Origin of the sequence: Anaerotignum propionicum (assembly GCF_024461735.1) — a bacterium.
In the GTDB taxonomy this organism is placed as follows: domain Bacteria; phylum Bacillota; class Clostridia; order Lachnospirales; family Anaerotignaceae; genus Chakrabartyella.
Window position 1 is genome coordinate 115,343 of sequence record NZ_JANGAD010000003.1, and the last position, 200,259, is coordinate 315,601.

The 200,259-nt window shown below is 38.1% G+C and carries 204 protein-coding genes, 2 tRNA genes and 7 pseudogenes (1 of these 213 running past the window's edge); 172 read left to right on the forward strand and 41 right to left on the reverse strand.

The window, feature by feature from the left end:
* From gap (NE558_RS05490) to NE558_RS05560, 15 genes are all read left to right on the forward strand, one after another.
* A protein-coding gene (gap, locus tag NE558_RS05490) for a type I glyceraldehyde-3-phosphate dehydrogenase (protein ID WP_256148913.1) crosses the window boundary here: on the forward strand, nucleotides 1-343 show its final stretch. It extends 665 nt beyond the left edge of the window; the window shows 343 of its 1,008 coding nt (coding positions 666-1,008); the start codon falls outside the window, past its left edge; the stop codon is at nucleotides 341-343.
* Between the two features lie 438 nt (nucleotides 344-781).
* Nucleotides 782-1,801, forward strand: coding sequence for a type I glyceraldehyde-3-phosphate dehydrogenase (gap, locus tag NE558_RS05495; RefSeq protein ID WP_256148914.1), 1,020 nt, complete (start codon nucleotides 782-784; stop codon nucleotides 1,799-1,801).
* 681 nt (nucleotides 1,802-2,482) lie between these two features.
* Entirely contained in the window at nucleotides 2,483-4,294 is a 1,812-nt protein-coding gene (locus NE558_RS05500; RefSeq protein ID WP_256148915.1) for a diguanylate cyclase, read from the forward strand.
* A gap of 127 nt (nucleotides 4,295-4,421) precedes the next feature.
* Nucleotides 4,422-4,505, forward strand: a tRNA-Leu gene (locus NE558_RS05505).
* Between the two features lie 224 nt (nucleotides 4,506-4,729).
* Nucleotides 4,730-5,728 (forward strand): choloylglycine hydrolase family protein, encoded by a 999-nt coding sequence (locus NE558_RS05510; protein ID WP_256148916.1) that lies wholly within the window; start codon nucleotides 4,730-4,732, stop codon nucleotides 5,726-5,728.
* Between the two features lie 365 nt (nucleotides 5,729-6,093).
* Nucleotides 6,094-7,554, forward strand: a complete 1,461-nt coding sequence (locus tag NE558_RS05515) for a DNA-3-methyladenine glycosylase 2 family protein (protein ID WP_256148917.1) — start codon at nucleotides 6,094-6,096, stop codon at nucleotides 7,552-7,554.
* 11 nt (nucleotides 7,555-7,565) lie between these two features.
* Complete coding sequence (locus tag NE558_RS05520; RefSeq protein ID WP_256148918.1) at nucleotides 7,566-8,105, forward strand: methylated-DNA--[protein]-cysteine S-methyltransferase; 540 nt, start codon at nucleotides 7,566-7,568, stop codon at nucleotides 8,103-8,105.
* A gap of 233 nt (nucleotides 8,106-8,338) precedes the next feature.
* Complete coding sequence (locus tag NE558_RS05525; protein WP_256148919.1) at nucleotides 8,339-9,166, forward strand: hypothetical protein; 828 nt, start codon at nucleotides 8,339-8,341, stop codon at nucleotides 9,164-9,166.
* A gap of 317 nt (nucleotides 9,167-9,483) precedes the next feature.
* A complete protein-coding gene (locus tag NE558_RS05530) occupies nucleotides 9,484-9,957 on the forward strand; it encodes a transcriptional repressor (RefSeq protein ID WP_256148920.1) in 474 nt (157 codons plus the stop codon).
* Between the two features lie 276 nt (nucleotides 9,958-10,233).
* Nucleotides 10,234-10,533, forward strand: a complete 300-nt coding sequence (locus tag NE558_RS05535) for a DUF6110 family protein (RefSeq protein WP_256148921.1) — start codon at nucleotides 10,234-10,236, stop codon at nucleotides 10,531-10,533.
* Nucleotides 10,534-10,596: 63 nt separating this feature from the next.
* Nucleotides 10,597-12,675, forward strand: coding sequence for a heavy metal translocating P-type ATPase (locus tag NE558_RS05540; protein ID WP_256148922.1), 2,079 nt, complete (start codon nucleotides 10,597-10,599; stop codon nucleotides 12,673-12,675).
* 340 nt (nucleotides 12,676-13,015) lie between these two features.
* Nucleotides 13,016-14,017: a helix-turn-helix transcriptional regulator gene (locus NE558_RS05545; RefSeq protein WP_256149155.1), complete on the forward strand. Its 1,002-nt coding sequence runs from the start codon at nucleotides 13,016-13,018 to the stop codon at nucleotides 14,015-14,017.
* A 292-nt stretch (nucleotides 14,018-14,309) separates the two neighbouring features.
* Nucleotides 14,310-16,085, forward strand: coding sequence for an ABC transporter ATP-binding protein (locus NE558_RS05550; RefSeq protein ID WP_256148923.1), 1,776 nt, complete (start codon nucleotides 14,310-14,312; stop codon nucleotides 16,083-16,085).
* A complete protein-coding gene (locus NE558_RS05555; RefSeq protein ID WP_256148924.1) occupies nucleotides 16,078-17,811 on the forward strand; it encodes an ABC transporter ATP-binding protein in 1,734 nt (577 codons plus the stop codon). Before NE558_RS05550 ends, NE558_RS05555 begins: the two co-directional genes overlap by 8 nt.
* A gap of 346 nt (nucleotides 17,812-18,157) precedes the next feature.
* Nucleotides 18,158-19,276, forward strand: coding sequence for an SH3 domain-containing protein (locus NE558_RS05560; protein WP_256148926.1), 1,119 nt, complete (start codon nucleotides 18,158-18,160; stop codon nucleotides 19,274-19,276).
* A gap of 289 nt (nucleotides 19,277-19,565) precedes the next feature.
* Here the strand turns inward: NE558_RS05560 and NE558_RS05565 are convergent, their stop codons facing one another.
* Entirely contained in the window at nucleotides 19,566-20,930 is a 1,365-nt protein-coding gene (locus NE558_RS05565; protein WP_256148928.1) for a D-alanyl-D-alanine carboxypeptidase family protein, read from the reverse strand.
* A 264-nt stretch (nucleotides 20,931-21,194) separates the two neighbouring features.
* On the opposite strand from NE558_RS05565, the gene NE558_RS05570 reads away from it, so the two are divergent.
* Genes NE558_RS05570 through holA form a run of 6 tightly spaced genes read left to right on the forward strand, consistent with a single transcriptional unit; the run spans nucleotide 21,195 to nucleotide 28,074 of the window.
* A complete protein-coding gene (locus NE558_RS05570) occupies nucleotides 21,195-21,590 on the forward strand; it encodes a ComEA family DNA-binding protein (RefSeq protein ID WP_256148930.1) in 396 nt (131 codons plus the stop codon).
* A gap of 13 nt (nucleotides 21,591-21,603) precedes the next feature.
* Nucleotides 21,604-22,293 (forward strand): response regulator transcription factor, encoded by a 690-nt coding sequence (locus NE558_RS05575; protein ID WP_256148932.1) that lies wholly within the window; start codon nucleotides 21,604-21,606, stop codon nucleotides 22,291-22,293.
* Nucleotides 22,226-23,737, forward strand: coding sequence for a sensor histidine kinase (locus tag NE558_RS05580; protein WP_256148934.1), 1,512 nt, complete (start codon nucleotides 22,226-22,228; stop codon nucleotides 23,735-23,737). Before NE558_RS05575 ends, NE558_RS05580 begins: the two co-directional genes overlap by 68 nt.
* 47 nt (nucleotides 23,738-23,784) lie before the next feature.
* On the forward strand, nucleotides 23,785-24,735 hold the full coding sequence (locus NE558_RS05585) for a GerMN domain-containing protein (protein ID WP_256148936.1): 951 nt from the start codon (nucleotides 23,785-23,787) through the stop codon (nucleotides 24,733-24,735).
* A 5-nt stretch (nucleotides 24,736-24,740) separates the two neighbouring features.
* A complete protein-coding gene (locus tag NE558_RS05590) occupies nucleotides 24,741-27,095 on the forward strand; it encodes a DNA internalization-related competence protein ComEC/Rec2 (protein WP_256148938.1) in 2,355 nt (784 codons plus the stop codon).
* Complete coding sequence (holA, locus tag NE558_RS05595; protein ID WP_256148939.1) at nucleotides 27,061-28,074, forward strand: DNA polymerase III subunit delta; 1,014 nt, start codon at nucleotides 27,061-27,063, stop codon at nucleotides 28,072-28,074. The genes NE558_RS05590 and holA overlap by 35 nt, the downstream gene beginning before the upstream one ends.
* A 138-nt stretch (nucleotides 28,075-28,212) precedes the next feature.
* Here the strand turns inward: holA and NE558_RS05600 are convergent, their stop codons facing one another.
* From NE558_RS05600 to NE558_RS05615, 4 genes are all read right to left on the reverse strand, one after another.
* Entirely contained in the window at nucleotides 28,213-28,770 is a 558-nt protein-coding gene (locus NE558_RS05600) for a cyclase family protein (RefSeq protein ID WP_256148940.1), read from the reverse strand.
* Nucleotides 28,771-29,108: 338 nt separating this feature from the next.
* Nucleotides 29,109-29,681 carry an ANTAR domain-containing response regulator gene (locus NE558_RS05605; protein ID WP_256148941.1) on the reverse strand — a complete coding sequence of 191 codons (573 nt, stop codon included), beginning with the start codon at nucleotides 29,679-29,681 and terminating at the stop codon, nucleotides 29,109-29,111.
* A gap of 27 nt (nucleotides 29,682-29,708) precedes the next feature.
* Nucleotides 29,709-30,983 (reverse strand): adenylosuccinate synthase, encoded by a 1,275-nt coding sequence (locus tag NE558_RS05610; RefSeq protein WP_256148942.1) that lies wholly within the window; start codon nucleotides 30,981-30,983, stop codon nucleotides 29,709-29,711.
* 434 nt (nucleotides 30,984-31,417) lie between these two features.
* Nucleotides 31,418-32,212 (reverse strand): 3'-5' exonuclease, encoded by a 795-nt coding sequence (locus tag NE558_RS05615; protein ID WP_256148943.1) that lies wholly within the window; start codon nucleotides 32,210-32,212, stop codon nucleotides 31,418-31,420.
* Between the two features lie 382 nt (nucleotides 32,213-32,594).
* Between NE558_RS05615 and NE558_RS05620 the strand changes: the two genes are divergently transcribed.
* The 3 genes from NE558_RS05620 (at nucleotide 32,595) to NE558_RS05630 (ending at nucleotide 34,589) form a co-directional block, all read left to right on the forward strand.
* The gene (locus NE558_RS05620; RefSeq protein ID WP_256148944.1) at nucleotides 32,595-32,846 is read left to right on the forward strand and encodes a hypothetical protein; all 252 of its coding nucleotides are present in this window, start codon (nucleotides 32,595-32,597) and stop codon (nucleotides 32,844-32,846) included.
* 20 nt (nucleotides 32,847-32,866) lie between these two features.
* Complete coding sequence (locus NE558_RS05625; protein ID WP_256148946.1) at nucleotides 32,867-33,970, forward strand: iron-containing alcohol dehydrogenase family protein; 1,104 nt, start codon at nucleotides 32,867-32,869, stop codon at nucleotides 33,968-33,970.
* A 67-nt stretch (nucleotides 33,971-34,037) separates the two neighbouring features.
* Nucleotides 34,038-34,589, forward strand: a complete 552-nt coding sequence (locus tag NE558_RS05630; RefSeq protein WP_256148948.1) for an N-acetylmuramoyl-L-alanine amidase family protein — start codon at nucleotides 34,038-34,040, stop codon at nucleotides 34,587-34,589.
* A gap of 205 nt (nucleotides 34,590-34,794) precedes the next feature.
* On the opposite strand, the gene NE558_RS05635 is transcribed toward NE558_RS05630, so the two are convergent.
* Both NE558_RS05635 and NE558_RS05640 read right to left on the reverse strand, forming a co-directional pair.
* Complete coding sequence (locus tag NE558_RS05635; protein WP_256148950.1) at nucleotides 34,795-35,406, reverse strand: SGNH/GDSL hydrolase family protein; 612 nt, start codon at nucleotides 35,404-35,406, stop codon at nucleotides 34,795-34,797.
* A gap of 15 nt (nucleotides 35,407-35,421) precedes the next feature.
* The gene (locus NE558_RS05640) at nucleotides 35,422-36,177 is read right to left on the reverse strand and encodes a LytR/AlgR family response regulator transcription factor (protein ID WP_256148952.1); all 756 of its coding nucleotides are present in this window, start codon (nucleotides 36,175-36,177) and stop codon (nucleotides 35,422-35,424) included.
* A gap of 109 nt (nucleotides 36,178-36,286) precedes the next feature.
* Here NE558_RS05640 and spoIIIAA point away from each other — a divergent pair, with 109 nt between their 5' ends.
* The 19 genes from spoIIIAA to recN all read left to right on the forward strand — a co-directional run bounded on the left by spoIIIAA (nucleotide 36,287) and on the right by recN (nucleotide 51,372).
* Nucleotides 36,287-37,246, forward strand: a complete 960-nt coding sequence (spoIIIAA, locus tag NE558_RS05645) for a stage III sporulation protein AA (RefSeq protein ID WP_256148954.1) — start codon at nucleotides 36,287-36,289, stop codon at nucleotides 37,244-37,246.
* On the forward strand, nucleotides 37,228-37,749 hold the full coding sequence (locus tag NE558_RS05650; RefSeq protein WP_256148956.1) for a stage III sporulation protein AB: 522 nt from the start codon (nucleotides 37,228-37,230) through the stop codon (nucleotides 37,747-37,749). The genes spoIIIAA and NE558_RS05650 overlap by 19 nt, the downstream gene beginning before the upstream one ends.
* Before the next feature lie 21 nt (nucleotides 37,750-37,770).
* Nucleotides 37,771-37,965 carry a stage III sporulation protein AC gene (gene spoIIIAC, locus NE558_RS05655; RefSeq protein WP_066051238.1) on the forward strand — a complete coding sequence of 65 codons (195 nt, stop codon included), beginning with the start codon at nucleotides 37,771-37,773 and terminating at the stop codon, nucleotides 37,963-37,965.
* Between the two features lie 12 nt (nucleotides 37,966-37,977).
* The gene (gene spoIIIAD / locus NE558_RS05660; RefSeq protein WP_066051236.1) at nucleotides 37,978-38,361 is read left to right on the forward strand and encodes a stage III sporulation protein AD; all 384 of its coding nucleotides are present in this window, start codon (nucleotides 37,978-37,980) and stop codon (nucleotides 38,359-38,361) included.
* Nucleotides 38,362-38,373: 12 nt separating this feature from the next.
* The gene (locus NE558_RS05665) at nucleotides 38,374-39,471 is read left to right on the forward strand and encodes a stage III sporulation protein AE (protein ID WP_256148959.1); all 1,098 of its coding nucleotides are present in this window, start codon (nucleotides 38,374-38,376) and stop codon (nucleotides 39,469-39,471) included.
* A gap of 14 nt (nucleotides 39,472-39,485) precedes the next feature.
* On the forward strand, nucleotides 39,486-39,992 hold the full coding sequence (locus NE558_RS05670) for a stage III sporulation protein AF (protein ID WP_256148961.1): 507 nt from the start codon (nucleotides 39,486-39,488) through the stop codon (nucleotides 39,990-39,992).
* Between the two features lie 17 nt (nucleotides 39,993-40,009).
* Complete coding sequence (locus NE558_RS05675; RefSeq protein WP_256148962.1) at nucleotides 40,010-40,567, forward strand: hypothetical protein; 558 nt, start codon at nucleotides 40,010-40,012, stop codon at nucleotides 40,565-40,567.
* Nucleotides 40,568-40,579: 12 nt separating this feature from the next.
* On the forward strand, nucleotides 40,580-41,215 hold the full coding sequence (locus NE558_RS05680) for a SpoIIIAH-like family protein (RefSeq protein ID WP_256148964.1): 636 nt from the start codon (nucleotides 40,580-40,582) through the stop codon (nucleotides 41,213-41,215).
* Between the two features lie 448 nt (nucleotides 41,216-41,663).
* A complete protein-coding gene (locus NE558_RS05685; RefSeq protein ID WP_256148966.1) occupies nucleotides 41,664-42,032 on the forward strand; it encodes an Asp23/Gls24 family envelope stress response protein in 369 nt (122 codons plus the stop codon).
* A gap of 77 nt (nucleotides 42,033-42,109) precedes the next feature.
* Nucleotides 42,110-42,511, forward strand: a complete 402-nt coding sequence (nusB, locus tag NE558_RS05690) for a transcription antitermination factor NusB (protein WP_256148968.1) — start codon at nucleotides 42,110-42,112, stop codon at nucleotides 42,509-42,511.
* A gap of 284 nt (nucleotides 42,512-42,795) precedes the next feature.
* Nucleotides 42,796-44,031: an exodeoxyribonuclease VII large subunit gene (xseA, locus tag NE558_RS05695; RefSeq protein ID WP_256148970.1), complete on the forward strand. Its 1,236-nt coding sequence runs from the start codon at nucleotides 42,796-42,798 to the stop codon at nucleotides 44,029-44,031.
* Nucleotides 44,006-44,245 (forward strand): exodeoxyribonuclease VII small subunit, encoded by a 240-nt coding sequence (gene xseB / locus NE558_RS05700; RefSeq protein WP_256148972.1) that lies wholly within the window; start codon nucleotides 44,006-44,008, stop codon nucleotides 44,243-44,245. The genes xseA and xseB overlap by 26 nt, the downstream gene beginning before the upstream one ends.
* The gene (locus NE558_RS05705) at nucleotides 44,203-45,129 is read left to right on the forward strand and encodes a polyprenyl synthetase family protein (protein WP_256148974.1); all 927 of its coding nucleotides are present in this window, start codon (nucleotides 44,203-44,205) and stop codon (nucleotides 45,127-45,129) included. The genes xseB and NE558_RS05705 overlap by 43 nt, the downstream gene beginning before the upstream one ends.
* Before the next feature lie 34 nt (nucleotides 45,130-45,163).
* Complete coding sequence (locus tag NE558_RS05710) at nucleotides 45,164-45,592, forward strand: divergent PAP2 family protein (RefSeq protein ID WP_256148976.1); 429 nt, start codon at nucleotides 45,164-45,166, stop codon at nucleotides 45,590-45,592.
* 24 nt (nucleotides 45,593-45,616) lie between these two features.
* Nucleotides 45,617-47,503 carry a 1-deoxy-D-xylulose-5-phosphate synthase gene (gene dxs, locus NE558_RS05715; protein ID WP_256148978.1) on the forward strand — a complete coding sequence of 629 codons (1,887 nt, stop codon included), beginning with the start codon at nucleotides 45,617-45,619 and terminating at the stop codon, nucleotides 47,501-47,503.
* Nucleotides 47,493-48,305 carry a TlyA family RNA methyltransferase gene (locus NE558_RS05720; protein ID WP_256148980.1) on the forward strand — a complete coding sequence of 271 codons (813 nt, stop codon included), beginning with the start codon at nucleotides 47,493-47,495 and terminating at the stop codon, nucleotides 48,303-48,305. The genes dxs and NE558_RS05720 overlap by 11 nt, the downstream gene beginning before the upstream one ends.
* A gap of 15 nt (nucleotides 48,306-48,320) precedes the next feature.
* A complete protein-coding gene (locus tag NE558_RS05725; RefSeq protein ID WP_256148982.1) occupies nucleotides 48,321-49,172 on the forward strand; it encodes an NAD(+)/NADH kinase in 852 nt (283 codons plus the stop codon).
* A gap of 30 nt (nucleotides 49,173-49,202) precedes the next feature.
* Nucleotides 49,203-49,658, forward strand: coding sequence for an arginine repressor (locus tag NE558_RS05730; RefSeq protein ID WP_066051199.1), 456 nt, complete (start codon nucleotides 49,203-49,205; stop codon nucleotides 49,656-49,658).
* Nucleotides 49,659-49,680: 22 nt separating this feature from the next.
* A complete protein-coding gene (gene recN / locus NE558_RS05735; protein ID WP_256148984.1) occupies nucleotides 49,681-51,372 on the forward strand; it encodes a DNA repair protein RecN in 1,692 nt (563 codons plus the stop codon).
* Nucleotides 51,373-51,430: 58 nt separating this feature from the next.
* On the opposite strand, the gene NE558_RS05740 is transcribed toward recN, so the two are convergent.
* Nucleotides 51,431-51,847 (reverse strand): helix-turn-helix domain-containing protein, encoded by a 417-nt coding sequence (locus NE558_RS05740; RefSeq protein ID WP_256148986.1) that lies wholly within the window; start codon nucleotides 51,845-51,847, stop codon nucleotides 51,431-51,433.
* A 272-nt stretch (nucleotides 51,848-52,119) separates the two neighbouring features.
* Here NE558_RS05740 and nifS point away from each other — a divergent pair, with 272 nt between their 5' ends.
* From nifS to sstT, 9 genes are all read left to right on the forward strand, one after another.
* Nucleotides 52,120-53,301 (forward strand): cysteine desulfurase NifS, encoded by a 1,182-nt coding sequence (nifS, locus tag NE558_RS05745; protein ID WP_256148988.1) that lies wholly within the window; start codon nucleotides 52,120-52,122, stop codon nucleotides 53,299-53,301.
* Nucleotides 53,302-53,328: 27 nt separating this feature from the next.
* A complete protein-coding gene (gene nifU, locus NE558_RS05750) occupies nucleotides 53,329-53,766 on the forward strand; it encodes a Fe-S cluster assembly scaffold protein NifU (RefSeq protein ID WP_256148990.1) in 438 nt (145 codons plus the stop codon).
* A gap of 544 nt (nucleotides 53,767-54,310) precedes the next feature.
* Nucleotides 54,311-56,389, forward strand: coding sequence for an elongation factor G (gene fusA / locus NE558_RS05755; RefSeq protein WP_256148992.1), 2,079 nt, complete (start codon nucleotides 54,311-54,313; stop codon nucleotides 56,387-56,389).
* Nucleotides 56,390-56,757: 368 nt separating this feature from the next.
* Nucleotides 56,758-57,618 carry an NAD(P)/FAD-dependent oxidoreductase gene (locus NE558_RS05760; RefSeq protein WP_256148994.1) on the forward strand — a complete coding sequence of 287 codons (861 nt, stop codon included), beginning with the start codon at nucleotides 56,758-56,760 and terminating at the stop codon, nucleotides 57,616-57,618.
* Nucleotides 57,619-58,006: 388 nt separating this feature from the next.
* A complete protein-coding gene (locus NE558_RS05765) occupies nucleotides 58,007-58,294 on the forward strand; it encodes a co-chaperone GroES (RefSeq protein ID WP_066051177.1) in 288 nt (95 codons plus the stop codon).
* A gap of 19 nt (nucleotides 58,295-58,313) precedes the next feature.
* Nucleotides 58,314-59,942 carry a chaperonin GroEL gene (gene groL / locus NE558_RS05770; protein WP_256148997.1) on the forward strand — a complete coding sequence of 543 codons (1,629 nt, stop codon included), beginning with the start codon at nucleotides 58,314-58,316 and terminating at the stop codon, nucleotides 59,940-59,942.
* Nucleotides 59,943-60,511: 569 nt separating this feature from the next.
* Nucleotides 60,512-61,165, forward strand: a complete 654-nt coding sequence (gene sdaAB, locus NE558_RS05775) for an L-serine ammonia-lyase, iron-sulfur-dependent subunit beta (protein WP_330643394.1) — start codon at nucleotides 60,512-60,514, stop codon at nucleotides 61,163-61,165.
* A gap of 123 nt (nucleotides 61,166-61,288) precedes the next feature.
* Nucleotides 61,289-62,167 carry an L-serine ammonia-lyase, iron-sulfur-dependent, subunit alpha gene (sdaAA, locus tag NE558_RS05780; RefSeq protein ID WP_256148999.1) on the forward strand — a complete coding sequence of 293 codons (879 nt, stop codon included), beginning with the start codon at nucleotides 61,289-61,291 and terminating at the stop codon, nucleotides 62,165-62,167.
* Nucleotides 62,168-62,238: 71 nt separating this feature from the next.
* A complete protein-coding gene (gene sstT / locus NE558_RS05785) occupies nucleotides 62,239-63,465 on the forward strand; it encodes a serine/threonine transporter SstT (protein WP_256149001.1) in 1,227 nt (408 codons plus the stop codon).
* A 282-nt stretch (nucleotides 63,466-63,747) separates the two neighbouring features.
* On the opposite strand, the gene NE558_RS05790 is transcribed toward sstT, so the two are convergent.
* A complete protein-coding gene (locus NE558_RS05790) occupies nucleotides 63,748-64,233 on the reverse strand; it encodes an S-ribosylhomocysteine lyase (protein ID WP_256149003.1) in 486 nt (161 codons plus the stop codon).
* A gap of 164 nt (nucleotides 64,234-64,397) precedes the next feature.
* Here NE558_RS05790 and NE558_RS05795 point away from each other — a divergent pair, with 164 nt between their 5' ends.
* The 10 genes from NE558_RS05795 to NE558_RS05840 all read left to right on the forward strand — a co-directional run bounded on the left by NE558_RS05795 (nucleotide 64,398) and on the right by NE558_RS05840 (nucleotide 70,826).
* On the forward strand, nucleotides 64,398-64,958 hold the full coding sequence (locus NE558_RS05795; RefSeq protein ID WP_256149005.1) for a hydrolase: 561 nt from the start codon (nucleotides 64,398-64,400) through the stop codon (nucleotides 64,956-64,958).
* A gap of 324 nt (nucleotides 64,959-65,282) precedes the next feature.
* Nucleotides 65,283-65,444 carry a DUF1540 domain-containing protein gene (locus NE558_RS05800; RefSeq protein ID WP_256149007.1) on the forward strand — a complete coding sequence of 54 codons (162 nt, stop codon included), beginning with the start codon at nucleotides 65,283-65,285 and terminating at the stop codon, nucleotides 65,442-65,444.
* Nucleotides 65,445-65,589: 145 nt separating this feature from the next.
* Nucleotides 65,590-66,183: a histidine phosphatase family protein gene (locus NE558_RS05805; RefSeq protein ID WP_256149008.1), complete on the forward strand. Its 594-nt coding sequence runs from the start codon at nucleotides 65,590-65,592 to the stop codon at nucleotides 66,181-66,183.
* 175 nt (nucleotides 66,184-66,358) lie between these two features.
* Nucleotides 66,359-66,709, forward strand: a complete 351-nt coding sequence (ylxM, locus tag NE558_RS05810; protein WP_256149010.1) for a YlxM family DNA-binding protein — start codon at nucleotides 66,359-66,361, stop codon at nucleotides 66,707-66,709.
* Nucleotides 66,710-66,726: 17 nt separating this feature from the next.
* On the forward strand, nucleotides 66,727-68,067 hold the full coding sequence (gene ffh / locus NE558_RS05815) for a signal recognition particle protein (RefSeq protein WP_256149012.1): 1,341 nt from the start codon (nucleotides 66,727-66,729) through the stop codon (nucleotides 68,065-68,067).
* Between the two features lie 31 nt (nucleotides 68,068-68,098).
* Complete coding sequence (rpsP, locus tag NE558_RS05820) at nucleotides 68,099-68,347, forward strand: 30S ribosomal protein S16 (protein ID WP_066051149.1); 249 nt, start codon at nucleotides 68,099-68,101, stop codon at nucleotides 68,345-68,347.
* A gap of 22 nt (nucleotides 68,348-68,369) precedes the next feature.
* On the forward strand, nucleotides 68,370-68,600 hold the full coding sequence (locus NE558_RS05825) for a KH domain-containing protein (RefSeq protein ID WP_066051147.1): 231 nt from the start codon (nucleotides 68,370-68,372) through the stop codon (nucleotides 68,598-68,600).
* Between the two features lie 153 nt (nucleotides 68,601-68,753).
* Entirely contained in the window at nucleotides 68,754-69,263 is a 510-nt protein-coding gene (gene rimM, locus NE558_RS05830) for a ribosome maturation factor RimM (protein ID WP_256149014.1), read from the forward strand.
* Nucleotides 69,263-70,000, forward strand: coding sequence for a tRNA (guanosine(37)-N1)-methyltransferase TrmD (gene trmD / locus NE558_RS05835; RefSeq protein WP_256149016.1), 738 nt, complete (start codon nucleotides 69,263-69,265; stop codon nucleotides 69,998-70,000). The genes rimM and trmD overlap by 1 nt, the downstream gene beginning before the upstream one ends.
* Before the next feature lie 256 nt (nucleotides 70,001-70,256).
* Nucleotides 70,257-70,826, forward strand: coding sequence for an acetate uptake transporter (locus NE558_RS05840; protein WP_256149017.1), 570 nt, complete (start codon nucleotides 70,257-70,259; stop codon nucleotides 70,824-70,826).
* 74 nt (nucleotides 70,827-70,900) lie between these two features.
* Here the strand turns inward: NE558_RS05840 and NE558_RS05845 are convergent, their stop codons facing one another.
* From NE558_RS05845 to NE558_RS05855, 3 genes are all read right to left on the reverse strand, one after another.
* Nucleotides 70,901-71,563: a helix-turn-helix transcriptional regulator gene (locus NE558_RS05845; protein ID WP_256149018.1), complete on the reverse strand. Its 663-nt coding sequence runs from the start codon at nucleotides 71,561-71,563 to the stop codon at nucleotides 70,901-70,903.
* A 175-nt stretch (nucleotides 71,564-71,738) separates the two neighbouring features.
* Entirely contained in the window at nucleotides 71,739-72,971 is a 1,233-nt protein-coding gene (locus tag NE558_RS05850; protein ID WP_256149019.1) for a chloride channel protein, read from the reverse strand.
* 321 nt (nucleotides 72,972-73,292) lie between these two features.
* Nucleotides 73,293-73,365 (reverse strand) — tRNA-Lys (locus NE558_RS05855).
* Nucleotides 73,366-73,574: 209 nt separating this feature from the next.
* On the opposite strand from NE558_RS05855, the gene NE558_RS05860 reads away from it, so the two are divergent.
* Together NE558_RS05860 and NE558_RS05865 are read left to right on the forward strand one after the other, a co-directional pair.
* Complete coding sequence (locus tag NE558_RS05860) at nucleotides 73,575-74,270, forward strand: response regulator transcription factor (protein ID WP_066051131.1); 696 nt, start codon at nucleotides 73,575-73,577, stop codon at nucleotides 74,268-74,270.
* Entirely contained in the window at nucleotides 74,245-76,479 is a 2,235-nt protein-coding gene (locus NE558_RS05865) for a sensor histidine kinase (RefSeq protein ID WP_256149020.1), read from the forward strand. Before NE558_RS05860 ends, NE558_RS05865 begins: the two co-directional genes overlap by 26 nt.
* Nucleotides 76,480-76,692: 213 nt before the next feature.
* Here NE558_RS05865 and tdh read toward each other — a convergent pair whose 3' ends face one another.
* Together tdh and NE558_RS05875 are read right to left on the reverse strand one after the other, a co-directional pair.
* Entirely contained in the window at nucleotides 76,693-77,727 is a 1,035-nt protein-coding gene (tdh, locus tag NE558_RS05870) for an L-threonine 3-dehydrogenase (RefSeq protein ID WP_256149022.1), read from the reverse strand.
* Nucleotides 77,728-77,938: 211 nt separating this feature from the next.
* The gene (locus NE558_RS05875; protein WP_256149023.1) at nucleotides 77,939-78,847 is read right to left on the reverse strand and encodes a LysR family transcriptional regulator; all 909 of its coding nucleotides are present in this window, start codon (nucleotides 78,845-78,847) and stop codon (nucleotides 77,939-77,941) included.
* 970 nt (nucleotides 78,848-79,817) lie between these two features.
* Here NE558_RS05875 and speD point away from each other — a divergent pair.
* From speD to NE558_RS05910, 7 genes are all read left to right on the forward strand, one after another.
* Complete coding sequence (gene speD / locus NE558_RS05880) at nucleotides 79,818-80,597, forward strand: adenosylmethionine decarboxylase (protein WP_256149024.1); 780 nt, start codon at nucleotides 79,818-79,820, stop codon at nucleotides 80,595-80,597.
* Nucleotides 80,598-80,611: 14 nt separating this feature from the next.
* Nucleotides 80,612-82,051, forward strand: coding sequence for an aminotransferase class I/II-fold pyridoxal phosphate-dependent enzyme (locus tag NE558_RS05885; protein ID WP_256149157.1), 1,440 nt, complete (start codon nucleotides 80,612-80,614; stop codon nucleotides 82,049-82,051).
* Nucleotides 82,044-82,895 carry a polyamine aminopropyltransferase gene (speE, locus tag NE558_RS05890; protein WP_256149025.1) on the forward strand — a complete coding sequence of 284 codons (852 nt, stop codon included), beginning with the start codon at nucleotides 82,044-82,046 and terminating at the stop codon, nucleotides 82,893-82,895. The genes NE558_RS05885 and speE overlap by 8 nt, the downstream gene beginning before the upstream one ends.
* Nucleotides 82,888-83,736, forward strand: a complete 849-nt coding sequence (gene speB, locus NE558_RS05895; RefSeq protein WP_256149026.1) for an agmatinase — start codon at nucleotides 82,888-82,890, stop codon at nucleotides 83,734-83,736. Before speE ends, speB begins: the two co-directional genes overlap by 8 nt.
* A gap of 14 nt (nucleotides 83,737-83,750) precedes the next feature.
* Nucleotides 83,751-84,953, forward strand: a complete 1,203-nt coding sequence (locus NE558_RS05900; protein ID WP_256149027.1) for a saccharopine dehydrogenase family protein — start codon at nucleotides 83,751-83,753, stop codon at nucleotides 84,951-84,953.
* Nucleotides 84,953-86,083, forward strand: coding sequence for a carboxynorspermidine decarboxylase (gene nspC / locus NE558_RS05905; protein ID WP_256149028.1), 1,131 nt, complete (start codon nucleotides 84,953-84,955; stop codon nucleotides 86,081-86,083). Before NE558_RS05900 ends, nspC begins: the two co-directional genes overlap by 1 nt.
* Before the next feature lie 209 nt (nucleotides 86,084-86,292).
* The gene (locus NE558_RS05910; protein WP_256149029.1) at nucleotides 86,293-87,600 is read left to right on the forward strand and encodes an aspartate kinase; all 1,308 of its coding nucleotides are present in this window, start codon (nucleotides 86,293-86,295) and stop codon (nucleotides 87,598-87,600) included.
* A gap of 89 nt (nucleotides 87,601-87,689) precedes the next feature.
* Here the strand turns inward: NE558_RS05910 and NE558_RS05915 are convergent, their stop codons facing one another.
* The 5 genes from NE558_RS05915 to sigG form a co-directional block, all read right to left on the reverse strand.
* Nucleotides 87,690-89,375: a Na/Pi cotransporter family protein gene (locus NE558_RS05915; protein ID WP_256149030.1), complete on the reverse strand. Its 1,686-nt coding sequence runs from the start codon at nucleotides 89,373-89,375 to the stop codon at nucleotides 87,690-87,692.
* A gap of 168 nt (nucleotides 89,376-89,543) precedes the next feature.
* Nucleotides 89,544-90,596, reverse strand: a complete 1,053-nt coding sequence (gene mnmA / locus NE558_RS05920; RefSeq protein WP_256149031.1) for a tRNA 2-thiouridine(34) synthase MnmA — start codon at nucleotides 90,594-90,596, stop codon at nucleotides 89,544-89,546.
* Entirely contained in the window at nucleotides 90,586-91,185 is a 600-nt protein-coding gene (locus NE558_RS05925) for a DUF5662 family protein (RefSeq protein ID WP_256149032.1), read from the reverse strand. Before NE558_RS05925 ends, mnmA begins: the two co-directional genes overlap by 11 nt.
* 373 nt (nucleotides 91,186-91,558) lie before the next feature.
* Nucleotides 91,559-92,101: a hydrolase gene (locus NE558_RS05930; protein ID WP_256149033.1), complete on the reverse strand. Its 543-nt coding sequence runs from the start codon at nucleotides 92,099-92,101 to the stop codon at nucleotides 91,559-91,561.
* Nucleotides 92,102-92,232: 131 nt separating this feature from the next.
* Nucleotides 92,233-93,009, reverse strand: a complete 777-nt coding sequence (gene sigG / locus NE558_RS05935) for an RNA polymerase sporulation sigma factor SigG (protein ID WP_256149034.1) — start codon at nucleotides 93,007-93,009, stop codon at nucleotides 92,233-92,235.
* Nucleotides 93,010-93,734: 725 nt separating this feature from the next.
* Between sigG and NE558_RS05940 the strand changes: the two genes are divergently transcribed.
* Entirely contained in the window at nucleotides 93,735-95,480 is a 1,746-nt protein-coding gene (locus tag NE558_RS05940) for an ammonium transporter (RefSeq protein ID WP_256149035.1), read from the forward strand.
* A 275-nt stretch (nucleotides 95,481-95,755) separates the two neighbouring features.
* The gene (locus NE558_RS05945; protein WP_256149036.1) at nucleotides 95,756-96,064 is read left to right on the forward strand and encodes a helix-turn-helix domain-containing protein; all 309 of its coding nucleotides are present in this window, start codon (nucleotides 95,756-95,758) and stop codon (nucleotides 96,062-96,064) included.
* A 67-nt stretch (nucleotides 96,065-96,131) separates the two neighbouring features.
* Here NE558_RS05945 and NE558_RS05950 read toward each other — a convergent pair whose 3' ends face one another.
* Nucleotides 96,132-96,383, reverse strand: a complete 252-nt coding sequence (locus NE558_RS05950) for a sporulation initiation factor Spo0A C-terminal domain-containing protein (protein WP_312060065.1) — start codon at nucleotides 96,381-96,383, stop codon at nucleotides 96,132-96,134.
* Between the two features lie 124 nt (nucleotides 96,384-96,507).
* On the opposite strand from NE558_RS05950, the gene NE558_RS05955 reads away from it, so the two are divergent.
* Entirely contained in the window at nucleotides 96,508-96,816 is a 309-nt protein-coding gene (locus tag NE558_RS05955; protein ID WP_256149038.1) for a helix-turn-helix domain-containing protein, read from the forward strand.
* A gap of 60 nt (nucleotides 96,817-96,876) precedes the next feature.
* Here NE558_RS05955 and NE558_RS05960 read toward each other — a convergent pair whose 3' ends face one another.
* Complete coding sequence (locus NE558_RS05960) at nucleotides 96,877-97,992, reverse strand: copper amine oxidase N-terminal domain-containing protein (RefSeq protein WP_256149039.1); 1,116 nt, start codon at nucleotides 97,990-97,992, stop codon at nucleotides 96,877-96,879.
* Nucleotides 97,993-98,191: 199 nt separating this feature from the next.
* Between NE558_RS05960 and NE558_RS05965 the strand changes: the two genes are divergently transcribed.
* Genes NE558_RS05965 through rlmD form a run of 4 tightly spaced genes read left to right on the forward strand, consistent with a single transcriptional unit; the run spans nucleotide 98,192 to nucleotide 101,429 of the window.
* The gene (locus tag NE558_RS05965; RefSeq protein ID WP_256149040.1) at nucleotides 98,192-99,136 is read left to right on the forward strand and encodes a 3'-5' exoribonuclease YhaM family protein; all 945 of its coding nucleotides are present in this window, start codon (nucleotides 98,192-98,194) and stop codon (nucleotides 99,134-99,136) included.
* An 11-nt stretch (nucleotides 99,137-99,147) separates the two neighbouring features.
* Complete coding sequence (locus NE558_RS05970) at nucleotides 99,148-99,450, forward strand: hypothetical protein (RefSeq protein WP_256149041.1); 303 nt, start codon at nucleotides 99,148-99,150, stop codon at nucleotides 99,448-99,450.
* Nucleotides 99,434-100,063, forward strand: a complete 630-nt coding sequence (gene cas4, locus NE558_RS05975; protein WP_256149042.1) for a CRISPR-associated protein Cas4 — start codon at nucleotides 99,434-99,436, stop codon at nucleotides 100,061-100,063. The genes NE558_RS05970 and cas4 overlap by 17 nt, the downstream gene beginning before the upstream one ends.
* Nucleotides 100,038-101,429: a 23S rRNA (uracil(1939)-C(5))-methyltransferase RlmD gene (gene rlmD / locus NE558_RS05980; protein ID WP_256149043.1), complete on the forward strand. Its 1,392-nt coding sequence runs from the start codon at nucleotides 100,038-100,040 to the stop codon at nucleotides 101,427-101,429. Before cas4 ends, rlmD begins: the two co-directional genes overlap by 26 nt.
* Nucleotides 101,430-101,669: 240 nt before the next feature.
* On the opposite strand, the gene NE558_RS05985 is transcribed toward rlmD, so the two are convergent.
* Genes NE558_RS05985 through NE558_RS05995 form a run of 3 tightly spaced genes read right to left on the reverse strand, consistent with a single transcriptional unit; the run spans nucleotide 101,670 to nucleotide 104,264 of the window.
* Nucleotides 101,670-102,239, reverse strand: coding sequence for an accessory gene regulator B family protein (locus NE558_RS05985; protein WP_256149044.1), 570 nt, complete (start codon nucleotides 102,237-102,239; stop codon nucleotides 101,670-101,672).
* Nucleotides 102,240-102,249: 10 nt separating this feature from the next.
* Nucleotides 102,250-102,945, reverse strand: a complete 696-nt coding sequence (locus NE558_RS05990; protein ID WP_256149046.1) for a LytR/AlgR family response regulator transcription factor — start codon at nucleotides 102,943-102,945, stop codon at nucleotides 102,250-102,252.
* Nucleotides 102,942-104,264 (reverse strand): sensor histidine kinase, encoded by a 1,323-nt coding sequence (locus NE558_RS05995; RefSeq protein WP_256149047.1) that lies wholly within the window; start codon nucleotides 104,262-104,264, stop codon nucleotides 102,942-102,944. Before NE558_RS05995 ends, NE558_RS05990 begins: the two co-directional genes overlap by 4 nt.
* Before the next feature lie 220 nt (nucleotides 104,265-104,484).
* Here NE558_RS05995 and NE558_RS06000 point away from each other — a divergent pair, with 220 nt between their 5' ends.
* The 15 genes from NE558_RS06000 (at nucleotide 104,485) to NE558_RS06070 (ending at nucleotide 114,042) form a co-directional block, all read left to right on the forward strand.
* A complete protein-coding gene (locus NE558_RS06000; protein WP_256149048.1) occupies nucleotides 104,485-104,628 on the forward strand; it encodes a hypothetical protein in 144 nt (47 codons plus the stop codon).
* Between the two features lie 137 nt (nucleotides 104,629-104,765).
* Nucleotides 104,766-105,632: a hypothetical protein gene (locus NE558_RS06005; protein WP_256149049.1), complete on the forward strand. Its 867-nt coding sequence runs from the start codon at nucleotides 104,766-104,768 to the stop codon at nucleotides 105,630-105,632.
* 2 nt (nucleotides 105,633-105,634) lie between these two features.
* The gene (locus NE558_RS06010; protein ID WP_256149050.1) at nucleotides 105,635-106,339 is read left to right on the forward strand and encodes an SMI1/KNR4 family protein; all 705 of its coding nucleotides are present in this window, start codon (nucleotides 105,635-105,637) and stop codon (nucleotides 106,337-106,339) included.
* Between the two features lie 189 nt (nucleotides 106,340-106,528).
* Nucleotides 106,529-106,801 carry a hypothetical protein gene (locus NE558_RS06015; RefSeq protein ID WP_256149051.1) on the forward strand — a complete coding sequence of 91 codons (273 nt, stop codon included), beginning with the start codon at nucleotides 106,529-106,531 and terminating at the stop codon, nucleotides 106,799-106,801.
* Nucleotides 106,776-107,291 (forward strand): hypothetical protein, encoded by a 516-nt coding sequence (locus tag NE558_RS06020; RefSeq protein WP_256149053.1) that lies wholly within the window; start codon nucleotides 106,776-106,778, stop codon nucleotides 107,289-107,291. Before NE558_RS06015 ends, NE558_RS06020 begins: the two co-directional genes overlap by 26 nt.
* A 199-nt stretch (nucleotides 107,292-107,490) precedes the next feature.
* Complete coding sequence (locus NE558_RS06025; protein WP_256149054.1) at nucleotides 107,491-107,733, forward strand: hypothetical protein; 243 nt, start codon at nucleotides 107,491-107,493, stop codon at nucleotides 107,731-107,733.
* Between the two features lie 142 nt (nucleotides 107,734-107,875).
* Nucleotides 107,876-108,022, forward strand: a complete 147-nt coding sequence (locus NE558_RS06030; RefSeq protein ID WP_256149055.1) for a hypothetical protein — start codon at nucleotides 107,876-107,878, stop codon at nucleotides 108,020-108,022.
* A gap of 332 nt (nucleotides 108,023-108,354) precedes the next feature.
* On the forward strand, nucleotides 108,355-108,612 hold the full coding sequence (locus NE558_RS06035; RefSeq protein WP_256149057.1) for a hypothetical protein: 258 nt from the start codon (nucleotides 108,355-108,357) through the stop codon (nucleotides 108,610-108,612).
* Between the two features lie 94 nt (nucleotides 108,613-108,706).
* Nucleotides 108,707-109,045: a DUF6054 family protein gene (locus tag NE558_RS06040; protein WP_256149058.1), complete on the forward strand. Its 339-nt coding sequence runs from the start codon at nucleotides 108,707-108,709 to the stop codon at nucleotides 109,043-109,045.
* A gap of 149 nt (nucleotides 109,046-109,194) precedes the next feature.
* Nucleotides 109,195-109,824, forward strand: coding sequence for a hypothetical protein (locus tag NE558_RS06045; RefSeq protein ID WP_256149059.1), 630 nt, complete (start codon nucleotides 109,195-109,197; stop codon nucleotides 109,822-109,824).
* 172 nt (nucleotides 109,825-109,996) lie between these two features.
* Nucleotides 109,997-110,272 carry a DUF3953 domain-containing protein gene (locus NE558_RS06050; RefSeq protein WP_256149060.1) on the forward strand — a complete coding sequence of 92 codons (276 nt, stop codon included), beginning with the start codon at nucleotides 109,997-109,999 and terminating at the stop codon, nucleotides 110,270-110,272.
* Nucleotides 110,273-110,745: 473 nt separating this feature from the next.
* Nucleotides 110,746-111,399, forward strand: a complete 654-nt coding sequence (locus NE558_RS06055) for a pentapeptide repeat-containing protein (RefSeq protein WP_256149061.1) — start codon at nucleotides 110,746-110,748, stop codon at nucleotides 111,397-111,399.
* Nucleotides 111,400-111,599: 200 nt separating this feature from the next.
* Nucleotides 111,600-111,929, forward strand: a complete 330-nt coding sequence (locus tag NE558_RS06060) for a hypothetical protein (protein ID WP_256149062.1) — start codon at nucleotides 111,600-111,602, stop codon at nucleotides 111,927-111,929.
* Nucleotides 111,930-112,101: 172 nt separating this feature from the next.
* Nucleotides 112,102-113,091: a hypothetical protein gene (locus NE558_RS06065; protein ID WP_256149063.1), complete on the forward strand. Its 990-nt coding sequence runs from the start codon at nucleotides 112,102-112,104 to the stop codon at nucleotides 113,089-113,091.
* Nucleotides 113,092-113,358: 267 nt separating this feature from the next.
* Entirely contained in the window at nucleotides 113,359-114,042 is a 684-nt protein-coding gene (locus tag NE558_RS06070) for a hypothetical protein (RefSeq protein ID WP_256149064.1), read from the forward strand.
* Here NE558_RS06070 and NE558_RS06075 read toward each other — a convergent pair whose 3' ends face one another.
* Nucleotides 114,043-114,282 (reverse strand): helix-turn-helix domain-containing protein, encoded by a 240-nt coding sequence (locus NE558_RS06075; protein WP_072743615.1) that lies wholly within the window; start codon nucleotides 114,280-114,282, stop codon nucleotides 114,043-114,045. It lies immediately after the preceding gene.
* 103 nt (nucleotides 114,283-114,385) lie between these two features.
* Here NE558_RS06075 and NE558_RS06080 point away from each other — a divergent pair, with 103 nt between their 5' ends.
* From NE558_RS06080 to NE558_RS06210, 27 genes are all read left to right on the forward strand, one after another.
* On the forward strand, nucleotides 114,386-114,892 hold the full coding sequence (locus tag NE558_RS06080) for an SLOG family protein (RefSeq protein WP_256149065.1): 507 nt from the start codon (nucleotides 114,386-114,388) through the stop codon (nucleotides 114,890-114,892).
* A gap of 58 nt (nucleotides 114,893-114,950) precedes the next feature.
* Entirely contained in the window at nucleotides 114,951-116,609 is a 1,659-nt protein-coding gene (locus NE558_RS06085; RefSeq protein ID WP_256149066.1) for an antirestriction protein ArdA, read from the forward strand.
* 1 nt (nucleotide 116,610) lies between these two features.
* On the forward strand, nucleotides 116,611-116,790 hold the full coding sequence (locus NE558_RS06090; protein WP_256149067.1) for a hypothetical protein: 180 nt from the start codon (nucleotides 116,611-116,613) through the stop codon (nucleotides 116,788-116,790).
* A gap of 30 nt (nucleotides 116,791-116,820) precedes the next feature.
* Complete coding sequence (locus NE558_RS06095; protein ID WP_256149068.1) at nucleotides 116,821-117,042, forward strand: hypothetical protein; 222 nt, start codon at nucleotides 116,821-116,823, stop codon at nucleotides 117,040-117,042.
* A 22-nt stretch (nucleotides 117,043-117,064) separates the two neighbouring features.
* On the forward strand, nucleotides 117,065-117,295 hold the full coding sequence (locus tag NE558_RS06100) for a DUF4314 domain-containing protein (protein WP_256149069.1): 231 nt from the start codon (nucleotides 117,065-117,067) through the stop codon (nucleotides 117,293-117,295).
* A gap of 111 nt (nucleotides 117,296-117,406) precedes the next feature.
* On the forward strand, nucleotides 117,407-117,997 hold the full coding sequence (locus NE558_RS06105) for a BRO family protein (protein WP_256149070.1): 591 nt from the start codon (nucleotides 117,407-117,409) through the stop codon (nucleotides 117,995-117,997).
* A gap of 222 nt (nucleotides 117,998-118,219) precedes the next feature.
* Entirely contained in the window at nucleotides 118,220-119,182 is a 963-nt protein-coding gene (locus tag NE558_RS06110) for a DNA adenine methylase (RefSeq protein ID WP_256149071.1), read from the forward strand.
* A gap of 12 nt (nucleotides 119,183-119,194) precedes the next feature.
* Entirely contained in the window at nucleotides 119,195-119,671 is a 477-nt protein-coding gene (locus NE558_RS06115) for a hypothetical protein (RefSeq protein ID WP_256149072.1), read from the forward strand.
* Nucleotides 119,664-119,936, forward strand: coding sequence for a DUF3849 domain-containing protein (locus NE558_RS14560; protein ID WP_256149073.1), 273 nt, complete (start codon nucleotides 119,664-119,666; stop codon nucleotides 119,934-119,936). The genes NE558_RS06115 and NE558_RS14560 overlap by 8 nt, the downstream gene beginning before the upstream one ends.
* A 63-nt stretch (nucleotides 119,937-119,999) precedes the next feature.
* On the forward strand, nucleotides 120,000-120,401 hold the full coding sequence (locus NE558_RS14565; RefSeq protein WP_256149074.1) for a DUF3849 domain-containing protein: 402 nt from the start codon (nucleotides 120,000-120,002) through the stop codon (nucleotides 120,399-120,401).
* 12 nt (nucleotides 120,402-120,413) lie between these two features.
* Nucleotides 120,414-120,965: a YodL domain-containing protein gene (locus tag NE558_RS06130; protein WP_256149075.1), complete on the forward strand. Its 552-nt coding sequence runs from the start codon at nucleotides 120,414-120,416 to the stop codon at nucleotides 120,963-120,965.
* A gap of 10 nt (nucleotides 120,966-120,975) precedes the next feature.
* Nucleotides 120,976-121,314, forward strand: a complete 339-nt coding sequence (locus tag NE558_RS06135; protein WP_256149077.1) for a SpoVG family protein — start codon at nucleotides 120,976-120,978, stop codon at nucleotides 121,312-121,314.
* A gap of 29 nt (nucleotides 121,315-121,343) precedes the next feature.
* Nucleotides 121,344-121,595 carry a DUF6133 family protein gene (locus NE558_RS06140; protein ID WP_256149158.1) on the forward strand — a complete coding sequence of 84 codons (252 nt, stop codon included), beginning with the start codon at nucleotides 121,344-121,346 and terminating at the stop codon, nucleotides 121,593-121,595.
* A 12-nt stretch (nucleotides 121,596-121,607) separates the two neighbouring features.
* Nucleotides 121,608-126,032 carry an S-layer homology domain-containing protein gene (locus NE558_RS06145; RefSeq protein ID WP_256149078.1) on the forward strand — a complete coding sequence of 1,475 codons (4,425 nt, stop codon included), beginning with the start codon at nucleotides 121,608-121,610 and terminating at the stop codon, nucleotides 126,030-126,032.
* Between the two features lie 71 nt (nucleotides 126,033-126,103).
* Nucleotides 126,104-126,298, forward strand: coding sequence for a DUF6133 family protein (locus tag NE558_RS06150; RefSeq protein ID WP_408605440.1), 195 nt, complete (start codon nucleotides 126,104-126,106; stop codon nucleotides 126,296-126,298).
* Nucleotides 126,288-126,734 carry an A24 family peptidase gene (locus NE558_RS06155; RefSeq protein WP_256149079.1) on the forward strand — a complete coding sequence of 149 codons (447 nt, stop codon included), beginning with the start codon at nucleotides 126,288-126,290 and terminating at the stop codon, nucleotides 126,732-126,734. The genes NE558_RS06150 and NE558_RS06155 overlap by 11 nt, the downstream gene beginning before the upstream one ends.
* The gene (locus NE558_RS06160; protein WP_256149080.1) at nucleotides 126,731-126,859 is read left to right on the forward strand and encodes a hypothetical protein; all 129 of its coding nucleotides are present in this window, start codon (nucleotides 126,731-126,733) and stop codon (nucleotides 126,857-126,859) included. Before NE558_RS06155 ends, NE558_RS06160 begins: the two co-directional genes overlap by 4 nt.
* A gap of 14 nt (nucleotides 126,860-126,873) precedes the next feature.
* The gene (gene cpaB, locus NE558_RS06165; protein WP_256149081.1) at nucleotides 126,874-127,704 is read left to right on the forward strand and encodes a Flp pilus assembly protein CpaB; all 831 of its coding nucleotides are present in this window, start codon (nucleotides 126,874-126,876) and stop codon (nucleotides 127,702-127,704) included.
* A complete protein-coding gene (locus tag NE558_RS06170) occupies nucleotides 127,701-128,510 on the forward strand; it encodes an AAA family ATPase (RefSeq protein WP_256149082.1) in 810 nt (269 codons plus the stop codon). The genes cpaB and NE558_RS06170 overlap by 4 nt, the downstream gene beginning before the upstream one ends.
* Nucleotides 128,504-130,087, forward strand: coding sequence for a CpaF/VirB11 family protein (locus tag NE558_RS06175; protein ID WP_330643384.1), 1,584 nt, complete (start codon nucleotides 128,504-128,506; stop codon nucleotides 130,085-130,087). The genes NE558_RS06170 and NE558_RS06175 overlap by 7 nt, the downstream gene beginning before the upstream one ends.
* The gene (locus tag NE558_RS06180) at nucleotides 130,084-131,013 is read left to right on the forward strand and encodes a type II secretion system F family protein (protein WP_256149083.1); all 930 of its coding nucleotides are present in this window, start codon (nucleotides 130,084-130,086) and stop codon (nucleotides 131,011-131,013) included. Before NE558_RS06175 ends, NE558_RS06180 begins: the two co-directional genes overlap by 4 nt.
* Before the next feature lie 39 nt (nucleotides 131,014-131,052).
* On the forward strand, nucleotides 131,053-131,925 hold the full coding sequence (locus tag NE558_RS06185) for a secretion protein F (protein WP_256149084.1): 873 nt from the start codon (nucleotides 131,053-131,055) through the stop codon (nucleotides 131,923-131,925).
* An 18-nt stretch (nucleotides 131,926-131,943) separates the two neighbouring features.
* Nucleotides 131,944-132,348 (forward strand): DUF4320 family protein, encoded by a 405-nt coding sequence (locus tag NE558_RS06190; RefSeq protein WP_330643385.1) that lies wholly within the window; start codon nucleotides 131,944-131,946, stop codon nucleotides 132,346-132,348.
* Nucleotides 132,349-132,438: 90 nt separating this feature from the next.
* A complete protein-coding gene (locus NE558_RS06195; RefSeq protein WP_256149085.1) occupies nucleotides 132,439-132,987 on the forward strand; it encodes a hypothetical protein in 549 nt (182 codons plus the stop codon).
* A gap of 99 nt (nucleotides 132,988-133,086) precedes the next feature.
* The gene (locus NE558_RS06200) at nucleotides 133,087-133,620 is read left to right on the forward strand and encodes a DUF6550 family protein (protein ID WP_256149086.1); all 534 of its coding nucleotides are present in this window, start codon (nucleotides 133,087-133,089) and stop codon (nucleotides 133,618-133,620) included.
* A 66-nt stretch (nucleotides 133,621-133,686) separates the two neighbouring features.
* On the forward strand, nucleotides 133,687-135,375 hold the full coding sequence (locus NE558_RS06205) for a hypothetical protein (RefSeq protein ID WP_330643386.1): 1,689 nt from the start codon (nucleotides 133,687-133,689) through the stop codon (nucleotides 135,373-135,375).
* 16 nt (nucleotides 135,376-135,391) lie between these two features.
* The gene (locus NE558_RS06210; RefSeq protein ID WP_256149087.1) at nucleotides 135,392-135,733 is read left to right on the forward strand and encodes a DUF3852 domain-containing protein; all 342 of its coding nucleotides are present in this window, start codon (nucleotides 135,392-135,394) and stop codon (nucleotides 135,731-135,733) included.
* Nucleotides 135,734-135,904: 171 nt separating this feature from the next.
* On the opposite strand, the gene NE558_RS06215 is transcribed toward NE558_RS06210, so the two are convergent.
* The 5 genes from NE558_RS06215 to NE558_RS06235 form a co-directional block, all read right to left on the reverse strand.
* Nucleotides 135,905-136,627, reverse strand: a complete 723-nt coding sequence (locus NE558_RS06215) for a DUF5131 family protein (RefSeq protein WP_256149088.1) — start codon at nucleotides 136,625-136,627, stop codon at nucleotides 135,905-135,907.
* Between the two features lie 55 nt (nucleotides 136,628-136,682).
* Complete coding sequence (locus NE558_RS06220) at nucleotides 136,683-136,886, reverse strand: hypothetical protein (protein ID WP_066085577.1); 204 nt, start codon at nucleotides 136,884-136,886, stop codon at nucleotides 136,683-136,685.
* A 65-nt stretch (nucleotides 136,887-136,951) separates the two neighbouring features.
* Entirely contained in the window at nucleotides 136,952-137,422 is a 471-nt protein-coding gene (locus NE558_RS06225; RefSeq protein ID WP_256149090.1) for a VOC family protein, read from the reverse strand.
* Between the two features lie 3 nt (nucleotides 137,423-137,425).
* The gene (locus NE558_RS06230; protein ID WP_256149092.1) at nucleotides 137,426-138,247 is read right to left on the reverse strand and encodes a helix-turn-helix domain-containing protein; all 822 of its coding nucleotides are present in this window, start codon (nucleotides 138,245-138,247) and stop codon (nucleotides 137,426-137,428) included.
* A 348-nt stretch (nucleotides 138,248-138,595) separates the two neighbouring features.
* Nucleotides 138,596-139,159, reverse strand: coding sequence for a TetR/AcrR family transcriptional regulator (locus NE558_RS06235; RefSeq protein WP_256149093.1), 564 nt, complete (start codon nucleotides 139,157-139,159; stop codon nucleotides 138,596-138,598).
* A gap of 141 nt (nucleotides 139,160-139,300) precedes the next feature.
* On the opposite strand from NE558_RS06235, the gene NE558_RS06240 reads away from it, so the two are divergent.
* Both NE558_RS06240 and NE558_RS06245 read left to right on the forward strand, forming a co-directional pair.
* Nucleotides 139,301-139,483, forward strand: coding sequence for a hypothetical protein (locus NE558_RS06240; RefSeq protein WP_256149094.1), 183 nt, complete (start codon nucleotides 139,301-139,303; stop codon nucleotides 139,481-139,483).
* A 96-nt stretch (nucleotides 139,484-139,579) separates the two neighbouring features.
* On the forward strand, nucleotides 139,580-140,014 hold the full coding sequence (locus NE558_RS06245; RefSeq protein ID WP_256149095.1) for an alpha/beta hydrolase: 435 nt from the start codon (nucleotides 139,580-139,582) through the stop codon (nucleotides 140,012-140,014).
* Nucleotides 140,015-140,197: 183 nt separating this feature from the next.
* On the opposite strand, the gene NE558_RS06250 is transcribed toward NE558_RS06245, so the two are convergent.
* The 5 genes and pseudogenes from NE558_RS06250 to NE558_RS06270 all read right to left on the reverse strand — a co-directional run.
* On the reverse strand, nucleotides 140,198-140,830 hold the full coding sequence (locus NE558_RS06250) for a CatB-related O-acetyltransferase (RefSeq protein WP_256149096.1): 633 nt from the start codon (nucleotides 140,828-140,830) through the stop codon (nucleotides 140,198-140,200).
* Between the two features lie 185 nt (nucleotides 140,831-141,015).
* On the reverse strand, nucleotides 141,016-141,687 hold the full coding sequence (locus NE558_RS06255) for a flavodoxin family protein (RefSeq protein ID WP_256149098.1): 672 nt from the start codon (nucleotides 141,685-141,687) through the stop codon (nucleotides 141,016-141,018).
* A gap of 284 nt (nucleotides 141,688-141,971) precedes the next feature.
* A complete protein-coding gene (locus tag NE558_RS06260; protein ID WP_330643387.1) occupies nucleotides 141,972-144,074 on the reverse strand; it encodes a HelD family protein in 2,103 nt (700 codons plus the stop codon).
* Complete coding sequence (locus tag NE558_RS06265) at nucleotides 144,064-144,918, reverse strand: helix-turn-helix domain-containing protein (RefSeq protein WP_256149099.1); 855 nt, start codon at nucleotides 144,916-144,918, stop codon at nucleotides 144,064-144,066. Before NE558_RS06265 ends, NE558_RS06260 begins: the two co-directional genes overlap by 11 nt.
* 292 nt (nucleotides 144,919-145,210) lie before the next feature.
* Nucleotides 145,211-145,942, reverse strand: a pseudogene (locus NE558_RS06270) (helix-turn-helix domain-containing protein); the annotation flags it as partial.
* Nucleotides 145,943-146,304: 362 nt separating this feature from the next.
* Between NE558_RS06270 and NE558_RS06275 the strand changes: the two are divergent.
* The 8 genes and pseudogenes from NE558_RS06275 to NE558_RS06305 all read left to right on the forward strand — a co-directional run bounded on the left by NE558_RS06275 (nucleotide 146,305) and on the right by NE558_RS06305 (nucleotide 151,620).
* Nucleotides 146,305-146,598, forward strand: a complete 294-nt coding sequence (locus tag NE558_RS06275; RefSeq protein WP_256149100.1) for a 4-oxalocrotonate tautomerase — start codon at nucleotides 146,305-146,307, stop codon at nucleotides 146,596-146,598.
* Between the two features lie 124 nt (nucleotides 146,599-146,722).
* Nucleotides 146,723-147,025, forward strand: coding sequence for a DUF6809 family protein (locus NE558_RS06280; RefSeq protein ID WP_256149101.1), 303 nt, complete (start codon nucleotides 146,723-146,725; stop codon nucleotides 147,023-147,025).
* A gap of 84 nt (nucleotides 147,026-147,109) precedes the next feature.
* Complete coding sequence (locus NE558_RS06285) at nucleotides 147,110-148,012, forward strand: conjugal transfer protein TrbL family protein (RefSeq protein WP_256149102.1); 903 nt, start codon at nucleotides 147,110-147,112, stop codon at nucleotides 148,010-148,012.
* A 43-nt stretch (nucleotides 148,013-148,055) separates the two neighbouring features.
* A pseudogene (locus NE558_RS14745) lies at nucleotides 148,056-149,224 on the forward strand (DNA cytosine methyltransferase); the annotation flags it as partial.
* A gap of 33 nt (nucleotides 149,225-149,257) precedes the next feature.
* Nucleotides 149,258-149,905, forward strand: a complete 648-nt coding sequence (locus NE558_RS14750; protein WP_420314586.1) for a DNA cytosine methyltransferase — start codon at nucleotides 149,258-149,260, stop codon at nucleotides 149,903-149,905.
* A 1-nt stretch (nucleotide 149,906) separates the two neighbouring features.
* A complete protein-coding gene (locus tag NE558_RS06295) occupies nucleotides 149,907-150,164 on the forward strand; it encodes a hypothetical protein (protein ID WP_066085588.1) in 258 nt (85 codons plus the stop codon).
* Nucleotides 150,165-150,251: 87 nt separating this feature from the next.
* Nucleotides 150,252-150,833, forward strand: coding sequence for a hypothetical protein (locus NE558_RS06300; RefSeq protein ID WP_256149103.1), 582 nt, complete (start codon nucleotides 150,252-150,254; stop codon nucleotides 150,831-150,833).
* Nucleotides 150,834-150,963: 130 nt separating this feature from the next.
* Nucleotides 150,964-151,620, forward strand: a complete 657-nt coding sequence (locus tag NE558_RS06305; RefSeq protein ID WP_256149104.1) for an SMI1/KNR4 family protein — start codon at nucleotides 150,964-150,966, stop codon at nucleotides 151,618-151,620.
* 311 nt (nucleotides 151,621-151,931) lie between these two features.
* Here the strand turns inward: NE558_RS06305 and NE558_RS06310 are convergent, their stop codons facing one another.
* Nucleotides 151,932-152,273: a histidine phosphatase family protein gene (locus NE558_RS06310; protein ID WP_256149105.1), complete on the reverse strand. Its 342-nt coding sequence runs from the start codon at nucleotides 152,271-152,273 to the stop codon at nucleotides 151,932-151,934.
* 145 nt (nucleotides 152,274-152,418) lie between these two features.
* Here NE558_RS06310 and NE558_RS06315 point away from each other — a divergent pair, with 145 nt between their 5' ends.
* From NE558_RS06315 to NE558_RS06360, 10 genes are all read left to right on the forward strand, one after another.
* Entirely contained in the window at nucleotides 152,419-154,248 is a 1,830-nt protein-coding gene (locus tag NE558_RS06315) for a VirB4 family type IV secretion system protein (RefSeq protein WP_256149106.1), read from the forward strand.
* 167 nt (nucleotides 154,249-154,415) lie between these two features.
* Nucleotides 154,416-154,868, forward strand: a complete 453-nt coding sequence (locus NE558_RS06320) for a helix-turn-helix transcriptional regulator (protein ID WP_256149107.1) — start codon at nucleotides 154,416-154,418, stop codon at nucleotides 154,866-154,868.
* Complete coding sequence (locus NE558_RS06325; RefSeq protein WP_256149108.1) at nucleotides 154,861-155,805, forward strand: HipA domain-containing protein; 945 nt, start codon at nucleotides 154,861-154,863, stop codon at nucleotides 155,803-155,805. The genes NE558_RS06320 and NE558_RS06325 overlap by 8 nt, the downstream gene beginning before the upstream one ends.
* 67 nt (nucleotides 155,806-155,872) lie before the next feature.
* On the forward strand, nucleotides 155,873-156,928 hold the full coding sequence (locus NE558_RS06330) for a C40 family peptidase (RefSeq protein WP_256149163.1): 1,056 nt from the start codon (nucleotides 155,873-155,875) through the stop codon (nucleotides 156,926-156,928).
* A gap of 129 nt (nucleotides 156,929-157,057) precedes the next feature.
* Nucleotides 157,058-157,435 (forward strand): DUF3846 domain-containing protein, encoded by a 378-nt coding sequence (locus NE558_RS06335; RefSeq protein WP_256149109.1) that lies wholly within the window; start codon nucleotides 157,058-157,060, stop codon nucleotides 157,433-157,435.
* Between the two features lie 87 nt (nucleotides 157,436-157,522).
* Nucleotides 157,523-158,689: an excisionase gene (locus tag NE558_RS06340; RefSeq protein ID WP_256149110.1), complete on the forward strand. Its 1,167-nt coding sequence runs from the start codon at nucleotides 157,523-157,525 to the stop codon at nucleotides 158,687-158,689.
* 68 nt (nucleotides 158,690-158,757) lie between these two features.
* Complete coding sequence (locus NE558_RS06345) at nucleotides 158,758-159,012, forward strand: DUF6103 family protein (protein ID WP_256149111.1); 255 nt, start codon at nucleotides 158,758-158,760, stop codon at nucleotides 159,010-159,012.
* A gap of 385 nt (nucleotides 159,013-159,397) precedes the next feature.
* The gene (locus tag NE558_RS06350) at nucleotides 159,398-159,820 is read left to right on the forward strand and encodes a hypothetical protein (protein ID WP_256149112.1); all 423 of its coding nucleotides are present in this window, start codon (nucleotides 159,398-159,400) and stop codon (nucleotides 159,818-159,820) included.
* A gap of 19 nt (nucleotides 159,821-159,839) precedes the next feature.
* On the forward strand, nucleotides 159,840-162,500 hold the full coding sequence (mobP3, locus tag NE558_RS06355) for a MobP3 family relaxase (RefSeq protein WP_256149113.1): 2,661 nt from the start codon (nucleotides 159,840-159,842) through the stop codon (nucleotides 162,498-162,500).
* A 256-nt stretch (nucleotides 162,501-162,756) separates the two neighbouring features.
* Nucleotides 162,757-163,701 carry a DUF3991 and toprim domain-containing protein gene (locus tag NE558_RS06360; protein ID WP_256149114.1) on the forward strand — a complete coding sequence of 315 codons (945 nt, stop codon included), beginning with the start codon at nucleotides 162,757-162,759 and terminating at the stop codon, nucleotides 163,699-163,701.
* Between the two features lie 64 nt (nucleotides 163,702-163,765).
* Here NE558_RS06360 and NE558_RS06365 read toward each other — a convergent pair whose 3' ends face one another.
* Entirely contained in the window at nucleotides 163,766-164,581 is an 816-nt protein-coding gene (locus NE558_RS06365; RefSeq protein WP_256149116.1) for an MBL fold metallo-hydrolase, read from the reverse strand.
* A 249-nt stretch (nucleotides 164,582-164,830) separates the two neighbouring features.
* Between NE558_RS06365 and NE558_RS06370 the strand changes: the two are divergent.
* From NE558_RS06370 to NE558_RS06390, 5 genes and pseudogenes are all read left to right on the forward strand, one after another.
* A pseudogene (locus NE558_RS06370) lies at nucleotides 164,831-165,907 on the forward strand (type IV secretory system conjugative DNA transfer family protein); the annotation flags it as partial.
* A 391-nt stretch (nucleotides 165,908-166,298) separates the two neighbouring features.
* A complete protein-coding gene (locus NE558_RS06375) occupies nucleotides 166,299-166,454 on the forward strand; it encodes a hypothetical protein (RefSeq protein ID WP_256149118.1) in 156 nt (51 codons plus the stop codon).
* A gap of 192 nt (nucleotides 166,455-166,646) precedes the next feature.
* Nucleotides 166,647-168,532: pseudogene (gene ltrA, locus NE558_RS06380) on the forward strand (group II intron reverse transcriptase/maturase).
* 125 nt (nucleotides 168,533-168,657) lie between these two features.
* Nucleotides 168,658-169,404: pseudogene (locus NE558_RS06385) on the forward strand (type IV secretory system conjugative DNA transfer family protein); the annotation flags it as partial.
* A gap of 14 nt (nucleotides 169,405-169,418) precedes the next feature.
* A complete protein-coding gene (locus NE558_RS06390) occupies nucleotides 169,419-169,682 on the forward strand; it encodes a helix-turn-helix domain-containing protein (RefSeq protein WP_066085623.1) in 264 nt (87 codons plus the stop codon).
* A gap of 414 nt (nucleotides 169,683-170,096) precedes the next feature.
* Here NE558_RS06390 and NE558_RS06395 read toward each other — a convergent pair whose 3' ends face one another.
* On the reverse strand, nucleotides 170,097-170,492 hold the full coding sequence (locus NE558_RS06395; protein WP_256149119.1) for a pyridoxamine 5'-phosphate oxidase family protein: 396 nt from the start codon (nucleotides 170,490-170,492) through the stop codon (nucleotides 170,097-170,099).
* A gap of 179 nt (nucleotides 170,493-170,671) precedes the next feature.
* Here NE558_RS06395 and NE558_RS06400 point away from each other — a divergent pair, with 179 nt between their 5' ends.
* Both NE558_RS06400 and NE558_RS06405 read left to right on the forward strand, forming a co-directional pair.
* Entirely contained in the window at nucleotides 170,672-171,067 is a 396-nt protein-coding gene (locus NE558_RS06400; protein ID WP_256149121.1) for a winged helix-turn-helix transcriptional regulator, read from the forward strand.
* Between the two features lie 119 nt (nucleotides 171,068-171,186).
* A complete protein-coding gene (locus NE558_RS06405; protein WP_256149122.1) occupies nucleotides 171,187-172,119 on the forward strand; it encodes an EamA family transporter in 933 nt (310 codons plus the stop codon).
* Nucleotides 172,120-172,390: 271 nt separating this feature from the next.
* Here NE558_RS06405 and NE558_RS06410 read toward each other — a convergent pair whose 3' ends face one another.
* Nucleotides 172,391-173,080 carry a helix-turn-helix domain-containing protein gene (locus tag NE558_RS06410; protein WP_256149123.1) on the reverse strand — a complete coding sequence of 230 codons (690 nt, stop codon included), beginning with the start codon at nucleotides 173,078-173,080 and terminating at the stop codon, nucleotides 172,391-172,393.
* A 333-nt stretch (nucleotides 173,081-173,413) separates the two neighbouring features.
* Here NE558_RS06410 and NE558_RS14440 point away from each other — a divergent pair, with 333 nt between their 5' ends.
* From NE558_RS14440 to NE558_RS06430, 5 genes are all read left to right on the forward strand, one after another.
* Nucleotides 173,414-173,866, forward strand: coding sequence for a hypothetical protein (locus NE558_RS14440; RefSeq protein WP_305145004.1), 453 nt, complete (start codon nucleotides 173,414-173,416; stop codon nucleotides 173,864-173,866).
* The gene (locus tag NE558_RS14445) at nucleotides 173,832-174,488 is read left to right on the forward strand and encodes an aminotransferase class I/II-fold pyridoxal phosphate-dependent enzyme (RefSeq protein WP_305145005.1); all 657 of its coding nucleotides are present in this window, start codon (nucleotides 173,832-173,834) and stop codon (nucleotides 174,486-174,488) included. Before NE558_RS14440 ends, NE558_RS14445 begins: the two co-directional genes overlap by 35 nt.
* 775 nt (nucleotides 174,489-175,263) lie before the next feature.
* The gene (eutH, locus tag NE558_RS06420) at nucleotides 175,264-176,280 is read left to right on the forward strand and encodes an ethanolamine utilization protein EutH (RefSeq protein WP_256149124.1); all 1,017 of its coding nucleotides are present in this window, start codon (nucleotides 175,264-175,266) and stop codon (nucleotides 176,278-176,280) included.
* Between the two features lie 147 nt (nucleotides 176,281-176,427).
* Nucleotides 176,428-178,521, forward strand: a complete 2,094-nt coding sequence (locus tag NE558_RS06425; protein ID WP_256149125.1) for a methyl-accepting chemotaxis protein — start codon at nucleotides 176,428-176,430, stop codon at nucleotides 178,519-178,521.
* A gap of 311 nt (nucleotides 178,522-178,832) precedes the next feature.
* On the forward strand, nucleotides 178,833-179,294 hold the full coding sequence (locus NE558_RS06430) for a flavin reductase family protein (RefSeq protein WP_256149127.1): 462 nt from the start codon (nucleotides 178,833-178,835) through the stop codon (nucleotides 179,292-179,294).
* A 129-nt stretch (nucleotides 179,295-179,423) separates the two neighbouring features.
* Here NE558_RS06430 and NE558_RS06435 read toward each other — a convergent pair whose 3' ends face one another.
* Complete coding sequence (locus tag NE558_RS06435; protein ID WP_256149128.1) at nucleotides 179,424-180,305, reverse strand: helix-turn-helix domain-containing protein; 882 nt, start codon at nucleotides 180,303-180,305, stop codon at nucleotides 179,424-179,426.
* Between the two features lie 332 nt (nucleotides 180,306-180,637).
* Here NE558_RS06435 and NE558_RS06440 point away from each other — a divergent pair, with 332 nt between their 5' ends.
* The 13 genes and pseudogenes from NE558_RS06440 (at nucleotide 180,638) to NE558_RS06500 (ending at nucleotide 191,915) form a co-directional block, all read left to right on the forward strand.
* Complete coding sequence (locus NE558_RS06440) at nucleotides 180,638-181,018, forward strand: hypothetical protein (RefSeq protein WP_256149133.1); 381 nt, start codon at nucleotides 180,638-180,640, stop codon at nucleotides 181,016-181,018.
* A gap of 133 nt (nucleotides 181,019-181,151) precedes the next feature.
* Nucleotides 181,152-182,672, forward strand: coding sequence for a sodium-dependent transporter (locus tag NE558_RS06445; protein WP_256149134.1), 1,521 nt, complete (start codon nucleotides 181,152-181,154; stop codon nucleotides 182,670-182,672).
* A gap of 64 nt (nucleotides 182,673-182,736) precedes the next feature.
* Complete coding sequence (locus tag NE558_RS06450) at nucleotides 182,737-183,054, forward strand: (2Fe-2S)-binding protein (protein ID WP_256149135.1); 318 nt, start codon at nucleotides 182,737-182,739, stop codon at nucleotides 183,052-183,054.
* Complete coding sequence (locus NE558_RS06455) at nucleotides 183,051-184,166, forward strand: NAD(P)/FAD-dependent oxidoreductase (RefSeq protein ID WP_256149136.1); 1,116 nt, start codon at nucleotides 183,051-183,053, stop codon at nucleotides 184,164-184,166. Before NE558_RS06450 ends, NE558_RS06455 begins: the two co-directional genes overlap by 4 nt.
* 12 nt (nucleotides 184,167-184,178) lie before the next feature.
* Complete coding sequence (locus NE558_RS14450; RefSeq protein ID WP_305145006.1) at nucleotides 184,179-184,982, forward strand: (2Fe-2S)-binding protein; 804 nt, start codon at nucleotides 184,179-184,181, stop codon at nucleotides 184,980-184,982.
* The gene (locus NE558_RS06465) at nucleotides 184,975-186,144 is read left to right on the forward strand and encodes an NAD(P)/FAD-dependent oxidoreductase (protein ID WP_256149137.1); all 1,170 of its coding nucleotides are present in this window, start codon (nucleotides 184,975-184,977) and stop codon (nucleotides 186,142-186,144) included. Before NE558_RS14450 ends, NE558_RS06465 begins: the two co-directional genes overlap by 8 nt.
* Before the next feature lie 26 nt (nucleotides 186,145-186,170).
* Nucleotides 186,171-187,067: a 4-hydroxy-tetrahydrodipicolinate synthase gene (gene dapA, locus NE558_RS06470; protein ID WP_256149138.1), complete on the forward strand. Its 897-nt coding sequence runs from the start codon at nucleotides 186,171-186,173 to the stop codon at nucleotides 187,065-187,067.
* Between the two features lie 27 nt (nucleotides 187,068-187,094).
* The gene (locus NE558_RS06475) at nucleotides 187,095-187,886 is read left to right on the forward strand and encodes an aspartate/glutamate racemase family protein (RefSeq protein WP_256149139.1); all 792 of its coding nucleotides are present in this window, start codon (nucleotides 187,095-187,097) and stop codon (nucleotides 187,884-187,886) included.
* Between the two features lie 54 nt (nucleotides 187,887-187,940).
* Entirely contained in the window at nucleotides 187,941-189,293 is a 1,353-nt protein-coding gene (locus NE558_RS06480) for an aldehyde dehydrogenase family protein (RefSeq protein ID WP_256149140.1), read from the forward strand.
* A gap of 327 nt (nucleotides 189,294-189,620) precedes the next feature.
* Nucleotides 189,621-190,058, forward strand: a complete 438-nt coding sequence (locus NE558_RS06485; protein WP_256149141.1) for a hotdog fold domain-containing protein — start codon at nucleotides 189,621-189,623, stop codon at nucleotides 190,056-190,058.
* Nucleotides 190,059-190,353: 295 nt separating this feature from the next.
* On the forward strand, nucleotides 190,354-190,908 hold the full coding sequence (locus NE558_RS06490) for a serine dehydratase beta chain (protein ID WP_256149142.1): 555 nt from the start codon (nucleotides 190,354-190,356) through the stop codon (nucleotides 190,906-190,908).
* A gap of 7 nt (nucleotides 190,909-190,915) precedes the next feature.
* Nucleotides 190,916-191,131: a hypothetical protein gene (locus tag NE558_RS06495; RefSeq protein WP_256149143.1), complete on the forward strand. Its 216-nt coding sequence runs from the start codon at nucleotides 190,916-190,918 to the stop codon at nucleotides 191,129-191,131.
* 59 nt (nucleotides 191,132-191,190) lie between these two features.
* A pseudogene (locus tag NE558_RS06500) lies at nucleotides 191,191-191,915 on the forward strand (L-serine ammonia-lyase, iron-sulfur-dependent, subunit beta).
* A gap of 311 nt (nucleotides 191,916-192,226) precedes the next feature.
* Here NE558_RS06500 and NE558_RS06505 read toward each other — a convergent pair.
* Nucleotides 192,227-192,631 carry a helix-turn-helix domain-containing protein gene (locus NE558_RS06505; protein WP_256149144.1) on the reverse strand — a complete coding sequence of 135 codons (405 nt, stop codon included), beginning with the start codon at nucleotides 192,629-192,631 and terminating at the stop codon, nucleotides 192,227-192,229.
* Nucleotides 192,632-192,834: 203 nt separating this feature from the next.
* Here NE558_RS06505 and NE558_RS06510 point away from each other — a divergent pair, with 203 nt between their 5' ends.
* The 7 genes and pseudogenes from NE558_RS06510 to NE558_RS06540 form a co-directional block, all read left to right on the forward strand.
* The gene (locus NE558_RS06510; protein WP_256149146.1) at nucleotides 192,835-193,434 is read left to right on the forward strand and encodes a hypothetical protein; all 600 of its coding nucleotides are present in this window, start codon (nucleotides 192,835-192,837) and stop codon (nucleotides 193,432-193,434) included.
* Between the two features lie 287 nt (nucleotides 193,435-193,721).
* Complete coding sequence (locus NE558_RS06515) at nucleotides 193,722-194,171, forward strand: sigma-70 family RNA polymerase sigma factor (RefSeq protein WP_256149147.1); 450 nt, start codon at nucleotides 193,722-193,724, stop codon at nucleotides 194,169-194,171.
* Nucleotides 194,172-194,754: 583 nt separating this feature from the next.
* Entirely contained in the window at nucleotides 194,755-194,961 is a 207-nt protein-coding gene (locus NE558_RS06520; protein WP_256149148.1) for an SHOCT domain-containing protein, read from the forward strand.
* Between the two features lie 79 nt (nucleotides 194,962-195,040).
* Nucleotides 195,041-196,681 (forward strand): recombinase family protein, encoded by a 1,641-nt coding sequence (locus NE558_RS06525; protein ID WP_256149149.1) that lies wholly within the window; start codon nucleotides 195,041-195,043, stop codon nucleotides 196,679-196,681.
* Entirely contained in the window at nucleotides 196,638-197,609 is a 972-nt protein-coding gene (locus NE558_RS06530; protein WP_256149150.1) for a recombinase family protein, read from the forward strand. The genes NE558_RS06525 and NE558_RS06530 overlap by 44 nt, the downstream gene beginning before the upstream one ends.
* Nucleotides 197,557-199,209, forward strand: coding sequence for a recombinase family protein (locus NE558_RS06535; RefSeq protein WP_256149151.1), 1,653 nt, complete (start codon nucleotides 197,557-197,559; stop codon nucleotides 199,207-199,209). The genes NE558_RS06530 and NE558_RS06535 overlap by 53 nt, the downstream gene beginning before the upstream one ends.
* Before the next feature lie 455 nt (nucleotides 199,210-199,664).
* Nucleotides 199,665-200,259 (forward strand): annotated as a pseudogene (locus NE558_RS06540) (hypothetical protein); the annotation flags it as partial.

Here is a 200,259-nt window from a genome sequence, read left to right on the forward strand (position 1 = left end):
GGATGGAAAATTAACAGGTATGTCTTTCCGTGTTCCTACAATTGATGTTTCTGTGGTTGATTTGACTTGCAGATTAGAGAAGCCTGCAACTTATGAAGAAATTAAGGCTGCAATCAAAAAGGCTTGTGAAAACGAAATGAAGGGCATAATGGATTATACGGAAGATGATGTTGTTTCCTCCGACTTTTTAACCGATGCACATACATCTATTTTTGATGCAAAGGCGGGTATTGCGCTGAATGATAATTTTGTTAAGCTTGTTAGCTGGTATGACAATGAATGGGGCTATAGCAATAAAGCACTGGATTTGATTATTCATATGAACAGTGTAGACAACGCATAATAAAAAAAATAAGTTATAGAAAATGGTTCCCTCTTGTTCAAAAGTGAATGAGGGGGGACTTTTTTTTGAAAAGAGCAGATACAAAGTCTTAGAAAAACTGTATTAGAATAATAACAATTAATATATTTTTATCTTGTTGATATTTGAATGTTTTATAATAAGATTTTATTTGTTTGTTTAATCATTTTCTTTGTTTCAAAAAATGCGAATATAATATAGGACAAAAAACGTCCCACAAATTTATGCAAAAATAAGGTTTAGGACGAAAAACGTCCCGCTTTCATATCAAGTTTTCATAAACTTAAAAACATAAAATGGAAGGATTCTGGTTAGAGTTCTGAAAATTATTTATTTGCCGATTTTCAGCTTTTTTTTTTCCTAATTGTGCTACAATATTCATTGCAGAATAGTTTTTCGAACAATGAGAGGGGATACACTATGGCAATTAAGGTTGGTATCAATGGTTTCGGGCGTATCGGCAGAGTGGTTTTCAGAGTTTTAATGAACCGTCCTGAAGAATTTGAGCTTTGTGGTATAAATTTGAGAAATGCTGAATTAGACTATATGGTTTATCAGTTAAAATATGATAGTGTTTTTGGTCGCTTTAATGGAGAAATTGAAATCGGAGAAAATTGCCTCATTGTCAATGGCAGAGAAGTTCGGGTTTTCAGTGAGAGCGATGCAGGCTTAATCCCTTGGGCTGAATGTGGTGCAGAGTATATTATTGAATCGACAGGAGCATTTAATACAGTTTTAAAAGCAGGATTACATAAAATTGGTGGAGCAAAAAAAGTAATTTTAACTGCTCCATCAAAGGATGATGTTATGCCAACCTTTGTAATGGGTGTAAACCATTTAGAATATAAGAAAGATCAGGATATTGTATCCAATGCTTCTTGTACAACAAACTGTTTGGCTCCATTGGTAAAGGTTGTTCATGATAATTTTGGTATTGAGCAGGGCTTGATGTCTACCATTCACTCTGCAACAGCAAAGCAAAAGGCTGTAGATGCAAGAGCGGGACGAGATTGGCGAACAGGACGCTCTGTATTTGGCAATATTATTCCATCATCAACAGGAGCTGCAAAAGCAGTTGGACGTGTTATTCCTGAATTGCAGGGCAAACTGACAGGTATGTCTTTCCGTGTACCTACCAACGATGTTTCTGTTGTGGATTTAACAGCACGGTTAAAAACACCAGCTACCTATGAGCAAATATGTGAAAAATTAAAAGAGGCTTCTAAAACTTCAATGAAAGGTATTATTAGTTATATGAACGAAGAAATCGTTTCTTGTGACCTTTTGGGAGATCCTAATACCTGCATTTTTGACGAAAAAGCCGGAATCATCCTCGACGATAATTTTGTAAAGTTAATTGCTTGGTATGATAATGAGTGGGGTTATAGTAATAAAGTTGTTGATTTAATTGCGCATATGTATTCTGTAGATCATGCATAATTACGGTGTTCGTTTTTAATGAACACCAAAAGTAACAATAGGTGAAAGTGATCATATATGAAACTCTAGTGTAGTGATGAAAACTCCTTTCTTTATGATAAAGAAAGGAGTTTTTGAATTAATTCTATCAAATCATTCAATGAGTCACTAGAATTTTGTAAAGTATTTTCTTATTAATATTTGGTGTTCATTTTATAATCTTCAGAAACAATATATATTTAACGATAACATCCGATCTGGATGTTTTTTTGTTACGCATAAAGGAAGATGGAAGACATCAGTTGCACTTTATTTTAAGGCTAAATCAGGATTAATAAAATATTGGAAGGCTTGAATGGGCATATTAATTATAAATGAAATATAAAACATAATGCATATTTACGATTTGTGATATTTTAGCAGGAGGTTATCATTTTTTATGCATTCTATGATTGCGGACAAGAATAGTTTTGATAAAAAAAATAATCTCCTACAGACTAATTAATATAGAGAGAGACATAAATTACAAATTATAGAAAAAAATTGTACAAAAACAAACAATTATTTTCTACTAACATTTGCTTGTTTTCAATGAAAAAAGAAGGTATATTATATAATGATAGTAAGAAATGTAATTAGAATAGAGATTTTGAAAAAGAGAGCCACAGTTTTTGTCACAAAATCAGATCGTGAGGACAGCATATGCGTTGGTATAAGAAATTTAGGCATATTCTTCTGATTGCTATTATTTTTTTTGTAGTCACTTCTTTTCAAACATTTGAATATTTAAGTTATAGCAAAAGTATAATGCAAGAGCAAACAAAGATCGCGTTTCGTGAAGATGCTGAGGCAATAGGAAGTAAATTTCAGCAAAGAATGAAGCAACATTTGATTATGCTAGAGGCTTTGGCTGATTACGTTGTAAAAGAAGATGGCTTCTCAAAAGAATATATAATGCAAATCAGAGAGTTTAACACTTTATTAAGTGATTTTAAAAAAATTGCAATTGCCGATATTGAAACGGGAGAGGCTGCTTATTTGGATGGTACAATTGTGGATGTTTCCCAAAAGGGATTTTTTCAAGATGCACTTGGAAAACCTAGTAATATACAGTTCTTCCAAGAAGAGGGGCGGGGAGACAAGGAAATTATCCTAACAACACCTCTGTACTTTGAAAATAAATTAAAAGCTGTATTAATAGCCCATGTAAGTTATGAGTCCGTAGAGAAATATATTCTTTCAGATTTGTGTGAAACAGATGGATTTGTATGTGTAACAGATAAAAAAGGCAATATAATAGGCGGTAATCCAAAAAACAATCATTTTGGAGATCAAAATAATATATTTGATTTTTTCAATAAAAACAGTATTTCCTCGGAAAAAACTTTGGGGAATGGGGAAGAGAAAGAAAAATTGTTTATCTATAGCAGCGAAGGAAAGGTTTGGTATTCTTCCTATACACCCCTTCAACTAAATGGATGGAATTTATTTTATACGTTACCAGAACACATTGTTACTCAAAATGATGCTTTATTTGATGCATTACAAAAAGACTTAATTGTAAAGATGCTTTTTATTAATATTGCCGCATGTATTATCATTTATTTTTTAATCAAAAATGAAAAGGCCGCAGTTGAAAAGGAAAACAATTGCTTGAGAACCGCAGAGGAGGTTGCAGGAATGATTTCCTTTGAGGGAGATTATCGAAAAGACACCTTTGTAGTAAATAATAATTATTTTAAACAATTTGGAAGAAATCCTGTTATGCACAAAATGAGTGACTTTGCCAAGCCTCATCCATTTATCTTTGAGGAAGATAGAGAAGTTTTTATGAAATTGGGACAAGAGCTAATGAATGGTAAGGAAACGGGTAACGCGCAATATCGACTGCTAGGGAAAGATGGAAACATACAGTGGCACCAGTTTGTTTATCGTGTTTGGCACGATAGACATGGCATACCTTTAAAGTGTTATGGCATGATTGTTCCCATTGATCAGCAGATGAAGGTAATTTCAAAATTGCAAATGCAGGTAGAAAAGGATCCGTTGACAGGGGTGCTCAATCGAATGGCATTTGAAATTTATGCGAATTTAAGTCTCAATGGAGAAGCAGGGAATCAGAACCATGCGTTGCTTTTACTGGATTTGGATGATTTTAAGCAAATCAATGATGGATATGGCCATGTATTGGGGGATCACGTGCTTGTTGCAACGGCAGAGCTTTTAAAGGCATGTGTCCGAAACAGTGATTATGTTGGGCGTCTTGGTGGAGATGAATTTGCGGTTTTTCTTAAAAATGTAAATAGAGATCAGGCTGCAAAAAAAGCTGCTGAAATATGTGAAGCCCTTGAAAAAGAAGAAATGAAGTCGGATGAGGCAATTGTTACTTGTAGTATTGGCATTGCATGTTTTCCCCAAAATGGCGCTGACTTTAATGAATTATATTTGCGTGGTGATCAAGCGCTGTATAAAGTGAAGGGAAAGGGTAAAAACAGTTATATGTTAGCGGACTAGGGTCTGTATAGAAATTGGATTCTGTTTGACTGATATCAGGATATTCTTCAAAAGACTTGGAATATTTTTTAGAAAAAGACTTGCATTATGTTGGAATATATGTTAATATGGTCAAGCAGTTTTCCTTGCGGATGTGGCGGAACTGGCAGACGCACCAGACTCAAAATCTGGCGGTAGTGATATCGTGTGGGTTCGAGTCCCACCATCCGCACTAAAAGAAAGTCATGTATGTAAATTGAATTCATACATGACTTTTTTTATTGCCAGTTTAATTGGGTTGAGGTATAGTCTGTGATTCTTAGAAATTTCAATTCAAAAAAACATTTCAGGTTTCAATAAAAATAATATATCTTCCTAATTTTCCCCTCTATTCTTTTTTCTTTTCATATTCATATATATATATCTAAATAAAATTTACCTATCGGAGGATAAATAATGTGTACTTCTATAACCATGAAAACACTTGAAAATAGAAGCTTTTTTGGAAGAAACATGGATTTTTCTCATGATATTGAGCCTCATTTTTTTATAGCACCTCGGCAATACACATGGAAGAGTGCTGCAGATATGAAAAATATTACATCAAAGTATAAGTTTATAGGAATCGGTCAACAGCTTGAAGGGCTTTTAGCCTTTTTTGATGGAGTTAACGAAACAGGTTTTGCTGCTGGGGCTCTTTATTTCAGCGGATATGCAAAATATGATTCTCTATACCATAACAGAAAAAAAGTTCAACTTGCGGCTTTTGATTTTCTGAAATATTTGCTTGGAGGATGCGCAACGGTTTTTGATGTGAAGCAAGCTGTAAAGGAGGTAAGCCTTATCGGCATTGCTGATCCTGTTACAAAGACTGCCGCTCCCCTTCATTGGATTGCCACAGATAAAAGTGGTGAATGCGTGGTAATTGAGAAAACTGAAAAGGGTTTTGCCGTTTTTCAAAATAAAATTGGGGTGCTTGCCAATGCACCGGATTTTCCGTGGCATATGACAAACCTGAATAACTACACCAATATGACATCAACCCAACGTGAAGATGTTCATTGGGGAAAAATGAAGCTTACCCCGCCCAGTCAAGCAGGAGGAACCCTTGGACTTCCAGGGGGATTTGCTTCACCTGAAAGGTTCGTGCGCACTGCATTTATAAAAACCCATGCATCAACACCTCCAGATGATGATTCAGCTGTTGGACTTTGTTTTCAATGCCTCAAAAGTGTAAGCATTCCTAAGGGTGTTGTAATCACAGGGCGAAACACATCGGATTATACCTTATATACGGCTTTCATAAACCAAGAAAAGGGAGAGTATTTTGTGAATACCCATACCAATCAACAAATTTATAAGGCATCCATAAATAATGGGGAATATGGAAAGTCTCAACAAGAGCTTATTGACCTAGGGTCAATATTTAAACCTATAGAGTTTCTTTCCATTTAACACGATAATAATATGAGAATTAAAAAAATGATTTGCTGTAGTGCTGGGATTAACTTGAAGGTGAATGTCTTTCCAATTAGCATGATAATACAATAAATATAGTGTGCACAACAATATACCACTGGTAAAATAGAAGAGGTATACTGTTGTGCCTTTTTTATTGATTAGGCGGTGTGTATTAAGGTCTTTCTTACCTGTGTAAGTATGTCCATATTACGATACACTACACTAATGTGTTTAGAAGTACCAAAGTAAATAAAACACGGTTTTACATAAGGCGGTCTAGGACAAAAAAAGTATGTCCGAAAATGGCTGGAAATTGTGAGTGAAGAAGTTTATAATTTAAAAAAAGGAGGTGAGCAAGTATGCTAGACAAGGATAGTGCACTTTATGGGGCATTTATAGCAAAGGATCCGCGTTTTGATGGACGTTTTTTTGTGGGTATTTCTTCTACAGGAATATACTGCCGTCCTGTATGTCGAGCCCGACAACCAAAGGCAGAAAATTGCACTTTTTATGCTACTGCCGCACAAGCAGAACAAGAGGGGTATCGCCCCTGCCTTTTATGCAGGCCGGAACTTGCACCAGGAACCTCCATAACTGATGCCACTGCTAAGTTGGCACATAAGGCGGCAAGAGTATTGGAAGAAAAATGTGGAACGGGAGTGGGCTTAGAGGAAATTGCGGGGTTGCTTGGCTGTACGGATCGGCATTTACGCAGAGTGTTTACGAAAGAATATAATGTAACACCCCTACAGTATCTTCAAACATGTAGGTTATTGCTTGCTAAAAATTTACTTACAGACACTAACTTGAATGTAATAGATGTTGCATTGGCGTCAGGCTTTGGGAGTTTAAGGCGATTCAATGATGCTTTTAAAAAGCATTATCAACTTACCCCAACGTCATTAAGAAAACAAGCTGTAGCAGAAAATCAAAGAACAGGTGAAATTACATTAGCTTTAGGATATCGCCCGCCGTATTGTTGGGAAGAAATGCTAAAATTTTTGGCTGGTCGAGCAATTGCAGGGGTTGAAGTGGTAAAAGATGGAGAGTATTTGCGTACCGTTCATTTGAAAAATGCAAAAGGAATGTATATAAGTGGATGGTTACGGGTGGGGCACAGACCCAAAAAGAATGTTTTGAGTGTTACTGTGAGCGAAAATTTATTACCTGTACTTCCCCAAGTACTGGCAAGGATAAAGCATTTATTCGATTTATATTGCAATCCCCATGCAATCTATGAAACGTTACAGGTTATGAACAACATTCGCCCAGGCCTTTGCGTTCCGGGAATCCGTGTTCCGGGGTGTTTTGATGCGTTTGAAATGGCAGTTCGCGCGGTGCTTGGACAACAAGTCAGTGTTAAGTCAGCCAGTACATTGGCGGCTAGAATGGTTCGACAATATGGCACACCAATTCAAACTGAGATTGAGGGCTTAACCCATGCTTTTCCTTTACCTGAAGCAATAATAGGATTAGATGGGCCTATAGAAAATCATTTAGGTTCATTAGGGGTTATTGGCACTCGCGCCAGAACTATTTATGAACTTGCACAGAAAATTACTGAGGGAGAAATTGATCTAACCTTCTGCCTTCAACCAGAGGAAGAAATAAAAAAGCTAATGGACATACAGGGCATTGGAAGCTGGACAGCCCAGTATATCGCAATGCGTGCCATGGAATGGCCAGATGCTTTTCTTGAAACGGATGCTGGTGTGAAAAAAGCATTACAGCCGTTCACCTCGAAAGAATTATTAATTATGGCAGAAAGCTGGAGACCGTGGCGCAGCTATGCCACTATTAACCTTTGGAATTCACTGTAAGGAGGTATCCTATGTATTACGCAACAACGTATAAGTCGCCTGTAGGCACAATAACCATGGCATGTGACGAACATAATCTTGTTGGATTATGGAATGAGGAACAAAAATATTTTGGTGGTAGCATAGCTCAGCAAATGACCCAAAAGGAGAATATGCCTATATTTGATGTAGCTAAAAAATGGCTCGAGGCATATTTTGCAGGCGAGAAACCTGTTATTTCTGAGTTACCCTTGGCACCCATAGGGGGAGAATTTCGACAAATGGTATGGTCTATTTTATGTGAAATACCATATGGTGAGGTGATTACCTACGGTGAAATTGCCAAGAAAGTGGCATTCAAAATGAAGAAAAGCAATATGGCAAGTCAAGCAATCGGAGGAGCCGTTGGACATAACCCTATTTCTATTATGATTCCTTGCCATAGAGTTGTGGGCTCCAATGGCAATTTAACAGGATATGCAGGGGGGATCCAAACCAAAATTAAATTGCTGGAATTAGAGGGTGTGGATGTTTCCCGTCTGTTTGTACCTAAAAAGGGTTCGGCTATTTAAAGTTAATGGTTTTAGTGAGAAAGTATATTTAGTATTTTCTCCAACGCTCATTACTTTTGAAGAACTATATTTTGAAATGACAATGTTGATTGAAAATTATATTTCTATCCTAAAGTAATGAAATAGAAATACGAAAATAACCTCCCTAATGTACTTTTTATTACATTTTTTTGAAATTATGGTAAAATTAATTTATTGTACTTTCAAAGTCATTTTAGGGTGGGGGTTATAGTATGAGGGTTTACAAAGCGATAACAATCCTATGGATTTGTATAGTTCTTTGTGGTTGCGGCAGTCAGCCAAAGGAATATGTGGAAGGCTTGACATTAGCGCAGGAAAATGTTTATTTCTTTGAAGATGGAACAACTGTAGATTTATGGCGTATGGAATCCATTGGTCGAGACGTTTATATGCTTTCAGATGGCACAATCTTACTAAAGGTAGCCGATTATATTCCACCCATTGCATTAGGAGCGGATGGTGTTAAAATTTACAGCTCCCTAGATCTAAGTGAAAATGTGCAAGAAGCAGTGTTAGTTTATTTTGAAAAACAAGGCCTGCTTTATGATGTTCAAAGTGAATTGGAAAAAGCCTATACATATTATTTAAGTTGCAAACAAGAAGGCATAGCATTTAATAGTTTTTATGTAAGTCAGGAGAGGTCTTTTGTTTGTGAAAACAGCAATATTGTGTGCTTCGATACAACGGTAATAAGAGTGCGTGAAAATAGGGAAGCACAAGATATTGAATTAAGTGACATATTTGATAAAAGGACGGGAGAGCGACTAAATATTTGGGATTTATTTCTATATCCCCAAAGTGAGAGCAAAAATCGATTGGTGGATGCAATAAAAATGGATGATGAAGCTCTGTTAACAGAAATGGAGAAAGCACTTGAGGATGAATTTATTCATCCTTCTTCACGTGGATTGGTGATTACTTTTCCAGAAGGCACTTTAAAAAGTTTGGATGCTAGTTTTAATATTGAAATTGCGTATGATGATCTTAGAGGTATATTACACAGTTGGGCAATTCCATACCCTAAAGATAAATTTAAGTGAAATTTAGCTTTTCGAAAAGCAGTCTGTTTCGAGCAAAAAACTCATTTTAAGACACTTTGTTATTGACAATCATTTCTAGTTAGTATAAACTAACATCATGAATATATATTGTGCTAGATGTATATCAGAAGTACATATTTTTAGAGGAAATAACAGTATAACAGAAAAGTTAAGTAACATTAATTTGGATGAGTACCATAATTATCGAAGGTACTTTCGAATTTAAGGGGTAACTGGCCTAGAGTTAGTTTTTACTAACAAATAAGAGGTGGAAATTTTTATCTAAGAAATTAATGTTGATTACTGTATGTATTTGAATGATGGAAGGAAAGCGAAGAAAATTGAGTGCGGCTGAAAACTTTAAAACAAAAATGCAAAAGGAAATCATAATTAAAAATTTGAAACGGAATGGACACAGGCTTACAAAGCAACGGTTGACCCTCATAAACATTATCCTTGAAAACAATTGTGCATCATGCAAAGAAATATACTATAAAGCATCGAAGGTGGATCGAAAAATTGGAGTAGCCACCACTTATAGAATGATTCGATTATTAGAAGAGATTGGAGCAATCACCAGAGATAATCTTTATAAGCTAGAATATAGAATAGAGCGTAACGAAGATAAGTATTGTAACGTGAAGCTGGAGGATGGAAGCATTCACCAAATGCCCCTTAGAGATTTTGAAATTGCATTAAATGCAGGTATGTCCACCTGCGGCTTTTTTTCTGGGCATCAGGTGGTATCTGTTGAAATGAATGGAGAAAGAATCGAGTGGGAAATAGTATAATATTTCTCACTTTTTATTTAAATAATGCCAATTTACCCTAATTAATGATAAAAAATATCAATAAAGGCTGTTGGCTTTGACTAACCCCAATCTCCATTGTTACTATGATAAAAATTACAAATAATGCTAGCTGGTACAAAAGCTGTTATCAGAAATAAAAGCTGATAAGGATGTGATTTGATTGAAATATCATAGATTTTGGGCTTGGGTTTTGGTTTGCAGTTTATTAATGGTAATGTATACAGGATATAAGCATGAATAATAGGAGGGTTTTATATGTTTGATTTTGTGAATGAATCTAAAATAAGAAAGGCGGCGTATTTTGCAGGGGGAGTTCTGTTTGGCACCGCTGGGATTAAACTCCTTGCCAGCAAGGATGCAAAAAAAGTATACGTAAATAGTCTTGCGGCGGCATTGCGGGTTAAAGAGGGTGTCATGAAAACAGCGGTTACTATTCAGGAAAATGCGGAGGATATCCTTGCAGAGGCAAATCAAATAAATGAAGAGCGAATGGAAGAGGAGCTGGCATTTGAAGATAAGGCTTTTAAGGACTGGGAAGAGCAGGAAGAAAAATAATCAAAAGAATAAATTCTGTACGGGGCTGAATTTTGAAACAGCTCCGTTTTTGGAGGTGGGGCTGTGGAATTTAGAATACAGCATGAAATAAAAGGACGTATTCGGGTGCATTTATTTCAGAGATATATGACGTATGAGCAGGCAGACCTTTTACAGTATTACTTTAGTTCACTGAAAGATGTAGTGAATGCCAAGGTATACGAGCGAACAGCAGATATGACTTTATACTATGTTGGCGATAGAGGAAATGTTTTAAAAGCATTACAGCAGTTTACATATGAAAAGGCAGAAAAGTACAATCCATTTATTGGCAATTCTGGACGACAACTAAACGCCGAGAATTTTGAAAAATTGGTGCAAAAGGTTGTATTTCGTTATGTTAGGAAGCTTTTTTTACCCCAACCATTCATGATCGCTTTTACCGGATATCGTTCCTTGGGCTATATGAAAAAAGGATTCCATGGGTTAAGAAAAAGACGGCTCGAGGTTTCAGTATTAGATGCCGTTGCAATTGGCGTTTCTATGGCCATAGGAGAATTTAATACAGCCGGGTCTATCATGTTTTTACTTGGAATCGGTGAAATTATGGAGGAATGGACTCATAAAAAATCGGTGAGCGATTTGGCTAGGAGTATGTCTCTAAATACAAATAAGGCTTGGTTTGTGAAAGATGGACAGGAAATTTTGGTGGATACTATCGATATTCAATTGAACGATAGGGTATTGGTTCGTATGGGGAACATCATTCCTTTTGATGGTACGGTGGTTTCTGGGGAAGCTTTGGTCAATCAAGCTTCCTTAACAGGGGAAGCTTTACCGGTAAAAAAGGAAGCAGATGGCTATGTTTATGCCGGTACTGTGGTGGAAGAAGGGGAAATTACCCTTCAAGTAAAAGCAGTCTCCGGGGCAACACGCTATGAAAAAATAGTAAGGATGATTGAGGATTCTGAAAAGCTGAAATCTAAGGCTGAAAGCAAAGCGGAGCATTTGGCGGATAGATTGGTGCCATATACCTTACTTGGGGCAGCAGCAGCTTGGCTGGTCACAAGAAATGTGGCAAAGGCAATGACTATTTTGATGGTAGATTTTTCTTGTGCGTTAAAGCTAGCCATGCCTATTTCTGTGCTCTCTGCAATTCGAGAAGCCAGCCATCACAATATCACAGTAAAGGGTGGCAAATATCTTGAGGCTATGGCAGAGGCTACTACCATTGTGTTTGACAAAACAGGAACGCTGACAAAGGCAAAACCCACCGTAAAGGAAGTAATACCCTTCGGCGAGGGCACAGCAGATGAAATGCTTCGCATTGCAGCTTGTTTGGAAGAGCACTTTCCTCATTCCATGGCAAAGGCGGTTGTGCAGGCGGCGAAGGAAAAGAACCTTGAGCATGAAGAGATGCATACTAAAGTGGAATACATTGTTGCCCATGGCATCACATCTTTTATTGATGGCAAGCGGGTTATCATAGGGAGTCATCATTTCGTTTTTGAAGACGAAGGGAGCGAAATTGCCCCACAGCATATTGAAAAATATGACGCTCTATCACCGGAATTTACCCATCTTTTTTTAGCCATAGAAAGCACCTTGGCGGCTGTTATTTGCATAGAGGATCCTATTCGTGAAGAGGCTTGGGATGTGGTTCAGCAGTTGAAAAACAATGGAATCCATTCTGTGGTTATGATGACGGGAGATAGTGAACGTACCGCCGCCGCTGTGGCAAAAAAAGTGGGTATTGACCAGTATTATTCTGAGGTTTTGCCCGAGGATAAAGCAAGATTTGTGGAGGAAGAGAAAAAAGCAGGAAAAACAGTCATTATGATTGGGGATGGAATTAACGATTCCCCTGCTCTTTCTGCCGCTGATATTGGCATTGCAATCAGTGACGGAGCAGAAATTGCCAGAGAGATTGCCGATGTTACCATCGCCGCAGATAATTTATATGAAATTGTTAAGCTAAAGCAGATAAGCAATTGTTTACAAAAAAGGATACAATATAATTATAGAGCCATAGTGGGTATCAACACCGCTTTAATTTTTCTGGGGTTAAGCGGATGCATACAGTCAACTACCTCTGCATTATTGCATAATACCTCAACGCTGCTGATCAGCGTAAAGGATATGCAGAATTTGTTACCATGTTAGACTTTTAGAGCTTTAGTTTACTTTGTAGGCTGAGCCATGGCAAATATTATTATTTGCTATGGTTCAGCTTTGTTTGTAAGTTTTTGAAAGGGGGAAATGTGGGGTTTGGCATGATTGAAGCGCAGAGCTTGAAGCCTTGACATAATAAGAGATAGGGGGTAACATGGAATAAAGTTAGTTGCAACTAATTTAATGAACATTAATATTAGAAAAGTGATAGTAAGATATTTTAGTATTGGGAACATCATTATCGTTCAGAGAAATAATTACCCTTTATTATTAAGGGTCAATATCAAAAAAAGAGGCAAATATATTTGAAAGGGGAAGGGAAGTGGAACACATGACTGCTACGGAAAGAGAAAAAAATATATATGGCTGTTCAGTGCAGGTTGTATCACGCTCAGAAGAACAGATTGTGTATAAGCTGAAAGATAAATCAGGGGATGTGCTCATGACAAGCTATCAGATTTTTCCGGGAGTTGAACTAATCTATAATGATGTTCATGCAAAAAGATGCTATGTTGAGCGAGCACCTTTTGGAAATTATTTAGAAATCAATCATTGCCGTGAAGGGCGTATTGAGTTCGCATTTCATGATGATTATTTTTACTTAACAAAAGGTGACTTTTCTTTGAATGTAAAACATGAATCTCCCCATGAATCGTATTTTCCCATTAGTCATTACCATGGAGTTTCTGTTTTGATTGATCTCGATCGGGCTCCAAGAAATTTGAATTCTATTCTGGGGGATATTGATGTTTGCCCGGAAGAATTGGCAGATAAGTTTTGTAAAGACAGCTTTTGTTTCATTGCCCGCCCCACAGCAAAATTGGAGCATTTATTCTCGGAATTATATTCTGTTCCCAACAATATTCGAAAAGGATTTTTTAAAATTAAGGTGTTGGAGTTGTTATTACACCTGTTTCATTACGAGGATACTTCCCAGAATGAAATTAACAAAAGAAGTGTAAAAAAATCAAGTGTAAATCTGGCGAAAAATGTATGCAATTATCTGACGGAGCACATGGATAGTCATATTACCATTTCAGAGCTTGGAGAGATATTTCTAGTGTCTCAAACCACACTGAAAAAAAGCTTTAAGGATGTTTACGGTGTTTCTATATATTCTTACATTCGTAGTCAAAAAATGCAGGTGGCTGCTTTGCTATTACGCCAGACGGAGTGTACAGTTTTAGAAATAGCGGGAAAATGCGGTTATGATAATGGGAGCAAATTTGCTTGTGCTTTTAAAAATGTGATTGGAATGCCCCCAAATGAATATAGAAATACCCATGTGGAGGAAGATATTTTGCATTTTGGAGCTGTGTATGTTCAGAAATAGGGAGAAACGAAGGAATACAATATTATGTTCAAAGAAAAGGGGTTTAACACTTTCCTTTGAAGCTATTGTGGCATTAACACACCTTGTTCAAAAGCTTATAACTCAAAAAGCTATTCTCGCTTTTATTTCAAAGCTTTAGAGAGTATGAAATTTGCCCATTTGGAGTTATAAATAACACAAACGGAGCGGATTTTAAGGCTGGATTGGTTTAAGATGATAAAAGTGACGCCCTAGGGTGTCTCATATATCATTTTGGGTTAGTTGTGGCTAATCTTAGGAAAGAGGGTTATAAATGAAAAAGCAATCAGATATGTCAAAATTATTTGAATATGCAGGGAATTTTAAATACCTAACAATGTTATCGTGGGTATTATCTGCCGCCAGTGCACTGGTGGCACTTCTTCCATTTGTGTATATATGGAAGTTCATCAAAGAGGTATTGGATGTTGCGCCAAATTTTAATCAAGCTGTCAATTTGGTACATAACGGTTGGATGGCTGTTTTATTTGCGGCTTTATCTATGATTATTTATATTGGAGCATTAATGAGCTCTCATATCGCCGCATTTCGTGTACAATCCAATATTCGTTCCCAGGCCATGGGGCACATCACAACCTTACCACTAGGGTTTATGGACGGTATTGGTAGTGGTAAAATGCGTAAGATTATCAATGAATCCAGTGCGGCTACAGAATCTTTTTTGGCACATCAACTGCCTGATACCTTTGGTGCCCTAGCAACTCCATTGGGACTATTGTTTCTTTTATTGTATTTTGATTGGAGGCTGGGTTTGTTAAGCTTAATTCCCATTGTAATTTCCTTTGTTATTATGGGATTAATGGCGGGCCCATCTATGAAAGGCAGAATGGAGGAATATCAAAATGCTCTTGACCAAATGTCTAACGAAGCTGTGGAATATGTGCGTGGTATTCCCGTGGTAAAAACCTTTGGGCAGTCAGTTTTCTCCTTCAAACGCTTCAAGGCTTCCATTGAAAACTATGAAAAATGGGTACTGTCTTATACAAAGGAATTACGCCTGCCCATGCTTTGCTATACCACAGCAATCAATGGGGTGTTTGCTGTTTTAATTGGTGGGGCATTGTTTTTCACATCCCATAGTGTTTCAAATGAATTTCTTCTAAATCTACTTTTTTATATTATTATTACACCGATTATCACTGTAACCCTAAACAAGATTATGTATGCAAGTGAAAATAAAATGGTAGTAGCGGATGCTTTACAGCGCATCGAGAGTGTCATGGAGCTACAACCCTTGGTAGAGACTGAAAATCCTAAGCATCCAAAAAACAATTCTATTTCCTTACGGGATGTATCCTTCCGTTATAAGGATACCAAGAGGAATGCTCTGGATGGAATTAACTTGAACATTGCCAGTGGGGAGGTTGTTGCTTTTGTGGGGCCTTCCGGTGGAGGAAAAACCACGCTAGCCAGCATTATCGCAAGGTTTTGGGATGTAAATGAGGGAGAGGTTTGTGTTGGTGGCGTGAATGTGAAGGAGATAGGAAAAAAAGAATTGATGGATACGGTTTCCTTCGTATTTCAGGATAGCCGCCTTTTGAAGGCTTCTATACTGGACAATGTGCGCATGGGAAGACCCGATGCTTCCAGAGAAGCAGTATTAAGGGCACTTCATGCCGCACAATGCGAAGATATTATTGAAAAATTACCTAATGGTATAGATACTGTGATTGGTGCAAAGGGTGTATATCTTTCCGGTGGAGAGCAGCAACGTATTTCTATTGCAAGGGTTATGTTGAAGAATGCTCCTATCTTAATTTTGGATGAGGCGACAGCCTTTGCTGACCCTGATAATGAAGCAAAGGTTCAGAAAGCCTTTTCTGAATTGTCAAAAGGGAAAACGGTCATTATGATTGCCCATCGCCTTTCTACCGTTACCAATGCCCATCGTATTTTCGTTTTAAAGGACGGAAAGATTTACGAGTCTGGCGGCCATGATGAATTGATGAATGATTCCGTTCTTTATGCACAAATGTGGCAGGAATATAACCGTGCCGCTCAGTGGAAAGTAGGTGTTATCAATGATTAAGTATTTACAGCATAAATATGCCCTTTCGGAAGTTGGAGCAAAAGATATGTTAAAAGCCTGTGTAACTTGTATTTTTTCCAATATAGCGTTAATGCTTCCAATCTCTTTGCTTTATTATCTTACTTCGGATTTGATGCAAGGAGGCGTGCCCAATGAAAGAAGAGCATTTTATATTGCAGGAGCAATCATTTGCTTGTTACTGATATTTGTAACCACTTATTTTCAATATAACTCAACGTTTCTTGCGACATATGTGGAGAGTGGGAAAAGACGAATCACTCTGGCTGAAAAATTGAGAAAGATGCCTTTATCTTACTTTGGAAAAAAGGATTTGAGTGATTTGACCAGTACAATTATGGCAGATTGTGCTTCACTGGAAATAGCATCATCCCATTGGATTCCACAATTAATTGGAGCAATATTTTCCACAGTTTTAGTAGCAATCAGCCTATTCTTTATTAACTGGCGTATGGCTCTTGCAGCTCTCTGGGTGCTTCCTATTGCTTTTCTCATTGTGCTGTTTTCATCAAAGGTACAGCATTCCTTAGGTGTAAAAGAGATGGCTGTGAAAATGGCATGTGCCGATGGCATTCAGGAGTGTTTGGAATCTGTAAGAGATTTACGAGCAAATAATGCGGAAGAGATATATCTAATAGGATTAAATAAAAAAATTAAAGCTGTAGAGAAACGTTCCATTATTACAGAGCTAGGGACTGCCGTTTTTGTGGCTTCAGCACAAATGGTTTTAAAACTGGGTATTGCCACGGTTGCGTTGGTGGGGGGATTTTTGTTGACAGAGGGAAGCCTAGACATTCTTACCTTTTTTATGTTTTTGTTGGTGGTATCCAGACTCTATGATCCAATGCAGTTGGCTTTACAGAATCTGGCGGCTATGATTGCCACAAATATTCAGTGCGAACGGATGAATGAAATTTTATCACACCCTATTCAAACAGGAATAGATCGTCTGAGCAATAAAGGCTTTGATATTGAATTTGATCATGTAGGTTTTGGATATCATCAGAAGGAGCAGGTGCTTCAAGATATCTCATTTACTGCAAAGCAAGGTGAGGTAACGGCTTTAATTGGTCCTTCCGGCGGCGGGAAAACTACCGTATCAAGACTTGCCTCTCGTTTTTGGGATATAACGAAGGGCAAGATTACAGTGGGCGGAATGGACATCTCTGAGATTGACCCTGAATGCCTCATGTCTCTATATTCCATTGTTTTTCAGGATGTAACATTGTTTAATAATTCTATTTTGGAAAATATCCGTATCGGTCGAAAGAATGCCACAGATGATGAGGTGATTGCGGCGGCAAAACTTGCCCACTGTGACGAATTTGCTGATAAACTGCCCCAAGGATGGAACACCTTAATTGGTGAAAATGGCTCAGAACTTTCAGGTGGGGAGCGTCAGCGCATATCCATTGCCCGTGCTTTTTTAAAGGATGCGCCGATCATTTTATTGGATGAGGCTACAGCTTCCCTTGATGTGGAGAATGAATCTAAAATTCAAGAGGCTCTTTCACGCCTGATTCAAAAAAAGACTGTTTTAATTATCGCCCACCGCATGCGCACGGTTGCTGGTGCAGATAAAATTGTAGTACTAGATGGTGGATATGTTGTGCAACAAGGAAAGCCGGAAAAATTGCTTGCAGAAGAGGGGATATATCAAAACATGGTTGGAATTCAGTCAGAAACGAATCATTGGAAATTAGTTTGAAAATTTGAATCAGTAATCTTTTTTCTGACAACAGTGTTAAACAAGAATTTGTTAACAAAATAAACTCAACGAAAAGACCATCAACATTTTGGTGGTCTTTTTTGTTTTTCAACAGTCCTTTAGAAGATATTAAGAATTTATTGTACTTTTTAAAGAACTTTATCGCATTGTGTAGATAATTTTTGAAAGCACGGAAAACCCCATGAAACCTATCATTTTTATGGTTATTATTTAAAAAATTACATAATTATGGAGAATTACAGTTGACATTTTTCTTAATATTCTTTATACTTAAGTTAACAATTATGTAACAATTTGATTTGTTGACTACGGAGGAGAATCTGTTATGATAATTACCAAAGCGTTAAAGCATGTTTGTATTACAACATCAATGATTATGGCTGCTTCCACAGTTGCTTTTGCTGCAGATGCAGGACAAGCTACTGATTCTGCTGTAAATGTTAGAAAAGAAGCGAATGCAGGGGCTGATGTTGTTGGAAAAATAGATAAAGGCTCTGAATATACAGTGGTTGGAAAAAGTGGAGATTGGTATCAAATCGCTTATGAAGGTGAGGATGCTTTTGTTTCTGCTGACTACTTTGAATTGACAAAGACAGATGCAGTGGCTACAGGCAGCAGCATTAATGTTAGAAAGGCACCTTCTGCTTCGGCAGATTCCTTAGGCAAGTTAAAGGATGGCCAAGAGATAGTTGTTACTGGTCAAAGCGGCGATTGGTATCGCATCGAGTTTGATGGTGATACTGCTTATGTTAGCAAGGATTATATCTCGGGGGAGCTTTTAACCAAGATTACTTCCGTTGCCTCTGCAGCTACAGAAAATGCGGGACAGGAAATTGAGAATACATATGGTGTGGTTACTTCCTCATCGGGCGTTAAGCTTCGTAAAGAAGCATCTATGATTTCCATTGTTTTAGAAGTATTGCCTTATGGTGCAGAAGTGAATATTGATCGTGTTGGACAAGACTGGGTTAGAGTTGTAACGGATGATGGTGTAAAGGGTTATGTTAGCTCAGAATTCCTTTCTGTTCGTAAAGGTGAACGCACCACTAGATCTAAGGATTCTTCCAAAGGTGCAGAGGTTATTTCTTTTGCCAAGCAATATATTGGTACACCTTATGTTTGGGGTGGAACAAACCTTTCTAAAGGCGTAGATTGCTCCGGTTTTGTTTATGCAGTTATGAAAAATTATGGTATCAATTTAAATAGATCTTCTTACTCTATGGTTTCTAATGGAGTTGAGGTTTCCAAGTCTGATTTGCAGGCGGGAGATTTGGTTTTCTTTAATACAGGCGGCAACAGTGGGATTTCTCATGTTGGAATTTATATGGGTGATGGCAATTATATTCACTCAACAGATGGTGCGGCTTATGGAGTTACAACCACTTCTTTAAGCAGTAGCTATAGCGCAAATACATATGTAACAGCAAGACGTGTAATTAGATAATTCTATAATTGATAAAATTTAAGGGCAGATTATCTGCCCTTTTTTGTGTGCGTTATTATTTTTCTTGAATATGAAAAATGCATTGTAATTCATTTGAAATACGCTGTAATCCGTGTTGACTATACGGATAAAGCAAAAAATACCCTGTATAGGGTATTTTATTTTGACAGGCGCTATTTTCTAAGGTACATTTGAAAACCTTTAATTAGTTTACTATGCTAAGTAAAATGAATAATTGAATTTCGGTGTTTACAAAATTATTATTCAGTGGTTAGTGAAATAAAAATGCCTATCTTCTATATTTTTTTCTACGCGAAGTGCGCAGTCTTTTCCTTCTTTTTTTTCTTTTCAAATGGCCAATCGTACGTGTCACCCCAAAGACAATTAGGCATGATAGAAGAATCCCTAATGAAACGATACCTATTGTTTTCAGCAGTTTGGCTTTTGATTCTTTTTCTTGTGCTAATCGAGCTTCATCCGAGGTTGCTGCTACGGCTGATTGAGCCACAAAGGAAGTGGTTATTGTGTCTTTACCGGTTTTTGCTGTAATTGTACCTATTTCTTGTCCTTCTAAAATAGGAGCATCAATTGTTTCTGGACAGTTGACATCAATTTTCAGGTCTGACAGTGTTGTGTTTGCCGGAATGGTTTTATACACATCTTCCTTGGGTACAACTTGAATACTGCCTAAGGAGGTCGTTTTATTTTTGTAGGTTTCTACCACATCTATAGTCTTGCTGTAGTCTTGAGCAGAAAAAACCTTTACTGTTTGAAAATTAGAAAAACCGTATTCAAATAAAGCTTTTGAGTCTACATAGTGCTCGGCACCCTTACATTTTAATACAACAGCGATGAGCTGGGTATCACCCTTTTTTGCAAAGGTAACCAATGTATTGAGGGCTTCCCAAGTATACCCTGTTTTTCCTCCGGTGGCATATTCATAGTAGTAAATGGATTTTGGGTTAAGCATTTGATGCTGACCATGAAGGTAGCGGGTTTCCGTTTGCTTATTCGTTGGGGGAATTTCGTAATAAGTATTGCTCATCATCTTTTGATAAGCTTCTTGCTTTAAAAGCGCTCTTGCAATGCAGGCCATGTCATAGGCAGTAGTATAATGGTTTTCATCGAAAAGACCATTTGCATTTAAAAAATTGGTGGATTCGCACCCCAATTCTTTCGCACGTTGGGTCATGTGCTGAGCGAAGGTAGGGATGGAGCCATCCACGTATTCCCCAACGGCATTGGCCACTTCGTTAGCGGATCGAAGTAATATGCCATATAGCGCTTGCTCTAAGGTGATCTGCTCTCCCTCCTGCATGGCAATATGGGCACTGCCGGGTTCTATACTGTAAACAGCATCATGGGAAAAGGTAACGGTATCGTTTAAATTTCCTTTTTCCAAGGCTAATAGCACAGTCATGATTTTTGTGATGCTGGCGGGATACATTTTACTCTTACTGTTTTTTTCATATAATATTTCCCCTGTGGTTGCATCCATGAGAATGGCTGCCTCTGCGCTTAATTCAGGGGCTTTCGTAATGTCAGTTGTTACTGGTGTCGTGGAATTATCCCCTTGTAATGCTTCGCCAAAGGCAGAAAAGCATGGTACAGTCAGAGATAAGGATAGAATTAAAATTAAAAATGATTGTTTCATTGACATCTCCTATATAACTTTAACTTTTGGGATTTTTGTGTTAGAATAAAAAGGCTTAGGGAGAGAATTAAGTATCTGTTTTAAATTGTAATTTTTATGCGGTAAAAAGTATAATTACTTGTGTTTGCTCCCTGTTTTTGTGATAAAATATAAATGTTTGCAAAGGTGTATATCATAATAGAATCGTATTATATTCATTTTGTTTATACATACTTTCCAATTATAACAAATTAAGGTGCAAGACAAAAGGGGTTTTTATAAAAATTGGATAAAAAAATGGAAGATTTATTTCTCAAGAAAAGAGGATTACAAATTCTTTTCGCTATCGTTCTGATTTTTGCGATTACACTGCTTTTACTTTCCATAAAAGGAGAAAAATCTTTGTGTATGGGCTCTGCCGTTACGGTGGAGGAATTGGAAACCAGATGGGCTGGGGAGTACAAGCTTTTTTTGCCGGGTACAATTGGGGCAATCAACATTAATACGGCTAACCAAGAAACTTTGGAGTCTTTGCCTGGTGTGGGAAAAAAGCTTGCAAAGGAAATCATAACTTATCGGGAAAAAAACGGACTTTTTCATGGTACGGAGGAAATCATAAATGTCCCCGGAATTGGCGTTAAAAAGCTGAATGCCATGAAAGAGTATATTATAGCTGAATAAATAGGAGGTTCTTATGGCATTTCATGTTTTGGTTGTTGATGATGAAAAACTCATTGTAAAAGGAATAAAATTTTCTCTGGAGCAGGATGGTATGGAGGTTACCCCCGCCTATGATGGCGAAGAGGCCTTGCAGTTAATAAAATCCACCAGCTTTGATTTGATTGTATTGGATGTTATGTTACCCAAGATGGACGGCTTGCAGGTTTGTCAGCAGGTAAGAGAGTTTTCTCAGGTGCCAATTATAATGGTTACTGCGAAAGGCGAAGATATGGATAAAATTATGGGATTAGAGTATGGTGCAGATGACTATATTACAAAACCCTTTAATATTTTGGAGTTGAAAGCCAGAATTAAAGCCATTTTACGCCGTAGTGTGAAAAAAGGCCCTGTGGAAGGTGCTGCCAAGAATATTTTAAAGGCAAGAGACTTGGAACTTTCTTATGATAGCAGACGGGTGTTTATTCAAGGAAAAGAAATAAATCTCACAGCCAAGGAATTTGATTTATTGGAGCTTTTAATGGAGAATCCCGGAAAGGTTTATAGTCGGGAAAAATTGCTGGATACTGTATGGGGGTATGACTACCCGGGGGATGTGCGTACGGTTGACGTCCATGTGCGACGACTGAGGGAAAAGATTGAAGCAAATCCCAGTGAACCCAAATACATTTTTACAAAATGGGGAGTTGGTTATTATTTTAATTAAGAGCAAACAACCTGAACGGAAAGAGAAAAAACCTCGTTTTCTTAGCTTACGCTGGATTCTCTTGGCCACCTATGTTGTGGTAGGTATTGTTCCTCTGCTTTTAATTGCAAGTACCATACTGCATTCCGTACAGGACTATTTTATAGAAGAAAGAAAAAAAGAACTACTCAGTGAAGCAAATGTGATATCAGGGCAGATAACCTCCCACGATTATATGTTTAATAAGGATGATCGGGATGCATTGGAAGAAACCATGTTGGATATGAGTCATCAAAATGATTTCCGTGTTTTGGTTTTGGATTCGTCTTGCTTAGTAGTGTATGATACCGGATACAGTGAGGTTGGAAAAACCGTTTTCATCTCCGAAGTAATTGAGGCTTTAGGCAATAAGGATATTGCCAGAGTGCAGGCGGATGGCGTGGTCTATGCCGCAGTTTCCATTTCCGGAAGCAACAACAGCCGGGTGGGTGTGGTTTTGGTTTCCGCTGATTTGAGCGATATATCGGTAACTGTAAACAATATTGCAAAGAAGGGTAATTTGCTTTTGGCAGGCCTTGCAATTATTGTGATTATCATCATGATTATTATGTCTCAGATTTTTACAGAGCCAATTAAGAAGCTTATTAAAGTCATTCAGAAAATGTCTGAGGGCCATTTTGAACAAAGAGTTCAGGTGCATTCTCAAATTCATAATGAGATGGTGGATCTGGCCCTTGCTTGTAATCAAATGGCAGATCAGCTTGAGAAGGTGGAATCTACAAGACAGCAGTTTGTTTCTAATGTTTCTCATGAATTAAAAACACCATTAAGCTCTATTAAGGTTTTAAGCGAATCCATCTTACTGCAAGAGGATGTGCCGAAAGAGATGTATGTTGAATTCCTCCATGATATTAATTCTGAGGTTGATAGAATGGCGGCAATTATTAATGATCTTTTGACTTTGGTTAAGCTGGATCAAAAAGAAGTTCCCTTAAACTTTAAGGAATTGGAATTGAATGAAATGCTGGAGGGGATTATCAAGAGGCTGCTACCCTTAGCAAAAGAAAAAAATATCCATATTCGCTATGAAAAGGTGAAGGATATCACAGCCACAGTTGATGAAATGAAGCTGACCTTAGCCGTTGCAAATTTAGTTGATAATGCAATTAAATATACCCCTGAGGGCGGTGAAGTTGAAATGAAACTGGATGCAGATCATCAAAATGTTTTTATCAGTGTGGCGGATACAGGCATTGGCATACCTGATGATGAGGTAGCCAGAATATTTGAGAGATTTTATCGGGTAGATAAAACACGAGATAGAGAAACAGGTGGTACGGGTCTGGGACTTTCTATTACCCATAGTACAATTATGATGCACAATGGGAGTATAAAGGTTTACAGCAAGGAGGATGAAGGTACTACCATATTGGTGCGAATTCCGATACGTCAAAATGTATCATAAAATTTGTAATAAGGCCTTTTTTAGAAAGCTAAGAAGGAGGATGGATTTTGGCAAAACTAAAAAAAGTAATTTCTATTGTTGTAATTATAGGGATGGCTTTGCTGGTTATCGTTTCGGTGGGTTTATTTTTAAAGGAGCAGTTTTTTGATGATGGTGAAAGTGCCACTGAGCTTTACTATATGAGCGCCAATGGAAAAATGAAAGCTACGGAAATAGATATCCAGACGGGCTCTGAGATTGATATGGTCTATACAATTTTGGAGGATTTACGAAATGGAGTAAAGTCAGATGGTATTAAACCTACGATTCCTCAGGCTTTGGAAATAAACTCTGCTGTGATCACAGGTAATGTGGCTACAATAGACTTTAATTCTGCTTATTATGGCTTAAGCAGTGTAGATGAGGTGATTTGCCGCTCATCCATTGTATGGTCCCTTACTTCCCTTAATTTTTTGAATTCTGTGGTATTTACTGTTGAGGGTGTTCCTCTGAAATCAAGAACTGGGGAAGTTTATGGTGAGATGAATCGTGAGAATGTTTTGATTGACCCATCTGTTTCTGCAACTACAACGGAATATGCTATTTTGAAATTGTATTTCTCTAATGCCGATGCCACAGACTTGATAGTAGAAGATCGGGTAGTGGAAGTGAATGCAAATCAACCAAGGGAAAGAACTATATTAGAACAGTTGATAGCGGGGCCAAAGGAAAACGGAAACTACGCAACAATACCAACTGAAACGAAAATTATGGATGTAACTACAACCAGTGATGGTGTTTGCTATGTAAACTTAAGTCAGGAATTTGTTGTAAAACATAATGGAGGCACGACAGGAGAATTACTTACAATCTATTCTATTGTTAATTCTCTTTCAGAGTTAGATAATGTGAAAAAAGTTCAGTTTTTGATTGAGGGTGAAAAAGTAGAGGCTTTCAAAGGCCATATTGATTTCAGCACTCCCTTTGTTGCTGTAAAAAGCTTGAAAACAGTAAGTTGATTGCTATGAGAATAAAAAGACCGGCTCTGTGGGCACTAATATTCACGATAGGTGGAATATATATCAGGCTAGGTATATCGAAAGAGATATGCCTGGCTTTTTTTATTTTTATCCTCCTATGTACATCACAATTCGTGATAAAGAAGGATTTTAAAATGGCAGCTACATTCATTGTAATGGCGATATTAGGCTTTTTTTTAGCTGGAAATTCTGTGAAAACAACATTTGTTGAATTAGAAGGAAAAACCCTTGTGGACTGCCGCGGTGTGGTTTTTGAGGAGGGGACAACCTCTTCCGGAAATCAAAAGCTGTTTGTGCGCTTGCAAGCGCCATCTCAAGAAGGACAAAACAAAACGGTAGTGCTATATGCAATTTGGACAGAAGGAGATTTTCTTCAAATTGGTGATGAAATTTTGATTTCAGGAGAAGTTTTACCCTTGGAAGGGAAAACAGTTCCCGGTGGCTACGATGAGAGATTATATTTAAAGACAAAGAACGTTGATTATAAGATATATCCCGAGAGGATTCAAAAGATTGGCAAAAGCAATCATTTTTCGGTGAAGCTGCAAGAGATAAAAGAACAGGTCTTTGCTGTGTTTGATACGGTTCTACCCCAGAGAGAAAGCGGGATACTAAAAGCAATGGTAACGGGAGAGAAAGATGACTTAGACCAGGAAACCAGAGATTTATACATAAAAGCTGGAATCAATCATATTCTTTGCGTTTCAGGGCTCCACGTTTCCATCTTTGTGCTATTGATTCATTTTTTCACGGAAAAATTCCTGAAGCAGAGTAAACGGTCAGCGTCATTGATTACCATCGCCTGTTGTGTGGGTTTTTTGGTTTTTACGGGTTTTTCGCCTTCCTCAGTTAGAGCGGTCATTATGATTACCGTTGCTTTACTTGGGCGGGTTTTCTTTAGAAGAAGTGATATGCTGAATAATGTGGCCATAGCTGCCCTCTTTCTTTTGCTTTTTCAACCTTTGTATTTATGGAATGCTGGATTTCAGCTATCATTTATTACTGTGGTGGGCATTTGGATTGGTTTGCAGGTAGTTGCTAACGATACAGATATTATGAGCAAAATGAAGAGAACTTTTATTCTTTCTTTATACGCATCTTTATTTAGTTATCCCCTTGTAGCGTATCATTTTTTTAATATCTCATTAATTGGCATCTTTCTAAACTTATTTATTTTGCCTCTTTGTGCTCCTTTGCTTTTCTTCGCTTTTTTAACGGCGCTAGGGGGACTTATCTTTCCGCCCATAGCAGCAATTTCTGCAGGAGGAGCTTTCGGCATTTTAAAGTTTTATCAAATCGTTTGCACCATTGGAGTTTCCATTCCAGGAGGTTATCTTTTGGTTGGAGCGCCTTCCTTGCTTACCATAGGGGTATATTATATTCTTTTGTATATGTGTAGTTTTTATGGTAGGAAGTTTTGCAATGAAAAAACAATTCTTTGCGGGATGATTGTTTTGGGATTTTCCGTATTTGGGAATAGATTGATTTTTCATAAAAATACCGTTGCTTTTTTGGATGTGGGTCAAGGGGATTCGACGGTCATATCTACATACGATGGTAGAGTTGTGGTGATTGACGGCGGCGGCTGGTTCGGGGCAGAAATTGGGAAAAATACGGGAATGAAAGTAGTAAAGCCATATTTGGAGTATCTAGGAGTTAAGGAATTGGATGGGATTTTTTTAACTCATTTTGATTCAGATCATATGATTGGCGTAGTTGAGCTTTGCCAAAGTGTACCCACAAAAGCCGTATATCTATCGGAGTATCCTTGTTCTGATACGGAAAAATGGCATAGCTTAAAAGAAATATTGGAAAAGCAGGGGATTATGCTGTATACTGTGAAGGAAAATGACGTGTCAAATTGGGGGAATTATGGAGAGCTCACCTGTTTTTATCCTCCAAAAGGCGTGAAATTTATTGGCGATAATGATAACCATGGATCACTGGTCTTAAAATACCAATATGGTGGAACAAAGATACTATTCACTGGAGATGCCGCAGTGGAGGACGAAAGAGTACTTCTTGCAAAAGGAGCGGATATTTCGGCGCAAATTTTAAAGCTTGGACATCACGGTTCAAAAAATTCAAGCAGCAATGCTTTTTTAGAGGCCGTTGACCCTCAGATAGGTATCATATCCTGTGGTAAAGAAAATCGATATGGCCATCCCCATGAAGATACATTAAAAAGAGTGAATGAACAGAGGATTGCTGTTTATCGAACGGATAAACAGGGAACCATTTTAGCGGAAATATCTCCAAAGGGCAGCTACGAAATGGATGCTGTTGCAGAAAGGGAGGCAGTTTATGAAGGAATTAAAAAAACAATGGAAAAACGGTGAGTTTTTAAGTTGTTATCTATTTTATGGCTCTGAAACCTATTTAATTAAAAATTATGAGAAGGCACTGATGGATGCGATCCTATCTTCTGGTTCCGAAATGATGAACCACGATATTTTTGAGGAAAAGCGTGCAAGTGCTGATGCAATTATGGATGCTGCCGATACCCTGCCTTTTTTAAATGAAAGACGACTGATTACCATTAAAAATAGTGGTTTTTTTCAAAAAGGAAATAAGGAGGAAGGTGAGAAATTGCTTGAATATTTCTCAAATTTACCTGAAAGCGTGTGCATTCTTTTTATAGAAGAAAAGGTTGAAAAAAATAGTCGCCTTTACAAAGTTGTAACGAAAATTGGGGAAGCGGTTGAATTTAAAACACCCACTGAAAAGGAATTAACTGTCTGGTTAAAAAAAGAATGTAGTAAAAATGGGGTTTCCATTGAGAACAGTGTCATACAGTTCTTTCTTCAGACTGTTGAAAGTGATATGGAAAATATCATAAGAGAGGTGCAAAAGCTGATTTCTTATAAAGGGAACCAAGGTAGTATTGAAATGGAGGATGTGAGGGAAGTTGCCACCCCTTCATTGGAGGCAAAGGTTTTTGATTTGGTTCGTGCAGTGGCGGAGGAGAAGCCCGCAAAAGCCATTTCTATTTATCGGAATTTATTACTTTTAAAAGAATCGCCCTATATGGTTCTTTCCTTGATTACAAGACAATTCCGCATGATTTTTATCAGTTCCCTTTTGTTTGAAGATGGATTATCTTACGTTGAAATTGCACAGAAGTTGGAAATCAGAGATTTTGCTGTCAAGGAATATGTACGGCAGGCAAAACGTTTTTCTAAGAAAGAATGGAAAATGGCACTTGAGGATTGCTTAAAGACGGATTTGGACATAAAAACAGGACGAGCTGCTGAAGAAGGAGCTGTGGAACTGCTAATTATGAAATATAGCAGTAAATCATTGAGAAGTAGTGGGTAATAATGACAAAAGGGACAACCAATTGAATTTAAGGATGTCCCTTTTTATGTGCTTTACAGAGTAGGATGAAATTGGCACTCAATCCATAAGTGGAAAAAGCAAAGCAATTAGTAAGCTTATGAATCAAATTAACACTTCTTACAGCTTTGCAACCACACGGCAAGGCAAGCCTGTCATTTCTGTAAAGTTCATTGGGCATGTATGGGCTTGAAAGTAAATGTCATGCTTGAGTACTTCCGAAAGATTACATAAGTTTTCAACAATGAATACCCCTTTGTCGGCACAAAATTGATCCATAGGGGTATGCTCCTGCCCTCGACGAACCCCGGCAAAGTCAATTCCAATGATAGAGACTCCTTTTTCCACCAAAGCATTGATTAAGTTGACAGAAAGTTGGGGATGCTCTGAAAAATAGGCATGGCTTCCATAACCTTCTTTTTCAATAAATCCTGTATAAAAGGCAATAAACATATCTCCTTGCACCTTTTCCAAGTCAATATCCAGGGGTTCAATTTCTTTATTTACAATATGACTAACATCAAAGACGATTGCATTGCGTTCCATGTATTCTAAAGGGAATTCTTTGTTCATAACATCAAAATGGGTTCCTAAATGCCCAAAGAGAGCTTTTTTCTCATTTCCTTGCGCATCAGAAACCATTTTTGGTGTGATTTTTAATGTGATATCTATTAGCATGCTTATGCCTCCTAACTTTTATGTGTTCTGAAATGTATGTCATTTTAATGCTAAGAAACTCCAGAAATTTAATACTGATACTCTAGGGGATGTTCGGTTGTATTAAGGATTATTAAACCCTTCAAAGGCACAAGATTACTTGCTTCTAACGTTTGCTCAAGTTTTTTCATATGCTTATGAAATTTAAGTATATGCAACTAAGCTATAAAGCAAATAGCTTTGCTTTCTGAAGCTTTCCTTTGAATCTTGTACATATTCTATTTGGAATTTTTAAGAAAAGAAAACAATTTTAATAAAAAAGCGATACCTGTTTATTGATATCGCTTTTATCGTTCATACTAGATTTCGTGATAAGATTTTAAAATACTGTTCGCAACTTCCAGCTTACTTTGTCTGCAATCCATGGCATGCTTTTCTATATAGCGATGAGCCTGGGGCTCAGTCATATGCAGATGCTGAATTAAAAGGCACTTTGCCCTGTGAACAGTACGGAATTCCGTAAGCTGCTTTTGAAGCTTTTTATTCTTTTCCTGTATTTTCGCAATACGATTTTCAAATGCAATTGCGAATTTCACAGTGCGCTCAAACTCCGAACGCTTAAAAGGCTTATAAAGTATCAGAATGCCGTAGTCTTCTCCGCTGTATTCCTTAATGTTTCTATAGGATTCTGGCAATAACAAAACAACAGAAGCATCTGTTCTTTGTGTCATAAAAATGGCTAGATCCTGAGCGGATTCACTTGGTAGAGGAGCATTTATGATAATGAGCGAGGGCGTTTCGGAAGCAATTAATTCTTTTGCCTGCTTGCTGTTGGAAGCGTAGAAAATTTGTGACGAAGAATAGTAGTCCAAAAGGCCAACCAAATTTTCTTTCTCCGTCTCCTTTCCCGCTATAATCAATATCTGATTCATAAAGCTCCTCCTTTCAATTTTCAGTTGTTAAAACATAGTAATATATGCATCTCTTTCTGCCCCAACGGAAACATACTTAATAGGGCACCCAACGGCTTCTTCAATATATTTGATATAATCAAGAGCTTCTTTTGGCAAATCTTCAACACTGCGGCATCCGCTGATATCACAGTTCCAACCTTTAATGGTTTCAACTACAGGTTCAGCATCTTTCAAAACAGCAGAGTAAGGGAACTCTGTAACTTCTTGCCCATTGATTTTATATTTTGTACATACAGGGATTTCTTCTAAATAAGATAAAACATCCATTTTTGTCAATGCAATTTCACTGCATCCTTGTACACGGATTCCGTAACGGCTTGCCACAACATCAAAGGGACCAACACGACGAGGTCTGCCTGTTGCGGCACCATATTCTCCGCCGGCTTCTCTTAAGGCATCTGCCCCAGCACCAAACATTTCGCAGGTAAAAGGACCTTCGCCAACACAGCTGGAATAAGCTTTCATGATACCGATGACACTATCCAACTGCAAGTTGGGAACACCGGCACCAATAGGTGCATAGGCAGCAATGGTTGAAGATGAAGAGGTGAAAGGGTAGATACCAAAATCGATATCTCTCAGTGCACCTAATTGAGCTTCAAACATAATTTTCTTGCCAGCTTTTTCAGCCTCTGTAATGTACAAGCCTGTGTCAATAATATTATCCTTGAAAGGCGTACCAAAGGTATCCAACCACTGCAAAACTTCTTCATACTGAACAGGGGCAGCATGATAAACACCTTCAATCACCAGGTTTTTATAGGCCACCAAATTTTTTAGTGTAGCTGGATAAGTTTCAGGATGGAGCAAATCACCCATACGTAAGCATTTTTTCATATATTTATCGCCATAAACGGGGGAGATACCTCTACGGGTTGAGCCAAACTTGGCATCCCCAAGGCGATCCTCCTCCAAGCAATCCAATAGCTTATGATAAGGAAGGCAAATGATTGCCTTATCACTAATTTTCAGGTTTTCAGCTGTGATTTTTACGCCGGCGCTTTTCAAGCGGTCAACCTCGTGATAAAGATGCTCAAGGTCAATTGCCATGCCATTTCCCATGATGTTTACTACATCTTCCCGCAAAATGCCGGAAGGCAGCAGATTTAAAACAAATTTTCCTAAGTGATTAATTACGGTATGTCCGGCGTTATTACCGCCCTGATATCTGCAAACAATATCATAATCATGTGAAAGCAGGTCAACCATACGACCTTTGCCCTCATCTCCCCAGTTGGTGCCAACGATAGAAGTTAACATGAAGATAGCCTCCTTAAATTTTGATATAAAAAATAATGATTGAACTTTTGTATCATATAGAAATTTTAATAGCGTTAATGAGGAATGTCAATGGAGCACATAATGAATTATTATGCTATTTTTTAGAATTATTAGTCATCAATAAAATTCTATTTCAAAATTTCACACAAGTTAGTGCGTAAAAAGGCATATATTCCAGACCGATTGTTTTTGTATTTTATCTAAATAATAAAAATTATGAAAGTTTATGCAAAAAAAGCTGAATAAATAAATTCAAATTTGGCATAGAAATTTTTTATACCCACTATTAATAATCGAATGAAAAAAGCACCGATGACATTTCAAAATGCCATTGATGCAGATTGTATTTTATAATATTGATAAATGCCAGGTCACAAATCCTTGAATAATGGAATAAGAATTTATTTACTTAACTAGTTTTCAACGTTCTCAAGGGTGCGTTTTTTCTTCTTTTTATCTAAATTTTGGCTGTCAAACGTATGGGCGCGACCTAGAAAATAAGCGATTTTAATCAGCTTTTTTTCTTCCGTTGTTAATTCCTTTTCCGTCAAATCAGCAATATGACGAAGCAAAGCCGCCATGTTTGTACGGGGTGCCTTTGGCACTGAAATCATGAGTGCTGCAGGTTTAAAGGTTGCAGGAGTAAGTTCCTTGGGTCGCACAACTTTAAAAACTTTTGCTGTATAGATTGCGTCAAATAAAGCATCATGAAAAGGTGCATCAACGGTGATTTTTAGTTCTGTCACTGCGTTTTTCAGACCAATTGCTTGTCCGGCTTCATAATTCAGAAATGCAGAAGCGTATTTTTGAACATTTAGATATTTATTGGGGATACTGTTGGTGTCCAATTTATAGTATAAAATATTGCGAAATAGGGACTTAATATCATCCGTTCCCCAAGTGCAAAGAATTGCATCCTTATCTGAGATAAAAGAAGCAAACTGGTGAAAGGCTTCCGTAAAGTCCGGTTGGGCTTTTAATTTTTCTTCAGTAATTCCGGTTATTTTTTCAACAAAAGGATGTAATCTCGGATAGATTTTAGGCTGAATCAATGCATTAAAAGTATCTATTTGCTGAAAAGAATCATTTAATTTTACAGCGCCGATTTGAATGATTTCAAAAGGACATCCAGGCACCGGAGCAACTGCCTCGCCTGTTTTGAAAGGAAAGGATTGATTGAACTCTAAATCCAAAACGATATAATTCATGAAAGTTCCTCCTGTCTGAACCAAGTATACACCATTTTTCAGGTGAAGGGAAGAAGGAAATTTCAGCTCTAGTATATCTATTTTTGTAAAAACAGCATGAAAAATATATCGTCTTTGAGGAATGATAGAAGGTTATGCCAGAAACTTTTAAATGGGGTTAATATGAGATTAAAAAAGAGTCTTTGGATAGCATTTATTTCAAGTCAAGTTTGGTAAAATTCTTATTTGCCTAAAAAAAATAATACATTTCATTTGTTTCATGGGGTATTGGATGTTAAAAATGAAGGACGTTTTTGCTGAATGGTGAATTATCCTTGTAACTATAATTGGCAGATGATAAAATGATATAAAAATGGCATACAAAAGCTTAAGGAGGCAAAACATGAAGCTTCATTTTACGGAAGAACAAAAAGAACAAGAACTTAACAAACTCTATTTAGAAGAGGATGATCTTCTCTTGGAAGCCGAATTTGTGGAAGGGGAAGACAGAAAATTTTTAATTTCCGGTGTGGCTACCATTGAAGGGGAAAGATACCACGAGTTTGAAATTATATGTGAGTTAGCAGAGGATGCTTCTGAAGACCCGGTTTCTGTTATAAATGCGGATTGGGTTTGGTATGATTTTAATTTCTAAAATAAAAAGGAGGAAAAAATATGGATCAATTTAAATTTTTTATGCCGGCAGAAACCTTTTATGGCCGTGGTTGTGTCCTTCAAAATAAAGGGGCATTTTTGACACTGGGCAGTAAAGCAATGTTGATTACAGGGCGTAGTTCTGCCAAGAAAAACGGTGCACAGCAGGATGTTACGGATGCGTTGGATGCATGCAACATTCCTTGGGTTTTATTTGATGAAATCGGAGAAAATCCCGATGTGGAAACTGTGGTAAAAGCGGCAAAAATGGCTCATCAAGAGAAGGTTGATTTTCTCATTGGCATTGGTGGTGGTTCTCCTATGGATGCGGCAAAGGCGATTGCCGTTTTAGCTGCAAATCCTGAAGCTGACAGCGAAATTTTATTCGCTCAGCCTGACGCAAAGGCTTTAAATGTGGCTGAAATTCCCACAACAGCAGGCACAGGTTCAGAGGTAACCCAGTATTCCATAATGACCCTCCATGAAAAACGTACAAAGAGAGCAATCGTGCAAAAAGTCTTTGCTAAGGCATCTTTTTTAGATCCCCAATATATGGATAGCCTTTCAGCAGAAATTACTAATAATACTGCTGTGGATGCATTAACCCATCTGATTGAAAGCTACTTATCTGTAAATGCAAATTTCTTTAGCGAAAAAATTGTGGAACTGGGACTGTCTCTATTTAAAGATTGCATTCCTGCTCTGAAGGAAAGGGTATATTCTCCGCAAGTGAGAGACAAGCTCATGCTGGCATCCGCTTTGGCTGGGGTTGCCATCGCCCAAACCAGTACTTCTATCCCTCATTGTCTTGGCTACTGTTTGACTTATGAAAAAGGTATTCCCCACGGAAGGGCAAACGGTATAGTAACCCAGGCTTATTTAGAAATGTTCCCTGAGGACGATAAAAAGGTGGGGCAGCTTCTACAATGTTTGGATATGAGAAGTATTGAAGATATGGGTGCATTCTTAAAGGATGTGTTGCATACTTCTGAGACATTTACTGTTGAAGAAGTGGCTTACTACACAGAGCGGGCTATGGAGAGTCCTGGTAAAATTGCAACTTTCCCTTACCCTGCTGTAAAAGAAGATATTTTCAAGGTGTATGAAAAGAGTCTCCTTTCCTAAGAAAAAGGACAATTTTCAAAATTCCCCTTTTTTCATAAGCTAATAGAAAACAGTGGGGGGAGATTTTATGCCGAGAGTATATCTTAGCCCATCCTTGCAAAACTATAATCTTTTTATAAATGGCGGTAGTGAGGAGGAATATGTAAACCTAATTGCGGATGCCATGGAGCCATATCTGTTTGCTTCAGGAATAGAATTTACAAGAAACGAACCTGAGATGCCCTTATCTCAAGTGATTGCAGATGTAAATACAGGTGATTATGATGTGTTTTTTTCCATCCATACAGCAACGGCACCTCCCTTCCTAGCAGGAAAATTGCAAGGGGCAGAGGTACTCTACTATTCCAAAAATCCTTATGGAAATGAGCTGGCTCAGGCTATTGTGAAAAATATAAAAAACCTTTATCCTGTTTCAAAGAAGGTGAAAGCCACACCCTCTGCCACGCAAAAAGAGTTAATGCAGACAACACCGCCGGCAGTGGTGGTGGCATTGGGTTATAATGATAACATTGGAGATGCACAGTGGATTCAAGATAACGTCCGCTATCTTGGAAGGGAGCTTGCCCGCTCCTTGACAGATTATTTTGGGATTTCTTTTGTAGAACCTGAAGAGGATTAATGTTCTTTTTCATACATGGAAATCGATGAGAGTTTGTTGGGTATACCTTTGAAGCAACTGTAAAATAAAGAAATGCCCTTTTGCAAATATTTTAGAAAGAGGGCATTTTTGTATCTAAGCTCCGAAAAAAACCTCGCTTTGACAGCGAGGTAAAATAATCCTTATGAAAAGTTATTTATAATTGCAAGAACAAAGATTATAATTTTTATTTATAATAATTTGCAATCACATCACGAATCATGGGATAAAGTAAGGCGTATCCTGCATTGCTCAAATGAATTCCATCAAATTGGAAGAAGTCGTCAAAGGCTTCTTCTTTTTTTGACCAAAGCTCAGAAAAGAAATCAATTACAGGACAGTTATATTCGTTGGCAATTTTTTGAACAGACTCTGCATAAAGCTTAACACGGTCTGTGGTAGTGAAAGGGAAAAAATCCGTATCAACCACAGGGGGTGGTGTAATGAAAATAGGCAAAGGTGTTCCATTGTTAAATTCTTTTCCATGCTGCAAAGAAAGTACAAGTTCAGTAATGGAACGCATATTTTTTTCATACTCTATTAAAGGGCGGTAGTAATCTTCTAACATAGCGGAGTCATTTGAACCAAAAAAAATGAGTACAATTTGGGGATGAAATAATAACACATCCCTATGAATGCGCTCTAAGGCTTCTCTGGTGGTGTTTCCGTTAATGCCCTTATTAATGATACGCCACTTGGGAAAATCTTTCTTAAGGCAGGCAGGGAAAGCAATATGGTCTAAAACGCCGTATCCATAAGTAAGGCTGTCACCAAAAGCGACGATGGTAAAAGGATCCATTTCCTTCACTCCGTTTCAATCAAAATTGTTTGAGGTCGCCTCATCATCCATACTAGGGAAAAATGGTAGTATGGTTTTCTTATGACTTCGGCTGACAAAGGCTTCTTTGTCTGAATTAAAAAAGAATATCCCCCAAGGTTCCTTTGATTTATCAACATAGGAAATATTCTCTAGGTTAACAATAAATGAACGATGCGTCTGCACAAAATTTTTGTCAGAAAGAGTTCGTTGAATTTGATAAAGGGGACATGGTACATGAATTGCATCATTCTTTAGATGAATGATTGATTTTTTCATGGTGCTTTCGATATATAGAATTTCACTGTAAGGGAGATTATAAAGTCCCTTCGGGGTATTAATCTGACAAAACTTGCGTTCAACAGAGTGAATTTTTTTGTACATGCCCACATAGTATTGTAACAAACTGATTAACGCTTCTTTCTTTTTCGTGTCCAAGGGAAGCAAAAAACATTCACATGACCGCCAATGGACAAAAGCAGTTACAAGATATTCGATTTTGCTTGAGAAAAGCAGAATCGGTGTGTGTTGATGTTGCTCATGGTTTCTTAATGAGAAGATGACACTGCGCACAGGCATGATATCTTCTTCAAAACTGAAAAAGAAACAATTATATTCATGTTGTTCAAAAAGAGCGAACCATTCTTCTTTTGTACTAGCACAAGAAACTTCGATGTGACCGCATTTTCCACAGAAATCCACTAAATAATCTTGGGTGGGTGCGTCAAAAAAGCCTAGCAAAATCGAAAACATTTTGGCACCTCTCTAAAAAAATTTTATAAATAGTATATCACAAAGCATGAATGAAAAAAAGATATTTTGTTAAAAAAATGAAATATTTGCATGGAAAGTAGGTGATTTATTGCAAAAGCTTGAAGAAATTTATAAATTACTGCCAACCGATGTAGAAAAAAGACTGAAAACAGAGACAGCATTTGAAAATGAACAGATACAAGAAATACGCCTACGTGCTTTAAGACCACTTTTTGTGAAAACTAATAAGAAAAAATATTTCTTATCTGATGAAAATGGGGATTGGATCATCACCAGTAGGCATATTAAGGAAGCAGTAGAAAAATTAGGGGGTTACTCTTTATATGCTTTTGAAGAGGAACTGAAGCAGGGATATTTAACAGTTTTAGGTGGACACCGTGTAGGGTTTTGCGGTAGGGCCGTTCTGGAAGACGGAAAAGTAAAGACCCTGCGTCAAGTCAGCAGTTTAAATATACGAATTGCTGGAGAGGTGAAAGGGTGTGCAGAGGAATGGATTCCTTATTTATTTGAAAATAACAAACTGTGTCATACGTTCATCGTGTCACCTCCCGGATGCGGAAAAACAACTCTTTTGCGGGATATGATACGCTGTCTCAGCTATGGAATAGGCTGTAAAGAAGGATATAACGTGGGCGTTGTTGATGAGCGAGGAGAACTTGCTGCCATGAAGGATGGTGTTCCTCAAATGGATATTGGCCCTTGTACGGATGTGCAGGAAAATTGTCCGAAGGGAGAGGGTATGCTTTTCTTACTAAGGAGTATGACACCTGATGTGATTGCAGTGGATGAACTTGGGAAGGAGGCGGATTTTATCGGAGTTGAGGCATTGCTTCATGCCGGTGTCACTTTAATTTCTACGGTACATGGAAGTGATATGAATGGCATGTTGAAGAATAAAAAAATAAAACAGATGCTGGAGGAGATGGAAAATGGAAGAATCCTGTTTCTTAGTAATAGATGGGGGATAGGTACTGTGCAGGAAATATGGGACAACTTAGGACAAAAACGTTACGAAAGAAGGGTGGAATCATGCTCATTCAAGGAATAGGCGCAATTTTGATTTTGGCGGCAACAACCCTTTGTGGTTTTGCCTTTGCAGCCAAAGAAAAATACAGATTGAAAGATCTTGAGGAGATTGAACGGGGAATCTTACTGATGAAAAATCAAATATCCTATTTGGGCACGCCGCTGACGGAACTCCTTGAGCAAATCAGTTGGAAAACAGAGGGAATTACCGGTCAGGCTTTTCAAGAGATTTCCAGACAGATGGATGAACGGCGAGGTAATTCAGCAGAGGAAATTTGGGAAGGCATATGGCTTTCTTTAGGAAAAAAATCTTATTTGACTGCTGTGGATTTGGAAGAGCTTGTTTCTTTTGGACGAACCCTTGGTTTTATAGAAAAGGAACAGCGTGAAGGCAGCATGGATATGCTTTTGCACTATTTGCGGGAAAAGCAAGAAGGAATCAAAAAGCGTTTGGAAAAAAATGGACGACTTTATTACAGCATGGGTGTGCTCAGTGGTTTATTATTGGTTATCACATTGCTGTAAGCATATGGGGGAGGAATAGGTATGGAAATCAATATTGTATTTCGTATTGCCGCAGTGGGTATTCTGGTGGCTGTTTTGAATCAGGTTTTGATTCGTGCCGGCAGGGAAGAACAGGCCATGATGACTACTTTGGCAGGGCTTGTAGTGGTTTTGTTTTGGGTAATTCAGTATATCAGCACTCTTTTTGAAACGGTACAGACGCTGTTTCAGCTTTAGGGGGGTCAAGCCATGGAGATGGGGCGAATAATCGCGCTGGGACTGGTGGGGGTTATTTTTGCGGTGATGCTGAAAAAAGAAAATCCGCAAATCAGCCTTATGGTTTCAGTCGTTACAGGGATTTTGATTTTTTTTATGATATGTACACCGTTAAGCGGGTTAATTGGGCTTTTAAGAGATGCCGCAGAAAAAGCAGGCGTCAGCAGTGGTTATTTCGGAATTGTACTTAAGGTAATTGGAATTGCTTATTTGGCTCAATTTGGTGCACAGCTTTGCGCTGATGCAGGTGAAGGAGCTGTGGCCGCTAAGGTGGAGTTGGCTGGAAAAATATTAATTATGGCGGCTTCTGCGCCAGTATTAACGGCATTATTAGAGTTAGTAATGAATTTGGTTTAAAGGGGGAGGAACATGAAAAGAATTTGTATCGTTTTTTTACTATTCCTTGCATTGTTACCTTCGCCTGTTTATGCAGAGGATCTTTTGGAAAATCAATTGGACTCTTTGGGTCTTGAGAATGTGGATGCCCGATTAGATGACGGGACAAGCTTCGCCTCCCTTGTGCGGGATATTATCTCAGGTGATTACTCTTTCTCTTTTGAGGATTTGCCACGAACCATTATGAATTTGGCATTTGGAGAATTTAAAACCCAGGGTCGCTTGCTCACCCAATTGCTATTGGTTGTCATATTGAGTGCGGTTTTAAAGCAAGTCAGTGGCTCTTTTCACGGCAAGTCGGTGGGAGAAATGGGGTTCTACATATGTTATATGGTTTTGATTGTAGTAATTATTACCTCGTTTTACAGCATTTCTGCATCGGTTGTGGATCGAGTTGACAGTACCTGCAAGGTATTTTTAGGGATGCTTCCAATTTTTCTGGTACTTTCTGTTTCCGGGGGGAATTTTACCCAGACAGCTTTGATGGGTCCCACCATTATGGGTGGTTCCACAGCTTTATCTTTCGGAATAAGAGATTTTATTGTTCCGGCAATTCTTTTGGCAGTGGCCTTAGAAATGGCAGACCATATCTCTGAAAAACCAATACTATCCCGTTTTGCACAGTTGCTCCGTCAAGGGATAACGTGGACGCTAAAGGGTGCGGCAGTCCTTTTTATGCTTTTGCTTTCTTTGCAAAAGGTAGGTGGCGGTGCGCTAAACGGCCTTGCGGCAAAAACTGCAAAAATTGCTGTGGGCTCTGTGCCTGTTGTTGGTGATGTTATGGGTGGAGCAATTGAAACAGCGGCTGCAGTGGCGAAGACTTTAAAGAGCGGGACATTGGTGGGAGCGGCAATATTTTTGTTACTGCTATGCATTCCTTTGTTGGTCAAGCTTGCTGTCATTCTATTGGTGTTTAAAGTGACGGCGGCGGCATCAGAATTTATTTGTGAAGAACGGTTGGTGGATTGCATTAATGCGGCGGGGGACTACACAGCCTTATTACTGGGGGTGGTTTTTCTTACGGAAGGAATGTTTCTTTTTTCCGCCTTATTACTTTTAGGCGGGTTATAGGGGGAGGAATTGGAATGATGGAGGCCTTAGGCGCATATATAAAAACTATAACGGCTTTGACCATTTTCTCTGCGCTGGCTTGTATGCTGATGCCGGATGGCTCCTTCCGCAAGTATGTGGAACTGGTTCTTGGTGTATTGGTATTAACCGCTGTCATCAGCCCTTTCTTACGGATTTTTGGTACGGATCAAGGGCATATGGAGCTTGGTTTGCTTCAAAATCAGGCACGTCTGGAAAAGAATTTCTTGTCAAGCAAGGAATATGAGACGGTAGAGCAACAGCGGATTTCATCGGCGTATGGTCAAGTGCTGGAGGATAGAGTCAAAGAGGATCTGACAAAAAAATATAAGGATATAGATTGGGTAAATGTTACCTTTTGTCAGGATTTCAAGGATGAAAACTATGGCACCATAGAAAGCATTACCATCGGCTGTGTGGAGGGGAATGCAGAAAAAATACAAACCTACGCCGCAAATAGATATGGACTGGCAGATGAAGCGGTAACGGTGGAAAAACAATGAAAGAAGGGTGACATAAGATGCAAAAAGACTTTTGGCGGGATTTATTCCGGCCGGAAAATAAAAAGACAGGCAATAATATCATTTTGGCATTATTGATTGGTGTGCTTTTGATTATTTTAGGGAAAACGTTTTTTCCCACGGAAGAACCCACGGCGGAGGTTAAACCGGATAAGCAAGCGGCACAAATACATAAATCAAATGAACAGGATATGGAAGCTCGTATGGCAGAAATTCTTTCGAAAATTCAGGGAGCGGGACAGGTTGATGTCATGTTGACTTTTCGAGTAAGCACTGAAAGCATTGTAGCTCATGAAGAAAAAACGGAAGAATCTCGTTCTCAGGAAAACGGAAAAACCAGTGAAAATTTAAGTAAAGAAACCACTGTGGTTATGACTGAGGATGGAAAGGGAAATACATCACCTTTGGTGCTGACGGAGAACTCTCCTAAAGTAGAAGGGGTGGTGATTGTGGCTCAGGGCGGCGATAATGCGGTGGTTTGCAAAGCGTTAAGCAGTGCGGCTCAGGCATTATTGGATGTACCGGCTCATAAAATTGCTATATTAAAAATGAAATAAGGGGGAAAAAAGATGTTTGTCATTAAAAGAAATCAGGTAGTGGTTACAGCACTGGCAGTTATGATTGCAGCAGCAGGTTATTTGAATTTTCAGGATAGTAAGGCTTCCCAGCAAACGAAAACTGCATTACAGCTCACGGAGGAAGGGGATGCTTCGGCGGCAATTCAAGATTATGAAACCCTTCCAGATGATATTTCCGCCAACGAAATTGGTTTAGACCCCATCACCGCAGAGGCTTCCAATACCACTGGTGATGGAGCTGCAGTGTTTGTAAGTGCAGATGCAACCTTGGCGGGCTCTCAATTTTTTGCGGAAGCAAAACTGGATCGGGAGCAGGCAAGAGGAAAGCAAAAAGATATTTTGACAGAAATGATGAATAACGAAAATGTTAGCCAAAGCCAAAAAGATAAGTGCGGCGACAGCATGCTGCAATTGCAGGAAAGAATCGAAAAGGAAACTGCCGCTGAGGCAATGATTGAAGCAAAAGGCTTTACTGAGGCTTATGTGCGTATTGATGACCAAACTGTTGATGTTGTTGTAGATAAGGCAACATTGTCAGATTCTGAGGTTGCACAGATTGAAGATATTGTAAAGCGCAAAACTGGGTTTAAAGCTGACCAAATCAGAATTAATCCTTTGAAAAAGTAAAATAAACTGAAACATAAAATTAATATATTCTGTACATCATATTTGCCATTTTGGGGCATTACTAGTTTATAAAAGGATAATGCCAACATAGAAACTAATAATTATTTTTCGTTATGTGTTATTTGTAACAAAATAAATGAGACGTTAAGCGGCTAAAACAAAAACATTAATATACCAAAAAACGGTTCCGCAACTGCAAAGAATTGCAGGTATTCCATTAGATTTTTTCTGTGGGGACTTGACAAGTAGCGGCTGCAAAACTGCTGTTGGGCATTTATGTTTCGGGTTGAGGCCGCTTAATTTTATTTATTTAAGTATGATTAAAGGATGTATATTTCATTGCATTCCAAACCCTTTTCTGATATAATGAAACCCGATAATGCTTATTTTGTATGAATTTTCTAGGAATGCATAGAATCATGTATAAAGAAGACAGGAGGTATTTAAAATGTCTGAAAATAAAGTGATGAGCGGTCAAATAGAAATTGCCGATGAAGTCATTGGCGTTATTGCGGTTACTGCTGCCCTTGAAGTTGAGGGCGTTTCAGGAAATGCACCGAATAATGCTTTAACAGAGCTTTTTGGTAAAAAAGGCCAAACAAGATGCTTAAAGGTTGCCAAGGATGAAAATGAAGTGGTTCTTGATATGGATATTATTGTAAACTTCGGCACAAAGGTTCAGGTTGTGGCAGAAGAAGTGCAAAAGAAAATTAAAAATGCAGTAGAAACCATGACAGGGCTTAATGTTCCTGTTGTAAATATTAGTGTTTCAGGAATTGTAAAAGAAAAAACTGTCAAGACTGCAGAAGAACTGTAAACAGTGAGTTGTCGGGATACCACTCCAAATTTCGGGGTGGTATTTGTCCTTTTTATTTTTGTGGAGGATTTAAAAATATGAGCCGTAGAAGTGCCAGAAAAAATGCATTTTTCCTTTTGTTCCAGATGGATTTCAATCAGGCGGAGGAATATGAACAGGTAAAAGAGATTTTCTTTGCGGAATCGGAAGAGCCTGTGGAAGAAGAAGATAAAGACTTTATTGTGAGTGAGGTTGAGGGTACTAGAGCCCATATGGAAGAAATTGACCAAATCATTGGAGAATGTGCCAAAGGCTGGAATACAGACAGAATGTCTAAGGTAGACTTAGCAATTCTTCGCTTAGCAGTATATGAGCTTCGTTTTAGCAAGGATACCCCTGTGGGTGTTGCCATTAATGAAGCGGTGGAATTGGCAAAAAAATTCAGTTCTGATGAAGCACCAGGTTTTATCAATGGTATTTTGGGTAAGGTAGTACAATAACAAAAATGCAGGTGTAATGGATTGGCGTTGTATACAAGAAATATGCAAAACATCCAAATATCGATATTTTATTCCATTTTCTTACCGGGAAAACGAGGTTTCTTGTTAGCTTACGTTACCTCTTTTCATCAATAAAAAAGGCTCAGAGATGTTATTGGAGATTTTTGATGAATTTTTTAAAGAAAAAACTATTTGAGAATTAAGATAAATGGAAATAAAGGATAAGAACTTCATAAATCTGTCAATATTAAGGGGAGAGCTTTCAGGCATGAAGGAGCGGGCTTATGATTGAACCAAAGGTTTTTTCTGTGGGACAAATCAATAGATATATCAAGAATCTGATGGAGAATGACTTTATTTTGAGCAGTCTTTTGGTAAAAGGAGAAATCTCAAATTTTAAAGCCCATTCAGGTGGTCACCTCTATTTCAGCCTAAAGGATGCAGTAGGGGCAATTTCTTGCGTTATGTTCCGTCAGGATGCCTTAAGTTTACCCTTTGAACCGGAAAATGGCATGAGCGTCATTTTGTATGGCCATGTTTCACTATATGAAAAAACAGGGCAATATCAACTTTACGCTGAAATGATGGAGCCCATAGGCATTGGTTCTTTGCAAATTGCTTTTGAGCAATTAAAGAGAAAGCTGGAAGAGGAAGGCTTGTTTGATGAAGATTTCAAACGGGAAATTCCTTCCCATGTGGAAACCATTGCTGTTATTACGTCTCCTACGGGGGCGGCAGTGAGAGATATTATACAAATTGCAAAGCGTCGAGATCCTAGAGTGAGGATTGCTGTTTTTCCTGCTTTGGTGCAAGGAGAAAGGGCGGCGGAGGATATTGTTCAGGCATTAAAGCTGGCTAATGAATGGGGAAAGGCCGATGTGATTATTCTTGGTCGTGGCGGCGGTACCATTGAGGATTTATGGGCGTTTAATGAGGAGAAGGTGGCAAGGGCAATTTTTGCATCTGAAATTCCTGTGATTTCTGCTGTAGGTCATGAGACAGATTTTACCATTGCTGACTTTGTTTCTGATTTGAGAGCACCCACACCCTCTGCGGCGGCTGAATTGGCTACTCAGCCTTTGATGCAAAAAATTGAGTTAGTGTTACAGCTTGAAAAGCGTCTGGAAAGAAACTGTATGGCTATGATAGAAGATGCCAAGCGCAGGCTGTTATATATAAAGGAACGCCCTGTATTAAAACGTCCCTTGGAGCGTATTCACAATACACAACTTCTATTAGATAAAATAGAGTTGGCTATGACAAAGGCGACGAGTCTAAAGCTCCTGCGTTATAGTGAAAAGATAGGAATGCTTGACACTAGGTTGCATGCATCTTCTCCCTTTTCAGTGATGAAACGAGGTTATATGATCGGAATGAATCAGCAAAATAAAGTGGTTGTTTCTGTCAAACAGGTTGAGGTTGATGAAGTGATTCGTCTAAGACTTCAAGATGGACATTTAAAAGCAAAGATATTGGAAAAGGCGGTGATGGATCTTGGCGAAGAAAAAGCTGACATTTGAAGATTCCATAGAACGGCTGGAAGAGATCGTGGAGAAGCTGGAGCAAGAAGAGGTTTCTTTAGACGAAGCTGTTGCTTTCTATAAGGAGGGCTTGGCTCTTTCCGGATTTTGCAAGGAGAAATTGGCTGTGGCAGAGGGGGAAATTCTTCTGTTGCGCAAGGAAGCGGGTCTATGGCAAGAGGAACCTTTTCAATCAGAGGAGCAGGAGATATGAAGGATTTAAATAAACAAATGAATCAATGGATTGCATATATTGAAGAAAAGCTGAAAGAATTCATGCCGGAACAAGGGGAATTTCCTCCCGTTATTTTTGAAGCAATGGCATATAGCCTTTTTGCTGGGGGAAAGCGTCTGCGACCCATGATGCTTTTGGCGGCTTGTGAGGCTGTTGGTGGAAATAAGGAAGAAGCGGTACCCTTTGCTTGCGCAATGGAGATGATTCATACCTATTCCCTAATTCATGATGATTTACCTGCTATGGATAACGATGATTATCGTAGAGGCAGATTGACCAACCACAAGGTTTTTGGTGAAGATATGGCAATTCTTGCAGGAGACGGTTTGTTGCATCACGCTATGGAGGTTATGGCGGATGCTTGCTATAACAATCCCTCTAAAAAAACAACGGGAGCCATGCAGGCCATTGCCCATGGAGCAGGCGTTCATGGTATGTTAATTGGTCAAGTGGTAGATGTTTTTTACGAAGGTAAGCCTTTGGAGGCAAATATTCTTGAATTTATTCATATAAATAAAACAGCGGCTATGATACGGGCATCCTTAAAGGCAGGGGCTATTTTAGGCGGTGCTACAGATGCTGTAGCAGAAAGTTTTGCTTTGGCGGGTGAAAAAATCGGTGTCGCTTTTCAAATATTAGATGATATTTTAGATGTAACAAGCACCATGGAGGAATTGGGTAAACCCATTCATAGTGATGAAAGAAATGAAAAAACCACATATGTTACCCTTTATGGCATAGAAAAATCCAGAGAGATTGCTTGTAAACTTTCGGATGAGGCAATTTCTATTTGGAATGAGCTGGGAGAAGGCAGCATATTCTTAAAGGATTTAACCGAATATTTAACAAAAAGAACCTTTTAAATATCTGGGATGACGGAAGAAAGAAGATGGGAGTATGGGATTCGGAGAAATCACATATAACGTGCCGTTATGGGCGGCAATCATATCTTGGGCCATTGCCCAAGGTACAAAAATCATATTAACATTAATTATTGATAAGCGTTTTGACGCTACCCGCATTGTGGGAACAGGTGGTATGCCAAGCTCCCATTCAGCTTTGGTTATGGCTCTTGCTTTTAGTATTGGGAAATACAATGGGTTTGGTACTTCGCTATTTGCTATGGCATTGATATTTTCCTTTGTTGTGATGTATGATGCAGCAGGAATTCGTAGAGCGGCAGGTAAACAGGCCGAAATAATCAACATGCTGTTGATTAAACATGAAGTGCCTGATATGGAGAAATTAAAGGAACTATTGGGACATACGCCGTTGGAGGTTTTTGTCGGAGGACTTCTTGGAATCGCAGTGGGTCTTTGGATATAGAAATGGTAGAGAGCAGGTGAAGCTGTGGGAGGATTATTAGACAGAATCCAAGCCACTGGAGATATTAAACAAATGAAGGAAGCAGAGCTGGAGCCTCTCTGTAAAGAGATGAGGCGCTTTCTGCTGCAAAATGTCTGCAAAACCGGTGGACATTTGGCCTCAAATTTGGGGGTAGTGGAATTAACCGTAGCACTGGAATATATCTTCGACCTTCCTGAGGATAAAATAGTATGGGATGTGGGGCATCAAGCCTATATCCATAAAATATTAACGGGCAGAAAAAAAGATTTTTCTACTCTGCGGCAATTGGATGGACTAAGTGGGTTTCCGAAACCCCAGGAAAGTGATGCGGATGCTTTTGCCGCAGGGCATAGCTCCACTTCTATTTCAGCGGCACTGGGTATTGCCAAGGCAAGAGATTTACTAGGACAGAATCATAATGTGATAGCGGTTATTGGAGATGGCTCTATGACGGGCGGTCTTGCCTATGAAGCGCTGAATAATGCGGGACGGGATAAAACCAATTTCATTGTGATTTTGAATGATAATCAGATGTCCATAGACAATAATGTTGGTGCAATCAGCAAACACTTAAATAGTCTGCGTACCAGCAACCGCTATCGCACCCTGAAAGATAACTTTAAGCAATTTAGAGACCAGGTTCCTGTTCTTGGTAAGGCAACTTATTTGGTTTTGGAAAAAGTTCGAGACAGTGCAAAACTGCTTTTTTTAGAGGGAGCCGTCTTTGAGGAATTTGGTTTGAAATATATTGGCCCGGTAGATGGTCATAACTTGGAAGAAATGCTTGAGATATTTCGCAATGTAAAAGATGCCCAAGAGCCTATCTTGATTCATGTTAAAACAACAAAAGGTAAAGGCTATTTGCCGGCAGAAAATAATCCTGGTCCCTTCCATGGTGTTGGGCCTTTTGATATGAAAACAGGTAATGGTCTGAGCAAGAGTGAACACCCAAGCTGGTCAGGGGTTTTCGGCAAAAAGATAGTGGAGCTGGGAGAAAAAAATCCCAAGGTAGTAGGGATTACAGCGGCAATGTGCAGTGGAACAGGCTTTGAAGCCTTTCAGGCGGCTTTTCCTGAACGTTTTTTTGATGTTGCCATTGCTGAACAGCATGGTACAACATTTGCCGCCGGATTAGCAAGTCAAGGAATTGTACCTATTTTTGCAGTATACTCATCGTTTTTACAAAGAGCATACGACCAAGTCATTCATGATGTTTGCATGGAAAATTTGCATGTAGTATTTGCCATTGACCGCGCTGGGATTGTTGGAGCAGATGGAGAAACCCACCAAGGTGTTTTTGATCTTTCTTATTTGACACATATTCCTAATATGACAGTGTTATCACCCAAAAATGCTTGGGAGCTGGAAGAAATGCTGGAATATGGAGTAAATGTTTGTGAGGGGCCTGTTGCAATACGTTATCCCAGAGGGACAGCAGAAATAGATTTTACGGAACATAAACAACCTATTTGTTATGGGAAGGCAGAGGTTATACAAAAAGGAAAGGGCATTGCCATATTGGCAGAGGGTCATATGCTAAAAGCTGTGAAGCAGGCGGCAGAACGGTTGGTTCAAGATGGACTGGATGCCCCAACCCTAGTAAACATGCGGTTTATCTCACCTTTGGATGAGGAACTGTTGCTTGAAATCACAAAGGATTGCAATGAAATTTTTACGGTGGAGGATAATCTTCGAAAAGGCGGCTTCGGCTCAAAGGTTTTGGAGTTTTATAGTGATGGTGGTTATCGGGTTTCCGTTACCAATTTGGCATTCCCCGATAAATTTATAGAACAAGGTTCCCAAAGCCAATTATTTGCCCGTTACGGCTTGGATGCTGAGGGGATTTACAGGAAAATTAAGGGGAAAATAGGAGAAAGTTATGGCGGATAAGGAAAGACTTGATGTCTTGCTGGTAGAAAAAAGCTTAGCCACCTCAAGGGAGTTGGCAAAGGCATATATTATGGCAGGAAATGTATATGTTGATGGAATGAAAGAGGATAAAGCAGGCACAAAGGTTTCCGTTACTGCGTCCATTGAGGTAAGAGGCCCTCAAATGAAATATGTGAGTCGTGGTGGCTATAAATTGGAAAAGGCCATAGATTCCTTTGGTATTTCATTGGAAGGGAAAATCTGTTTGGACATTGGTGCATCAACGGGAGGCTTTACAGATTGTATGCTGCAAAACGGAGCCACTAAGGTATATGCCATTGATGTGGGCTACGGGCAATTTGCGTGGAAGCTTAGGACAGATGAACGGGTAGTGTGCTTAGAAAAAACCAATGTACGTTACATTACCCAAGAGCAGGTTCCCGATGCGGCGGATTTTGCATCTATTGATGTTTCCTTTATTTCTCTAACCAAGGTGTTGCCGGCGGTGTTGGGAGTTATGAAAGAGGACGGTCAGCTTGTATGTCTGATTAAACCCCAATTTGAAGCTGGCAGAGAAAAGGTTGGCAAAAAAGGTGTAGTAAGGGATATCGCTGTCCATAAAGAAGTCATTGTGGCAATTGCGGATTATGCATTTGAGCAAGGGATTGGCATTTTGGGTCTTAGTTTTTCGCCTATTAAGGGGCCCGAGGGTAATATCGAATATTTAATCTATTTGGATAAAAAACAACAGGGTATGACAAGGGAGGAGGTTTATTTCCTTTTAGAAGATATCGTGGGGAAATCTCATGAGACGCTTCAGTAGGAAATAGAATGGCCTATGATAAAAGTCGGATTGATTCCCAATATTGAAAAAGATCGAGACTTGGCTGTCACCAAGCGTTTAGCAAGGCATTTATTAGATAAGGGTTGTATCCCTCAGTTGCCGGAAAAGATTGCTGAGCTTGCAGGCTTAGATATGTATGCAAGAAAAGAGCATGAAATATATGAACACACAGATTTTATCATTTCCCTTGGAGGGGATGGAACCTTGTTGGGGGTAGGCAGAAGAGCCAGCCAATTTAACACACCAATATTAGGGGTTAATTTAGGCACATTGGGATTTTTGACGGCTGAGGAAAAAAATAGAGCAGAATATGCCATAGATAAAGTTTTAATGGGAGATTACAAAAAAGAAAAAAGAATGATGCTGGAAACTTCAATTTCAACGGACGAAGGCCGCATTGATGGGATTACGGCATTAAACGATATTTGTATTTCAAGAGGTTTGCTTTATAAAATTTTAGAATTTAATGTATTTGTAAATGATGAATATGTTGATACATTGCGGGCGGATGGAGTTATTATTTGCACGCCTACAGGATCTACAGCATATAATTTATCTGCGGGGGGGCCTGTTTTAAAGGCGGATGCACAAATCATTGCCATAACGCCCATTGCACCCCATACCTTAACCAGCCGTTCTATTGTAGTTTCTGCTGATGACGTAGTGACAGTAGAGGTGAATCCAAGAGAGGATACAGCCTTTACCATCAGTGCCGATGGTCAGGAGAGTTGGAGCTTAACGGGTAAAAAGGTGGTACAAATTCGCAGAGCAAGGGTTTATACAACCATTATAAAAACCAATCCGCAAAACTTTTATGATGTTTTGCGTCATAAATTATCAAGATAAAAAATGGCATAAAAAAAGGAGGCGCGGGCTATGAAAATTGCCAGACATGCAAAAATTCTTGAATTAATTGAGAATTATGATATTGAAACACAGGACGAATTGGCACAAAGGCTGTGTGATGAAGGATTTATGGTTACACAGGCAACGGTATCCAGAGATATTCGAGAAATGAAGCTTACAAAGATTGCTACAGAAAAGGGAAGACAGAAATATGCGGTTATTTCCGGAAATGATACAGAAATAACAGAGAGACTGACCCGTGTATTTAAGGAAGCTGTAGTTAAAATGGACTATGCACAAAATATGATTGTCATTAAAACCTTAGAGGGCATGGGGATGGCTGTTGCCGTTGCCCTGGACAACATGCAAAATTCAGAAATTTTAGGTACAATTGCCGGAGATGACACAGTTTTTTGTGTAGTTCGTACCCATAACCAAGCGGCTGTTATTATAGAAAAGCTGTATCGAATCATTCATAGTGCATAAATTCCGATAGGAGGGAATGTCTATGCTGGAAAATCTGCATATTAAAAATGTTGCGCTGATTGAAGAATGTCAGGTTTCTTTTGGAAAGGGACTGAATATTTTAACAGGAGAAACGGGAGCGGGTAAATCCATGCTGATTGACTCCCTTCAATTTGCATTAGGCGGAAGAATGGGAAAGGATTTCTTGCGCAGAGATCAAAAAATGGCTCTGGTGGAGGCACTTTTTTCTATAAAAGATTCCGGCTTTGGAAGCAAACTTCTGGAAAGCGGGATTGAACCCGAGGAAGATGGAACTGTGCTAATTAGCCGTACCTTAAGCGATACGGGAAAATCCGTTTGCCGTATCAATGGAAGTATGGTAACAATCAGTATGCTGCGGGAGCTTGCCGCGGATTTGATTGATATTTATGGACAGCATGAACACCAATCCCTTCTAAATCCATCAAAGCATATTCGCTTATTAGATCGGTTTTGCAATGGGGAATTTGATAAGGTGCTAGAAGCCTATAAAAAAAGCTATGATAAAAGAAAAGAAATCGATACTCAACTGGAAAAATTGATGGGTGATGAGGCCCAAAGAGAACAGCGTATGGATATTTTAAACTTTCAAAAGGAAGAAATAGAAAATGCTGCGCTATCCCCTGTTGAGGAAGATGAATTGATAGAGAAAAAGAAACGTCTGACGCACATGGAGCGTTTGATACGTTTAACAATAGAGAGTACAAATCTTTTGTATGATGGTTCAGAGGACATGCCTTCTGCTTGTGACAATGTCAGCGTGGCTGTGGGTAAGCTTAGAGAATGTGCTACCTTAGATACAGCGATTGAAGGTTATTACAATGATCTTGAGGATGTTTATGCAAGGCTAGAAGATATTTCCAGAGAAATAAAACGTTATGCACAGAATTTGGAGGATGATCCCTCTGAATTGGAGCTGGTGGAAGAGCGGTTGCAAACCATATATAAAATGAAGCGCAAGTACGGTGGAAGTGTAGAAGCGGTATTAGAATTTTATCATAAGATTTCCAAAGAAATTGAATTTTTTTCAAACAGTCAGGAGCGGGTGCTTCAACTAAGTGCCGCAAGAGAAAAGGAACAGCATCTTTTAGAAGCTGCCGCAAAGCAATTGACAGCTCTGCGGGAAGAAGCGGCGAAAAGAGTTGCCAAACAAATTGAAGACTCCTTAAAGGATATGGAAATGAATAATGCCAGATTCTACATACAGGTGACCCCACGGGATGAGTGGAATGCCATGGGCAAGGACAAGGTGGAGTTTTTAATCTCACCAAACAAAGGTGAGGATCTGAAACCTCTTTCCAAAATTGCATCCGGTGGGGAAATGAGCCGTGTTATGTTGGCATTAAAAGCTGTTTTGGTAGATGCAGATGAAATAGAAACTTTTATTTTTGATGAAATAGATACAGGTGTCAGTGGCAGAACCGCAGCAAAAGTGGGAAAGAAAATGAGTCTGATTGGTGAGAAGCGGCAAATTCTTTGTATTACGCATTTACCGCAGATTGCCGCAATGGCGGACAAGCATTTTCTCATTGAAAAGGAAACAAAAAATGATCAAACCCTTACAAAGGTAAAGAGTTTAGATGAGGAAACTTCTATTGGGGAAGTTGCCCGTCTTATGGGAAGTACAACGGTAACGCAAGCTACCCTGACAGCCGCAAAAGAATTGCGGGAAGGAAAGAAAAGCTCTGTTAGCTGATGGGGTTAATAAAGCGGCATTATCGTTTAGGCGAAAATGCCGCTTTTGTTGGAAAAATTTATAGTTTAAATTCTTCTGGTTTTTGGGCAACCTGAAGAGGAGAACTCTGAAAAATGTTGTTTGCATAGGGATCCCCACCGCCATTATCCTGTCTGCTTAGGAGCCATTGAATATAAAGAAGCAATTCTTTTTTTCCACGGTCATCTAATTTACCGAAATATTCATTCAGAATTTCGTAATCGTCTGTTTTTTTGTCGGGTTCATAGGGTCGTCGGATTTCATTCACACCTAAAAGAAAATCCAAAGATACGTTAAATATAGAAGCAATTTTTTTTAAGTCGGAGATAGAAGGTTGATTATGACCTGACTCATAGTTTGAAATAGCGGTTGCGCCATAAGTTAATTCTTTCGCCAAAGCCGCTTGTGTAATTTTTTTTTCTTTTCGAAGCTGTCTAAGCCTTTCATGAAATTCCATAGAAACACCTCATTATAGTAGAGAGCATATTTTATATAAGAATGATTATAGAGTGAAATATCGTAGGGCGAAAGATATAATCATAAAAACGGAAAAAAAAAACAAAATAATCATGGATTATGGACTAAAAAAGAATCATTATTATTATTGATGTATTATGTCAAAAAAAACGTAGAATGTATTGACAAGTATAGAAAAAAATGATATTTTTAAATCACAGAAATCATATAGGAATACTATGATATAAAAAAGACGCCGAAAGGAGCATCATTATGGCAACGAAAATATATATGGACAATGCAGCAACAACACCGGTAAGGGACGAAGTTTTAGATACCATTCTCCCTTATTTTAAAGAGTTTTACGGCAATGCATCTAGTGTTTATAGTATTGCAAAAGAGAGTAAAAAGGCACTGGAGAAGGCAAGAGAACAGGTAGCAAAAGGAATTGGTGCAAAGGCAGAAGAAATTTATTTTACTGCTGGCGGTTCTGAGAGTGATAATATGGCGCTGAGGGGCGTTGCAGAAGCTCTTGCAAAAAAAGGCAACCATATTATAACTACTAAAATTGAACATCATGCAATTTTGCATACCGGTGAATATTTAGAGAAACATGGTTGCGAAGTAACGTATTTACCAGTAGATGAATTTGGAAAGATTTCTTTGGAAGAACTTGAAAAAAGTATTCGTCCTGAAACAATTCTAATTTCCGTTATGTTTGCAAATAATGAAATCGGTACAATCCAACCCATTGCAGAGATTGGCAAGCTAGCCCATGAAAAGGGAATCTTGTTCCATACAGATGCAGTGCAGGCTGTTGGGCATGTTGCTATCGATGTGGAAAAGATGAATATTGACTTACTCTCTATGAGTGGTCATAAGTTGGGTGCACCAAAGGGTATTGGCGCAATCTATATTCGCAAGGGTATTCCCATCCAGCCATTGATTTTTGGTGGTGCCCAGGAGAAGAAAAAACGTGCAGGCACAGAGAATATTCCCGGTATTGTTGGCTTAGGCAAAGCTGTAGAGCTGGCAGTTAGTGAAATGGAAACTGAAACAAAGCGTCTCATTCATTTAAGAGATAAATTGATTCATGGAATTTTGGATAAAGTGCCTTATAGCCGATTAAATGGTCACCCTACAGACAGATTACCGGGTAACTGCAATATTTCCTTTGGCTATATTGAAGGAGAATCCATGTTGTTATTGCTTGATGCTATGGGCATTGCTGCTTCCAGCGGTTCTGCATGTACTTCAGGTTCTTTGGATCCTTCTCATGTTTTGATGGCTATTGGTCTACCTCATGAAATTGCCCATGGTTCTTTAAGATTAACATTGGATCGTGGCAATACAGAGGAAGAAGTTGATTTTATCTTGGAGAAAATCCCTGATGTCGTTCAAAAATTAAGAGACATGTCTCCCTTATATGAGGAAGTAGCGAATAAAAAGGCTTGATGTAAGAAAACGAAGGAGGAAGTTTAGATGGAATACAGCGAGAAAGTAATGGATCATTTTATGAACCCCAGAAATGTTGGCGTCATTGAGGATGCAAGCGGCGTAGGGCAGGTTGGCAATGCAAAATGCGGCGACATTATGAAGGTTTATTTAAAAATAGAAGATGGACGCATTGAAGATGCAAAATTTAAAACCTTTGGCTGCGGTGCTGCTGTGGCAACCAGCTCCATGGCAACTGAGTTGGTAAAGGGCAAAACACTTCAGGAAGCGTTAGAAGTAACAAACAAGGCGGTTATGGAGGCATTGGATGGATTGCCCCCTGTAAAAGTGCACTGTTCCTGTCTTGCAGAAGAAGCCCTTCATGCTGCTTTGTGGGATTATGCAGAAAAGAATGGGGTAAAAATTGAGGGTTTGAAGCCACCTGTGGATGATGTAGATGATTTACATCACATGGATGAGGAATAAAATAGCGTAATATAAAAAATAGACGGTGAATCAAGCCGCCTATTTTTTATTGTTCACTTTTGATAGATAAGCAACTGTTTATCTTTGTCCAATAAAAAAGCTGGTTCAGATGCAAAGAATAAGATGAATTTATCATTTTTAAATTGATAGACTAGTAAATATGAGAAGAGGCAACTGTGGGACTTCTTATTGTTGAAGTATATCTTTAAATTAATCAGTATTTTTTCAAGAGGAAATTCACCAAAGAATGTAAAAAATAATCGGTAATCATGAAGAATTCACATTTCTTTTAAAATATAGAAGAAACGATATTTGTTTACATATTTTTACTATTTACGACAGTTTGCATATCAAAAAATCACTAATATATGTCTATTCGTTTAGTATAAAGTGACAAATATATTTTTTTGGTATTTAATTTAGAGGGAAATCGGTACAAGTGAAGAAAACTATTATATGTATATATTGTTTAAAAGCGATATTATGTATACAAAATTTTGCAATGTGGCTTTTGCCATTAAAATTGAATTAGGAGGTTGGTATTATGAAAAATTACACTGCAGACAAAGTTAGAAACGTAGTTCTATTGGGTCACAGCGGTTCCGGTAAGACAACATATGCCGAAGCAGCTCTCTTCTATTCCGGTGCAACAAAGCGCTTTGGAAAGATTGATGAGGGCAATACCGTTGGTGACTATGAAGCAGAAGAAATTCGTCGTAAGGTATCAATCAATACATCTGTACTACCCGTTGAGTGGCAGGATACGAAAATCAACTTCCTAGATACACCAGGTTATTTTGACTTTATTTCAGAAGCAAAAATGGCAATGAGCGTGGCAGATACAGCTTTGATTTTGGTTTCGGCAAAATCAGGCGTAGAAGTTGGCACAGAAAAAGCTTGGGAGTCTATTGAAGAGATGCATCTTCCTAGGTTTTTCTTTGTGAATCAAATGGATGATGAAAATGCTGATTTCGAAAGGACTTTGGCTGACCTAAGAAGTAATTTTGGAAAAGCGGTTGCTCCGTTGCAAATTCCTTTTAATGATGAAGACGGTAAATTTATTGGCTTTATAAATTTGATTAAAAGAGATGCGAGAAAAAAGGTTAACGGCAAATTGCAAGCTTGTGAAGTGCCGGAAGATAAAATTGACGAGGTAGAGGTTCTCCGTTCTATGTTGGTAGAAGTTGCTGCTGAAAGCAGTGAGGAATTAATGGAGAAGTTCTTTAATGATATAGAATTGACAGAAGAGGAAATTTATGATGGTTTGTTGTTAGGTATTGAAAACCGCAGTATTGCTCCAGTTATGTGTGGCTCTGCAACATTGGGCTATGGCGTGAAATTATTGATGAATACCCTTGTAAGATTTACACCTCCGGCAATGGAATCAAAGAAGAATTTCCATGCCTTTATTGATGGTACAGATACTGTGCTGTGCAACACTGAGGACAAAAATTTTTCCGCCTTTGTGTTTAAAACCATTTCAGACCCTTATATTGGTCGTCTGAATTTATTCCGGGTTATGACGGGGAAGCTGGATAACACCATGAGCATTTATAATGTTGAAAAAGACACTATGGAAAAAGTGGGCCATCTTTATATTGTTCGAGGCAAAGAGCAAATTGAAGTAAATGAATTACATACAGGAGATATTGGTGCACTAGCAAAGCTTTCCAATACTTCAACCCAAGATACTTTAGCAACAAAAGAGCATCCCATTGTTATTCCAAAACTGCCTTTGCCTAGCTCAGTTTTATCTATGGCGATTCAGCCAAAGGGGAAGGGCGATGAGGATAAACTTTCCGCTGCATTGTCAAAAATCAGAGAAGAAGACCCTACAATCAAAATGGAAGTAAACAAAGAAACGAAACAAACAATTATTTCAGGCATCGGTGAACAACAACTGGATGTTATGGTGAATAAATTGAAAACAAAGTATAAAATTGAAGTTGAGATGATTGATCCGATTATCCCCTATAGAGAAACCATCAAAGGTAAGTCATCTGTCAGAGGGCGTTATAAGAAACAATCTGGTGGACATGGTCAATTTGGTGATATTGTTATGGAATTTGAGCCTAGTGGTGATATGTCTTCACCTTATGTTTTTGTAGAGAAGATTTTTGGTGGCTCTGTGCCAAAACAGTATTTCCCTGCTGTTGAAAAAGGTTTGCAGGAATGTGTTTTAAGCGGTGTTTTGGCAGGTTATCCCGTTGTTGGTTTAAAGGCGACGTTGACAGATGGTTCTTATCACCCTGTAGATTCCTCTGAAATGGCGTTTAAGATGGCAACCTCAGTTGCATTCAAGGAAGGTGTGCCCCAAGCGAAACCTACCCTGCTGGAGCCTATTGAGCATGTTGAGGTGCTTATTCCGGAAAAATACATGGGAGATATTATGGGAGATATCAATAAGCGTAGAGGCCGTATCCTAAGCATGGATTCCGTTGGCAGCAAGAAGTGCATTGTGGCAGAGGTGCCTGCATCGGAAATGCACAAATATGCAACTGATTTACGTTCTTTGACCCAGAGCCGTGGTGATTATAAGCATTATTTTGAACGTTATGAGGAAGTGCCAGCTGAAATTCAGAAAAAAATTATTGAACGTAGAGCCGCAGAGAAGGATAAATAAAATTCTAACGTAATATAATAATGACAGACACGAACCGCTTGGAGGTGGCTTTTATAATCTCTTAACGGCAAGTGTCTGTTTTTGATGTAAAAAATGTTTTAACACATTTTTTTGTAGAAGAATCATTTTATTTTTATTGTGCTGTGTGTATATTGCGTGCAAAAGTCACTGACAAATCAATAAAAATATGTTATGATTAATTCCAACGTAGGAAACAATTAGTATGATGAAATATCGTTTATTCATTGGATACAAAAAAACGATGTTCCGTGCTTGGTAAAATCAAAGGTATTTCCTATGTTAAGAATGAGATATCTTAAATTGAGAAGAATATGCTTAAATTTGATAGAAGTAAGGAGGTTTATCATATGCTTGATGTTGCAATTATTGGCGGTGGCCCTGCGGCACTATCTGCAGCGTTAAACTGCCGTCAAAGAAATAAAACCGTATGTGTTTTTGGCAGAAGCTTGGACAGCTCATTATTGTTTTCAGCGGAAAAAGTGGATAATTATTTGGGATTGCCTGATGTGAATGGCGAAGAGCTGCTCAATCAGTTTTATTCCCATGCTGTAAAAAAAGGCGTGGAATTTCAGGAGTGCCGTGTTACCCAGATTTTAAATGTTGGCGAGCATTACATGATTAATGCAGAAAATAACTTTATTGAAGCGAAGGCTATTATTCTTGCAACAGGCCTTAGTAAAAGCAAAGGCATTGCAGGTGAGATGGATTATCTGGGCAAAGGTGTGAGCTATTGCGCAACTTGCGATGGTATGCTGTATCGCAACAAAAAAGTCGTGGTTGTAAGCGAAAACGAGGAAGGGGAGGCGGAAGCGAATTTTTTGGCTGATATTTGCCAAGAAGTGTCTTACATCCCTCTTTATAAAAATATTGCATTTCTGAAAGATAACGTAAAAGTTATAAATGCTGCACCTAAGGCAGTGGTTGGTGCTGAAGATAAAGTTGCGGCGCTGGAAACGGATAGAGAAACGGTTTCTTGTGATGGTATTTTCTTTGCAAAAAACACAATGCCTCCTGACAGTTTGTTATTTGGATTGAAAACGGATGGAAAAAATATTGAGGTAGACAGACGTATGGCTACAAATTTACCTCGGGTTTACGCTGCAGGAGATTGTACCGGCGCACCCTATCAAATTGCCAAGGCAGTTGGGGAAGGCTTAGTAGCAGCATTATCAGCGGTTTCTGATATAGATAAAATGAAGAATGAATAATAGACTCCCTTCAGGCAATAAAAAAGGAAAGGGCAGAAGCTTTGTCCTTCTATTTTGGGAAACTAATTGGATATTCCCAAAACTTGAAAAGCCTGAAGGGGTTTTTTTGGTTCTTTTGAGATAGGAAGAAATAGCCTTAATTGATTAAAAATTACTAATAAGAATTGTGTTTTAGCAAAATAGCAGTAAATGAAAGAAAACAAAAGATACTTTAAGAAAAAATGAAGAGAAGTGCTAATTTTAACATAATAAGTTCTAATTTAACCCAATTGTGGCTAAAATGAATGTAAATAAAATTTGAATAATCTTGAAAAAATGCTAATATAATATCAGAAATCAGCACTCGATCAGGTTGAGTGCTAACAGATACAAATAAGGAGGTAATGATATGAAACTTTCACCATTAGGAGATAAGGTAGTATTAAAGCAGTTGGAGGCAGAAGAAACAACAAAATCAGGTTTGATTTTAACTTCTCAATCCAAAGAAAAACCCCAGGAAGCAATTGTTGTTGCGGTAGGCCCCGGTGGCATGGTTGGGGATACTAAGGTTGAAATGGTTCTAAAAGAAGGGGATCATGTTATTTTCTCCAGATATGGCGCTATGGAAATCAAGTTTGACGGCGAAGAATATCTGGTTATGAAGCAAAATGATATTTTGGCAGTAGTAAAAGACTGATATAGGAGGCGTTAGAGATATGGCAAAGGAAATCAGATATAGTACAGAAGCCAGAAGTGCAATGGCTGCAGGTGTTGATAAATTAGCAAATACAGTTAAAGTTACATTAGGGCCCAAAGGACGTAATGTTGTTTTAGATCGTAAATTTACATCTCCGTTGATTACAAATGACGGTGTAACAATCGCAAAAGATATTGAGCTGGAAGATCCTTATGAGAATATGGGTGCTCAGTTAGTAAAGGAAGTTGCAACCCAGACAAATGATGTTGCCGGTGACGGTACTACTACTGCAACTGTTTTGGCACAGGCAATGATTCAAGAAGGCTTGAAAAATATTGCAGCAGGTGCAAATGCAATTATATTAAGAAAAGGTATGCACAAAGCAACAGAAGCGGCTGTGGCTGAAATTAAGAAAATGAGTCAGGCTGTTACAACAAAAAAACATATCTCAAATGTTGCTGCAATCTCTGCGGGAGATGACGAAGTTGGTGATATGATTGCCGACGCAATGGAAAAAGTTACAAACGATGGCGTAATTACAGTAGAAGAATCCAAAACCATGAAAACAGAGTTGGAACTGGTAGAAGGTATGCAGTTTGATAAAGGTTACCTTTCTTCCTATATGTCCACAGATATGGAAAAGATGGTTGCTATTTTGGAAGATCCATATATTCTTGTAACAGATAAAAAGATTTCCAATATTCAAGAGCTGGTTCCTGTTTTGGAACAGGTTATGCAGGCAAACGGCAAAATTTTAATTATTGCTGATGATGTGGAAGGGGAAGCTTTGGCTACCTTAGTTGTAAATAAACTACGAGGAACCTTCACTTGTGTTGCTGTAAAGGCACCGGGATATGGCGAAAGAAGAAAAGCCCAGCTTGCAGATATTGCCGCATTGACAGGTGCACAGGTTATTTCAGAGGAAATTGGTCTGGATCTGAAAGAAACAACATTGGATATGTTGGGTCGTGCGAAAACAGTTCGTGTTGAAAAAGAATTGACAATTATTGCTGATGGCGCTGGCGCAAAAGAAGAAATTGATGGCCGTATCCACCAGATTAGAAAGGCAATTGACGAAACCGATTCTGACTTCGATAGAGAAAAATTGCAGGAAAGACTTGCAAAACTCAGTGGCGGTGTAGCTGTGATTAAGGTTGGTGCGGCTACAGAAACAGAGATGAAAGAAAAGAAACTCCGTATGGAGGATGCTTTGGCAGCAACAAGGGCTGCTGTGGAAGAAGGCATTGTTGCCGGCGGTGGTACAGTTTTGGTTCATGCAATTGAGAATGTGAAAGCTGCGTGTGCGAATTTAACTGGTGATGAGAAAACAGGCGCAGCCATTGTTATAAAGGCTCTGGAAGCACCTTTGCGTCAGATTGTAGAGAACGCAGGCTTAGAAGGTTCCGTTATTGTAAATAAAGTAAAAGAAATGCCTGAAGGCGTTGGTTTTAATGCATTAACAGAGGAATATGTTGAAATGGTAGAGGCAGGTATTCTTGACCCTGCAAAGGTAACAAGAAGCGCGTTGCAAAACGCAACTTCAGTTGCATCCTCTTTCTTGACAACGGAAGCTGTTGTTGCAGAATTGCCTTCAAAGGCTCCTGCTATGCCTGATCCGGGTATGGGTGGAATGGGCGGCTACATGTAATAAAAAAGAGCTGTCTGTCATAGTGAATTTTAGAAAAGTCTCCTTGCTAAAGCAGGGGGACTTTTTTTCAAGTATGCTAGAAAAAATTTATTAAATCAATTTGTCATACAAAGATTTTGAATAATCTCTTGTTTGGGAAGGGAAATTCTAAAATAAATGTATAATTTGGTTGTATAATGGAAAAACTTCGAAAAATAAGAGAATAATTCATTATATTGCATACAGAATTCATAATAAGGGAGAAGGGGTGTGAGAGAATTTGATGCTTAGATTTCCATATAAATGAAATAATTTTTATTGAAAGAAAATGAAAAAGGACATAATAAATTAACATAATATTCAATAATTGTATTTTTTGTCGAATCTTTTGTAAAATGTCCTTGATTGGAAAACATATGTACAAATCATGAAAAAAATGTCCGTCCAGAAAAAACTTTTTTGAGTTTTTCTATTGACTTTGACAAAAAAGTTCATATATAATTGCTGTACTAGGAAAAAAAGATTTTTCATTCAACAATATATTTTAAAATTCGAAGTTGAATTGGAAGGGGGAATTTAGTTTGTTGCAGGTGTTCGATATTATCGGTCCTATTATGATTGGACCATCCAGTTCACACACTGCCGGTGCCGTTCGCATTGGGAAATATGCACGTTCTATTTTGGGGGACACGCCTGTTTCTGCAATTATTCGTTTTAGTGGTTCTTTTTCAAAAACTTATAAAGGACATGGTACTGATAAAGCAATCGTTGCCGGTATTTTAGGCATGGAAACAGATGATGAACGAATTCGCACAAGCTTGGAAATTGCAAAAGAAGAGGGGCTTGCTTATACCTTTGAGGAAACAGAAATTGACGGCGCTCATCCCAATACAGCGGAAATCCTTTTAAAGTCTGCTGATGGTAAAGAGATTCTGGTACAAGGAGCATCAATTGGCGGTGGCAACATCATTATCAATAAAATTAATAACACAGTGGTTTCTATTTCGGGCAAATCAGATACGTTGATTATTCCTCATGAGGATGTACCTGGCATGATTGCAATCGTAGCCAATATCCTTGCAAAACATTCTGTGAATATTCATGGATTTTCTCTATGCAGAGATCACAAAGGTGGAACAGCGGTAATGACCATAGAAATTGATGGTGATATTGATGAATCTATTAATAAAGTCATTTTAGAACAACCCAATATTTTGGCTTCGACAATATTAAAAGCTATTTAGTTAAATTGAAAATTGGCTTTTGCAATGTTAGTCTCAGATGGCACTGTGCCGTTTTCATTAGACAACAAATAACTTTAATAAATTTGCATTTAAAATAAAAGTCTTTCGAAATGGGGTTAGAAAATGAAGTATGATTCTTTAGCAGATTTGGTTTTGGAGGCCGAAAAGCAAAACTTGCCTCTTTGTAAGTTGGTTTTAAAAGATCAATCTGAAGCATCAGAGACAGATGAAACTGTACTTTTTGAAAATATGAAGCGTTCCTTAACTGTTATGCGTGATTCCGTAGAAACAGGTTTGGATGGACAAAAGCGTTCTGCCAGCGGACTAACCGGTGGAGATGCTTTTAAAATGAATGAAGCTGTGAAAGCAAACAAAAACATTTGTGGAAAAATTTTCGGAAATGCAATGGTAAAAGCCCTTGCGGTTTCCCAAACGAATGCCTGCATGGGAAGAATTGTTGCAGCGCCTACTGCGGGCAGCTGTGGTATTCTGCCAGCGGCACTGTTAACAATTTCCGAAGATAGAAATATTCCTGATGATGAAGTTGTAATGTCTTTATTCACTGCATCAGCAGTGGGACTAGTCATTGCAAATAAGGCAAGCATTGCCGGTGCAGAAGGTGGATGTCAGGCAGAATGCGGAGCGGCAAGTGCAATGGCTGCGTCGGCATTGGTTGAGCTTTGTGGGGGTACACCCAAGCAGAGTGAACATGCATGTGCCATCGCATTAAAGAACATTTTAGGCTTGGTTTGTGATCCTGTTGCAGGATTAGTTGAAATTCCTTGCATTAAGAGAAATGCAATGGGTGTTGCCAATGCTTTTGTAGCCGCAGAATTGGCTTTAGCTGGCGTGGAAAGTGCAATTCCTGCCGATGAAGTCATTTATGCAATGAAAAAAATTGGAGAGGCAATGTCTCCAGCTTTAAAAGAAACGGCAGAGGGCGGTTTAGCTGCTACGCCAACAGGTAAAAAGCTTTGTGAAAAAGTTTTTGGTCATTGTTAATCAATATTTTATCTTTCGTACAACCATTGTTACTGGAATAATAATATTAAAAAAATAGGAGAATGGATAAAATGGGTAGTTTATTACAAAAATGGAATTCTATCAGTCTTGTTAAGCGTATCTTGGCAGGTTTGGTTATTGGTGCTATTCTTGGCAAAGTAATTCCAAACATTGCAGTTATTGCTCTTTTGGGCGATTTATTCGTTGGTGCATTAAAGGGTGTTGCACCAATCTTAGTATTTTTCTTGGTAATGAGTTCTTTGGCTCAGCATAAAAAGGGCGCAAAGACAAACATGGGCGCTGTTATAGCCCTGTACTTAATTGGTACGTTCTCTGCTGCTGTTGTGGCGGTTATTGCTAGCTTCATGTTCCCTGTAACTTTAACGTTGACAGATATCGCGGCTGAAGCGGCTGCTCCTCCAGATGGTGTTGGCACAGTTATTAAAACATTGCTTTTGAACGTAGTTCAGAATCCAATTGCATCTCTTTCAACAGCAAACTACATCGGTATTTTGGCATGGGCAGTTGTTTTTGGTTTGGCATTGAAGCATTCTTCAGATGCTACAAAAACGATGCTTGGCAACTTTGCAGATGCAGTTTCTCAGGCAGTTAGATGGGTAATCAGCTTTGCACCTTTTGGTATTTTAGGTCTTGTTTATACAACAGTTTCTACAAGTGGTTTGGGCATTTTCACAGACTACGGCAAACTGTTATTAGTATTGGTAGGATGTATGGCAGTTGTTGCTTTCGTTGTAAATCCTTTGATTGTTTTCTTAAATATCAAACAGAATCCATATCCTTTGGTATTTAAGTGTTTGAAAGACAGCTTCATTACAGCATTCTTTACACGTAGCTCTGCTGCAAATATTCCTGTTAATATGGCTCTTTGCGAATCTTTGGGCTTGGATGAGGATAACTATTCTGTATCCATTCCTTTGGGCGCAACAATCAACATGGCAGGCGCTGCGATTACGATTACAGTAATGGCTTTGGCAGCAGTAAATACTTTAGGCTATACTGTTGATATTGGTACAGCTGTAGTATTAAGTGTTGTTGCTGCAGTTTCCGCTTGTGGTGCTTCCGGCGTTGCTGGTGGTTCCTTGCTCTTGATTCCTCTGGCATGCTCCCTGTTTGGTATTTCTAATGATATCGCTATGCAGGTTGTAGGTGTTGGTTTCATCATCGGTGTTGTTCAGGATTCTTGTGAAACAGGCTTGAACTCCTCTACAGATGCATTGTTTACAGCAGCTGCAGAATTTAGACAGTGGAAGAAACAAGGAAAACCTATTAAATGGTAATATATTTTAAGCTATAAATTCGTAAATGGTTGTACGAAAATAGTTTTTGAAGTATAACAAAGGTGTTATCTATAAGTAACGCAAAATCAGTATTAAAAAAAGGCGGTGATTAAATCACCGCTTTTTATATTTGAAGCATAATGGGGAATTATAAAAGTAAAGCACTGCTACAGAATTTTCTTTTAAGAACATAGTTAACGTAAAAGAGAAAAGCAACCATGGAGAAAAGAAAAATTTCTTTCTGTGGTTGCTTTATTTCTATTTGTTTTACACATTAAGATTTTATTTTTCTTGGCGAGGATAGATCATATTTTCTTTTTTTAAGCAGGATAAAACCTCATCAACAAATTTTTTACACTCTATTTTCGTTATTTCTAAATTGTGATCTAAATAATTTCCACACATTTCTGCTTTTGAGGCAGGAAGCTCACCGGAAAATTGACTCATATAGTCATAACATTCTTTTATAATCACAGCCACATCGTTAGATTCTAAGTCTCCTTTAAAGATAGCATACATGCCTGTGCGGCATCCCATGGGGCCAACATAAATTGTTCTCTCTGCCCAAAGGGGATGGCTACGAAAGAAGGTAGCCATTAAGTGTTCAATAGTGTGCATAACGGCAGTATCCATAACCATTTCACGGTTGGGTTCTTTCATACGGATATCGAATGTAGTTAAAGTTCCGTTTTCAACAGTATCCTTTCTAGATACATAAATTCCTCTTAAAAGTATATTGTGATCAATGCCAAAGCTAGTAACATCCATTTTTTTTCGTCCTTTCTTTTTACAATCTCAAACAAGGTCATTCTAACTGTTTTTATAAAGATTTTCAAGAGGAACTTTACATGGAAAGGGTTGTTAGTGAGAGATATTTGGGGTAAAATGTTTTATAATGCGTACAAATATTGATAAAAAAGGAGAGAAAGCATATGGCAAAGAAAATTACAAGAGATGAGGCATGGGAAATACTCACAAAATATAATAAAGAGCCATTTCATTTGCGCCATGCAGAAACGGTGGAAGGAGCAATGCGTTATTTTGCTAAGGAATTGGGTTATGGCGAAGAAGAAGATTTTTGGGGAAATGTTGGCTTACTTCACGATATAGATTTTGAAATATATCCTGAGGAGCATTGCATCAAATGCCAAGAGATTATGAAGGAGCATGATTTGGAGGAACCTTTGATTCGCGCTGTGGCTAGCCATGGCTACGGAATTTGCTGCGATATAGAGCCAATTCATGAAATGGAAAAGGTTTTATTTGCCGTAGATGAGCTAACTGGTTTAATTGGTGCGGCGGCATTGATGCGACCTTCAAAAAGTGTGCAGGATATGGAATTGAAGTCAATTAAGAAGAAATTTAAGGATAAGGCCTTTGCCGCCGGCTGTGATAGAGATGTTATTCGTAAAGGAGCAGAGCGACTCGGTTGGGAATTAGATGATTTAATGGTAAGAACGTTGGAAGCTATGAAAAGTGATCCCAGAAATTAAAGTCAATTGCAAAGTAGATTCAAAAGAAGAAAAAGAACTGTAAGAAATAGCTTAAAGGGCGGAAGAAATTTTTAATTATAAAAATTTCAAAATGAGAGACAATATAAGAAGTTAAAATGAATTGGATATTTTTCGCTAGGAATATAACCGTAGAATCTTTAATTTTTTAATTTTAAAAGTTTTCAATAATTAAAAGAAAAGGTTTGTTCTTTGGCATTCAATTAAGAATGCCAAATTTTTTTAAAAACTCCTTATAAATACAGTAATATTTATTTACTTTGAGGACACAATAATATAGAAATAAAAATAAAGGAGGGAACAAACATGGAAAAATGTAATGAATGTATTAAATGTACTGTTGAAAAATGTAGACATCATCATAATGCAAAAAATTACTGTACACTTGAGGCAATTCAGGTTGGTACACACGAAGGAAATCCTACAATGGATCAGTGTACAGACTGTCAATCCTTCGTAGTAAAATAAGATAACCGGTTATTTTTTTGATAGCGGGCTTCTTTTTATGAATCATCATAAAAGGGAGCCTGCCTTTTCTATATTATTTTTAAAATAAATTACCTTGCTAGGATAAGCGGCTTTGGCGTAGAATATAACAGAGGTGATCGTAAAAATGAAGCTTTATCTTATAAGACATGGAGAAACAGATTGGAATTTGCGAAATATGTTTTACGGCTGGACAGATTGCGATATTAATGACAAAGGAATCAAACAAGCACATAAATTGAAAGATTTTTTTAATACTGTTACTTATGACAAAATATATTCCAGTGATTTGCGTCGCGCCGCTCATACTGCTGAAATTATTGCAGGTGAAAAGGTTCAGGTGGTGAAGAATAATTGCTTTCGGGAACTGTTTTTTGGTGATTGGGAGGACAAAGAAGGCTCCTACATAAAAGAAAACCATGGAGAGGAACTAAAACGTTGGATTAAGGAATGGAAAACCTCATCTCTTCCCGGGGGGGAGGCCTTTTTAGATTTTTATGAACGGGTGACCCAAGGGTTAAATAGAGTGATTAAAGATAATAAAGGAAAAGAAATTATTATTGTTTCTCACAATGGCCCAATGAGCGCTATGCTTTGTCATTTAACAGGGGCAGGCCCCGATGGATTTTGGCGGTTTTTTTCGGAGCAGGGCTGTTATAGCTCCGTATTGGTTTCTGATGCAAAAACAACAATAGAAAAAATAAATTGTCCAGTAGACTAAAATTGAAGAGCTACAAAGAAAAAATGATTAATAGAAGAAATGTTTTTGGCACTGTAGAAATAGATGGTTTAAAAAAATTAGACTGTAAAGGAAAAATACTTGACAGCCTGATTTTTTTTTAGTATGATGTCTTAGATGGTTGTAAAGTGATTTTCCTTTACAGGGGGAATGAAAGATGGACGAGATATTAAGGCTGACCTTTCTCTATGATTTCTATGGAGAGCTTTTGACAGAAAAACAAAAGTTGGTATTTGAGATGCACTATCAGAACGATCTTTCTCTTTCTGAAATCGGAGAAGAATTATCAATCAGCCGACAGGCTGTGAGAGATCAGCTAAAGCGCACAGAGAAAATTTTAATTGGATACGAAGAAAAGCTGCGTTTGGTAGAACGCTTTCAACAGCAGCAAAGAGCTGTGCTTAAAATGAAGAATATTCTTGATGAAATTGGCACAGGAGAAATTAGTAAAGAAACTACGGAAGCGATTGTTACCATGAAGCAGATTGCTGATGCAATATTATCCTAAAAGGAGGGCGATCTATTATGGCATTTGAAAATCTTTCCGCTAAGCTGCAGGAAGTATTCAAACAGCTTCGAGGAAAAGGTGTTTTGACTGAAGATGACGTAAAGGCTGCCATGCGAGAAGTAAAGATCGCACTTTTGGAAGCAGACGTAAACTTTAAAATAGTCAAGGATTTTATAAAGACGGTTACGGAACGTGCCGTTGGTGTTGAGGTTTTGCAGGGGTTAAACCCGGGACAACAGGTTATTAAAATTGTAAATGATGAGTTAATAGCGTTGATGGGAAGCACCCAAAGCAGATTGACTTATTCAAACCGTCCCCCCACAGTGTATATGATGGTAGGTTTGCAAGGTGCTGGTAAAACCACCAGCAGTGGCAAATTGGCAGGACAGCTTAGAAAGCAGGGAAGAAACCCTCTTTTGGTTGCCTGTGATATTTACCGTCCTGCGGCAATTAAGCAGTTACAGGTGGTAGGGAAAAATTATGGTATTCCTGTGTTTGAAATGGGAACCGAAGTAAGCCCTGTGGAGATTTCCAAAAAAGCTTTGGAGTATGCCGCAGAGCAGCACCATGATGTAGTTTTGATAGATACCGCAGGTCGTTTGCATATCAACGAAGAGTTGATGCAGGAGTTGTTGGATATCAAAGCCACAGTAAGACCACAAGAGGTTCTTTTGGTGGTTGACGCTATGACGGGGCAGGATGCCGTAACCGTAGCGGGTAGTTTTGACAGCCAATTGGGTGTTGATGGTATTATTATGACGAAGCTTGATGGCGATGCCAGAGGCGGTGCCGCACTTTCCGTCAGAAGTGTTACCAACAAACCAATTAAATATATCGGTATGGGTGAAAAAATGGAGGATCTTGAGCCTTTTTATCCCGACCGCATGGCTTCCAGAATTTTAGGGATGGGCGATGTTCTTTCCCTGATTGACAAGGTACAGCAAAATATTGATGAGCAGGAAGCAATGGAGATGCAAAAGAAAATGCGCTCCAACGAGTTTACATTGGAAGACTTCCTATCTCAAATGCAGCAAATTAAGAAAATGGGTCCCCTGAAGGATTTAATGGGAATGATACCCGGGATGAATGGACTAAATCTTGAGAAGGCAATGGAGGGGGTTGACCCTGCCAAAGAAATGGTGAAGGTAGAAGCCATTATCCAATCCATGACCAAAGAGGAGCGTTCCAATCCATCCATTCTTAATGGCCCAAGAAAAAAGCGCATTGCCAATGGCTGCGGCAGGACTATTGCCGATGTGAATCGTCTGCTGAAACAGTTTGAAGAAATGAAAAAAATGATGAAGCAGATGAACAATATGCAAAAAGGCAAAAAAGGAAAACTTCCTTTTTTCCGATAAATTAGTTTAATTTTTTAGGAGGTGAAATGATATGGCAGTAAGAATCAGATTGAAAAGATTGGGTGCAAAAAAAGCTCCTTTCTATAGAATCGTTGTTGCGGATTCCAGAACATCCAGAAACGGTAAATCTATCGAAGAGATCGGTTACTATGATCCTACAAAGGAACCCGTTGTTCTGAAAGTTGATGCAGAAGCAGCTAATAAGTGGCTTACAAACGGTGCACAGCCTTCCGAAACTGCAAAGGCTCTGTTGAAAAAAGCTGGCGTAATCGGCGAATAATCCGAAGGCGGGAGGCTTGACTATGAAAGAACTATTAGAGGTCATTGCAAAAAATCTTGTGGATTATCCGGATAAGGTTCAGGTAACCGAAACTGAAAATGAACGTACTTTGGTACTGGAATTGAAGGTTGCTCCTGAAGATATGGGTAAGGTTATCGGTAAACAAGGAAGGATTGCGAAAGCAATTCGTACATTGGTGAAGGCATCCGGCGTTCACGAAGATAAAAAAATTATCGTTGAAATCATTCAATGAAAAATTTGCCCACATTTTGGGTACGATAAGGGTGTCGACGTAGTCGGCACCCTTTGAAAAAGCCCAATTTTGTGTTTAAAATGTTGTCTTAATGGCAAGGTGCTTGCATCCTGCCTGTTTTTGTATAAAGTATTTATAATTATTGAGGTGTGTATGGAACAGTATTTTGAGATTGGAAAAATTACAGGTACCCATGGGATTCGAGGAACAATGCGGGTTTTTCCTACAACACAGGATCCCACCAGATTTGAACGCTTAAAAGAAATTACTGTAGAAATCAGAGGAAAAAGAGAGACCTTTCATATACAAAAGGTGGCATACCATAAGCAATTTGTGTTGCTTACAGTAAAAGAGATTACTGATATTAATGTGGCGGAGCTTTACAAAAATGGAACAATTATCATTCCAGATTCTGCGGCTATTCCACTGGAAGAAAATGAATATTACACTAGAGATTTGTATGGCTTAAAGGTTATTACAGAAGACGGGGAAGCACTGGGTGAATTGACTAAAATTTATGTAACCGGTGCCAATGATGTTTATGGCGTGCAGAAAAATGCTGAGGAAAAAGAGCTTTTAATTCCTGCGATCAAAGATTGTATTAAAAAAGTAGATTTGGAAACAGGTATTATGACAGTGTCACTTCTGGAAGGGTTGAGGTAATGAAGCAGTTCTTTGTTTTAACACTATTTCCCGAAATGGTTCAGGAGACGCTATCCCATAGTATTTTGGGCAGAGCCCAAAGGGATGGTTTGATTTCTGTTGAATCTACTAATATTAGGGATTTTTCCAAAAGTAAGCATTTGCAGGTAGACGATTATCCTTATGGCGGGGGTGCCGGTATGGTTATGCAGCCCCAGCCTATTTTTGATGCCTACCAAAGCGTTTTGCCAAAGGCAGGAAGCAAAGCACGGGTTCTCTATATGTCACCCCAGGGTAGACCCTTTACCCAGCGTGTGGCGGAGGAACTAGCCCAGGAGGAAAGCCTTATTTTTTTGTGTGGTCATTATGAAGGTGTAGACGAACGGGTGATTGAGGAAATAGTAACAGATGAAATTTCCTTGGGTGACTTTGTTCTCACAGGGGGAGAACTGGCAGCCATTACGATGATTGATGCCATTTCTCGATTGATGCCTGGTGTTCTTGGGAAAGAGGCATCCTTTGAGGATGAGAGCTTTTCTCAGGGGCTTTTGGAATATCCCCAGTATACTCGTCCACCTGTATTTATGGAGCGTGAGGTGCCTCAGGTGCTTTTAAGTGGGCACCACGGTAATGTAGAAAAATGGCGCAGAGAGCAATCTCTTCTTCGTACTGCCCAAAAGCGGCCAGATTTATTAAACACAGCTGATTTAAGCCCAAAAGATATTATATTTTTAAAAGAAAATGGCATCGAGGTTTAAAAACCGGACATGCCTTTTTTATGACCGGAGATTAAGGTCAGCTACCACGGAACCCTTTAAGCCTATCTGACTCCATTTTTTTCTTAAGCCTATAGAAAATGCTTGAAATACTCACTAGTATTTCCCTAGCTTTTGATTATGTGATGATGAAAAGACTGCTTGCCCATATTGATAAAGGGTATAATGAGGTATCCTTAAAAACTCTGGTGAAATAAATGTTAGAATTATGAGTCAATAATATTAGGAGGATATTTTTATGAGTAACCACGCAAGTACTGTTGCAAACCCGGCACCCCTTGGTCTTTTAGGCTTTGGTATGACCACGATTTTATTGAATTTACATAACGCAGGCATTATATCATTATCAGCAGTCATTATCAGTATGGGTCTTTTTTTGGGCGGTTTTGCACAGGTTGTGGCAGGCATTATGGAGTTTAAGGCGGGAAATACCTTTGGTGCAACGGCATTTACGGCATATGGCACCTTTTGGTGGTCGTTAGTTGGAATTTGGCTCTTGCCTTCAGCGATTCCTCAGGGCGGCGTACAGGGCGCAGATGAGCTCTCTATGGCCTTTTATTTGTTACTGTGGGGCATTTTTACATTGGGGATGTTTATTGGCACCTTAAAGCATAATATGGCTTCAAGAGTAGTCTTCGGTTCTTTGACGGTATTATTCTTTTTACTGGCCTTAGGTGATTTTACTGGAAGTCATTTTATTAAAATGATAGCCGGATATGAGGGCATTTTCTGTGGCGGAAGTGCGATTTATTCCGCCATTGGTCAGATATTAAATCATGAGTTTCAAAAAGAAGTTGTAAAGCTATAAAAATCAAGAAAGCAGCCATTTCCTATTTGCCACCAAAGGAAAAGACTGCTTTTTTATTTCTGATTTATTGATGCTTATTTATTCATATTGCGAATATGCATGTAAACGGTATTTTTTGAAATACCCAAATGATCTGCAATGGTTACAACCGAATCTTTTAAGTTAAAAATGCCTTTTTGATATAAAGTAGATACGATTTCCTTATTTTTATTGGAGGAGGATATAGAGAGATTGCTATAAACCGCTTTTTTTGCTTCTTCTAGTGCGTGAAGCATCAGTTCTACTGTATTTTCCACAAAGGTTTCTGAAATATTCTCCTGTTTTGTACTTTCGGAAGGCGTCATAAAGTGTACCAAATCGGAGATAGGTGATGACAAATACATATTGATGCAAAGCAACCCGATTATATTCCCCTTTTCTCCCATGATTGCCGAGATTGAAGATTTAAAGGTTTCTCCCCGCTTATTTTTGGCAAAATAATAAAGATGATCTAGGTTAGGTTCTGCCATCATTCGGTTGAGAAACGATAATGTAACCTCTGAAATAGATGCGCCAGCCTGCCTACCAGATAGGTGACCGTTAACGATATGCATAACGGAATGATCCATGTTTTCAAGATTATGTATAACCACTTCACAAAAGTTTCCTAAAAATTCAGCAACACCTTCTGCTACATTTACATATGAATATAAGATCGCTCTGTCATGTTCTGATAATGAAAAGGTCTGACTTTCCATGGTACACCTCCAAAAATATTATAAATTAAAGTATATCAAAAACAGTGTATCTTTTCAAGTGCAGAAAAGGTTTTGATATTGTTTCATGTCAAAAAGCATCAAATTTAAATGAAAAATTAAATACAAAATTAATTTAAAAGAGTATTCTTTGCACTAATAACATTTATGAAGGATGTTAAAATTTTATAGTTTCGTTAGTAAAAAAGTTGAATCTTTTTTGTGCGGTATAAATTGTTTTGTTTCCATTAAAGATAAAGGCAAATGCACAAACAATGATAAAGAAAATTGTATTTTGGGGTCCAAATACCTCTACACCAATCAGAATAGGTGCCAACAATGTATTGGTGGCACTGCCGAAAACTGCGGCATAGCCTAGGGCGGCAACAAGAGTAACTGGTAAACCCAATAGGCTTCCTAATACCATACCTAGGCTTGCACCGATTGAAAAGAGAGGAGTGACCTCTCCACCCTGAAAGCCCACGGATAGGGTCAAAACGGTCAATAAAAGCTTAAGGAGCCAATCGTATTGAAATATTTGTTCATCCATAAGGCTAAACTGAATTAGGTTTGTACCTAGGCCACAATATCTGCCGCCATGCAGCAGCAAAAACAGCAGAGATAAAACACAACCTCCTAAAAAGATTCTTTTCATAGGATTCACAATAAGGATTGATAATTTATTTTTGCAAAGGTTTAACAAAAGTGCAAAAATTCCGCCTACCATTCCAAATATAATTCCCAACAGGACAAGCTTCAACAAAACTTCTGATGAAATGGATAGTATATTTGGAAGGTCAATAGAGAATTTCTCTAAACCCAATAAATGTGATGTGGTGCTTGCTGTGTAAGATGCAACCAATGCAGGAAGTAAGGCCTCATATAAAAAAATACCGGATACAAGTACCTCTAAGGCAAAGAAAGTTGCCGCAAGTGGCGTTTGGAATAGACCTGCAAATCCGGCAGCCATGCCGATTACCAATAGTATACGAGGATTGTTTAAAAATTTTAGCTTTCTGGCAATGGTATGAGCTACAGTGGCACCTAGCTGTACAGCAACGCCTTCCCGTCCAGCACTCCCCCCAAATAGATGGGTAATCCAAGTGGTCAATATAATTAAAGGAACAAGCATCTTGGGAATACCATCCTTATCGCCGTGCCCAGTCTGAAAAACAAGAGTCATACCTTTTATGCTTTCTTTACTGAAAAAACTGTATAAAAATATTATGCACAGACCTGCAATAGGTAAAAAAGGAACCAAAAGCATTGTGTGTTCGCCTCTAAATTGGGTGATTTTAAGCAATACTATCCCAAAGAGTGCATCAATACCACCAATGATAATCCCTACAAAGAGGGCAATCAAGGAATAGAGAAAAATTTCTTTGTAGTCTTGAATAATAGTTCGTATCAATGTTATCCTCCTAAATGCAATTTCTTTGCGTTGGGATTATATTTATTATAGTATTATAAGGATGCTTTATTTTTATTATAGCAGTGTGAATTTGGTATGACAATGCTTTTGCTCATTCAAAAAACAGAAAAGACCTCTTGTATCAATAGGGGGTTTAATGGAGATTGACCTAGTTTATATAAAACAGCTTTGGTGTAATTATCATTAAAAAAATCCCCATTGCAAGTATTTCTTACAATAGGGATTTCAAATTTTATAAGCTGTGGTATAAAGTGGAAGTGATGTAGAAGAAACATATTTACTCTTCTAACCAATAAAAAATGAGTCACCCGGGGCTCGAACCCGGGACACCTGGATTAAAAGTCCAGTGCTCTACCAACTGAGCTAGTGACCCGCAACGAAATTTAGTATATATGAAAACAAAAAAAATGTCAATCATTATTTTTAAAAATTTGACAAAAAAATTTTATTTTTATTCTGTTGGGAATCGGTTAGAATAAAAAAAGAAAATTAAGAATTCTGTAAGGAAGTTTGTATTATTTTGTAAAACTAAACTGTTATGATAAAATGGTAATATTATGCGAACTTAGGGGGGATTTACTAATGGATAAATTCAATATTTTGGTATGTGACGATGATAAAGCCATTGTTGATGCAATCGAAATTTATTTAAAGCAGGAAGGGTATCATATCATTAAGGCTTATAATGGCTTAGAGGCATTGAAAGCATTGGAGGAAAACGAGATACATTTGATTTTGCTGGATATTATGATGCCTAAGCTGGATGGTTTAAATACTACGGTTAAAATTAGGGAGACCTTGAATATACCCATTATCATTTTGTCAGCCAAATCTGAGGATACAGACAAAATTTTGGGGCTTAATTTTGGTGCAGACGATTACATTACAAAACCTTTTAACCCACTGGAGCTTTTGGCAAGGGTGAAAAGCCAGATGCGTCGATATACTGCCTTGGGTAGTATTGCAGAAAAAAGTAATGTGATAAAAATTGGAGAACTTGAATTGGATAAGGATGCGAAGGAGGTTCGTGTCAGCGGAGAACCTATTAAGCTTACAGCGACGGAATACGGCATTCTACAGCTGCTAATGGAAAACGCAGGAAAGGTGTTCTCTATTGACCAAATTTATGAAAGGGTTTGGAATGAGTTATCTTTTGCCCCTGAAAATACAGTTTCGGTACACATCCGCCGCATTAGAGAGAAAATAGAGATTAATCCGAAGGAGCCTAGATATCTAAAGGTGGTGTGGGGTATTGGATACAAAATTGAAAAAATATAGAAGCTACCAAAAAAAATGGAAGATAGTCGGAGTAGCCCTCTTTTTTATTTGTGCCATGGCCAACTTTTTTTGTGGGATTATAACAGCTAATATTTCTAATCATTGGAATAGGGATATCATCGAAGCACATAGTGTTTATGACACCTATGAGTTTAAAAACAGCTTTGCCCAGGCACTGGATGAGGTTATACTATCAGAAGTGTATTATCGGAATGAAAGTCGGATTAGTAGTGGTGAACTGATAGACAGGGAGGAACTGCTTACCGACTTCAAACGATATTATGGCATTAAAGAAGGCATTATCACAGGGAATACGTCCATCAATGAAACCTTCGATGGATTGATTACCCATGGAAGTATCCCAAATTCTTTAAAACATAATTTTGATGAGTATAAAGAACTGGTGGAAAGCCGCCTGCCCCTCTATCGGAAAATGTATATTCAAAATCAGTTGGATGACTTTAAAAGCAGCATTCGCTATTTGAACGGAATGACAAACTTTCTCTATTATGTGGAAGATAGCAGTGGTAATGTTGTTGCTGGGAATACAACAAGGGGCGAAATGAGTAATATTGATCGAACCATTGTTCTTTCTTCAGGCTTTAGTAGCGATAAAATTGGGGTTATGGGCTATACCAGCAATAACACCATCATGGAAACCAGCGATTATAAAATTTATGCGGGAATTCGGGAGCCTTTTGTATACGGTGATGCATTTTATACCCTTGGTCAGGAATATGTTTTTGCAAAGGCAGGATTACCCATTCTGTTTGGCGTATTTACGGCTTCTACTATTATCATTATTTTTTGTCTGGTTTATTTAATACGTGTTGCGGGACAAAGTGAGAAGGGTGGAAAGGTTACTTATTTAGCAGTAGATAAAATTTATAATGAGGTTCATTTTTTATTGGTAATTGGTTTAACGGCTTTTGCTGTTTTCTTTGGAGTAGCAATTTTATCAAGCATTTTAAATGAAACGGCGATTTTTTGGGCATATATTTTTAATACTATTTTGGGAATTATTTATATTTGTGATATTGCCGCCATCATTTCTTACATTATGTCTGTCTCCAGACAAATCAAAGGCAAGATCTTTCTGCGCAACACATGGGTATCTGTAACCATTCGACGCATGTCAGAATTGTTTACAGGTAAAACCTTTCGAGGCTGGATGATTTTTGTTATGCTTAGCTATGGATTGGGAAATTGCGTTATAATGGGATTTATTATTTTTGCCGCACAAATGGGATATTACTTCATCTGTTTCTTGTGTGTGCTGGGATTATTCCTTTTCAACGCTTTTTGTATGTACCTGTTTTTGAGAGCTTTACGGTCATTGAAAAGAATTATGATTTCTGCCAGAGAAACTTCAAAAGGAAATCTGCAGTATAAACTAAATTTAGAAGAGATTTCTCCTTCATTTTCGAATTTTGCTATGGACATCGCTAATATACAGGATGGTCTGAAAAATTCCGTTGAGGATGCAGTGAAAGGAGAGAGAATGAAAACGGAGCTCATTACCAATGTTTCCCACGATTTGAAAACTCCTTTAACCTCTATTATTTCTTATGTTGATTTGCTGCGTAGCCAAAAGCTGGAAAACAAAGCGGCTTCTGAATATGTGGAGATATTATTTGAGAAGTCCTATCGCTTGAAGCAGTTAATTGAAGATCTTATCGAAGCAAGCAAGGTTTCCAGTGGTAATATTACAGTTTCAAAAATGCGGTTAGATTATCGGCAAATAACGTTGCAGGCAATTGGAGAGCTGGAGGAAAAAATTGAGGCCGCTGGGCTTGAAGTGAAGGTAAGCTGTCCTGAGCCATTGTACATCTCTGCCGATGGCAGGCATTTATGGAGAATATTGGAAAATTTGGTGTCCAATGCAGTAAAATATTCTATGCCTGATTCTCGGGTTTATATAGACATTTTTCAAGCAGAAGGACGGGGTATTTTGGTGATGAAAAACATTTCAGCCACTCCCATTGATTTTGATGAAACAAGATTGACTGACCGTTTTGTTCGAGGGGATGCATCCAGAACCACGGAAGGTTCAGGGCTGGGACTTTCCATCGCCCAGAGCTTAGCAGAGGCTCAAGGAGGCACCTTCGGCATTAAGGTGGATGGTGACTTATTTAAGGCGATTGTTAGTATGCCCCTTTGGGAAGATGGGGAACAACCTTTTCAAGAGGATGAAGTTGAGATGCAATAGATTATTTTATTAGCATTATGCATATAACTTATAGTAGAATTAGGGGTTTGCTGATACAGGCTAAGGGTGCTTTATTTGTTGATATAAACTTGAAAGAGCTTGAAGAATCCGAAAGGGTGTCGATCTTATCGACACCCTTAACTTATGTATATTTAGTTTTTTCTTTCGTAAATTATTATTTTTATCTGAACGGTAAGGAGAAGTACTTAAAAATTATGGAATTAAAATCGCTTTACAACATTCACCGCTTTTCATTAAGCGTAATCCTTCTTGGAATTCTTCCAAAGGCAGGGTATGGGTGATAATAGGGGAGAGGTCTAATCCACCTTCGATTAAGCCCTTCGCATCTTCCCAAGTTTTATACATCAGTCTTCCGGCGATGCCCTTGATTACTTTTCCACTATAAACAAATTCGGAAAAGTTAAAATCAACAGAACCATCAGGTAGACCTGCCGCCGCCATTTTGCCCTCAGGTGCCATGCATTCAATGGCTGTTTTGATTGCTCGGATGTTGCCAGTGAACTCGATAACTACCTCTGCACCATAAGCTGTTTTTGCTTTAATTTCTTTTACTACATCAACTTCCATGGGGTTGAGAACTTCATCAGCACCCATTTTCAGTGCCAATTCACCCCTTTGTTTGTTGATTTCTACGGCAAATACCTTGGCAGCACCGCATTTTTTTGCTACTGCGATTGCCATAACACCGATGGGGCCGCATCCATTCACTAAAACAGTTTTTCCCGCAACAGGGAATTCCATTGCGGCATGAACTGCTACGCCAAAGGGTTCCATAATCGAAACAATTTCAATAGGAGTAGAAGGATCGTAAACAATGGCATTTTCAGCAGGAATCGCAATATATTCTGCAAAACAGCCGTCTCTGGCAACACCGATGGTTTTTGTATTAGGGCAGACATGTTCGTTGCCATTGTGGCAAAGGGAGCATGAATTACAAACAATATGTGTTTCTGCTGAAATTAAATCGCCGATTTTGATTGTTGTCACATGATTACCCACTGCAATCACTTCTCCGGCAAACTCATGACCGATAATGGTGGGAGGGTTGATTCGTTTTTGGGACCATTCGTTCCATTCCATAATGTGAACATCGGTTCCGCAAACAGCCGCTGCCTTTACCTTTACCAGTATGTCGTTGGCACCGTAGGTTGGAACGGGTCTCTCTACAAGAGCCAATGCGCCAACTTCTGGTCGTTCTTTCACTACACATTTCATCATTTGTGACATAATGTTTCCTCCTTGGTATAAAAAAATGAAAAAAAAGCACATTTATTTGCTTTCATTTTAAGCTAAGTACATTGTTTTGTACAATACATTATTTTTGTTTTAACATAACTTTTATTTATCATCAAAAACCACAATGCTATGTGTCAATGCACTTCAAAATTGAAAGCCCCCCAAAATGTAACATACATTTTAGGGGGCTTTCCTCTATAGATTATATTGATGCTTTCGCAGTATATTCAATAAATTCAAGAATTCTTTTGGTAAGTGGCTGGAGATGCCCATTTTTTTGATATAAAATCCCGATTTCCAGATACATTGGCTCTTGAAAAGGCCTTGTGACCAGTGCTTTGTGGGCATATAAAGCTCGAGACATATGGTTCCCATCCACATTGATGATGCCTGAGCTATTGCCCAAAAGGATTTCTTCAATATAACTGGTTTGGTGCAAATGTTTTGAGACTATCTTCAAATGTATATTTCTTTTTGCGGCTTCCATTTCCAAGCGTTTTGGCAAATAAGAGGATGCACCAAGGCTGGTTATTGGGGTAGTATTTAGAAGTTGAATAGGTATTTTATCATACTTTGCCAACTCGCTATCTTCTCTTAGCAAAAGACATATTTCTTGACGATACAAGGGAATGGAGGCAACGGGGAAATCTGAAATATCTTCAGGAATTACGTTAATGGCGACATCAACTTCTCCGTTGGAAATTTTCTCGATATGATAATAAGCACCACCTTCATCAAAAAAAACCTCCTCATTTTCTGCTAAAGAAGGCAAAAAAATCTGATATATTCCATGTACTATATCGGGGGGAGCGGTTGGTGAAAGCCCTAAGCGTAGGACCTGTTTTCGATTTCTGCTTTTTGCAAGCATATCCTTTTCAATAGAACGCAATTCTTCCAAAATAGGTAAGATTTTTGCAACAAAAGCCTCACCTTCAGGAGTGAAAAACAGTTTTTTTGGGGTCCGAATAATTAATTTTACATTAAAATCGTCTTCAAGTTTCCGAATTGCCGCTGAAATAGCAGGCTGAGAAACGAAAAGTGCTTCAGCTGCTTTCGTAAAGCTTTTATATTTATAGATTGCTTCTAAGTATTCCAACGCTTTAAATTGCATATCCATACCCCTTTTATTTGCATCATAAATTTTATTTATCTTTATTATAACACAAAGAAATTGGAAAAACAGTATCTCAGAGGCTTGTCTGTTGAAAAATAGCTTGGAGGAAATTAATGGGAAATATGAAACCAAACAGATTAAAATTACCTTTGAGAAAAATGAGGAGAGTAATTTTTGTCCTGATTTATTAAAAAGTTATGTTAACAAAAACCAATAGCAAGGTTTTTAACTTTTTTTAAAAAAAATTTGATTTAATATTTATTATTGGTCAAGGTTTTTGATTATGGAAGAAAGGTTTTATGGATAAAAGATTATAAAAGAATCGAGGAAAATAAGATTAAAATAATATTTAAACAACCCGTATGATAAAAGATAATATGAAAAGTTACTCTCAGGTTTACAGCTTATTTATGAATGAAAGAAGTTGTGATATTATAAAGTTATGTTAACTATTTATGAAATTAAAGAAGTCCTAAAAAGTAATAAAAAATAAATGTCAAATCAAAATGAAAAAAATTTTTTGTCGAAACCTATTGACAAAACTGATTTTTATGAATTAAAATAAACCTGTTTTCAATCGCATATAGCGAGAACACTTTTGACCAGTTTCGTTTAATTATGAAACTCAAGGCCATACGGACAGCCGGGTCAACTGCCGATTGTGGAATTCATTCCGCATTATTGATTGCGTTAAGAGCGCAACTTTTATAAGTTGGCAACTCAATTGCCAGTTGGTTACTTCATAACCAAGTGTACTAGGGTACACACTTGTGAAACGGTCAATAGCAGGAGTAGTAAAAGTAGTTCTTACTATATAGACTCTGAAAACATTTTGGTGACAGGCGAGAATCTCTCTGCTGTAAGGGTAGAAGTGTAGATTTTTGCGTATGCCTTAATTTAATTGAGCGATTTATAAGATGTGCCATAGGATACTGTGGTGCATCTTTTTTTGTTTGGAGGGTTCAAAATGGAAGATAAAATGAAATTATATGGCTTTAATAATCTTACGAAATCTTTGAGCTTTAATATTTATGATATATGTTATGCCAAAACGGCTAGGGAACAGCAGGATTATATTAAATATATTAATGAGCAGTATAATTCTGAGCGTTTAACCGCCATTTTAACAAAGCTAACAGAAATGATTGGTGCAACGGTGCTGAATATTTCTAAGCAGGATTATGAGCCTCAGGGTGCCAGTGTGACTTTTCTCATTGCGGAGGTGAATATGGCAAAATCCAGAAGTGGGGAAACCGTTGTGGCGCATTTGGATAAAAGCCATGTAACCGTACACACCTATCCTGAGTATCATCCCGAAACCTCCATTGCAACCTTCCGTGTGGATATTGATGTGGCAACCTGCGGGGAAATCACACCCCTTTCCACTTTGGATTTTTTGATTGGCAGTTTTGATTCCGATATTATCACCATGGATTATCGTGTGAGGGGGTTTACCCGAAACATGAAGGGTCAGAAGCTGTTTATAGATCATAGCATTACTTCTATACAGGATTATATCCACAACGATATTCTTCAGAAATACGACGCTATTGATGTAAATATTTATCAGTCGAATATTTTTCATACCAAAATGCTGATTAAGGATTTGGTATTGCAAAATTACTTGTTTAACTCCGATGTTTATGAAATTCCTCCAAAAATTCGTTTGGATATCACAAACGCTTTGCGTCAGGAAATGATAGAAATATTCAGCGGTACCAATGTGTATCAGGAGGTGAAGCCTTGAAGGATCAAACTAAAATGCCCCTAATGGAAGCCTTGGAACGAATGCGGCATGATCGACTGGTGCCCTTTGATGTTCCAGGTCATAAACACGGAAAGGGAAACCCCCAGCTGACAGATTTTTTGGGTGAAAAATGTATGTCTGTGGACGTAAATTCCATGAAGCCTTTGGATAACCTTTGCCATCCTGTCAGCGTGATTAAAGAAGCCGAGGAACTCGCTGCAGAAGCCTTTGGTGGTGCCCAAGCTTTTTTCATGGTGGGAGGGACAACCTCTGCGGTGCAAACCATGATTCTTTCCAGTATGAAAAGCGGGGATGAAATCATTCTGCCCAGAAATGTACACCAAAGTGTGATCAATGCATTGGTACTGTGCGGAGCAGTACCTGTTTATATCAATCCCCAAATGAACAAAAAGCTGGGCATTGCCTTGGGAATGTCTGTTGCGGATGTGAAAAGAACCATAGAAAAGCATCCTAATGCCAAAGCTATTTTGGTGAATAACCCAACCTATTATGGCATTTGCTCGGATTTAAAGCAGATTACAGAAATTGCTCATGAAAAAGGACTGCTATTACTTGCAGATGAGGCCCATGGCACCCATTTTTATTTTGGCAAGGACATGCCCATTTCTGCCATGGCGGCAGGTGCGGATATGGCAGCAATCAGTATGCATAAATCCGGGGGCTCTCTAACTCAAAGCTCATTATTGCTTTGTGGGGAGGGGGTAAACGCAAACTATGTTAGAAAAATTATAAACTTAACCCAGACCACCAGTGGTTCATATTTATTACTCTCCAGTTTAGATATTTCTAGGCGAAATCTTGCCTTGTGGGGAGAGGAAACCTTTGAAAAGGTTAAAAATTTCGCTCAGTATGCCAGGGACGAAATCAACGCCATCGGTGATTATTATGCCTATTCCAAAGAACTAATCAACGGCGACAGTGTGTTTGATTTTGATACCACCAAGCTTTCTGTAAATACCTTGGCTTTGGGGCTTGCAGGCATTGAGGTATACGATTTGCTGCGAGATGAATATGGCATTCAAATTGAGTTTGGAGATTTAGGAAACATTCTTGCCTATATTTCTGTGGGGGATAAAAATAAAAATATTGAGAGATTGATTAGTGCTCTTTCTGAAATTAGGCGTATTTATAAAAAAGACAATAAAGATATGTTGGATACAGAGTATATTGCACCTGATGTTGTCATTTCGCCTCAAGAGGCTTTTTATGCAGATAAAATCAGCCTTCCTTTGGCGGAGTGTGATGGCAGAGTTTGCACCGAGTTTGTTATGTGCTATCCACCGGGTATTCCCATTTTAGCACCGGGAGAACGTATTACCCGGGAAATTATTGCTTATATCCAATATGCCAAGGATAAGGGCTGTGTCATTACGGGGCCGGAAAGTATGGATATTACCCGGCTGAACGTATGGAAAGGAGAAGAGAATGGATGATTTATGGTATAGCGAATATCACACCTCAAACGTGCGTTTTTCTGTAAAGGTTTCCCGCCAGCTACATTATGAGGAAAGTAAATATCAGAAAATATCAGTGTTTGAATCTCCTGAATTTGGACGTTTTTTAACTTTGGATGGCATTATGATGCTCACGGAACGAGATGAATTTATTTATCATGAGATGATTACCCATACTGCCATGGCTGTGAATCCTGAGATTAAAAAGGTATTGGTCATAGGTGCGGGAGACGGCGGTGTGGTACGAGAGCTTGGAAAGTATCAAGGTATAGAAGAAATTGACGTGGTGGAAATTGATGCGCGTGTGGTGGAAGTTTGCAAGGAATTTCTTCCCCAAACTGCATGTGGTTTTGAAGATAAAAGGGTACATTTGCATTTTCAGGATGGATTGAAGTTTGTGCGTCACACGGATAAGCTTTATGATTTGATTATTGTGGATTCTACAGACCCCTTTGGCCCCGGCGAGGTGCTTTTCACCAAAGAATTTTACGGAAACTGCTGTCGTGCTTTAACAGAGCGGGGGATTTTGCTGAATCAGCATGAAAGCCCTTTTTATGAAGAGGATGCAAAAGCCATGAAGTCTGCCCATCGCCGTATTTCACATGCATTCCCGTTGAGCTTTGTGTATCAGGCACACATCCCTACCTATCCTTCGGGACATTGGCTGTTTGGGTTTGCATCAAAAGCACCTCATCCCCAAAGGGATTTGAAAGCAGATGCATGGAATGCTTTGGAGATAAAAACAAAATATTATAATACAGAGTTGCACCAAGGAGCCTTTGGCTTACCCAATTATGTAAAGGAGATGCTGGAGGATGCTTAAAAATATACAGACATTTTTGGCTTGTGAAGCCGAATATGAGGATGCGGAAATAGTGCTGTTTGGCGTTCCCTTCGATGGAACCACCTCCTTTCGCCCCGGCACACGCTTTGGCCCATCGGCGATTCGCAATGAGTCATTTGGGATAGAAACCTATTCTCCTTACTGCGATAAAGACATGACGGAGTATGATTTTTTTGACGGTGGCGATTTGGACCTCCCTTTTGGCAATACGGAAAGAGTGCTGGATATGATTCAGGAATATACAGCACAAATTCTAAATGATGGCAAACGCTTTGTCATGCTTGGCGGGGAGCATTTGATTACATTGGGTGCAGTGCGAGCCGTAGTGGAACGCTACCCCGATGTTCATATTATACACTTGGACGCCCATACTGACCTGAGAACGGATTATTTGGGAGAAACGCTTTCCCATTCCACTGTAATCAAACAGGTTTGGAACCTTGTGGGAGATGGAAGAATTCATCAATTTGGCATTCGCAGTGGTGAAAAATATGAGTTTGCATTTGCCAAAAACCATACCAATCTCCATAAATATGACCTTAAGGGCTTTTCGGAAACCATAAACCAACTAAAAGATAAGCCTTTATATTTTACGCTGGATTTAGATGTATTGGACCCCTCCGTTTTTTGCGGAACAGGAACCCCTGAAGGGGGCGGCATTTCTTTTAAAGAATTAATGGAAGCCGTTTTACAGCTGCATCAGCTAAATATTGTAGGCTGTGACATTAACGAGCTTTCACCCCACTATGATCAAAGTGGCAGTTCCACTGCCATTGCTTGTAAAATTACTCGAGAAATACTACTACAGATTACAAAGTAAAGGAGACAGAAAAAATGGGAAAATGTATGATTATCGGTTGCGGCGGCGTTGCCAGTGTTGCAATTCACAAGTGTTGCCAAAACAGCGAGGTTTTTGAGGAAATAATGATTGCAAGCCGTACCAAATCAAAATGTGATGCGTTAAAAGCAAAGCTTGATGGAACAACCAAAACCATCATTCACACAGCACAGGTGGATGCGGACAACGTGGCAGAATTGGTTGTGCTCATCAATGCGTTTAAGCCTGATGTAGTTCTGAATCTGGCTTTGCCTTATCAAGATTTGACCATTATGGAGGCTTGCCTCGCAACAAAAACTCATTATGTGGATACTGCAAATTATGAACCTATGGATACTGCTAAGTTTGAATACAAATGGCAATGGGAATATCGGGAGAAATTTAAGGAAGCAGGTATTTGCGCATTGCTAGGCAGTGGTTTTGACCCCGGCGTTACAGGTGTGTTCTCTGCCTATGCACAAAAGCATCATTTTGATGAAATCAATTATATTGATATTCTTGATTGCAACGGAGGTGACCATGGCTATCCTTTTGCAACCAACTTTAATCCTGAAATCAATATCAGAGAAGTGACCGCCAACGGCAGTTATTGGGAAAATGGTGAATGGATAGAAACAGAGCCTATGGAAATCAAACGGGAGTATGATTTTGCGGAAGTAGGCAAAAAGGACATGTACTTACTGCACCATGAGGAGCTGGAAAGCTTGGGCTTAAATATTAAAGGCATCAAACGTATCCGTTTCTTCATGACCTTCGGACAAAGCTATTTGACCCATTTGAAATGCTTGGAAAATGTCGGTATGACCTCTATTGAGCCCATTGAGTTTGAAGGCAAAAAAATTGTGCCTTTGCAGTTTTTAAAGGCAGTGTTACCTGATCCTGCAAGTCTTGGCCCTCGCACCGTTGGAAAAACAAACATCGGCTGTATCTTCCAAGGAAAAAAAGATGGAAAAGAAAAAACATACTATCTGTACAATGTTTGCGACCATCAAGCGTGCTATAAAGAAGTAGGCAGTCAGGCAATTTCCTATACTACTGGAGTACCTGCCATGATTGGAGCAATGCTGGTTATGAACGGAAAATGGAATCAGCCCGGCGTTTGGAATATGGAAGAATTTGATCCCGATCCTTTCATGGAAGCGTTAAATAAATGGGGCTTGCCTTGGGTAGAAGATTTTAACCCTGAGTTGGTGGACTAATGGTTGAGCGGTTATATTCTGTAGAGACACCATGTTATGTGGTTAATGAGAAGCGTTTAATTGAAAATCTTGAAATTTTAAAAGACGTTGCCATTCGTGCTGGCTGTAAAATTCTGCTGGCTCAAAAAGCGTTCTCCATGTTTTCTGTGTATCCTCTTATTGGGCGTTATCTGGATGGAACAACTGCCAGTGGTCTATTTGAGGCAAAGCTTGGCTATGAAGAGATGGGTAAGGAAACCCATGTTTTCTCAGCGGCATATATGGAAAAAGAGTTTGATGAGATTACGAGAATTTGTGACCATATCTCTTTTAATTCTTTCGCCCAATGGCAGAAATATGGTAAAAAGGCTCTTGAAAGGGGAAGAAGCTGTGGTATTCGAATAAATCCCCAGCACTCCACCCAGGAACACGGTATTTATGACCCATGCGCTGAAGGCTCTCGTTTAGGGGTGACCAGAGAGAATTTTAGGCCGGAGTTGCTAGAGGGTATCGAAGGTCTTCATTTTCATACTTTGTGTGAACAAAACAGCGATGCCTTAATTGATACGTTGGTGGCAGTGGAAGAAAAGTTTGGTGAATTTCTTCCCCGAATGAAGTGGGTAAACTTTGGTGGTGGGCATCATATCACCCGTGAGGATTATGATAGGGAAGCCCTGATAGAGTGTATTTTACGGTTTAAAGAAAAATATCAGGTTGAAGTATATTTGGAACCAGGGGAAGCAATCGCTTTGAATGCAGGGTATCTGGTGAGTTCTGTATTGGATATCGTCCATAACGGTATTGATATTGCTCTTTTGGATGCATCTGCAGCATGCCATATGCCTGATGTGATTGAAATGCCCTATCGTCCGCCTTTGTGGCAGGGAGGAGAACCAAAGGAGAAGCCCCATACCTACCGATTGGCAGGAGCAACCTGCTTGGCAGGGGATGTTATTGGAGATTATTCCTTTACACAACCTCTTTCTGTAGGTGATAAGCTGATTTTTATGGATATGGCAATATACTCTATGGTGAAGAATAACACTTTTAATGGAATGTGCCTTCCCTCTATTGCTGTTTTACAAGAAAATGGAGAATTAAACATCATTCGAAAATTTGGATATGAGGACTTTAAAGGAAGGCTTTCTTAAAACCATAAGTTTTAACCATATCTTTAGAAAAAGATGTTGTAAAATGCTATGATTTTAAGTAAAATGATAAATATTTTATCAATTTTTTGTATCCAAATGTTATTGTTATGGGAAGAAAAAGCATTTTAATGGTTGTAATTATTAAAAAGGCACTTGTAATAAGCAGAGGGGAATTCACCCTTTGCTCAGCAGTAAGGGGGAAAAATAGGATGATTGTAGCAAAATTCGGTGGCAGTTCGCTTGCAGATGCAGCACAGTTTCAAAAAGTAAAAGACATTGTTTTCGCAGACAACCGCCGAATGCTTATCATTCCCAGTGCGCCCGGTCGTAGATTTGATAAAGATGAAAAGGTGACTGACCTTCTTTATCTCTGTCATAGTCAACAGAAGGCAGGGGAGTCCTTTCAAAAAACCTTTGATGAAATTCAACGGAGATATCTTGATATTGCCAAACAGCTCCATTTATCATTGGAGCTAAAGCCATATTTACAGGAAATTCAACAGCAAATGGAAGAGGGAGCTTCGGCAGATTATTGTGCCAGCCGAGGGGAATTTTTAAATGGATTGCTATTGGCAAATTACTTGGAATTTGCGTTTATAGATGCTGCAGAGGTTATTTTCTTTGACGAACAGGGTGCCTTCGATGCTGAAAAAACCAACAGTGTTTTGAAGAAGAGATTGGAGACGGTAGAAACGGCTGTGATACCCGGTTTTTATGGAAGCAACCCTGACGGAAGCATTCGTGTATTTTCCCGTGGTGGAAGTGATATTACAGGAGCCATTGTTGCTCGTGCTGCCCAAGCAGAACTATATGAAAATTGGACTGATGTTTCAGGATTTCTTATGGCGGACCCTCGTATCGTTACAAATCCTCGACCAATCAGCCATATTACCTATCACGAGATGCATGAGCTTTGCTGTGCGGGGGCTACGGTGCTTCATGAGGACTGTGTGTATCCGGTAAGCAGTGTAGGCATTCCCACGAATATTCGTAATACCAATTTGCCTCAACACCCAGGAACCATGATTACATGTAACGCTTTGCAACGAGAGGATTTCGCTATTTTTGCCGGTGTTTCAGGCAAGAAGGGTTTCAGCCTTTTGGTGATTGAGAAGGAAGAGCCTGACCACACATGGTCATTTGTACAAGAGGTTTTATCTGCTGTGCAAAAAAAGGGAATAAAATTTCAGTATCTTCCGTCAGGGGCCCATTGCGTTTGTCTGCTTGTAGAAACCAAACAGTTTCTTGAAAAGAAAGATTCTTTTCAGGATGAAATCAATAAAATAAATATACCATTTTCTATTTCAATCCAACCGGAAACTGCAGGTATTGTTCTGGTGGGATATGGGATTATACATAATCGCCTTGCAGTCAATCGAATTTTCACAGCCTTGCAGCGCCAAAATATTGATGTTGTTATGATTAACCAAGGTAGCGGCGAGCTAAGCACATGGGTAGGTGTTGCAGAGGCTGAAATGGAAGGGGCAATTCGTGCAATTTACGAGGAGTTTCTTTGATTTAAGTAAATATAAAATGCGTTATTTAAATAAGTCATACTTTTAAATCAAATAAAAAAGAAGCCAAAATGGCTTCTTTTTTATTTGATTTAAATTGGCGTTGCGCCTTCTTCATTCAATCTTCTGTTATATCTATGCTCACTTAAAACTACTTGTGAAATATTCATGGCATGATCTGAAATACGCTCCAAATTAGCAAGTAATTCAAGGTAATGAATACCTGCATTTACATTACATGCGGCATTGGTAAGTCTTTCAATATGACCCGCCCGTAATCTTTTTTCTAATTCATCAACCTGCTCCTCATAAACGGCAGTTTTAGCAGCTGATGCAATGTCATCATTTTCTAAAGCCTTTAATGCGTTATCATAGCTGGAAAGAGCCGCATGAATCATTTCATCCAAATCTTCCATGGCAGATGACGTAAAGCTTATATCCTCATTTCGCATTTCCACTGCTAACTCAGCAATGTTTTCTGCATGGTCACCAACGCGCTCCATGTCACTAATAGTATTTAAAAGTGAGGTGACGATTTGGTTTTCGTGATCACTAATTTGTAAGGTACAAAGCTTAATCAGATATTCTGAAATACCATCGCAAACTCTATCAACCACAGATTCTCTTTGCTTAATTTCCTCTATTTTTTCAGGGGATGCGTCGTTTAGAGCTTCCAGTGCACAACCAAGATTTTCTCTAGCAATGCGTCCTAAACGAATGGTTTCTTGTTTCGCACCCTCAACTGCAAGGCTTGGTGTTTGCAACATACGTTTATCCAAATGAAGGAGTTGACCTTTGTCCTCTGTAGTGGTTTCTGTTATACCATTCAGTTTCATTGCTGCACGAATCAGGAAATTTGAGAAGGGGAGCAACAGTAAAGTTGTTCCGATATTGAAAGCGGTGTGAATAGCACTGATTTGTGTCAAAGATATAATCCCCAAACCAAACTCTGGACTGACGGAAGAGAAAAAAATCATTGCAATAATACTAAAAACAGTTGCACCAATTATATTAAACATTAAGTGCATATAACCAACACATTTGGCATTTTTTCCTGCACCAATACCACTAATTAAAGCAGTAACGCAAGTACCAATATTCTGACCCATAATAATAAATACTGCTGCATTGATAGGCACTAAGCCCGTTGCCGCAAGGGAGAGAAGGATACCTTGAGATGCAGAGGAGCTTTGGATAATTGCGGTAACTCCGGCACCTACCAAGATACCTAAAAGTGGATTTTGACCTAATTTTACGAATGCGTTTTTAAATACTTGGGAATCACTCAGGGGAGATACGCTGTCTGACATTGTATGCATACCGATAAATAGTATACCGAAACCGATAATAATAGAAGCAATTTCTCTATGCCTCATTTTTTTTCCGGTGATCTGAAGAATAACACCAATCATTACTGCTATGGGAGCCATAGTAACGGGGCTAAACATTTTCGCCCATTCTGAGCTTGAAACCAACCAGCCTGTTACTGTAGTACCAATATTGGCACCCATGATAACACTAATCGCTTGGGTTAGGTTCATTAGACCTGCATTTACGAAGCCTACAACCATAACGGTTGTTGCCGATGAGCTTTGAACAATAGCTGTAACAAGAGCACCTAGGGCAATACCCATCACTTTATTTTGGGTTAAAGCTTCTAGAATTGACTTCATCTTTGTTCCGGCTGCATTTTGTAATCCTTGTGCCATATAGTTCATACCAAAGATAAACATGGCGAGCCCACCAATAAATGGGATGATTATATTTACGTAATCCATTTCTTCCTCCAATAAAAGTATCTAGTAGTAACACCTGCAAAAAACGCCACAGTTATCATAACATAACGTGACAACTGTCGCAATCAACTTTTATCTGCTTTTCACATTTTGTGCAACTATATGAAATTTAAGTGAAAATCCTGTAAACTTTTGCTGATATGTTCATATTCAAAAAGGAAGGATGATTCCACCACCGGCTACATATTCTCCATCATACAAAACAAGAGACTGACCGGGAGTAATTGCCCGTTGAGGCTCATCAAAAATGCACTCAAGAATATCTGTATCTACCATTCTCACCGTACACCAGCCCATTTTATTCCCATAACGAATTTTACCTTGTAAGCGCATGCCATCCTCAAATTTTTCCAGTGCCATATGGGCTAACTCCCCAACACGAAGGCTTTTATGAAACAAGGTTTCATTTTCACATAAAACAACTTGGTTTTGTTTTGGATCAACAGCATAAACATACATCGGCTTTCCAAAAGCAAGACCTAAGCCTTTTCGCTGACCAACGGTGTAATGAATAATTCCCTTGTGCTTCCCCAAAACATTTCCCTCTAAATCAACGAAGCTGCCAGATTTGCCGTTATCACCACTTTCGTTGATAATAAAGGCTGCATAATCTCCATCGGGAATAAAACAAATATCTTGACTATCCCCTTTTTTTGCAATAAAGCCATCAATTTGCTGGGCAATTTTTCTTACCTCATCTTTTGTATAATCGCCAATGGGTAAAAGCATTGCTTCTAATTGCTCCTGAGTGAGGCGATATAAGGCATAGGTTTGGTCTTTTTCCGCTGTTTCGGAATTACGAATGGCGTAGCGTCCCGTTTTGGGATGCTTATCAACTTTCGCATAGTGTCCTGTTGCAATATATTGGGCACCAAGTTCATGAGCTTTTTGCAATAGAGCTTCGCCTTTAATATAACGGTTGCATACCACACAGGGATTTGGGGTAAGCCCATGAAAATACCGATGAATAAAATCATCCACTACGTTTTCTTTAAATTCCTTTCTGAAGTCCAGAACAAAGTGGGGGATTCCTATTTTTTCAGCAACCATCTTTGCATCTTGAATTGCCTGTGCACCGTTTTCACCTGGCCATAAATCCATAGTAACGCCTATGACATCGTATCCTTGCTGCTTTAATATGTAGGCGCAAACGGTACTGTCTACGCCGCCGGAGAGTCCTACGATTACTTTTTTATGATTCACTTTTCCTTTTTCCCCCTTTAAAATGATTCTCAATAAATTGCTTTCTTGCACGTTTTCTTTCATGCTTTAAGTATTTTTTTACATATGCAAAAGTGACATCCTCACCACATTCTGCAAGCATTTTCAAAAAGTGCTCCAATAGCCGAAGGGAATCCTTGTGCATAATCTCATGAACAAGACGGCTTTGCAAATGATATTTCCATGGGCTTGCATCTGTATATTTGTCCTTTTGATAAGTCTTGCAAGCGGCAATGCGATCCATGAACATTTCTGCCACAAATCGGACAGGCATTTTCATTCCACCCAACAGGCGCTCTTGGCCTCTGCTGTAATCAATCCAATATTCAAAGTGATGTTTATTTCTCCCTTTATGATGCAGCCATGAACTGGAATAGCCTTTATCCTCCCGTTCGGCATTGTTAGGACTACGATCTCCTTGAAAATATTTTGCGCCTACTAAAAACTCGGTAGGTGAAAACTTAGAAAGATCATGGGTCACTCCCTGCCAATAAAGCCCCACTCGAAAACAGTGTTGTCGAACTAAGTATCTGTGGTGCGTAATTGTTTTCAGGTGCTCCATTGCTTTCATTATTAAACCTCCATATATAGAGCTTGTGATTAATGATAAAGCTCTAACCTTATTTGCAATTAAAATAAAAAAGAAATATGTAAATTTTATCGTACTGCACAAAAAGACACTTCTGCCCAAAGACAGAAGAAGCTTAAGAAAACCATGATTTACTCCGTGAGAATACAAGGGAACCTTTTGTACTATATTTTAAAAGCCAAATTGAGAAACGTAATGACTCCTTTTTATCCTGTATTGAAACTTAAGATTATGGTCATCAACATACATATAATATAGAAAGAATAGTCAATTTTTGAACAATATCCTCTGAGATAAACCAATAAAAATCAGCGGCACAGGCCCATTGCCCGGCCGCTTACTTTTGCCAAAGCTATTATTTTACTAATTTTGAAATCACTTTAAAGTGTGGAGATTTAGCGCCTCCGGTTAATTCAAACAAGGCTGCTTCGCATGTTGTTAAAATGGCACCTTCTGCCTTCATTCTTTCCAGCCCGATTTCCTTATCATAAGGATTTCTGGAACCAACACAATCCGCAACAACAAATACACGGTAGCCATCACCTAAAAGGTCAAGAACAGTTTGTAATACGCAAATATGCGCTTCCACACCACAAATCAAAATGGTTTTTTTGTTCTGTGCTTTCACCCAATTTGCAATCTCTTCACATTCGAAACAGCTAAAAGTGTGTTTTTCCATATACTGAAAAGACTCCATTACACTGGTGAATTCAGGAACTGTTTCTCCCAAACCTTTGGTGTATTGCTGGGACACTGCAAAGGGTACTCCGATTTCATTCAAACCCTGAGCCAACACCACTGCTTTTTTTACTATTTCTGCATTTTGGTTGATAACAGGAACTAATTTTTCCTGAAAATCAATAAACAACGCCGCTGTATCTTCCGCTAATATTCTCATCTACAATTTCCTCCTAATATCCATGTTATGTGTAAAAGCTTAGCATAAAGAGATAATCAAGAAATGATATCCCAAACACATTGCGCTTTTTATCTACATTTTACATGATATTAAAAGGGTTGTCCATGGAATTACACATATTTTTGCATATGCTTTAATGCGCTTTTTTCTAGACGGCTTACTTGTGCTTGGCTGATACCGATTTCCGTACTAACTTCCGTTTGTGTTTTTCCTTCAAAAAAACGCAGAGATACAATTCTCTTTTCACGGTCAGAAAGATGGTGCATTGCTTCACCTAACGAAAGGTTTTCCAGCCATAGCTTATCTCCATTTTTTTCATCGCTCACCTGATCCATAACAAACAAGGTGTCACCACCATCGTGATAAACGGGTTCATATAATGAAACGGGGTCTTGAATGGCGTCCATTGCTGTGACAACACTTTCCCTGGAAATACCCATTTCCCTTGCAATTTCCTCTATGGTAGGCTCTTTTTCTCGTTCCGCCATGAGGCGTTCCTTTGCCTGCAATGCTTTATATGCTGTATCCCTTAAAGAACGACTTACCCGAATGGAATTATTATCCCGAAGGTATCGTCTAATTTCACCAATAATCATTGGACAACAATAGGTTGAGGGCATTACCTGCATATTGATATCAAAATTGTCGATGGCCTTAATTAATCCCACCACACCAACTTGAAATAAATCATCCATATTTTCGTTTCTGTTTTCAAATCTTTTTATAATACTTAAAACCAATCTCAGGTTTCCTTCAATCAATTTTTCTCTGGCAGATTCATCGCCGTTTTTAAATTTAATAAAGAGCTCTCGTGCCTCAGCACCACTTAAAGTTGGTAAATTTGAAGTGTTAATACCACTGATTTCTACTTTTCCATAATAACCCATTATGCCCACTCCTATCAAGCAATTTGGCAACAACAAAAATGGAAAACCATCTCTGTTGAAGATAATAAAAATCTCCCCCTGAATGAAGTTATTTATACCTTGCAAATATCGTCATTTTCTTTTTGATTTTTTGTGAAATTAAGAATTATGAGGTTTTAAGGATTTTTTGAGAATGGAAATTATGAAGTGTTCTAAAAAATAAGAGCGCTATCTCTCATAAGAATATAAGATTTTCCAGAACAAGGGGTCAGGGATAGACTACAGCTATTAATTTTTAATAATTTTCTCTATGGAAATAATAGAAAAAAAGACTGGATTATATTTCATTCATGGTTCATTCCTCTTTTTGTTTCGACTTATGATAGCATTGTGCAAATAAAGCACAATGTATACAATATTTCCAAATTTATTGACGAATTCAAAGACAAAAGTGCGCTATAGAAAGTATGTTTTAAGAATTCTACTTTATTTTTAAAAATAAGCAAGTTTCATTTGTATAATAGCGCTAAAAAAATAATAAAAGAAATATCAACTAAATGAATAAAAATTAGTTTATTGTGCACAAAAATGAATAGCGCAATTTATATAAATGACACAAAAATAAATTAAAATAGTATTGACAATATTTTTTTTAGGTGTTAAACTGCGTTAAGTAAAGGCAAAGGTGCTGGGTGGTATTCCCCCAGCGCCTTTTTTATTGTCTAATTAAAAAGGGGGTAGTGTATATGGATTCGATAGGGTTATTTGAACAGGCGTCGTCGGATTTATTTGGTGTTTGGTTTTTGATGGGCGCGGTATTGGTATTTTTTATGCAAGCTGGGTTTGCCATGGTTGAAACAGGATTCACCAGAGCAAAAAATGCCGGTAACATTATTATGAAAAATCTCATGGATTTTTGTATTGGCACTGTGGTGTTTTTGCTTATTGGGTTTAATCTCATGATGGCAGAGGATACCCTATTTGGACTGGTAGGAATTCCAAATCTGAATCTTTTTACTGATTTTGCGAATTTTCCTTGGTCCTCCTTCGTTTTCAACTTGGTTTTCTGTGCCACAGCCGCCACCATTGTTTCCGGCGCCATGGCTGAGAGAACAAAGTTTAACGCTTATTTGATTTACAGTGCTATCATCAGTTGTCTGATTTATCCAATTGAGGCGGGTTGGGTTTGGAACACCAACGGATGGTTATATCAGATGGGCTATGTGGATTTTGCTGGTTCATCGGTTATCCACATGGTAGGTGGTATTTCCTCCATCATCGGTGCAAAATTATTAGGCCCCCGTATTGGCAAATACACAAAAGGGAAAGATGGGAAAACAGTTGTACACGCAATCCCCGGGCACTCTCTTACATTAGGTGCATTGGGTGTATTTATTTTATGGTTTGGTTGGTATGGATTTAATGGTGCCGCAGCTACCCAGGTAGGGCAGTTAGCACAGATTTTTGCTACCACCACAATTGCGGCTGGATTTTCAACGGTGACAACAATGATTTTCACTTGGTTAAAAAATGGCAAGCCCGATATTTCTATGACATTAAACGGTTCTTTGGCTGGCTTGGTTGCTATTACAGCGCCTTGTGGCAACGTTGATGTGATTGGTGCAATTATTATAGGTATTGTTGCGGGCTTTCTGGTTGTTCTGGTTGTTGAATTTATAGATTTAAAGCTACATATTGATGATCCCGTTGGTGCCGTTGCGGTGCATGGTGCAAATGGTATTTGGGGAACGTTGGCTGTTGGGCTGTTTAATATTTATGAAAGTGACGGCATCACGAAAGGGTTATTCTACGGTGGCGGTGCTGAACAGCTTATCAAGCAATGTATTGGCGTATTGGCAATTGGTGCTTGGACGGCTATAACCATGTATATAGTCTTTACAGTAATAAAGAAGACAAATGGACTTAGAGTAACATCTGCTGAGGAAATTGAAGGCCTTGATATCAGTGAGCATGGTCTTGCAAGCAGCTATGCTGATTTTATGCCAGTTACCAATTCCTACGGTGGTTTGGTTGGCAGTGCGCCTTCTAACGAGCTGATTGAAGAAAAGATTTCGGTATCCATGGATGAAGCGGTTCCTGTTGAGTACAACGTATCCACAAATCCTCTAGTGAAGCCCAAAATCACAAAGGTTACGATTATCACACGTCAGAGCAAGTTTGACGAACTAAAGAGTGCCATGAATGCAATTGAAGTAACAGGCATGACTGTCATTCAGGTTGTTGGTTGTGGGTTACAGAAGGGCAGCAGTCAATACTACCGTGGTGTACCAGTTGAGATCAATCTTTTACCCAAGATTCAGGTTGAGATTGTTGTAACAAAGGTACCTGTTGAGCGGGTTATTGAAGCGGCGAAGAAAGCGCTTTACACTGGGAACATTGGCGACGGAAAAATCTTTATCTACAATGTTGAGGATGTTATCAAAATCAGAACCGGAGAGACTGGTTACGACGCAATGCAGGGTGAAGAATAAAAGGCTAAAGACCTTGGGCTTTGCCCAAACCCACTTGCTTTTTGAAAAAAGCAAGACCAAAAACTTTTATGAAACCCGCATAGAAATGCGGGTTTCAATTGGTTATGAGTATAGCGAATAAATAAGCTTTTATTATATTTCTCTTCTTGTGGATATTTTTGTTGAATATTATTGCCACTATATAATTTAATTCCTTATTTCTCAGGATACAGATAATACAATTCCCTAAAATTAGGGATGGTGTGGTGTATAATTACATCACAGGTGGTGATATTATGAACGAAAATTTTTTTAGCAGGCGAATCTCACAGCTACGAACTGCAAAAGGAGTTTCTGCAAGAGATATGAGCTTATCTTTAGGGCAAAGTGAAAGCTATATCAATAAGATAGAGAATGGGAAAGCCTTTTTGTCTATGCAAGCATTTTTCTATATTTGTGAATATTTCGGTATTACTCCCAAGGATTTTTTTGATGAGGAAATAAGCAATCCCATTCTAATCCATGAGGTATTAAAGGACTTAAATATGCTGGATGACAAACAGATCGGAAATATACATGAGATTGTAAAGGCTTTAAAAAAGTAAGGTATGTGCATGGTAAAATAGAAAAATCTATAGGGTGTCAATAAAACCACGACACCCTATAGATTTTTTATTTTTTTTCTTGGTATTTAAATTTGTGAGAAATTGCTTCAATAAACTCATCTACCGTAGGAACTTCCCCGTGATATGTAATGCTTTGTTGTAATACCATTTCACTTAGTGTTTTGTCCTTTTTCTTATAAGAATTCTCAATTGCATCCTGCATCTCTTTCTTCACTTCAGTTACAGATATTCCGTCCTCTTTTGCAATTTTTTGATAGATACGTTTCATATTCAAGTGAAATCTCTCCTTCTTAAATATTTAATATTGTATTTAAACAATTTTACAACATTTAATATTGTAAGTCAATTATAATAAGATTTTAAAAATTGTACATAGTATAAAATTAAAAGGTACAATGTTGTATATAAGGAGATGATGAGACATGTATGATAGGTTTATTTCTGAAAGAATATCAAAATTACGAACAGCAAAAAAGGTCTCTGCCCGTGACATGAGCTTGACCATTGGGCAAAACGAAAACTACATTAATCATATAGAAAATGGCAAATCTATGCCTTCTATGCAGGTGTTTTTCTATATTTGCGAGTATTTCAATATCACCCCAAAAGATTTTTTTGACGAAGAAACCAATAACCCCTCATTACTGAATGCCGTTTTGAAAGACTTGAATGCGTTAACCGAACATCAGATTTTAAATATACATGAAATTGTGAAAGGACTAAAAAAATGAAGCAAGTGGTTAATACCACATGCTTCATTTTTATTTCGACAAGTTCAGTCAATTTGAATTTTAGTGCTTTAATGTTACGGTTTTTGCTTCTGAATTCCATGAAACGTGAGTTTCGTCAATTTCCATAATCTTCATCCAATCCCTTAAAGATACAAATAGACGACCATCTTGAATTTCAGCTGCTGTTGCCAGGTCAATTGTTGCGCTATCCTTTGTCATGGTTTTTTGATTGGCAACAAGAGTAAAGAGTTTGTTGTTATAAGAAATTTGTGCTGTTTTCGTGGTTGCGTCCCATTTGATATCTACATTGGGGTCTGAAAGAACCAATAAAGCACGTAATGGCAGCATGGTGTAACCGTTGGTGATATAGGGTACAGCATCTGCGGTATAGGCAGTTTCGCCATTCTTTTTGATTTCTTTATTGCCGATAGTAATCAAATAAGTAGTTTCCGTTACTTCTTCCGTAGGCTTTTCTTCGGGAGTCTCCGTTGGTGTTTCGGGAGCTTTTGTTTCAGCTTTGGATAAAGTTACAATTTCTTCATCTTTGTCACGGGTTTCTTTATAATCGAAGGTAATGCTTTTGGGGTCAACTCCGCTTTTTGTGACAACGAAAACTGCATCATCATTTAGGTCGTCAGGAAAGGTAAGCTTCGCATCATCATTTATAGTAACTGCAACCTTATTTGCTTTTAAGTCATAAATATAAATTGCGTGTCTGGGTGAGTCCACATTGATTTCAGCTTTGCTATCGATGGATAATACACCGCTATTTACATAAATTCCACTGGCACCTGCACTTTCGATATCGATTTCCAATTTTCCTTTGCCATCAATAATTAAATCGCCTTCACTGTAAACGCCGTTGCAGTGATAAGAATTGGTGGTGATTTTATTATTTTTTCCTTCTAAATAAAGAGTACTGTCTTTGGGGAGCAGAATGGCTGAGCTTTTTTCACGAACACCTGTCTTTACCACACCTTGAAAGTTGTTCAGCGTTAATATTTTATCACTGGCGTCCCAAGTCCAATTGTCCCCTTGCTGGTCAGCTTTCACCTCTCTGAAATCCATCATCATAAGACTGATTTCTGTTTCTGCATCTGCCGCTAAAGCGGTAACAGGAGCAAAGCCCATTACTGTGCAACAGCATAAAAGAATAGAAATAATTTTTTTCTTCATTTTGAAACCTCCTTTTGATATATTTTAACATGTTGTGAAAAAAAGTGAAGGAAAAAAACTTTTTTAATTCTGACGAGTAAATTTTGGAAAAGTTCCCAGAAGATTAAAATTGAGTGTGTTTCTTGTGGCATCAACATTTTATATGGTGTATAATAAAGCTTAATGAGAATTTGAAAAGGAAAAGAAGTGGAGGATTTACATGAGATATATCAATGAATTAAGGGAAGGCGAAAGCATCGTTGAGCACTATTTGTGCAAAAGCAGACAAAGCCTGAAATCAAAAAATGGGAAAACATATTTATCCCTTAAATTGCAGGATAAGACAGGAATGGTGGATGCCAAGGTTTGGGATATGAATAAGGATATTCAAAGCTTTGCGGAAAATGATTTTATTAAAATAGACGGTTCTGTTACTGTTTTTAATAATGATTTGCAGATTAATATAAAAAGAATCAGACGTAGCATGGAAGGGGAATATGACCCTGTGGATTTTATTCCATCTACGGATAAAAATATTGATGAAATGTTCCAACAGCTTTTGGATTATATCAAAACCATCGTAAGTCCTTTTATTAAAGAAATGCTGGAGGAAATCTTTTTGAGACATCCTTTAATTAGTAAGGAATTTAAGTTTCACTCTGCGGCGAAAAGCATGCATCATAGCTTCCGTGGTGGCTTGGTGGAACATACATTGTCTGTTACCCAGATTTGCGACTTTATGTCAGGGAGATATCAATTTGTAAATCGGGATATTTTGATTGCATCTGCCATGCTACATGATGCGGCAAAAATTATAGAGTTATCAGATTTCCCGGAAAATGATTATACGGATGATGGTCAGCTTTTGGGGCACATTTTCTTGGGTGCTGAACTGATTAAGGATACAGCTGCAAAAATCAACGGCTTCCCAAAACAGTTGGAGTCTTTGTTAAAGCATTGCATCCTCTCTCACCATGGAGAATTGGAATATGGATCTCCTAAGGTGCCTGAAACAATTGAGGCATTTATTTTGCATTGCGCAGATAATATGGATGCAAAAACAAAGATGATTGAAGAGATGCTGGCGGCGGATAATACCCAAGGGAATTGGGCAGGCTTCAATCGGATGCTGCAAAGAAATATTCGACGTTCAGATTATAAATAAGAGGAAAAATCATGGAGAGAAAAACGATTTCAGCCCACGAAATCAATAAATATTCTTATTGCCCTTACCAATGGTACTATGAAAAGCTGTATGGCAGAAAGGAACTGCGTCGCCTGTATCAGGAACGAAACGAAGCTTTAGCGTTAGGGGATGGCATGAACGCTAACTTTACAAAAGGTTTAGAATTTCATAAGCGAAATTATGAAAAGCTCCGGTTGAGGAATTTGGCGTGGAAAATAGCAGTTCTGGTTTTAATTCTAGGTGCAGTGATTTATTATTTGATGCGAAGTGGTGCAAATGTTGGATTTTATTAAAGGCTTAGAGTGGGCAGATCTATTTTTGATGATAGCGGTACTAATTTTATTGGTGTTATTTTTGTTTCGTGGCCGTGGTTGGTCTATAAAAAAATTCCCCTCATCTAGTCGTATGGGAGGATATTCTTTATTTTATGCTGACCAAAAGCAAAACGGAAAAAATGAAGAAAATTTCGGCAAGCTATTACATTCTGCTGAATATGAGTTGCAGGGCAAGCCGGACTATATTTATAAAAAAAGGTTGGGGAAGGGGTTAGTCCCTGTGGAGCTGAAAAGCGGAAAAATCGGGGATGATCCTCTGCCCCATAGAGGCGATTTGCTGCAGCTAGCGGCGTACTTTTTAATTATTGAAGATGTTTATGGGGTTCGACCTAAGTTTGGAAGATTGGTATATAGTGACTATATGTTTGTCGTAAAGAATTCCAAGAGCCTGCGCAAGGAAGTTTTGAATACAACAAAAGAGATGCGTGAAATGTTGATTTATGGTGTAGGTAAAGCCAACCCAAGCTTTGTAACTTGCCGTTATTGTGTATGTAACGGCACAGTTTGTGAATATTCAGGGACAGAAATTATTGGAGGAAAAGGAAATGAGTCTTCCTGTGGAGAAGAATGAAATATATGAAATGACCATTGATGCATTGGGTAGCAATGGGGAGGGTATCGGTAGAATTGATGGCTTTACCATTTTTGTAGAAGGAGCGTTACCAGAGGAAAGAATTAAGGTGCTCATTCTAAAAATAAAGAAAAGCTATGGATATGGGAAATTGGTTGAAATCCTCTCTGAATCCCCATATCGTGTGAAACCACACTGTCCTGTGGCAAAGACTTGCGGAGGGTGTCAATTGCAGCACTTATCTTATGAAGGTCAGCTGGAATATAAGGCAAAAAAGGTAAAAGATGATTTAGAGCGTATCGGGGGCATAAAAGATATTGGGGATGTGCCCATTTTAGGTATGGAAGATCCATGGAGATATCGAAATAAGGCTCAATTTCCCGTGGGAATGGGAAAAGCCGGTGCAACAGAAATTGGATTTTATGCAAAGCGTAGTCATCGAATTGTAGACTCCTCAGTGTGTTTTTTGCAGGATACTGTAAATGATGAAATTATTGCCGTTGTTCGAGAATTCATGGATGAATTTAAAATATCGGCCTATGATGAAGAAAAGCATAGGGGTTTAGTGAGGCATATTTTGACCCGAGTTGGAAAAAATAGCGGCGAAATTATGGTTTGCATCGTAATAAATGGAAAGAAGCTTCCTAATGGTGAAGTTTTGGTTGAACGGTTAAGAAAAATTGATGGTGTAGTCTCAATTGTGCTAAATGTCAATAAGCAACAAACCAATGTAATTCTGGGTGAGAAAGTGATTACTCTTTGGGGGAAAAGTTCGATAGAAGATACCTTGGGTGGTATTTCTTTTGAGATTTCACCATTATCTTTTTATCAAGTGAACCCAACACAAACTGAAGTTTTATATTCTAAGGCTGTTGAAATGGCAGACCTAAATGGTGAAGAAATAGTTTTGGATTTATATTGTGGAATCGGTACAATATCACTATTTTTTGCGAAAAAGGCAAAGAAGGTTTTTGGCGTAGAGATTGTGCCAGAGGCAATTTTAGATGCAAGAAAAAATGCAGAACAAAATGACATACAAAATGTATCTTTTGAGGTTGGTGCAGCAGAGGTTGTTATTCCTAAATTATTTGAGGAGCAGGGGATTTCAGCAGATGTTATTGTGGTGGATCCGCCAAGAAAGGGTTGCGATGAGATTCTTTTGAACACCATTGCATCTATGAAACCGAAAAAACTAATCTATGTTTCTTGTAACCCCGCAACACTGGCGAGAGATGTGTCAATATTAACGGAAAAAGGGTTTCATGTGAAGGGTGTGCAAGCGGTCGATCAATTTCCAATGACTACGCACGTTGAAGCGATAATAATGATGACGTATTGTGGTGACAAGGCTAAAAACGAGGGTTGAACCACAATATGTTGTAGTTTTGGAGCGATTTTTAGGCTTGAAAATGAGTGAAAATGTCATCTGTTTGAGGGCGAAAATTAAGCAAAAATATAGATGACATGGCGATTTTGAAGAGAATTTCATAGTATTAAGGCTAAGTGGTAGGTCAATTAACGATCTGCAACTTAGCCTTTTTATGTACCTTAAAACTATATTCATCTGTAATGATTTACTATGAAATGATGAAAGTTATTGTCGTTCCTATTCAACTAGTGCTGAATATTTTCCCATTATCGCAAGAAGGCAAACAGAGAAGAGAGATACTGTTGCCATACCAGCCACTTTTTCTGAGAAATATTCATATGCAATACATGTGAGTATTATTTCAATTATAATAATAACCAATGCTCTCATTCTCATTTGTGACATTCTGTTTTCTGAAACAGGATGATTGGGGTGAACCACTGGTGCAATTTTATATACAATAAAAAAACTAACTATTAATATGATTCCCACTAATACTGGGGTTTCAATCACAAAGGGATATAAGAAAATGCATAAATAAGATAGTAAAATAGAAGACAGTATGCATTTTAAATGAGAGGATGCATGCATTCCCCCTAGATGAATCCGCAGAGGTGTAAAAAATAGAATCCATAGAATCATTTCAAATGTTTTGTGAAATATCAATGCTGTTAAGATTAACAAAATATCTGAGAATAACTCATTAAGCATACACTCTGCGCCATATGTATATATTTCATGGTCATCTGAATTTGCTCCATTTTCCACGAGCCAGTCAGCCCAAGTATTTGCAATTTTAAGTATCATGATTGCCTCCTCATAAAATAGTGTCTAAAAAAGCCTTTCTTACATGTTCAAGGTAGGTATTGCTAATGGGTAGTGTTGCGCCATTAGAAAGAAATATTTCATTCTTCACAATCTTATCAACATGGTTCAAATTCACTAAAATTGAACGATGACATTGGGTGAATTGATAAGGAAGATGACTGATCATATCTGCCACTTTTGCTTTATGGGAATATGTGGTTTCTGATGTATAGATATCTATATAATGGTTTGCGCTGGAGAAATAAAAAATCTGATGATACGGAATTTTTATTGTCTGATTGTTATTTTGAATAATATAGTTTTTTTCTTTGGTCAATTGATAGACCATATTCATGCATTTTTTGATGTCTTTTTCTTGTACAGGTTTCAGTAGATAGTGTAAAGCTTGAACATCATAGCCCTGAAAAACGTATTCTTTATAGCTCGTCAGAAATACGATGGAACCTTGATATTCGTTTTTACGCAAACTTTGGGCCAAAGATAATCCATCCATTGCACCGTCTAATTGAATATCCAAAAAAGCCACGTCATACATATTAAAATCAGTTTTCAAAAAGTCAGCTGAACTTTTAAAATGCACCAAAGAAAGCGTGCAATACAGTTGTTGCGCCCAATGGTTTAAGATTTTATCTAACTGCTCCGCATATATAAGTTCGTCTTCAACAACAGCAATATAAATATTCATTTCTCTTCCTCCTCACGTTGAAAGGGGATCATGATAGTAGCTGCAAAAGAATTGTTTTCAGGCTCATAATTAAAAAAGCCACCGTAATTCTCAACTATTTTATTGATGTTATGAAAACCATATCCATGTTCAGGGTGTTTTTTTGTACTGATAAGTTTTTTATTGTCAAAAAGGTAAATGCCATTCGAACTATTGACTACTTTGAAATAAAGCATACCTTTATGTATCTTTATCGTGATATTAATATAAGGTAGTTGTTGTTGGTTTGGTTTATTGCAAGCCTCTATGGCATTATCCAATAAATTACCCAAGACAATACATAAGTCTGTTTGTGGTATGGAAGGTTTTTCGGGTAAAAAAATAGTTTGTTCCACAGTAATGCCGTGGGATTTTGCAATAAGTATTTTACTAGAGAGTATTGCATCTAAAGTAGGATTCCCTGTTGAAACCATAGAAGTTAAATTTGTAAAATCAGAGTTAAACTGTGCCAAATATGTATTTAACTCATTATATTGCTGATTTTCTAAAAGCATTTGCATAGCCTGTGTGTGATGGTGATAGTCGTGTTTCCATTGACGCAATGTTTTCATAGATACCTGAATATTCTCCAAGTGATTTTCCAGAAGGCTTGCTTCTCGCAGCTGCATTGTTAGGGCAGTATTTTTGTGGTAATAATCACCTAATGCCTCGAATAAGAAAATGCATCCCAATAAAACAGATAAATATACTACGCCGATAAAGCCAAGCTTTGAAGTTATTTGGTTTCCAGGAATAGATATAGATAGACCAATAAGCATATCAGATGCAACAATGCCAAGAGATAGTAGTATAAATAATACAATTTGTAATACTCGCGGTAATAAAATTGCTTTTTTAGAGGAAAGTTCAATTATAGTAAAGTAAAAAACAGAACAAACCACCAGATAAATCAAAGTCATTTGAATGCGGATAGTTGATGGAACTGTCAGTGTATTTAAATCATAGTTTGTAAAAAAAGATACCATAGAAAAAACAACTGTGTTTGAAAGAATTCCAATGACAGATGCGGAGCACCCCCAAAAAAACCGAGAGCTGTGATTAGAAGTAAAACAAAAAGTTGAAAAAACAATATCTGCCAACAAAAGCAACAAGATTACAATATTTGTGTGTTGGACTGCAACGTTTAAAATTGTAGTAAAAATAATTAAAAGAAAAAAACCAAGATAAAGTCTTACGACTTTATCTTTTTTATATCCAAGTGTTTTTGTTAGTAAATAGCAAAACATACCTTCTTCAAGAAGGTTAATGAATAATTCCCATCCAATCCATAAAATTGACATAAGTATCCCCCGTAAGATGTTTTTAAAATTTTCTAAATACATCATAGCATGACAAAAATAGACATACAATCATAAAAAAACTTATTTCACGACCTAAAAAGCCTATTTCACGACCTACCACTAGAATTTGGAAAAATATGTTGTTAATATACTTCGTGAAAGGGGGTCAAGTGAAAGGTGTAATTAACGATGTATTTAGATTTGATTGGGAGGGATCGAAATGAAAAAGATTAAAGAATTTTTGAGAATTAGCAGTGTTAAATTGTCGGCACATATGCTCTGTACTTCGGCATCATTTTTTGCGATCATGATGTGCCACGGAAGACTGTATGAACCAAAAGTTCCAGAAAGATTAAAAAGATAAGTAAGAAAGAAATGGGGTGAAAATATATGATTTTTTGAAGATAGGTTTTTTGTAGATAATTATTGCTAACTGATATGAATATCATAAATCGCTTAAGCATCATTGTGTGTACTTGATAAAAATAGGAGGAAAAGACCATGATAAAAAAAATAATTGATAAAATAATTTTGTTAATTCTAACTCTAGCAGTGGGGGTGACATCGCTTCCAACTTCTGTATTTGCAAATCAAGGAAATAGTGGCTATACCCAGTCTAAATCTATAACAGAAAAAGAAGGGGTCTCTGGAACTGAATATATATCCACTGTTAAGAATAAAACAACGGGTGAGATAAAAAAAATAAAATTGATTGATATAAATAATACTGGTATAATTACAGAAGATTTTATTTCTGATAATCTAAACAAAGAATTTACATTAATTAATTTAGACATCAAAACAAAGCAAGAGAGTAGGAGTGCGCAAACTCAGTCAGTTAGATTTATTTCACCTGAAACTTTATTTGATATAGGTTGTTTAGTGATATCAGCAACAGAGTTTTATGCCAATCCATCTGTATGGGGAGCAATGACGGTTATATTTGATGGCGCATCTGTTGCATTACCCTTTGTCCCTTCGGTAAGCGGTGTAAAAAGACTAATAAAAGCTAGTTCCAAACTTCAAGATTCTCTTGAATATGGTATAAGGCCATATAAAGTACTAAAAAATGAATCATCTGTGATGTATCCTGCACATCATATAATGCCCAAGAAATTTGCAGATAGATTTGGTTTAGATGGAGATTATATGTTTGCGATGATAATAAACAGATCTGACCACATTAAGATAACAAGTAAGTTCAATCAAAGCAAATATGGATTAAGAGAATCGGCAGATTCTTATTCAAGATCATACATTATTAGGCAATCTGAATTAATTTATAAGGACTTATACAATGAAACTGGAGATGAAATTTTTGAATTTATGAGAAGGTTTATAAGTGAAAGTTCACAGTATGGGGTGTAGAAATGAGTATTGAATATGTACATGAAATCATAAATAAAATTAAAAATAAAAAATTATACTTAGAAGGGGGGATGGAGGAGAATGAAACACCTACTTCTATTGCCACAGAAGAAATGATAAATGAGGCAGAAGATTATTGTAAAATTAGACTACCGGATAGCTTTAGAACATTTCTGAAAGAATTTTCAAATGGTAATCTATATATGTATGGAGTTGAGCCATTGGTAGGAGTTGGGTTAGAAAGTAAATTGTGCTCTTTATCAAAGTATACCTCATCTTTAAGATTACTCAGTATCAAAGACTTTGAAAAAGAGTGTTATATTGTTCCGCAAGATAAACTTGTAAAGATTAATCAATTAGTCCCATTTACTTTTGGAAATGCAGACCAATTATCAATAGACCATTGGGTTTTTATATGTGATAGAGAATATCCCAATAACGAATATCCTGTGGGTTATATTACCCAAGGTTCCCACAACATTGTCTGTGTTTTGGAAAGTTTTGAAAAATGGCTTGAGATATTCTGGGAGGGAAATAAAGATCTTGATGGAGAATATCAAGCTGTAATTAGTATACTCTTTCCTGATTATCATAGTTTAATGGATTTGTTGGATGCAGAAACAAAAGAAGAACTTATTTCAATATATCCTCAGATTATAGAAACGAATAAAGAAAATTTAATAAAATACGGCGTATATCAAAAGTGATATTATGTAGTGGTGTTTTGATGTCTCTCGTTCCGAGTGTACCCGTTTCTAAATAGTATGTATTGTTAATTATGAGCTTTACTTTTGCACACCCAAGGTTTTTAAGCCAGTTTGACATTAGGGATAGAAAAGCTTCCGTTGGATAAACGGTGCTTTTCTATCCTTTTTTAAGGATAGAGAGGGGGAAATATGAAAAAAAGATTAATAAAGTTAGGTATGGTAGTTGTTATTTTATTTTGTTCAAATTGCAGTTTGGTACAAGCGGAGCCGTTATCAACAGAAACAATACAAGCTTCTCCTACAGAAAATAGAGTTATTTTAAATACTGAGGGGAGTATCACTGAGATAAAAAATGTAGCTGTTTATGCAATTAACAACAAAAACTACTTTAAACTTAGGGATGTTGCAATGCTCATTGATTTTGATGTTAAATGGGATGCAGGAACAAGAACAAAACATTAGTCAAGAGGATATAAATAATCTAAACGAATTGGTAAAAGAGTATATTGATGATAGACGAAAACAAATAATCATTAATGATAATGATATCAGGTATGTTGCAAAATCTAAGAACTACGATGAGATTGAAAGTTATTTTAAAAATAATATTAACCCGGATTTTAATATAAATGATTTTGTTGTTGAAGAATATTCCCCGTTAGGAGATGTAGTAATAGATACAACTGACACAGGAAACAACGTGATACAGTTGCCGCTTAATATGCTGGATATCCGATATTATGTTGGTGAGTATCGTTCCTCCTATGGTTACCATGTTACTGCAATACATGGATATGCAAAATTAATTGATTATCTTGATGAATGGAATAATGATATACATTTAGATAATATTAAGTTTCCCACAATATCTGACGAAGAACTAAACAAAAAGCAACAGCTTATCATCCGGAAAATAAGATTACAGGCTATAATATTGTACGTTAAGTTTTGAGGCATATGTTATTGTTAATTTTATTACTAAGGACGGGTATTATGTGTCAGAGGGACATAATTTTACGCTGTAGATCTTTCATATCAAATATTATGCAGATTGTATTCTGGGAGTAAAATAGTATTTTGAGAAAATCAATAGATTAGAATAATAAGTAACACTTATCAACCGTAGCTCAATTGTTATGTACCAAAGAGCCATGGAAATTACGAAGCTTGTAGGAAGTGATGAAAACAGATACCAAAGTTATACCGATTACAGCCAAGTAAGTGACTGGGCAAAAACAAATGTAAAGAATGTATTAGCGGCTCATGTATTTAATGGCACAACAAAAATCAATTATACATCAACTATCTGCACCGATGTTCTAAGAGATTTAGAAAATTGTATGAAAACTGATGATAAGACGCTTGATGAAATCTGCATCTTATACAAATTATAAGCTTACCCATAGCAAATTCAATTTCCTGTTAAGGACAAGAGTATTAGAAATCGCAAGAAGATTATCTTACTAGTATTAGTTGCATTTTATTGAAAATGTGTCCTACAATTAATTTTTGTAAAAAGAAATTAGGAGATTTATGATGGTAAAAAAAATGATATTTATTGCTCAAATACTTATAGGTATAATAAGTCCAATAATATTATGTATAATTTTTCCGCAACCTGTATGGTATTTTGTCATTGACGTAGCTGAAAAACTTGAGTCAATTGGTGTTACTTTAGATTAAGTAGCAGAACCTGCAACTATTGATTATGGAGCAGTTATTGTAGCGGTTTTATATCTATGTATGATCGTAGCAATTTCCTATGATTTTATTACGAAAAAATATAAGGTCTTAGGTATAACCTTTTTAATAAGTGGTTTTTTTATGACAAATATGGTTTTTATATTGAGTAGCTCAATAATTTGGTTTTAATGTCTATATAACAATATTTTTTCTGTATCGGAGTAAATGATATTAGTTATAGATGGTAAGAACTTCTGATTATGTTTATAGGCAGTAATTATTATGATGATACAAAATGTTAATTACTTATTATAATAGAAAGGTGGTAAATGATGAATTCAAATAAGGCCTTTTTGGTGGTAGGAGTGCTCTTTTTTATAATAGGAGTTATTGCCCTATTCAATGGAACTAATTTTGGTGCAGCAATGGCACAAGGCGCTATAAATAATAATGGCGGCAGTATGGACACACAAGAATTATATTGGATTAAGCAATCCAACACACTTGGTTTTCAGATTTTCGGAGCAATTTTATCTGTACCGGGTGGTTTTTCCTCAATATTGGCGGTATATAAGTTTAATGAAAAATAACTTCCTATTAATTTCCGATTATGTTTAGTTTCCTAAATTCAATTTTGGGAAATGTTTAGAAAGCTATTGTATTATTTATAGAGGGGGAAAAGAAATGGCAAAATACGAAAAGTCTGTGCAAGGGGATTTTGATAAAATAGTCGAACAACTAGACGAAGCGATATTCAAAAGTGGCGTAAGCGTAAATTTGGTAGATAAAAGTAATTACCAGAGTGAAAATATTAAAATGGCTGTTCGGGTATACGATAAATATTTTATGCGAAATAGCAGTAGAGCAAGTTTAAGTGTGACAATTATTGATACTGGAAGAGAAGTGTTTGTATCTGCTATTGGTGCCGGGGGCGGCAGTGGCGCAATTTTTAATTTCAGTTTAGGGGCAGAAAGCGAACTAACAGAAGTTGTTGCAAATAGCATCAGAAAAATGGGACTATAATTTTCTGGACTATGAGGTTTTTATACTTATATACTAAATTGGATAGTAGTAAAAATTGAATTTCTTATTATGTTTAAAATGCAAACTGCACTTGATATTATGTAGATGAAGAGATACTGAAATTTTGATTTTTTTAGGAGGGGATGTTTGTGAAAAAACTCATTATTATATTACTATGTATAGGGCTGTTTATTTTGACTGCTTGTCAAGACAAAGTAACTAAACTATCCTCCTCATTAGATGGAACTCAAAGTGATGAGTTATCAGCAGGTATACCTAGTATGAAAAAAATGGATCTATCAAGCATGGAAGAATTTTATTTATCAGCTTTTACTAATGGAATGAAATCTGATGTATATTTACTTGAACATGTTGACGAGTACAAATTTTTCACTGCCACTTTGTATTATTTGCAAGATAATCAGTGGGTAAAACAATCAAATTTTAAAGCTGATATTAAAAATGAAAAAAGTTTTTTAGCCATTGATTACTCTAACTTATTTTGTCCTAAAATAGCTTTTAAATCTGGTAATGAGGTAAAAAGACTAACAACAAGTAGTGAAAACTTTAAAAGTCAATATGATGAATTGACATGGGATATTGATATAAGTAATTCAATTATGATTTCTGAAAAAGAAATACCCATTATCGCTTATCGGAATTCCGATATTAACGGAACCATCCATAAAGCCAATCTTGAAGATTTTTATTCATTAGAGAATTTACTTGTAAACAAAAATGAAGAATATGCTATATTAACAGTTAAAATCAGTAATTAATCGCTATTTATTCAAGGTGTAAAACATGTAGATTACTGTTGTAAAATTAACTTCGCATTATGTTTACACTGCGTAACCAACTTGAGGGGTATATAGTTGTACCATAATGGGACGTTTACATAGTAGCTCATTATGTGAATATTTGAAACAATGTAATTTGAGGTGAATTGGAATGGTTAAAAGAGCTTGGTATGAAATGCAAATGCATGAGAAGATAGCATCTATTCTTGGGAGCATTTGTTCTGTATGTATAATTATATTGGCTTCTTTGCAACTATTAGACATATGGGATAAAGCAATATATATTTTTGAGCCATTAGTAGGTGTTCTTATGGTAACGCAAGGAGTATTGCAATGGAGGAAAAATAAAACAGTAGCAGTATTTTCTTTGTGTGTAGCAATATTTATTTTTATCGTTGCCTTTATAATTTATTATAAATTAAGGTGAAGTTTGTTTTACTTGTGTAAATTAAGGAGCTATGGATTAATGGAAAAGATAAATTGGAAAATATTAAACTCAGCATTTTGGATAGAGATTATTTTATCATATATTTTACCTTTTAGGGTCGTTAATCACTTTCAACATAAGATTGGTTGGCCTATACAATTTATTTGGGTATATGATTCGAAGCCTATATTAAGCCCGCTTATGTCAATGAGTCTTAATCCTTTAGGACTATTGCTAAATGGAGTTATTATATATTTGGTTATTTCAGTTGCAGTAAAAGCTTACAGCAAACTCAAATACCACGAGACAAAATGAGCATACCCGTAGCAGAATCAGAATCAATTTCTAGTTATGTTTATGACATACCAAACGTACAGACTGGTAAATTACCGGTTATCTATACATGAAAAATGTCCACAAAATGCCATATGAAGAGCATGCTTAAGGCTTGTTATCAGAGAGAGGATGAAACTATGAATGTAGCTAAACCCAAAATATCCAAAGAGGTTATGCAGATAGATGCGTTTTATTCTTATGTGAAGGATCGTTTATCAGATGATATCTCAATCTTTGCAATAAAAAGTTATGCTGAAAGAATCGAAGGAATGGATTTTTCCAGAATGGAACTAAGATCAAGTATTCTTGAAAAATGTAAATTTTGCAGTTGCGACTTTAAAGGCGCGAGCTTTATTGATGTTATATTCCAATCTTGTGATTTTTCAAATAGTAAATTCGCAGACGTTTATTTTGAAAGATGCCAATTTGTTGACTGTAAATGTGTTGGATTGGATATGCACGGTACGGTTATAAAGCAAACTACTTTTGAACAGTCAAATTTTACATATTCAAATTTTGATGAAACTAAAATGACTGAAGTTCTTTTTGATAACATTGATTTTACTGAATCATCTATTTCTGAAGCAAAACTGAAAAAGTTTGAAGCAAAAAATTCCAGATTCATAAAAAATAACTTTTTTAAGACAATGCTAGCAACAGTGGATTTTACTGAAAATGAATTCAAAATGCCATTGGTATCTACTCCCCCTATTGAGTTGAAAGGAATGGTTATAAATATGTTTCAAGCAGCTGATTTGATTGGCCTTTTGGGTATCATTGTTAATCGGTAATTAAAATGCTTAATATTTTAAATTTAGAATGAAGAATACAGATTGCTCTTATCCATTATGGCACACAATGAGCTTGCAGCTTTTCTACATGAACTGTACATTGTGTTTATACAGCGGAACCAGTCAGATAGGTACACAGTTGTACCATAATGGAACATACAATACTAAATATTATTTATGAATGTGGGTGGCCTAATTTAATGAAAAGGTTGATGACGATAATTTTATTAATATTAATACTTTTATTTGTTTCAGCATGTGGAGCGAAAAAGGTTACACATATGGGATTGAATGCAGAAATTTTAGAAATTAATACTGAGCTAAAAGGCTTTGTAGTTAAACGCTCAGATAAGGATAGTATTTTGGGCGAAAAATGCTACATTAGTTGTGAAAGTGATGATGTCTATTATATATATGCTGACAACGAAACTGGTGAAACTAAAGATTTATCATACAATGATTTTAGGGTGGGAGACGAAATTACAGTAGATGTAAACTCTGTAGAAAATGGTTATAGTTTAACTTCTTGAGTTCAACTGATTACCCAAAAAAAAATGAGCAAAATCTGTAGTGGATTCAGTTTCACAGTATGTTTATGATATACAGTCTGATTACAAAGAGTCCAATGTTGTACATGCGAAACAAAAATACTAATTATTTTATTGTGTATATCTTTGTTTGCAAGGAGAGAAGAGGATGACTATGAAGAAGATAGTAATAATAGTTTTATCTGCATTTGTGATTTTTTTCATGGCTGCTTGCAATGCTCCATCTAAGGCAGAGGTGTTTAGCGAGGAAAAGTTTTTGGAGGATATTACACCTAATTTGGTCTGCCTTAATTCCTGTGTGCATGAGATGTTTGGTGCAGAGGTAGACTTTAATGAAGATAGCTATTTAGCTGCATATGAAAGCGAGAGTGCCTATGCTGATGGCATGGGTGATATTGCCCTGCTTTTTAAACCGGGAGAAGAGAGCAAATATGTGGATTATTTTATTGACCCTACATGTTCCGATTATTATCCTGTAACAAACTTCAAAACAAATGCTGAGGTAAGGGACTATTTAAGAAAATATTTATCGGATGAAGTTATTGATAAATGGTTTTCAAACGACTTTTTGGAATATGAGGGACAGCTTTATTTAATAAGGGGTTCAAGGGGCTACGGTGCTATGAAATGTGATTTGGAAAGTCTGAAGTATGTAGAAGAAAAAGATGACAAACAATATGTCACTGTTGATTTTAAGCTCTTTGATACGTTTGACCATACGGAAACATTGGAATTTTCAAAGGTTAATGATGTATGGATTATGACAGACGAAGTGGTGCCTCCCATTAAAGAAACTATTGAAAACAGTGACAAGGAAGTGTCTGAAGAAACGATTATACCACCAAAGATGGAAGATTATTCGGGTTCGTATGTCGACAGGCAGGGGACGGCAGAAATATACAATAATTTGGATTTAACATATTTGGAAGATGAGTCATATCAAGCCACGATTGGTCTCTACCGTTTGACAGAATTAGAAGGAGTTGCTAAGGTCGATGGAGAGACTCTTTCTTTTAAAGATGATGGTATGCAGGTAAAAGGTACAATTATCATAAAAGACAATATGGCGGTGTTAACCATTACAGAATCCGGTTTTGAATATATTAATCAAGGAGACGTTTTTGAGTTTTCTGAAAAACTTTAGCAATATGGAATACGATGCTAAGATTTAATATCAGGAAGGGAAAGAACTTCCTAACAACTTAATAACGAAATTTCTGAGAGCAATGATATCACGTATATGAATATGATGTTATGGCTCTTTTTTCATATAAGAAAATCAATAGGCTTTGGTTTGGCAGGGGCACCTGCTTGAACTAAAGCCTATTTTTTTATGCCCAAAAATGAACGGAATGTGAGAAAAATGCCAAGATTATTTATGTATGGAACAAAATTACAGGAGGTGGAACAATTGATGATGCTTGTTCCTAGATTTTCGCCTAGGCAGAAAGGATTGATTGTGGTGGGAGAAACAGCGGATGTAAAAGGAGGAATTAAGAAGTGCCGTTCCTGTGAAAAATGGGGTAAAGAAAATTGTGGGGGAACCGCTTACACAAATCTTGCGAACAGCATGGGTATGGGTAGAGTAACCTACAGAAAAGTGATTATAGAATTCTTTTCAGAAATCAACCATTTCTATTTTAGGAAAAGGCTTTCAGACTTAGTTGCAAGTTCTCCGGATGGTTGGTTTATCAGTGAAGCCCATGAGAAAAGATTTGAAAATGTTTGTGAGATGCTTAAAATTCATAAAATTGACAGCGATCCACGCTACATGGCCACTCTGTTTCTGCTGACCGCAGATGGTAGGTTATGCAGTCTTGCAAAAGAGCATATATATTCCAATCGTTTTGAATTTAAGCAAATACGTCTTAATGGTATGACCACAAACAGCTATGCCATATACAAGGTGGCAAAAACCATCTATACCGGAAAAGAATACATAAAGCTAAACGAAATTTCAGATAAGCACTTGATTGATCATCAAACGTTTATGGCCATTATAAATGCAATTCTCATCGTAAAATATGGCGGTGAAATTTTAAGCTTTGAAATGAAGGTTAGATTTTACACAATGGTGAACTTGATAAATAGATAATTATTTTGTATAGGTCATCAAATCGGAAATTTCGCAATCCAAAACAAAGCAAATACGAGTAAGAACATCTATATCCATTCTCTCAATATTTCCGTTGTACCATTTATCGGCTACTTCAAAACGAATGTTTGCAAGTTTAGCAAGCTTGCTTCTGGTCAATTCTTTGCTGTCCATGATTTCTTTTACGTGAAAACTGATTTTTCCGTAATCTTTTATTTCAAAAATTGAGTTATTGTTCATATTAGCCACCTCTTTACAGCTATTCTATATGTAGTATTACATATTGACTATATACATATAAATAGATACTATATATATAGTATTAAAAAGGAGGAATAAAACTATGCAGAAAAAAGAAAAATCTTTATGTTTTAGCGGTCACAGAAGTGAAAGGCTTCCGAAAAGCAAAGATGAAATGGAAAACTTGAAATTAAGAATAGGGGAAGAGGTTGACAAAGCGATTAAAAATGGAACAGACACCTTTTACTTCGGAGCGTGCTATGGATTCGATTTACTGTGTGCAGAAATTGTGATCATGCGAAAACGAGTAGTACATATATCAGAGCCAAGAGTAATAAAGCTCATTGCCGTAGTTCCCTATGAAGAGCAGCCAAAAAACTGGAACGAGGAGAACCGAGAAATCTATTTCACCACCCTCGCTCAGTGCGATGAGGTCATTACCCTAAATGCAAAATATCATCAAGGTTGTTTTCACCAGAGAAATCGATATATGGTGGACAATAGCAGTAAAATGATATGCTACTATGATGGTAGTAAAGGAGGGACAGCATACACTGTAAAATGTGCAGAGAAAAACAAAGTGCAAATAATAAACCTATACGAATCCTAATAAATTCGAGTCACAAAGGTGACTCTTTTTTAATGTGAAAAACAGAACGGAGGAAAAAATGAGAATAACAATCCAGAACCCTGTGAACGAAAGAAGGGAAGGCCTTTGGTTTCCTTGGAAAGCTGAAGATTTTGAAAAAGTCTGCTTCAACTTAGAGATTGTACCAAGTACAGAACCAAACTGCATCGTTGTAGAAGTATCCGATGAAAGGCTATCTACTCTCCTTAAAGATAAGCCCTGCAATATTGATGAGCTGGATTACCTAATGAAACGATTGGACAGTTTTGGTAGAGATGAGTTGCAAACTTTTTACGCTATGGCATATGCAGAAAAGCCAGAGACCACGGCAAACCTTATCAATATAACCTTTAACACCCACTGTTACAGCCTCGTTGCCGATTTCAGCGACCTTGATGCGGTAGGTAAGAAAATGTACCTAACAGAACAAGGTGCGGTCAGCGAGAAAGAATTTCAGGAGTTTGACGGCAGAGCATATTTTGAAAAACTACTTGCTGAAAATCCCACCTCAGGAATTACACCCTATGGAATTCTTTATCAAAACAAGAATCCAATACAGACAATTTATGATGGAATGCACTTTCCGCTGTATCATTGGCAAGATGAAATTGCTGAGTTGGAAGTGGGAAAAGACGGATATAGTCAATTTCTCTATCTGCCATGCACGAAAATGCAAATAGAATATGCCTTGCTGAGGTTGGATGCAGATTCACTGTCGGATTGCAGTCTAGGTCTCACAAGTGATCATTTTCCAGAAACAATGCTTGAAATTATAACTTCCGATAAACCGCTCTACGAGAATGTAGACAATCTTAATTACTTTGCAAGTAAGTTTCGAGAGATTGGCACCCAAGAGGAAAGTTATTTTGAAAAGCTGATGGAATTTGTTCAGTCAGATAATCAAAAGGACTTAAAAACACTTCTGGACAGTATGTATGAGTTTGAACTTTTCCCCAATATCCATACTGCGGAAGAATACGGTAAATATATCATCTGTGAAAGCGGTCATTTTGACTATGACGAGAATCTTGAAGAATACATAGACTTTGAACGCTATGGCAAGCAGAAAATTGCCAGTGAAAATGGAGCATTTACTGAAAAGGGATATGTTCTCTATCACGGTTATAATGGGGAACTTGCACAGGTTTTATGGGAGCATTTTGGAATAGAAATCCCAAAGCAAGACTTTCAGGAACTAAAGCTGTATATGCCACTTTGTGGGACCACGTATTATGATGAGAATGACTATGGAGATCTTTATCAGGTGGATTATAGAATCGATGTTTGCCCAGATGAGCTTGCGGAATATAAAGATGAAATTTTGCAGGCGATTGAGAGAAATGCCTTGCCCGAGGAAACGAAACGTGGGTTGATGAGGTGCTACTGCGACCAGGATAGCGTCAATGCAAAAGTAAAAAGGTACGATTTCTCTGTGGAAGAAGTGAATGGACAGTTGATGGGAGTTGCAAATCTCATTTTAAATGCACCCCTTGATGATAGGGAACTTGCCAGAATAAAAGATGAAATTACAGGCCAAGCCAGTGACGGATGGGGCGAGGGCTTTGAGCAAAGAGAGATTAAATGCAACGGTAAACAGGTATATGTCAGTTTTTGGGGAGCAAAAAACTGGAGTTTGCAGACGTCTGAAGAATTGGAAATAAAACTGCAAAATCATGATATGAAGTTTGGAGGAATGTGAGATGCCAAAGGAAGCAGAAGAAAATAGTCAGTTTGGTTTTACAAATGAAGGCTTGGCAGCTCTGAAAAGAGCATCCGATTCAACCGCCACCCACTCCTACCGATGGTTCGTGTTGGAAAACTTAGGACTGCCAAATGAGATGTTGGAATATGCATCTTCCTTGGAAGATGCCATCTATTAATACCAAGCCTCAGTCAGTGATAATAAGCGATTGGGTGTAACAAAGGATGAAATCGTTACGATAGATATTCTGATAAAAGAAAATGGTGATGAAAGAATTGATTCAAACTACAAAGCTTCAGACAGCTTCAATCACGACACTGTTATAATCCAGGCCGTTTCAAAATTGGAACAGATTGTGCAACAGAATCAGCAAAAACAAGAACTAATAGGGGAGGAATTTAAAATGAGAGGATTTTCAAGAGAATATTGAAAGAATCAAAGAACAGTACCCAGTGGGTACAAGGCTTGAGCTTACGTCAGATATGGATGATTCGTATGCTCCAGTGCTTGCAGGAACACAAGGCGAGGTGATTTCAGTTGATGACATAGGAACTTTGCATATGCAGTGGGACAATGGCCGTTCCCTTGGCATTGTGATAGGCGAGGATCACTTCAAGGTGATTTTAAAACCACAGGAAGAGCAGACTATGGATTCCCAAGGGATTGGGGGTATAAGCCAGTGAAAAAAGTGCTGTAGGTAAAGATCTGAATGAAAGAGAAAAATATAAAACAGCCGACAGGATGAGTGAAAAATATCAATCTGTCGGTCTTTTTGTTTGGAAAGGAGTAGAGAAATGCATGAACTTATGATTTTTGAAAATGAGGAATTCGGCAAAATAAGAACCTTATTAATTGACGGCGAACCTTGGTTTGTGGGAAAAGATGCCGCAGAAATATTGGGATATTCCAATACCAGAGACAGCCTATCTAAACATGTGGAAAAGGAAGATAAGGCTGGTGTCGCAATTCACGACGGTAGGCAAAACCGAGTCATGGTAGCAATCAACGAAAGCGGTCTTTATGCCCTTATTTTCTCCAGTAAGTTGCCAACTGCCAAAAAGTTTAAACGCTGGGTAACTACGGAAGTTTTGCCGTCCATTAGAAAACATGGGGCTTATATTACCATGCTAAAGCTTGGTGAGATTATGGCAAATCCTGAAAGCTTGGAATTACTTTTAAAACAGCTTCTTTTTGAAACACAGAAAAACAAGGAGCTAAAAAATGAGATTGCAACCCTTGTACCCAAAGGAAAATATTTTGATAAACTGATTGCTTCTGAAATGCTTACTGATTTTCGCACTAATGCCAAGGAACTGGGGCTAAAGCCAATGGCATTTACGCAATTTCTCATTGATAAAAAATATGTCTACCGTGATAAACATTAAAGAATTCTACCAATGCAGCCTTATGTGCATTATGAATTTTTTGCAATCAAAGACTTTTGCAACAACGGGTATCATGGTACGCAGACACTGATCACTGTTCTGGGGAAGCTTCATTTTTTAGAACGAATAGGAAAAGACGAACAAATTTAAGGCCGATTGTTTCTCTGCTTAGGCAGGAAAGCAGTCGACTTTTTTGTTTCTTGGAAGGAAGGTGGTTGAGAAGTGAATAGTTTTATTTCGTGGATTGGTGGGAAAAAGGCTTTAAGAAAGCTGTTATATAAGCTGTTTCCTAAAAATCATACACGATATATAGAAGTGTTTGGAGGAGGTGGCTGGGTACTATTTGGAAAAAGACAGAGAAAGAACTGCATGGAGGTTTACAATGATTTTAATTCAAATCTTGTAAACCTTTTTTTATGTGTAAAAGAACGCCCTCTTGTTTTTCTAAAAGAGCTTGGGTTTTTACCTTTGTGTGCAAGAGATGAATTTGGAGTTTTGAGAAAATTTATTGAACAGGAAGAATTCACAGATAACTATATGGCTGAGGAGCTGGAATTGGCAGAAAAATATATACCTCCTCCGTCTACCGAGGAAATGAAGCTTTTATATGAAAAGAAAGCAGAGCTCTATGAAGTAAAAAGAGCAGCCGCTTTTTTCAAGTTGATAAAGTACAGCTACGGCAGTAGTACAACTTCCTTTGGTGGTCAGCCCTGCGATATTCGAAAGTGCTTCAAAATTATATGGGAAGCCTCGGAACGATTAAAGGACGTTGTTATAGAAAACAAAGATTTTGAGGATTTCATTAAACAGTATGACAGGGAGGGAGCTTTTATCTATTGTGATCCACCTTATTTTGGAACAGAAGGTCATTATGCTGTGGGCTTTCCAAAAGAAAACCATGTAAGACTTAGGGATACTCTTTCAGCTTGTAAGGGACTTTGGATGGTGTCCTATAACGATTGTGAGTACATCAGGGAATTGTATAAGGATTTTCATATTCGCACAGTTGTTCGTATTAATAACTTGGCTCAGCGTTATGAAGGAGGTGCGGAGTACAGAGAAGTGATAATTACAAATTTTGATCCAAAGAAGATGGTTATAAAGGATTTTAGTTTTCAAATGAATCTTTTTTCTGATTTGGACGACGAGGATGAACAATTTGAATTTTACTTAAAAGAGGATTAGGGGGAAATGTACATGAAAAAATTAGAACAGCAAGGCTTGACTGTTGAAAACGAAATGATTGAATTTGCAAATTTAGGAGATGAAGTAGTTGTTACTGCATTTGACCATCTTGTGGTGCTGACAAAGGCAAAAATGACTGCTTTGGATATGGTGAAAACCATTGCAACCCTTGCGGAAGTCACTCAAAATTTCCTTGTCATATTGGCGAAAAATTGTGGCACTTGTGAGGACTGCGGCCATTGTGAAGAAATGGATACAGAAAACATTAAGCTTCCTCACTATATGTTGGAGGCTGCGGGGATTCCAAATGATGCAAAGCTGATTGCCTTTGCTGAGGAGGACAGCGGAATTGTTCGTGTGGAACAGGCGGAATACGACCATGATATTGCAGATATTCCTGAGGACATTCGTGAACTGCTTTCAAACTATGGGATTTGTATGGGCGAGCTTGATGCATTGCTTGTAAAGGGGGAATTTCTTCATGGATAAGAATTATGTATATCCTTACAGTTTTCAGTTTGCGAAGGGAAATCAGGAGCTTAGTTTATACAAGGAATCCCATAAAGCAAATGTAGATTGTAAAAATGCCATTGAAAAAGCCATCAGTGGAAATTTTGATGGTCTAAGGCTTGAAAAAAACACAGCAGAGCAAGTGATTTCTCAGTTTGGCTATGACCGAGTTAATTTTGTTCTTGCTAATTCAGTACAGCAAAAAAGTCATGACGGCAGATTTTCTCGTGAAAATAAGGAATGAGCAAATCACTTTTTTATTCTGCACGATAAGATTCAGGGCTTTGATAAACGGCTGGAGTACGCAGTGGATAGTCACCCTGCAGTGCTGGATGGCTTTATCAATCAGGCAAGGCGAGCCTACCAAGCCTTGAATTTATGGGAGGCAAAACATTGTAACAATGCCACAGGGCTTAACTTTGAGGGGAAGGTGATGGTCCTTCGTGCCACAAACCTCAAAGATGAGTATAAAAATCCTCGAGACCAGCTTGTTTTGTGTGAGAGCGGTTTTGGTTGTTCGCCCACAGCAAGTGGAAGAAAGGTGTTCGGGCGATTTCTGGCTGACGGAGAGCGTTGTCAATATGAACGTTCAGATTTTATTGGAGAATTAAAAGCGGAGTACCTTCCTGATTGGGCAGTTGAAAAGCGAAAGGAGATAGGAGCGAGCATGGAGGTAGGTCAAAGCATGGGAGGAATGGAAATGCAGTAAGGGGGTAGAAAAATGAGTAATATACAAATCAAAAAGGGCTTTATTTACTACTATGGTAACCCAGCCGGATATGTAAAAGAGCAAAATGCAGTGGTGGATACCATGTTTCAAAGGGAAGAACTGAAAGAATGGCTGACCGAGAAAAATCTCTCAGCTACTTGGACAGATGGTGTATTTGAACGGCTTTCCAGGGGTGAAAAGCTGGCAGAATTGAATGGGGAAATCAAGCCACTAAAAAAAGTCCGAATTTGGCAGTTAAAAGCCGATTCGGACTTTGCTTTGCGGTTTATTCCTTTGGAAGAGAGCCAAAAGAAATTTGGTGAACCGCGTATTGAAAATTATGAAACCGTTTATGATGGAGAGCTTGCAACCAACGATTTGGAAGGCATCTATACAAAATTCAATATTGACCACCCGTATGGTTATGAGGGGCACTCCCTATCTATGTCGGATGTTGTGGAACTTTATGATGACGAAGGGAGTGTTTTTCACTACGTAGACCAGTTCGGATTTAAGGAGATTGGCTTCAAACAGCATAAGCAGGAAATGCAAATAAAAATGTAGGAGGATGAATATGAAGAAAAACAATCAGCTTCACTATGATGTAAAGATTCAAAGCATTCGACCAGAAGGAACTTTAAAAGCAACAGCAACTGTCAATATTAATGAAGCTTTTGCCATTCGTGGCGTCAAGGTGATGGAGGGCAGTAAAGGATTATTTGTTTCCATGCCTAGTTACAAAGCAGGAAACGGAGAATACAAGGATATTTGTTTTCCGTGCACAGCAGAAGCAAGAAAGGAATTTGACCAAGCAGTGATGGGTGCATATGAACAGGCATTGTCTCAAAAGCAGGAGCAAAAACAGGAGACATCCACACAGGAGCAAGGCAGTGCTCCAACGATGACCATGTGAAATTAGGAGGGAAAGAAGTGAAAAATTCAATGATAAAGGCAGTCGTTTTTGTAAAGGAAAAGGTAACACAGGCACAATCGTTTTTTATATTGCAGTCTGCTAAACTGCGGTTTGCAGCAGCCAATAATCGCGGTGAAAATTACGTAGACAGTGCAGTTAAAATACTTATTGCTGTGGTTTTGGGCGGATTGCTTCTTGCAGGACTTTATGCATTATTTGGCGATGTGGTGATGCCAACCTTGGAAACCAAGATTAAGGAAATGTTCAATTATGCAGGCTGATGGAGGGATGGTATGAAACAGAACCTAAAAAAGACAACTTCTATATTTTTGATTATTTGTCTTGTGCTAGTAATGTTTGAGAGTGCATATGCAGAAAAGCTGATCTTTCAAGATAGTATAGGTCATTGGGCGGAGGATGCCATTCTAAAGCTGACGGACGAGGGTGTGATATCAGGATTTCCCGATGGTCTTTGTCACCCAGATGAAATGATAACAAGAGCAGAATTTACAGCATTGGTTGACCGCAAAATTGAAAGGAGTCAAGATGGTGCAGTCAATAGACCTTCCGATTTTACTGACATCAAGGGACATTGGGCGGAAAAAAATATTACGAAGTTGACCAGCCTTGACATTATTGTAGAAGAAGAATATCCAGAAAATCAATTTTCCCCAGATGAGCCAATTACCAGATTGGAGATGGTGAAAATGCTGGTTCGTGCATTGGGAATAGAAAATCACAGTGGAAATTGTATCTGTGATCTTGATTTTACCGATGCACAGTTGATTAAAAGCGAGGATAAGATCTACGTTTGCATTGGAAAAAAATATGGCATTATTAGTGGTTATCCAGACGGAACGATGCAATCCGCGGGCGTTGCTACCCGTGCAGAAGCCTTTAAAATGCTTGTAAAAGAGGAAGAAGCCAGCGAACAGATTAAGAGAGAGAAAGAACAAAATTCTGTGATTAAAAATCCAAAGGAAGAAAGCTCCAATGGAGGCAGTGGAGGTGCAGCTTATGTGCCTGAGCCACAGTTTAGCTTCATTCTTCCGAAAACTGCATATGCAGGAGAAGGAATTGAGATTAAAAGCGAAAGTCAGAATGTAACAACAGTGGCTTGGGTTGTCTTGAAAAATGGTATTTCCGTGGAAATACCTGACGTTGTGGATGGAGAACTAAATTCAGGCGGCGGTATTGTGAAAATCAAGGAGAGTGGGATTTACACCTTTACAGCAACGGCAAAAAATAGTGTTGGAAAGAAAATTACCTGTGAGCAGACCGTTACGATTTACCCTGTGGTGACGGTAAACTTTGATATGCCGAAAACAGCACATACCGACACCGGTATTGCGGTGGATTTAAAATCCGAGAATCTTGGTCAAAACCTTGTAGTGTGGTCTCTGATAAAAGATGGTATGGAAGTAAAACTTGAAAATTCCGTTATAGGAGAGCTTGGCAATACAGGGGGAGCGATGCTGTTCAGCAGAAAAGGCAGTTATGAACTTACTGCAACGATTACCGATGAACTTGGTAAGGTTTCTACTGTATCAAAGAATATTGATATATATCCTGTGGCAGAAATCAATTTGGCCTTACAGTCTGTTACCCATACAGACAAAACCATTGCTTTCCATGTTCAGACAAAAGAAGCTGAGGATATGACTGTAAAATGGTCACTTATGAAAGATGGAGAACCCGTAACTATTGAAAATTTCATTGAGGGTGAACTTAGCCTTGGTGAAAACAATATCCGTTTCAAGGAAAAGGGTGTTTATCGACTTACAGCTACACTAACTGATAAAACAGGGCGGGTTTTTACAGATACGGCGGAAATAATCGCATATCCTGTAGGCTCTGTTGGTTTTTATCTTCCATCTATTCTACATACAGATGATACTGTGAAAGTGGAAGCAACACTAGACGAAATTGGAAACCATACAGCGATATGGTCTCTCAAAAAAGACGGAAAAGATGTACAGCTTTCTGAATTTATCAGTGGGGATTTGACCAATGATGGCGGGGAGGTGCGTTTCAAGGGAAAAGGAATTTATACTTTAAAAGCCTCTTTTACCGATGACGGACAGAGAGATTATTCTTATGAACAGCAAATTAAGGTGTATTCTGTGCCAATAGTTAGTTATACGCAGCCGCAATACGCACATACAGATACAGAAATTGAAATAATTGTAAAGAGCACAGACTTGGATGGTCTCACCCTTGAATGGCTTGTAGATAACAGCTTCGGCTATCAAGATTGGAATACCTTTGTGGAAGGTTCTCTTTCCGATACTGGTGGGAAAATCAAGTTTAAGCGGGCAGGAATTTATGAGCTTGTTGCCAGAGCGACCGATGAAACAGGAAGAGTATTTCTTTTTGAACCAAAGAAAACAACTGAGGTTTTGCCTGTGCTTACAATTGATTTCAACCTACCGAAAGTGGCTTACACAGATACTTCAATTGACTTAAGAACTAGTGGGCATAACAATACCCTCCCTGTGGAATGGTCATTGAGTAGAAATGGTCAGGCTGTTTCTTTAAGCAAAGTGCTGGATGGAGCATTAACTGCACTTGGTGGAAAGGTGATTTTCAAGGAACATGGTGAGTTTGTTTTAACGGCAACCATGACAGACTTTTTAGGAAGAAGCTATACCCACAGTCAAGAAATCAAAATTATGCCGGTAATGGATTTTACCTTCACAATGCCGTCAGACGTTCACTATGGGAAAAGCTTTCCAGTGACAATTTCAAATGCAAAGCATACTCAAAATGCAACGGTTGTTTGGGTACTTACCCAAAATGGGGAAACAGAACGCTATACAGGAGCACTAACTGAGAAGGGCGGCAATATTTCAATTTCAAATACCGGCAAATTTGTACTTACTTCTGTTGCAACTGATGTTCTCGGCAGAGAAAGCAGATGCACACAAGAAATCAATGTGACCAACACTGCACCAACTATCACAAATCTTACAGCAACTCCAACTAGAACAGTGAAAGATGGTAAATTCTTAGTAGAAGTTTCTGCTACAGCAGAAGATGCAGACGGAGATAAATTTGAACTTGAGTGGGAAGGCAGAGCGTCAGACGGTTATTATGCAGTGGGAACAAATACGGTGAAGGTTCGTGCCAAAGATATTGCAGGGGCATATTCCAATTGGGCAGAAAAAACTTTCACTGTAGTAAACACTGCACCGACCATCACAAACTTTACAGTAACTCAAACCAGAAATACGAAAGATGGTAAATTTCTGGTGAATATTTCTGCAACAGCAGAAGATACAGATGGAGATAAATTTGAACTTGAGTGGGACGGCAAAGTGGCAGACAGTTACTATGCAGTTGGAACGAATACGGTGAAGGTTCGTGCGCAAGATATTGCAGGAGCGTGTTCCCAGTGGGAAGTAAAAACCTTTACTGTAGTAAACGCTACACCGACTATCACAAACTTTACAGTAACTCCCACTAGAACAGTGAAAGATGGCAAATTTCTAGTGAATATTTCTGCTACAGCGGTAGATGCAGACGGAGATAAATTTGAGCTTGAGTGGGAAGGCAAAGTGGCAGACGGTTACTATGCAGTAGGAACACATACCGTGAAGGTTCGTGCAAAAGATATTGCAGGAGCGTGTTCCCAGTGGGCGGTGAAAACTTTTACAATTGCTAACAGTGCACCGACTATCATCAACTTTACATTAACTCCCACTAGAACAGTGAAAGATGGTAAATTTCTGGTGAATATTTCTGCCACAGCGGCGGATGCAGATGGAGATAAATTTGAGCTTGAGTGGGAAGGCAAATCAGCAGATGGTTACTATGGGGTAGGAACACATACCGTGAAAGTTCGTGCTAAAGATATTGCTGGAGTATATTCACAGTGGGCAGTAAAAACTTTTACGGTTGCAAACAGTGCACCGACCATCACCAACTTTACAGTAACTCCCACTAGAACAGCGAAAGATGGTAAATTTCTTGTGAATATTTCTGCTTCAGCGGTAGATGCAGACGGAGATGCAACTGTGATTGAATGGCAGGGTAAAAATTCAGATGGCTACTATGCAGTAGGTACATACACCATAAAGGTTCGTGCCAAAGATTCTGTAGGTTCATATTCTCCGTGGTCGGAAAAGACATTTACTGTTGCAAACTCAGCACCTGAACGGCCTGTGATTACCAGAACTCCCAACGGAAACAGTGTTACACCGGGAACTGCAGTAACCATAACAGCAAAAAGCAGTGATGCAGATGGAGATGCCATCACCTATGTATGGGAGAACAGGCCAGCGGAATCGGCAGTGTATCCTCTAGGCAAAAATGTAGTGAGAGTAAAAGCGGTAGACAGTGCAGGGGCAGAATCCCCTTGGTCAGCTATTATGTTCTTCGTTGCTGATTCAAATGGCTCGGGCGGTATGACTTTGTCAGGCCCAGATTCTATCATATTGGAAAATGGCATTGAAGGAGCTACCATTACGGGATATACCTTTACCGTTCCCCCTGTATCGGGTCACAGCGGTAACGATTACGGCAGAGTGAGAGGTTATAACATACGCACAAATCAGTGGGATCAACTTGACTATGAAACAACCAGTAACGGTATCACTTTTGAACGAAGCCTTAACAGCGGATCATATTCCAAGCTGGAATTTTACTACTACACAAACCATAACTGCATGTATAACAAATCAAACATAACATACACCGTCGATTATTATTTTGAATAAGGGAGGATTTTTAAATGAAGATAATGATGAAGGAAGCACAAAAAAAGGCAGTACAGGCAAAGACTTTTTTTATGATTCAATCTATGAAAATGAGAAGTGTAATCACAAATAACCGTGGTGAAAACTATGTTGACTCGGCAGTCAAAATTCTCATTGCTGTAGTTTTGGGCGGATTGCTACTAGCAGGACTTTATGCATTGTTTGGAGATGTGGTGATGCCTACTTTGGAAACCAAAATTAAGGAAATGTTCAATTATGCAGGCTAACGGCATCGCACAGGCGGTGCTTTTTTCTTTTCTGCTGATTTTGGTGTCTGTGGAGGACATGAAGAAAAGAGAGATTCCACCACTGTTTTGTGTAGGAATTGCCCTCTGTGCACTGCTGAATTTTAAGGCGGAAAATCTTTTGGGACTTGGCATTCCAATGGTTTTATTAATAACTGCCGCATGGATTTACCCAGACCAGCTTGGCGGTGGAGATATCAAGCTCACTGCCGCTGTAAGCTTCGTTCTTGGCTTTACTGCCACAGCATATGGCGTTATCCTTGGATTTTCCCTTGAACTTGCAGTATTTATTATTTTAAAGCACAGGCGAAAGCTTACAAAGCAAGAGGCAAAGGAGTTTCCAATGCCTCTTGCTCCTTTTTTAACCATTGGCTTTTTAGTAACATATTTTATGAATTTTGGAGGACTGATGCGATGAGGAAAAGCAGAAATAACAAATGTTTTATTGCACTGTGGGTCATTGTTCCTATGGTAACAGCACTTGCATTTATACCCAAATTGATTAAAGAAAGCAAAAAGAGAAAATATACAACATCATTTTAAGGAGGTAAAAAATTATGAGTATTTTGAAAAATAGAACGGTTGTGGGAGTGATTTGTATTGTGCTGTCCCTCATTATTTGTTTTGGAGTCACTCCTTTATTTAATAAAGGGATGAGTCAAAAAACAGAGATTGTGCGTGTTGCAAAGGAAATTAAGACAGGTGATGAAATTAAAAATGATATGGTACAGGTGGTGGAAGTAGGAGGTTACAACCTTCCTGAAAATATCATTAAGAATAAAGATACCGTCATTGGCACTTACGCAACCGCTGATTTGTACATTGGGGATTATATTTTAAATACCAAGGTGTCTCAAGTTCCTGCTGTAGAAAATGCCTATTTATACAACTTGGATGGCAGTAAGCAGGCTATTTCCATTACCATTAAAACCTTTTCAAATGGTCTTTCTGGTAAACTTCAAAGTGGAGATATTGTTTCTGTTATTGCCCCAGATTATAAAAAACAAGGTGCATCTGTCATTCCCACAGAACTGAAATACGTAGAGGTTATTTCGGTAACTACGCCAAGTGGGTACGACGCTAACACAGGGGAACAAATTAATGGTGAAGATGATAGAGAGCTTCCTTCAACTGTTACCCTGCTTGTAACTCCCGAACAAGGAAATGTGTTAGCAGAGCTCGAGGCTGGCGGAACGGCACATCTTTCCCTTGTTTATCGAGGAGTTTCCGAAAAGGCACAGGAATTCATTATTGCACAGGACGAAGTTATTGCAAAAATTTATCATCAAGAATTGACGGAAACTACAGACGAGGAAAATGCAGGTGATGCATCTGTTGAAAATCCTCAAACAGTTAGAAATACGTCAGGGGAGGACTTAGCACAATGAACTTCATGAAAAACTCCATCTTTTCACGAGAACAAAGAGCAGAACCCCTAAAAGAAGAGGTATTGCATGGTGGTGTGCTTGCAGTTTGGGGAAGCCCTGGTTCTGGAAAATCAACGGTTGCAGTAAAGCTTGCAAAATACCTTGCAGACAAAAAGAAAAACGTAGTCTTGGTGTTATGTGATATGACAGCACCCATGCTTCCCTGTATTTGCCCACCTTCGGATTTGGAATGCGAGAAATCCCTTGGCAGTATTTTATCGGCAACCCATGTGACAGAGCCCCTTGTGAAATACAATATGATTACTCATAAGAAGATGTCGTATCTCACCATCATCGGTATGCTGAAAGGCGAAAACGAATACACCTATGCCTCTTATTCCAAAGTGCAGGCACAGGAGCTAATAGAGAGTCTGCGAAAGATTGCTCCATTTATAATTATTGATTGCAGCAGTTACATTGCCAACGATATTTTATCTGCCGTTGCCTTGCTGGAAAGCGACAGTGTACTTCGCCTTGCAAACTGTGATTTAAAATCCATTAGCTACCTGTCAAGCCAGTTACAGCTTTTGCAAAACAGCAATTGGGATATGGAGAAACAATATAAGGTGGCATCAAATATCAAAGCTAGTCACGGTATTGAACATATGGCTGGGGCAATGGGTAGTTTGACGTTTAAGATTCCTCATTCCGATGAAGTGGAACAGCAATATCTTGAGGGAAATCTGTTTGCAGATTTATCCCTAAAAGATAGTAGAGAATTTCGCAGGGAGATTGAGAAAATAATAAAGGAGGTGTTTGGGTGCTAGGAAACAAACGAGGAAATTCTGTGTTTGCAACAGAGAACAATAAACAGAGCCCTACTGTGTCAATAGAATCAGATAACAAAAAACAGGAATTAGAGCTTATAGAAAAAGAAACCGTAAACGAGGAACATTCACCAGATGAAATGGTATCAGTAGAAAACAGAGCCAAAAATCTTATTATTCCCCCACAGAAACAGAAAAAGGTAGCGGAGCTGGGTACAGGAAATCGAACCCACTCCTTATTTTTTGCCCCAGAATCAGAAGGCAGGGATTTTTCTTCTGTGCTAAAGGATGTGCAGGAGCATATATCCAGCAACTATTCACAGCTGATTACCAATGGCGACCTACAAGATGCCAAAGAGCAGATGAAACGATACATCAGCAAATATGTGCTGGATGAGCGAATTGCAGTCAAAGGCATGGACGGCGGCGAGCTGATAGATGCTCTTTATACAGAGATGGCAGAGTACGGATTTTTAACCAAATATATTTTCGGAAAAAACATTGAGGAAATTGACATTAACTCTTGGCAGGATATAGAGGTGCAGTATTCAGATGGCAGAAATGTGAAGCTGGAGGAGCATTTTGACTCCCCGGAACATGCCATCAACGTGGTGCGAAGAATGCTCCATGTATCTGGTATGGTGCTTGATAACGCAAGCCCTGCAATCCTTGGGCATCTATCCAAAAACATTCGTATTGCGGTGTTGAAAACACCGCTTGTAGATGAAGATGTGGGAATTGCCGCATCAATTCGTATCGTAAATCCTCAAAGCATGAAAAAAGAAGATTTTGTGCGTAGTGGAACGGCAACTGACACCATGCTTGATTTTCTTTCGCAGCTTATTCGCTATGGCATTTCTGTTTGCGTTGCCGGTGCAACTTCAAGTGGAAAAACAACGGTGCTGGGTTGGCTTTTAACCACCATTCCCAATAATAAAAGAATTTACACCATTGAAAACGGTTCTCGTGAACTTGACCTCACACGATATGAGAATGGAAAAGTAGTAAACTCGGTCATTCATACCCTCACTCGGGACAGTGAAAATGAGAAGCAAAAAGTGGATCAAATTACACTGCTGGATATGGCATTACGCTTTAATCCCGATATTGCCGTAGTTGGTGAAATGCGTGGAGCAGAAGCCAATGCAGCACAGGAGGCAGCACGAACAGGTATTGCAGTGCTCACAACCATTCACGCAAATTCCTGTGAAGCCACCTACCGCCGAATGGTTTCTCTTTGCAAACGTGCGGTGGATATGAGTGATGAAACTCTTTATGGCTATGTGACGGAGGCATATCCTATTATTGTGTTCTGTAAACAGCTTGAAAACAAGGAAAGACGCATGATGGAGATTATGGAATGTGAAATTCTGCCTGACGGTACAAGAAATTACTGCACGCTGTTCCAATATATCATTACAGAAAATCGTATGGAGGAAAACGGAACATTTACGATTATTGGTCACCATGAACGGAAAGAATCTATTTCCGAAAGCCTGTCAAAACGGCTTTTGGAAAATGGCATGCCCATTGAAATGATTAAAAGCCTCAAGGAAAGGACGGTGAAAACAGCGTGAATATCATACTTTTAGTTGCCTGTATCGGAATGATTACAGGTTTTTTTATTATATTATCCCTTTCTCCCACAGAGTTTACCGATGGGATATTTAAAGGATTTTTAAGTAAGCCCAAAAGTATCAAGGATGAAATAAACGAGGTTACCAACCGAAAAAAGGTCAACCTTTTCAAAAGAGAAATCACTGAGGTACAGGGAATCTTGAAAATCACAGGTCGTGAAAAAAGGTTTCCTATACTTTGTGTCATTTCTTTGGCACTGTTTGCTGTGGGAGGTTCAATAGCCATTATGATGAGCAACTTTTTTCTGGTTCCTGTTCTTGCCGTAGGTTTTATGTTCCTGCCATTTTGGTATATCAGATTAACCCAGACACACTTCAAAAAAGATATTTCGGCAGAACTGGAAACAGCTCTCAGTATCATTACAACGGCGTATCTGCGAAATGAAGATATTTTAACAGCGGTGGAGGAAAACATTTCTTACTTAAATCCGCCTGTTTTATCGGTCTTCAAAGGATTTATCTATAGAATCAAAATGATTAATCCTGATATAACGGCAGGATTGCAGGCTATGCGTGGGCAGATAGAGAATGCCGTTTTCCGTGAATGGTGTGATGCCTTGATAGCTTGCCAGTTTGACAGAGGGCTGAAAAGCACCCTAACACCTATTGTTTCAAAGCTTAGCGATATGCGAGTGGTAAACGGAGAGTTGGAGAATATGGTGTTTGAACCGAGAAAAGAGTTTATTACCATGCAGGTACTGGTGCTTGCCAATATACCGCTCCTGTATTTCCTAAATAAGGACTGGTATCACACACTGATGCACACCATTGTGGGTCAGATTGTTCTTGCCATTTGCTTTACGGCAATGTTTATTTCTATGGCATTTGTAATTAAGCTTACCCAGCCCATAGAGTATCGGAGGTAGATGGATGACAAAGAAAATGAAGAAAAGGGAGGTGGAGGAATGCAACTGATGATGATACTGTTTGGTAGTTTACTTGCCACAGGAATTTTTTTGATTTTTGCAGATATTTTGAAACTGCCAAGCCTAGCCACAGGGAAAGCCATGCTCTCGGCAACAAAGCCTAGCAAAGAGAAAACAAAAACCATGGATGCTCTAATTGCTGGATGGGCGGTCAGGTTGGCAAAGTTCTTGCCAATGGACGAATATAAGAAAATTCGTTTGCAAAATACCCTAAGTGCCGCAGGCATGAAAGAATCACCGGAAGAATTTACGGCAAATGCAATTGTGAAATCGGGACTCATTGTACTTGCAGTTGTGCCGGCTCTTTGGATTTTACCGTTGACTGCTCCTGTTTTGCTGTTTCTAGCAATAATTGTTTATTTCAAGGAAATCCGCAAGGCGGATGAAAAGCTGTCGGCCAAGCGTGAGAAGATTGAGGTTGAACTGCCAAGGTTTGTAGCAACGGTTACTCAGGAGTTAAAGGCAAGCCGAGATGTACTTTCTATCTTGGAGAATTTCAAGAAAAATGCAGGCGAAGACTTTGCTAAGGAACTGGATGTTTTAACAGCCGATATGCGTTCCTCATCCTATGAGGCTGCCCTCACTAGGTTTGAAGCAAGGATTAATTCTTCTATGCTTTCGGATATTACAAGAGGGCTTATTGGTGTGCTTCGTGGAGATGACGGAGCTATTTATTTTCAAATGTTAAGCCATGATATGAAGCAGTTGGAATTGCAACGTCTTAAGGCACAGGCAATGAAGATACCGCCGAAAATAAGGATATTTAGTTTTACCATGCTGTTGTGCTTTCTGATGACCTATATCGTAATTATTGTCTATGAAATCATTCGTTCCCTTGGCGGAATGCTGTAAAGGGGGCGGATAAATAAGATGAAAAAAATGATGAAGGCATTTAGAAATAATCGTGGTGAGGGTTATATGGATGTGGTGGTGCTTGTTCTTTGTGCCATGCTGGTGATTGCTGTAGCAGTTAAAGTATTTCCTGCCTATATCGTTAAACAGCAGGTAGATACCTTTGCTACAGAGCTGGTGAGAGAGGCAGAAATTGCAGGACAGGTGGGTACGGAAACTGCAAGGCGAGAACAGCTTCTTGCTGAAAAAATAGGAATCACTCCAACTGTTGTATGGTCAAAAACAGGTAAAATTCAGCTGAATGAGGAAATTTCTGTGGTTGTTACCTACGAAGTGAACATTGGGATGTTCAATGGTTTTGGCTCTTTTCCTATCACTTTAAGAGGAGAAGCACTGGGAAAAAGCGAGGTGTATTGGAAATGACCACCGTGATGCTGGATCTAATTCGCACATTAAATTTAGCTAGTAGTTTAAGCTTTGTGCCTTGGGTTGAACTTAGCGGAAAGGAGAAAAATGATAAATAAACGATTAGAACCACTGAAAAACAACCGAGGCAACGGTTATCCCTTTGCCGTTGCCATTACCCTTTGTCTTGTTATGATTTTTACAGGCATTTCAGAATATTTTCGCTTGATGATTGTTGCACAAGGGGTGCGAGATGCTTTGCAGGATGCAGTCATTTCTACTGTGGTAGAAAATTATGATGATGTGTATCATGGAGTGCGTGAGGGATATTCGGGAGGGTATCAGCCTACTGCCGAGGACTTTGAGGAATGCATTGATTATGGGAATATTTATGATAAAATGGATAATATACTTGGCCTGACTCAGAACGGTGGATATCACGAAAAAAATGCCTCTGGCAGTGAAACACAGTTTAAAATATGGAATTTAGATGTAGAGATTCGCAATGCACCCTTCGCAGATAGTGATAGGGCAGACAAAAGATTTGAGATTGACAGCGCTGTTATGCTGGAAGTTCCCATTTCTTTTGGAGGCAAATTACTACCTACCATGAAAATGAAAGTGAAAAGCAGTGCCGGTTACACTCCTAAATTTTAACTTTCTAATAGTTATATAAATTATGTTAGACTTTCAGATTTTCTTGTGGTAGGGTGTGGCTTGTAAGGGTAGATACATAAACGAGGAGGCGAATAACTTATGAAAAATATGAATGATAAAACAAAGAAATGGCTTATAGTGGCAGGTGGCCTTGCCATTTGTGCTGTGCTTGCAGTGATGATTGCAGGCTGCTTTAGCAAACCAACTGCAGAAGACGTATTGCTTCCAATACAGAGCGGTGATGGGAAAGATATAGTGGTAGAAGAATCAAATAATATAGAAAGAGAAAACCAGATTACAGTATCGCCAATTGAAGTTTCTGAACAACCAGATGCTGATAATGGTGTTGTGGATCAGGGAACGGAGCAGACTATCCAAGGGGATGCTAAAAAACCAACTTATACGCAAGAAGAGCTTACAAATCCTGACCAAAAGCCAAATGGAGAAAAAGTAACAGAGCAGGATAAACCAGTTGACCATGATAAGGTGGAAACTCCTACAGAGACACCAACACAGAGGCAACCATCTGGTGGACTACCCGGATTTGACAATGTTCCTAATGCAGGAGAAAACCAAGTAACCCAAGGCGTGAGTGATGGCGATATTAATAAGCAAGTAGGCACAATGGATTAAAATAAATATAGTAATAGATTGACACCACAGGAATGTGGTGTTTTTCTGTTGCGGAAAGGTAAATCAATGAAAAAAATATTAACTGTTGTATGCTTATCGTTTGTGATGTTATGTTGCACCGCTGTTTCTGTATTAGCTGTTGGTGACGGAAATATTGATGGCGGAGGCGGAGGGATGGACAATGGAACAAGTGGAAATATATGGTCCCCCGGAAATGATGGTGTTCGGGTAACTGTTGTTCGTGCAAGTGATTATGCGGTTGTGACAACACCTATTGATATCACCAATAAGCCACCGTTGTCATCAATCTATAATTTTGGAAAGGTAAGCAAGTTACAATATAATAATGGAAAAAGTCTTGCACCACAACAAGGTGGTTATAAATGCGTTAAACCATCTCAATTAATGCCAACAATTATAAGTGACAAGGGCAACAGCAATATCGACGCAATCAAGAAATATTTCTGTTCGGAATATATTGTGCAGATGATTGCCAACCACACGGGCATGAACTATGACATTCTTATTGGAGGAGGATATAAACTACTTCTTGAACCAATAGCCTATTACAAATTTGAAGATGTAATGATTGCAACTACAGCAACAGAGGCGGCAATGTATGATGAACAAATCAGCGGATTGCTCAGACGAAGAATGGTAGCACTTTCTCATCAAAATTTACCTCTTGCTATGTTTTTAGAGGTTTCAGATTTGGGCTATCCCGCATGGAGAGGAAGTACATCAAAAGCCGCCTCAAATGCAGATATCAAATCATCACTTGGGCTTGGCGTTGTACGTTTTACAGAATTGCCGGAATCTCCTGAAATTGTAACCCAAGACTATGAGTATCGTGTAAATACTGAGGTTATTACGACAGTTACTGTCAGCGGAGGGCAGAGTGACCCAGATAACCCAACTAAAGTCAGCTTTTCTATTGACGAAAAAACTTATAATGTTGGAAATGTCTATTATCCTCAAGGCGATAGTCAACTTGCCTGGGTAAAATGGACAACACCAGATACTGAACAAGACATGGTAATTCATGTATCGGTGAAGGGACCAGGTGGAACAGATAAAACCACCATTAACTGTAAGATTGTCGATCTTGATAAAAATCCTCCTCCAAATCCTATTGCTGATGATAGAAACGAAAAATTTTCATCAGTATCTGTTCCTAACCGTAGTGAAAAAGTGAGGGCAGATTGGAGTGTTTGGGATCCTTGGTGGCATGAACATTGGGTATGGCATAGTACAGGTGAAGATAGTGGATACTGGTGTGACCACGGATGGTGGGAGTTCGACCTGGACAAGTATTATGCAAGATTTTCAGCTAATATGAGTATCAGATGTGACAGTAAAAATCCAACTGCCAGTGGTGGAATAATGAAGTCAGGATACGGCATCAATGAAACCGTAACGGCATCCGTAAGCAGTAACCAAAGCTCTGCAATTGCATATCCCCAGACTGCAGTCAGCTATTTTCCTGAGTTTGGATACGAAACCTATTGGAGACTTTTGGATAGGATGAAAGATGGATCATCAAATAGCTTTGAGCTTCAAAATAATAAGTATTCTACCTATAAAAATAGAACCCATTTCACACCGATTTGGATGCCAGATGGCGATTATACAGTAAATACTTGGGCAGCAGATAGCTGGACGCCAGTAGGAATGCTGTCAATGAATTTAACTGATAGCTTAACAATAAAGGGGAATTTATGGCAGGATTGGCATGTGGCACCTCTAAAACCATAAGGGAAGGAGAGAATTCATGAAAAAATATAAGCAATTATCAATCATACTTACAGTGGTATTGATTGTTTGCCTATTTTACGGAATATCAGCATTTGCAGCAGGGACGGGGGATGTAGCGGGGGCTATTGAAGGAACATGGACGACGGCATCGGGACAAATTAAGACTGTGGTTAATAAGGTAATCTTTCCGGCAATTGACCTAATTCTTGCGGTTTTTTTCTTTGCCAAACTCGGGATGACGTACTTTGATTTTCGCAAACACGGTCAATTTGAGTGGAGTGGTCCAGCAATTTTGTTTGCTTGTTTGGTATTTACGTTAACAGCTCCGCTGTATATTTGGACGATTTTGGGCATATAACGAACAAGGAGCCGTTGCATCAGAGTAGAGGTGCAACGGCTTAATTTCATATTTAGTGAGCTTTTCTCTGGTGGACGAATTAAATCAGTTTCGGAGGGTATCCGCGTTTGAATCGTTCAGAACATTTATGAAACAAAACAGGCACTAATGGTTTATGCTATTCTTTTCCTGTCAAAACAACCTTTTTCCATCTGAAATATTGATACCGAGCTCTTTTGCCATACCTGTTTGCTTAAATGGATTTATTTTTTCTACCACACCATCACGTTTGAAAAGGGAACCTGTATTTTTTAGCCAAAATGTTACATCTGCTTTTACGCATTGCTCCCGAATATTAAGTACCCAATCATAATCACATATACGGGATTCTCGCCCTGTTTCGCCACCAACAGTCACATGGTCTACTCCACGAAGATACGGTGTCAAGTCTATCTTTTCTAAGAGTGGTGCACAAGCGATAAACCGCCGCTTTATCGGATAAGATAAAAAGAGTGGCAGTCTGTACTCAGCTAATGCTTGATTTTCGACAGTACAACCAATATTCACATTGTCATAGCCTGCACCCCAATCGGGTGGAAGTGATACGAGAAGACGGTCAATTCGCTTTGTTAAAATCAAGAAATCAATATCAGTTCTTTCCTTGATGATAGCCCAAATGTCTTTACGCCACTCGTCTGTTTCTGGCAGGAAAAAGTCAGTCGCAAAACAGGTTGGAAGAATTTTGTTGCCTTTGATATTGTATTCGCCCTTTGCATTTTTCCTTGTGGGCCAATCAAATTTATCTGTTTTTTGTATTGTGCTTTGACCATAGCGTTTTGCATACGGCCCATAAAAATAGCAATTTGTACAGCCATCACTTATTTTGTAACAGCCTGTCCATGGTTCCCAGTTCATAGCGTTCCTCCTCTCGGATGGGTGAAGCCGATGATAGCAGAAACGCAGCTGCTTTTCAGCAGCGTTTGAACGTCACCGTCCGTGCCTTCATGGAGATCTTACCCACCTCGTAGCCATAGGCGGGCAGCTCTTTCTTGAAGGTTAAAAAGGCGTGGTCGATGGGAAAGCCCAGAATCTGTTCAATCTCGGCATAGGTCAGTGCGAAGCTGTTCTCTGTGCGTTGACCTATCGCCTTCCAAAGTGGCTCATATTTACTCATTGTCCGTCTCCTCCGATCTTGTTTGGAATAAAATAGCGACTTTGATTTACCAAAGCCGCCGTGTATCACATACCAAAGCCTAACGCATACTGTTTTACAACCTCAAGAGGGAACATTGTGCGTGTAGCAACTTCTTCTGCCGACATGCCTTGATTAAAAAAGCGTTTGAAAACCGTGGTCATATCCTCTGCAATTTCTACAATGTGCTTGTCGGGGTCATATACCCGAATATCACGCTGCCCCCACGGGTATTCTTTGATTTCGTGTACCCATTGCAAACTGAATATGCTTTTCATTTCGGCATACACCTTGTTCAAATCGTCTACTTCAAAATAGACTTGAAAGTTATGTGACTGCTTTTTTATGCTATCGTCTGTCAAACCAACGAGTTCAGCATATCCTTGTTGCAGCGTAAAGCCCTCAAACGTTACATGTGCATCAATATCCATGACCACATTTTGGTGAAGTACCTTTTCATAAAAGTGTTTCGATGCGGCTATATCCTTAACCGCTAAAAGACAACCTTGATATTTCATTTTTCAATCCTCCTTTGAGGATAGTGTATCGTATATCTCTGTGCTGTCATAGTAAAAATCCGACATTGTTTTCAAGTAATTTTGGGGTGACACACCACTTATAGCCTTGAAATCTTTATCAAAATGAGCTTGGTCGAAATAGCCAGCTTGTTGTGACAATGCCGCAAAAAAGCAAGGCGATTTTTGAATGTGCTTTAATACATAATTAAAGCGGGTTAAACGTGCAAAGTCCTTAACATTCATTCCAATTTGTGTGCGGAACAAGCGGTTTAGCTGCCGTTCACTATAACAAGATAGTCTGGCAATCTCTTTCACTTGTAGCTGTCCATGATTATCAGAAATCGCTTTGGTTGCCAATAGCAAAGCATCTGAAACAACATGCTTTTCCATACGTTCGTATAATATTTCTTCGCAAGCGTTCACTAAGTCGGTTGCAGTTTTTGATACTGCAAAAGCATGATGCAATAAATGGAACAACTCGTTGTCGATGTCCACAAGCGAAAGGCGTTTGTCTGCAAATTCCGCTTGGTTTTGGCGTGTGATTTGATACAACCCGTAGGGCGAAAGCTGGATAAGCATTAAAATATTATAACTATTTGGCTCCGTGCCTAACAGTATGGGGGAGAGGGACGCTCCCCATAGTTCAGCAATGACTGTATTTCCATCGAAAGCAAGCGACAATGTTCCGCAAGCGTTAGGCATAAGCATATAATGCTCTGTAAACATATCCTTAGATGGAAATACGATGTTGTAATATAGAATATATTTTCTCAGCCCCACATGTGAGGGAAACATATTGAATTGCTTGTTATCTTTTATAATCAAAATGTTCCCCCTTGCTTTTCAAAGAAAGATTTGCATTATGCGTATCTGCCTAATGCGAATTAATCAAATACGAATTCGTTTCCAGAGCAGAGAGTTAAATTTCCCAACTACCGGTTCATAAAAGTTATACTCAGTAAATATATAAAATAAGGTTACCATAGTAAAGTGGAAGTTTCAATTAATAAATATAAACAATAGAAAGAGTCCAGTATTATGAAAACTAAAAATTGTTCACAGTCTTTATGCAAGGATTGACTGGATGATTCTGGGGATATAGGCAAAGCGATAGCCGCAACATCAACAAAAAGATGCTGCGGCTCTATAAAGATTCAAAGAATAACGTTTGCACTATATTTTCTGATATTTCTGGTGAATGCCAAGCAAGATCGTATCCAATGCAGATGACATATCTGTGATGGCCGCTTCAGGATCAGACAATGCACTACCTAATTGCTGCGTCGCATAGCCATGAAGAAACCCTGTTAACAGACGAACAATAGGGCTGACATCGGAAACACTTAATCCAAAAGACTGAACTAATTTTCCCATCAATGAATGATACTCAGATAAAATCTGTTTTGTCTGGTCATTAGTGTGCCAACTTGCCCATTGAATTGTTTCATATATGCCGGGATGTTCAACCATAAAGCGCAGATACGCAACTGCGATTGCACGAATTGCCGCATCGCTGGAAACTCCAATGACCGCTTGAGTCATCTGACAATTCATTGTACGCATTCCTGTGTGCGCTACCTCTCGAAGCAGCTCATCCAAACTGTCTATATGGTTATATAAAGATGGCGTACGGATTTGTAGTGCCGCAGCCACAGCTTTTAGGGAAACTCCCGAAAGTCCATCTCTATCTGCAATTTCAGATGCAACTTGAAGGACAAGTTCTTTTGTTGTTCGCATTTTGCCACCATTACTTTCTTTGTTTTATCTCATTTTAACTAATTGGATTAGCTTTGTCAATAATATCATTCGCTTTCTGCTTGACAAAATAAACTGTATTAGCTAAAATACTAATTAAATTAGTTTGATTGGAGAATGACAATGAGAGAGAAATATTTTAAGATTAACGAGGTCCCTGCTGTTTTACTCGGTGAGCAGTCGGATAAACTATTTATGTTTGTTCATGGACAGGGTGGAAATAAAGATGAGGCAAAAGCATTTGCAGATGTTGCCTGCCCGCTTGGGTGGCAAGTATTAGGGGTTGATTTGCCGGAGCATGGATAACGAGTTGATGCCTCCGCTACTTTTGACCCGTGGCACGCCGTTCCAGAACTTCAACAAGTAATGCTATACGCAAAAAAAAGTTGGAGTCAAGTTGCTGTGCGTGCCAACAGCATCGGCAGCTATTTCACCCTTTTGTCTTTTTCAGGCGAGCCGCTGGAGCAGTGCCTGCTGGTCTCTCCCTTGGTGGATATGGAGAGAACGATTGATAATTTAATGCACTGGGCAGGCGTTACAGAGGAGCGCTTAGAGCGTGAAAAATTGATTGACACTGATTTTGGGCAAAAACTGTCGTGGAAATATCTTAGTTATGTGCGTAGCCATCGAATTGATGGGTGGAACACCCCCACCTTTATTTTAAGAGCAAAGAAAGATGAACTGATTGATGAGGACACCGTGATAAACTTTAGCAATCGTTTTGGCTGTAAACTGACGGTAACAAATGGGGGCGAGCACTGGTTTCACACTCCAGAGCAACTTTCGATTCTGTGCCAGTGGGAAGTCCAATCGCTAAATCAACATAATTTTAACTAATTCAAGCGTAAATAAGAAAACAAGTAATATGAACACTGAAACTCACCACCGTCCTTATGCAAGTATTGACTGGAGAATACTTGGAGTTTAAGCAATAAAAGAGCAGGCCAACTCTTTGTTATGGAGTCAGTCTGCTTGTTAAATTAAAATTTATCGGTTCGTATTATGTTAACAATGGGATATTTAGGGAAACGACCTATCAATATCACCATTCATAATATGGGGTAAATATTGTTGTATCTTATCAAAAGGCCAGTTCCACCAACCAATCCGTAGCAATTTCCGGATGATATCTTCATCATAACGCTTTTTGATTTCTTTTGCAGGGATACCACCAACGACTGTATATGGAGGAACATCCTTTGTTACGACGGCTCTTGTGCCAATAATTGCACCGTTACCGATACGAACGCCAGACAAGATTACCGCTTCGTAGCCGATCCAAACATCATTGCCGATGACAATATCACCTTTATTGTCCCAAGCGGCTGCAACCTGTTTTTTGTCCAGATTCCATTCTTCAAAGAAGATGGGAAACGGATAGGTTGAAAGTGATTTTTGCGCGTGGTTGGCGCTGGTAAAAAGGAACTTTGCGCCGCAGGCAATAGAACAGAACTTGCCGATAATCAGTTTGTCTTGGTTGACAGGATAATGATACAGCACATTGTTCTTTTCAAACTTCACAGGATCAGAAACGAAGTCATTGTACATGGTATAATCGCCAACAATAATGTTGGGATTTGTGATTACACCTTTCAAGTACACCGTTTCGGTATCGTTTGTTCTTGGATATATTTTTTTATCTGGAATAGTCATAAAAACCTCCTGAGTTTTATTTTTTAGCGAACTATTCCAGCAACTGCAATGCAAATTTTCATAATATCATCATCCTTATATTCATTCAAAATTAAATTTTGATACACAGTTATTATAGCATATACAGAAGTTTCTTTCCAATGTCGATGAGAAATTAGCAGTAAAAAAGCCTGTTTATTTCTTTGCTACATCCCGATATATTTCACATATTCCGGAATGGACATGAGTTGCCTTTCAAGTTTTAATTTTGTATCTGCTGATACATAATTTTGCGTTGCCATTTCAAATCCTGCCTGTTCCACAGCTTGCAAATACTCATTTACGGTTTTTTTGACTTCTGAATCTTTGCTTTTTAAAAGCTTGCCACAATTTCGGTAAATTTCAAGAACGGGATTGCAGGACGCAAACACTGCTTTCATGGTTTCAAAATTATTATTCCCTGGAAAGCCGCAGTTTGAAATCACCATAAATTGCTGCGTTTTTGGATTAGAATCTACAAGGTCAAAATTTTCGTCCGAATTTACAATCAGAGGACTTTTCAGAGGTACAAGTCTGTCTGCAAAATTTTTAAGAGCTGCGGTCATATTCCATGTATAAACAGGCGAAGCAAAGCAAACCACATCAGCAGAATTGTACTTGACTAAAAGCTCTGTCATATCATCCTGCATCACGCATTTGCCTGGTGTTTTAAACCAACAGTTAAAACATCCCTTGCAGTGTCCAATATTCTTATTTATTAAAAACACATTTTCTGTATCTGCACCAGCTTTTTTAGCACCATTCAAAAACGCTTCTGCAATTACATTTGTGTTGCTGTTTGCCCCAGCAGGGCTTCCGTTAAATATTATAAATTTCATTGTATTGTGTTCTCCTTTTCAATAATTGATGCATTGTACACTACTAAATTAGCATTTCGTTCTCCCTTTCGGGGAGGAGATACCTTAATTCCCATGGAGATACAGTTTGACTATCTATTCATGTTTTATGCATCCTTACAGTCATTGTAGAGAAGATTAAGCAGATTTTCAATAAACGCTCTAGAGTTAAGAATCGGATTTTTGTTTAAATTATATTCGTTCTAACAGAAGTATCGCTAGTAAAACAAGATTTAATTATGACCCATTCTTCCGTTTTCTATTTATCAAAGATTTTTTTGCGTATGTCGAGAAAGAAAGTGGGTTGGTTTCCCTGAATAAAACAAAGTCAATTTATGCATTGCTCTTGTGCAGGCAATATAGAGCAGGCCTCTGTCATATTTGCTGTAGTAATCATTCTGGCTCACATCAGGCACAATTACTTCGTCAAACTCCAAGCCCTTTGACATCTGAATAGAGGTAACAGAGATACCATTTGCAAAATGGGTGCTATCCGTGGAAATATGCTGAATATCGTAATCCTTTTTGAGAATATCAAACATATCCTTAGCGGCACTGTTGGTTTTTAGAATAATGCCAAGAGAAACATAATCACTCTGTAAAAAGTCATTTAGCTTTGCTCTGATTGTGTTTAATTCCGCTTGCTTGTCAGCACAGGAAATTACCATTGGCATATCTCCGTGTCGCACCATGGGTTCCAGTTTTTCCACCTGTCCGATACCCTTTGCAAAGGTAATGATTTCATAGGTGGAACGGTAGCTTTTATTTAGTTCTAAATAACTAGCATCACTGTAAAGCTCTTGTAGTTGAGCCATGGTATGCAAATGGTTTGGATTGATAGACTGCCCAAAGTCACCTAAAATTGTTTTTTGACAGTAGTAAATGCGGTTAAGCACGGCATATTGAATGGGGGTGTAGTCCTGCATTTCATCTATAACCAAATGTTTGATAAGATTACTTTCATTTAAACCCTGGAAAGCTCCGTGCAGATAAAGGAACGGAAAGACATCACACCAATCCAAAGTTTGTTTCTTCGGTAGAACGAGCAGTTGGGGGTGTCCTAGCCATCGATAAAAATCCTTGTATAACGCAAGGGTATTTTTGGTTTTAAGCATGGCGGTTAAGCTTTTTAAGATTATTTTTGCTCTTGGAATTTCATCAACCATAAAATTAACCGATTCAAAATGTTCATGAATGTCATTGGCAATCAGCTCAAGTCTTTTTTTGATAGGATAACTGCGGTAGGCAAAGAAACGCCTCTGTATCCAATCCGCTGTCACTGAAAACTGCCCAAAGGTATAGTCAGTCGATTCAAAAATGAGCGTTGGAAGCTCCTCGATGTAGCTATCAATTTTTCTCACAAAATCTATTGTAGACTTAAAGCGTACTCGCTCTGCCCACTTTATATCTTCTGTTTCTAGTGGGTCTTTCTCTGGCTCAAACCGGATTATTCCACTTAGCTGTTCATCAGCAATATCCCAAAAGCTTCGTTCACAAATTGGTTCCTCGCCAAGCTCTGGCAGGACATTTGCAATATAATCGCCGAATACCTTATTGGGAGACAGGATTGTGACATTGTTTGCCGACAGCCTATCCTTAAAACGGTAGAGTAGAAAAGCGATTCGGTGAAGTGCAATGGAGGTTTTTCCTGAGCCAGCCACTCCCTGAATAATCATAGTCTTAGCTTTGTCATTTCGGATAATTTGGTTCTGCTCCTTTTGTATGGTTGCGATGATGGATTTCATCTTTTCATCTGAGGTCTGGGAAAGCTCACGCTGCAAAACATCATCTTGAATGTTAACAGAGCTTTCAATTGCATATTCCAGCATACCGTTTTTTATCTTGAATTGGCGTTTACGGGCCAGCTTGCCCTCAATCCTACCCACAGGGGCATCATATCCAGCTGAACCAATCTCATAGTCATAAAACATACTTGCAATGGGGGCACGCCAGTCCAAAATAAGCAGTTGGTTTTCGTGGGTAAAGGCAAATCGCCCAATATAATGTTTTATCGCCTCTGCATCGCCATTTGTTTGAAAATCAATTCTTGCAAAATAGGGTGACTCCTTTAGTTTGGCAAGCTTTTCCCATATACCTACAGAGAAAGCACCGATGTGGTCTATCTGTTTTAGTGCAAGCTCGTTTTGAAACATTTCATTGGGGTCGATTTCTCCACGATAGTCTGCCATGTAGCGCTTTGCATCTGCATATTCCTTGTCAATTTTCTTAACATTGTTATTCGCCACTTGCGCAGCGTCATCCAACTTTTCGTTCATCATGGCAAGGTGTGCAATCTCATCAGGAAAAGGGATAGAAGATTGAACGGCAGGCACTGTTTCGTTCCTGCCGCTTTGTGGTTTACGATTCATGTGAGACCTCCCTTGGCAAAATAAAGCGTTGTGTGGGATAACCGAATTCCGTAAGTAGTTCCCCTTCTGCAAAGCCCAATTCCTGAATTAGCTTACGGTGTCCTGTATCCGCCTTATCTCCCTCTCTGTAAGTTGTAATACTGATTTCTTTTTCCCTAATCATTTCACCCATCACTTTATACAAAAATACTTTTGGAATTCCATTATTACGATAAAGGGGGTGCGTACCCATAAAGTCAATACTTCCTGTTTCGTAGGTGAAAAGCATAATACCAACCGCTATAGAATTATCCTTTGTGATAAGTGCCTGCTTGCTTTTGATATACCCCTTTAATTCCAAAATATATTCATCCTCCTGCAAATGGGGGAAGCCGTCAATCACTAGGCGTACTAAGTCCATCCAAGAGGGGATATCATCTTCTGTTGCAAAATGAATCATCCATTTGTCTGTTTTTTTGCTAAAAAGCATTTCATATTCTCCCTCCAAACGAAACTTTAGTTGCAATGGATAAAATTTTTCATTTTCTCGATATTGATTAGGGGGCTGCTTATACATAGCTGTGAAAATATTTGTGAAGGATTGCTGTGTTTCGTAGCCTGCCATTATAGCAATTTCTATGATTGGCTTTTCTGAAAAAACCAATAACTTTGCTGCTTCGGTGAGTTGTCGCCGTTGCACATAGTCATGTATGGTGAACCCTACAGTATTGGTGAACGCTCTATGTAGGTGATATTTGGAGTAATGAATTGCTTCCGCAACCCGTTCTAAATCTATCTTTTCTGTTAGATGGGTTTCAATAAATTGAATTGCGGCTGAAATTTTTGTGATACTCTTGGGATTCATGTAGAAAGCCTCCTGTCCATTTTATTTTACAAGATTAAAAAAATTAGTTTTATTGATTCTTGCTCTTTTTTCGTTTACAGGCAAAAGTTTTGGTCTACCACAGATGAGATAGGGTATTTGGAGTGGTTTTCACTGGAAATTTGGAATGTCAGGTTCAGAAAAAAAGCTGTTGCAATATGTTGTCTTGAATGTCCACTCTCTTTATAAAAGCATTGAAAGAGTATTTTTAGAAATGAATAAAGTAGCACAGACCGATTATTTTAGTGACCCTGTGCTACTTATGACGGCTTTTTTATTTAATTGCTACCAATTCAATATATCCTCTTGTACCGATTGGTTCAAGCTGTATACGCGGGTTTTCTTGATCCCAAGTGTAGCCAATTACAGTGGGATCATATTTTTTAATAGATTCCCACACCTGCTCGATTGCCTGGCAGAAGTCTTCTTCGGGAAAAGGCTCCCCTTGGAACATCAAATATTTGCAGGCGGGTAGGTTGATTAGGTCAAATCCCTCCGGAATAATATCTGCATAATCCATTGCAACCTCAACACCCTGCACATACGCTGAAGTGCCTGGTTTGATATAGCTTGCAGGGAGCCAAAGGGAAACAGGCTCTTTGCTAATGGATTTCATACTTATAAGTAGTCCCCACACATCACAACCAACTTCTTCGCAGTAGGTAAAATAGTCGGCCGCCTTTATTCCTCGTTTGATGAGTACTTTCCTTGCAGGTTTCTCAATAACTTGAATAAATACATTTTTTACGTTTTCCATTTTATTCTCCTTTCGGATAGCTCTGAACTTTACGCCATAAGGGGTGAAAAGATAAAGAGGAATGGGTGAAGCCGCATATTCCCTTGGATTGCAGCCAAACTCACGTAAAAAGGCACGCTGATATCCATCCACACTGCCAAAACCAAGCTCAAATGCAACATCAAGAATTTTGCAGTCTTCATCACGCAGCGTCAGTGCCGACCTGGATAGCCGTAATCTCCGGATATAATCCGCAGGTGTTAGATTCGTCCACTACTTTTTTTGCTAATCATGTTTTACATTTACAATATCAATATCACGCAAAATTGTCCTATGTGATACCCAAACTCTTGTACAAGTATCGTCGCTGTTACGCAATTTCTGTTAAGAATATAAAGAAAATTTTAAGTTGACTTTCGATTTTCATATTTCCTAAAGGTAATGTGTATAGTATAGCATAAATGAATTTCTTATGAATGTGTATTTAATAGAATGAAATTGAAAGTATTATGTACTTAGTATGGTGCACAAAGCAATTATGTTTTTACTTCAATTCTTGTTGGTGTTGGATATGGCTTTCACTTACGCTTTAGAGTATGCTTTGCTTGCAAAATTAAAAAGGGGGAAATGCGATGAAAGAAACAAAAAGTTTATGTGCCAAAATTCCTATTGAATTGCACAATAAAGTAAGAACAAGCCAAGAAGAAAGCAGACTTACTCTAAACCAATATATAGAAAATCTGCTGATTGAATACTATCAAATGAAGGAGATGAAGAACATGCCACAAACGAGGACACTTGCTTTGCAAATATCAGAGGAACTTTTCTTAAGGATTAAAAATTATCTTGATAAAAACCCGCAGTTAACCCAAAAGGCATTTATTACTGATCTTATCATAAAAGCTTTAGATGAAGCAGAGTCATAAAAATCAATAGAACAGCAACAAAAGCAGGGAACATCCTTGCTTTTGGTTTTAAATTTGTTGGTTTCTGTGTATAGCATAAATAAATTTCTTGTGCTATTGTGTTGTGCTGAAGGAGGTGAAAAAAATGCAGAAAGAAAAATTACTTAGTGAGTTGTATAATGGAAATTTGTGCCCCATAGCAAAGGAAGTGGTACAGGGAAGTGAATATCAAAAGTGCATGGATGAGTTAGCTGAGATTGAGGAAAAATTTAGCAGTCAGCTAGATGCAGAGAAAAAAGAAAAACTGCAAGATTTTGTAACGGCACAAGGAAAACTCAGTTGTATCAATGCTGAGGAACGATTTACACAAGGCTTTCGTATGGGAGCAAAACTGATATTGGAAATAATGAATGAAGATGACGGAGAGCTGGAATTATTGAAAAATTAGCACTCCGTCATTTTTTATGCAACCCTTAAGCATATCGTGAAAACGATATGCTTTTTTATTTGGATAGAAAGGAGGTTACGCTTTTTGTTTATATGGGATTTTTTGCTTAGTGATGTGATGGATCAAATTATGGATTGGTTTTATGGACATCTTGTAGGCTTTCTGGGCGACTTTTTTGCTCTGATGGGCAATATGGGGGTGGAATTATTTGATATGAATTGGGTTCAAAGTATTGTGCTGTTTTTTTCTTATCTTGCGTGGACTCTTTATGTTACGGGGCTTGTGGTGTCCTGTTTTGAAACTGGGATTGAATATCAGAACGGACGAGGAAACCTTAAGGATGCAGGGATAAATGCCATAAAAGGATTTATGGCGGTAAGCCTTTTTACTGTTGCCCCAATAGAACTGTATAAGTTATCGGTGAATTTGCAAGGAAGTTTTACTACAGGAATTACAGGGCATGCAAATGGAATTAGTGATTTAGCAAACAGCATTATTACTGGATTAAACAGTGCGGGGAATATTGATGCTGTTGGCAGTTCTAATGTTTTTGGCGGCATGTCAGATGTCACTTCACCTATTATGGGCTTGTTCACGATAATTCTTATGGGATATGCGGTGATAAAAGTATTTTTCGCAAATCTCAAGCGTGGCGGTATTTTGCTCATTCAGATAGCCGTTGGAAGCTTATATATGTTCTCTGTTCCCCGTGGATATTTGGATGGATTTATAGGGTGGTGCAAACAGATTATAGGACTTTGCTTAACAGCTTTTTTGCAAGCAACCATACTTATGGCAGGACTAATGGTATTAAAAGACCATGCATTACTGGGTTTTGGACTCATGCTGTCCGCTGGTGAAATTCCAAGAATTGCAGGGTCATTTGGTTTGGATACATCAACAAAAGCAAATGTGATGAGTGCAGTATATACGGCTCAAGCCGCAGTAAATACAACTAGAACCATTGTGCAGGGGGTGGCGAAGTAGCAAGGGAAGTGCTTATAGAATGGAGATGATTTAAATGTTTACAATGGGAAGCCTTTTTGATGGGATTGGCGGATTTCCCCTTGCTGCAGTTCACAATGAAATTGTGCCTTTGTGGGCCAGTGAAATCGAAAGTTTTCCCATCGAAGTTACTAAAGTACGATTTCCCGAGATGCTCCATGTTGGTGACATTACAAAGCTTGATGGGAGCAAACTTCCTGTTGTGGATATTATTTGTGGAGGCTCGCCTTGCCAAGATTTATCTGTAGCAGGAAAGAGAGCAGGACTTGAAGGTGAACGTTCCGGACTCTTTATGGAGCAGATTAGAATAACAAAAGAAATGAGGTGTGCCAATGGAAAAGACGGAAAAGCAAATGACCTTATTCGACCTCGATTCTTCGTTTGGGAAAATGTCCACGGAGCCTTCTCCTCTCAGTTTGGAGAAGATTTCAAAGCGGTTCTTGAAGAGACCGTTCACCGTATCTGTACCTCGACCTGCGGGAGGGGTATGGAAACCTGCTGGGTGCATTTTGGGAGGAGAATTCTCCCTTGCTTGGAGAGTTCTCGATGCTCAATACTGGGGTGTCGCCCAAAGACGCAAAAGAATCTTTCTTGTCGCAGATTTTGGAGGACACACCGCTCCCAAAATACTATTTGAGCAAGACCGCTTGCTTGGGAATACTTAGACGAGCAAAATCCAGGGGTAAGGAGTTGCCTAAACAATTAAAAACAGCATTGGAAATACAAGCCGGAATTACACAGGCAGATAATAGCAGTCTACCAAATATAAAAGAGATGAAATCTTATCACATTAATCAAAGGAATGAAGGAATTGACCTTGAAAATCTTTCGGGTGCATTGATGGCAACACAGAATATGCAGATGCAGACCTTTGTTACAGAACCCATGATTTGTTTAAATGACCAAGGTGGAAACCGCATGGATATTACCGAAAATATAACAGCTACATTAAGAGCAAGCATGGGTGGAAACCTCCCAATTATTATGGGAAGTCAGCAAGTAGGTGCGGAAATTTGTGAAAATATTTGCCCCACGATTACATCTGCCGTTGGAATAGGGAGAGAAAATCAACCTGTTTTGTTTGATAATCACGGTAAGGATTGCCGATATAACGGACCATTGAAAGTTGCACCGACAGTGGCAGCAGTTTATGGTACAGGTGGCAATAATATTCCTCTTGTTTCAAAGCCCGTTGCGTATAGCTTGGATAGCAAAGACAGCAATTCAATGAAATCTAATAACCCATTATCGGGGTGTAGGGAAACAGATAAATCACGAACCCTTGATACTTCGAACCCAGATCCAAGTAAAAACCAAGGTGGAATTGCCATCGTACAGGAAAGTTATTGCATTGCCAGTAATACGATTAACCGCCAAGATCACAATGGAGGCAATGGTCACGGGGTGCAAAAAGACATCAGTTATACCCTTACGACATCAGATATTCATGCTATTTATAAGCCTGAGCCTTATCAAGATGTAGTAGGAACATTATGTAATGGTGATTGGAAAGGTGCAGGCAGTCAATATGTCAGCCAAGATAAGTGTATTATTGATAGCCAAAGCACCATATATGGACAGTCTGCATTTGCAGATTACAAGGAAGGTTGCGGTACATTAAGAGCCGAAGGCGGTGACAATGGTGGAGGAAGTGAAAATCTTGCAGTATCACGGAACCTTGTCCGTAGGCTGACACCTCTTGAATGCGAAAGACTGCAAGGCTTTCCTGATGATTGGACAAATATACCAAAAGCTTCGGATTCGCCAAGATACAAGGCACTTGGAAACAGTGTGGCAATTCCATGCGTAGATTTTGTTCTCCGTGGGATTGCTTTTTACTTGGGAAAATTCAAGGAAGAAAGTGAGGAAAGTTAAAATGTATATGTATCCCGATAACTTAAAAGCAAAAGCAACACTATGGCTGTGGGAACTGCGTGACATTGGAATCATTGGAATAGGATTGCTTATTTCTGTTTTTGCCCTTGCTCAAACAGGCATCCTATTCCCAGTTGTGATTACTGCGGCATATGCTTTTTTAAGCATTCGCTTTGAGGATATGAGTATCTTGGATTTTATCCGATATGCTGTATCCTTTTTTATATTAAAGCCACAGACATATGAATGGGCAGCATGATGCTGCACCCATATTTTTGTTTGAACCAAGAGCAAATCACGACCTGATTATCCAGAAAGATAAATGTAGAAAGGGAAAATATAAAAAATGAAAAAACAGAAAGAAAAAAATAAAAATTCCACAAGAGAACTGATGGGAATTACGGAAATCACTGACTACAGCCTTGTTACGCAATATGGTGAACTTGTATATTTCATCATCCACCCAACCAATATCTCTGTACTTTCGGAAAGCAGTGTAAGCAGTAGAATATATGCACTGATGACGGTGCTGAATGGTATTGCAGAAATTGAAATGCTCTGCCTTAATTCCAAAGAGAATTTTGATGATAATAAGGAGTATCTGAAAAAGCGTATGGAGGAAGAGGAAAATCCGATGATCAGAAAACTTTTAATGCAAGACAGCACCAATCTTGACCGCATGCAAGTGCAGATGGCTACTGCTCGAGAATTTCTCATAATCATTCGATTGAAAAATGAGAAAGAAAGTGATGTTTTCCCGTATTTATCTCGTATAGAAAAGAGCTTAAAGGATCAAGGTTTTACAGCAAAGCGAGCAGATAATCCAGATATTAAAAGAATTTTGGGAGTGTACTTTGAACAGAATGTCACCACTGATAGGTACGAAGATTTTGACGGTGAGAGGTGGGTGGTGCTGGGGGATAAATAGTCTTTCAAGTTGAAATGATATTGGTTAAGTTATATAATGAAGAATACAAGGTTAGTCTATACGATATTTTTACCGCAGATGATAGTACTTCCTGATAATAATAAATTTTCGAAGGAGTTGTTGGTTGGTTATGTGTAATTTTCAAAAATGGGAAGAACAATTAAAGTTACTGTACGAAACATATATGAGAATTTGTAAAGCTGAAGATGTCAAGTATAAAAAAGATATTATTGCCACACAGGAGGAAGTAATAAAACTTGAAGAAAAGCTTGGAACATCTATTCCTTTGAGCTTGAGAAATACATTTTTGAAGATGTCCAAAGCTATAGAGTTTTCTGCATTTTTGCCTCAGGATTTTAGTTTGCCTAAAGAATTGAAAGGCATTTTTTCAGCTTATTTTACAATTTCATTGAATGAGATGATGGAGGCAGAAGAAAGTAGAAGGTCTTGGGTGGACGGGTGTTTTAGCAACGTAGAAGATGATTATGATAAAGTGTGGCATAATAAATTGGGTTTTATGACAGTAGGCACTGGCGATGTAATTGCATTTGACCTAAGCGACTCAAAAGAAGATAAACGTGTTGTCTATTTAAGTCATGACGGTTGTGAGAGCCACGGTGTTGTTTTAGGAGAAACATTTGCTGATTATTTTGATAGCTTACTTTTAATTGGTGGATGTGGCAATGAAGATTGGCAAATGATGCCGTTCATTAATAATGTAAAAGGATTTGACGCTTACTCTGAAAACGCAAATACATATCGAAAACTTATTGGACTTAAGCTATAGATTTTTGTATATAAGTAAATTATATTTTAAACAAAAACTGCGTGAATATCCGACATAGCTGTTATAGACGACGAAAAAACAATGGGAAGCCGGCACCGTATATCAGCTTCCCATTGTGCTCATACTCTATAGTTTAATTTTCAAATATTATCAGTTCACCTTTTTGAATTACTTGCTTATTCCAATCATAATTTTGGGGCTTTCCTGTAAAATAATAGTTTACTACACGTGTATTTGCAGCGTGGGTAATAATTAAACATTTCTACCTTTGTAATCTTTTTCAATCATGTCGCATACATCACAGTTTCTCTTTATAAATGAACGAAAGCTCTCTGTGCCCCTATCACCAGTTTGAATTGCTTGCCAAAACGCTTCATCATTTCAGGTGTTTCTTCCATACCTTCAAACTCCCCGCATAACATTTCAACAAGTCGTTCGTCGAAAACAACTGAGCCACTGTAAAGAATTTCACAAAATTGGCGAGCTCGTATTTGTGAACTGCAAAAGCACACATCAAAGTTAATGTCTTTTAAATTTTCAGATTGTAATTTTGCTTGTTGCAATCCTGTTTCATTCAAAAAGGTTTCGGTCATACCGTTGAATCTTTTAAATAAATTCCAATCAGTTTCACCGTGACGTACAAGATATATCATAAAATGTTTAACCTCCCATTATTATAAACAACGCAAAAGTCACATGCGCCCATTATACCATGGTTATACCAAAAAGTGTTAGTGCCGTCATAGAAATGTGGCGGCTTTTTCAATGATACCAAGTAAAAGAAAGGAAGTATTCATTATGGTAAAGCAAACAAAACCAAAGGTTCTACAAAAGGAGGATATAAAAATTAAGGAGTTTATCGACATGGTAGCGCCGGGCATCATTAAGTTTCAGGCTGACCATTTTATTTGCGGCAACACATTCCGATGTGTCTGGGCCCTTCGTGAATATCCCACAGTAACGGAAGAACAGGCAATTCTACGTCATTTAGGTGAAAAAGATGGCGTGACACTGCGCATCTATACCAGACAGGTAACACCAACAGAAGAAAAAAGAATTATTCATAATGCTACCAATAAGAACAGAATGAACACTGCAAACACTAACGATTTGCAAGAAAGTGTCACTGCTGAAAGCAATCTGCAGGATGTGGTTGCTTTGGTATCAACGATGCATCGAAATCGTGAACCACTCTTGCATTGTGCAGTATACATTGAGCTGACTGCAAGGGACTACGACAGCCTAAAGTTATTGCAAACTGATGTTTTGACAGAACTTGTTCGAAGTAAACTGAATATAGACAGGCTTTTGCTCCGTCAACAACAAGGTTTTTTCTGTGTTGGACCATCGGGGAGAAATATTTTTGGCAGTCAGTTTGAACGAGTCCTTCCGGCTTCATCCGTTGCAAATCTGTATCCCTTTAATTATTCGGGAAAGACAGACAGCAACGGTTTTTATTTAGGCAGAGATAAGTTTGGCAGTAACATTCTTGTGGATTTTGATAAACGAGATGATGATAAAACCAATCCTTGTATCCTCATATTAGGTAATTCGGGACAAGGCAAAAGCTATCTTCTAAAGCTGATTTTATGTAATATCTTAGAGTCTGGAAAAAGTGTAATTTGCCTTGACCCAGAGCATGAATTCGGTGAGCTTGCAGAAAATACAGGCGGTTGTTTTGTGGATTTAATGAGTGGACAGTATATGATAAACCCACTGGAACCCAAAAGTTGGGATGACGGTGGCTCGCCACAGGATAAGGATGCACCCATTGCATTCAGGCAAGCAACCAAGCTTAGTCAGCACATCAGCTTTTTAAAAGATTTTTTCCGTTGCTATAAAGACTTTGATGACAGGCATATTGATATCATTGAAATTATGCTTGGCAAATTATATTCCAATTGGAATATCAGTGATGGCACAGACTTTGCATCCCTTGAGTCTAATGACTATCCCATCCTGTCTGATCTTTATGCGCTGACTGAGAAAGAGTATAAAGACTATGACAAAGCAAAGTATCAGCTTTATACAGCTGAATTGTTACAGGAAATTTTACTTGGACTGCATTCTATGTGTAAGGGTGCGGAGAGTAAATTTTTTAACGGTCATACGAATATCACTTCAAACAGATTTATTGTGTTTGGTGTAAAAGGCTTATTAAATGCAAGCAAGAATGTGAAAAATGCTTTGCTTTTCAATGTTTTATCCTTTATGAGCGACAAGCTGCTCACCGAGGGGCATACAGCGGCGGCCATTGATGAACTGTATTTATTCCTTACAAATATGACTGCCATTGAGTACATCAGAAACTTTATGAAAAGAGTACGAAAGAAAGAGTCCTCCGTAATTCTGTCCAGTCAGAATTTGGAGGACTTTAATATTGAGGGCATTCGTGAGATGACAAAGCCATTGTTCTCCATCCCAACACACCAATTTTTATTCAATGCAGGTGCTGTTGATGCGAAGTTTTATATGGATACCTTACAGCTTGAAGAAAGCGAATTCAATCTTATTAAGTTCCCTCAGCGTGGTATATGTTTGTATAAATGCGGTAACGAGCGATATAACCTTGTCGTTCATGCTCCGACATATAAGGAAAAATTGTTTGGGAAGGCTGGTGGGAGATAGTAATGGGAATATGGCAACAAGATATGATAGAAAGATGATAGCATTTTATTGACTATTATAGAAAATATTGTTTAAAGGAATTTTATCGATATGGTCAGAAATAAAAATGGAGAAATCACCTTGACAATATATCGGGTTACCGATATATTGAAGATGGGTGATATACAATGACAATTATTGAATTATTAAAAGAAAAGGGATTGTCACGATACAGCTTATCTAAAACAAGCGGTGTCCCGTGGGCAACCCTTGCAGATATTTGTTCTGGCAAAACAAGCCTTAACCGATGCAGTGCAGAGACGCTTTCAAAGCTGTCCAAAGCACTGAATTTATCCATAGAAGAAATACTGGAACTGGAAACAGAGTCTACTAAACCCGAAAAAACTGGGAAACCAACGGATAAAACATATTTGGAAACTAACTTGTCTCCGCAATTAACAAAGGCGATCAAAGACTATGAAAAGGGAGAAAAAGACAACGTATCCTATTTGGATTGCCTGTGGGGCGAACTATATGGCTCTATTAATGCAGATCTTTGGGCAGGTTGTATTTCAGAGGAGCAAGCAAACTATTTAAGAAAAAAATTTCTCTACGGAGAACAGGAGGGATTAAATGATTGATTTTACAACATGTGCCGTCAATAAGTTCAAAGCTTATGGCGGAGCCAATGGTAACAAAATCAATATTTCATATGAAGGTACAAGTTATATGCTGAAATTTCCACCTGTGCCTAGTAAAAGCAAAGCTATGAGTTATACAAACAGCTGTATCAGTGAATATCTTGCTTGCCATATCTTCCATTTATTTGGCATACCGGCACAGGAAACTATGTTGGGCACCTACACCGATAAACGAGGAAAAGAAAAGGTTGTGGTGGCCTGCAAGGATTTTACTGAAGAAGGAAAAAGGCTAATGGAGTTTGCTCACCTTAAAAATACCTGTGTGGATAGTGAACAAAGCGGCTATGGAACGGAGTTATCTTCCATTATGAAAGCCATTGATGAACAAGCATTGATTCCATCAGGCGAATTACGAGCATTCTTTTGGGATATGTTTATTGCAGATGCTTTGCTTGGAAATTTTGACCGTCATAACGGCAACTGGGGAATCTTAATAGATGAACAGAAACAAATTGCGGAAATTGCACCAGTTTATGACTGCGGTTCCTGTTTATATCCCCAATTAGATGAGGCACATATGGAGAAGGTTTTGAACAGTGAAGATGAAATAAACCAACGTATCTTTGTTTTTCCTACCTCATCGATTATGGAAAATGGCAAAAAAATATCTTATTTTGATTTTATTTCCTCTCTGCAAAATGAAGAATGCAATGTAGCATTGAAAAAAATAGCAGAGAAAATCGATATCGAGGAAATCAATAAACTGATAGAGGATATTCCCTCCATTACTCCTATGCAAAGGGATTTTTACAAGACGATGATTGCAGAGCGAAAGGTGAGAATCTTGGATTATAGCATGGAACTTCTAATGAAACAAGAAACGAAGCAGACTGACGTGAAAAAATCTTTGGGGGCAGGCCAGGATATTTCCATGTAGAAAGTATTATGAAACAACCAGATATCGAAGAAAACACTCACAACTGTGGGTGTTTTTATGTTTGGAGGTGATTTTTATTGCAAATCCTGTTTTGATTGCCAAGGCTGTAGTGATGGGATTGAATAATGATAAGCTCCGTAGAGGCATGGGTTGGACAATTGCTGCAATCTTCTCGCCTATAATTGTTATCTTTGCGCTGCTAATTGGCATCATGTCTGCAACAGCAGACCACAACACTACAGCAATAGATTTATGTTTTAACGGCGGTGTCGTGTCGTGTAATGTTCCTGAAGAATTTAGAAAATATATTGAAGATATGCAGTACAGCTTCAACCTATTAGATTACGATATAAACAAACTTAACAGCCAAACAGAAGACGGAAACAGCCTTGACCTAATAAGAGTTAAGGCTATTTTTTATGCTCTGTATTTCGGCGAGGATCGCCCATCTCTCATCAATACATTGAGATTTTCAGATTGCTTTGTATCTTATGAGGAGCGTAATCGAACCGTCATCGACGAGGAAGGAAATGAAAGAGAAGAAACCTATACCGTAGTAGTTCCCATCACGGACCTTTCGATTGTTTACAGAAACATTGAAAATATGATGAAAATTACGGTGACATCAGAAAACCAAATGAATGCCAATCGCATTTATGCATTGGTGAAGTACGGGCATGGAGCAATCGGGTTGGATGAATTTCAATTTCAATACCCCGGTGAACCCATTGGCGATGGTAGTTACAAAGAACTGATTGAGGAAGCAGAAAAATACTTGGGTTACCCCTATGTTTGGGGTGGTTCAAATCCAAGAACGTCCTTTGATTGCTCGGGGTATGTTTGTTGGGTCTATACCCAGTCGGGGGTTTATAATCTTCCACGAACTACTGCCACGGGAATCTATAATCAATGTGTACTGGTACCGAAAGATGAAGTAATGCCTGGTGATTTGGTGTTTTTCAAAGGGACTTATGCAGGTGCAGGTGTGGCATCTCATATAGGAATTTATGTGGGAAATGGAAAGATGCTCCATGCTGGTGATCCTATTGGCTATGCTGATATTAATACAAAGTATTGGCAGAAGCATTTCCTTGGGTTCGGTAGACTGCCAGAAATTAATTAAAAAGAAGTTTGAAAAGGGATGTACCAATAAAGCAGAAAGATTGATTTTATGCTAAGTGATATTTCAAAGAAAATGCGTTTCTATTGAAACACAGAATTTTGGAAAAGAATGAATAGGGAGGAATGTGGTATGAAAGAAAATAAAATTAAGGTTGTAAAAATGGATATTGGTAATCCGCCAGTAGTAAAAGAAATTGATAACACCCTTGGGGCATTACAAACGGAAGTTGGTGGGCTTATTGAATGTGCTTACCTCGATGATGGATGCATTGCTGTTGTCAATGAAGAAGGAAAGCTAAATGGAATGGAACCAAACCGACGCTTGGGCTCAGATATTATTTGTGGTCCATTTTTTATTTGTGGTGATAGTGAAGACGGTGAATTTGTTTCACTTGATGACAAACAGGTGGAAGAATACGTGAAAAAGTTTTCTGATGTTCCCATTTTTACAGGGGAAGAACCAGAGCTTAAACCACGAATGACCTTCATGGGTTTTGATTTCAAGTAAACCAGCATGACTTGTACGCTGATTTTGTTTGAATTCTTACTTAAACAAGGCTAAAATAAAAGATACGATTGGAAAGTAGGTGAGAAATTGATTTATTACCTCATGCACAAAAATTTGAATGTATTGGAGATGGAAATAGACGAAGAAACAAGCACAATTGTGAAGGTGCTTAATGTCATAGAGGTGGAGCATATTCCTCTTGGAGTCTGTTTTGAAAATCAGATTGTTGACAGAAAGGCACTGAATCATTGGTTTAAAAGCAGATGTATACCTGAAAACCGACAGAGTATTGACCGTGTACTTGAGACGGTAGGTGAATTGAATACAGTTGGTTTGGCACTTAAATGCTATGGTCTCAGCTTATCGGACTGCTATTGGATTTGTCCCAAAAGTTCTGACCTTGACTTTGATAAAATTAATTTCTTTGAAAATCACTTTTCCAAGGATATGGGTGAAATTTTGTTTGGCAAACAGCTGGACAGTTTCAGCTTAGTATCTCCTGATAATACCTCTGATGGCTGGTTGAAAAAGAAATGGATTATCTTAAATGAAGATAGATACCTCCTAAAAGGAGCCAGCGGTGTGTTTAGGCAAGAACCGTTTAATGAGAAAATAACAGGAATGGTGATGGAAAAACTTCGTTTGCCACATGTGGAATATGAGGTGATTTTTGAGGACGGAATGCCGTACAGCCTGTGTAAAAACTTTCTCTCAAAGGATACGGAGCTAGTGTCTGCATGGAGCGTGTACAGTCATTTCAAGAAACCAAACCACCTTTTTGCATATGAATATTTAATAGAATCCTACGAAAAAATAGGGATTACGAATGCAGTTGAAAACATAGAAAAGCTTCTGGTAACAGATTTCTTGATTGCTAATACTGACAGGCACATGAACAACTTTGGTATTGTGAGAAACAGTAATACTCTTGAAGTATTGGGGGCGGCACCTATCTTTGATAGCGGTACCTCTCTGTTTATGTCTACGCCAACCAAGGTAGAAGTTTCTGATATAGAAAGCAAACCGTTTGCCAAGACACATGAAAAACAGATAAAGCTAGTCAGTGATTTGCGGAAATTTGATATTGAAAGTGTCCTTGAACTTAGAGAAGGAATCAGAATTAACCTTTCTCAAAATCCTTTTATGTATGAGGAAAGAATTGATTTTGTTATAAAAAACTTTGATCAAAGAGCGAAGCTGTTGCTGGAACTAATGCAGGAACAGCGTCAGATGCAATCCCACAAAATGATATAAAAACAGAAAAAGCTAAGTGGCACATCGTATTATGCGGTGTGCTTTTGTTTTTTGGAAAGGAGTATCCAATGAAAAAAGCAACCTTAACCATTACTTTTGAAAAGGAAAAACTCGATGCACTCACTTATTATATGGAGAAAAAGGATATGAAATTGCAAGCAGAACTTTCCGATACAATCCAAAAGCTCTATGAAAAGTATGTGCCACAGCCAACACGAGAGTACATAGAGGATAAACTGCAGTGTGAAAATATGCCAAGTAAGCCTAAAAAGGTGGAAACGGCCAAGGCGAATGCTTCTCAAACAGTAAATGGCAATTCATAAGAAGGTAATATTCGCCGTTGTTGCCGATTGTGTGCCACTTTTGTTCCAAGGAGGGGTGTAACACCATAACAAGAGAATTGGGGCGAATTTGGCAAGGTGTGAGAAAGTGGGAAATGCCATGAAAACAGAACCTAAATTACCACACAACATCGCAAATTTTAAGTGACCCCACCCATTGATTTAGGTGCAGGATAAAGAGAGGTGGTCGCAAGCGACCTCCTCTCGGTCAAAAAGCTCGGCAGTGCCGAGCTTTTCTCGTACTTCCGTTAGGTGGTCGAAAAACAGACTTTGTGATGCTTAGGTGGTCTGCAATCTATGAAAAGACCGTGATTACGGCATTTACAAGGTGGTTAGAGAGGTGGTCTTGATCTTTGGAGGTGATATTTTGAAAGAACCACAAAACAAAAATAAGAAAAGGACAGCGGTTTGGCTGTATCCTTATACCTTTGAAAAAATGGATGTTTTATTGAAAGAAGATAACTGCAATAACCGTAGTGAGTTTATTGAAAAAGCATTGACTTTTTATATGGGATATTTGGTTAGTAATCAAAGTACAGATTATCTTTCAAAAATTCTGCTTGGAGCAATTCAAGGCACACTGCGAGAAACCGAAAATCGTCAATCAGCAAACCTCTTTCGTTTGTCGGTAGAGATGAGTATGATGATGAACATTCTTGCCGCTGGACTTGAAATCAGTGATGAAGACTTGCGTAAACTTCGTGGCAGATGCGTTGCCGAAGTAAAAAGACATAAAGGCAGAATTAATATGGAGGATGCGGTTAAATACCAGCAAGGATTAGAAGAATAAATAGTGGAGGGAGATGTTTATGCCGAGAATTATTTTTAAGTGTCCATATCTCAAAGGTGGAGATAATACAGCTCACCTATCCAATCTTGTAAGTTACATTGCCACAAGAGATGGTGTGCAGAAATTTAATGAGAAACATAAAAATCTTCCTTCCACAAAAAAACAGGAGCAGCTCATTGCAGATATTATAAAAGAATTTCCGAATACTAGAAATCTGTTTGAGTATGAAGATTACATTGCAAGCAAAACCATTGAAAACGCTTCGGACTTCATCTCCATAGCATTAGAACATAACCTTGATATAGTGGCAAAAAAAGAAAACTATGTGGACTACATTGCCAATCGTCCAAGAGTAGAAAAGCTATCTTCCCATGGTTTATTTACAAGCGGAGATGATGAAATTATTCTTAGTAAGGTTGCTGATGAAGTATCCAATCATCAAGGGAATGTATGGACACCTATCATATCCCTTAGGCGAGAAGATGCTGTCAGTACAGGGTTTGACCATGCAGAAAACTGGAATGACTTTTTATCACACTATGCACCTACCATTGCAGAAAATTTGAAAATACCAATTGAGGACTTTAGATGGTACGCAGCTTTTCATAATGAGAGTCATCATCCTCACATTCACATGATTTGTTATTCCACAGATATTCGCAGAGGGTATCTCACCAAGGAGGGCATTAAAAATATCAAGTCGGGGTTGGTGTCGCATATTTTCAAAAATGAAATGAAAAACATCTATGAGCGGCAGAGCCGAAGGAGGGATAGCCTAAAAGTAGAAAGCAAAAAATCACTGCTACAGTTGATTGCCGAAATGAAAACAGGCACAATACAAAATTCCAAAATGGAAGAACTGATTTTGCTTCTTGCAGAAAAACTAAAGCACACCACTGGTAAACGAGTCTACGGGTATTTGCAGCCAAATGTAAAAAATATTGTGGACAGTATTGTAGATGAGCTTGCTAAAGATGAAAAAGTGGCAAAGGAGTATAGTTTGTGGTATGAAATGCGTAATGAGATATTTCTCGGATATTCTGATAACCTGCCTGAACCGTTGACGCTTTCAAAGCAAAAAGAGTTTAAATCCATCAAGAATTTTATTATCACGGAAGCAGATAAACTCTCCAAAGGCGAAATCAGCTTTTCGGAAACGAAAATCATTGAAATAATTGATGATGACAGGAGCACTGATTCGATTGATAGCCAAGTAGTTGAAAAAGCTTTTGAAGAAGAGCCTCGTATGGAGGTATCTGATTTCATTGAAGAATCGGTTGACGATGCTGTGGAAGAGCAGCCAAATCCATATGTAAAATGGACAGAAGAATATAAGCAGGCTCGCAAGTTTCTGTTTGGTACAGAACAACAACAACCGGACTTTGAACAGGCGTGCATATTGTTGCTCGAAGAATCAGAAAACGGAAATGCTCTTGCAACCTTTGACTTGGGGAGGATATATGCAGATGGTCTTGGGGTTGAGATGGATGGTGAAAAGGCACAGGAATATTATGAGAAGGCTCTTGCAGATTTTCAGTTTGTAGAAAATAAGAAATCTTGGAAATATACACAATACCGTATTGGCAAGATGTATGCCAGAGGTCTTGGAACAGAGCAAAATTATGAAGTGGTTGCTGATTGGTTTGAAAAGTCGGCAAATCAGAAATATAAGTTTGCTGAATACTCTCTTGGGAGCCAATATTTGCGTGGGCAGGGTGTGGAGCAAAACGATGAACAAGCATTTGCTTTATATTTGCGTTCTGCAAAACAGGGTTTTCCCTATGCCGATTTTGAAGTGGCGAAAATGTATCGGGATGCAATTGGTACAGACAAAAATGAAGGAGAAAGTAATGTTCATTTCAAAAAAGCCTTTGTTGGTTTTACCGCTTTGGAAAAGCAAAGCCACGATGATAAAATACAGTATCGCCTTGGGTGGATGCTGCAAAACGGTATAGGAACAGAGAAAGACATTTCAAAGGCAAAAGAATACTTTCAGAAATCCGCAAAGCTGGGAAATACTTTTGCATGCTATTCACTGGCTAAAATAATTCTTGGTGAAGAAAGTCCAACCGCAAAAGACGTAGAAACTGCTGTTGGGTATTTGAAAACGGCATCGGATAGCGGAAATCAGTTTGCACAGTATGCTCTTGCCAAGATTAATTTTGAGGGCAAACATATTACCCAGGATATTGCAAAAGCAGTGGAGTTGTTCACCCTCTCGGCAGAGCAGGATAATGAGTGGGCAGCTTATCGTCTTGGGAAAATCTATCTCACCGAAGTAAACTGTAAAAATATCTCTTCTGCTGTTCACTGGCTAACAAAATCATCCGAACATGGCAATCAATTTGCACAATATCAACTTGGCAAGATGTTTCTAATGGGAAAGGTTGTGCCAAGGGATAAAGAGACGGCAATAAAATGGTTTATGCTCTCGGCAGAGCAAGGCAATGAATATGCTCAATTTTTCCTTGACCACATAGAACAGTGGAGAGAGCCATCGGTAGGTTTACTTGCTACACGAGTGCTCCACCATATGAGTAAAGTATTTGAAGATAATGTTCCTTTAGAGAAATCCTCAAGGGGAATAAAGATTGACAGCAAGTTACTCAGGAAAATGAAAAAGAAGAAAATGGCACAGGGTCATAAGGAAGATGACCAAGAACAGTATATGAGCTTGTAAATTTACAAGGGGAATCTATTAAATCTTTGGTGTAAACATAAGAATGCTTCTAACAGTCTTTCAAAACGAAGGTCTGTTATTTTTTTACCCTAAATCTATATAGAAAGGATTTTTATGATGAAAAACAAGGAGAAAAATACTTATCATTCAAAGGTATTAGAAAAACAGAATGTGAAACCAAATAGGAAAGGCTGTCCCATCAAAAGGACAGTCTTTCATCGTAAAATCGGTAAAAAATCATAAAGGAGGTATCACTATGGGTAAATACATTCACTTTACTGAGGAACAAAAGCAAAGAGCCAATGAGGTTGACCTTGAATATTTTCTTCATCAAAGGGGTGAAACTTTGCTTCCATCTGGCAGAGAAAAACGGTTAAAAAGTGACCACAGTATTACTGTCAGAGGAAATGAATGGTATGACCATGCCACGGAAAAAGGGGGTCTTGCTATTGATTTTGTGCAAAACTTTTATGGTTTATCATTTCCCGATGCGGTAACGATGCTTCTTGGTGGTGAGAGTGGTGAAGTCTATCATTGTGCAGAAAAGAAGGAAGAAATAAAAAAGCCGTTTATACTGCCACCACAGAACAAAGATATGCGTAGAACGTTTGCCTATCTTATCAAGCACCGATGCATTGATAGCAATGTAGTCAGTTTTTTTGCAAAAGAAAAGTTGCTTTATGAAAGCTGTGAAAAATCGGCTGATGGTACAAAGGAATATCACAACGCAATTTTTGTAGGATTAGATGAAGAGGGAGTTGCTCGACACGCACATAAACGAGGAATCTACACAGAAGGGATGAGCTACAAAGGAAATATTGACAGCAGTAATTCTTGTTACAGCTTTCATTTCTGTGGAACAAGTGACCAACTCTATGTTTTTGAGGCACCCATAGATATGTTGTCTTTCATCAGCGTACATAAAAACAGTGATTGGAAAAAGCACAGCTACGTTTCACTCTGTGGACTTTCGGAACAGGCAATGTTGAAACAGTTGGAGATTAATCCTCAAATTAATAAAGTGGTGCTGTGCTTGGATAATGATAAAGCTGGCATTCAGGCGTGTGAGAAGTTTATAAATCTATTATGCGAACAAGGTAAAATTGTTTTTCGTATTTTCCCTACACTCAAAGATTTTAATGAGGATTTGCAAGAGAGCATAAATGGGCAGCCACAAAGTTATGAAATAAAAATGGCATAAAAATAAGCAGAGGGAGTTAAATACCCTCTGCTTCTAAAGCTTCTACTTTTATAAAACGACTAGTTTATAATCTATCTAGCATTTCAAAACTTAATGATTGAAAAACCGTACAATATTTTTGAAATGCGTTTTGACCTATAATATAAATATTTGGCATATAGGACATCCTTTTTTTTGAATATAAAATTCGCTCTAGCCCATTATCAATGGCGGTATGGTTGCTTAACGCTACATCTACTTTTTTGTTATTTGCCTCACGAATAAAATAGTCTAGGGATTTTAGATATTGTTCAACTCCATTCTTAGTCCATGGAGGAGTAGTGCCGCCCCATAGTGCTGCCATATGAGTTTCGCCAGCTTCTTTTACTGGGAATATATAACTCAAGCACCCAGGAGTATGGCCGGGAGTACCGTAAACATATATTGTCTTATCTCCAAGGGTTATAGTATCTCCATCTTGTATATAAGTATCAATTTGATAATCTTTCCACGTTTCTGGGCGCTCGGGTTTCGTCGGATGTTCTGTCCAAAAGATATCATCCACTTCAGAAAGATATGTTTCTGCGTTATATGTTTCTACAAAATACTTTCCGCAACCGGTATGATCAACATGTCCGTGTGTTAAGACTAATTTCTTTATGGCATCTGGATTCCAACCTACAGATTTAATCGCATCTACTATCGCATCAAAAACTATTTTTGCTGGCCAAATAGCATCTATCACTATCAGTCCATCATTGGTTTTTAATACGTAACAATTAGTTTCTTTTTGTGCAATAATTAGTAAATCATCAAAAATGAGAGCATGAGTAAAAAATGACATGTCCTCCATTGCTTTGATGGTTTCTTTTGCGATGATTGGTTTGTTTAATCTATTCATTTTTGATTACTCCTCTGTACAATTTATTTTAAAGTCATACAGAGGTCAAACGATTCTTTGGATGCATTCTTAAAAATATTTTCATAATTCAGCTCACGATACCTATCTTTATATACTGATTTAAACATACTCCATTCATCGACAAAAATTGTACTTTGAGAAAATGGAGAGTATCTTCAATAACTAATTGCAATGCAATTGCTTTTTAACATTATACTGCAAAAAAATTGAAAAAGAAAGGGACCCTTTATGAACGAACAAATTACTATTTTAATATCAGTGACTGCTTTAATGTTTATGGTCATTGGCGGACTATCTCTCATTGCCAATTACTATACACTTAATGGAATCAAATCTAAAACCGTAGGCGACGGTCAACATGGTGTGGCGAGGTTTGCAACCAAAAAGGAAATTACTAATACTTATCATCCTGTAGCCTTTCAAGTTGTTAAATGGAGAAAGAGTGAAAATCTTCCAACGGAGCAAGGCTTAGTTATCGGTTCAACTGGGAAAAAGAGTGAGGTTACTGCACTTGTAGACACAGGCGATGTCCACTGCTTAATGATTGGTGCAGCAGGAGTTGGTAAAACTGCATTTTTCCTTTATCCAAACCTAGAATATGCCTGTGCCAGTGGTATGAGCTTCATTACTACCGATACCAAGGGGGATCTCGCTCGAAACTATGGATCCATCGCAAAAGAGAATTACGGATATAACATTGCTGTTCTTGATTTGCGTAATCCTACACGCAGTGACGGAAACAATCTTCTGCATCTGGTAAATAAATATATGGACTTGTATCGACAGGATAATGGCAACTTTTCCGCAAGGGCAAAGGCTGAAAAGTACGCAAAGATTATTTCCAAAACGATTGTATCCCCCGATGGCAATAATGCCGCAATGGGGCAAAATGCATTTTTCTATGATGCTGCAGAGGGGCTTCTTACAGCGGTGATATTACTCATTGCAGAATACTTACCACCAACTGAGATTGACGGACAGTTAGTAGATAAAAGACATATTGTTTCTGTGTTTAAGATGGTACAAGATCTAATGGCACCAAGTCAAGTGAAGGGGAAGAGTCAATTTCAGCTTTTAATGGACAAACTGCCATCAAACCATAAAGCAAAATGGTTTGCCGGAGCGGCACTTAACTCAGCGGAACAAGCAATGGCATCTGTTCTTTCCACTGTATTGTCGCGGCTTAATGCATTTTTAGATACGGAAATGGAGCAGATTCTTTGTTTTCATTCATCCATTGATGCTGAAACTTTTTGCAAAGAAAAGTCGGCAATATTTCTTATACTTCCAGAAGAGGACAACAGTGCGACACGTTCCTGACTGAAAAGGTCAGGCACTAAATTAAGAACGTGAAATGTTCAGTTTAGGAGAACTGATATTCCGAGAGGTGGAATGATAGGGTAACGCCTTGAAACGCCCCCTTGATACTGTGGCAGGCAGTTCGGTATGTAATATCGAATTGTCTGAAGCCCGCTGAAGTCGGCAGAGAGTAACCCAAACAGATAATGCTGTGGAAAACTGTACAGAGGTGTACGGTGTTACCTATATGCCGGAGGTCTAAAAGATACCTATGGTGAGTATGTGGTGTGAAAGACTACTGACAAACCTCAGATTGTACGGGTCTAAACTTCTGAATGATAGAAATGTCGTTGTCCGATTACGGACGTAAGCCGAGGAAAAGTAAGATTTTGTTGTTATGAAATTCCTTATTGTGTTACAGGCACAAGGCGAGCTTACAGGCTTAGATGAGGCACCTAAGGGTATAAATGCAAAGATAGGAATATTGGAACGTGGTAAGGTCAGAGCGTGGAGCAAATTACATTGCAAGGAAGCGTTATCAAGGAAAATTTAGCGATATAACTTGATTTTATCTGACTGAAAGTGATGCCACAGTACCTGTGAAGCCGTGATAATAAGCGGTGGAGGGATAGGCATTAGTCGCAGGAAAACTAAAGGAAAGGATTACACAACACTCTATGGGTTCGAGTATGACTAAAAAAGGTAAATCCAAAATGTGATTTTCACACAAAGGAGGTAACCGACCATAGCAAACTCAAAAGCACCAAAACACCGTAAACTCCGAAATAGTGAATATTATGACTTACAAAGTACCTTTGATAAGCTGTATGCCGACAGCAAAGATGGTAAATGCTTTCGAAATTTAATGAGTATTATCACTTCGGAAGAAAATATCCGTTTGGCATACAGAAAAATTAAGACGAACAAAGGTAGTAAAACCGCAGGAGTAGACGGCAAAACAATAGAAGATTTGAAAAGATGGAATGACCAAGCCTTATTGCAAATATCCAAAAATCATTTGAATGGTATACACCGAACAAGGTGCGCAGAGTAGAAATACCAAAGGACAACGGAAAAACTCGACCGCTTGGAATACCCTCAATCAGAGACAGGTTGATACAGCAATGTATTATGCAAGTTTTAGAGCCAATTTGTGAAGCAAAATTTCATGAGCGCTCTAATGGGTTTCGTCCCAATAGGAGTGCAGAACATGCCGTTGCACAAGCAATGACAATGATACAGCAGAGAAACTTGTTTTATGTTATTGACATAGACATTAAAGGGTTCTTCGATAACGTATCACATGGAAAATTGTTAAAACAGATGTGGGCGCTGGGCATCCAGGAGAAAAAGTTACTTTGTATTATATCAACTATGCTAAAGGCGGAAATTGCAGAAATAGGATTTCCTGAAAAAGGAACGCCGCAGGGCGGTATTATTAGTCCGCTTCTCTCCAATATCGTATTAAATGAGTTGGATTGGTGGATTGCAAGCCAATGGGAAGAAATGCCTACACAGTATGAATATAAGTGTAGTATCCATGGGAATGGTTCTCCCAATAAAAGCCCAATCTATTCTGCACTCCGCAAGACAGGATTGAAAGAATGTTACATTATCAGATATGCTGATGACTTCAAGATATTCTGTCGCAAAAGGGATGACGCAGTCAAGCTCTTTGAGGCAACACGCCAATGGTTGAAACAGCGATTAAGACTTGATATTAGCTCAGAGAAGTCGAAGATAGTTAACCTTAAAAGGCATTATTCAGAATTTGTGGGGTTTAAGCTGAAAGCAAAAACTAAAGGCAAAAAGCCAAATGGGAAAGCGAAATATGTTGTCACCTCTCACATAAGCGATAAGGCAAGCAGGAAAATCCTAAAACGAGCAACAGAAACGGTGTGTAACATGGCAAAGCATATTGATAAAGAAACCGCCTATAAATTTTTAGGCATTTATAATGCTTATGTCATGGGTGTTCATCAGTATTACAGCGTTGCAACGGAGGTCAATAAAGACTTTCATAAAATATCTTTTCATGTCAATAGAACCCTGAAAACAAAACTCAGGAAACGATTAAAGCGTCCGGATATTTCAAAGTTAAAGTGCAAAGCGATTGTAGAAAGGTATGGAAAAAGCAAAGAACTTAGGTGTGTACTTGATTTACCCGTTGCTCCCAGTGGGTATGTGCAGCACAGAAATCCAATGTGGAAACGGACAAGTATAAACAAATATACTGCCAAAGGAAGAGAAGAAATTCACAAGAACCTAAAAGGACTTGATATGAGTATTCTACTTTACCTTATGCGAAATCCAATCCAAAACCGCAGTATTGAATACAACGATAATAGAATATCGCTGTATTCGGGTCAAATGGGTAAATGTGCTGTCACAGGTCGAATACTAACATTAGAAGAAATTCATTGTCACCACAAAGTACCGAAATATTTAAAAGGTGATGATGGATATGTGAACCTGACAATAATACATATCAATGTCCACAGACTTATTCATGCGGTACACACAGATACTACTCAAAAATTGCTTAAAGTACTACAATTAACGGAATATCAAATGGGGCGAATAAATAATCTTCGCAAGCTATGTGAGCTTGCACCAATAACTGTAAATTGAGTTTGAAAATGTGTAAATCTAATTGAGGTTTTCTTGCGATGGAACGCCGGATGATGGGAAACCATCATGTCCGGTGTGAAGTGGGGGAAAACTTGGCGATAGTATCAAAGAGTTACCTATCACTATCAAAATATTTTATGGTGTCATTATTTCTACAGCAGTTCTATCGTGAAATGCTTATGGTGGCGGATGAACACAGTGGCAAACTTCCAAATCGTGTGATGATTTATGCAGATGAGATTGGAACTATTCCCAAAATTGAGTCATTTGAAATGATGCTGTCTGCTGGACGTTCAAGAAGAATTTCTGTTGTTCCTATCATCCAGTCTTTTGCACAGCTTGATAAGAATTATGGTAAAGAAGGCGCTGAGATTATCACGGATAATTGTCAGCTGACGATTTTCGGTGGCTTTGCATCTAACTCCGAAACAGCTCAAGTGCTCTCCAAAGCACTGGGTAGTAGAACTGTAATGAGCGGCAGTGTCAGCCGTGGTAAAAATGATCCATCTCAATCTTTGCAGATGATAGAAAGACCGCTCTTAACCGCAGATGAACTGAAGTCATTGCCAAAGGGTAGCTTTGTAGTAATGAAAACAGGTGCTCATCCTATTCAGACGAAGTTAAGGGTATTTCTTGATTGGGGTATTACTTTTGAGAAACCATATGAAGCTGAGGAAAAATCACATCGAAGGGTTTACTATGCGGATAAGGAAGAATTAGAGCAGAACATTATCGAATCCTTAAGCTCTATTGATGTTGAAGATGATTCTGTATTTGCTGTAAATAAAAGACATGGAGGTTTAAATCATACTGCAATAATAGAGCAGGCAGTAGTAACCACATCAAAAGGTAAAGCAGTATTTAAACCGTAAGAAAGAGGGGTAATATGAGCTTTTTCGGAAATCTTTATCGTGAGGATTTGCCATCAAGGGCAAAGATTGTCTACATGTATTTAAAGGACCGCAGTAATAAGGATGGGGAATGCTGGCCGGCTGTCAAAACAATTGCAAAAGACACCTCAATGTCAATCAGTACCGTAAAGAGAGCCATAGCGGATTTAATTCGTTATGGCTTGCTTTCTAAAGAATATCGCTATAGAGAAAACGGAAGTCACACTTCCAATCGATATTTTTTGAAAGAGCAGAAATAGTAAGAGGGTGCCTGAATTTTGAAAATAAAAAACTTTCCGCCTAGAGGGTAATAGGTCTGATTTATGAACGCAGCCTATGTTCATAGTGAACTATCCAGAAGAAGTCACTTTACGAATAGTTTAAAGACAGAGAAAAAGATTTAACTAGCAGAAAAATAATCACTACCGAAGAACATCCGGATCTTGTTTGCAGAATTACTTATACGAAATTTAGCCTATAATAAAATACTATATTTTATATTGCTTTGAAAATTTCGTCTGATGAAGTAAAACAATATGATGGAATATGACAGTTCACTTATATTCCTTGATATAGGAAAAAGATATATCTTAAAATCTTCCAATCATAAAAGGTGCAGGCCATTTTATGGCACTGCACCTGGCTGTCTTATGTAAAATCCTGATTTTACGAAGTTACAGTTCTTTTTTGTTTTCGGAACCAGGAGTTGTAATGATGACCTTTTCGGGAGTAATAATTAAAGCTCCTTTTGCAGTCGCAGCGCCATTGAACATTTTTTCTACCATTGCTTTAAATGTATCAACGATATTTCCTACTGTTACATATTCGGCTTTGCCCTTAATTTGATAGCCTTCAAGATTCTTTGCATCGTACACGGAAATAGCAATTTTTCCATTGTTGGCCTGGACATTTTTTAGGGTGGTTTCAAGGAATACATCACCTACAATAAGTTTGCCGTCGTCGGTTACATCTTTGAATGCGACAGGTACAACATTTGGTTCATTGTTCAGGCATGTTGCCAAATCCCACATGCTTTCTTTCAGTAGCTTCTTTACGTTTTCATTTAACATAACAAATACCTCCATTAGAAATTATTTTGATGTTTGACTACTTTAGTGATTATAGAGAATTGACTTTTGACCTGCAAGATATTAATAAATTAGTTAGATACTATTAAAATTCATAGTAACTTGCCAATACATAGAATGTTATTTATAATTAGTGCAGATAAGGTAGGAGGAGTGGGAAAATGTATCAAAAAAAAATGGATAAAGATATTCGCTGTCCTTTGGAATATGGTCTTGAGATTTTCGGTGGAAAATGGAAGCCTAGGATTATTTGTGTACTTAATGAAAAGAAAATATTACGTTATAGTGGAATCAGAAAAGAAATGATGAACATCACAGACGCAGTATTAGCTTCAGCTTTAAAGGCATTGATTAAAGATGAGATTGTGCAGAGAAAGTCCTTTGATGAGATACCCCCCAGGGTAGAGTACAGTCTTACGCAAAAGGGGGAGTCTGTGGTTCCGATATTACAGAGCATCTGTGGCTGGTCGGGGATTTTTTATAGGAAAGACAGCGACCTTGCTTTAATGCAATGTCAGAAGTGCGATTATAATGCTCGAATTTCAGGGATACGGTAAGGTTGTTACGGCGCAGATTTGGCTGTTTGGAGCGCAGTTCAGAGGTCAGGTTTTACGGTTTGGAATAAAGCTTGTTGCCTAAATTAAAGGATAATTTGTGGAGGGATAATGAAATAATTATGAAAATACGAGATAGGGGACTTGCTGTATTTGTTATCGTACTGTGGGGCATCAATTTTACAGTAATCAAGTTTGGAATAAATGAAATGTCGCCAATGTTATTGATAACATTAAGGTACATATTTGCTGCATTGCCTGCAATCTTTTTTGTAAAGCGACCAGATACTAATTGGAAATATATTGGTGCTTACGGGCTTGCCGTTGGAGTTGGTCAGTTTTCATGCCTTTTTTATGCCGAATATATTGGTATGCCTGCTGGTGTTGCGTCGGTGGTTTTGCAAGCCCAAGCTATTTTCACAATTTTACTTGCAGGTGTGCTGTTCAAGGAACGTATTGGGGTAGGCCAAATAGCAGGACTTATCGTGGCATGTCTAGGTCTAATTCTTATAAGCGGTAGTATTGGTGCACAAGGTGGTATGGTCATACCAGGAAAAGCATTTATTTTGACGATCATTGCCGCTCTTTTTTGGGGAATCTCTAATATCATCATAAGATATGCGTCAAAAGAAGCTGAGGTGCAGGGGAAGAATTTAAATATGTTCAATATGGTTATATGGTCCAGTTTAGTTCCACCGGTTCCTATGATGGTAGCGGCGCTCATCATTGATAAGCCTGTTAAAGTCTGGTATCAGCTTAGCCATATCAATGGATCAGCCCTCTTTTCCATATTATATCTAGCGCTATTCGCAACGCTGATTGGATATGGTCTTTGGAGTACATTGCTTGCCAAATACCCCGCGAGTAAAGTTGCTCCACTGTCACTCCTCGTGCCAGTAATGGGCCTTACTACGGCTCAGAAAATTTTAGGAGAAAAACTTACCACAATCCAATGGATTGGAGGGCTTATCATTATTTTTGGTCTGCTGATATCAAATTTCTCACACTTGCTACGGAATACATGTTTAAAAAATCTTATTAAATCTAAAATGTAAAAGGTGATACTGATAAAATCCATAGTGGTATTTTTATTAAGAAATCCAACCAAAAGTTGGGTATTGTCTATCAGAAAAAAGGTCTTTGTTATTACAGTAAGGAAACAAGCGAAATTAAATGCACTAAATCGAAAAGTTGAGAATCTTTATTGCGAGGATTTGGCATTAGGGGAATTATTATTGAAATATTAACTCCATGACTAAGTATTCAAGGGATACTGATGACAGTATTATTATCCTTGGGGCTTATTCAGGGAGTTTTCTGTTTATATTAGGTTACGGAGAGCATATTGTAAAGTCGAAGCAAACGAATATCTTCTTTTGAGATCTTTAATTGTTTGAGAAGCAAGGCATCTTCTTTCAGCAGAATTTTGGAGAACAGCATTTTCGTTGCTATGGGCATCATCGGACGTGATGACAATCCATTCCATAATCCCCACTTAGTATCTGAATCCAGATGAGAAGCTAAAATTTGAACGCTGGCTTTTTCCATAGGCATATACTGATTTGTGAGTTCAATATTTGTAACAGCGTCATAATGTTCTATGTATCCACAATAGGTGTTTTCACAATGCTGGTAATGGTTATAGTCCGAAAAATTCATATACATTATGATTTTATACCGATTATGTTCTACTTCAGAAAAAAGATCAAATACACACTGAATAATCTGATTTGTTCTTCCATCGAAGACATAGGAAAAGAATTGTGATATACCATTAAAAAAAGATGGACAACTGGCAGAAGTGAGATAGGGAGTTTTTTGGGGGTTGCAGTATAGCAATTGTTCTACGTGTATCTGGAGTGCATCCGCAAGTTCATATAATGTTTCAATATCAACAGCAATTTCCCCCTTTTCATATCTTTTACAAATGATATTTGACATTTCATCCAGAGTTAAATTTCTCTTTTTTCTAAAATTTCGGATACGTTTTCCTATTTCAATTCTGATTTCTGCCATGATATTTTCCTCCTTAAGGGGAATTTCCTAATAATACAAAAACATGCGAAAAATCAGTGCGTTTTTTTGTATACAAAAATTCTAGCATTATAAAAGAAAAAAATCAACAGAGAAGAAAAATATGAAATGAAAAATATACTGTGAAGAGATAATTGGCTTTTTGACTACTTAAGATATTATTGATAGAATACAAGTGCAAAATGAGAGAGCAAAAAGAACGGGGAAGGATGAGAAAAATATGTACAATTTTGATGAATTTATTGACAGGCGGCATACGAATGCTATGAACACACAGATGGTTTTCGTGATTACATTTTTCATGCTGATGAGAGTATGAAATTTCCTTACAAAGATGAGGAATTTATCAGAATGTGGGTGGCGGATATGGAATTTGCTACGCCAGATGTAGTAATTGATGGAATCAAGGAGCGGTTGAAAAAACGAATTTTCGGCTATACCAGAGTATTTGAAGAGAGCTACTATGATGCGTTTGCAGGATGGTGTAAAAATCGTTATGACTGGACCTTTCATAGAAAGGAATTGGTGATGTCAAACGGCATTATTCCGGCATTGTATGAGTTGGTAGAATATATCTGCAAGACAGACGAGAAGGTTCTCTTTCTGACACCTTCCTATGCATATTTTAAATATGCGGCGGATTTTAATAAACGGGACTATTTATGCTCCGACTTAAAAAATGAAGATGGACAGTATTCCATAGATTTCGAGGATTTTGAAAAGAAGGCAGCAGATGTGGAAGGAAGAAGAACTGAAAAAGCTTGCTGAAATCATTAAAAAATATAATCTATGGGTGATTTCTGATGAAATTCACTGCGATTTAATTCGGTTGAATCAGAAACACATTCCCCTTGGGAAAATTATGCCGGATTATGAGAGGCTTATCACTGCTATGGCACCCAGCAAGACCTTCAATCTTGCTGGACTAATGATTTCCAATATTATAATTCGGAATGAAAATTTAAGAGAAGTATGGCTGAGTCGGCATTATAATTTCGATAATCCTCTAAGTATTGCAGCTGCACAAGCTGAGAAAGGTAATGTATGGCTGGAAGAACTACGGGCATACCTAGATGAAAATTTTCAGTTTACAGGTGAGTATCTGTCGAAGCATTTGCCCAAAGCCAGGTATCGTATTTCTGAAGCAACATATTTAGCTTGGGCAGATCTGAATGAATATTTTGAACCTGATGAGCAACTGCCCCTTTTCTTTGCTTATAGGGCTGGAGTTCTTCTGGAGGGCGGAAATATGTTTATACAGAATTCGGATGGATTTATTCGTTTAAATTTAGCATGCCCGAAGGCAACACTGGCTGAGGGTCTGAAACGCATCTGTGAAGCAGTGAATACGAAACACATGGAGAAAACATGGGGGAATAAAAGCATTTAGTGTGTTTTGCACAGTTGAAATTTCTACAACGAGAAACAATACGTGATTTTTCATTGATTGGAAGTCATTTATGTCAAGATACTTTGTATATGTTGGAAAATTAAAAGAGGAAAGTGTCTATTGGTTTTGTAAATATTTTGGTGGTTTCACTCAACTATCATCATTTAAGGTCTTTAGTTGTGTGAAAAAAGAGATAATGTAAAGAGAAAGAAACAGATACAAAAATCAGTGATATAAAATTTTTTGAAAAGCGTCAAATTTTTTTGGGCGGACGAATTAATTTCGTCCGCTTTCTCTATTCTTGATTATTTTTAAGGCCCTTATCTAGCTGTATCTTATGTTTACGCAGCTATACTTTGCAGTATCTGCGAGTCGTACTCCTTTTTGGCTGTTTACTTTCTATGGTAGTACAATATCAATCTTTGCTGCGTATGATATGCAAGAAGTAATAGTTTATCTTTATTATAAAAGGTATACAAACAAAACTCTCTGTGATATGACAGGAAAAGAAGAAAAAACCATTTGAAAGAAGGAACGAATGAGCAATATTTGCAATATATATGACAACTTATATCATAGACATATGTAACTGCTAGGAGATACTATGTTTTATAGAACAGTTTAACTTGATATAGTGATATGCATCTAAATTTTAAGTTAAAATGATGAAATAGCAACCTCCTTGTATAAAATTTTGTTTACTTTGAGAGAATCTAGAAAATTGTTTCCTTTGAACAAATACAAAATATCTTTAATTTAAGATAAGGGGTGACCAATGAATACATATCAAATAATTAAGGGGATCGTGACCATAGGAATCATAATTGGGGGTATTGATTTTTTATTTAACAAGCATCATTCTGTTGGTGAGAGGTTCGAAAGTGGCTTTACAATAGCGGGACAAATGTTTTTATCAATGATTGGGATTATGTCAATTGCGCCAGTAATAGCAAATATTCTCAAACCGTTGATTGTTCCTGTTTTTCAATTTTTTGATGTGGATCCGGCTGTCTTTGGTATGTTTTTAAGTATCGATATGGGTGGATATCATCTTGCGATGTCGCTGGCTGATTCTTCAGGAGTAGGAAAAATGATTGGGTTGATTACATCATCTATGTTTGGTGGAACATTGATTTTTACGATACCCGTTGCAGCAGGTTTAATTAAAAAAGAGAAACTGCCTTTATTCAACAGAGGTTTGCTTTATGGATTAATTGCAATTCCAATAGGAAGTATTATTGGCGGTCTTTTATTGGGAATTGGAACAGGTGAAGTGTTAATAAATAACATTCCGGTTATGATTCTATCTTTTGTTGTAGTTTTGGGATTTCGATTTCATCCAACAGAAACGCTTAAGATTTTTGATGGTCTTGGGTTTTTGCTCACCAAGATAGGAATCATAGGTATAATCTTGGGTTTTGTTGCTTATTTGATAGAAGTGCCGCTCATATCTGGATTTATCCCAATTACCGAGAGTATGGAAATTGTATGCGGCATGATAATATTTTTGGTAGGGAGTTTGCCCATTATTGAGCTTATTACTAGAATGCTAAGAAAACCGCTTTCGGTTATTGGTGAGAAATTTGGATTTACAGTAGCTGATACGAGCGGGTTATTGATTGCAATGGCAAGCAATGTTCCAATGATTGCTTCGATTGACAAAATGAGTGATCGCGGAATCATTATAAATGCTACATGGACGGTGGCTATTTCAGCGATTTTGGGTAGTCAAATGAGTTTTGTCTTGGTATTGAGCCAACATGCATTGTTCCGTTTATGTTATCAAAAATGATAACGGGGATCATTTCGCTTTTAATAGCTTTTTTTGATACGTGTGATGAGAGGTCTGCTAAAATTGAAGTATAATCAATTATTTTATAGTAGAGAGTTTTGAAAAAGGATATAAATTTATTTACAAAGGAAAAGAGGGGAATTATTAATGTTTGGAAGGATTAGTAAAAAGAAAGAAAAAAGAGATGGGGGCGGGATAAAGAATAAAGGTCTTTTAACTAAATTTTTGGCCTTAATTGGTGTACCGATGTTACTTTGTTTTATTGTTGTTGCAATAGTTATTACGAATGTAGTCGGGAAATCAGTTTCTACTCTGACAAATACTGACTTGGAAAAATCATCGATTCTCGCTACGGCTCAAGTTGACACCTATTTTTTGAAATATAGGCAAATGTCCTTGGCTTTAGCGGCCAGCACACAAACTATTGACATTCTCGAGGAGACGAATGCTGGAGAGCACTTTAATAACTCAGAAAACTACAATAAAGTTTTAAAAACTCTTGATAATATATTTAAAGATTCTGATACATTAGTTTCTGTATGGGTTAATGATATAGACTCCAGTACATATATGTTGTCGGGAGGAGTTTTATCTGATGATACCTTCCGGATTACTGAACGTCCTTGGTATAAGGATGCAATGGCGGCGGGGACATTGATTATGACAGAACCTTATACAGATGCAGCATCCAATGAAGAAGTAACAAGTATCATGGCACCTGTCTTCGATAGTACGGGGAGTAAAATAATTGGTTTCGCAGGTGCGGATTTTAGCCTAACTAAAATGGAAAGCATTATTAATAAGTATAAGATTGGTGAAAGTGGTTTTTTTATACTTACAACGAGAGACGGCAAAGTTCTCTGTCATCCTAATTCAAGCAACCTTGGTAAAAATATTAAGGACCTAGATATTTCTGAAGTTATTTCTGAGGCTTTATCGAAAGGAACCCAAGGTTTGGTTGATTATACTTTAGAAGGCGAACATGTACATGGCTATATTTCTATTGTTGGAGATACTGGTTGGACTGTTATATCCGGTCTCCCTGAACAAGAATATAACAAATCGATGAGTGTATTAAACACAACAATGCTTATAATTTTCACACTCGCCCTAATTGTTTTAGGTTTAATTTTGTTTTTAATGGGAAAAAGCATAATTTTTCCGCTCAAAAAACTCAATGATGTTGCTAATGAGATTGCAGATGGAAACTTAGATGTAAAATTGGAGATTGAATCTCGTGATGAAGTTGGTCAAGTAGCAGAATCGGTTAATAGAATTATTTTACGTTTGAGAGGTTATATTGACTATATTAATGAAATCTCTTATGTATTGAGTATAATGGCCCAAGGGGACATGAGGATTCAGCTTAAGCAGGATTATGTAGGGGAATTTGAAGCAATAAAGACAGGATTAATTGGGATTTCGAAATCTCTTAGTCAAACACTTTCTCAGATTCAGAATTCTGCAGAACAGGTAGACAACGGTGCTTCTCAAATTTCTATAGCTGCGCAGGATCTTGCGGCAGGTTCCACAGAACAAGCAAGTTCGATTCAGGAGCTTTCAGTATCTATCGCAGAGATTTCTGATAAAGCTAATTGCAATATGAAGAAAGTTATTTTAGCAACTGATTATATCGTTGAGGCAAGCAATAAAGTCGAACAAAGTAATAATCATATGCAAGAAATGCTTACTTCGATGAAAGAAATTAATGATTCATCAAGAGAAATCCAAAAGATCATTAAGGCAATCGATGATATTGCGTTTCAAACAAATATTCTTGCCCTTAATGCCGCGGTTGAGGCTGCAAGAGCAGGTTCAGCAGGAAAAGGTTTTGCTGTTGTTGCGGAAGAGGTTAGAAACCTTGCTGCGCGCTCTGCAGATGCCGCAAAACAGACTGAGGCGCTTATTTTATCATCAATAGAGGTGGTTCGCCATGGTTCTGGAATTACAGAATCTACTGCGCAGACTTTGCGGGAAGCGGCGATGCATACCGAAAAGGTTCAGTCTATAATTTTTGAAATACAAAGTGGTACGCAAGAGCAAGCAAACTCTATTGAACACATAAATCAAGGTATTGGGCAAATTTCTTCGGTTATTCAAACGAATGCTGCTACGGCAGAACAAAGCTCTGCTTCAAGTGAAGAGCTTTCTGCACAAGCTGCTCTTTTATATGATGAGTCAAAAAAGTTTGTTTTAGCTGAATATCCAGAATGGCGAAGCAGCTATGAAATAAATGATTGATATAAAGATTCATTCGTTTTAGATGAAAATAAATTAATTGTTAATCTAGTAAGCTAATATACAACACTGCGCAACGTTCGCATAGGGTGTAAGTCTTTTATGATTAGAGTGCAGTCTACACGCATGTATTTTAAAAAACTATAAAATGATGTTGCACTTATATTAGGCTAGGTATGGATAACTCAGTTCAAATCAAAAGATAAGCAATATTTGCAATTATTTGAGCAAAAAAAGTTATAGACAAACAAAGAAAATATTCCTAGAATTATAATAAAAAAGTATTTTTATATGGAATAGAAAGAAGGGTGTATATGTCAAACAAATTAAAATTGATGGATACAATATCACAAGGGATTTATATCATTGGAACAAAGATGAATGATAAATATAACTTTATGACGGCAGCATGGATAACACAAGTATCGTTTTCTCCATGCAAAATTGCGATCTCTGTTGATAAATCTCGTTATAGCACTGATTTAATTAAAAAGCAGGGAATATTTACGGTATCTGTACTAACAAAAGGGCAAGAAAATGTTGCTAAAATATGTGGATTTCAATCCGGGAAAGATGTAAATAAATCTGAACGGGTAAATTATGAATTAAATGAAGAAGGGTTGCCAATTATAAGAAACTGTGCAGCACAAATGACGTGTAAATTAATTGATACATTTGATGCAGGTGATCATTTTCTGTTTGTGGCGGAAATAGAGAACGGAGAAGTAGGCGAAGAAGAGCCTCTAGTATATGTATCCTCCTCTTATTTTTCTTAATGCTAATGTAGTTAGTAAAATAAAAATACAGTTCTGAAGTTAATCGGAGAGCTCCGATTAATATATACAGCTTTAGACATAAGCCTTAATAAACAAATAAAAGAGTTGTTCCATTTTGGAACAGCTCTTTTATTTGTTTATTCTCATAGAAATCTTTTTGTACTCCGATGGAGACAATCCCGTTATTTTTTTAAAAGCCCGGAAGAAATTGCTGTAGTTATCAAATCCCATAGTTTTTGCAACATCAGCAGCTTCTTGAGTTAACAAAATCTTTTTTGCAATTTCAATTTTTTTGTCTAGAATATATTTGCCGAGAGTAAAACCGGTGTACTTTTTAAAAGTATGACATAAGTAATATGTGCTAAAATGCAACTCGTTTGACAATAATTCCAGAGAAATTGTATTTTCAATATTAAGATCAATAAATTGAATGATTTCAAAAATTAGCGTCATGTGTTTGGAATTGGCAGTTTTAAATTCTAAATCATCATGATAATTATCAAATATATGTGAAAGTATTAAAAGTATCAATCCTTTTTCGAATATGTCAAAGCCGTTTTCAATGGTTGCACCATGAAAGCTCTTAAACAAGCTGATTAATGAATTGGTTTTATGGTCTTCTAATTGTCTAATAGGATAAATATTGTTTTTATTACTGAAAATATTTAAAAGATTCGATTTTTGTGATGAGGCAAAATGTATAATATTTGGTGATATATCAAGGCAGTATCGATAGCAATTTTTACTAGTGATATCTATTTTATGTTTTTCAAAGAGATTCACCAGAATCAAATTGTTGTTATATAGTGGATATTCTTGATTTTCTAAAGTGACATATCCTAGTATCTCGTTATTATCATTATTTTTCGCTTGAACCAATTGTACTTCATAAAAATCATGATATTGCAGGTGTTTTCCATAAGCATACTCATATTTGTCATCATAAATAAACAAGGTGTATCTTTTTTTGCTGGGATAAATATTATCGTGTGATAGGTATTTAGCTTCCATAGCAATGTACACTCCTCTCAGAAAAGTTTTACCAATTTGTTCTTTTGTCAAAACAATTGAACAATATTTGCAATGTATAAGACAAAATAAGATATGGACATATGTGTTTAATATTTATAAAATAATAACAAGGTTAATCGTTATTTCAGTATGAATTGTTCACATGTTTCCGATGAAAAATAGTAACAACTGGATTTAGATAGAGATAATGCATACACATCAAGGTTATTTTAAAAATGGTGTTGTGCAATCTGTCAGGGGCTTCCCTTGCAATATGTACCCATGAAATCCGGTTTTATTATAAAAAATTATTTAAGAAAGGAGGAATCTGTTTGCATGTCGAAGGATTTAAAGCTTCTAAATCAATTAACCAGAAATTTTGTAATAAAAAATCAAGGAAGAGTGATGCATATGATATGAATACCCCTGCAAGGCTCATACAAGCAACACTCAGCCCTGATTTTATTGCCCCGTCGATTGAGCGTACTCATTATACAACTGAATTCGTGAAAAATCAAGATTATTTTAAAGTGTTATTTCTTACAGAAAAGTTAAGACATATTACTGAAAAATTCCAATTGCCCTTGAATAAAAAATTAGACAGTTTAGAAAAAGCGGTTTTTGAGTTGGTGAAAAATGGGTTGCCCGTTATGAGCAATTCTTCGACAGAGATAAGTTGCCGATTATGGAAGCGCAATAGAGTAGCAAATTGAAACGAGTTTGTTTCAAATTTCAGTATCAATTGTATAAAGTGCTGGAAAAAAATTTCTAATGTCTGTTAAAGGACCCTGATGTAAAAGCAAAACTTATTTTACTTTTAGAATCTAATTTGAAAGGGGAACTAAAATGAGCAATTCAAGTGGAAATGGAACGGGTAGTTTTAATAGTCGTTTTGGCGCTATTATGTCAATGACGGGTATGTGCGTCGGCATGGGAAGCGTGTGGCGCTTTCCTTATATGGTTGGTCAGTATGGCGGAGGTTCATTCATTGTAGCATATATTGCATGTATGCTGATTGTTGTTTTGCCCCTCGGTATCATTGAGTGTGGTATTGGTAAGGGCTTTGAAAAAGGTATGATTGGTGTCTTCACAGATGCTTTGAAAAATAAAACCGCTGGAAAGATTTTCGGAGCTATCTTTTCTCTAGGATATTTTTCAATGAATTTCTTCTATTATGTCGTATTAGCTGCCAGCACATACTTTATCTATTCCAGCGCTACCAGTGAATGGAACAGAACCAGTCCTGAACTAATTTATGAAGGCTTAGCAAAGAATACAACATTAATTGCAGTTATTTCTCTTATTCTGGTTGTTGCAACTATCTATATCATTATAAAGGGTGTTGATAGCGGTATAGAGAGAATGAGTAAGATCATGATTCCGCTGATGTTCATTTTCTTCATCGTAGTAGTGTTCTTTGGAATTTTCTTTATTGACGGTATTCAACAGGGCTACAACTGGTACATTGAGCCGGATTTGGCTATATTGGCTAAACCTGACATATGGATTGCAGCAATGAGTCAAGCGTTGTTTGCTGTGGGTGTTGGCCCCGGTTGTGTATTAATTTATGGTAGCCATTTGAAGAAGACCAGCGATGTAACGCTGAATATGACCACAGTATGTCTACTGACTTGCTCGGTAGGTGTTATCGTGGGAATGGCTTTGATTCCGGCTTGCATCGCTCTAAACCTGAATCCTGAGTCCGGTTCTATGCTGATTTATGTTATTATACCTACTTTGCTATCCAAGATTCCTGGTGGTGCTGTTGTTGGTATATTGCTATTTCTTGCAATATTCTTTGCGGGTTTCTCTACTGCGATTGCGCAGACAGAGGTTGCTGTCGCAACATTTGCTACTGATTTTAACTGGGGCAGAAAAAAGGCAGGTCTTTTCTTCGGCGTAATTAACGTTGTAGCTGCTGTAATCGCTGCATACAGTATAGCCTTCTATGACTTCTGGAATAACTTTTCCGGAAACTATCTGTTCATTGGAACTGCTGGCATTGGTGCTATTGTTTACGTATATATAATCAATGCGGAGAAGGTTAGGAGAAAATTCCTCAATCCCAGCAGTGATATTCGAATGGGCGAGTGGTTCAGCAAATATGCAAAAATCATCGCGGCTCCTATTATGATCATAATCATGATAAACTCGTTGTTCCCGATATTTCTGTCTAGTGAGACTTCTTTTACAAAAGGGGATGTGCCTGAGACGTTGACAGTGGCGACTATCATTACATTGGCAGTGATTGTTCTGGGATTGTTTGGTATTACTATCAAGATGCTTCACAAGTGTTTAACCACTGAAGAAAGAACAGAGGAAGAAGTTTTAACATACGAGAGAGAGCAAGAAGTACCAATTGTATAAGATTCGAAAGGAAAACCTTTGAAAAAACTTATATATCAACGTGATAGAAGAAAGGGGACTTAATATGAGAGTAGTATCACATCCTGTTTTAGGTGAGATGCAGGATATAGAATGGGTGAATATCATTGTGAATGGAAAACCTATGAAGGCAAAAAAAGGAGAAATGATTTTGGCAGCGTTGTTATCGGAAGGCATCATTGTGAATCGGTACACAACAAAAAAACACGAACCAAGAGGGATTTTTTGCGGCATAGGACAATGCACAGATTGTATGATGGTCGTAAATGGAATTCCTGGTGTGCGAACCTGTATCACTCCGGTAGAAGAAGGTATGACGGTGGACGTGCAAGAAGGGTTAGGAAGCTGGAGGGGTGACAAATGAAACAATGTGAAATGCTTGTGATAGGTGGCGGCCCTGCCGGACTTTCGGCAGCGATTGAAGCGGCAGAGGCGGGTGTTAAGGTTATTATTGTAGATGCAAATGAGAAGGCCGGTGGGCAGCTTTTTAAGCAGATACATAAATTTTTTGGCTCGAGTATGCACCGTGCAGGGATTAGAGGTATGAATATAGGTCAGGAATTACTGGAACGCTGTGAGAAACTCGGTGTGGAGATTTGGCTGGATAGCTTAGCTATTGGTATGTACAAGGGCAATATTGTAGCGGTGGATGTGAAGAAAAGTCTTACAGAGCATAAGTTAGAAAAAATTCAAGCAAAAAAAGTTGTGATTGCAACGGGGGCTTCGGAAAATGCAGTACGTTTTCCAGGCTGGACATTACCCGGAGTAATGGGTGCAGGTGCGGCACAAACCATGGTTAATTTCCATAGAGTTCTTCCGGGAAAAAAGGTTCTCATGATTGGTTCAGGAAATGTTGGATTAATTGTTTCCTATCAGTTGATGCAAGCAGGAGCAGAAATTGTAGGTATTGTGGAAGCGCAGCCGAAAATTAACGGCTATGCGGTGCATGCATCTAAGCTGACAAGAGAAGGAATTCCTATTTACACCGGTTATACAATTGTAGAGGCTTGTGGCGACGAGAGAGTGAATAAAGCAATTATTGCAAAAGTAAATCCTGATTGGTCTATAGAACCAGGAACAGAGATCACCTTGGATATTGATACAATAGCAATCGGTGCGGGCTTAAAGCCGTTAATCGGAATGAGCTACATGAGTAACTGTCATTTAATGAATGATAGATTCTTAGGTGGATGGGCACCATGCCATAATTACAGCATGGAAACGACAACAAAGGATGTTTATGTTGCTGGTGATGCATCTGGTGTAGAAGAGGCTAACACTGCAATCGAAGAAGGAAAAGTCTGCGGCATTGCGATTGCACAAGCGTTAGGATATTTGGAAGAAAAAAAAGCAGAACAAATGAAAAAAGATGCATGGGGACGATTAGCTGGGTTGCGTGAGGGTGCTCATGGTGCCGAACGTACGGCAGCAAAGGAAAGACAGTTACTCGAGTACAAAAAAGTAATGGAAGGTTAAGGTGATGAACGAATGAAGTTGAAAGAAACTGGCGTTCTGACAACAGCAGATTTAAAGGAAATGGGACGCTACCCATCAGAAGAAAGAATGAAAAAAGGCCCTGTTGCAGTGGCTGAATGTGTTCAGGATATTCCTTGTAACCCATGTGAAACTTCTTGCCCTTTTAAAGCAATTCATGTTGGAGAGAATATTTCAAATCTTCCCAATGTAAATGTGGATGTATGCAATGGCTGCACCACTTGCGTTGCTGCTTGTTCAGGTCTTGCAATATTTGTGTTGGATAAGTCTTACTCCGACAGCGTTGGAAAGGTTAGCTTTCCTTATGAATATGGCCATTCCTTTAAAGTAAATGACGTTGTTAAAGCAGCAGACAGAAGCGGGAAGAATGTCTGTGACGGAAAAATTTTAAAAATTACAAATACACAAAAGGCGGATAAAACTACCATTATTACCTTGGAGGTACCCATTGAATGGGTTGACGAAGTAAGAAGTATTTACCGTGACAGACAACAGCAATTAGTCAAAGAAGTTTTATCAGAAAAATTAGGTGACGATGTAATGGTTTGCCGCTGTGAAGAAATTACGGCTGGAGAGATAAGAGCGGCGATTCGACAAGGCGCAACGGATATTACAGGGGTTAAATTGCGCACAAGAGCGGGGATGGGTCTGTGTCAAGGACGTACTTGCGAAGCACTTGTTAATCAGATTATTAGGCAGGAATTAGGGAACTCACCCGAGGAAATAGGGTTTTCAACGCCAAGAACACCTCAAAGACCGGTGACATTTGGTACATTAGGAGGTGACCTCGATGAATAAAACTTATGATGTTGTAATTGTTGGAGCTGGTGTAATTGGTACAAGTTGTGCATACCATCTTGTAAAAAAGGGGTTCCAAGTTGCACTTGTTGAAAAAAAGGATCTTGCACGAGAAACATCTAGCCATTGTGATGCCGTAGCCCTTATTCCCGACAAAATGCCTGGTATTGATGCAGCAATGGGCTATGCCAGTATCCAGAGATTCAAAGAGTTGGAAAAAGAATTGGATTACGATTTCGAATTCCATCAAAACGGAAGCTTGCACCTTTGTGAAACGGATCAGGAAATGGAAATTGCAACAAAATATGCAAATGATTTGATTGCAGAAGGCTATGCCATTGATATTTTAAATCCTCAGGAGCTTTTGGAAAAAGAGCCATTCCTTGCAACAGATTTAAAAGGAGGTTTGTTTAGCCATGAATGTTGTGGCGTGAATCCCTACAAGCTATGCTTTGCCTTTGTGGATGCGGTTGAAGGAAAAGGTCTTGATGTTTACACACACACAACGGTAACAGATATTAAGCGTGATGCTGAAAATAACGTAGTTGGTGTAGAGACAGACAAGGGAATTCTTAAGACAAATAAAGTGGTGAATTGTTGCGGCGTTTGGGCACCGGAAATCGGAAAAATGGTCGGAATTGATATTCCTATTAAACCAAGAAAAGGCGTTATTTTAATCTCTGGTGCAGGCTTCCCCATTTGTAAGCAGAAAATTCATGAATTTGGCTATATGGTATCTAAGTTTGACGATATTCAATGCGAGAGAGATCCTGAGGCTGAAAAATATAATGTTGCTTTTACCATCGAACCTTCCGCAGGAAATAACGTGCTGATTGGCAGTAGCCGCAACTTTGATGGATATGATGTAGATGCAGAGATTGATATTATTCGTGTAATTGCCAAGAGAGCAGTTCGTTTCTTGCCTATTTTAAAGGATATAAACTGTATCCGTTCTTACGCAGGGGTTAGACCATTTATCGAAGAACATTTACCGTTGATTACCCATGTTAAGGAGATCCCCGGATATTATATTGCCGCAGGGCACGAAGGCGATGGTATTTCCATGTCACCTTTAACGGGAAGATTGATTTCTGAAATGATTGCAGGCGAAGAACCTTGTATGGATGTTTCACCTTTTAGTTTTAGTCGCTACAATAAATGATTTTTTTACATAATTAGGAGGATATTATGAGTAAAGCACCTATTGGACTTTTTGTACCACTGGTTACCCCATTTCATACAGATGAAAGTATCAATTTTGATGCATATAAAACCATTATTGATTACACAATCGAAAATGGAATGCATGGGATATTAGTAGGAGGGAGTACCGGCGAATATCATATGATGTCGTTGGAGGAAAGAAAAGAGGTTATTAAAAAAGGTTGTGAATTTGCCAATGGCAGAGTTCCTGTTATGGCAGGAACTGGCGAATATACTGCAAAAGCAACCATTGAATTGACAAACTATGCAGCAGATTGTGGGGCAAAATGGGGTTTGGTATTGCCACCATTTTATCAGCAGACAAGTGAAGAAGGCATTTATGAATTCTTCAAAGAAATCGCAGAAGGCTCTAAAATCGGCATTGTAATTTATCATAATCCCGGTTCAACTTGCGTTGAATTGTCACCGGAATTTATTCGTAGATTGGCATTGATTGATAACATTGTTGCTGTAAAAGAAACTATTGATGAACGTCATACTAGCCAAACTTATGCAGCAGTAAGAGATATCCCTGATTTTGTTGTTATGGAGGCGGAGGAACATCTTCTTATGCCCACATATTCACTGGGTTCTAAGAGTGCATTTTCTATTGTTTTTAATCTTTTACCCAAAGAAATGCGAGAAATGTATGACTTAGCAGTAGTTAAAAATGACTTTAGAGCAGCAGCAGAACTGAATCAAAAACTTGTTCCTTTCTATGATTTAATGGAAGCAGAACCATACCCAGGACCCGTGAAGGCAGGTTTGGATGCTATCGGTTTGCCAGGAGGCATTGTAAGAAAGCCTCTTACACAGCCCAGTGATGAATTAAGAGCAAAAATGCGTGAAGAACTCAAAAGGCTTGGTTACAAAGTAAAATAAAAGATTCCCAACAGAGGAGGTCTTGATATGAGTAAATATATGGATGGTAGACGTTATGGTTATTTAACACCCGGCAATGACGGAGGTTATTACAAAGGAATACAGGGACAACAAGTAGCAGGGTATTCAGTTGGTATTGTATATATTGAAAACATCAATTACCCAATTTTACCGGGTAATGTAGTGAATGCTTATACCTATAATTTTCCGGTTAGAATGAAGGCTGTTTCCAACTTAACGAATGACCGACTTTTCAATAATGATCCCACAATAGTGGATGATATTATTTTTGCGGCGAAATCTATGGTTGAAAACGAAGGCGTGAGAGCCATTTGCAGTGCTTGTGGCTTCTTTGGAAATTACCAAAAGCAGGTTCGGGAGGCAGTGGATGTTCCTGTTGCTATGAGCAGCTTGGTACAGATACCTTGGATTCAAACTTTAATCAAACCAGGACAAAAAATTGGTATTTTAACTGCCAATAAAGACTCCATGACCAATGCACTTTTAGAGAGCTGCGGAGTTGTAAACAAAGACAATCTTGTCATAAAGGATGCCTTAAAGACAAAAGAATTCGCTACAGTTGTTAATATGAGAGGCTATTTTGATAATAGCATTGCGAAAGAAGAAATTGTAGCACTGGCACGGGAATTGGTAGAAGAAAATGATGATTTAGGAGCTATATTGTTGGAATGCAGTGATATGCCTCCCTATGCTTATGCAGTACAGGAAGCGACACAATTACCAGTATTTGATTTTATTACCTTAATTAATTGGCTTCATAATGCAACAGCACAAAGACCATATAATGGCTGGATTTAATTAAGATAACTTTTAATTCGTGAAAGACATAAGAGAGAAAGAAGGAGAATGAATATGACTATTCAGGCAATAATTGACAATGCGCGAAAAGCATTCGCCGAGATCAGCGATTATACACAGGAACAAATTGATCATCTGGTTTATGAGAGCGCAAAGATTATTTATCAAAATGCAGTACCTCTGGCAAAGATGGCTGTTGAAGAAACAGAACTTGGCTGTGTTGAAGACAAAATTGGAAAAAATACAGGTACGGCTGCTGTTTTCTGGGATTATCTGAAAGATAAAAAATCTGTAGGGATCATTAATGAAATTCCCGAGCAGGGTATCATTGAGGTAGCTCATCCTGTAGGGGTTATTGCTGCTATCACACCTGCTACAAACCCTACGGTTACACCTCTGGGTAACTTCATGCACGCATTAAAAGGCAAAAATGCCATTATCATTTCCCCTGCACCTCGTGCGGAAAAAACCTCTACCAAAACGGTAAACTTAATCAGAGAAGCCTTGGAAAAAAATGGCGCTCCCACTGACCTGATTCAGATCGTGGCAGGTGCAACCATTGAAAAATCCGCCGAATTAATGGAAAAATGCGACTTGGTATTAGCAACAGGTGGACCAGGACTCACCAAGGCAGCATACTCCAGCGGAACTCCCGCTTACGGCGTAGGCCCCGGCAACCCTCCTGTTATTTTGGACAGAGATTATGACCTGAAAACAGCGGCAGAGATGACAGTAATCGCAGTTGGCAGTGACAACGGTATCCTGTGCGATGGTGACAACTTATTGCTGTATCCTCAAGAAGTGGAAGCAAAATTCTTTGAAGAAATGAAGAATGCAGGCTTTGTGGTTTACGAAGATGCTAAAGATGTGGAAAAATTCCGCCAGGCGTTGTTTCATGACGGTAAGGTAGACAGCGGTCTGGTGGGCAAGGACGCTTTCGTTATTGCAAAGGCTGCGGGCTTTGATGTCCCTGTGGAAACCAAGGTGCTTGCAGTGAAAATTGACGGCGTAGGCAAGGATGATGTTTTCGGTCATGAAATCATGGGACCTATTGTGGTTATGAAATCCTACGATAAATTTGAAGAGGCAGTGGATATGGCAGTTAGAAATATGAAAGAGTCTGGTGGTATTGGTCATACCGCTGGTCTGTTCAGTAACAATCAAGAGCATATTAGGTATGCCGGAGAAAAAATACCTGTGGCTCGTTTGTTAGTAAACCAGCCTACACCAGATGCGTGGGGACCTGCTACTAACGGTCTATCACCTGCAGTATCTGAAGGATGTGGTACATGGGGAAACAATATTTTGGCAGGAAACGTTGACTATATACATCTGATTAATGTATCAAAAATTGCAATGCCCCTTGATGTAAAAGTGCCGGATGCGGCTAGCATTTTTAAAAAGTAACGACAAGGAACGTGCCGGGTCTATGAAAGAACGGAGTGGTGAGAAGGCTTAAAAAGATTTCATGAATAAATCGAAGCTTATAAGTTATGAAATAAGTGGAATATATAGGAGAAGTTCGAATAGACCGGATTTAAATGATAGACATTATTCAAATTCCCTCTCGAAGTGTCATGCCGAAAAATATTTGGAAGTGTCTAATCAAAAACAAATGAAAACGGGCTTTTTTAAGAAGCGATTTCCCGAGACAGTTTTCTTAATCACATATTCATAGACCCGAATTATTATATTGTTAATTTTACATAGGAGAATGAAAAGGAGGAAGTAGTTATGGTAGGTAAAAAGGTTGTACATCATTTAATGATGAGCGCAAAAGATGCTCACTATACTGGAAATTTAGTAAACGGGGCTAGAATTGTGAATCAGTGGGGCGACGTTGGTACAGAATTAATGGTTTATGTTGATGGTGACATTAGCTTGTTCTTGGGCTACAAAGACATCGAATTCACAGCTCCAGTATATGTTGGTGATTTTATGGAATACCATGGCTGGATTGAAAAAGTTGGGAGCCAGTCCTATACATGTAAATTTGAAGCATGGAAAGTTGCTAAGATGGTTGATATCACAAACCCTCAGGATACGCGCGCAACAGCTTGTGAGCCTCCGGTAATGTGCGGAAGAGCAACGGGCAGTTTGTTCATCGCAAAAAAAGATCAGAGAGGCCCTCAGGAATCATCTTTTAAAGATAGAAAGCATCCTGGTGAATAAGGAAGTTTTTTAGTATCTTGTGTTTTAAATTGTACATTGCTTTAGTTATATAAGCGGACGAATTTATTTTGTCCGCTTTTTCTATAATCAGAGGTGTACTTTTATGAGGAAGGTGGAGACCCAATTCCATTGATGCCAAGAAACTTAATTGTAGCGTTTATTTTTCACTGGGGGCACTTTCACTATGAAGCAGAAGTAAGTTATGCATTTCTTGTAAAGACGAATCCGCTTGGAGTCTTCAGGAAGACGGTTTTCTTTCTTCTTAAGGGCGTAAAGATATAGGAGGAACAAGTTTATGAAACAGCCAACTAGTATTTTTAATGATGTTGTGGGTCCGATAATGACTGGACCATCAAGCTCACACACAGCAGGACCGTGTAGAATCGGTTTGATTGGATACCAACTATGTTTAGGTATACCAAAAACAATTCGTATTTCATTTGATAAATCTGGTTCTTTTGCTTCAAGCTATAATTTGCAAGGAACAGACAGAGGTTTAGTAGGCGGATTACTTGGAGTTTATCCGGAAGATAATCGGTTACATGACATATTAAAGGAAGCCAAAAATAAAGATGTAAATGTATCTTTTCATATTACTGAATTTGAAACCGACCACCCTAATACAGCAAAAATTAGTTTGCTTACGCATAATGGAGAACAAATTAAACTAATAGGGCAGTCTACTGGTGAGGGAATTTTTAAGATTGTTGATATTAATGGTTTTTCTGTACAAATTATGCGAGACTATTACGAATTGATTGCTATGAGAAAGATTGGCTGCGAAATTAAAGTTCTTCAGTTACTGCAAGGAGTAGATATACAAGTCAATTATACTTCAGTAGTTAAGTGATGAAATAATGGTTAATGTTAAATTTAGGGAACCATTAGACAAGGAGATTTATAATAAAATCCGTAATTTGCATGAAATCAGATGGACTCGTCTTTTAAATCCAGTTTTACCAGTGCTCGCTAGGGCTAATTGCGAGATTCCTTTTTTGACAAATGAAGATATGATGAAATGGATTGAAGAAACAGGGTCTGAATATTGGGAGGGTGCGGTTTATTATGAGTAAAAAGAGGAGGTATATCTAAAGAAGAGGTATATAATAAAATGGGGTATATAGCTCAAGTCATGGAAGAATCCGTGTATGAGGGCTTAAATAATCCAAAGCCAGGGCAAATAATTAATGCTAGAGCAGGCAGATATTTAAATGATTCCAAAAATCAAAGGTTGATACCATTGGGAGTGATGGATACTGCAATCGCGTGGAGTATGGCTGTTGTAGAAGTTAATAGCAGGTATGGACGAATTGTTGCCGCACCCACAGGTGGGGCATGTGGCGTAACTCCAGGTGCTATTTTAGGTGTTGCTGAGCATTTGTGTTTATCTAAGGAAGATAGAACAAAAGCATTACTTGCGGCAGGAATAGTGGGCCTGTTCATAGCTGAGCATGCAACATTTGCGGCAGAGATTTGTGGTTGTCAGGCTGAATGCGGAGCCGCCTCTGCAATGGCTGCGGCAGGAGTTGTTCAATTATATGTCGGAACGCCTAAACAATGTGCTGCTGCAGCTTCAATTGCGTTGCAAAATGTTTTGGGGATGGTCTGTGATTCAGTTGCAGATTTAGTTGAAGTGCCGTGCCTTGGTAGAAATGTTTTGGGGACGATTAATGCCATTTCTTGTGCAATATGGCAATGGCCGGCGTAGAGGAAGAGGAAGTAATTCCTCTTGATGAAACAATTGTTTCTATGCTAGAAGTTGGAAAACTGATGCCGAGTGAATTATGCTGTACAGGAAAAGGTGGATTAGCAATTACTGAGACGTCTAAATTCATAAAAAACGAGTTGGGGTACTAATGGTTTCGACGACCAAAATGACATCAGAATCACTTAACTATTTCTGCCTTACCCTTTGCCTCTTACATTTTTAAAACAACTGTTCCTTAAGGGAAGCTTGATATCAAAATACTTTTGGCAACAAGTATGACTCAATTGTAAGTGCATCCAAAAATAACTTTTTTACTTGTATTTGGATTTCATAGTAAATCATTTAATGAATAGGCTGCCTTCAAAACCTAAAGCCAAGTAATCACAAGGAGCAACCCTTAACTCTGTGGAACAAATAAGATCTTTTTCTCTATTAGAAATAATAGATAGTAAAATGTGATTTATAGTCTAATTTTGTTTGAGGTATACTTATTATTTATCTCCTTTGAATCCCAATAAGCCTGCTGTAATGCCTGCATAACAGCATCTTTCTCTGCTTCTGATAATTCACAGCTAGTAAATAAACCTTTTATTTCAGCAACTAATTCGTGAGTTTTTTTTGGACATTGAATATCGTATTTTTCTTTGGTTTCTCCAATAAATTCTTCATCTTCTGTGAGTAAATAATTTACGTCAATATGAAAACAGTCTGCAAGGATAGCATATATTTCTCTTCTTTTGGGGTAGCTTTTCCCAGTCTCATAGCTGATTACTGTGCGTAGTGAAACATCAAGTTGTTTTGCTAAGTCCGTTTGTGTAAGCCCTTTATCCTTTCGCAAATTTTTAACTTTCTCTCCAAACTTCATATAATCCTCCTAAAATGTAAAGCGAAATATCACGAAATATGTTGTATTGTATTGACAAATAAAGGAAATCTTCATATAATGATTTATATGAAGATAAACTGCACAATAATATTACTTTAATCTTCATGCTTTGTCAATCAATTTAACGATATGGGGGAGTATTACTGATCATAAAGTATACTAATTAAAAACGGAGGTCTGCTATGAGAGTTACCAGAACAATGAGAAATATTTCGCTTATGTATGAAGGCATGAATCTTGATGAAGAGCAAGTTTTTCATAAGTCTAAGTTGCTGTTGGATATTTATCGTGATGTTGTATGGAAAACTCTGAAAGAGGTCGAATACATAAAAGATGTATGTGAATCTTATTATAGCAATGATTTAAATGCTGCGTTAACATATTTATCTGACTTTGCACCATCAGAGCAAAGAGCGGACTTCAAGGATAGGGTTTCATATATATTTGAAACTTCATGGATGATTGAACTTATTGATACAGCAATGATTAAAATATATGATTACCCTGTGCACGGAAAGCTCTATCATGAAATATTATCAAATTGCTATATAAATTCTAACACACTAAACGAACATGAATTGCTTGAATGCTTATTGATGGAAAGAACAAGCTTTTATGTAAGAAAAAAAGAAGCAATTAAGTTATTTGGAGTTGCGCTTTGGGGGTATGCACTTCCAAAATATAAGTCTGTTTTAACTAACAACTTCGGAGAAGAAGATAATAATAGCTTCTTTAAAAAAGAAGATGAAATTCAGACACAGTGCGAACTTAGTGCATACTAACCACGTACTGACTTTGAACATTGCATAACTTATAATCTGTATTGTGGGATGGGTACGAAATTAATTAGTAAATAACCTCGACTGTAAAAAGTCGGGGTTTTTTTATACCCATTTTTCATAATACGGCAGTTAGAGAGTCGGGAGTAACAGAAATGTTATTCTCGGCTTTTTTTGTGCCCATTTTTAGGAGGGAAAATGGATAAGTCCAATCGTTTGTTTCGGTGTCGCTCTCCACCTTTCCGATTTTGATTTGAGATATTTCAAAATTTAGAAGCGGAGGGAAGCAAATGGCGGCAAATAAAAGGATACCAAATTATAAAAAGATGTATCCAAGTGCAAATGATGAAGTTATAAAGGTTCTAAAACAAGGGGCAAGAAAAGCTATTTACCAAGAGTATGACTTAAAGTGTGAAACTTTTATAGTAGATGAAGCCCAGGAAAATGTTTATTTTGTTCCAAGCAGAGAGGATTCATTAGAGCGTTTAATGGAATCGGGAGTACAATTCTGTGATGAGGGAGCCACTGTGGAAGAATTAGCAATCGAGGAAGTTATGATTGAAATGCTTCTTGCAAATTTAAAATTTCTTACCTTGGAAGAGCTGGAGCTGATAAATGCTCTTTTTTATGAGGAAAAAAGTGAACGTGAATACGCAGAAAGATTAGGGGTTTATCACAATGCGATACATAAGAGAAAGAAAAAAATTATAAAAAAACTAAAATATTTAATGACAAAATAATTTTCTGGGTGTGCACCCCCCCTCACTTAGCGTTGAAGTAAGTGAGGGGGATTTTTGTTCTCTCAAAGTACCTTGAAAATTAAATATCCGATTTCATAAATACATTAGCTGATAAGCCTTAGTCGGAAAAGCAACTGTGAAAGATGCGCTGTGACCTCCTGTAAAATCAGAAAATCCATGAAGATGGATTTTTTCTTCTGAATTTTATAAATGCAGCCAATATAAGGAGCGAGCGGGTTCGTCTGTTCATGAAACAATTCATAGTGGATTGTATTGCCATAACCTTATCCAGCCTATAATGATACTTCTGTCCAGCCACAGACATCGCAATGGGGGCAGCCTGAAGAGATCCTGCAGGAGGTGAGATTCCTATGATGAGAATTAACTACTCTCAGTTTATGTAAATCGCCCAGTACTTGGGAAGTAGTGTCCAATAAAGTACAAAAACAAAAATAACTGACTTAATGTCAGAAGTAATGGGGATTACCTATGCTTTATCTGCTTTTGCAGTTGCAAGTCAAACAGCGGTAATCCCTATTTTTGTGGTATTAAGAAAAACTATATGGGGATGGGGGAAAAGAATATGGATTTAATGGAAATAGGGGCTGAAGAGGCAAAAGAGCATGAAATGACAATAGAACAATCTGAAAATGAAGTGCACTATAAAATGTCGCTTAAGTTTCTTGACATTCTTAAGAGAAAAGGCATCGTTTCTGATGTTGAGTATGCACAAATCGATGAACTAAACCGCCAATCCTTTTCTCCATGCCTTGCAAAAGTATATGTGTAATAACACTTGATATTATAATTGCTTTGGGGTATTGTGTGTTACGAACAGCGAGATTACTGATGGGAAAGGAGGAAAACTCATGACCAAAATGGTTAAAACGATAGAACCTGTAAGGCAGAAAGTCTTGAAGGAATTAAGACCAAAGAAAAGAGTTTGTGCCTACTGCAGAGTCAGTACCGATAGTTCAAAACAACATACTTCCTATGTTGCTCAAACAAAATACTATAAAGAATATATTGAAAAACGAGGAGAATGGGAATTTGCTGGAATATTTGCAGATGAATCAAGCGGTACTAAGGTAAAAAATCGGGATGAGTTTGGTAGAATGATTAGGGAATGTGAGAAAGGAAACATCGACCTTATCATTACAAAATCCATCACAAGGTTTGCCAGAAACACCGTAGACAGCATCGAGACAATTCGAACGCTGAAAGCTCTTGGGGTTTCGGTATATTTTGAAAAAGAGAATATCATTACTATGTCGGAGCAGAGTGAGCAAATGCTGACCATTCTAAGCTCTATCGCCCAAGGTGAATCAGAAAATATATCTACAAATGTTCGCTGGGGTATTCACAAAAGGTTTGGGGATGGCAGTTACATACCAAGCAGTGTGGCATATGGATATGCCAAAGATGAAAATGGTGAGCTTATTATCAAAGAAGATGAGGCTGAAATTATCCGAAAAATTTATAATGAATACTTAAGCGGAAAAGGTAGTTATGCAATCGCCCGAGATTTAACTTGTGACAACATACCCACTATTCGAATAGCAGAAAAATGGAACGAAGGCGTGATAAAGCAGATACTTCAGAACCCAATTTATTCGGGAGAATTGTTGCTGCAGAAAACATATACTACAGATGTACTCCCTTTTACAAAGAAGATAAACCATGGAGAACTACCCATGTACTCCGTGAAAGATAGTCATGAGCCCATTATTACAAAGGAACAAGCAGAAAGAGTTCAAGAAATTTATGAATACCGAAGAATGCAGATGGGCATGAATGACAGCGATAAATACCAAAATCGTTATGAATTCAGTGGTAAGATTATCTGTAAAGAATGCGGTGGAATTTTTCGCAGACAGAAAATTTATATCGGAAAGCCTTACGAGAAGATACAATGGTGCTGTATCAACCATATAGAAAACAGCAGATTGTGTACCTTGAAAGCAGTAAGAGAGGATATAATCAAAGTTGCCTTTCTAACCATGTGGAATAAGCTTGTAAGCAATCATATTGAAATCCTTTACCCACTCTTGGAATCCTTAAAAAAGCTAAGGGTGAATAAAGAACAGGAAGAGGAAATTCTGAGACTAAACAATAAAATATCGGAGTTAATGGAGCAGAGCCATATCCTACATCGAGTGATGATAAAAGGATATATGGACTCTGCTATTTTTATGGAAAAACAGAATGCAATTGACATTGAAATTGAGGAATATAAGAAAAGACGAAATGTTCTCCTTGAGAGTAATGGCTATGAAAAAGAGATTGAGGGAACAAATAGGATACTACAAATCATAAAATACAACCCTGTAATCATGGACGAGTACCAAGAAGAACTGTTTATCCATACCGTAGATAAAGTCTTAGTGGGAAACAGCGGTGATATTACATTTAGACTTATAAATCACCTTGAACTGACGGAATACATTGCAGGAGGTGAAACCAAATATGCAAACTCATATGCCAATAGGCTATGTAATGGTAAATGGTAAAATACAGATAGATAAAGAAAAATTTAAAATTGTAAAAAAGATATATTCTGAATACCTAAAAGGAAAATCTTTAGTAGCTATAGCAAAAGCACTGAGTGAAAAAGAAGTTCCAAATGCAAATAACAAAACCAATTGGACACATAGTGCAGTAGGAAGAATACTGGAAAACAATAAATACAAGGGTGACGAGTTTTACCCTGAATTGATTGATAAAGCCACCTTCGATGAGGTACAAGTCAAGAGAAAACAGAAAGAAAAACAGCTTGGACGCACGGCACAGCCAAACAGCATGAAAAATCAAAACCTATTTTCAAACAAGATATACTGTGGTGAATGTGGCGAACCGTATAGAAAGTACACAGAGCATTCAGGAAAGGCATCAGAAAAGAGTAGGTGGAAGTGCAAAAAATACATATTTAAAAACCGAGTACTATGCAGAAACCTTTTCTATACAGATGAGGAATTAAAATTGGTATTTAAAAGTGCAGTAAATCAGCTTATTAAAAACCAACGACTACTGGATATGCCTCGAAAAAAAGAAACACCTAAAATCAGCAAAGAACGGCGGGAGATAGAAAATCAAATACATCAATTTGAGGAAGATGAAGATTTCTCATCAAAAGAGCTGGCGGTACTCATATTTAAAAGGGCAGAACTTACTTACAGCACTTCCAAGATAGATGACTATGAAGTGCAGACACAGAAAATAAAAGAAATGTTAATTGGTAAAGACCTACTAACGGAATTCCATGAAGAATTATTCAAAGAAATGATAGACAAAATCACCATTTATCAAGACGGCAAAGTGGAAACCCAATTTATAAACGGACTGATAATCAGTGAGATTTTAGAATACAAGAGAAAGGATGAAAAAAATGGCTACACCAAAAAAAATAGTGGCAATCATACCGCCTCAAATGAAATATGACAGACAATTAAGAGTGGAGCAGAAAACACTACGTGTAGCCGCCTACTGCCGAGTAAGCACCTTACTGGAACAGCAGGAAGGGAGTTATGAGGCGCAGGTTGACTACTACACTAATAAAATAAATAGCAACCCAAACTGGCAATGTGCCGGCATCTTTGCTGACGATGGAAAATCAGCAACCCAGACGAGAAAACGTGAAGACTTTAATGCCATGATTAATGCCTGTATGAATGGGAAAATAGACTTAGTATTAACAAAATCTATCAGCAGATTTGCAAGAAATACGGTAGATGCCTTGCAAAATATCAGAAAACTGAAAGAGAAAAATGTGCCTGTGATATTTGAAAAAGAGGGCATCAACACCATGGAAAGCGGTGGAGAATTGCTAATCACCATACTCAGCAGTCAAGCACAAGAGGAAAGCCGAAACATTAGTGAAAATACACGATGGGGGCTAACCAGAAGATTTGAAAACGGAATCATATCGGTGAATCACAAAAAGTTCTTAGGCTACACCAAAGATGAAGATGGAAACCTTGTTGTAGTACCTAAGGAGGCTGTCATTGTAAAAAGGATTTTTAGGGAGTATCTTGAGGGAAACAGTATTGTTCAGATATGTAAAGGATTAGAAAAAGACGGTATTAAGACCGTGACAGGACTTGACCAGTGGCATCCGGGAACTATCGACAAGATGCTCTCAAACGAAAAACTATGTGGTGACGCTCGTATGCAAAAGACCTATACAGTAGATTTTCTCACCAAGAAAAGGGTGAAAAACGATGGTTATATCAGACAGTACTATGTATCAGATAACCATGAGGCGATTATTCCAAAGGAGTTATTCCATCAGGTGCAGGCAGAAAAAGTAAGGCGAGCAAGCTTGAATAAATCGGCGATTACAAGAAAAAAGAATCAGGAGTTAAAAGAGAAAAGCAAATACAGTTCTAAATACATACTGTCGGATTTAATGGTATGTGGGGAATGCGGACATGCCTATCGTAGACAGATATGGTCCAAGTACGGTGATAAATCTGCTGTATGGAGATGCGAGGATAGGCTGAAACAAGGTAAAAAATCAAGATGCCAAAATTCACCTACCTTAAAAGAAGAACAACTACATGATGCAATTATGCAAGCCATAAATAATGTAGTAGAAAATACAGGGGAGTTTATAGACGCATTCCGAGAAAATGTAATAAGAGTTATTGGTAACTACAGCACCAAAGAGGTTACAACCGAATATGACGAACAGATAAAAAAGATTCAAGATCAGATGCTTATACTCATAGAAAATAACGCAAAAGAAGGAGCTGTCAGCGAAGAATTTGACGAAGAGTATAAGAAACTATCGGAACAGATAAATGAATTGAAAATTGCGAAAATAAAGATGGTGCAAGCACAGAAAAATGCAGAAAATTATGTTCAAAGGGTTGAGGAGTTAGACAAAACGATTGGCAATGTTAATCCGCAAGTAAGTGAGTTTGACCAAGACCTTGTAAAAAGACTGATTTCTTCCATAAGGGTACATAAAGGAATGAAACTGGAGATACAGTTCCACTCAGGAATTGTGGTAAAACAAGAAGTGGACTACTATGAATAGGCATTAAAATAGGAGTAGAGTGTTTTCCCTGCTCCTGTTGATTTTTTAACTACTAAGAATAAAGTACTTAAAGTGTTAAGGGTTTTATTGTTGGCGGTTTTGTTATTTTCATGCTAAATATTTGTAAAATGTGTCTTATAACCGAAGAGTTTTATACCATTATCTCGATTAGGAGGCGTCTTTTCGTCAAAAGTAATTTGGATATAAAATATTGCAGAGAACTGACTAAATGAGAACTAACCAATTCTAAGTTGGTGCGATAATCTAAATGCGAGTCAATTTAGAATACAAGCGAAAATAGAATATCACAAAGTTCGAAATAAGCTTGCGGAATTATTATATCCATAATTATCCAAATAAATTAATTGCTAATTTTATGTTAACTTGGAAAATATGTGATATAATTCACTTCGTGTGTTATTAAATTAGATTTTAATTAAAAGGAGTTTATTTGTATGAGGAACAAAATAGTAGCAATTTTCATTTCAATTAGTTTCATATTAGGTAGTTTTTCAGTAGAAATTGCAGCTCAAACTAAATCAGGTGAGGGAACAGAGACGAATCCATACATCATAGAAACAACAGAGCAGCTGAATTCCATTCGGGAAGATATAACAGCGTGTTACAAGTTAGGCAGTGATATTGATTTAAATAACGAAACATGGATATCTATTTCTCAGTTTTCGGGGACGTTAGATGGAGATGGATATGTGATTAGAAATTTGGATACAAAAGGCACAGGAAGTTTCTTTGCGAATTGCCAAGGAACTTTGAAAAATATTGTATTAGAGAATGTAACTGCAACAAATGGAGCATTGGTAGGTAATCTTACTGGAACGGTTGATTCCTGTATTGCAAAAGGAAAAATTAGCATACAAGACGGAGGAGGTCTTGTTGGCTATGCATCAGGTAATGCCTCTGTAAAAAACAGTGGTGTGCAAGGAAATCTTACAGTACAAGGCGGCACTTATGGTGGTGGCTTAATCGGCAATACCTATGGGAGCACTGTAAGTGTGGAAAATTGCTTTGTAACGGGAAATCTTTCAATAA

Excerpts from the sequence above, each read along its gene's own strand:
- NE558_RS05555 (WP_256148924.1), top strand. The coding sequence starts at position 16,078 with ATGATTAAGTATTTACAGCATAAATATGCCCTTTCGGAAGTTGGAGCA.
- NE558_RS05575 (WP_256148932.1), top strand. The coding sequence starts at position 21,604 with ATGGCATTTCATGTTTTGGTTGTTGATGATGAAAAACTCATTGTAAAA.
- NE558_RS14450 (WP_305145006.1), top strand. The coding sequence starts at position 184,179 with ATGAAGTTGAAAGAAACTGGCGTTCTGACAACAGCAGATTTAAAGGAA.
- NE558_RS06450 (WP_256149135.1), top strand. The coding sequence starts at position 182,737 with ATGAGAGTAGTATCACATCCTGTTTTAGGTGAGATGCAGGATATAGAA.
- NE558_RS06535 (WP_256149151.1), top strand. The coding sequence starts at position 197,557 with ATGGCTACACCAAAAAAAATAGTGGCAATCATACCGCCTCAAATGAAA.
- spoIIIAC (WP_066051238.1), top strand. The coding sequence starts at position 37,771 with ATGGAAATCAATATTGTATTTCGTATTGCCGCAGTGGGTATTCTGGTG.
- eutH (WP_256149124.1), top strand. The coding sequence starts at position 175,264 with ATGAATACATATCAAATAATTAAGGGGATCGTGACCATAGGAATCATA.
- NE558_RS05685 (WP_256148966.1), top strand. The coding sequence starts at position 41,664 with ATGTCTGAAAATAAAGTGATGAGCGGTCAAATAGAAATTGCCGATGAA.
- NE558_RS06360 (WP_256149114.1), top strand. The coding sequence starts at position 162,757 with ATGGGTAAATACATTCACTTTACTGAGGAACAAAAGCAAAGAGCCAAT.
- NE558_RS05925 (WP_256149032.1), bottom strand. The coding sequence starts at position 91,185 with ATGAAAGCAATGGAGCACCTGAAAACAATTACGCACCACAGATACTTA.
- cas4 (WP_256149042.1), top strand. The coding sequence starts at position 99,434 with ATGTTGGATTTTATTAAAGGCTTAGAGTGGGCAGATCTATTTTTGATG.
- NE558_RS06250 (WP_256149096.1), bottom strand. The coding sequence starts at position 140,830 with ATGACTATTCCAGATAAAAAAATATATCCAAGAACAAACGATACCGAA.
- NE558_RS06185 (WP_256149084.1), top strand. The coding sequence starts at position 131,053 with ATGCAACTGATGATGATACTGTTTGGTAGTTTACTTGCCACAGGAATT.
- speD (WP_256149024.1), top strand. The coding sequence starts at position 79,818 with ATGGAAGATAAAATGAAATTATATGGCTTTAATAATCTTACGAAATCT.
- NE558_RS05915 (WP_256149030.1), bottom strand. The coding sequence starts at position 89,375 with ATGGATTACGTAAATATAATCATCCCATTTATTGGTGGGCTCGCCATG.
- NE558_RS14440 (WP_305145004.1), top strand. The coding sequence starts at position 173,414 with ATGAAATTTCCTTACAAAGATGAGGAATTTATCAGAATGTGGGTGGCG.
- NE558_RS06405 (WP_256149122.1), top strand. The coding sequence starts at position 171,187 with ATGAAAATACGAGATAGGGGACTTGCTGTATTTGTTATCGTACTGTGG.
- nifS (WP_256148988.1), top strand. The coding sequence starts at position 52,120 with ATGGCAACGAAAATATATATGGACAATGCAGCAACAACACCGGTAAGG.
- ylxM (WP_256149010.1), top strand. The coding sequence starts at position 66,359 with ATGGACGAGATATTAAGGCTGACCTTTCTCTATGATTTCTATGGAGAG.
- NE558_RS05590 (WP_256148938.1), top strand. The coding sequence starts at position 24,741 with ATGAGAATAAAAAGACCGGCTCTGTGGGCACTAATATTCACGATAGGT.
- NE558_RS05805 (WP_256149008.1), top strand. The coding sequence starts at position 65,590 with ATGAAGCTTTATCTTATAAGACATGGAGAAACAGATTGGAATTTGCGA.
- NE558_RS05640 (WP_256148952.1), bottom strand. The coding sequence starts at position 36,177 with ATGTTTTCGATTTTGCTAGGCTTTTTTGACGCACCCACCCAAGATTAT.
- NE558_RS06390 (WP_066085623.1), top strand. The coding sequence starts at position 169,419 with ATGAGCTTTTTCGGAAATCTTTATCGTGAGGATTTGCCATCAAGGGCA.
- NE558_RS06015 (WP_256149051.1), top strand. The coding sequence starts at position 106,529 with ATGAAAAAAAGATTAATAAAGTTAGGTATGGTAGTTGTTATTTTATTT.
- speE (WP_256149025.1), top strand. The coding sequence starts at position 82,044 with ATGGATGATTTATGGTATAGCGAATATCACACCTCAAACGTGCGTTTT.
- recN (WP_256148984.1), top strand. The coding sequence starts at position 49,681 with ATGCTGGAAAATCTGCATATTAAAAATGTTGCGCTGATTGAAGAATGT.
- NE558_RS06310 (WP_256149105.1), bottom strand. The coding sequence starts at position 152,273 with ATGATATATCTTGTACGTCACGGTGAAACTGATTGGAATTTATTTAAA.
- NE558_RS06220 (WP_066085577.1), bottom strand. The coding sequence starts at position 136,886 with ATGAGTAAATATGAGCCACTTTGGAAGGCGATAGGTCAACGCACAGAG.
- NE558_RS05985 (WP_256149044.1), bottom strand. The coding sequence starts at position 102,239 with ATGATACTTAAAATTGCAAATACTTGGGCTGACTGGCTCGTGGAAAAT.
- xseA (WP_256148970.1), top strand. The coding sequence starts at position 42,796 with ATGATTGAACCAAAGGTTTTTTCTGTGGGACAAATCAATAGATATATC.
- NE558_RS05675 (WP_256148962.1), top strand. The coding sequence starts at position 40,010 with ATGCAAAAAGACTTTTGGCGGGATTTATTCCGGCCGGAAAATAAAAAG.
- NE558_RS06195 (WP_256149085.1), top strand. The coding sequence starts at position 132,439 with ATGATAAATAAACGATTAGAACCACTGAAAAACAACCGAGGCAACGGT.
- NE558_RS05680 (WP_256148964.1), top strand. The coding sequence starts at position 40,580 with ATGTTTGTCATTAAAAGAAATCAGGTAGTGGTTACAGCACTGGCAGTT.
- trmD (WP_256149016.1), top strand. The coding sequence starts at position 69,263 with ATGAAGCAGTTCTTTGTTTTAACACTATTTCCCGAAATGGTTCAGGAG.
- NE558_RS06515 (WP_256149147.1), top strand. The coding sequence starts at position 193,722 with ATGGCGGCAAATAAAAGGATACCAAATTATAAAAAGATGTATCCAAGT.
- speB (WP_256149026.1), top strand. The coding sequence starts at position 82,888 with ATGCTTAAAAATATACAGACATTTTTGGCTTGTGAAGCCGAATATGAG.
- NE558_RS05510 (WP_256148916.1), top strand. The coding sequence starts at position 4,730 with ATGTGTACTTCTATAACCATGAAAACACTTGAAAATAGAAGCTTTTTT.
- NE558_RS06520 (WP_256149148.1), top strand. The coding sequence starts at position 194,755 with ATGGATTTAATGGAAATAGGGGCTGAAGAGGCAAAAGAGCATGAAATG.
- NE558_RS05520 (WP_256148918.1), top strand. The coding sequence starts at position 7,566 with ATGTATTACGCAACAACGTATAAGTCGCCTGTAGGCACAATAACCATG.
- NE558_RS06430 (WP_256149127.1), top strand. The coding sequence starts at position 178,833 with ATGTCAAACAAATTAAAATTGATGGATACAATATCACAAGGGATTTAT.
- NE558_RS05665 (WP_256148959.1), top strand. The coding sequence starts at position 38,374 with ATGAAAAGAATTTGTATCGTTTTTTTACTATTCCTTGCATTGTTACCT.
- NE558_RS05610 (WP_256148942.1), bottom strand. The coding sequence starts at position 30,983 with ATGTTAACTTCTATCGTTGGCACCAACTGGGGAGATGAGGGCAAAGGT.
- NE558_RS06020 (WP_256149053.1), top strand. The coding sequence starts at position 106,776 with ATGCAGGAACAAGAACAAAACATTAGTCAAGAGGATATAAATAATCTA.
- NE558_RS05945 (WP_256149036.1), top strand. The coding sequence starts at position 95,756 with ATGAACGAAAATTTTTTTAGCAGGCGAATCTCACAGCTACGAACTGCA.
- NE558_RS06265 (WP_256149099.1), bottom strand. The coding sequence starts at position 144,918 with ATGAATCCCAAGAGTATCACAAAAATTTCAGCCGCAATTCAATTTATT.
- NE558_RS14560 (WP_256149073.1), top strand. The coding sequence starts at position 119,664 with ATGGATAAGAATTATGTATATCCTTACAGTTTTCAGTTTGCGAAGGGA.
- NE558_RS05725 (WP_256148982.1), top strand. The coding sequence starts at position 48,321 with ATGATAAAAGTCGGATTGATTCCCAATATTGAAAAAGATCGAGACTTG.
- NE558_RS06200 (WP_256149086.1), top strand. The coding sequence starts at position 133,087 with ATGAAAAATATGAATGATAAAACAAAGAAATGGCTTATAGTGGCAGGT.
- NE558_RS05625 (WP_256148946.1), top strand. The coding sequence starts at position 32,867 with ATGGATCAATTTAAATTTTTTATGCCGGCAGAAACCTTTTATGGCCGT.
- NE558_RS05565 (WP_256148928.1), bottom strand. The coding sequence starts at position 20,930 with ATGAAACAATCATTTTTAATTTTAATTCTATCCTTATCTCTGACTGTA.
- NE558_RS05940 (WP_256149035.1), top strand. The coding sequence starts at position 93,735 with ATGGATTCGATAGGGTTATTTGAACAGGCGTCGTCGGATTTATTTGGT.
- NE558_RS06395 (WP_256149119.1), bottom strand. The coding sequence starts at position 170,492 with ATGTTAAATGAAAACGTAAAGAAGCTACTGAAAGAAAGCATGTGGGAT.
- NE558_RS06085 (WP_256149066.1), top strand. The coding sequence starts at position 114,951 with ATGAGAATAACAATCCAGAACCCTGTGAACGAAAGAAGGGAAGGCCTT.
- NE558_RS05560 (WP_256148926.1), top strand. The coding sequence starts at position 18,158 with ATGATAATTACCAAAGCGTTAAAGCATGTTTGTATTACAACATCAATG.
- NE558_RS06325 (WP_256149108.1), top strand. The coding sequence starts at position 154,861 with ATGATTGATTTTACAACATGTGCCGTCAATAAGTTCAAAGCTTATGGC.
- NE558_RS05705 (WP_256148974.1), top strand. The coding sequence starts at position 44,203 with ATGGCAAGAGGAACCTTTTCAATCAGAGGAGCAGGAGATATGAAGGAT.
- NE558_RS06010 (WP_256149050.1), top strand. The coding sequence starts at position 105,635 with ATGAGTATTGAATATGTACATGAAATCATAAATAAAATTAAAAATAAA.
- NE558_RS05535 (WP_256148921.1), top strand. The coding sequence starts at position 10,234 with ATGTTTGATTTTGTGAATGAATCTAAAATAAGAAAGGCGGCGTATTTT.
- NE558_RS06525 (WP_256149149.1), top strand. The coding sequence starts at position 195,041 with ATGACCAAAATGGTTAAAACGATAGAACCTGTAAGGCAGAAAGTCTTG.
- rpsP (WP_066051149.1), top strand. The coding sequence starts at position 68,099 with ATGGCAGTAAGAATCAGATTGAAAAGATTGGGTGCAAAAAAAGCTCCT.
- NE558_RS06400 (WP_256149121.1), top strand. The coding sequence starts at position 170,672 with ATGTATCAAAAAAAAATGGATAAAGATATTCGCTGTCCTTTGGAATAT.
- NE558_RS06455 (WP_256149136.1), top strand. The coding sequence starts at position 183,051 with ATGAAACAATGTGAAATGCTTGTGATAGGTGGCGGCCCTGCCGGACTT.
- NE558_RS05790 (WP_256149003.1), bottom strand. The coding sequence starts at position 64,233 with ATGGATGTTACTAGCTTTGGCATTGATCACAATATACTTTTAAGAGGA.
- NE558_RS06135 (WP_256149077.1), top strand. The coding sequence starts at position 120,976 with ATGAAGAAAAACAATCAGCTTCACTATGATGTAAAGATTCAAAGCATT.
- NE558_RS05765 (WP_066051177.1), top strand. The coding sequence starts at position 58,007 with ATGAAACTTTCACCATTAGGAGATAAGGTAGTATTAAAGCAGTTGGAG.
- NE558_RS05955 (WP_256149038.1), top strand. The coding sequence starts at position 96,508 with ATGTATGATAGGTTTATTTCTGAAAGAATATCAAAATTACGAACAGCA.
- NE558_RS06275 (WP_256149100.1), top strand. The coding sequence starts at position 146,305 with ATGAAAGAAACAAAAAGTTTATGTGCCAAAATTCCTATTGAATTGCAC.
- NE558_RS05995 (WP_256149047.1), bottom strand. The coding sequence starts at position 104,264 with ATGTCAATTTTATGGATTGGATGGGAATTATTCATTAACCTTCTTGAA.
- NE558_RS06315 (WP_256149106.1), top strand. The coding sequence starts at position 152,419 with ATGGTAAAGCAAACAAAACCAAAGGTTCTACAAAAGGAGGATATAAAA.
- NE558_RS06505 (WP_256149144.1), bottom strand. The coding sequence starts at position 192,631 with ATGAAGTTTGGAGAGAAAGTTAAAAATTTGCGAAAGGATAAAGGGCTT.
- NE558_RS05525 (WP_256148919.1), top strand. The coding sequence starts at position 8,339 with ATGAGGGTTTACAAAGCGATAACAATCCTATGGATTTGTATAGTTCTT.
- NE558_RS06225 (WP_256149090.1), bottom strand. The coding sequence starts at position 137,422 with ATGAAATATCAAGGTTGTCTTTTAGCGGTTAAGGATATAGCCGCATCG.
- sigG (WP_256149034.1), bottom strand. The coding sequence starts at position 93,009 with ATGGGTTATTATGGAAAAGTAGAAATCAGTGGTATTAACACTTCAAAT.
- gap (WP_256148914.1), top strand. The coding sequence starts at position 782 with ATGGCAATTAAGGTTGGTATCAATGGTTTCGGGCGTATCGGCAGAGTG.
- nifU (WP_256148990.1), top strand. The coding sequence starts at position 53,329 with ATGGAATACAGCGAGAAAGTAATGGATCATTTTATGAACCCCAGAAAT.
- NE558_RS06145 (WP_256149078.1), top strand. The coding sequence starts at position 121,608 with ATGAAACAGAACCTAAAAAAGACAACTTCTATATTTTTGATTATTTGT.
- NE558_RS06375 (WP_256149118.1), top strand. The coding sequence starts at position 166,299 with ATGAAATTCCTTATTGTGTTACAGGCACAAGGCGAGCTTACAGGCTTA.
- NE558_RS06295 (WP_066085588.1), top strand. The coding sequence starts at position 149,907 with ATGTATATGTATCCCGATAACTTAAAAGCAAAAGCAACACTATGGCTG.
- NE558_RS05965 (WP_256149040.1), top strand. The coding sequence starts at position 98,192 with ATGAGATATATCAATGAATTAAGGGAAGGCGAAAGCATCGTTGAGCAC.
- NE558_RS05845 (WP_256149018.1), bottom strand. The coding sequence starts at position 71,563 with ATGGAAAGTCAGACCTTTTCATTATCAGAACATGACAGAGCGATCTTA.
- NE558_RS06345 (WP_256149111.1), top strand. The coding sequence starts at position 158,758 with ATGAAAAAAGCAACCTTAACCATTACTTTTGAAAAGGAAAAACTCGAT.
- NE558_RS05825 (WP_066051147.1), top strand. The coding sequence starts at position 68,370 with ATGAAAGAACTATTAGAGGTCATTGCAAAAAATCTTGTGGATTATCCG.
- NE558_RS06035 (WP_256149057.1), top strand. The coding sequence starts at position 108,355 with ATGAATTCAAATAAGGCCTTTTTGGTGGTAGGAGTGCTCTTTTTTATA.
- NE558_RS06115 (WP_256149072.1), top strand. The coding sequence starts at position 119,195 with ATGAAAAAATTAGAACAGCAAGGCTTGACTGTTGAAAACGAAATGATT.
- NE558_RS06000 (WP_256149048.1), top strand. The coding sequence starts at position 104,485 with ATGAAAAAGATTAAAGAATTTTTGAGAATTAGCAGTGTTAAATTGTCG.
- NE558_RS06005 (WP_256149049.1), top strand. The coding sequence starts at position 104,766 with ATGATAAAAAAAATAATTGATAAAATAATTTTGTTAATTCTAACTCTA.
- cpaB (WP_256149081.1), top strand. The coding sequence starts at position 126,874 with ATGAGTATTTTGAAAAATAGAACGGTTGTGGGAGTGATTTGTATTGTG.
- NE558_RS05730 (WP_066051199.1), top strand. The coding sequence starts at position 49,203 with ATGAAAATTGCCAGACATGCAAAAATTCTTGAATTAATTGAGAATTAT.
- NE558_RS06305 (WP_256149104.1), top strand. The coding sequence starts at position 150,964 with ATGTGTAATTTTCAAAAATGGGAAGAACAATTAAAGTTACTGTACGAA.
- NE558_RS06080 (WP_256149065.1), top strand. The coding sequence starts at position 114,386 with ATGCAGAAAAAAGAAAAATCTTTATGTTTTAGCGGTCACAGAAGTGAA.
- NE558_RS05710 (WP_256148976.1), top strand. The coding sequence starts at position 45,164 with ATGGGATTCGGAGAAATCACATATAACGTGCCGTTATGGGCGGCAATC.
- NE558_RS05670 (WP_256148961.1), top strand. The coding sequence starts at position 39,486 with ATGATGGAGGCCTTAGGCGCATATATAAAAACTATAACGGCTTTGACC.
- NE558_RS05930 (WP_256149033.1), bottom strand. The coding sequence starts at position 92,101 with ATGAGAATATTAGCGGAAGATACAGCGGCGTTGTTTATTGATTTTCAG.
- NE558_RS06030 (WP_256149055.1), top strand. The coding sequence starts at position 107,876 with ATGGTAAAAAAAATGATATTTATTGCTCAAATACTTATAGGTATAATA.
- NE558_RS06465 (WP_256149137.1), top strand. The coding sequence starts at position 184,975 with ATGAATAAAACTTATGATGTTGTAATTGTTGGAGCTGGTGTAATTGGT.
- NE558_RS06480 (WP_256149140.1), top strand. The coding sequence starts at position 187,941 with ATGACTATTCAGGCAATAATTGACAATGCGCGAAAAGCATTCGCCGAG.
- NE558_RS06365 (WP_256149116.1), bottom strand. The coding sequence starts at position 164,581 with ATGAATAGATTAAACAAACCAATCATCGCAAAAGAAACCATCAAAGCA.
- NE558_RS06490 (WP_256149142.1), top strand. The coding sequence starts at position 190,354 with ATGAAACAGCCAACTAGTATTTTTAATGATGTTGTGGGTCCGATAATG.
- ffh (WP_256149012.1), top strand. The coding sequence starts at position 66,727 with ATGGCATTTGAAAATCTTTCCGCTAAGCTGCAGGAAGTATTCAAACAG.
- NE558_RS05840 (WP_256149017.1), top strand. The coding sequence starts at position 70,257 with ATGAGTAACCACGCAAGTACTGTTGCAAACCCGGCACCCCTTGGTCTT.
- NE558_RS05960 (WP_256149039.1), bottom strand. The coding sequence starts at position 97,992 with ATGAAGAAAAAAATTATTTCTATTCTTTTATGCTGTTGCACAGTAATG.
- NE558_RS06140 (WP_256149158.1), top strand. The coding sequence starts at position 121,344 with ATGATAAAGGCAGTCGTTTTTGTAAAGGAAAAGGTAACACAGGCACAA.
- NE558_RS14750 (WP_420314586.1), top strand. The coding sequence starts at position 149,258 with ATGAAATCTAATAACCCATTATCGGGGTGTAGGGAAACAGATAAATCA.
- NE558_RS06155 (WP_256149079.1), top strand. The coding sequence starts at position 126,288 with ATGCAGGCTAACGGCATCGCACAGGCGGTGCTTTTTTCTTTTCTGCTG.
- holA (WP_256148939.1), top strand. The coding sequence starts at position 27,061 with ATGAAGGAATTAAAAAAACAATGGAAAAACGGTGAGTTTTTAAGTTGT.
- NE558_RS05530 (WP_256148920.1), top strand. The coding sequence starts at position 9,484 with ATGATGGAAGGAAAGCGAAGAAAATTGAGTGCGGCTGAAAACTTTAAA.
- NE558_RS06300 (WP_256149103.1), top strand. The coding sequence starts at position 150,252 with ATGAAAAAACAGAAAGAAAAAAATAAAAATTCCACAAGAGAACTGATG.
- NE558_RS05650 (WP_256148956.1), top strand. The coding sequence starts at position 37,228 with ATGCTCATTCAAGGAATAGGCGCAATTTTGATTTTGGCGGCAACAACC.
- NE558_RS06510 (WP_256149146.1), top strand. The coding sequence starts at position 192,835 with ATGAGAGTTACCAGAACAATGAGAAATATTTCGCTTATGTATGAAGGC.
- NE558_RS05600 (WP_256148940.1), bottom strand. The coding sequence starts at position 28,770 with ATGCTAATAGATATCACATTAAAAATCACACCAAAAATGGTTTCTGAT.
- NE558_RS05860 (WP_066051131.1), top strand. The coding sequence starts at position 73,575 with ATGGATAAATTCAATATTTTGGTATGTGACGATGATAAAGCCATTGTT.
- NE558_RS05545 (WP_256149155.1), top strand. The coding sequence starts at position 13,016 with ATGACTGCTACGGAAAGAGAAAAAAATATATATGGCTGTTCAGTGCAG.
- rlmD (WP_256149043.1), top strand. The coding sequence starts at position 100,038 with ATGAGTCTTCCTGTGGAGAAGAATGAAATATATGAAATGACCATTGAT.
- sstT (WP_256149001.1), top strand. The coding sequence starts at position 62,239 with ATGGGTAGTTTATTACAAAAATGGAATTCTATCAGTCTTGTTAAGCGT.
- NE558_RS06040 (WP_256149058.1), top strand. The coding sequence starts at position 108,707 with ATGGCAAAATACGAAAAGTCTGTGCAAGGGGATTTTGATAAAATAGTC.
- sdaAA (WP_256148999.1), top strand. The coding sequence starts at position 61,289 with ATGAAGTATGATTCTTTAGCAGATTTGGTTTTGGAGGCCGAAAAGCAA.
- tdh (WP_256149022.1), bottom strand. The coding sequence starts at position 77,727 with ATGTCACAAATGATGAAATGTGTAGTGAAAGAACGACCAGAAGTTGGC.
- NE558_RS05760 (WP_256148994.1), top strand. The coding sequence starts at position 56,758 with ATGCTTGATGTTGCAATTATTGGCGGTGGCCCTGCGGCACTATCTGCA.
- NE558_RS06475 (WP_256149139.1), top strand. The coding sequence starts at position 187,095 with ATGAGTAAATATATGGATGGTAGACGTTATGGTTATTTAACACCCGGC.
- NE558_RS06215 (WP_256149088.1), bottom strand. The coding sequence starts at position 136,627 with ATGAACTGGGAACCATGGACAGGCTGTTACAAAATAAGTGATGGCTGT.
- NE558_RS06260 (WP_330643387.1), bottom strand. The coding sequence starts at position 144,074 with ATGAATCGTAAACCACAAAGCGGCAGGAACGAAACAGTGCCTGCCGTT.
- NE558_RS05500 (WP_256148915.1), top strand. The coding sequence starts at position 2,483 with ATGCGTTGGTATAAGAAATTTAGGCATATTCTTCTGATTGCTATTATT.
- NE558_RS05515 (WP_256148917.1), top strand. The coding sequence starts at position 6,094 with ATGCTAGACAAGGATAGTGCACTTTATGGGGCATTTATAGCAAAGGAT.
- NE558_RS05885 (WP_256149157.1), top strand. The coding sequence starts at position 80,612 with ATGCCCCTAATGGAAGCCTTGGAACGAATGCGGCATGATCGACTGGTG.
- NE558_RS06170 (WP_256149082.1), top strand. The coding sequence starts at position 127,701 with ATGAACTTCATGAAAAACTCCATCTTTTCACGAGAACAAAGAGCAGAA.
- NE558_RS06105 (WP_256149070.1), top strand. The coding sequence starts at position 117,407 with ATGCATGAACTTATGATTTTTGAAAATGAGGAATTCGGCAAAATAAGA.
- rimM (WP_256149014.1), top strand. The coding sequence starts at position 68,754 with ATGGAACAGTATTTTGAGATTGGAAAAATTACAGGTACCCATGGGATT.
- NE558_RS05740 (WP_256148986.1), bottom strand. The coding sequence starts at position 51,847 with ATGGAATTTCATGAAAGGCTTAGACAGCTTCGAAAAGAAAAAAAAATT.
- NE558_RS05550 (WP_256148923.1), top strand. The coding sequence starts at position 14,310 with ATGAAAAAGCAATCAGATATGTCAAAATTATTTGAATATGCAGGGAAT.
- NE558_RS06255 (WP_256149098.1), bottom strand. The coding sequence starts at position 141,687 with ATGAAATTTATAATATTTAACGGAAGCCCTGCTGGGGCAAACAGCAAC.
- NE558_RS06025 (WP_256149054.1), top strand. The coding sequence starts at position 107,491 with ATGGAAATTACGAAGCTTGTAGGAAGTGATGAAAACAGATACCAAAGT.
- dapA (WP_256149138.1), top strand. The coding sequence starts at position 186,171 with ATGAGTAAAGCACCTATTGGACTTTTTGTACCACTGGTTACCCCATTT.
- NE558_RS06235 (WP_256149093.1), bottom strand. The coding sequence starts at position 139,159 with ATGCGAACAACAAAAGAACTTGTCCTTCAAGTTGCATCTGAAATTGCA.
- NE558_RS06055 (WP_256149061.1), top strand. The coding sequence starts at position 110,746 with ATGAATGTAGCTAAACCCAAAATATCCAAAGAGGTTATGCAGATAGAT.
- NE558_RS06280 (WP_256149101.1), top strand. The coding sequence starts at position 146,723 with ATGCAGAAAGAAAAATTACTTAGTGAGTTGTATAATGGAAATTTGTGC.
- NE558_RS05605 (WP_256148941.1), bottom strand. The coding sequence starts at position 29,681 with ATGAATCAGATATTGATTATAGCGGGAAAGGAGACGGAGAAAGAAAAT.
- NE558_RS06205 (WP_330643386.1), top strand. The coding sequence starts at position 133,687 with ATGAAAAAAATATTAACTGTTGTATGCTTATCGTTTGTGATGTTATGT.
- mobP3 (WP_256149113.1), top strand. The coding sequence starts at position 159,840 with ATGCCGAGAATTATTTTTAAGTGTCCATATCTCAAAGGTGGAGATAAT.
- NE558_RS06410 (WP_256149123.1), bottom strand. The coding sequence starts at position 173,080 with ATGGCAGAAATCAGAATTGAAATAGGAAAACGTATCCGAAATTTTAGA.
- NE558_RS05795 (WP_256149005.1), top strand. The coding sequence starts at position 64,398 with ATGGCAAAGAAAATTACAAGAGATGAGGCATGGGAAATACTCACAAAA.
- NE558_RS06150 (WP_408605440.1), top strand. The coding sequence starts at position 126,104 with ATGATTCAATCTATGAAAATGAGAAGTGTAATCACAAATAACCGTGGT.
- NE558_RS06425 (WP_256149125.1), top strand. The coding sequence starts at position 176,428 with ATGTTTGGAAGGATTAGTAAAAAGAAAGAAAAAAGAGATGGGGGCGGG.
- NE558_RS06130 (WP_256149075.1), top strand. The coding sequence starts at position 120,414 with ATGAGTAATATACAAATCAAAAAGGGCTTTATTTACTACTATGGTAAC.
- NE558_RS06075 (WP_072743615.1), bottom strand. The coding sequence starts at position 114,282 with ATGAACAATAACTCAATTTTTGAAATAAAAGATTACGGAAAAATCAGT.
- NE558_RS06210 (WP_256149087.1), top strand. The coding sequence starts at position 135,392 with ATGAAAAAATATAAGCAATTATCAATCATACTTACAGTGGTATTGATT.
- NE558_RS05800 (WP_256149007.1), top strand. The coding sequence starts at position 65,283 with ATGGAAAAATGTAATGAATGTATTAAATGTACTGTTGAAAAATGTAGA.
- NE558_RS05635 (WP_256148950.1), bottom strand. The coding sequence starts at position 35,406 with ATGGATCCTTTTACCATCGTCGCTTTTGGTGACAGCCTTACTTATGGA.
- NE558_RS05990 (WP_256149046.1), bottom strand. The coding sequence starts at position 102,945 with ATGAATATTTATATTGCTGTTGTTGAAGACGAACTTATATATGCGGAG.
- NE558_RS06050 (WP_256149060.1), top strand. The coding sequence starts at position 109,997 with ATGGTTAAAAGAGCTTGGTATGAAATGCAAATGCATGAGAAGATAGCA.
- NE558_RS05875 (WP_256149023.1), bottom strand. The coding sequence starts at position 78,847 with ATGCAATTTAAAGCGTTGGAATACTTAGAAGCAATCTATAAATATAAA.
- NE558_RS05630 (WP_256148948.1), top strand. The coding sequence starts at position 34,038 with ATGCCGAGAGTATATCTTAGCCCATCCTTGCAAAACTATAATCTTTTT.
- NE558_RS06445 (WP_256149134.1), top strand. The coding sequence starts at position 181,152 with ATGAGCAATTCAAGTGGAAATGGAACGGGTAGTTTTAATAGTCGTTTT.
- NE558_RS06320 (WP_256149107.1), top strand. The coding sequence starts at position 154,416 with ATGACAATTATTGAATTATTAAAAGAAAAGGGATTGTCACGATACAGC.
- spoIIIAD (WP_066051236.1), top strand. The coding sequence starts at position 37,978 with ATGGAGATGGGGCGAATAATCGCGCTGGGACTGGTGGGGGTTATTTTT.
- NE558_RS06495 (WP_256149143.1), top strand. The coding sequence starts at position 190,916 with ATGGTTAATGTTAAATTTAGGGAACCATTAGACAAGGAGATTTATAAT.
- NE558_RS06530 (WP_256149150.1), top strand. The coding sequence starts at position 196,638 with ATGCAAACTCATATGCCAATAGGCTATGTAATGGTAAATGGTAAAATA.
- fusA (WP_256148992.1), top strand. The coding sequence starts at position 54,311 with ATGAAAAATTACACTGCAGACAAAGTTAGAAACGTAGTTCTATTGGGT.
- NE558_RS06485 (WP_256149141.1), top strand. The coding sequence starts at position 189,621 with ATGGTAGGTAAAAAGGTTGTACATCATTTAATGATGAGCGCAAAAGAT.
- nusB (WP_256148968.1), top strand. The coding sequence starts at position 42,110 with ATGAGCCGTAGAAGTGCCAGAAAAAATGCATTTTTCCTTTTGTTCCAG.
- NE558_RS14445 (WP_305145005.1), top strand. The coding sequence starts at position 173,832 with ATGTGGAAGGAAGAAGAACTGAAAAAGCTTGCTGAAATCATTAAAAAA.
- NE558_RS06060 (WP_256149062.1), top strand. The coding sequence starts at position 111,600 with ATGAAAAGGTTGATGACGATAATTTTATTAATATTAATACTTTTATTT.
- NE558_RS05620 (WP_256148944.1), top strand. The coding sequence starts at position 32,595 with ATGAAGCTTCATTTTACGGAAGAACAAAAAGAACAAGAACTTAACAAA.
- NE558_RS06190 (WP_330643385.1), top strand. The coding sequence starts at position 131,944 with ATGAAAAAAATGATGAAGGCATTTAGAAATAATCGTGGTGAGGGTTAT.
- groL (WP_256148997.1), top strand. The coding sequence starts at position 58,314 with ATGGCAAAGGAAATCAGATATAGTACAGAAGCCAGAAGTGCAATGGCT.
- NE558_RS06065 (WP_256149063.1), top strand. The coding sequence starts at position 112,102 with ATGAAGAAGATAGTAATAATAGTTTTATCTGCATTTGTGATTTTTTTC.
- NE558_RS05910 (WP_256149029.1), top strand. The coding sequence starts at position 86,293 with ATGATTGTAGCAAAATTCGGTGGCAGTTCGCTTGCAGATGCAGCACAG.
- NE558_RS06160 (WP_256149080.1), top strand. The coding sequence starts at position 126,731 with ATGAGGAAAAGCAGAAATAACAAATGTTTTATTGCACTGTGGGTCATT.
- NE558_RS05615 (WP_256148943.1), bottom strand. The coding sequence starts at position 32,212 with ATGAATTATATCGTTTTGGATTTAGAGTTCAATCAATCCTTTCCTTTC.
- NE558_RS06335 (WP_256149109.1), top strand. The coding sequence starts at position 157,058 with ATGAAAGAAAATAAAATTAAGGTTGTAAAAATGGATATTGGTAATCCG.
- NE558_RS06090 (WP_256149067.1), top strand. The coding sequence starts at position 116,611 with ATGCCAAAGGAAGCAGAAGAAAATAGTCAGTTTGGTTTTACAAATGAA.
- NE558_RS06240 (WP_256149094.1), top strand. The coding sequence starts at position 139,301 with ATGAGAGAGAAATATTTTAAGATTAACGAGGTCCCTGCTGTTTTACTC.
- nspC (WP_256149028.1), top strand. The coding sequence starts at position 84,953 with ATGGTTGAGCGGTTATATTCTGTAGAGACACCATGTTATGTGGTTAAT.
- NE558_RS06435 (WP_256149128.1), bottom strand. The coding sequence starts at position 180,305 with ATGGAAGCTAAATACCTATCACACGATAATATTTATCCCAGCAAAAAA.
- NE558_RS05900 (WP_256149027.1), top strand. The coding sequence starts at position 83,751 with ATGGGAAAATGTATGATTATCGGTTGCGGCGGCGTTGCCAGTGTTGCA.
- NE558_RS05720 (WP_256148980.1), top strand. The coding sequence starts at position 47,493 with ATGGCGGATAAGGAAAGACTTGATGTCTTGCTGGTAGAAAAAAGCTTA.
- NE558_RS05970 (WP_256149041.1), top strand. The coding sequence starts at position 99,148 with ATGGAGAGAAAAACGATTTCAGCCCACGAAATCAATAAATATTCTTAT.